This is a genomic window from Sphingomonas canaveralia, from assembly GCF_047238125.1.
In the GTDB taxonomy this organism is placed as follows: Bacteria; Pseudomonadota; Alphaproteobacteria; order Sphingomonadales; family Sphingomonadaceae; genus JBDFMH01.
Window position 1 is genome coordinate 1 of record NZ_JBDFMH010000001.1, and the last position, 229137, is coordinate 229137.

Annotated in this window: 215 protein-coding genes, 6 tRNA genes and 4 pseudogenes (1 of these 225 only partly in view); 100 read left to right on the plus strand and 125 right to left on the minus strand. The window is 66.3% G+C overall.

Annotated elements, in window-relative coordinates:
- Positions 1–857 (minus strand): MBL fold metallo-hydrolase (locus ABC347_RS00005; protein ID WP_413243747.1); only part of this gene is annotated, 857 nt, incomplete at its 3' end.
- A 68-nt stretch (positions 858–925) separates the two neighbouring features.
- Between ABC347_RS00005 and ABC347_RS00010 the strand changes: the two genes are divergently transcribed.
- The 7 genes from ABC347_RS00010 to ABC347_RS00040 all read left to right on the plus strand — a co-directional run bounded on the left by ABC347_RS00010 (position 926) and on the right by ABC347_RS00040 (position 8319).
- Complete coding sequence (locus ABC347_RS00010; protein ID WP_413243748.1) at positions 926–1243, plus strand: ArsR/SmtB family transcription factor; 318 nt, start codon at positions 926–928, stop codon at positions 1241–1243.
- Positions 1244–1247: 4 nt separating this feature from the next.
- Positions 1248–1766: a rhodanese-like domain-containing protein gene (locus tag ABC347_RS00015; RefSeq protein ID WP_413243749.1), complete on the plus strand. Its 519-nt coding sequence runs from the start codon at positions 1248–1250 to the stop codon at positions 1764–1766.
- Positions 1767–1773: 7 nt separating this feature from the next.
- A complete protein-coding gene (locus tag ABC347_RS00020; RefSeq protein ID WP_413243750.1) occupies positions 1774–2550 on the plus strand; it encodes a sulfite exporter TauE/SafE family protein in 777 nt (258 codons plus the stop codon).
- 68 nt (positions 2551–2618) lie between these two features.
- Positions 2619–4730 (plus strand): NAD-dependent DNA ligase LigA, encoded by a 2112-nt coding sequence (ligA, locus tag ABC347_RS00025; protein ID WP_413243751.1) that lies wholly within the window; start codon positions 2619–2621, stop codon positions 4728–4730.
- 40 nt (positions 4731–4770) lie between these two features.
- Complete coding sequence (locus tag ABC347_RS00030; RefSeq protein WP_413243752.1) at positions 4771–6651, plus strand: CHASE3 domain-containing protein; 1881 nt, start codon at positions 4771–4773, stop codon at positions 6649–6651.
- A 35-nt stretch (positions 6652–6686) separates the two neighbouring features.
- On the plus strand, positions 6687–7553 hold the full coding sequence (gene phhA, locus ABC347_RS00035; protein WP_413243753.1) for a phenylalanine 4-monooxygenase: 867 nt from the start codon (positions 6687–6689) through the stop codon (positions 7551–7553).
- 37 nt (positions 7554–7590) lie between these two features.
- Positions 7591–8319 carry a metallophosphoesterase family protein gene (locus tag ABC347_RS00040; protein WP_413243754.1) on the plus strand — a complete coding sequence of 243 codons (729 nt, stop codon included), beginning with the start codon at positions 7591–7593 and terminating at the stop codon, positions 8317–8319.
- A gap of 34 nt (positions 8320–8353) precedes the next feature.
- On the opposite strand, the gene eda is transcribed toward ABC347_RS00040, so the two are convergent.
- Positions 8354–8968 (minus strand): bifunctional 4-hydroxy-2-oxoglutarate aldolase/2-dehydro-3-deoxy-phosphogluconate aldolase, encoded by a 615-nt coding sequence (eda, locus tag ABC347_RS00045; RefSeq protein WP_413243755.1) that lies wholly within the window; start codon positions 8966–8968, stop codon positions 8354–8356.
- A 63-nt stretch (positions 8969–9031) separates the two neighbouring features.
- On the minus strand, positions 9032–9676 hold the full coding sequence (locus tag ABC347_RS00050; protein ID WP_413243756.1) for a DNA-3-methyladenine glycosylase family protein: 645 nt from the start codon (positions 9674–9676) through the stop codon (positions 9032–9034).
- A 64-nt stretch (positions 9677–9740) separates the two neighbouring features.
- Here ABC347_RS00050 and ABC347_RS00055 point away from each other — a divergent pair, with 64 nt between their 5' ends.
- On the plus strand, positions 9741–10058 hold the full coding sequence (locus ABC347_RS00055; RefSeq protein WP_413243757.1) for a 2Fe-2S iron-sulfur cluster-binding protein: 318 nt from the start codon (positions 9741–9743) through the stop codon (positions 10056–10058).
- A 144-nt stretch (positions 10059–10202) separates the two neighbouring features.
- Here ABC347_RS00055 and ABC347_RS00060 read toward each other — a convergent pair whose 3' ends face one another.
- Positions 10203–10964, minus strand: coding sequence for a TrmH family RNA methyltransferase (locus ABC347_RS00060; RefSeq protein ID WP_413243758.1), 762 nt, complete (start codon positions 10962–10964; stop codon positions 10203–10205).
- Positions 10964–12580, minus strand: coding sequence for a M20/M25/M40 family metallo-hydrolase (locus ABC347_RS00065; RefSeq protein WP_413243759.1), 1617 nt, complete (start codon positions 12578–12580; stop codon positions 10964–10966). Before ABC347_RS00065 ends, ABC347_RS00060 begins: the two co-directional genes overlap by 1 nt.
- 115 nt (positions 12581–12695) lie before the next feature.
- On the opposite strand from ABC347_RS00065, the gene ABC347_RS00070 reads away from it, so the two are divergent.
- Positions 12696–12781: transfer RNA gene (locus ABC347_RS00070), tRNA-Tyr, on the plus strand.
- Between the two features lie 169 nt (positions 12782–12950).
- On the opposite strand, the gene ABC347_RS00075 is transcribed toward ABC347_RS00070, so the two are convergent.
- The 10 genes from ABC347_RS00075 to ABC347_RS00120 all read right to left on the minus strand — a co-directional run bounded on the left by ABC347_RS00075 (position 12951) and on the right by ABC347_RS00120 (position 23362).
- Positions 12951–13862 carry a PEPxxWA-CTERM sorting domain-containing protein gene (locus tag ABC347_RS00075; protein ID WP_413243760.1) on the minus strand — a complete coding sequence of 304 codons (912 nt, stop codon included), beginning with the start codon at positions 13860–13862 and terminating at the stop codon, positions 12951–12953.
- Positions 13863–14021: 159 nt separating this feature from the next.
- The gene (gene lexA / locus ABC347_RS00080) at positions 14022–14681 is read right to left on the minus strand and encodes a transcriptional repressor LexA (RefSeq protein ID WP_413243761.1); all 660 of its coding nucleotides are present in this window, start codon (positions 14679–14681) and stop codon (positions 14022–14024) included.
- Between the two features lie 55 nt (positions 14682–14736).
- Entirely contained in the window at positions 14737–15924 is a 1188-nt protein-coding gene (locus ABC347_RS00085) for a molybdopterin molybdotransferase MoeA (protein ID WP_413243762.1), read from the minus strand.
- Positions 15921–16391 (minus strand): cyclic pyranopterin monophosphate synthase MoaC, encoded by a 471-nt coding sequence (gene moaC / locus ABC347_RS00090; RefSeq protein ID WP_413243763.1) that lies wholly within the window; start codon positions 16389–16391, stop codon positions 15921–15923. The genes ABC347_RS00085 and moaC overlap by 4 nt, the downstream gene beginning before the upstream one ends.
- Positions 16388–17179, minus strand: coding sequence for an indole-3-glycerol phosphate synthase TrpC (gene trpC / locus ABC347_RS00095; protein ID WP_413243764.1), 792 nt, complete (start codon positions 17177–17179; stop codon positions 16388–16390). Before trpC ends, moaC begins: the two co-directional genes overlap by 4 nt.
- A complete protein-coding gene (gene trpD, locus ABC347_RS00100) occupies positions 17179–18174 on the minus strand; it encodes an anthranilate phosphoribosyltransferase (RefSeq protein ID WP_413243765.1) in 996 nt (331 codons plus the stop codon). The genes trpC and trpD overlap by 1 nt, the downstream gene beginning before the upstream one ends.
- Positions 18171–18758, minus strand: coding sequence for an anthranilate synthase component II (locus tag ABC347_RS00105; protein WP_413243766.1), 588 nt, complete (start codon positions 18756–18758; stop codon positions 18171–18173). Before ABC347_RS00105 ends, trpD begins: the two co-directional genes overlap by 4 nt.
- 53 nt (positions 18759–18811) lie before the next feature.
- Positions 18812–19900, minus strand: a complete 1089-nt coding sequence (locus ABC347_RS00110; RefSeq protein WP_413243767.1) for an alpha/beta fold hydrolase — start codon at positions 19898–19900, stop codon at positions 18812–18814.
- Positions 19897–21405 carry an anthranilate synthase component I gene (gene trpE, locus ABC347_RS00115; protein WP_413243768.1) on the minus strand — a complete coding sequence of 503 codons (1509 nt, stop codon included), beginning with the start codon at positions 21403–21405 and terminating at the stop codon, positions 19897–19899. Before trpE ends, ABC347_RS00110 begins: the two co-directional genes overlap by 4 nt.
- A gap of 16 nt (positions 21406–21421) precedes the next feature.
- The gene (locus tag ABC347_RS00120; protein WP_413246962.1) at positions 21422–23362 is read right to left on the minus strand and encodes a peptidylprolyl isomerase; all 1941 of its coding nucleotides are present in this window, start codon (positions 23360–23362) and stop codon (positions 21422–21424) included.
- Positions 23363–23546: 184 nt separating this feature from the next.
- Between ABC347_RS00120 and tpiA the strand changes: the two genes are divergently transcribed.
- The 4 genes and pseudogenes from tpiA to pyrG all read left to right on the plus strand — a co-directional run bounded on the left by tpiA (position 23547) and on the right by pyrG (position 28120).
- Positions 23547–24293, plus strand: a complete 747-nt coding sequence (gene tpiA / locus ABC347_RS00125) for a triose-phosphate isomerase (protein ID WP_413243769.1) — start codon at positions 23547–23549, stop codon at positions 24291–24293.
- A gap of 70 nt (positions 24294–24363) precedes the next feature.
- Positions 24364–25638 carry a hypothetical protein gene (locus ABC347_RS00130; RefSeq protein ID WP_413243770.1) on the plus strand — a complete coding sequence of 425 codons (1275 nt, stop codon included), beginning with the start codon at positions 24364–24366 and terminating at the stop codon, positions 25636–25638.
- A 149-nt stretch (positions 25639–25787) separates the two neighbouring features.
- Positions 25788–26111, plus strand: a pseudogene (secG, locus tag ABC347_RS00135) (preprotein translocase subunit SecG); the annotation flags it as partial.
- Between the two features lie 374 nt (positions 26112–26485).
- Positions 26486–28120 (plus strand): CTP synthase, encoded by a 1635-nt coding sequence (gene pyrG, locus ABC347_RS00140; protein ID WP_413243771.1) that lies wholly within the window; start codon positions 26486–26488, stop codon positions 28118–28120.
- Between the two features lie 19 nt (positions 28121–28139).
- Here pyrG and argC read toward each other — a convergent pair whose 3' ends face one another.
- The 6 genes from argC to rimO all read right to left on the minus strand — a co-directional run bounded on the left by argC (position 28140) and on the right by rimO (position 34759).
- Complete coding sequence (argC, locus tag ABC347_RS00145; protein ID WP_413246963.1) at positions 28140–29066, minus strand: N-acetyl-gamma-glutamyl-phosphate reductase; 927 nt, start codon at positions 29064–29066, stop codon at positions 28140–28142.
- Positions 29063–29965, minus strand: a complete 903-nt coding sequence (locus tag ABC347_RS00150; protein WP_413243772.1) for a C40 family peptidase — start codon at positions 29963–29965, stop codon at positions 29063–29065. Before ABC347_RS00150 ends, argC begins: the two co-directional genes overlap by 4 nt.
- Positions 29913–30245 carry a MarR family transcriptional regulator gene (locus tag ABC347_RS00155; RefSeq protein ID WP_413246964.1) on the minus strand — a complete coding sequence of 111 codons (333 nt, stop codon included), beginning with the start codon at positions 30243–30245 and terminating at the stop codon, positions 29913–29915. Before ABC347_RS00155 ends, ABC347_RS00150 begins: the two co-directional genes overlap by 53 nt.
- 129 nt (positions 30246–30374) lie before the next feature.
- Positions 30375–31775 (minus strand): leucyl aminopeptidase family protein, encoded by a 1401-nt coding sequence (locus ABC347_RS00160; protein WP_413243773.1) that lies wholly within the window; start codon positions 31773–31775, stop codon positions 30375–30377.
- 75 nt (positions 31776–31850) lie between these two features.
- The gene (locus ABC347_RS00165; RefSeq protein ID WP_413243774.1) at positions 31851–33416 is read right to left on the minus strand and encodes a tetratricopeptide repeat-containing sulfotransferase family protein; all 1566 of its coding nucleotides are present in this window, start codon (positions 33414–33416) and stop codon (positions 31851–31853) included.
- A gap of 5 nt (positions 33417–33421) precedes the next feature.
- Positions 33422–34759: a 30S ribosomal protein S12 methylthiotransferase RimO gene (gene rimO, locus ABC347_RS00170; RefSeq protein ID WP_413243775.1), complete on the minus strand. Its 1338-nt coding sequence runs from the start codon at positions 34757–34759 to the stop codon at positions 33422–33424.
- A gap of 34 nt (positions 34760–34793) precedes the next feature.
- On the opposite strand from rimO, the gene ABC347_RS00175 reads away from it, so the two are divergent.
- Positions 34794–35528, plus strand: a complete 735-nt coding sequence (locus tag ABC347_RS00175; RefSeq protein WP_413243776.1) for a glycine-rich domain-containing protein — start codon at positions 34794–34796, stop codon at positions 35526–35528.
- Between the two features lie 35 nt (positions 35529–35563).
- A complete protein-coding gene (locus tag ABC347_RS00180; RefSeq protein ID WP_413243777.1) occupies positions 35564–36019 on the plus strand; it encodes a MarR family winged helix-turn-helix transcriptional regulator in 456 nt (151 codons plus the stop codon).
- Between the two features lie 37 nt (positions 36020–36056).
- Here the strand turns inward: ABC347_RS00180 and ABC347_RS00185 are convergent, their stop codons facing one another.
- Complete coding sequence (locus ABC347_RS00185) at positions 36057–37913, minus strand: hypothetical protein (RefSeq protein WP_413243778.1); 1857 nt, start codon at positions 37911–37913, stop codon at positions 36057–36059.
- Between the two features lie 173 nt (positions 37914–38086).
- Here ABC347_RS00185 and ABC347_RS00190 point away from each other — a divergent pair, with 173 nt between their 5' ends.
- Complete coding sequence (locus ABC347_RS00190) at positions 38087–38500, plus strand: DUF2200 domain-containing protein (protein WP_413243779.1); 414 nt, start codon at positions 38087–38089, stop codon at positions 38498–38500.
- Between the two features lie 163 nt (positions 38501–38663).
- Here the strand turns inward: ABC347_RS00190 and ABC347_RS00195 are convergent, their stop codons facing one another.
- The 13 genes from ABC347_RS00195 to ABC347_RS00255 form a co-directional block, all read right to left on the minus strand.
- Positions 38664–39671, minus strand: a complete 1008-nt coding sequence (locus ABC347_RS00195; RefSeq protein WP_413246965.1) for a copper resistance protein B — start codon at positions 39669–39671, stop codon at positions 38664–38666.
- Positions 39671–41473, minus strand: a complete 1803-nt coding sequence (locus tag ABC347_RS00200) for a copper resistance system multicopper oxidase (protein WP_413246966.1) — start codon at positions 41471–41473, stop codon at positions 39671–39673. The genes ABC347_RS00195 and ABC347_RS00200 overlap by 1 nt, the downstream gene beginning before the upstream one ends.
- A 53-nt stretch (positions 41474–41526) precedes the next feature.
- A complete protein-coding gene (locus tag ABC347_RS00205) occupies positions 41527–43188 on the minus strand; it encodes an ArnT family glycosyltransferase (protein ID WP_413243780.1) in 1662 nt (553 codons plus the stop codon).
- Entirely contained in the window at positions 43188–44855 is a 1668-nt protein-coding gene (locus ABC347_RS00210; protein WP_413243781.1) for a hypothetical protein, read from the minus strand. The genes ABC347_RS00205 and ABC347_RS00210 overlap by 1 nt, the downstream gene beginning before the upstream one ends.
- Positions 44852–46240 carry a hypothetical protein gene (locus tag ABC347_RS00215; RefSeq protein WP_413243782.1) on the minus strand — a complete coding sequence of 463 codons (1389 nt, stop codon included), beginning with the start codon at positions 46238–46240 and terminating at the stop codon, positions 44852–44854. The genes ABC347_RS00210 and ABC347_RS00215 overlap by 4 nt, the downstream gene beginning before the upstream one ends.
- Entirely contained in the window at positions 46237–46620 is a 384-nt protein-coding gene (locus tag ABC347_RS00220) for a GtrA family protein (protein WP_413243783.1), read from the minus strand. Before ABC347_RS00220 ends, ABC347_RS00215 begins: the two co-directional genes overlap by 4 nt.
- Positions 46621–46623: 3 nt before the next feature.
- Complete coding sequence (locus ABC347_RS00225; protein WP_413243784.1) at positions 46624–47583, minus strand: glycosyltransferase family 2 protein; 960 nt, start codon at positions 47581–47583, stop codon at positions 46624–46626.
- Positions 47580–48668, minus strand: coding sequence for a GumC domain-containing protein (locus ABC347_RS00230; protein ID WP_413243785.1), 1089 nt, complete (start codon positions 48666–48668; stop codon positions 47580–47582). The genes ABC347_RS00225 and ABC347_RS00230 overlap by 4 nt, the downstream gene beginning before the upstream one ends.
- Positions 48668–50602 carry an SLBB domain-containing protein gene (locus ABC347_RS00235; RefSeq protein ID WP_413243786.1) on the minus strand — a complete coding sequence of 645 codons (1935 nt, stop codon included), beginning with the start codon at positions 50600–50602 and terminating at the stop codon, positions 48668–48670. Before ABC347_RS00235 ends, ABC347_RS00230 begins: the two co-directional genes overlap by 1 nt.
- A gap of 115 nt (positions 50603–50717) precedes the next feature.
- Positions 50718–51716, minus strand: a complete 999-nt coding sequence (locus tag ABC347_RS00240) for an NAD-dependent epimerase/dehydratase family protein (protein WP_413243787.1) — start codon at positions 51714–51716, stop codon at positions 50718–50720.
- Positions 51709–52365: an HAD family hydrolase gene (locus ABC347_RS00245; RefSeq protein WP_413243788.1), complete on the minus strand. Its 657-nt coding sequence runs from the start codon at positions 52363–52365 to the stop codon at positions 51709–51711. Before ABC347_RS00245 ends, ABC347_RS00240 begins: the two co-directional genes overlap by 8 nt.
- Positions 52362–54215, minus strand: coding sequence for a thiamine pyrophosphate-binding protein (locus tag ABC347_RS00250; protein WP_413243789.1), 1854 nt, complete (start codon positions 54213–54215; stop codon positions 52362–52364). The genes ABC347_RS00245 and ABC347_RS00250 overlap by 4 nt, the downstream gene beginning before the upstream one ends.
- A gap of 4 nt (positions 54216–54219) precedes the next feature.
- Positions 54220–55023 carry an aldolase/citrate lyase family protein gene (locus tag ABC347_RS00255; protein WP_413243790.1) on the minus strand — a complete coding sequence of 268 codons (804 nt, stop codon included), beginning with the start codon at positions 55021–55023 and terminating at the stop codon, positions 54220–54222.
- Between the two features lie 625 nt (positions 55024–55648).
- Here ABC347_RS00255 and ABC347_RS00260 point away from each other — a divergent pair.
- The 4 genes from ABC347_RS00260 to rfbH are packed head-to-tail and all read left to right on the plus strand — an operon-like array spanning position 55649 to position 59825.
- A complete protein-coding gene (locus ABC347_RS00260; RefSeq protein ID WP_413243791.1) occupies positions 55649–56638 on the plus strand; it encodes an FAD-binding oxidoreductase in 990 nt (329 codons plus the stop codon).
- Between the two features lie 9 nt (positions 56639–56647).
- Complete coding sequence (rfbF, locus tag ABC347_RS00265) at positions 56648–57418, plus strand: glucose-1-phosphate cytidylyltransferase (protein ID WP_413243792.1); 771 nt, start codon at positions 56648–56650, stop codon at positions 57416–57418.
- Complete coding sequence (rfbG, locus tag ABC347_RS00270) at positions 57412–58503, plus strand: CDP-glucose 4,6-dehydratase (protein WP_413246967.1); 1092 nt, start codon at positions 57412–57414, stop codon at positions 58501–58503. Before rfbF ends, rfbG begins: the two co-directional genes overlap by 7 nt.
- Before the next feature lie 8 nt (positions 58504–58511).
- A complete protein-coding gene (gene rfbH / locus ABC347_RS00275; protein WP_413243793.1) occupies positions 58512–59825 on the plus strand; it encodes a lipopolysaccharide biosynthesis protein RfbH in 1314 nt (437 codons plus the stop codon).
- Positions 59826–59840: 15 nt separating this feature from the next.
- On the opposite strand, the gene ABC347_RS00280 is transcribed toward rfbH, so the two are convergent.
- Complete coding sequence (locus ABC347_RS00280; protein ID WP_413243794.1) at positions 59841–60812, minus strand: TylF/MycF/NovP-related O-methyltransferase; 972 nt, start codon at positions 60810–60812, stop codon at positions 59841–59843.
- A gap of 226 nt (positions 60813–61038) precedes the next feature.
- Here ABC347_RS00280 and cysQ point away from each other — a divergent pair, with 226 nt between their 5' ends.
- Both cysQ and ABC347_RS00290 read left to right on the plus strand, forming a co-directional pair.
- Entirely contained in the window at positions 61039–61854 is an 816-nt protein-coding gene (gene cysQ / locus ABC347_RS00285; protein WP_413243795.1) for a 3'(2'),5'-bisphosphate nucleotidase CysQ, read from the plus strand.
- Positions 61855–62066: 212 nt separating this feature from the next.
- Positions 62067–62666 (plus strand): PEPxxWA-CTERM sorting domain-containing protein, encoded by a 600-nt coding sequence (locus ABC347_RS00290; RefSeq protein ID WP_413243796.1) that lies wholly within the window; start codon positions 62067–62069, stop codon positions 62664–62666.
- A 580-nt stretch (positions 62667–63246) separates the two neighbouring features.
- Here ABC347_RS00290 and ABC347_RS00295 read toward each other — a convergent pair.
- The 6 genes from ABC347_RS00295 to ABC347_RS00320 form a co-directional block, all read right to left on the minus strand.
- Positions 63247–63322 (minus strand) — tRNA-Lys (locus tag ABC347_RS00295).
- 89 nt (positions 63323–63411) lie between these two features.
- A complete protein-coding gene (gene rodA / locus ABC347_RS00300; protein ID WP_413243797.1) occupies positions 63412–64515 on the minus strand; it encodes a rod shape-determining protein RodA in 1104 nt (367 codons plus the stop codon).
- Positions 64512–66491, minus strand: a complete 1980-nt coding sequence (gene mrdA, locus ABC347_RS00305; protein WP_413243798.1) for a penicillin-binding protein 2 — start codon at positions 66489–66491, stop codon at positions 64512–64514. The genes rodA and mrdA overlap by 4 nt, the downstream gene beginning before the upstream one ends.
- Entirely contained in the window at positions 66488–66994 is a 507-nt protein-coding gene (locus ABC347_RS00310; protein WP_413243799.1) for a rod shape-determining protein MreD, read from the minus strand. Before ABC347_RS00310 ends, mrdA begins: the two co-directional genes overlap by 4 nt.
- A complete protein-coding gene (gene mreC, locus ABC347_RS00315) occupies positions 66991–67896 on the minus strand; it encodes a rod shape-determining protein MreC (RefSeq protein ID WP_413243800.1) in 906 nt (301 codons plus the stop codon). Before mreC ends, ABC347_RS00310 begins: the two co-directional genes overlap by 4 nt.
- A gap of 16 nt (positions 67897–67912) precedes the next feature.
- Positions 67913–68953: a rod shape-determining protein gene (locus tag ABC347_RS00320; protein WP_413243801.1), complete on the minus strand. Its 1041-nt coding sequence runs from the start codon at positions 68951–68953 to the stop codon at positions 67913–67915.
- A gap of 122 nt (positions 68954–69075) precedes the next feature.
- Between ABC347_RS00320 and mutL the strand changes: the two genes are divergently transcribed.
- A complete protein-coding gene (mutL, locus tag ABC347_RS00325; RefSeq protein WP_413243802.1) occupies positions 69076–70824 on the plus strand; it encodes a DNA mismatch repair endonuclease MutL in 1749 nt (582 codons plus the stop codon).
- A 231-nt stretch (positions 70825–71055) separates the two neighbouring features.
- On the opposite strand, the gene ABC347_RS00330 is transcribed toward mutL, so the two are convergent.
- Together ABC347_RS00330 and ABC347_RS00335 are read right to left on the minus strand one after the other, a co-directional pair.
- Complete coding sequence (locus ABC347_RS00330) at positions 71056–71256, minus strand: hypothetical protein (protein WP_413243803.1); 201 nt, start codon at positions 71254–71256, stop codon at positions 71056–71058.
- A gap of 12 nt (positions 71257–71268) precedes the next feature.
- Positions 71269–72342: a PA0069 family radical SAM protein gene (locus ABC347_RS00335; protein WP_413243804.1), complete on the minus strand. Its 1074-nt coding sequence runs from the start codon at positions 72340–72342 to the stop codon at positions 71269–71271.
- Positions 72343–72505: 163 nt separating this feature from the next.
- On the opposite strand from ABC347_RS00335, the gene ABC347_RS00340 reads away from it, so the two are divergent.
- Complete coding sequence (locus ABC347_RS00340; protein ID WP_413243805.1) at positions 72506–73102, plus strand: PEPxxWA-CTERM sorting domain-containing protein; 597 nt, start codon at positions 72506–72508, stop codon at positions 73100–73102.
- A gap of 254 nt (positions 73103–73356) precedes the next feature.
- Here ABC347_RS00340 and ABC347_RS00345 read toward each other — a convergent pair whose 3' ends face one another.
- Both ABC347_RS00345 and ABC347_RS00350 read right to left on the minus strand, forming a co-directional pair.
- Complete coding sequence (locus ABC347_RS00345) at positions 73357–73890, minus strand: retropepsin-like aspartic protease family protein (RefSeq protein ID WP_413243806.1); 534 nt, start codon at positions 73888–73890, stop codon at positions 73357–73359.
- Between the two features lie 62 nt (positions 73891–73952).
- Positions 73953–74816 carry a hypothetical protein gene (locus ABC347_RS00350; protein WP_413243807.1) on the minus strand — a complete coding sequence of 288 codons (864 nt, stop codon included), beginning with the start codon at positions 74814–74816 and terminating at the stop codon, positions 73953–73955.
- A gap of 212 nt (positions 74817–75028) precedes the next feature.
- Between ABC347_RS00350 and xrtV the strand changes: the two genes are divergently transcribed.
- The 3 genes from xrtV to ABC347_RS00365 are packed head-to-tail and all read left to right on the plus strand — an operon-like array spanning position 75029 to position 77491.
- Positions 75029–75868 (plus strand): exosortase V, encoded by an 840-nt coding sequence (xrtV, locus tag ABC347_RS00355; RefSeq protein WP_413243808.1) that lies wholly within the window; start codon positions 75029–75031, stop codon positions 75866–75868.
- A complete protein-coding gene (gene epsI, locus ABC347_RS00360; protein ID WP_413243809.1) occupies positions 75865–76584 on the plus strand; it encodes an exosortase-associated protein EpsI, V-type in 720 nt (239 codons plus the stop codon). The genes xrtV and epsI overlap by 4 nt, the downstream gene beginning before the upstream one ends.
- 34 nt (positions 76585–76618) lie before the next feature.
- A complete protein-coding gene (locus tag ABC347_RS00365; protein ID WP_413243810.1) occupies positions 76619–77491 on the plus strand; it encodes a SurA N-terminal domain-containing protein in 873 nt (290 codons plus the stop codon).
- Positions 77492–77534: 43 nt separating this feature from the next.
- On the opposite strand, the gene ABC347_RS00370 is transcribed toward ABC347_RS00365, so the two are convergent.
- Positions 77535–77996, minus strand: coding sequence for a PilZ domain-containing protein (locus tag ABC347_RS00370; protein WP_413243811.1), 462 nt, complete (start codon positions 77994–77996; stop codon positions 77535–77537).
- Positions 77997–78240: 244 nt separating this feature from the next.
- Between ABC347_RS00370 and ABC347_RS00375 the strand changes: the two genes are divergently transcribed.
- From ABC347_RS00375 to ABC347_RS00430, 12 genes are all read left to right on the plus strand, one after another.
- Positions 78241–78705, plus strand: a complete 465-nt coding sequence (locus ABC347_RS00375) for a hypothetical protein (RefSeq protein ID WP_413243812.1) — start codon at positions 78241–78243, stop codon at positions 78703–78705.
- Between the two features lies 1 nt (position 78706).
- Complete coding sequence (locus ABC347_RS00380) at positions 78707–80554, plus strand: hypothetical protein (protein WP_413243813.1); 1848 nt, start codon at positions 78707–78709, stop codon at positions 80552–80554.
- Between the two features lie 167 nt (positions 80555–80721).
- Positions 80722–81774, plus strand: a complete 1053-nt coding sequence (locus ABC347_RS00385; protein WP_413243814.1) for an acyltransferase family protein — start codon at positions 80722–80724, stop codon at positions 81772–81774.
- The gene (locus ABC347_RS00390; RefSeq protein ID WP_413243815.1) at positions 81705–82958 is read left to right on the plus strand and encodes a glycosyltransferase; all 1254 of its coding nucleotides are present in this window, start codon (positions 81705–81707) and stop codon (positions 82956–82958) included. The genes ABC347_RS00385 and ABC347_RS00390 overlap by 70 nt, the downstream gene beginning before the upstream one ends.
- Positions 82959–83023: 65 nt before the next feature.
- Positions 83024–84235, plus strand: coding sequence for a hypothetical protein (locus tag ABC347_RS00395; RefSeq protein WP_413243816.1), 1212 nt, complete (start codon positions 83024–83026; stop codon positions 84233–84235).
- A gap of 55 nt (positions 84236–84290) precedes the next feature.
- Complete coding sequence (locus ABC347_RS00400; RefSeq protein WP_413243817.1) at positions 84291–85148, plus strand: polysaccharide biosynthesis/export family protein; 858 nt, start codon at positions 84291–84293, stop codon at positions 85146–85148.
- 37 nt (positions 85149–85185) lie between these two features.
- The gene (locus ABC347_RS00405; RefSeq protein WP_413243818.1) at positions 85186–86592 is read left to right on the plus strand and encodes a Wzz/FepE/Etk N-terminal domain-containing protein; all 1407 of its coding nucleotides are present in this window, start codon (positions 85186–85188) and stop codon (positions 86590–86592) included.
- On the plus strand, positions 86592–87479 hold the full coding sequence (locus tag ABC347_RS00410; protein ID WP_413243819.1) for a polysaccharide biosynthesis tyrosine autokinase: 888 nt from the start codon (positions 86592–86594) through the stop codon (positions 87477–87479). Before ABC347_RS00405 ends, ABC347_RS00410 begins: the two co-directional genes overlap by 1 nt.
- Positions 87480–87501: 22 nt before the next feature.
- Positions 87502–88503 carry a glycosyltransferase family 2 protein gene (locus tag ABC347_RS00415; RefSeq protein WP_413243820.1) on the plus strand — a complete coding sequence of 334 codons (1002 nt, stop codon included), beginning with the start codon at positions 87502–87504 and terminating at the stop codon, positions 88501–88503.
- Positions 88500–89411 (plus strand): DUF6492 family protein, encoded by a 912-nt coding sequence (locus tag ABC347_RS00420; RefSeq protein ID WP_413243821.1) that lies wholly within the window; start codon positions 88500–88502, stop codon positions 89409–89411. The genes ABC347_RS00415 and ABC347_RS00420 overlap by 4 nt, the downstream gene beginning before the upstream one ends.
- Complete coding sequence (locus ABC347_RS00425) at positions 89408–90529, plus strand: acyltransferase family protein (protein ID WP_413243822.1); 1122 nt, start codon at positions 89408–89410, stop codon at positions 90527–90529. Before ABC347_RS00420 ends, ABC347_RS00425 begins: the two co-directional genes overlap by 4 nt.
- Positions 90478–91242 (plus strand): hypothetical protein, encoded by a 765-nt coding sequence (locus tag ABC347_RS00430; RefSeq protein ID WP_413243823.1) that lies wholly within the window; start codon positions 90478–90480, stop codon positions 91240–91242. The genes ABC347_RS00425 and ABC347_RS00430 overlap by 52 nt, the downstream gene beginning before the upstream one ends.
- A 51-nt stretch (positions 91243–91293) precedes the next feature.
- Here the strand turns inward: ABC347_RS00430 and ABC347_RS00435 are convergent, their stop codons facing one another.
- The gene (locus ABC347_RS00435; protein WP_413243824.1) at positions 91294–92070 is read right to left on the minus strand and encodes a helix-turn-helix domain-containing protein; all 777 of its coding nucleotides are present in this window, start codon (positions 92068–92070) and stop codon (positions 91294–91296) included.
- Between the two features lie 142 nt (positions 92071–92212).
- Here ABC347_RS00435 and ABC347_RS00440 point away from each other — a divergent pair, with 142 nt between their 5' ends.
- The 6 genes from ABC347_RS00440 (at position 92213) to ABC347_RS00465 (ending at position 95973) form a co-directional block, all read left to right on the plus strand.
- A complete protein-coding gene (locus ABC347_RS00440) occupies positions 92213–93325 on the plus strand; it encodes an S-(hydroxymethyl)glutathione dehydrogenase/class III alcohol dehydrogenase (protein WP_413243825.1) in 1113 nt (370 codons plus the stop codon).
- Positions 93326–93339: 14 nt separating this feature from the next.
- The gene (locus tag ABC347_RS00445; RefSeq protein ID WP_413243826.1) at positions 93340–93735 is read left to right on the plus strand and encodes a VOC family protein; all 396 of its coding nucleotides are present in this window, start codon (positions 93340–93342) and stop codon (positions 93733–93735) included.
- Positions 93735–94574 carry an S-formylglutathione hydrolase gene (gene fghA / locus ABC347_RS00450; RefSeq protein WP_413243827.1) on the plus strand — a complete coding sequence of 280 codons (840 nt, stop codon included), beginning with the start codon at positions 93735–93737 and terminating at the stop codon, positions 94572–94574. Before ABC347_RS00445 ends, fghA begins: the two co-directional genes overlap by 1 nt.
- A complete protein-coding gene (gene fdhD, locus ABC347_RS00455) occupies positions 94575–95357 on the plus strand; it encodes a formate dehydrogenase accessory sulfurtransferase FdhD (RefSeq protein WP_413243828.1) in 783 nt (260 codons plus the stop codon).
- Between the two features lie 144 nt (positions 95358–95501).
- On the plus strand, positions 95502–95774 hold the full coding sequence (locus ABC347_RS00460) for an HU family DNA-binding protein (RefSeq protein WP_413243829.1): 273 nt from the start codon (positions 95502–95504) through the stop codon (positions 95772–95774).
- A 124-nt stretch (positions 95775–95898) separates the two neighbouring features.
- Positions 95899–95973: transfer RNA gene (locus ABC347_RS00465), tRNA-Val, on the plus strand.
- A gap of 33 nt (positions 95974–96006) precedes the next feature.
- On the opposite strand, the gene ABC347_RS00470 is transcribed toward ABC347_RS00465, so the two are convergent.
- From ABC347_RS00470 to ABC347_RS00480, 3 genes are read right to left on the minus strand one after another with little or no spacing between them, the layout of a single operon-like run.
- On the minus strand, positions 96007–96411 hold the full coding sequence (locus ABC347_RS00470) for a cupredoxin domain-containing protein (RefSeq protein ID WP_413243830.1): 405 nt from the start codon (positions 96409–96411) through the stop codon (positions 96007–96009).
- A gap of 57 nt (positions 96412–96468) precedes the next feature.
- Complete coding sequence (locus ABC347_RS00475; RefSeq protein WP_413243831.1) at positions 96469–97074, minus strand: SOS response-associated peptidase family protein; 606 nt, start codon at positions 97072–97074, stop codon at positions 96469–96471.
- A 45-nt stretch (positions 97075–97119) separates the two neighbouring features.
- Entirely contained in the window at positions 97120–98373 is a 1254-nt protein-coding gene (locus tag ABC347_RS00480) for a hypothetical protein (RefSeq protein WP_413243832.1), read from the minus strand.
- 208 nt (positions 98374–98581) lie between these two features.
- Here ABC347_RS00480 and ABC347_RS00485 point away from each other — a divergent pair, with 208 nt between their 5' ends.
- Together ABC347_RS00485 and ABC347_RS00490 are read left to right on the plus strand one after the other, a co-directional pair.
- A complete protein-coding gene (locus ABC347_RS00485) occupies positions 98582–99694 on the plus strand; it encodes a DUF262 domain-containing protein (protein WP_413243833.1) in 1113 nt (370 codons plus the stop codon).
- Complete coding sequence (locus tag ABC347_RS00490) at positions 99694–100353, plus strand: MAE_28990/MAE_18760 family HEPN-like nuclease (RefSeq protein WP_413243834.1); 660 nt, start codon at positions 99694–99696, stop codon at positions 100351–100353. The genes ABC347_RS00485 and ABC347_RS00490 overlap by 1 nt, the downstream gene beginning before the upstream one ends.
- 56 nt (positions 100354–100409) lie before the next feature.
- On the opposite strand, the gene uvrA is transcribed toward ABC347_RS00490, so the two are convergent.
- The 3 genes from uvrA to ABC347_RS00505 form a co-directional block, all read right to left on the minus strand.
- On the minus strand, positions 100410–103376 hold the full coding sequence (uvrA, locus tag ABC347_RS00495; RefSeq protein ID WP_413243835.1) for an excinuclease ABC subunit UvrA: 2967 nt from the start codon (positions 103374–103376) through the stop codon (positions 100410–100412).
- A gap of 90 nt (positions 103377–103466) precedes the next feature.
- A complete protein-coding gene (locus ABC347_RS00500; RefSeq protein WP_413243836.1) occupies positions 103467–103955 on the minus strand; it encodes a GNAT family N-acetyltransferase in 489 nt (162 codons plus the stop codon).
- 4 nt (positions 103956–103959) lie between these two features.
- Complete coding sequence (locus ABC347_RS00505; RefSeq protein ID WP_413243837.1) at positions 103960–104715, minus strand: hypothetical protein; 756 nt, start codon at positions 104713–104715, stop codon at positions 103960–103962.
- Between the two features lie 274 nt (positions 104716–104989).
- On the opposite strand from ABC347_RS00505, the gene ABC347_RS00510 reads away from it, so the two are divergent.
- Positions 104990–105262, plus strand: coding sequence for a hypothetical protein (locus ABC347_RS00510; RefSeq protein WP_413243838.1), 273 nt, complete (start codon positions 104990–104992; stop codon positions 105260–105262).
- Between the two features lie 81 nt (positions 105263–105343).
- Complete coding sequence (locus ABC347_RS00515; RefSeq protein WP_413243839.1) at positions 105344–105763, plus strand: hypothetical protein; 420 nt, start codon at positions 105344–105346, stop codon at positions 105761–105763.
- 116 nt (positions 105764–105879) lie between these two features.
- On the opposite strand, the gene ABC347_RS00520 is transcribed toward ABC347_RS00515, so the two are convergent.
- The 5 genes from ABC347_RS00520 to rplJ form a co-directional block, all read right to left on the minus strand.
- Positions 105880–106527 (minus strand): carbonic anhydrase, encoded by a 648-nt coding sequence (locus ABC347_RS00520; RefSeq protein ID WP_413243840.1) that lies wholly within the window; start codon positions 106525–106527, stop codon positions 105880–105882.
- A gap of 127 nt (positions 106528–106654) precedes the next feature.
- Positions 106655–106873, minus strand: coding sequence for a DUF5818 domain-containing protein (locus ABC347_RS00525; protein ID WP_413243841.1), 219 nt, complete (start codon positions 106871–106873; stop codon positions 106655–106657).
- A gap of 86 nt (positions 106874–106959) precedes the next feature.
- On the minus strand, positions 106960–107952 hold the full coding sequence (locus tag ABC347_RS00530) for a cyclic di-GMP phosphodiesterase (protein WP_413243842.1): 993 nt from the start codon (positions 107950–107952) through the stop codon (positions 106960–106962).
- A 217-nt stretch (positions 107953–108169) separates the two neighbouring features.
- Positions 108170–108547 (minus strand): 50S ribosomal protein L7/L12, encoded by a 378-nt coding sequence (rplL, locus tag ABC347_RS00535; RefSeq protein WP_413243843.1) that lies wholly within the window; start codon positions 108545–108547, stop codon positions 108170–108172.
- A gap of 64 nt (positions 108548–108611) precedes the next feature.
- Positions 108612–109127, minus strand: a complete 516-nt coding sequence (gene rplJ, locus ABC347_RS00540; protein ID WP_413246968.1) for a 50S ribosomal protein L10 — start codon at positions 109125–109127, stop codon at positions 108612–108614.
- 451 nt (positions 109128–109578) lie between these two features.
- Between rplJ and ABC347_RS00545 the strand changes: the two genes are divergently transcribed.
- Both ABC347_RS00545 and ABC347_RS00550 read left to right on the plus strand, forming a co-directional pair.
- The gene (locus ABC347_RS00545) at positions 109579–110133 is read left to right on the plus strand and encodes a hypothetical protein (RefSeq protein WP_413243844.1); all 555 of its coding nucleotides are present in this window, start codon (positions 109579–109581) and stop codon (positions 110131–110133) included.
- Entirely contained in the window at positions 110130–111206 is a 1077-nt protein-coding gene (locus ABC347_RS00550) for an OmpA family protein (protein WP_413243845.1), read from the plus strand. Before ABC347_RS00545 ends, ABC347_RS00550 begins: the two co-directional genes overlap by 4 nt.
- 57 nt (positions 111207–111263) lie before the next feature.
- Here the strand turns inward: ABC347_RS00550 and ABC347_RS00555 are convergent, their stop codons facing one another.
- The 10 genes from ABC347_RS00555 to ABC347_RS00600 all read right to left on the minus strand — a co-directional run bounded on the left by ABC347_RS00555 (position 111264) and on the right by ABC347_RS00600 (position 120598).
- Positions 111264–112046, minus strand: a complete 783-nt coding sequence (locus tag ABC347_RS00555; protein ID WP_413243846.1) for an SDR family NAD(P)-dependent oxidoreductase — start codon at positions 112044–112046, stop codon at positions 111264–111266.
- Positions 112047–112057: 11 nt separating this feature from the next.
- Complete coding sequence (locus ABC347_RS00560) at positions 112058–113245, minus strand: zinc-dependent alcohol dehydrogenase (protein WP_413243847.1); 1188 nt, start codon at positions 113243–113245, stop codon at positions 112058–112060.
- Positions 113242–113745 carry an SRPBCC family protein gene (locus tag ABC347_RS00565; protein ID WP_413246969.1) on the minus strand — a complete coding sequence of 168 codons (504 nt, stop codon included), beginning with the start codon at positions 113743–113745 and terminating at the stop codon, positions 113242–113244. The genes ABC347_RS00560 and ABC347_RS00565 overlap by 4 nt, the downstream gene beginning before the upstream one ends.
- A 282-nt stretch (positions 113746–114027) precedes the next feature.
- A complete protein-coding gene (gene rplA / locus ABC347_RS00570) occupies positions 114028–114726 on the minus strand; it encodes a 50S ribosomal protein L1 (RefSeq protein WP_413243848.1) in 699 nt (232 codons plus the stop codon).
- Positions 114727–114730: 4 nt separating this feature from the next.
- Positions 114731–115162, minus strand: a complete 432-nt coding sequence (gene rplK, locus ABC347_RS00575; RefSeq protein WP_413243849.1) for a 50S ribosomal protein L11 — start codon at positions 115160–115162, stop codon at positions 114731–114733.
- Positions 115163–115330: 168 nt separating this feature from the next.
- A complete protein-coding gene (nusG, locus tag ABC347_RS00580) occupies positions 115331–115870 on the minus strand; it encodes a transcription termination/antitermination protein NusG (protein ID WP_413243850.1) in 540 nt (179 codons plus the stop codon).
- 9 nt (positions 115871–115879) lie between these two features.
- Entirely contained in the window at positions 115880–116077 is a 198-nt protein-coding gene (secE, locus tag ABC347_RS00585; RefSeq protein WP_413243851.1) for a preprotein translocase subunit SecE, read from the minus strand.
- Positions 116078–116198: 121 nt separating this feature from the next.
- Positions 116199–116274, minus strand: a tRNA-Trp gene (locus ABC347_RS00590).
- Positions 116275–116336: 62 nt separating this feature from the next.
- The gene (locus tag ABC347_RS00595; protein WP_413243852.1) at positions 116337–118697 is read right to left on the minus strand and encodes a putative bifunctional diguanylate cyclase/phosphodiesterase; all 2361 of its coding nucleotides are present in this window, start codon (positions 118695–118697) and stop codon (positions 116337–116339) included.
- A 146-nt stretch (positions 118698–118843) separates the two neighbouring features.
- A complete protein-coding gene (locus tag ABC347_RS00600) occupies positions 118844–120598 on the minus strand; it encodes a fatty acyl-AMP ligase (RefSeq protein ID WP_413243853.1) in 1755 nt (584 codons plus the stop codon).
- A gap of 133 nt (positions 120599–120731) precedes the next feature.
- Between ABC347_RS00600 and ABC347_RS00605 the strand changes: the two genes are divergently transcribed.
- From ABC347_RS00605 to ABC347_RS00630, 6 genes and pseudogenes are all read left to right on the plus strand, one after another.
- Positions 120732–121253 carry a regulatory protein RecX gene (locus ABC347_RS00605; protein ID WP_413243854.1) on the plus strand — a complete coding sequence of 174 codons (522 nt, stop codon included), beginning with the start codon at positions 120732–120734 and terminating at the stop codon, positions 121251–121253.
- Positions 121254–121411: 158 nt separating this feature from the next.
- Positions 121412–121948, plus strand: coding sequence for a cold-shock protein (locus tag ABC347_RS00610; RefSeq protein WP_413243855.1), 537 nt, complete (start codon positions 121412–121414; stop codon positions 121946–121948).
- Between the two features lie 5 nt (positions 121949–121953).
- Positions 121954–122466 (plus strand): DUF192 domain-containing protein, encoded by a 513-nt coding sequence (locus tag ABC347_RS00615; protein WP_413243856.1) that lies wholly within the window; start codon positions 121954–121956, stop codon positions 122464–122466.
- Positions 122467–122522: 56 nt separating this feature from the next.
- Positions 122523–122918, plus strand: a complete 396-nt coding sequence (locus ABC347_RS00620) for an NADH:ubiquinone oxidoreductase subunit NDUFA12 (protein WP_413243857.1) — start codon at positions 122523–122525, stop codon at positions 122916–122918.
- A complete protein-coding gene (gene mlaD / locus ABC347_RS00625; protein ID WP_413243858.1) occupies positions 122915–123463 on the plus strand; it encodes an outer membrane lipid asymmetry maintenance protein MlaD in 549 nt (182 codons plus the stop codon). The genes ABC347_RS00620 and mlaD overlap by 4 nt, the downstream gene beginning before the upstream one ends.
- 206 nt (positions 123464–123669) lie before the next feature.
- A pseudogene (locus ABC347_RS00630) lies at positions 123670–123903 on the plus strand (DUF2155 domain-containing protein); the annotation flags it as partial.
- A gap of 35 nt (positions 123904–123938) precedes the next feature.
- Here the strand turns inward: ABC347_RS00630 and aat are convergent.
- The 3 genes from aat to ABC347_RS00645 are packed head-to-tail and all read right to left on the minus strand — an operon-like array spanning position 123939 to position 126345.
- Complete coding sequence (gene aat / locus ABC347_RS00635; RefSeq protein WP_413243859.1) at positions 123939–124655, minus strand: leucyl/phenylalanyl-tRNA--protein transferase; 717 nt, start codon at positions 124653–124655, stop codon at positions 123939–123941.
- 31 nt (positions 124656–124686) lie between these two features.
- On the minus strand, positions 124687–125733 hold the full coding sequence (locus ABC347_RS00640) for a YeiH family protein (protein WP_413243860.1): 1047 nt from the start codon (positions 125731–125733) through the stop codon (positions 124687–124689).
- A 48-nt stretch (positions 125734–125781) separates the two neighbouring features.
- Entirely contained in the window at positions 125782–126345 is a 564-nt protein-coding gene (locus tag ABC347_RS00645; protein ID WP_413243861.1) for a TetR/AcrR family transcriptional regulator, read from the minus strand.
- A 202-nt stretch (positions 126346–126547) separates the two neighbouring features.
- Here ABC347_RS00645 and ABC347_RS00650 point away from each other — a divergent pair, with 202 nt between their 5' ends.
- From ABC347_RS00650 to ABC347_RS00660, 3 genes are read left to right on the plus strand one after another with little or no spacing between them, the layout of a single operon-like run.
- Positions 126548–127753, plus strand: coding sequence for an efflux RND transporter periplasmic adaptor subunit (locus ABC347_RS00650; RefSeq protein WP_413243862.1), 1206 nt, complete (start codon positions 126548–126550; stop codon positions 127751–127753).
- 9 nt (positions 127754–127762) lie between these two features.
- Positions 127763–130942, plus strand: a complete 3180-nt coding sequence (locus ABC347_RS00655; RefSeq protein ID WP_413246970.1) for a multidrug efflux RND transporter permease subunit — start codon at positions 127763–127765, stop codon at positions 130940–130942.
- Positions 130935–132380, plus strand: a complete 1446-nt coding sequence (locus ABC347_RS00660) for an efflux transporter outer membrane subunit (RefSeq protein ID WP_413243863.1) — start codon at positions 130935–130937, stop codon at positions 132378–132380. The genes ABC347_RS00655 and ABC347_RS00660 overlap by 8 nt, the downstream gene beginning before the upstream one ends.
- A gap of 91 nt (positions 132381–132471) precedes the next feature.
- On the opposite strand, the gene ABC347_RS00665 is transcribed toward ABC347_RS00660, so the two are convergent.
- The 7 genes from ABC347_RS00665 to aroQ form a co-directional block, all read right to left on the minus strand.
- A complete protein-coding gene (locus ABC347_RS00665; protein WP_413243864.1) occupies positions 132472–133029 on the minus strand; it encodes a PEPxxWA-CTERM sorting domain-containing protein in 558 nt (185 codons plus the stop codon).
- A gap of 160 nt (positions 133030–133189) precedes the next feature.
- Positions 133190–133927 carry a ParA family protein gene (locus ABC347_RS00670; RefSeq protein WP_413243865.1) on the minus strand — a complete coding sequence of 246 codons (738 nt, stop codon included), beginning with the start codon at positions 133925–133927 and terminating at the stop codon, positions 133190–133192.
- Positions 133928–133975: 48 nt separating this feature from the next.
- The gene (locus tag ABC347_RS00675; RefSeq protein ID WP_413243866.1) at positions 133976–134680 is read right to left on the minus strand and encodes a PEPxxWA-CTERM sorting domain-containing protein; all 705 of its coding nucleotides are present in this window, start codon (positions 134678–134680) and stop codon (positions 133976–133978) included.
- Between the two features lie 126 nt (positions 134681–134806).
- Positions 134807–135145, minus strand: coding sequence for an arsenate reductase (glutaredoxin) (arsC, locus tag ABC347_RS00680; protein WP_413243867.1), 339 nt, complete (start codon positions 135143–135145; stop codon positions 134807–134809).
- Positions 135142–136491: an acetyl-CoA carboxylase biotin carboxylase subunit gene (accC, locus tag ABC347_RS00685; RefSeq protein ID WP_413243868.1), complete on the minus strand. Its 1350-nt coding sequence runs from the start codon at positions 136489–136491 to the stop codon at positions 135142–135144. Before accC ends, arsC begins: the two co-directional genes overlap by 4 nt.
- Positions 136492–136497: 6 nt before the next feature.
- On the minus strand, positions 136498–136992 hold the full coding sequence (accB, locus tag ABC347_RS00690) for an acetyl-CoA carboxylase biotin carboxyl carrier protein (protein WP_413243869.1): 495 nt from the start codon (positions 136990–136992) through the stop codon (positions 136498–136500).
- Between the two features lie 40 nt (positions 136993–137032).
- A complete protein-coding gene (gene aroQ, locus ABC347_RS00695) occupies positions 137033–137467 on the minus strand; it encodes a type II 3-dehydroquinate dehydratase (RefSeq protein WP_413243870.1) in 435 nt (144 codons plus the stop codon).
- 133 nt (positions 137468–137600) lie between these two features.
- Between aroQ and thiS the strand changes: the two genes are divergently transcribed.
- The 3 genes from thiS (at position 137601) to ABC347_RS00710 (ending at position 140082) form a co-directional block, all read left to right on the plus strand.
- Positions 137601–138605 (plus strand): sulfur carrier protein ThiS, encoded by a 1005-nt coding sequence (thiS, locus tag ABC347_RS00700; protein WP_413243871.1) that lies wholly within the window; start codon positions 137601–137603, stop codon positions 138603–138605.
- Positions 138606–138609: 4 nt separating this feature from the next.
- Positions 138610–139836 carry a low temperature requirement protein A gene (locus ABC347_RS00705; RefSeq protein WP_413243872.1) on the plus strand — a complete coding sequence of 409 codons (1227 nt, stop codon included), beginning with the start codon at positions 138610–138612 and terminating at the stop codon, positions 139834–139836.
- Positions 139837–139899: 63 nt separating this feature from the next.
- Positions 139900–140082: a CsbD family protein gene (locus ABC347_RS00710; protein ID WP_413243873.1), complete on the plus strand. Its 183-nt coding sequence runs from the start codon at positions 139900–139902 to the stop codon at positions 140080–140082.
- Positions 140083–140164: 82 nt separating this feature from the next.
- Here ABC347_RS00710 and ABC347_RS00715 read toward each other — a convergent pair whose 3' ends face one another.
- Complete coding sequence (locus tag ABC347_RS00715; RefSeq protein WP_413243874.1) at positions 140165–140818, minus strand: PEPxxWA-CTERM sorting domain-containing protein; 654 nt, start codon at positions 140816–140818, stop codon at positions 140165–140167.
- Positions 140819–140939: 121 nt separating this feature from the next.
- A complete protein-coding gene (locus ABC347_RS00720) occupies positions 140940–142598 on the minus strand; it encodes a thiamine pyrophosphate-binding protein (protein ID WP_413243875.1) in 1659 nt (552 codons plus the stop codon).
- 187 nt (positions 142599–142785) lie between these two features.
- Between ABC347_RS00720 and tgt the strand changes: the two genes are divergently transcribed.
- Positions 142786–143907, plus strand: a complete 1122-nt coding sequence (gene tgt / locus ABC347_RS00725) for a tRNA guanosine(34) transglycosylase Tgt (RefSeq protein ID WP_413243876.1) — start codon at positions 142786–142788, stop codon at positions 143905–143907.
- Between the two features lie 75 nt (positions 143908–143982).
- Here the strand turns inward: tgt and ABC347_RS00730 are convergent, their stop codons facing one another.
- The 3 genes from ABC347_RS00730 to ABC347_RS00740 all read right to left on the minus strand — a co-directional run bounded on the left by ABC347_RS00730 (position 143983) and on the right by ABC347_RS00740 (position 146206).
- Positions 143983–144171: a DUF1289 domain-containing protein gene (locus ABC347_RS00730; protein ID WP_413243877.1), complete on the minus strand. Its 189-nt coding sequence runs from the start codon at positions 144169–144171 to the stop codon at positions 143983–143985.
- Complete coding sequence (locus ABC347_RS00735) at positions 144172–145623, minus strand: DEAD/DEAH box helicase (RefSeq protein WP_413243878.1); 1452 nt, start codon at positions 145621–145623, stop codon at positions 144172–144174.
- Between the two features lie 97 nt (positions 145624–145720).
- Positions 145721–146206, minus strand: coding sequence for a hypothetical protein (locus ABC347_RS00740; protein ID WP_413243879.1), 486 nt, complete (start codon positions 146204–146206; stop codon positions 145721–145723).
- 96 nt (positions 146207–146302) lie between these two features.
- Between ABC347_RS00740 and ABC347_RS00745 the strand changes: the two genes are divergently transcribed.
- The 3 genes from ABC347_RS00745 (at position 146303) to ABC347_RS00755 (ending at position 149174) form a co-directional block, all read left to right on the plus strand.
- A complete protein-coding gene (locus ABC347_RS00745; RefSeq protein WP_413243880.1) occupies positions 146303–147745 on the plus strand; it encodes an FAD-binding oxidoreductase in 1443 nt (480 codons plus the stop codon).
- Between the two features lie 82 nt (positions 147746–147827).
- Positions 147828–148607 (plus strand): SapC family protein, encoded by a 780-nt coding sequence (locus ABC347_RS00750; protein WP_413243881.1) that lies wholly within the window; start codon positions 147828–147830, stop codon positions 148605–148607.
- A 12-nt stretch (positions 148608–148619) separates the two neighbouring features.
- Positions 148620–149174: a cytochrome b gene (locus ABC347_RS00755; RefSeq protein ID WP_413243882.1), complete on the plus strand. Its 555-nt coding sequence runs from the start codon at positions 148620–148622 to the stop codon at positions 149172–149174.
- Between the two features lie 182 nt (positions 149175–149356).
- Here ABC347_RS00755 and ABC347_RS00760 read toward each other — a convergent pair whose 3' ends face one another.
- Positions 149357–150211, minus strand: coding sequence for an N-formylglutamate amidohydrolase (locus tag ABC347_RS00760; RefSeq protein WP_413243883.1), 855 nt, complete (start codon positions 150209–150211; stop codon positions 149357–149359).
- 128 nt (positions 150212–150339) lie between these two features.
- On the opposite strand from ABC347_RS00760, the gene cpdR reads away from it, so the two are divergent.
- Both cpdR and ABC347_RS00770 read left to right on the plus strand, forming a co-directional pair.
- Positions 150340–150714, plus strand: a complete 375-nt coding sequence (gene cpdR, locus ABC347_RS00765) for a cell cycle two-component system response regulator CpdR (RefSeq protein ID WP_413243884.1) — start codon at positions 150340–150342, stop codon at positions 150712–150714.
- Positions 150715–150777: 63 nt separating this feature from the next.
- Positions 150778–150852: transfer RNA gene (locus ABC347_RS00770), tRNA-Val, on the plus strand.
- Positions 150853–150922: 70 nt separating this feature from the next.
- On the opposite strand, the gene ABC347_RS00775 is transcribed toward ABC347_RS00770, so the two are convergent.
- The 3 genes from ABC347_RS00775 to ABC347_RS00785 all read right to left on the minus strand — a co-directional run bounded on the left by ABC347_RS00775 (position 150923) and on the right by ABC347_RS00785 (position 155174).
- The gene (locus tag ABC347_RS00775; RefSeq protein ID WP_413243885.1) at positions 150923–152983 is read right to left on the minus strand and encodes a hybrid sensor histidine kinase/response regulator; all 2061 of its coding nucleotides are present in this window, start codon (positions 152981–152983) and stop codon (positions 150923–150925) included.
- Positions 152984–154468, minus strand: a complete 1485-nt coding sequence (locus ABC347_RS00780) for an ATPase domain-containing protein (RefSeq protein WP_413243886.1) — start codon at positions 154466–154468, stop codon at positions 152984–152986.
- Positions 154469–154592: 124 nt separating this feature from the next.
- A complete protein-coding gene (locus ABC347_RS00785) occupies positions 154593–155174 on the minus strand; it encodes a DUF7010 family protein (RefSeq protein ID WP_413243887.1) in 582 nt (193 codons plus the stop codon).
- Between the two features lie 70 nt (positions 155175–155244).
- Between ABC347_RS00785 and ABC347_RS00790 the strand changes: the two genes are divergently transcribed.
- The 9 genes from ABC347_RS00790 (at position 155245) to ABC347_RS00830 (ending at position 162460) form a co-directional block, all read left to right on the plus strand.
- On the plus strand, positions 155245–155655 hold the full coding sequence (locus tag ABC347_RS00790) for a GFA family protein (protein ID WP_413243888.1): 411 nt from the start codon (positions 155245–155247) through the stop codon (positions 155653–155655).
- A gap of 691 nt (positions 155656–156346) precedes the next feature.
- Positions 156347–156697 (plus strand): ArsC family reductase, encoded by a 351-nt coding sequence (locus ABC347_RS00795; RefSeq protein ID WP_413243889.1) that lies wholly within the window; start codon positions 156347–156349, stop codon positions 156695–156697.
- A gap of 64 nt (positions 156698–156761) precedes the next feature.
- A complete protein-coding gene (locus tag ABC347_RS00800) occupies positions 156762–157199 on the plus strand; it encodes a hypothetical protein (RefSeq protein ID WP_413243890.1) in 438 nt (145 codons plus the stop codon).
- A 48-nt stretch (positions 157200–157247) separates the two neighbouring features.
- A complete protein-coding gene (panB, locus tag ABC347_RS00805) occupies positions 157248–158120 on the plus strand; it encodes a 3-methyl-2-oxobutanoate hydroxymethyltransferase (RefSeq protein ID WP_413243891.1) in 873 nt (290 codons plus the stop codon).
- Positions 158121–158183: 63 nt separating this feature from the next.
- Complete coding sequence (locus tag ABC347_RS00810) at positions 158184–158885, plus strand: tetratricopeptide repeat protein (RefSeq protein WP_413243892.1); 702 nt, start codon at positions 158184–158186, stop codon at positions 158883–158885.
- Positions 158882–160246, plus strand: a complete 1365-nt coding sequence (locus ABC347_RS00815; RefSeq protein WP_413243893.1) for a PQQ-like beta-propeller repeat protein — start codon at positions 158882–158884, stop codon at positions 160244–160246. Before ABC347_RS00810 ends, ABC347_RS00815 begins: the two co-directional genes overlap by 4 nt.
- Before the next feature lie 147 nt (positions 160247–160393).
- Positions 160394–161758: a ribosome biogenesis GTPase Der gene (der, locus tag ABC347_RS00820; protein WP_413243894.1), complete on the plus strand. Its 1365-nt coding sequence runs from the start codon at positions 160394–160396 to the stop codon at positions 161756–161758.
- Positions 161755–161976 (plus strand): sulfurtransferase TusA family protein, encoded by a 222-nt coding sequence (locus ABC347_RS00825; RefSeq protein ID WP_413243895.1) that lies wholly within the window; start codon positions 161755–161757, stop codon positions 161974–161976. The genes der and ABC347_RS00825 overlap by 4 nt, the downstream gene beginning before the upstream one ends.
- Before the next feature lie 70 nt (positions 161977–162046).
- Entirely contained in the window at positions 162047–162460 is a 414-nt protein-coding gene (locus ABC347_RS00830; RefSeq protein WP_413243896.1) for an Hpt domain-containing protein, read from the plus strand.
- Between the two features lie 18 nt (positions 162461–162478).
- On the opposite strand, the gene ABC347_RS00835 is transcribed toward ABC347_RS00830, so the two are convergent.
- The 3 genes from ABC347_RS00835 to ABC347_RS00845 form a co-directional block, all read right to left on the minus strand.
- A complete protein-coding gene (locus ABC347_RS00835) occupies positions 162479–164473 on the minus strand; it encodes an ATP-binding protein (RefSeq protein WP_413243897.1) in 1995 nt (664 codons plus the stop codon).
- Positions 164474–164548: 75 nt separating this feature from the next.
- A complete protein-coding gene (gene spt / locus ABC347_RS00840; protein ID WP_413243898.1) occupies positions 164549–165814 on the minus strand; it encodes a serine palmitoyltransferase in 1266 nt (421 codons plus the stop codon).
- A 4-nt stretch (positions 165815–165818) separates the two neighbouring features.
- Positions 165819–166061 carry an acyl carrier protein gene (locus tag ABC347_RS00845; protein ID WP_413243899.1) on the minus strand — a complete coding sequence of 81 codons (243 nt, stop codon included), beginning with the start codon at positions 166059–166061 and terminating at the stop codon, positions 165819–165821.
- A gap of 125 nt (positions 166062–166186) precedes the next feature.
- On the opposite strand from ABC347_RS00845, the gene ABC347_RS00850 reads away from it, so the two are divergent.
- Positions 166187–166723, plus strand: a complete 537-nt coding sequence (locus ABC347_RS00850) for a Pycsar system effector family protein (RefSeq protein WP_413243900.1) — start codon at positions 166187–166189, stop codon at positions 166721–166723.
- Between the two features lie 3 nt (positions 166724–166726).
- On the opposite strand, the gene ABC347_RS00855 is transcribed toward ABC347_RS00850, so the two are convergent.
- From ABC347_RS00855 to obgE, 4 genes are read right to left on the minus strand one after another with little or no spacing between them, the layout of a single operon-like run.
- Positions 166727–167626, minus strand: a complete 900-nt coding sequence (locus ABC347_RS00855; protein ID WP_413246971.1) for an NAD-dependent epimerase/dehydratase family protein — start codon at positions 167624–167626, stop codon at positions 166727–166729.
- The gene (proB, locus tag ABC347_RS00860) at positions 167626–168741 is read right to left on the minus strand and encodes a glutamate 5-kinase (protein ID WP_413243901.1); all 1116 of its coding nucleotides are present in this window, start codon (positions 168739–168741) and stop codon (positions 167626–167628) included. The genes ABC347_RS00855 and proB overlap by 1 nt, the downstream gene beginning before the upstream one ends.
- 15 nt (positions 168742–168756) lie before the next feature.
- Complete coding sequence (locus ABC347_RS00865) at positions 168757–169197, minus strand: hypothetical protein (RefSeq protein WP_413243902.1); 441 nt, start codon at positions 169195–169197, stop codon at positions 168757–168759.
- A gap of 13 nt (positions 169198–169210) precedes the next feature.
- On the minus strand, positions 169211–170257 hold the full coding sequence (gene obgE, locus ABC347_RS00870) for a GTPase ObgE (RefSeq protein ID WP_413243903.1): 1047 nt from the start codon (positions 170255–170257) through the stop codon (positions 169211–169213).
- A 93-nt stretch (positions 170258–170350) separates the two neighbouring features.
- Between obgE and ABC347_RS00875 the strand changes: the two genes are divergently transcribed.
- Positions 170351–171049 (plus strand): NnrU family protein, encoded by a 699-nt coding sequence (locus tag ABC347_RS00875; RefSeq protein ID WP_413243904.1) that lies wholly within the window; start codon positions 170351–170353, stop codon positions 171047–171049.
- Here the strand turns inward: ABC347_RS00875 and ABC347_RS00880 are convergent.
- Positions 171046–171639: a TetR family transcriptional regulator gene (locus tag ABC347_RS00880; RefSeq protein ID WP_413243905.1), complete on the minus strand. Its 594-nt coding sequence runs from the start codon at positions 171637–171639 to the stop codon at positions 171046–171048. The genes ABC347_RS00875 and ABC347_RS00880 overlap by 4 nt on opposite strands.
- 45 nt (positions 171640–171684) lie before the next feature.
- Between ABC347_RS00880 and ABC347_RS00885 the strand changes: the two genes are divergently transcribed.
- A complete protein-coding gene (locus tag ABC347_RS00885; RefSeq protein ID WP_413243906.1) occupies positions 171685–172527 on the plus strand; it encodes a metal-dependent hydrolase in 843 nt (280 codons plus the stop codon).
- Between the two features lie 110 nt (positions 172528–172637).
- Here the strand turns inward: ABC347_RS00885 and ABC347_RS00890 are convergent, their stop codons facing one another.
- The 6 genes from ABC347_RS00890 to hspQ form a co-directional block, all read right to left on the minus strand.
- Positions 172638–173174: a GNAT family N-acetyltransferase gene (locus ABC347_RS00890; protein ID WP_413243907.1), complete on the minus strand. Its 537-nt coding sequence runs from the start codon at positions 173172–173174 to the stop codon at positions 172638–172640.
- Positions 173175–173342: 168 nt separating this feature from the next.
- Complete coding sequence (rpmA, locus tag ABC347_RS00895) at positions 173343–173612, minus strand: 50S ribosomal protein L27 (protein ID WP_413243908.1); 270 nt, start codon at positions 173610–173612, stop codon at positions 173343–173345.
- Positions 173613–173625: 13 nt separating this feature from the next.
- On the minus strand, positions 173626–173997 hold the full coding sequence (rplU, locus tag ABC347_RS00900; RefSeq protein ID WP_413246972.1) for a 50S ribosomal protein L21: 372 nt from the start codon (positions 173995–173997) through the stop codon (positions 173626–173628).
- Positions 173998–174073: 76 nt separating this feature from the next.
- A complete protein-coding gene (locus ABC347_RS00905) occupies positions 174074–175426 on the minus strand; it encodes a dicarboxylate/amino acid:cation symporter (protein ID WP_413243909.1) in 1353 nt (450 codons plus the stop codon).
- Positions 175427–175553: 127 nt separating this feature from the next.
- Entirely contained in the window at positions 175554–175751 is a 198-nt protein-coding gene (locus ABC347_RS00910) for a hypothetical protein (protein WP_413243910.1), read from the minus strand.
- Between the two features lie 5 nt (positions 175752–175756).
- On the minus strand, positions 175757–176140 hold the full coding sequence (gene hspQ, locus ABC347_RS00915; protein ID WP_413243911.1) for a heat shock protein HspQ: 384 nt from the start codon (positions 176138–176140) through the stop codon (positions 175757–175759).
- 138 nt (positions 176141–176278) lie between these two features.
- On the opposite strand from hspQ, the gene ABC347_RS00920 reads away from it, so the two are divergent.
- Positions 176279–176368: transfer RNA gene (locus ABC347_RS00920), tRNA-Ser, on the plus strand.
- 553 nt (positions 176369–176921) lie between these two features.
- On the opposite strand, the pseudogene ABC347_RS00925 reads toward ABC347_RS00920, so the two are convergent.
- The 5 genes and pseudogenes from ABC347_RS00925 to ABC347_RS00945 form a co-directional block, all read right to left on the minus strand.
- A pseudogene (locus tag ABC347_RS00925) lies at positions 176922–177881 on the minus strand (recombinase family protein); the annotation flags it as partial.
- Positions 177882–178439: 558 nt separating this feature from the next.
- Positions 178440–178832, minus strand: a complete 393-nt coding sequence (locus ABC347_RS00930; RefSeq protein WP_413243912.1) for a hypothetical protein — start codon at positions 178830–178832, stop codon at positions 178440–178442.
- Positions 178833–178844: 12 nt separating this feature from the next.
- Complete coding sequence (locus ABC347_RS00935; protein ID WP_413243913.1) at positions 178845–180353, minus strand: type IV secretory system conjugative DNA transfer family protein; 1509 nt, start codon at positions 180351–180353, stop codon at positions 178845–178847.
- Between the two features lie 9 nt (positions 180354–180362).
- Positions 180363–181118, minus strand: coding sequence for a hypothetical protein (locus tag ABC347_RS00940; RefSeq protein WP_413243914.1), 756 nt, complete (start codon positions 181116–181118; stop codon positions 180363–180365).
- 83 nt (positions 181119–181201) lie between these two features.
- A complete protein-coding gene (locus ABC347_RS00945) occupies positions 181202–181552 on the minus strand; it encodes a hypothetical protein (protein WP_413243915.1) in 351 nt (116 codons plus the stop codon).
- Between the two features lie 160 nt (positions 181553–181712).
- On the opposite strand from ABC347_RS00945, the gene ABC347_RS00950 reads away from it, so the two are divergent.
- The 3 genes from ABC347_RS00950 (at position 181713) to ABC347_RS00960 (ending at position 187088) form a co-directional block, all read left to right on the plus strand.
- The gene (locus ABC347_RS00950) at positions 181713–182804 is read left to right on the plus strand and encodes a hypothetical protein (protein WP_413243916.1); all 1092 of its coding nucleotides are present in this window, start codon (positions 181713–181715) and stop codon (positions 182802–182804) included.
- Between the two features lie 475 nt (positions 182805–183279).
- Positions 183280–185361, plus strand: a complete 2082-nt coding sequence (locus ABC347_RS00955; RefSeq protein ID WP_413243917.1) for an ATP-dependent nuclease — start codon at positions 183280–183282, stop codon at positions 185359–185361.
- Positions 185358–187088, plus strand: coding sequence for a UvrD-helicase domain-containing protein (locus tag ABC347_RS00960; RefSeq protein WP_413243918.1), 1731 nt, complete (start codon positions 185358–185360; stop codon positions 187086–187088). The genes ABC347_RS00955 and ABC347_RS00960 overlap by 4 nt, the downstream gene beginning before the upstream one ends.
- A 12-nt stretch (positions 187089–187100) precedes the next feature.
- Here the strand turns inward: ABC347_RS00960 and ABC347_RS00965 are convergent, their stop codons facing one another.
- Together ABC347_RS00965 and ABC347_RS00970 are read right to left on the minus strand one after the other, a co-directional pair.
- Positions 187101–188360, minus strand: a complete 1260-nt coding sequence (locus tag ABC347_RS00965) for a Y-family DNA polymerase (protein ID WP_413243919.1) — start codon at positions 188358–188360, stop codon at positions 187101–187103.
- Positions 188361–188363: 3 nt separating this feature from the next.
- Positions 188364–188735 carry a LexA family protein gene (locus ABC347_RS00970; protein WP_413243920.1) on the minus strand — a complete coding sequence of 124 codons (372 nt, stop codon included), beginning with the start codon at positions 188733–188735 and terminating at the stop codon, positions 188364–188366.
- A 141-nt stretch (positions 188736–188876) separates the two neighbouring features.
- Between ABC347_RS00970 and ABC347_RS00975 the strand changes: the two genes are divergently transcribed.
- Positions 188877–191675, plus strand: a complete 2799-nt coding sequence (locus ABC347_RS00975; RefSeq protein WP_413243921.1) for a class I SAM-dependent DNA methyltransferase — start codon at positions 188877–188879, stop codon at positions 191673–191675.
- 147 nt (positions 191676–191822) lie between these two features.
- On the opposite strand, the gene ABC347_RS00980 is transcribed toward ABC347_RS00975, so the two are convergent.
- A complete protein-coding gene (locus ABC347_RS00980; RefSeq protein ID WP_413243922.1) occupies positions 191823–191963 on the minus strand; it encodes a hypothetical protein in 141 nt (46 codons plus the stop codon).
- Positions 191964–192277: 314 nt separating this feature from the next.
- Here ABC347_RS00980 and ABC347_RS00985 point away from each other — a divergent pair, with 314 nt between their 5' ends.
- Positions 192278–192484, plus strand: coding sequence for a hypothetical protein (locus ABC347_RS00985; protein ID WP_413243923.1), 207 nt, complete (start codon positions 192278–192280; stop codon positions 192482–192484).
- Between the two features lie 16 nt (positions 192485–192500).
- Here ABC347_RS00985 and ABC347_RS00990 read toward each other — a convergent pair whose 3' ends face one another.
- The 4 genes from ABC347_RS00990 to ABC347_RS01005 form a co-directional block, all read right to left on the minus strand.
- Positions 192501–192671 (minus strand): hypothetical protein, encoded by a 171-nt coding sequence (locus tag ABC347_RS00990; RefSeq protein ID WP_413243924.1) that lies wholly within the window; start codon positions 192669–192671, stop codon positions 192501–192503.
- Between the two features lie 259 nt (positions 192672–192930).
- A complete protein-coding gene (locus ABC347_RS00995) occupies positions 192931–194214 on the minus strand; it encodes a relaxase/mobilization nuclease domain-containing protein (RefSeq protein ID WP_413243925.1) in 1284 nt (427 codons plus the stop codon).
- Entirely contained in the window at positions 194211–194579 is a 369-nt protein-coding gene (locus tag ABC347_RS01000) for a hypothetical protein (protein ID WP_413243926.1), read from the minus strand. The genes ABC347_RS00995 and ABC347_RS01000 overlap by 4 nt, the downstream gene beginning before the upstream one ends.
- Positions 194580–194789: 210 nt before the next feature.
- Complete coding sequence (locus ABC347_RS01005) at positions 194790–196385, minus strand: M28 family peptidase (RefSeq protein WP_413243927.1); 1596 nt, start codon at positions 196383–196385, stop codon at positions 194790–194792.
- 335 nt (positions 196386–196720) lie between these two features.
- Here ABC347_RS01005 and ABC347_RS01010 point away from each other — a divergent pair, with 335 nt between their 5' ends.
- Positions 196721–197557 (plus strand): alpha/beta fold hydrolase, encoded by an 837-nt coding sequence (locus ABC347_RS01010; protein WP_413243928.1) that lies wholly within the window; start codon positions 196721–196723, stop codon positions 197555–197557.
- Positions 197558–197569: 12 nt separating this feature from the next.
- Here the strand turns inward: ABC347_RS01010 and ABC347_RS01015 are convergent, their stop codons facing one another.
- From ABC347_RS01015 to ABC347_RS01025, 3 genes are all read right to left on the minus strand, one after another.
- Positions 197570–197872 carry a UBP-type zinc finger domain-containing protein gene (locus ABC347_RS01015; protein ID WP_413243929.1) on the minus strand — a complete coding sequence of 101 codons (303 nt, stop codon included), beginning with the start codon at positions 197870–197872 and terminating at the stop codon, positions 197570–197572.
- Entirely contained in the window at positions 197869–199584 is a 1716-nt protein-coding gene (locus tag ABC347_RS01020) for an FAD-dependent oxidoreductase (RefSeq protein ID WP_413243930.1), read from the minus strand. The genes ABC347_RS01015 and ABC347_RS01020 overlap by 4 nt, the downstream gene beginning before the upstream one ends.
- Before the next feature lie 195 nt (positions 199585–199779).
- A complete protein-coding gene (locus ABC347_RS01025) occupies positions 199780–202944 on the minus strand; it encodes a helicase-related protein (protein ID WP_413243931.1) in 3165 nt (1054 codons plus the stop codon).
- A 486-nt stretch (positions 202945–203430) separates the two neighbouring features.
- On the opposite strand from ABC347_RS01025, the gene ABC347_RS01030 reads away from it, so the two are divergent.
- Both ABC347_RS01030 and ABC347_RS01035 read left to right on the plus strand, forming a co-directional pair.
- Positions 203431–206394, plus strand: a complete 2964-nt coding sequence (locus tag ABC347_RS01030) for a PQQ-dependent sugar dehydrogenase (RefSeq protein WP_413243932.1) — start codon at positions 203431–203433, stop codon at positions 206392–206394.
- A 74-nt stretch (positions 206395–206468) separates the two neighbouring features.
- Positions 206469–208778 (plus strand): GH92 family glycosyl hydrolase, encoded by a 2310-nt coding sequence (locus tag ABC347_RS01035; protein ID WP_413243933.1) that lies wholly within the window; start codon positions 206469–206471, stop codon positions 208776–208778.
- 66 nt (positions 208779–208844) lie between these two features.
- On the opposite strand, the gene ABC347_RS01040 is transcribed toward ABC347_RS01035, so the two are convergent.
- Positions 208845–209720 carry an alpha/beta hydrolase gene (locus ABC347_RS01040; protein WP_413243934.1) on the minus strand — a complete coding sequence of 292 codons (876 nt, stop codon included), beginning with the start codon at positions 209718–209720 and terminating at the stop codon, positions 208845–208847.
- Positions 209721–210506: 786 nt separating this feature from the next.
- Positions 210507–210845: pseudogene (locus ABC347_RS01045) on the minus strand (DUF3470 domain-containing protein); the annotation flags it as partial.
- Positions 210846–211331: 486 nt separating this feature from the next.
- Here ABC347_RS01045 and ABC347_RS01050 point away from each other — a divergent pair.
- Positions 211332–212882 carry a cryptochrome/photolyase family protein gene (locus tag ABC347_RS01050; protein ID WP_413243935.1) on the plus strand — a complete coding sequence of 517 codons (1551 nt, stop codon included), beginning with the start codon at positions 211332–211334 and terminating at the stop codon, positions 212880–212882.
- A 70-nt stretch (positions 212883–212952) separates the two neighbouring features.
- Entirely contained in the window at positions 212953–213345 is a 393-nt protein-coding gene (locus ABC347_RS01055) for a hypothetical protein (protein WP_413243936.1), read from the plus strand.
- Here ABC347_RS01055 and ABC347_RS01060 read toward each other — a convergent pair whose 3' ends face one another.
- Complete coding sequence (locus ABC347_RS01060; protein WP_413243937.1) at positions 213346–213849, minus strand: homogentisate 1,2-dioxygenase; 504 nt, start codon at positions 213847–213849, stop codon at positions 213346–213348.
- A gap of 137 nt (positions 213850–213986) precedes the next feature.
- Here ABC347_RS01060 and ABC347_RS01065 point away from each other — a divergent pair, with 137 nt between their 5' ends.
- The 4 genes from ABC347_RS01065 (at position 213987) to ABC347_RS01080 (ending at position 220771) form a co-directional block, all read left to right on the plus strand.
- Entirely contained in the window at positions 213987–215132 is a 1146-nt protein-coding gene (locus ABC347_RS01065) for an SGNH/GDSL hydrolase family protein (protein WP_413243938.1), read from the plus strand.
- Between the two features lie 5 nt (positions 215133–215137).
- Complete coding sequence (locus tag ABC347_RS01070; RefSeq protein WP_413243939.1) at positions 215138–216919, plus strand: tetratricopeptide repeat-containing sulfotransferase family protein; 1782 nt, start codon at positions 215138–215140, stop codon at positions 216917–216919.
- A gap of 121 nt (positions 216920–217040) precedes the next feature.
- Positions 217041–219488: a TonB-dependent receptor gene (locus ABC347_RS01075; protein WP_413243940.1), complete on the plus strand. Its 2448-nt coding sequence runs from the start codon at positions 217041–217043 to the stop codon at positions 219486–219488.
- A 32-nt stretch (positions 219489–219520) separates the two neighbouring features.
- Positions 219521–220771 (plus strand): APC family permease, encoded by a 1251-nt coding sequence (locus ABC347_RS01080; RefSeq protein WP_413243941.1) that lies wholly within the window; start codon positions 219521–219523, stop codon positions 220769–220771.
- Positions 220772–220870: 99 nt separating this feature from the next.
- Here ABC347_RS01080 and ABC347_RS01085 read toward each other — a convergent pair whose 3' ends face one another.
- Together ABC347_RS01085 and ABC347_RS01090 are read right to left on the minus strand one after the other, a co-directional pair.
- Entirely contained in the window at positions 220871–222463 is a 1593-nt protein-coding gene (locus ABC347_RS01085) for a phytoene desaturase family protein (RefSeq protein WP_413243942.1), read from the minus strand.
- Positions 222464–222605: 142 nt separating this feature from the next.
- Positions 222606–223793: an aromatic ring-hydroxylating oxygenase subunit alpha gene (locus tag ABC347_RS01090; protein WP_413243943.1), complete on the minus strand. Its 1188-nt coding sequence runs from the start codon at positions 223791–223793 to the stop codon at positions 222606–222608.
- Positions 223794–223870: 77 nt separating this feature from the next.
- Here ABC347_RS01090 and betI point away from each other — a divergent pair, with 77 nt between their 5' ends.
- Positions 223871–224461, plus strand: a complete 591-nt coding sequence (gene betI / locus ABC347_RS01095) for a transcriptional regulator BetI (protein WP_413243944.1) — start codon at positions 223871–223873, stop codon at positions 224459–224461.
- 16 nt (positions 224462–224477) lie between these two features.
- On the opposite strand, the gene ABC347_RS01100 is transcribed toward betI, so the two are convergent.
- Complete coding sequence (locus ABC347_RS01100; protein WP_413243945.1) at positions 224478–225872, minus strand: M20/M25/M40 family metallo-hydrolase; 1395 nt, start codon at positions 225870–225872, stop codon at positions 224478–224480.
- A 65-nt stretch (positions 225873–225937) separates the two neighbouring features.
- On the opposite strand from ABC347_RS01100, the gene ABC347_RS01105 reads away from it, so the two are divergent.
- Entirely contained in the window at positions 225938–227203 is a 1266-nt protein-coding gene (locus tag ABC347_RS01105) for a Xaa-Pro dipeptidase (RefSeq protein WP_413243946.1), read from the plus strand.
- A gap of 3 nt (positions 227204–227206) precedes the next feature.
- Here the strand turns inward: ABC347_RS01105 and bla are convergent, their stop codons facing one another.
- Both bla and ABC347_RS01115 read right to left on the minus strand, forming a co-directional pair.
- Positions 227207–228052: a subclass B3 metallo-beta-lactamase gene (gene bla / locus ABC347_RS01110; protein ID WP_413243947.1), complete on the minus strand. Its 846-nt coding sequence runs from the start codon at positions 228050–228052 to the stop codon at positions 227207–227209.
- A gap of 4 nt (positions 228053–228056) precedes the next feature.
- A complete protein-coding gene (locus ABC347_RS01115; protein ID WP_413246973.1) occupies positions 228057–228392 on the minus strand; it encodes a DMT family protein in 336 nt (111 codons plus the stop codon).
- 88 nt (positions 228393–228480) lie between these two features.
- Here ABC347_RS01115 and ABC347_RS01120 point away from each other — a divergent pair, with 88 nt between their 5' ends.
- Complete coding sequence (locus ABC347_RS01120; RefSeq protein WP_413243948.1) at positions 228481–228873, plus strand: PilZ domain-containing protein; 393 nt, start codon at positions 228481–228483, stop codon at positions 228871–228873.
- 147 nt (positions 228874–229020) lie between these two features.
- Positions 229021–229137: the 5' portion of an acetyl-CoA acetyltransferase gene (locus tag ABC347_RS01125; protein WP_413243949.1), read on the plus strand. Its footprint extends 1389 nt past the window's final position; the window shows 117 of its 1506 coding nt (coding positions 1–117); the start codon lies at positions 229021–229023; its stop codon lies off the right edge, out of view.

The window sequence follows — 229137 nt, forward strand, 5'->3', positions numbered from 1 at the left end:
CACTTCACCGGGATACGAAGGTAAGTGACACCGTTCGCTTCGGCCTCATTGAAATGGCCCGCGCGAATGTTGACCTGGATCGACGGCAGCAGGAGTTTGGGCACGGAAAGTCCGGCATCGCGCTGCTCGCGCATGGCGACGAACTCGTCCTCGCTTACGCCGTCGTGGACGTGGACGCTCGATCGTCGCTGCTCACCCACCGTCGTCTCCCAGCGATAATCGTCGCGACCTGGAGCCTTGTAGTCGTGGCATAGGAACAGCCGCGTCTCGTCGGGCAGAGCGAGTAGCCGGCGGATCGATCGATAGAGCGTACGCGCGTCTCCGCCTGGGAAGTCGGCACGGGCGGTGCCATAATCAGGCATGAATAGGGTATCGCCAACGAAGGCCGCATCGCCAATTAGATAAGCGACATCGGCCGGCGTGTGGCCGGGGACGTGCAGGACATCGACTTGCAGTCCGCCGATCGCGAAGCGGTCGCCATCGTAGAACAGCCGGTCGAAATCCGATCCGTCCGTCCGCAGGTCGTCCATCGCGAACACGGGGCGAAAGATTTTCTGAACGTCGCGAATATGCGCACCGATCCCGATACAAGCGCTGGTGTGCGCCTTGATAAAGGGTGCTGCCGACAGGTGATCGGCATGGGCATGCGTTTCCAGCACGATCGCGATCCGCCAGTTCTGCTCGCGGGCGAAGGCGATGATACGCTCGGCCGAGCGCGTATCGGCGACGCCGCTCGCCATGTCGAAGTCGAGCACCGGATCGATCACCGCCGCGGTCCGCGTCGTGGGATCGCCGACGAGGTAGCTGATCGTGTTCGTCGGTTCGTCGAAGAACGCCTCGATGAAGGGCTCAGTCATCATTTCCTCCGTTAGCACTTGCTAATATATTAGGCAATGCTATATAAGCAATATCTAATGGAGTAGCGATGATGCTTAAATCGCCGATGGACCTGCCGACATTCGAAGCGAAGGCCGGACAGGTGGCCGACACGCTGAAGGCGATTAGCAATGCGCGCCGGCTGATGCTGCTGTGCAAGCTGGTCGAGCATGGCGAGGTAACGGTCGGTGATCTGGCGCGCGATGTCGGCCTGTCGCAGTCGGCTTGCTCGCAGCACCTCGCGAAGATGCGCAACGAGGGCCTCGTCACCTACCGGCGAGAGAGCCAGACGCTCTGGTACGCCATTGCCGACCCGCGCGTCGAAACGCTGCTCGCCACCCTCTACCAGCTCTATTGCAAGGATTGATGCGATGACGCTTGCGACCCTTTCCCCCGCCGACACCCGAGCAGCGATCGATGCCGGTGCGCGGCTGATCGACATTCGCGGTGCCGACGAGCATGCGCGCGAGCGCATCCCCGGCGCGCTGAACGTGCCGCTCGACCGGATCGGCGACCTGCCGCGCGACGGCCGCCCGGTCGTCTTTCACTGCAAGTCGGGAATGCGCACTGCTACCAATGCGGCTCCACTTGGCGCAGCAGCGGGCGGCGCCCCAGCCTACATCCTTGGGGGTGGTTTGGATGCGTGGCGAACGGCCGGGCAACCCATCATCGCCGATCGATCGCAGCCGCTTGAGATCATGCGGCAGGTCCAGATCGCCGCCGGCGTGCTGGTGCTGCTCGGCGTGCTGCTGGGCATGTTCGTCGCGCCTGGTTTCTTCGGCCTTTCCGCCTTCGTCGGCGCAGGGTTGATGTTCGCCGGTGTGACGGGGTGGTGCGGTATGGCCAACTTGCTGCAGCTCATGCCGTGGAATCGACGCGCGGTCGCCTGAAGCGAGCATGGACGCCACTATCCCCGTCGCGCTCGCATCAGGCGGTGTGATCGGCCTGATCCTGGGTCTGGTGGGTGGGGGCGGGTCGATTCTTGCCGTGCCGCTCCTGATCTATGTCGTCGGGATCGGTTCGCCGCACGCCGCGATCGGGACGGCCGCTGTCGCCGTGACTGTTAACGGGCTCGCCAGTTTGATCGGCCATGCCCGCGCTGGCCGTGTGAAGTGGCGGTGCGCCGGCGTGTTTGCGGTTTCGGGCATGATAGGCGCGGCGCTTGGAGCAGAGTTGGGCAAGGCGTTCGACGGCAAGCGGTTGCTCTTCCTGTTCGGGGCCTTGATGATGGGTGTCGGTCTGACGATGCTGCGCAAGCGCCGTATCGCGGAAGCACCCGACGTGCGGCTGACCCGTGAAAGCGCCGCTACGCTGCTACCGCGGCTCGTTCCGATCGGGCTGGGCGTGGGGCTTGCCGCCGGATTCTTCGGGATCGGGGGCGGATTCCTGATCGTCCCGGGGCTGATCTTGGCGACTGCCATGCCGCTGCCGTTTGCGATCGGCACGTCGCTGGTCGTCGTCAGTGCGCTTGGACTGACGACTGCAACCTCGTATGCCCTGTCGGGTCTGGTGGATTGGCGCATGACCGTGTTGCTGGTCATGGGTGGCATCATCGGTGCAATCATCGGTATCGCACTGGGAAAGGTTCTCGGTGCTCGAAAGCGTCTGTTCGAACGCGGATTTGCCGCTGTGGTGATCGCGATCGGGGCGTACATCACTGCGTCATCCATCTGAGTCGCGCCGTTTCACACCATCGATCCACCCGGTTCCCTCGCGCCTAGGCCCGCGCTAATCCATCGCGCATGACCGCACCGCGCCTTGCCGATCCTGCCGCTGAACTCGCCTGGCTCGCCGCGGAGATCGCGCGGCATGATCGGTTGTATCATGATGGCGATGCGCCCGAGATTTCGGATGCGGACTATGATGCGCTGCGCCGGCGCAATGCCGATCTGGAGGCCGCGCATCCCGATCTGGTGCGCGCCGATTCGCCCAGCCGCACGGTCGGGCACGCGCCGTCCTCGCCGCTCGCCAAGGTCGCGCATGCGCGGCCGATGCTGAGCCTGGACAACGCATTTTCGGACGAGGAGGTGATCGAGTTCGTCGATCGCGTGCGGCGCTTCCTGAAGCTGGCAGCGGACGAACCCGTGGCGCTGACCGCGGAGCCCAAGATCGACGGCCTGTCCTGCTCGCTGCGCTACGAGGGTGGCACCCTGGTGCGCGCGCTGACCCGCGGCGATGGCGCGGTGGGTGAGGATGTGACGCCCAATGTCCGCACCATCGCCGATATCCCCGCGACGATCCCGGTGGCAGGCGTGTTCGAGGTGCGCGGCGAAATCTATATGGCGAAGGCCGATTTCGCCGCGCTCAACGCCCGGCTGCTGGCAGAGGCGGAAGATCCGGCGAAGGCGCGCCAGTTCGCCAACCCGCGCAATGCGGCGGCCGGATCGCTGCGGCAGAAGGATGCCGCCGTCACCGCCGATCGCCCGTTGCGCTTCCTGGCGCATGGCTGGGGTGAGGCGGATACGCTGCCGGCCGACAGCCAGGCGGGGATGATGGCCGCGATCGCGGGCTGGGGCCTGCCGGTGGCGGACCTCTTTGCGCGGGTGGAGACGGTGGCGGCCGCGCTCGCCCATTATCGCGCGATCGAAGCGGCGCGCGCCGATCTGCCGTTCGATATCGATGGCGTGGTCTACAAGGTCGATCGGCTCGACTGGCAGGCCCGGCTGGGGCAGGTGGCGCGGGCGCCGCGCTGGGCGCTGGCGCACAAATTCCCGGCCGAGCGCGCGCAGACCGTGCTGGAGCGGATCGACATCCAGGTCGGCCGCACCGGCAAGCTGACCCCGGTCGCACGGCTGACGCCGGTCACGGTCGGCGGCGTGGTGGTGACCAACGCCACGCTGCACAATGCCGACGAGATCGAGCGGCTGGGCGCGCGGCCCGGCGACCGCGTCGTCCTCCAGCGCGCGGGCGACGTGATCCCGCAGATTGTCGAGAACCTGACCCGTGACGAGGATCGCCCGGCCTATACCTTCCCGCATGTCTGCCCCGAATGCGGATCGGCGGCGGATCGGGCACCGGGCGAGGTCGATTATCGCTGCACGGGCGGGCTGATCTGCCCGGCTCAGCGGGTGGAGCGGCTGCGCCATTTCGTGTCGCGCCATGCGCTCGACATCGAAGGGCTCGGCCTCGTCCATATCGAAAGCTTCTTCAGGGACGGGCTCGTCCAGTCGCCGCCCGACATCTTCCGGCTGACGAAGGAGACGCTGCTGGCGCGCGAGCGCTGGGCTGAGGTTTCGGCCGCCAACCTGATCCGTGCGATCGACGATAAGCGTGCGCCGCCGCTCGATCGTTTTCTGTTCGCGCTCGGCATCCGCCATGTCGGCGAGGTGACCGCCCGCGATCTGGCGCGGCGCTATCGCAGCTGGGATGGCTTCCAGGCGGTGATCGATCGTGCGCTGGCGGCGCAGGCGGCGTTCGTGCCCGCAGTGGGGGAAGGCGAGGACAAGCAGCTCGCCCGGCTGGCGAAGGAACTGGCCGCGATCGTCGAGACGCCGGGGGTGGGGCCCGAGGTGGCGCTGGCGCTGGTCGACTTCTTTGCCGAGCCGCACAACCAGGCAGTGGTCGCCGATCTGCTCGGCCAGCTGCGCCCGGCCGACGTGATCCACGAGACGCGCGCCTCGTCCGTCAGCGGCAAGACGGTCGTGTTCACCGGCACGTTGGAGACGCTGTCGCGCGACGAGGCGAAGGCGCAGGCAGAGGCGCTGGGCGCCAAGGTGGCAGGATCGGTTTCAGCGAAAACGGACCTCGTCGTGGCCGGGCCTGGTGCGGGCTCGAAGCTAAAAAAGGCAGCCGATCTGGGCATTTCCGTGATCGACGAGGCGCAGTGGGCGGAGATCGTATCCACCGCTGGCTGATCCGCTTGCGTCGCGCCGCGGTTCCGGCCAAGTCTCGAGCATGCCATCGGCCTTTGGCGATCGTCGCTTCCCGATCTTTCCCGTCGCCGGCCTGGCGATGGTCATCCTTGCCGTACTTGCCGCAATTTGGCTGATTCGCGCACAGGACGAGGCGAGCGCGCTGGTGCGCCACACGATCGAAGTTGAGCTGTCGGTCACCCGCGCGGTGGAGCGGGTGCGTGCGATCGAGTCAGCGCATCGTGGCTATCTGATCGCCGGGAACGCGGAATATGTCGCGGATCTGGAGCGTGCCCGCACCGGCGTTCAATCCGATCTGGATGATCTGCGCCAGCTGATCTCTGACAATCCGGTGCAGCGCGCGAACCTCGACCGGCTGACCCCGCTCGTCCGCCAGAAGATCGCTTTCGCCGATTCCGGGGTCGCCGCGATGCAGGGGCAGGATCGTCAGGCGGCGCTGACCATGATCGAGACCGGGCGCGGCAAGCAGCTGATGACAGCGGTCCGCGAGGCGGTGGATGCGATGCTGAAGGAAGAGGAGCGGCTGCTGGCGATCCGCGTGGCCGAGACGCGGTGGCTCGTCGGTGCGGTCGGCGTGGGGCTGGCCGCCGCACTCGTGCTGGTGATCGCAGTTGCCTATGTGACGGTGAAGGATGCGCAGGGCCGGTTCGTCGAGCTGGAGCGCGCGCGCGACGAAGCGCGGCTAGCGGCGATCGCGACCCAGGCCGAGATGGACGGTCGCGAGAAGGCCGAGGCGCAGCTGCGCCAGATGCAGAAGATGGAATCGATCGGCCAGCTGACCGGCGGGATCGCGCATGATTTCAACAATATGCTGGCGATCATCATCGGCAGCCTGGACATGGCGATGCGCCGCCGCAACGATGCCGAAAAGGTCGACCGGTGCCTGGCCAATGCCCGTGACGGGGCCGAGCGCGCAGCGGCGCTGACGGCGCGGCTACTGGCCTTCTCGCGCCAATCGCCGCTGGCGCCGGTCGCGCTCGATCCCAATCGGCTGGTGGCTGGCATGTCGGAATTGCTGCGCCGGACGCTGGGCGAGGCGATCTCTGTCGAAACGGTCCTGGCAGGCGGGCTCTGGCGCACCTTCGCCGATCCCGGCATGCTGGAAAATGCGCTGCTGAACCTGGCGGTCAACGCGCGTGATGCGATGCCCGAAGGTGGCCGGCTGACGATCGAGACCGCCAACGCCCATCTCGACGACGATTATGCGCGCGCCCACCAGGATGTGATACCCGGCCAATACGCGCTGATCAGCGTCACCGACAGTGGCCAGGGCATGAGCGCCGATACGATCGAGCGCGCATTCGATCCGTTCTTCACCACCAAGGCGATCGGCAAGGGGACCGGGTTGGGGCTGAGCCAGGTGTTCGGCTTCGTCAAGCAGTCCGGCGGGCATGTCTCGATCTATTCGGAACCCGGGCGCGGCACCACGCTGAAGCTGTATCTGCCGCGCTTCAGCGGGCCACTGCCCGAGGATCGCATCGCCGGGAGCGACGATATGGCGCTGCCCGAGGGCCGTGCCGACGAGATCATCCTGGTGGTGGAGGACGAGCAGCGCGTGCGCCATTTCTCGGTCGATGCGCTACGCGAGCTCGGCTACACCGCGATCTCGGCCGGCAGCGGTGCCGAAGCGTTGATCCTGCTTCGCGAGCAGCCCTCGATCGCGTTGCTGTTCACCGATGTCGTGATGCCCGAGATGGACGGCCGTCGCCTGGCCGACGCTGCGCTGCACGAGCGGCCGGGACTGCGGGTTCTCTATACGACCGGCTATACCCGCAACGCCGTGGTGCATAACGGCATGCTGGACGCTGGCGTCGCCTTCCTGCCCAAGCCGTTCACCATCGCGCAACTCGCCCGCAAGGTACGCGAAGTGCTGGACGGACGCGGCGCCAACCGGCCCAATTGATTTCCCTCGTGCCCGATCTTTGCTAACTGGTATCGATGGATACCAATTCCGCCTCTCCCCCGGATGGTGCCGCCGCCGACTGGACGGTGCCGCAGCACTGGGATCGCTTCTCGGCCGAGGATCATGCCGTCTGGGACATGCTGTTCGCGCGGCAGGCTGCACAGCTGCCCGGCCGCGCATCGCGCCGCTGGCTGGCTGGGCTGGACGTGCTGCGGCTGTCGAAGCCGGGCATTCCCGACTTCGCCGAACTGAACGAGCGGCTGCACGCGGCGACGGGATGGCAGGTGGTGGCGGTGCCGGGGCTGGTGCCCGATGCGGTGTTTTTCGATCATCTCGCCAATCGGCGCTTTGTCGCGGGCAATTTCATCCGCCGTCGTGACCAGCTGGATTATCTGCAGGAACCGGACATATTCCACGATGTGTTCGGCCATGTGCCGATGCTGGCCGATCCGGTGTTCGCCGATTATGCGCAGGCCTATGGCCAGGGGGGGCTGCGCTCGCTGGGGTTCGGCGCGCTGCACAAGCTGGCCCGGCTGTACTGGTACACGGTCGAATTCGGACTGGTGCAGGAAGATGGCGGCTTGCGCATCTATGGATCGGGGATCGTCTCCAGCCATGGCGAAAGCCGGTTCGCGCTGGATAGCGACAGCCCCCACCGGATCGGGTTCGATTTGCAGCGCGTGATGCGCACGAAGTATCGGATCGACGACTATCAGCAGAATTATTTTGTGATCGACAGCTTCGAGGCGTTGCTGAAGGCGACGGTCGAAACCGATTTCGCGCCGCTCTACGCCGAACTCGATGCGCTGGCCGATATCCCGCCCGGCGTGATCCTGGACGAGGACCGCGTGATCACGCGCGGCACCCAGGCCTATGCGCTGGACAAGGCCGCCGCCGGCTGACGCGGAACCGCGCCGAACGGCCGATCATTGTCGCGCGATGACCAGGCTGTTCCATGTTTCCGACCTGCATTTCGGCCGCGCGGACGAGGCTGCGCTCGACTGGTTCGCACGGACGGTGCGGCAGGAGCGGCCCGATGCGGTGATCGTGACCGGTGATCTCACGATGCGGGCACGATCGGCCGAATATGAGGCGGCCACCACGTGGCTGCGCGGATTGGGCGTGCCGCTGTCGATCGAACCGGGCAATCACGACCTGCCCTATTTCAACCCGATCGCGCGAATCTTCTCCCCCTACAAGCGCTACAAGCGGGTCGAGCGCGCGCTGGAGAAGCCGCTCGATATCAAGGGGATCTGGCTGGTGCCGCTGCGCACGACCGCGCGCGCACAGTGGCGGCTGAACTGGTCGTTCGGGATCGTGAACCGCCGCAGCCTGAAGGCTGCGCTGGCTCGGCTGCGGCGCTGCCCGCCCGATCATGTCGCGATTGTGGCGTGCCACCACCCGCTGGTCGACCAGGGGCTGGAAAGCGAAGGCCGCACCCGCCGCGGCGAAGCAGCACTGGCCCTGCTGGCCGAGGCCGGCGCAGATGCGGTGCTGTCCGGCCATGTCCACGACGCGTTCGACGTTCCCCACCGCATCGGCGACGCAAATGTGCGGCTGATCGGCGCAGGTACGCTTTCGGAACGCGTTCGCGCGACGCGGCCCTCGTTCAACGAGTTGCGGATCGCGGACGGCGCGATCAGCGTGGCGACGCGAGAGATGGCGTGAAAGCCTGAACCCATCCCGATGGGATAGGAATGATCTAGCGGGCAAACCCCGCCGCGTCCCGCGCGCGCGCCTCGATCGCCGCGGGGTCGATCGGGCCGCTGCCCACCAGCCAGCTGCCGCCGACGCACAGCACATGCGGATCGGAAAGCCAGCCCGGCGCGGTTTCGGCAGTGATGCCGCCCGTCGGGCAGAAGCGCACGTCACGGAACACCGCCGCGAATGCAGCCAGCGCCTTGCGACCGCCCGATGTTTCCGCCGGAAAGAACTTGAACCGGTCGAGCCCGAGATCCAGGCCCAGCATGATGTCCGCGGCGTTGGATATGCCGGGAAGGAACGGCATGCCGCTTGCGATCGCGGCCTTGCCGAGCTTCTTGGTCAGGCCGGGGCTGACGATGAAGTCCGCGCCGGCATCGATCGCGTGTTCCAGCCCATCTTTGTTCAACACCGTGCCGGCGCCCACGATCGCGCCGGGCACCGCTTTCATCGCGCGGATCGCATCCAGCGCGGCAGGCGTACGCAGCGTGACTTCCAACAGCGGCAGGCCGCCGGCCACCAGCGCCTCCGCGATCGGGCGGGCATCCTCGATCCGGTCGATCACCAGCACCGGGATGACGGGCGCTTTCTGCATCAGCTCTGTGATCGTCGGCATTTGGGCGTCTCCTTGGCCGGCTTCCTACCGTCCGCCCGCCGCGCGCGATAGTCTTTGCGCAGGTTAGACGGGCGCCGCATCGCCCTTCGTCCGTCTGTTGCGCAGCCCGTAATGGTGCCAGGTGAAGACGGCCGCAGCGCCGCGATGCGGCCGCCACGCCTCCGCCAGCGCTCGGGTCTGCTTCTCGCTCGGGCGATCGAGCAGGCCAAGCAGCAGCCCGGTCTCGATCTGCACCGCGAGATCACCCGCCGGCCAGATATCGGCGCGCCCTTCCGCGAACAGTAAATAGATTTCGGCCGACCAGCGGCCGATGCCCTTGATCTGGGTGAGAGCGGCGATCGCCTCATCGTCGTCGGCGGGCAGGTGCGCCAGATCGAGCTCACCCGAGGCGATCAGCCGCGCCAGGCTCTGGGCATAGCCGGACTTCTGGCGCGACAGGCCCGCCTCGCGCAGCAATTCGGGCGTGGCGGCATCGAGCGCGGCGACGGGTACGCCATCGCCCAGGGCTGTCTCCAGCTTGCGCCAGACGGACGCGGCCGATGCGACCGATACCTGCTGGCCCACGATCGTGCGCAGCAGCGTGGCATGGCCGCGCGCACTCACCCGTGGATCGGGATAGCCGACCCGTTCCAGCCCGGCTGCGAAGCCCGGTTCGATCGTGGCGAGCGCATCGAGCGATCGGCGCAGTTCGGCGGCAGTGGTGACCATGCATATCCCTTGATTTCGAGCCGGCTGGCCGACATAGCCCGCTTGACCGGAGAGAGGGAGCCCCATGCCGAAGCTGATCGTCACGACCCGCGAGGGTGAGGAACAGGTGCTTGAAGGCGATGCCGGCCTGTCGGTGATGGAAGTGATCCGCGACGGCGGCATCGACGAGCTGCTGGCGCTGTGCGGCGGCTGCTGTTCCTGCGCGACCTGCCATGTGAAGGTCGACCCGGCGTTCCTGGATCTGCTGCCGGCGATGAGCGAGGACGAGAACGATCTGCTCGACAGTTCGGACCATCGCGACGAACAATCGCGGCTATCGTGCCAGATCCCGTTCAGCGATGCGCTGGATGGCCTTAAGGTAACGATCGCGCCCGAGGATTGATCGGGCCGCTGGGGCGGCTGCCGTTTTGCTGTTCGATCCGTTTGCCTTGAGCCTGTCGAGAGGCCGATCTTCCGTTTCGCGACGAGAAGGACGGTCCTTCGACAAGCCCAACGCGGGCGGGGGATGCGTTCCTGTGCCGTCCCCTCAGTCTGCCGGGCTGTGCGTCGCCACCGCGTAGAGCGCGATCGCAGCGGCGTTCGAGATGTTCAGGCTTTCCACGCGCGGGCTGATCGGGAGTTTCGCCAACTCGTCGCAATGCGCCTCGGTGTTGGCGCGCATGCCTTCGCCCTCGGCACCCAGCACCAGCGCCACGCGCGGCGGGCCCAGCGCCTCGCCCAGCGTGCGCGTGGCATGGCCGGTCAGCCCGATCCGCCAGAAGCCGGCTTCCGCGATCTCGCCCAACGACCGGGCCAGGTTGACGACGCGCACCCAAGGCATCGCTTCGAGCGCACCCGAGGCGGAACGCGCCAGCGCACCGGATTCGGGCGGGGAATGGCGATCCTGCGTAATGATCCCCAGCGCGTCGAACGCCACCGCGGACCTGAGCACGGCACCGACATTGTGCGGATCGGTCACCTGATCCAGCACGATCAGCGGACGGCGATCGGATTCGCCCTGGCCGCGTTCGAGCAGATCGCCGAGCCAGATATCCTCGAGCGGATCGACCTCGATCACCAGCCCCTGATGCGGGGCATCGGCCGGCACCATGCGGCCGAGATCGGCGACATCGGCATAAGTAACGGGTACGTTCGGATCGAGCGCCAGCCCGGCCAGCGCCTCGCGCGTACCCCACATCCGGCGCACTGTGCGTTCCGGATTGGCGAGCGCCGCGATCACGGCGTGGCGGCCCCAGAAACGCGGCCGGTTGGATGGCGCCACCGATGGGCGATGTCCGCGGCGTGCCATCAGTCGTCGCTGTCGTCGGGATAGGCGAACGGATCGGTCGGCGCAGGCTTGCTGGGCAGCGGGGGACGCGGCAGCGGATCGGGGGCGTTGGCCGCCTTCCAAAGCATCGTCGCCATGATCACCGATGCCTGGCGCAGATCGTCGCCACGCAGATGATCATAGCTGTCGGCGTTGGAATGATGGGTGGTGCTCTCGTAATCCAGCGGATCCTGGATGAACTGGAAGCCCGGCAGGCCGACATGCTGCATGTAGACATGGTCGGTGCCGCCGGTCTTCTGGATCGCAACCGTGTCTGCCCCCATGCTGGCGAACGGCGCCAGCCATTCGCGGAAGATCGGCATCGCGGCAGGATTGTTTTCGGCATGGATACCGCGGATCCGGCCTGATCCGTTGTCCAGATTGAAATAGGCGGCGAGATCGCGATAACCTGGTTTTGGCGTGAGCGGCCATGCGTTGCTCAACCGGGCGTTGCGCTCGCGCGCCGACATCGTCTCCGCACCCGGGATTGCCGGGAAGCTCACGAAATTGTCCTCCACATAGGCCAGGCTGCCGAGAATGCCCTGTTCCTCGCCCGACCAGAGCGCGAAACGGATCGTGCGACGCGGGCGGACGCCCAGCGACTTCAGGATCCGCGCGGCCTCCATCACCACCGCGCTACCGGCGGCATTGTCCGTCGCGCCGTCGCCGGCCACCCAGCTGTCGAGATGGGCACCGGCCATCACATAGCCGGCCTTCGCGTCGCTGCCCGGCAGATCGGCGAGGATGTTGTAGGCGTTCGGATCCTCATCGTGGAAGCGCACATCGCTTACGATCTCGATCGTCGGGGCGGCGCCGGCCTTGGCCAGCCGCGCCAGCAGCCGGTAATCCTCGGCCGCCAACTCGATGCCGGGCAGGGCGGGGGTCTCGCCGATGGCGAAGCCGCTGCCCTCGCCATGCACCAGGCCACCGTTGCGGCGAGACTTGCGCACCCAGGCGCGCGCGCCTTCAGCCTTCAGGAATGCGTCGAGCTGGGCTGGGAAGCGGATCCGGCGCAGGGTGCGTTCCAGCGTCTCGGGCTGGTAGACGGGCTGCTCGAACTCGTCGAGCTTGCCCAGTTCCTCCCCGCTCAGTCGCTGGAACGGCACGTCCTTCGCATCGGCAGCGGCATCGGGCAGCGTGATCATCACGATCTTGCCGGCCAGCTTGCCGCGCCACTTGGCGAAGTCGCGCTCGCGCCGCAGCGGCGCCACAATAACCTCGCCGGCCAGCGCGCCATCGGTCGCCGGGGTCCAGGCGATCGGGATCGCAGTCAGCGTGGAAGGCCGCGGCGTCACCATGCGCACGCTGGATCGTTCGATGGACCAGCCGCGCCCGAACCGGAAGCCCTGCTTGCGGACGTTGCTGAGCCCCATTTCGGTGAAGCGTGACTGGGTCCAGCGTTCGGCTTCGCGCATCTGCGGCGAGTTTGTCATCCGGCCACCGATATTGTCGGTCAGGTGCGCTGCGGTCTGCATCACCTGGCTGCGGTTGAGCCCTTCATCGAGGATGCGCGCGGGCACCGGATCGGCAACGGGCGCGGCGATCGCGGCGGGGGCGAGCAGCATGAGCGGCAGGGCGAGGCGAGAGACGAACGGCATGGCAACTCCGATTGGCAGGCGATCGACTTAGCCGTGCGCGCGATGCGGGGGAAGCGTTGACAGGCTCTGCGCCATTCGTCATTGAGCGCGCCTTCGCGTCGGCGGGTCCGGGTCCGGACAGGTGGCCGAGTGGTTAAAGGCAGCAGACTGTAAATCTGCCCGTGAAAGCGTACGCTGGTTCGAATCCAGCCCTGTCCACCACCCCCGCCGGCGCGATGCTCCAGCCTTCCTGGCCGAGCCGGGTATCCACCCTATCTGCGGACGATGTTGTGGCACCGCCCCTGCACTTTCGTGACCGACCGGCCGCGCAAATGGAAAAGGCCTGCCGCGTCGCCGCGACAGGCCTCTTCGATCGTCGAGCCCGTCGCGATCAGGCGGCGGCGAGATCCCGGATGCTGCGGCGGCGCAGGGTGCCACCAACCAGGCCGAAGCCGCCGATCATCAGTGCCCAGGCAGCGGGTTCGGGCACCGCGGCAGCAGCAACCTCGAAATTGGCCGAGATCTCCGGGCCGCCTGCGAACTGCAGCGACACATTGTCGATCGCGCCGGTGAAGCTCTGGCCGTCACCCCAGCCGCTGCCCACGCCCAGGCTCAGGCCATAGACGGTAAGGTTGGCACCGGCATTGTCGTCGATCCAGGCCTGCAGGGTCTTCTGACCGCCATTGGCGTTGGCGAAGTTGGGGCCGAGCGCTGTGCTGGTCGCCCAGAAGATGCCGCTGTCGAGCGACGCGGTCAGCGTGGTCCAGCTATCGGTCGGCGCGGCCTGCTGCGTCTGATAGACATTCTCGAACACCAGCGATCCGGCGAAGGCCCCGTCCTTGGCAATATCGAGCCGCAATACGCCCGCGAAGTTCGGGTTAGTGGTCGAGCTGGCATCGCGGAAGAAATCGTAGGAAACCGAAGTCAGCGAGGCGAGCGACGCACCGGTCGTCAGGCCGGCGAAGTAATATTGAAGGTCAGCCTTGCTACCGTCGTTCACGGTCGAGAAATAGGCCGATCCATTGCCGCTGCGTGCATAATCGGTGGTGATGCCGACCGTGCCTTCGCTGCCGACATTGGCCTGGATCCAGCTGTTCGCCGTGATCGGGGCGGACACGCGATTGGCGCCGCCGGGCGAGCCGGCGACGGTGGTGCGGGTGCCAGTGGCATCGGTCGTGGTGGTGGCGACGCCATCGCCGCGGGTGTCGTTCAGATCGGGCAGGCTGGTGTTGTAGACGGTCGTAGCTTGCGCAGGCGCAACGAAGAACAGGCCGGCCGAAGCCAGCAACATGAGTTTATTCACGAGACATCCTCCCTGTTGAGAGGCGCCCGCTACCAGTTGGTAAACAACAGGTAAAGACAAGCGATGTGGTTAATATGGTAACAAATCTTGTCCGAAACAGATCGATCCGTTTCGGCACATGATCTTAATCGTCACGCAGACGAAACGGACTTCCGGTAATCAGTAACGGCGCAGCAGACCTGCGAGCCGACCCTGCACACGCACCTGATCGGGCGCATAACGCTGCGGATCGTAGAGCCGGTTCGCGGGATCGAGGCGGACCATGCTGCCTTCGCGGCGGAAATATTTGAGCGTCGCCTCATTGTCGTCGATCAATGCGACGACGATCTCGCCCTCGCGCGCGGCGTCGGTGCGGCGGACGAGCGCATAGTCACCATCGAGAATGCCCGCATCGACCATCGAATCGCCGGATACTTCCAGCGCATAATGTTCGCCGGGCCCAAGCAGCGCGGCCGGCACCGACAGCATCGACTGTCCTTCCAACGCCTCGATCGGCACACCGGCCGCGATCCGGCCGTGCAGCGGAATTTCCAGAACGTCGTTGGCCGGCTGTAATACCGGGGTGGGCGCACGCACGGCCGCCTTGGCGGGTGCCGGCTTCGCCAGATCGGGCATGCGCAGGATTTCCAAAGCGCGAGCGCGGTTGGGCAGGCGACGGATGAAGCTGCGTTCCTCGAGCGCGCTGATCAGGCGGTGGACGCCGGACTTCGACTTGAGTTCGAGCGCCTCCTTCATCTCCTCGAACGAAGGCGACACGCCCGTCTGCCCAAGGCGATCATGGATGAAGCACAGCAGTTCATGTTGCTTCTTGGTCAGCATCGCACGGCTCCCCTGGGAACGAACGGGGAACGTGTAGGAACGGATCGGAACGCTGTCAAGCGATGATGAGGGTTTCCGCCGAGTCGCCCGGCAGTGCGGGTGCCGCGAACGGCGGGCGCACGATCAGCAGATCGGCTGCGGCCAGCGCGATGACGCCGGCGCTGCCCTGATCGCCGACGGGTACGGCCCGGCCATCGACGATCCGCGCGCGCAGATATTCGGCGCGGCCGCCGGTGGCGGGTAGTGCGCGGGCCAGCGGCAGCGTGCGCCACCCTGGCAGTAGCGCCGCATCGTCGATCAGCGCTGCGACCAGCGGCAGGAGGAACAATGTGGCCGTCACGAACGCAGACACCGGATTGCCCGGCAGCCCCAGCAGCACGGCATCGCCCAGCCGCCCGGCCATCAGCGGCTTGCCGGGCTTGATCGCGACCCGCCAGAAATCGAGCGCGGCGCCCGTATCCGCCAGCGCGGGCCGCACCAGATCATGATCGCCGACCGATGCGCCGCCGATCGTGACGAGGATATCGGCTGACCGCGCGGCAGCTTCGAACGTCCGGCGCAGCGCCGTGCGGTCGTCCGCGACGATCCCCAGATCGTCGATATCGACGGGCCAGGCCGCCAGCATCGCCGCCAGCATCGCCGCGTTGGACGACGGCAGCTGGCCGGGGCCGACCGGAGCACCGGGGGGGACCAGCTCGTCACCCGTCGAGACGATCGCGATCCGGGGGCGGCGGCGCACGGGCAGGCTGCCATGGCCCGCGACCGCCGCCAGCGCGATCCGCGCCGCCGTCAGGCGATCGCCGGCGGCAAGCAGTGGCGCGCCGGCAGTAAATTCGGATCCGGCCCGGCGGACATGCGCCCCCGGGCCCGGCGGACCTTCGCCCACCATCCGCACGGTGGCGCCGTCACGGCTGGCATCTTCCTGCACCAGCACGCAATCGGCGCCCGCCGGCAGCGGCGCACCGGTGAAGATACGCATCGCTTCCCCGGCGGCAATCACTTGCCCGGGGGGGGATCCGGCGGCGCTTTCGCCGATCACCCGCCACGGACCGGGGGCTTCGGCGAAGCGGATCGCATAGCCGTCCATCGCCGACAGATCGGCAGCGGGCTGGGTGCGCAGGGCGGAGCGATCCTCGGCCAGCAGGCGGCCGGCGGCATCGGCCAATGGCATCTCGACGATCGGCAGCGGCAGGGCCAGCGCGCGCAGCCGATCGAGCGCATCGGCGATCGGCAGCAGGCTCATGCCGCGCGCCAGTCGCCCGATCGCCCCCCGGACTTCGCGAGCAGCCGGATACCCTCGATCGCCATGCCGCGGTCGAGCGCCTTCGCCATGTCATAGACCGTCAGCAGCGCGACCGAGACCGCGGTCAGCGCCTCCATCTCGACCCCGGTCGGCCCGGAAATGCGGACGGTGGCGGTGGCAGTAATGCCGTCTTCCTCGACAACAAGATCGAGCGTGACGCCCTCGATCGCCAGCGGGTGGCAGAGCGGGATCAGGTCGGACGTCTTCTTGGCGGCCATGATGCCGGCGATCCGCGCCACCGCCAGCACATCGCCTTTCTTGACCGCACCGTCCCGAATGGCGGCCACGGCTTCGGCGGTCATCCGGATCCGCCCGGTGGCGGTCGCCTCACGCACGGTCGTCGCCTTGGCGGAGACGTCGACCATCCGCGCCGCGCCGTCCGCATCGAGATGGGTGAGACCGCTCATTGCCCGAGCAGCGCGCGGGTCGCGGCCTCGAGATCGGGCTGCCGCATCAGCGATTCACCGACGAGGAAGCAGGCGATGCCGTGATCGCGCAGCCGCAGCAGATCGACGTGGCCGGCAATGCCGCTTTCGGCGACGAGCAGCGCATCGGCCGGCACCCGCCGCGCCAGCCGTTCGGTCACTGCCAGATCGACCGTGAAATCCTTGAGGTTGCGGTTGTTGACGCCGATCAGGCGGGAGTTGAGCGCAAGCGCGCGATCGAGCTCGGCCTCGTCATGCACCTCGACCAGCACGTCCATGCCCAGCCGGATCGCTTCCGCTTCGATCTCGTGCATCGCGACATCATCGAGCGCGGCGACGATGATCAGGATCGCGTCCGCGCCCAGCGCGCGCGACTCCGCGACCTGCCAGGGATCGACCATGAAATCCTTGCGCAGACAGGGCAGCGGTACCGCAGCACGCGCGGCGGCAAGATACGCATCCGCCCCCTGGAAATAGGGAGTGTCGGTGAGGATCGACAGGCAGGCGGCGCCGGCGGCGTGATAGGCGCGGGCATGCGCGGGCGGATCGAAATCCTCGCGGATCAGCCCTTTCGAGGGCGAGGCCTTCTTGATCTCGGCGATCAGCCCGGATCCGCCTGCCGCAACCTTCGCTTCGAGCGCGGCGCGAAAGCCACGCGGATCGGTCTGCCGCGACAGCGCATCGGCAATCGCGGCGGCGTGCACATGGCGGCGGCGGATCTTCACATGATCGCGCTTGGCGTCGCAGATCTCGGTCAGGCGATCGGACATCAATAGGCGATCCAGCAATCGAGCAGCGCCTTTGCCAGCCCGCGATCGATCGCCTCGGCCGCTTCTTCCACGCCGTCCGCCATCGTCTCGACATGGCCGGCCACGATCAGCGCGGCGGCGGCGTTCAGCAGCACGGCATCGCGATAGGGTGTGACCGCTCCGGCCAGAAGTTCGCGCAGCGCGCGGGCGTTGAACGCGGGATCGCCGCCCAGGATCGAGTCGAGACCGTGCCGCTCGATGCCGGCGTCCTCGGGGGTCAAGCGCAGTTCGGCGCGGTGCCCGGGGCGGATCATGATCGCGCGGCTCGGGCCGGCGATGCTGATCTCGTCGAGGCTTTCCTCTCCCGAGACGAGCATCGCGGCATCGAGCCCGATCAGTTCGACCGCGCCGGCGACGGTATCGAGATAATCAACCCGCGCGATACCGATCAGCTGGCGGCGGACACGCGCCGGATTGCAGAGCGGCCCGATCAGGTTGAAGATCGTGCGCCGGCCGATCGCCTTGCGCACCGGCGCCAGCCGGCCGAGCGCGGGATGATGTTTCTGCGCGAACAGGAAGCACAGGCCGAGATCGGCCAAAGTCTCCTCCGCCGTGGCCGACGCCCGGTCGAGATCGAGGCCGAGCGCTTCGAGCGTATCGGCGGCACCCGCCTTGGAAGACGCAGCGCGATTGCCATGCTTGGCGACGGGCACGCCACACGCCGCGACCACGATCGCGACCGCGGTGGATACGTTCAGGCTGTGCGCGCCGTCCCCCCCGGTGCCGCAGACATCGATTGCGCCTGAGGGGGCGGCGACCTCGAACATGCGTTCGCGCAAGGCCTGGGCGGCCGCGGCGATCTCGATCGCGCTTTCCTCGCGGATGCTGAGCCGGGTCAGGAAATCGGCGACCTCGGCATCGGCGACGCGGCCATCGAGCATGTCGCCGAACGCGGCCAGGGCAGTCGCGTGGTCGAGTGGCGAGGAGGGATCGGGCAGCAGCGCCAGCGTCGTCATGCGCGCTCCTTCACCGGCAGGCCGGTGAGCGCCATGAAATTGGCGAGCAGCGCATGGCCATGTTCAGTGGCTATGCTTTCGGGGTGGAACTGGACGCCGTGGATCGGCAGCGTGGGATGGCGCAGGCCCATCACCATGCCGTCGTCGGTCGTGGCGTTCACGATCATGCCGGCGGGCAGATCCTCCACCACCAGCGAGTGATAGCGGGTCGCGGTGAAGGGCGAGGGCAGGCCTTCGAACACGCCGCTGCCATCGTGATCGACCGGCGAGGTCTTGCCGTGCATCAGCGTCTTGGCGCGGACCACGCGGCCGCCATACCATTGGCCGATCGCCTGATGGCCCAGGCACACGCCGAGCAGCGGCCGGCCAGCATCGGCGCACGCAGCGACCAGATCCAGACTGATGCCGGCTTCGTTGGGAGTGCAGGGGCCGGGCGAGATCAGGAAACCGGCCGCGCCCGACGACAGCGCCTGGCCGACCGAGATCGCATCGTTGCGCACGACTTCCACCATGGCACCAAGCTCTCGCAGATAGTGCACGAGGTTCCAGGTGAAGCTGTCGTAGTTATCGATGACGAGGATCATGGCGGCTCCCGCGCCTATAGAAGGTGGGTGGCAGGGGGAAGGGGCTTGGGAGGTCAGCGCGGCTCGGTGCGCTTTAGCAGATCGACCAGTTCCGCCTTCCAGTGGACTGCCCAGGTGTGGGTGCCGTGGCCCTTGGTGTCGACGGTCTCGGGGAGCAGGACGAACTTCGCGGTCGGCATCCGCTTGGCCGCAGACTCGGCGATGCCCAGATTGCGCGGATTGATGAAGTCGTCGGCCGAATTGATCCAGGTCATCGGCACGCGGATTTTCTCCAAGCCGCGCGACGGATCATAGGTGCGCGACGCTTCGAGCTGCCAGATCAGGTCGTTTGCGTCGCGCCGCGCGATATCGGCGGCCACGCGATCGGTGATGAACGCTTCTGCCTTCTCGCGGGTCGGATAGGCGGCCTGGTATCCAAGCGGATAGGCGCCCGCGATCGCCAGCAGCGAGGCCGCGGTGCGCAGCCCTTGCACGGGCTGGACGGTGTAGTTGCCGCCGGCATAGCCTGGATCGGCGCGGATGCCGTCGATCGCCAGCTTTCGCCACATCCGGTTCACCCCGGCGATCTCGACCGGCAGGCAGGCGAGCGGCATCATCGCCTGAGCGAATTCCGGATGGGTCTCGGCCCAGACGAAGCCGTGCATGCAGCCCATCGACGTGCCCATCAGGAGCCGCAGCCGGCTGACCTTCAGCCCTTCGACCAGCATCCGCCGCTGCGCTTCCACCATGTCGGCATAGTCATAGGCCGGGAACCGCGCCTTGAGCCCGTCCGACGGCTTGGAGGATGCGCCGTGGCCGATGCCATCGGGCAGGATGATGTAGTAGCGGCTGATGTCGAGCGGCTGGCCGGGTCCGTAGAGCTCATTGGCGAACTGGGGGCTCAGGAATTGCCTGCCCGAGCCGCCGGTGCCGTGGAGCACCATCACGGCGTTTATGATGGCACCCTTTCCGTCGCGGCGCGGGGTGCCGAGCGTGGTGTAGTGGATCTTCAGCGCGGGCAGCATCTGCCCGTTCGCAAAGCGGAAATCCTTGAGGGCGACATCACCTTCGCTGGTCGGGAAAGCGGCGGGCGGCGTCGCGGGCGGCGGGGCGGCGGCGACCGGTTGGGCCTGGGCGAGCAGGAGTGCGGCGAGCAGGCTCATTGCCCGTAGCCCGCTTCTCCAGCGACGCGGATCGCCTCGCGCGCGGCGGCGAACAGCGCGCCGGCCTTCGCCTGGCATTCGCGCTGCTCGGCTGCGGGATCGCTGTCGGCGACGATGCCGGCACCGGCCTGAACATGCATGACACCGTCCTTCACGACTGCGGTCCTCAGCACGATGCAACTGTCCATCGCGCCATCGGGCGAGAAATAGCCCACTCCGCCGGCATAGGCGCCGCGGGTTTCCGGTTCGAGCTCCGCGATGATCTGGCAGGCGCGCACCTTGGGGGCGCCGGAGACGGTGCCGGCAGGGAAGCCTGCGAAGAGGGCGTCGAGCGCGTCCTTCGCGGGATCGAGCCGGCCGACCACGTTCGACACGATGTGCATGACGTGGCTGTAATTCTCGACCGTGTAGCTTTCCGTCACTGCGACGCTGCCGGCTTCGGCGACGCGGCCGACATCGTTGCGACCGAGATCGAGCAGCATCAGATGTTCGGCGCGTTCCTTGGGATCGGCCAGCAGCTCCGCCCGGTTGGCGGCGTCCTCGGCGGCGGTGCGGCCGCGCGGGCGGGTGCCGGCGATCGGGCGGATCGTGACTTCGCCGTCGCGCGCGCGGACCAGGATTTCCGGGCTCGAGCCGATCAGCGCGAAGCCCGGCATATCCAGATAATAGAGAAAGGGCGACGGATTGATCCGCCGCAGCGCACGATAGAGATCGAGCGGCGGCAGCGGGAACGGCGTGGTGAAGCGCTGCGCCAGCACGACCTGGAAGATGTCGCCGGCGGCGATGTAGCGCTGGGCGCTGCGCACCATCGCGCCATAGTCCTCGGGATCGATCTGCGGCGCGGGCTCGGCAGACGGCGAACCGGACAGGCGGGGTGCGGCGTCGTCTTCCGGGCGAGCGGCGGCAAGCCGGGCCAGCGCGGCATCGATGCGATCGACGGCGGCGGACACGGCGGCGGCGGGATCAGCGGCCCCCGGCCAGACCGGGGCGACCACGAACATTTCGTCGGCAAGGCGATCGAACACCAGGATCAGCGTGGGCCGAACGAACAGCATGTCGGGCAGGCCGAGCGGGTTGGCGGGGGGGCGATCGAGCCGTTCGACCAGGCCGATCGTCTCATAGGCGAAATAGCCGACCAGGCAGGCCAGCGCAGGCGGCAGGCCGGGCGGTACATCGGCGCGGCATTCCTCCACCAGCGCGCGTAATGCCGCCAGGGCACCAGCGCCGCTGGGGCGGAACGCGGCGCGATCGGCCAGCCAGTCGCGATTGATCTCGGCCGCGTCGCCCGCCACGCGGAGCACCAGATCGGGCGCCAACCCCATCAGCGAATAGCGCCCGCGGATCGCGCCGCCCTCGACCGATTCGAGCAGATAGTCGCCCCGTCCCGGCTCGATCAGCCGTAGCGCTGCGCCGACCGGCGTGAGCGTATCGACGATCCGGCGACGGAAGACGAGCGCGGGGCGGCCGGCGGCGAGCGCCGCGACGGCGTTCTCGTCGCCCGTCACGCCTCCGCGCCTGCCGTCACTGAGCCGCGCCGCTCACCAGCGTCGTCTTCAGCCGCTGAATCGCCGCGGGATCGCGCGTCGCCTGCAAGGACTTGGCGATGGCGCCCACGAACTGCTGGGCATATTCCTCGCCCAGAACGGTCGCGAACTGGCGGCGGGTCATTTCCACAAGACCAGGCTGGCTGGCGACATCGCCCTTCTCGATGCGATCGAGCCGCACGACGAAGAAGCCGCTGCCCTGCGGGCCGGGCAGTAGCTTGGTACTGCCCTGGCGCATCGCGAACATCATGGCGAGCGGGGGCGGGATCTGCTTGCCGGCCTGCGCGAGTTCGAGCTGGCGGCCGCCGGCGGCCTGAGGTGCAGGCAGGTTCGGCGCGGCGGCGCGGAACGCTTCCGGCAGCGGCGTGCCGCGATTGGCGCGCGCGACGATCGTATCGGCGACCTTGCGTGCCGCGTTGAAGGCGCGCTCGGCAAGTACGCCCTGCACCGCGCGATCGCGGACCTGCGCCAGCGGCACCGGGGCGGACGGCAGGATCTCGGTCACGTCGAGCAGCGCATAGGGCTGGCCCTGGCCGAGCAATTCGACCAGCGGATCGGCATCGACCTCCATGTCGAAGATCGGCTTCAGCAGCGGCGGCAGTTCGGCCGGGGCGCGGAAGCCGGCGACGCCGGGGGCGGCACCAGCCGAAGTGACCGGCGGCACGGTGACGACGGTCAGCCCGTTCGCCTTCACGACCTCATCGAAGGTCGCGCCGTCGCCGACGCTGTCCTCGATCTTGGCGACCAGATCGGCCAGCCCTTCCTCCGCCTTCTGGCGGCCCAGCGACTGGGCGATCTCGGCGCGCGCCTGATCGAGCGTGCGGCCGGCCGAGCGCGTGATCGAGTCGACGCGCACGACATGCCAGCCGAGTGGCGAGCGCAACGGATCGCTGGTCGCACCCGACGGCAGCGCGAACACCGCATCGGCTGCGGCGGGCGTCGCCAGATCGGCGAACTGGGTGCGGCTTTGCGGCCCGAGCGCGGTATCGGAGGGGGCGAAGCCCGCCGCCTGCGCGGCCGCGGCGAAGCTGGTGCCCCCCTTCACCCGGGCGCTGAGCGCGCGCGCGGCGGCCTCGTCCGGCAGCACGACCTGGCTGAGCGTACGCGTCTCGCTGCCTGCGAAGGTGGCGGCATTCGCCTTGTAGAAGGCAGCGACCTCGGCTTCGGTCGGTGCGGGGGAAGCCACATTCTGCGGCCCGAACAGCGCATAGCGCGCGGCGCGGCGTTCCGGCAGCGTGAAGCCGGCGATGTTCTTGGTGTAGAAGGCCTGGACCTCGGCCGCGGTCGGCGGCGGGCCGGCGGCCATGCGCGCGGCAGGCACGAAGCCGATCATGCCCTGCCGCCGTTCCAGCAGCAGCGCGGCATAAGGCGTGACGATCCCGGTGGCCGCGCGCGCGCCGCCGGCGATCGGACCGAGCAGCTGGCGGCGCACGATATCGCCCGAGATGTCCTCGCGCAGCTGCTTCTCGCTGACGCGCTGCTGGGCGAGAACCGCAGTCATCGCCTGACGATCGAACGCGCCGGTGGGGCCGCGGAAAGCGGCGATGCTGGCAATCTCGCCATCGACCAGTCGATCGGATGCGGTGAAGCCCTGCTCGCGCGCCCATAGTTCGAGCGCACGACCGGCGATCAGCTGCTGCACGGTCTGCTCGACGCCGCCCTGCGCGACGAAGCCCGCCATGTCGGCCTCCGGGCTCTGCTCGCGCGACAGTTCCACGGTGCGCTGGGCGCGCTTGGTGACTTCATCGGCGCCGATCGTGAGACCCTTCATCTGCGCGACCGTCTCGCCCGAGCCGACCGTGGTGCCGCCCGGGCCGCTGGGGCCGTTGACGCCGGTGATGACCACCGCGCCGGCGACTACGGCCAGCAGCGCGATCACGAACCAGGACGACAGGCCACGGCGAAAGAAGGAAAGCATCGACACGTCCGATATGGCGGCAGGAAGCCGGTGCAATAGGGCGGCGGCGGCAGCGCTTCAAGCGCCGCACGGAATCGGCCGCCCAGTCCCGCGGCGAGACCGCAGGGCCGGCGGGGCGCTTTCCGTTCGCGGCAGACTTGGTCTAGGCGGCGCAGCACGAGTCGCAGGATCGGGGGTTTACGCCATGGGCATTCGCAAGCTGGTCGCCGGCAACTGGAAGATGAACGGATCGCTGGCGGCGCTGGCGGAACTGGACGCAATCGCGGCGGCGGCGGCCGAGGCGGGGGACCGGGTCGATGTCGCGATCTGCCCGCCGTTCACGCTGATCCAGCCGGCCGTGGCGCGGGTACCCGGGCTGGCGATCGGCGGACAGGATTGCCATGCCGCGGCGAGCGGCGCGCATACCGGCTGCATCTCGGCACCGATGCTGGCCGAGGCGGGCGCGAGCTATGCGATCGTCGGCCACAGCGAGCGCCGCGCCGACCAGCACGAGACCGATGCCGAGGTGTGCGGCAAGGCGCGGGCGGCGATCGCGGCGCGGCTGACGGCCATCATCTGCGTGGGCGAGACCGAGTCCGAGCGCGATGCGGGCCAGGCCGTGGCGGTGGTGACCCGGCAGCTGGTGGGATCGGTGCCGCGCGATGCGCTGCGCGACGACATCGTGATCGCCTACGAACCGGTCTGGGCGATCGGTACCGGCCGCACGCCGACCACGCGTGACGTGGGCCAGATGCACGCCGCGATCCGCGCGAAGCTGCTGGAATTCCTCGGCCGCGAGGGGGAGTATGTGCGCATCCTCTATGGCGGTTCGGTAAAGCCCGACAATGCCGCCGAGCTGATGGCGGTCGACAATGTGAACGGCGCGCTGGTGGGTGGGGCGAGCCTGACCGCGGCGCTGTTCCTGCCGATCGTCGCGGCCGCAGTCGGCTGAGCGCGGAAGCCGCTTGCAAAGTAGGATTTCGGGTGACAAGTCTGTTCTTAATATGTTCCAGGAGAAGTGCGTGGCGCGGTTGCTTGTCCTGCTGATGCTGATCTGGTCGGGGGCGGCGCAGGCGGCGCCGCTCGACCGGATCGCGGACGATTTCGTGCGCGCGACCCTGGAGATCGGCACCCACGAGACCGGCTATGTCGATGCCTATTATGGCGATCCGAAGATCGCCGCCGCGGCCAAGGCGGCGCCGCGCAGCCTGCCCCAGCTCACCGCCGCGATGCGCGCGCTGGCGGTGCGGCTGGACGGTATCGACGCTGCCCGGCTGGCCCCGATCGAGCAGCGCCGGCGGCTGTTCCTGCAGGGGCAGGTGAAGGCGGCGGAAACCCGGCTGGCGATGCGGGGCGGCGCGACGCTGCGGTTCGCGGACGAGGCGGCGGGGCTGTTCGGCGTGCGACCGGCGCCGACGCCGCTGGCGAGCTATGATGCCGCGCTGGCGCGGATCGCGGCGCTGGTGCCGGGCGAAGGCGCGCTGGCCGCACGGGTCGATGCGTTCAGCAGCCGCTATGCGATCCCGGCGGATCGGGTGAAGCCGGTGATCCGGGCGGCGATCGCCGAATGCAGGCGGCGGACGGTGGCCCATATCGCACTGCCCGAAGCGGAAACCTTCCGGCTGGAACTCGTGACCGACAAGCCATGGGGCGGCTACAACTGGTACGAGGGCAAGGCGACGAGCCTGATCCAGGTGAATGTCGGCCTGCCGGTGAAGATCGATCGTGCGATCGACCTGGGCTGCCATGAAGGCTATCCCGGCCACCATGCGCTGAACATGCTGCTGGAAGCGAAGCTGGCGCGGGGCCGCGGCTGGCGTGAGTTCACCGTCTATCCTCTTTACAGCCCGCAATCGCTGATCGCCGAGGGATCCGCCAATTACGGGATCGAGATGGCGTTTCCGGACGAGGAGGGGCTCGCCTTCGAGATGGCCACGCTCTACCCGCTTGCCGGGCTCGATCCGGCCACTGCGCGACCCTATTGGGCGCTGCGCCAGGAGTTGAAGGCGCTGGCCGGTGCGCAGACGACGATCGCCGCGCTCTACCTGGATGGTGAGATCGACCGCGAAACGGCGATCGGGTTGCGTCAGAAATATGGCCTGATCAATCGCGCGGAGGCCGAGCGATCGGTGCGCTTCATCGACAGCTATCGCAGCTATGTGATCAATTACGGCCTGGGACGCGACATGGTGCGCGACTGGGTGGAGGCGGCCGGTGCCGACCCCGCCGCCCGCTGGGCGCGGTTCGGCCGGCTGATCTCCGAGCCGAGCGTGCCCGCCGATCTGGCAACGCGCTGAGCCTGAAGGTGCCAGCGCGGCGCAGCTGCAGCACGATGGTTGAAGCGCCGGGGTTGTTTCGCTAGAGCCGCGGCCACATTTGTCGGCCGGTCAGGCCGATGCCCGCGCGTGCGGGCGGCATCGATCAGGAAAGTTCGCCCAGGCTCATGTTGTTCACCTTTCTCCTCGTCGTTCATGCGATCATCGCCGCCGCGCTCGTCACAGTCATCCTGATGCAGCGTTCCGAAGGCGGCGGGCTGGGCATGGGCGGCAGCCCGTCGGGCCTGATGTCGGCGCGCGGTGCGGCCGATTTCCTGACCCGCGCGACCACCATCCTGGCCAGTGCGTTCGTGCTGATGTCGATCGGCCTGGCGGCGCTGGCGACGGTCGAGCGCGCGCCGCGCACGATCGATACCAGCCTGGCGCGGCCCAATACGGCCGCCCCCGCCACCCCCGCACCCTCCGTTCCGCTCGAAGGCGCACCGCTCGGAGCGCCGCTGGCGGTGCCGCCGGCGACGACCGCGCCAGTGACGTCGGCCCCCGTAACGGTCCCGGCAACTGCCCCCACCACCCAGCCGGCCGAGACCCGGCGCGAGACGACGGCTCCGCGCCGCGAGACGCCGGCCGCCGCCCCCAAGGCCGCGCCCGCCGCCGAGACCAGCGCGCCGCTGACGCTGAATCCGTCCGCGCCGAAGGTGGATGCACCGGCCAACGCGACGACGCCGCCGATCGCCGAATAATCGCCGTTTCCGCGATCGCCCGCGCCGATCGGATCGGCGCGGATGATCGCGTGCGCGTCGCAAAAATGATCCCCAACGGAGTCGCCGCCTTGCTCTTTCCGTCGCCAGCCCGCTAAGCGCATAACCCCATGACGCGGTATATCTTCATCACCGGCGGCGTGGTCTCGTCGCTTGGCAAGGGCCTGATGGCGGCCAGCCTGGCAGCGCTGCTGCAGGCGCGCGGCTACACCGTGCGGATCCGCAAGTTCGATCCCTATCTGAACGTCGATCCGGGCACGATGAGCCCCTACCAGCACGGCGAAGTGTATGTGACCGACGACGGCGCCGAGACCGACCTGGACCTTGGCCATTACGAGCGCTTCACCGGCGTGCCCAGCCGGCAATCGGACAATGTGACGAGCGGCCGGATCTACCAGACGATCATCGCCAAGGAACGCCGCGGCGATTATCTCGGTGCGACCGTGCAGGTGATCCCGCACGTGACCGATGCGATCAAGGAATTCGCGCGCACCGATGTCGACGGACTGGATTTCGTGCTGTGCGAGATCGGCGGCACGGTGGGCGATATCGAATCGCTGCCGTTCATGGAGGCGATCCGCCAGCTTCGGAACGATGTCGGCCGCGGCAACAGCTGCTTCGTCCACCTCACGCTGGTGCCCTATATCGCGGCGGCGGGCGAGCTGAAGACCAAGCCGACCCAGCATTCGGTGCGCGACCTGACCGCGCTCGGCATCCAGCCCGATGTGCTGGTGTGCCGCTGCGAACGGCCGCTGCCGGCATCCGACCGTGCCAAGATCGCACTGTTCTGCAACGTCAGGCCCGAAGCGGTGATCCCCGCGCTGGACGCGAAATCAATCTATGGCGTGCCGCTGCAATATCATGCCGAGGGGCTGGATCGCGCGGTGCTCGATTCGTTCGGCCTGCCATCGGACGGATCGCCCGACCTGCGCCGCTGGGACGACATCATCGACCGGCTGACCCATATCGAGGGCGAGGTAACGGTGGGCGTGGTCGGCAAATATGTCGGCCTGCAGGACGCCTACAAGTCGCTCCACGAGGCGCTGGTACATGGCGGCATGGCAAACCGCGTGAAGGTGAACATACGTTGGCTGGATGCCGAGCTGTTCGAGCAGGCGCCGGACGATGTCGCCGCGCAGCTGGAGCCGATGCACGCGATCCTGGTGCCGGGTGGCTTCGGCGAGCGCGGATCGGAAGGCAAGATCGCCGCGGTACGCTTCGCACGCGAACGGCGTGTGCCTTATTTCGGCATCTGCCTGGGCATGCAGATGGCCTGCATCGAAGGCGCGCGGAATACGGCCGGGATCGCCGGTGCCTCGACCACCGAATTCGGGCCGACCGACGAACCGGTGGTGGGCCTGATCACCGAATGGATGACGGCGGAAGGCCTGCAGAAGCGCGAGGCGGGCGGCGATCTGGGCGGCACGATGCGGCTGGGCGCCTATCCGGCGGCGCTTTCGGGCAACAGCCATGTGGCGGGCATCTATGGCGGGACCGCGATTTCGGAGCGGCATCGCCACCGCTACGAAGTGAACGTGCATTATCGTGACCGGCTGGAGACGGGCGGACTCGTCTTTTCCGGCATGTCGCCCGACGGCCAGCTGCCCGAGATCGTGGAGCGGCCCGACCATCCCTGGTTCGTAGGCGTGCAGTTCCACCCCGAGCTGAAGAGCAAGCCGTTCGAGCCGCACCCGCTGTTTGCCAGCTTCGTGGCGGCAGCGGTGCGGCAGAGCCGGCTGGTCTGAGCCCGGGTCCTTACGGACCCTAGCGGCGCAGGCCCGCCGTCTCTTCGAGCCCGGCCATCAGATTCAGGTTCTGGACTGCGGCACCGCCTGCGCCCTTGCCCAGATTGTCCAGCGCGGCGATCATCCGCACCCGATCCGCATCGCCGAATGCGAACAGCTCGATCCGGTCGGTGCCGGCGCAGCGTTCGATGCCGAGCGCGCCGATCTCGGCCGGACCGATGCCGACCAGCGGATCATCGCGGTAGGTTTCATGCAGCAGTTCGCGCACGTCGGCGGCGCGCCAGCTGCCCAGCGCGTCGGCATGGATCGGCACTTCGACCAGCATGCCGCGATAGGTGCGCGCGACCGCGGGCGTGAAGATCGGCGCGCGGGACTGGCCGGCATGGTCGCGCATCTCGCCGACATGCTTGTGGCCGAGATTGAGCGCATAGGCGCGATAGGCGGTGTCGGCAGTGGGCGGCTCCGCCTCGAACTCCGCAATCATCGCCTTGCCGCCGCCCGAATAGCCCGAAACGGCATTGACGGTCAGCGGCCAATCGGCCGGCAGCAGCCCGGCGCGGACCAGCGGGCGGACGAGCGCGAGATAGCCGGTCGGGTAGCAGCCGGGGTTCGAAACCCGGGCGGAACCGGCCAGCGCGGTGCGGCGATCCGGCTCGAGCTCGGCGAAGCCATAGGTCCAGCCGGCGGCGGTGCGGTGGGCGGTGGACGCGTCGATGATGCGGGTGGGGGCATCGCCGATCAGCGCGACGGCCTCGCGCGCGGCATCGTCGGGCAGGCAGAGGATGACGATATCGGACGAGCGCAGCGCATCGGCGCGCGCGGCAGGATCCTTGCGCACCGCATCGGGCAGCGTGACGAGCCCGATGTCGCGCCGCTGCGCCAGCCGGTCCGCGATCTCAAGGCCAGTGGTGCCGGCGGCGCCATCGATGAAGACGCGCAGCATCAGCCGATCCGGCGCACGGCGGCGGGGGCGGGCATGGCGAGCCGGGCGAGCACGTCGGCCAGCGGTTCTTCCGTGACGCGCATCCAGTGGGCGTTGGCATGCACCATCATGCCCCCGTCCACCATCATGCCGACATGACCGGGGAAGAAGACGAGGTCGCCGCGCTGGAGCGGATCGGCCGGATCGATCGCGGTGCCGAGCGCATCGCGCTGTTGATCGCTATCGCGCGGCGCCGGGATGCCGGCCATCGCGAGCGACACCTGGACCAGCCCCGAGCAATCGATGCCGCCGCCGCCGCGCCCGCCCCAGAGATAGGGCAAACCGATCAGATCGCGCGCCGTGGCGACCAGATCATCGAGCCGGGTGTCGATCGGCGCGACATGGCGACGATGGATGAAGCCGTTGTCCGTCTGGATGAAATCCCCGGCCTGGACGCCATCGACGCCGGCGGAGAAGGGCAGGGTCGCGGTGGCCGGTGCCTTGATGTCGGGGGCAGAGAAGATCAGCGCAGTGGGAACAACGATACGGTGCGTGGGCTCGATGCGTGCGCCGAGGGCAGCGAGCGGGACATGGCCGACATAGCGATCGTGCAGGCCATAGCCCCAGGCCCAGCCATCATCGACATCGAGCAGGGCAAAAGCTTCGCCAGGAAGCAATTGCGAGAGGGCGACCGCACCATGATTACCGTGCGACCGGATCATGGTCGCGCTGGTGCCGCAGGTCATGATCTCGGGCGCGGCGTAATGCGGCGCGAACAGTACGCCCGCGAGCGCGACATCGGCGATGTCGCGGCGCGCGGCATGGTTGCGCGGATCGAGCGTGATGCTCGGCCCGGTCAGCGTGAAGCGTTCACCCGACGGCCATGCGCGGCCGCGGGCGGGCGAGCCGTTCGGCCTCGCCATCGATGATGTGCCCGAAGCCTGCAAGAAAGTCGTTTCCCCTATCCGTGCGCGCGATGAACACGTTGCGGCGATCCGCCTCGTCGCGCTCGCGGCGCAGATAGCCGAGCGTGCCGAGCGTGTTCAAGGCTCGCGTGACGACGGGCTTGGAAACGCCGAGCAGCCGCGCAAGCCCACGCACGGTGTGCGGGCCGGGGGTAAGATAAACAGACAGCAACAGGGCCATCTGGCGATTGGTCAAGTCCGGTTGGCCTGAGCGCACATAATTAATCAGTGCGTGCATCCACCCCATCAGTCGATTGTCCGCCACTATGATTATCCATTCCTGGGACTGCGGAGCCGCAGTCGATCATGCTGCCGTAACAAACGTAGGACTCGCCGGATCGTTTCATTGTCGCGGACAAGTGTTTGATTACACTATCTCCGTCGAACCGGCATAACGTTGCCGGATCATTTCCCAGGCGGCGCGCAGACCGAGCGCCTCGCCGCCCGTAGGCCGACCGGGGCGCGCCGCCGGACGCCACGCGAAAGTATCGAGATGAGCCCAGGGGATCGCGGGCGGCACGAACCGACGCAGGAACAGCGCGGCGGTGACCGCGCCGGCGAATCCGCTTTCAGCAGTGTTGTTCAGATCGGCGATCGAGGATTTGAGCATCTCGTCATAACCGTCCCACAGCGGCAGCCGCCAGACCGGATCCTGCACCGCCCGGCCAGCATCGGCGAGCGCCGCCGCGAGCCCGTCGTCGTTCGCGAACAGCGCCGGCAGATCGGGGCCGAGCGCGATCCGGGCGGCGCCGGTAAGCGTGGCGAAATCCAGGATCAGCGCCGGCTCCGCCTCCACCGCGCGCACCAGCGCATCGGCCAGCACCAGCCGCCCTTCGGCATCGGTGTTGCCGATTTCTACCGTAAGACCTTTCCGCGAGGGCAGCACGTCGCCGGGCCGGAAGGCATCGGCCGAGATCGCATTTTCGACCGCGGGGATCAGCAAATGCAGCCGCACCGGCAACCGCGCCTGCATGATCAGCCGCGCCAGTGCCAGCGCGTGGGCGGCGCCGCCCATATCCTTCTTCATCAGCAGCATGCCCGAGGCGGGCTTGATATCGAGCCCACCCGAATCGAAGCAGACACCCTTGCCGACGATGGCGATGCGCGGATGCTGCGGATTGCCCCATTCCAGCTCGATCAGGCGCGGGCGGCGATGGGCGGCGGCAGCACGGCCGACCGCCGCGATCATCGGATAGCCGGTGGTGAGCGTATCGCCCTGGATCACGGAAAAGTCGGCGCCGAACGCGCTGGCCTGCGCCTGGGCGGCATCGGCCAGTTCGGCCGGCCCCATGTCGGCGGCGGGCGTATCGACGAGATCGCGGACCAGCGCCACCGCCTCGGCAATCGCGACGAAGGCATCGATCCGCGCGGCATCCTGGCTGAGCAGGATGCGGGGCGGGATCGGCTCCTCCACGCTGCGATAGCGATCGAAGCGGTGCTGGGCGAGCAGCCAGCCGAGCGCGGCATCGCCCGGGCTGCCATCGGACAGCCGGTAACTGCCTTCGGGCAGACGTGCGACTGCGGATGCCAGGCACCAGAGATCCCGATCTGCCGGTGCGCCGATCAATGCTGACCATTCCTCCGGCTTGTTGCCGGGCAGCAGCGCGAACTGGCCGGGCTTGCCGGTGAAACTGGCGGCGCGCACTGCGACCCGCGCGCGTTCGGGCTGGCCAGCGAGCCAATCCTCGAAGCCGTCTGCCGCGATTAGGTGAAGGATATGGGCGGGCTGGCCGCGATCGGCCTGCAGCAACGCGGAGAAATCAGTCATCAGCCCTCCCTATCCCAAGTCGGGATGCGACATAATCGGGCCGGCTCGCGAAAAGTTGCGCGCAGCAGCCAATGATCAGGTGCGCGCAAGCGGGCCGAGAGCTTCGATCAGCGGCCCGAGCCACTTGCGGTAGGGCAGCGCGCGGCCGATGCCTTTGCGGTTGAGCCCACGGCGGACCTGCTGGGCGCTCGCCGTCCTGACCGCGCGGGGATTGGCGTCGAACCGCAGGCAGGCGGGGTCGAACGGCAGCCCGAGCCGACCGAGGAGCCCGCGCAGCACGGGTTCAGGGTCGGCGACCAGCGCCTCGTAATCCACGCGGTGGACCGTGGTCGGCATCACTGTGACGAGATGATCCATCAGCCGCGCATAATCACGGTAATATCGGCCGAGATCGCGCTGATCATAGCTGAATTCCTGACCGCTGGCGAAATGCTGCGTGAAATTGGACCAGCAGCAATCGAGCGCATCGCGACGGATATCGACGATCTGCGCCTGGGGCAGAATCAGCCGGATCAGACCTGCGTGGAGCCAGTTGTTAGGCAGCTTATCGATGAAGCGCGGGCGGCGTTCCCGGCGATAGCGGGCGGCACGATCGAGATAGCTGTGGCCAAGCGCGGCGCGATCCTGCGCATCGAGGCGGGCCAAGCCGCGAGGATAATCCGCGATCCGTTGCGCCACCGCAGGCAGTTCGGGCAGCTCCATCGTGCCTTCGATATCGGGGTGGCTGGCCAGCATCTGTTCGAGCAGCGTGGAGCCCGAGCGGGGCATGCCGACCAGGAAGATCGGTGCGGGATCAGCACTGGCATAGGCTGGGCGCTGGGCTACGAATTTGGGCGTGAACAAGGCGATCACGCGATCCACTGCTGCGCTCAGCCGATCGGCATCATGGGTAATGCTGGCGCGGCGCAGGCGGTTGGCATCGTCGAAATCGGCAAAGGCGGCAGCGAGATTGCCGGCCTCGTCCTGCGCCTTTCCGATCGCGAACAGCAGGTGGAAACGAGCCGCCGGCGGCAGATCGGGCCGGGTGAGCGCCTCGGTCATCGCGGCGACATCGGTCTGGTCGAGCGCGCCAGTCTTCAGATTGGCGAGACTCCACCAGGCTTCGCCCTGTGCCGGATCGGCCGCGACTACCGCGCGATAGGACGCGACCGCATCGGGCAGTGCACCGAGCGTGGCGAACACATGGCCCTGGCTCATCCGCAGATCATGTCGCCCAGGATGGTGTGCAAGCATCATGGCATAGAGCGGCAATGCCGCTTCAAAGCGACCGAAGCGGACCAGGATCGCCGCCTTCAGCGTGGCGGCCTGGATATCAAGCGGATCAGCGTCGAGCAGGCGATCGAATTCGGCAATCGCATCATCGGGCCGTGACTGGCGATAGAGCGCGATCGCGAGGTGGAAGCGAGCCGCGGCATCGCCCGGTGCTGCAGCCAGCACGCGGCGCAGCAGCGCTTCGGCCTCCACCGGCTGGCCTTGCCGCGCGGCGGCATCTGCGAGCAGGCGCAGTGCCGTGGCGTCATCCGGCGATTGGGCAAGGACCGGCGTGATCAGGGCGCGGGCGCCGGCAGGATCGCCGCCCTGCAGGGCGCCCGCCGCCGCGATCAGCGCCCGGGCGGCTGCAGGATCACGCGGTGGCGGCAAGGCGATCAGGCACGCGGCACGCCGAATAGATCATGCTCGTCGGCATCCTCGATCTCGACGGCCACGATATCGCCCTGGGCTAGGTGGCCGGCATCGCGCAGATGGACCTCGCCGTCGATCTCCGGCGCATCGGCCTGCGATCGGCCGGTGGCGCCGCCGGTCTCGACATCGACCGCATCGATGATGACATCGAGGGTGCGGCCGACCTTGGTGGCGAGCTTCTCCGCCGAGATGCGCGCGGTCAGTTCCATCAGCCGGGCGTAACGCTCTTCCTTCACGTCCTCTGGCACCGCGCCGGGCAGATCATTGGCGGCGGCACCCTGGACGGGTTCGAATCGGAACGCGCCGACGCGATCCAGCTGTGCTTGCTCAAGCCAATCCATCAGATACTGAAAGTCCGCCTCGGTCTCGCCGGGGAAGCCGACGACGAAGGTCGATCGGATCGCGATATCGGGACAAATCTCACGCCAGCCGCGGATCCGTTCCAGAACGCGCGCCTCGTTGGCGGGGCGCTTCATCGCCTTCAGCACCGAAGGCGCGGCATGCTGGAAGGGGATATCGAGATAGGGCAGCACCAGACCTTCCGCCATCAGTGGGATCACGCGATCCACATGCGGATAGGGATAGACATAATGGAGCCGCACCCAGGCGCCCAGCCTGCCAAGCTCGCGCGCCAGATCGGTCATGTGTGCGCGGATCTCGCCGCCGCCCTTCAGCGGCCAGGCGGCATGTTTCAGATCGAGCCCGTAGGCCGAAGTATCCTGGCTGATGACGAGCAGCTCGCGCGTGCCGCCGGCGACCAGCTTCTCGGCCTCGCGCAATATCGCATCGGGCCGGCGGCTGACGAGATCGCCGCGGATCGACGGGATGATGCAGAAGGAGCAGCGGTGATTGCAGCCCTCGGAAATCTTCAGATAGCTGTAATGGCGGGGCGTGAGCTTTAGATCACGCTCCGGCACCAGATCGAGATAGGCGGATGGCGGCATCGGCGCCGCGACATGGACCGCGCCGACCACATCCTCATATTGATGCGGCCCGGTGACGGCCAGGACATCGGGGAAGCGCGCGCGGATCACGTCCGCCTCGTTGCCCATGCAGCCGGTGACGATCACGCGGCCATTCTCGGCGATCGCCTCGCCGATCGCCTCGAGGCTTTCCTCCTTGGCGGAATCGAGGAAGCCGCAGGTGTTGACCAGCACGACATCGGCGCCAGCATAATCGGGCGACATCGCATAGCCGTCAGCGCGCAGCTTGGTCAGGATCCGCTCGCTATCGACGAGTGCCTTGGGGCAGCCGAGCGAGACCATGCCGACTTTCGGCGGGGTGGGGAGAATGGTAGCCATGGGAGGCGGGGCACATAGGCGATCGGGGGACGAAATGCGAGGGGCGGGGTGCGGGCCGGACGATCCGCTGTGGACGGCGCTGTCCGCGATGCGGATCGAGCCGGCGGGCGCCGCGCTGTCGTTCGCGGATCGCCTGGCCGCGGAGAATGGCTGGAGCCGGACGGAAGCGGCGGCGGTCCTCGAAGAATATCGGCGCTTCCTGTATCTGGCGGCGACCACGAGCGATGCGGTGACGCCGTCCGATGCGGTCGATCAGGCCTGGCACCTGCACCTGGCCTATTCGCGCCATTATTGGGAGCAGCTGTGCGGGGTGATCATCGGGCAGCCGCTGCACCATGGTCCTACGGCGGGCGGGACGGCGGCGGCCTCGCGCTACCGCGACCAGTATCGCGCGACGTTGGCGGCCTATCGCGCAGCGTTCGGAGCAGAGCCGCCGGCGGCGATCTGGCCGCCGGTGGGGCGGCGCTTCGCGGTGCGGGCACGGCGGATCGACCTGGACCGCAGCATCGTCCTGCCGCGCGGTCCTGCGCTGGCGGTGATCGCAGCGCTGCCGCTGGCGGCGTGCGCGAGCATCGCAGGCGGCTGGCCGATCCTGCTGCTGCCGACAGGCATCATCCTGGCCATCGCGATCGTCCTACGATCGGAAAAGCGACGCCGACGGCGGGCTGGCGGCGATGGCGACGGCGGCTGTGGTGGCGGCGTCGATTCAGATGACGGTGACGGCGGAAGCGGCGACGGCGGCTGTGGTGGCGGCTGCGGCGGCGACTGACTTGCATGGGCAGCGCCAGCCGATAGGGTCTCGCGATGGCCGATCGATCGCTGGTGCTGGAGGAGTTCATCCCCTTCCGGCTGTCCTACACTTCGAACATCGTCAGCGACCGGATCGCCGCGGCCTATGAGACGCTGTTCGGCCTGCGCATTCCCGAGTGGCGGCTGATCGCAGTGGTGGCCGAGCAGGGCGCGATCACGCAGCAGCAGATCGGCGAGAAGACGCGGATGGACAAGGTGACCGTGAGCCGTGCGGCGATCGCGCTGGCGGATCGCGGGCTGATCGAACGTGCGCCGAATGCTGCCGACCGCCGATCGCACCTGCTGCGGCTGACCGCGGCGGGCGGCGATCTCTACGCCAGCGTCGCACCGAAGGCGCTGGAGCTGGAGGCGCGGATCTTCGACCGGTTCGATGTGGGCGAACTGGCCGCGTTCGTGACGATGCTGCGCCGGATCGACGCGGTCGCGCTGGCCATGGGAGATTCGGCTTAGCGGGGCGGGAATGGCCGCCCACCTTGCGGATCAGGGGTCAGCAGTCTTCGGGCTTCCAGCGATCGACTTTCCGTTGGATCTTGTCGCGATAGTTGGAAACCGATCCACCCAGATTCTGGGGCTTCTGGACGTCACCGATCGGCTTGCCCATCCGGACGAGGATAACCTGCCAATCCGACATGGCATGTCCATCGACCAGATTGGGCGGCATCGCCCCGCTCATCAGATAGGTGTCGAGGTCGTCACGGATCACGCTCGCCTTCGGGCCCATCAGGCACAGGCCACCCTTGATATGACCGATCAGGGTGACGAGGCCTTCACGTTCTTCCTGCCGACCATAGCCATCGATCGTACGCGCGCGACGCTGCTCATGGATTTCGGCCAGAATGGCGGCAGTCTGCCTGAGCATCGCCAGCAAGCGGACGGCATTCTCGGGATCGCCATGACCCATTGCCCGGGCCAGTTCGGGCACCGCGGTGCGCTTGAGGGGGTCCGCCAGCAATTGCTGCTGCAGCGGACCGATCAGTTCAATCGACGCGGCCCCCATGTTCCCGACAGCGTGGCCGACCATGGTGCGGCTGGATTCGGGCGCCGCCCCCTGCTCGATCAATCGCTTCGTATAGGCATCGTAGATCGGCTGCATCTGTGTGGCGGTGAGGAAAAGCGCCCAGGCCCCCGGATAGCGCGTGAAGCGCTTGTCTCCGAACAGCCGTTCGAGGATGGCGAGATCTTCGGGCGCGGGGTCCTTGCCGATGGCCGTGAGATAGGCCTCCATGACCTTGAATTCGACGCCTTCCGCAGAGATCGCCGGATCGTCCAGTGCCGACGACAGCTGCCGGCGATAGGCGGGGATCAGTGCCTCCTTCGCCGAAGCGACCAACGCCTCGGATGAGGGGTCGAGATTGGTGTGGTCGGCGAGCGAGCGTCGCAGTTCGACCGAGCCATATCCCTTCTTGCTGCGGATGGTGTCTCGCGCCCAGCCGAACCGGGTATTGGGGGATCCATCGGGTAGCATGGCGAGCGGCGCGCCCAGCGTGGTGAGCGTGCTCTGATGATTGCGATACACGAGTGTTCCGCGCTCGCGGATTTCGACCGTCTCGGTATCGATGCGGCCCGGGCCGAACGGCCATTTTTTGGGCGAGCGGCCGGCGACGTTTCGCTCGGTGATGATGATGTCATGTCGGGTGAGCGCCGGGCCCATAACCAGGCAATAGTCTCCCCCCAGTTGAAGTGCGCGCGCGGAGGCGATGACCTTCCCGGCGGCATAGCTGTCGATGCCCCGTTTCGCGGTCCGGGTGACAGGCGGCACAAGCGCGCTGTCGTCGATGTCGACATTCGAGTGGCAACCCGGACGCCGTTCGAGGCGATAGGTGCGCGCTTCCGGCGAAGGCTTGTCGGTCTGCGCCAAGGTCACGCTGGTGACGCCCGGCGTGAAGAGCGCCGCGATGCAATAATTGTTGCAGGCATAGCCCCTAGTGCCGGGGACGTAAGGGTAGGCCCGGTCGGTCTGCTTGTTCAGGTTCAGATGCGGCAGTTCGAACAGCAGATCGCCGTGCAGCGCGATCGGCCGGGGCGGCGTGACATCTGCCAGGATCGAAGCCCTGTAGGCGGCCATGTCCGCCATCCGCGTGGGTTTGGGAATCATGTAGCCGAAGGCGATGACTGCAGCGATGCCGGCGGCGATCGCGAGAAATCCGTCCCCGAAATAGGCCCTCCCGCCCATCCATCCGGCGGTGAAGACGATACCGTACATGAACAGCGTGGGCATCGCACCCAGGATCAGGCCCGGCAGGATCAGCAGATAGAGGCCGAGGATGACCAGGCCCGGCATTGCCAAGGCGACAAAGGCGCCGATCCCGGTGACGAGCAGGTATGTCGACAGGAACTTGGTCATCGAACCGCCTTCGCCCACCCGGTCGCCGTCAGTGCCTCTGCCCCTGCTGCGGCGACAGGCCCCCAGGGCGACCATTGATAGCAGCCCGGCGTTAACATTCGCTCTCGACCATGGCCGGCCCCGCCACCGGGAACATTGGCTTGATCGCCAGGCTCGGGCATGAACGGACAGGGATGGACGAGCGGCTCTGCGGTCCCTCAATTGCCGTGGGCGAGCGCAGGATATGGGAGCGCAATTTGGCCGGTCACCGCATCTATTCGATGAGTGTCGCCAGCGTTTACACGCATTATCTGGCCAAGGCCGCCAAAAAAGGGCGGGAGAAGGCCGAGGTGGATCAGGTCATCTGCTGGCTGACCGGTTATGATCAGGAGCAATTGGACGGCCATCTGGCGCACAAGACGAGCTTCGAGGATTTCTTCGCGCAGGCCCCCCGACCAAACCCGGCCCGCTCGCTGATCACGGGTACGATTTGCGGGGTGCGGATCGAAGCGATCGAGGAGCCGCTGATGCGCGAGATCCGCTATCTGGACAAGTTGGTCGACGAACTGGCCAGGGGCCGGCCGATGGCGAAGATATTGCGGGGGTAGCGGTTCGCCAATCCCTGCGCACTCGGGCGTGCGTCGGAGGCGGTGGCCAATTGCCGGCGAATGGCGGTCCGCGTTTCATCTTTGGACTGCTGCTTTTGCGTCGGGCTACCCCTCCACCATGCTGCGCATGGTCCCCCTCCCCCTGCGGGAGAGGATCTGTGGTTCAAAACCAGAAGCGGATGCCGAGCACCAGGCTGGTGGTGACCGGATCATCGCCTTCGGCGCGGGCGTAGCGCGCAGTCTGGCCGACGCTGCGGTCATGGCTGATGCCGACATAGGGCGCGAACTCGCGCGCGAATTCATAACGCAGGCGCAGGCCAAGCTCGGCTGTCGACAGGCCCGCGCCGGTGGCAGTGGCGGGAATGTCCTGCGCAGCGAAGTTCAGTTCGGCACGGGGCTGCAGGATCAGCCGCTGGGTGATGCGCTGATCATAGGTGGCTTCCAGCCGCGCGGTGACATCACCCGCATCGGACAGGAAGAGCGTGCCTTCGACATCGAACCAGTAGGGAGCAAGCCCTTCGAATCCGATCGAGGCGTGGGTGGGGGACGGGCCGGGGCCGAAATCCTGGCGGACGCCGGCCTGGAGGTTGAAATAGGGGCCGATCGCGCGGCTGTAGAGCGCCTGGATCTCGGCCTCGTCGATCCCGCGGCCGCGGGTGGCATCCCCTTCGGTCTTGATCGTCAGCCGATCCAGATCGCTGCCGAACCAGCCTTCGCCATCCCAGCGGAAGCCGTCGCGGCCTTCGCGCAGCTGATATTCGGCAAGGTTGAAGCTGATCATAGAAAAGCTGCCGCCGCCATGGTGGTGGCGCAGGTCCGCCCGCGAGGCGCGCATCGCATCCGCCCCCCAGATGCGATCGGCGTAGTTCGCCTGGGGCGGGGCCGGGGCAGCGGCGTTGCCGGCGGGCAGCGCGGTGCCGCTGGCCGGTACCGCCGGCAAGGCGGGCGAGCGCGCGGACGGTGCCGGCTGGCAATGGCCCATCGCGGCATGTTCCGGCGGGCACGCGGGATCGGCCGCCGCCGGCGATGCCTTCGGTTCGACAGGGGCAGCGGCTGGCCTCGGCGCTGGCTTGGGAGCGGATCGGGGGGTGCAGTGGCCCATCGCCGCATGTTCGGGGGCGCAGGCGGGATCGGCCTGTGCGGCCAGCAGCGCGACGGCGAGGCTGGCGATCACGCCGCCCCCCCGCGCGGGCGGACGCTGACGACCTGCATCATGCCGGCGTGCATGTGGTAGAGCATGTGGCAGTGGAACGCCCAATCGCCCACCGCATCGGTCGTGACGTCGAACGTGACGGTGCCGCCGGGCTGGACGTTCACGGTATGCTTGCGCGGTGCATGATCGCCGTGCCCGGTGACCAGTTCGAAGAAATGGCCGTGGAGATGGATGGGGTGGCCCATCATCGTATCGTTGACCAGCGTGACGCGGACCCGTTCGTCCTTCACGAACGGGATCGGGGCCTTCACCTCGCTGAGCTTCACCCCGTCGAACGCCCACATATAGCGTTCCATATTGCCGGTGAGGTGGATGGTGAGCGACCGATCCGGCGCGCGCGGATCGGGATTGCGCGTGGTCGCGGCGAGATCGCGATAGACGAGCACGCGGTGGCCGGCATCGGCCAGGCCCTGGCCGGGCTCGCCCGTGCGATCGACCGGCATCGGCGAGATCGTCTGTACGGTGGGGGTATCGGCCACGGTGGGGGCAAGCGCCATGTCACGCATGGAGTGATCCATCGCCATCGCACCGCCGCCCGCGCCGCCGGGCGCGCAATGGCCCATCGCGGCATGTTCGGGCGGGCAGTCTGGATCGACGGGCTTTGCCGTACCGCCCATCGCGCCACCATGCATGCCATGATCCATGCCGCCCATGCCCATATCCTTCATCGAGGCGAGCGGGCGGGGGCGGAGCGGCGGCACCGGCGCGACCATGCCGGCGCGCGCGGCCAGCGTGGCGCGCGCCATGCCGGACCGATCGACGCTTTCGGCCACGATCGTCCAGGCGCGGGCGGCATCGGGCTCGACGATCAGATCATAGGTTTCGGCTACCGCGATCTGGAATTCGTCGACGGTGACGGGGCGGACCGGCAGGCCATCCGCCTGCACCACGGTGAGCTTCAGGCCCGGGATGCGGACATTGAAGGTCGTCATCGCCGATGCGTTGATCACGCGCAGGCGAACGCGTTCGCCGGCTGCGAACAGGCCGGTCCAGTTGTCCTGTGGGCCATGGCCGTTGACGAGATAGGTATAAGTCGATCCGGTGACGTCGGCGACATCGGTTGGATCCATCCGCATCGCGCCCCAGGCCAGCCGCTCGGCGGAAGGCTGATCGCGCCCGGCGGCCTGCCCCGCCAATGTCTGCTTCTGATAATTGAAATAGCCGCCCATCTGCTTGAGTTTCTTGAAGATGATGTGGGGATGCAGCGGGCTGTGATCGGACAGAACCAGCACATGTTCGCGGTCCGACAGGATCGGATCGGGGCCGGCAGAATCGATCACGATCGGACCGTAATGGCCGAGCTGTTCCTGCAGACCTGAATGGCTGTGATACCAGTAGGTGCCGGACTGGATCACCGGGAATTCATAGGTGAAGGTGGAGCGCGGGCGGATGCCCGGGAAGCTGACGCCAGGCACGCCATCCATGTGGAACGGCAGCAGCAGCCCATGCCAGTGGATCGAGCTGTCTTCGTCGAGCGCATTTTCCACATGCAGCCGCGCAGTCTGCCCTTCGCGCAGGCGGATCAGCGGGCCGGGTACGGTGCCGTTCAGGCCGATGCCGTGGGTGGTGTGGCCATCGATCGTGACCATCCGATGCGCGATCCGCAGACGGATTTCGTCGCCCGAGACGGTGGGAAGTGCGGCCGGGATGCCGGCCGATATCGGCTGCGCCCAGGCGGGGAACAGCGGCATGATCGCAGCCGTGCCGCCCAGCGCTACCGCCCTGCGCAGCAGGCTGCGGCGATCGACCGGATCAATCATCGCTGCCGCTTCCTGCCGATGATCGATCAACCGCCGCCCACATCGCCGATATCCTAATGCCGATTACGTCGCGCCTGCCGGGCGCCGGGGCGCAGATCGAGGATCCGCACGATCGGCCCGCCGATCCGGCCCGGAACGGGGCCGAAAGTGGCCGCGATCGAACCCCGCGCGACAAGCGACATATAGGCACGGAATTCCGCGGGAAAACGATCGCGTTCCAGGCGATAGCGATCGAACTGGGTGAGCACCGCGAAATCCGGCCTGCATTCCGCGCGCCGATCCGCCGCCATCGTGCCGAAATCGACATTGGCGCGGGCGCCCCGGGCCTGTTCGATCACCGAATAGCTGGCCTTGCCATGGATCAGCGCGACGACATCGACGCAGCCGGCATTGCCCATCGGGAACCATAGGTGCCAGCGGTCCACGACCATGTCGAAAGCATTGTGCTCGATCAGGATGCGGCTGCCGGGAGGGATGTGGCGCCAGGCCCAGGCGGACGCCTGCTGGCGGGTATCGTTCATCCGCGCGCGCCCATCGGCCCAGACGCGCGCGCCCAGCGGAAGCGTGACGGCAAGCAGCAGCACCAGCGGCGCGAAGCGCGCGATCGCGGGGCGATCGAGCATCCTTGCGAAGGCAAGCAGGCGCATCAATCCCCAGGCCGCGACGATCGCGCCGATCGGCATCAGCGGCAGCGCCCAACGTTCCCAGACCAGCTGCTGCGCGCAGAACAGCAACAAGAAAGCGAGGGCGACGGGCGCCAGGATCGCCAGCGCGACGCGGTTGCGGTGCAGCTGAAGCGCGCCGACCACGATAAGCGCGAGCCCCGCAATGCCGTAGCCCGCAAGGAAGGGGCCGTCCAGATACCAGAGCAGGTTCTGCACGAAGCTGCCGCCGGTGGAACCGAGATGATGGATCTGCCCCTCGCCACGCAGATTCTTCATCACGGTTGGATAATCGATCAGCAGATAGGGCGATGTCAGGCAGAGTGTGGCGATAGCGGCGGCACCGGCCGCCACCAGCCGCCGGATCGCCGTCGTCAGCGGCAGTACGCCGGCGCGAGCGGCCACCGCCGTCGCTGCGACGATCGCGATCGCCGACAGCGCGAACGGCCATTTCGTGGCGATCGCGAGGCCGACCCAGACGGCGGCCAGCATATAATCCCGCCAGCGGCCTTCGGTGGCGATGGCGGTTGCGGACCGCAGGCACAGCAGCATGAACAGGCACGCCATCATGTCCGACCGGATGATCTGCGACCAGGTGATGTGGACGGGGTTGAGCGCGAGCAGCAGCGCCGCGACCAGGGCCGCGCGCTGCCCAAAGAAGCGCCGCGCCAGCGCATGAGTGAGCCAGATGGTGCCGAGCGCGAACAGCACCATCACGATGCGCCCGGGCACGATGATCCAGCTGGGATCGGCATAGACCATGCCGCCGAACTGGGTGGGCGATGCCGTCTGCCCGGTCAGAAAGGCGAACAGGAAGACGAGCGCATCGACCACCGCCAGCACATACATGGTAGTGGTGGCGGGATGGCCGAACCAGCCGGGGTTCAGCGTTGGACCGCGCAGCATGCGCAGCGCCCCCAGCTCGAACATCAATTCGTCGGGATCGTTCATCGCCGGCAGGCCGAAACCGATCGTGGCCAGCCGCAGGCAGAGCGCGAGCCCGATGATGGCGAGCAGCAGCCACGCCCACCGATCCATCCTGAGCCGCGCCATCAGACGCCGTCTACGACCAGATTGGCGGTGCGCGACGGAATCTGGATGGGCCCGTCCGCCAGGCGCACCCGGTTCGCGGCGCCGCCGACCGCGGCAGCATCAACGCCGGTCGCATCGATCCGCAGCCGGGTCATGCGTCCGGCCAAGACGATGCCGCCCGCGAAAGCGCCATCGGCCCCGCTGACGAGCAGGCGGGCCGACCCGCGATCGCAATCGCGCAGGCCGACGGCGGCGCCACCGGGGCGCGATCCCGGGTTGTGGACGACCATGTCCAGCGCGAAGCCCGAGCACTGGACCAGCATCGCCGGGCGCGGATGATCGAGGATCTTGAGCCCGCCAACCTGGATGCCATGGCTGGCACTGGCCGCGATCCCGAGCGCCTGCCCGCCGGCATCGGCATTGGTGCCGCCGACCAGCTGCCCGCCGGTGATGGTGGCGGCGCCGCGCATCCGATCCAGCCGGATCGCGGCTTCCGCCCGCGGGGCGGCGGCGACATAGGGATCGGCCAGATCGATCAGCGAGGTGGGCGATGTGTCGCGGATATCGATGCCGACCAGTCCGCACTGATCGATGACGGCCCGATCGATGTGCAGGTTGATATGGCCGACCCGGGCACGCCCGCCAATCTCTGCCGTGCGGCCATCGATGCGGATGCCGGTGGCGATCCCGGCGGTCTCGAACTGGCTGACGAACGTATCGGCGAACGCGCCTTCGATGAGCATGCCGACCCCATCCGCCACCCGCGGATCGCCGCCGATGGTTGCGTTGCAGCCGCGCAGGAACAGCGATGCGTTGCCGCCGGCCAGGCCGATCGCGCGCGATCCATCCAGATAAAAGCCGCGATAGGGCTGCCCCGCCTGGCGGCCAGGGATCGAGCGGAAGGCCACGCAATCATCGAAGCTGCTGCGCACCAGCCCCTGCGCCACGAAGCCGATCGCATGTTCGAACGCGCTGACCTGGCGAAACTCACCGAACAGCAGATATTGCGCGCGCAGTCCTGCGGGAAGCCGATCGGCGGCGGCATCGACCGCAACCGAACGGCTGAGCGCGACGCCGTGAACCGCAATGTTCTGCGCGAAATCATTCACGGTCGGTGGCGCGCTGGCGGGGCCGACGCGCATCACATCCGCCCGGCCGCTGGTGACGATGATGCGGGTACCCTTGCCCGGCTCCGTACCCCGAAAGCCGCCCCCCGTGACGCGCGCGAACGGCCGATCGACGACCAGCGTATCGGAGATGTAATAGTCCGCCGGCAGCAGTTGCATCGCCGGATGCGCGCGCAGGCAGGCCTGCATCGCAGCGAGACTGTCGCGCGCGCCGTCGCCGGGCGCGGCGCCCCACCATTCGGGATGCGCACAGACGATGCGGCTGCGGTTGAGATCGACCGTGCCGGCCCCGCCGAAGATCGGCGCGATCGGCGCGACCAGCCCGCCCAGCAGCGTCAAGGTGCGCCCCGCCGCAATCTCGATTACGGCCCCCGGCTGGACCAGTACATCCCCCTTGATGGTGGTGTTGGCCGCGACCCGGTGGACGCCGGGCTGGAGGATGAGGGCGGGCACAGTGCTGTCCAGGACCTGGGTAGCACCCGGGATGGCGATCGCCGATGCGCCGATCAGCGCCGCCGATGCGGGCAGGAAACCGCGGCGGGACACGCGTGCATCGATCATGGCCGACGTTCCGATATCATCGCCGTGGCGTGGGCGACGGGGCGCTGGACCCCCGGCAGCAGCGGCACGTCTCGCCGAAAGCGCCAGCGGCCGCGCCAGCCCTGCTGTCGGATATCGACCCACACGTCGCGGATCGTGGTCGCCGACAACGCGATCGCAACGAGGATCAGCAGCCCCGGACGCACGAACATGCCCAGGCCCACGCTGAAATTCACCTCGACCGAACGGCCGACAAGGAAGCTGTCCCGGATGATGGGCGGGATATAGCCGATCGCGATGTCGGCCGGCAGGCACAGGATATAGCAGCATAGGATCGCGAGCGGCCGCCCGATGCCGCGCCAGGGTTCCATGAAGACGAACAGGATGACCATCGCCTGGGTGTAGCCGCCGGCTTCGGAACTGATCAGTGCGAGCACTGTACCGAAAAAAGCGACGCGGTGGGCGGGCACGACTTCGGGCCGCAGCCATGTAGCGATCGAGGCCGCGACCACCGCCGCCTGGCCGATCCGCACGACGATCGGCAGGACGAGGAGACCGATCTCGACGGTCCGTGAACCGATGACTGCAGTCGTCGGGAATGATTGGCCTTGGAGGAGCGAGATCAGCGGCTGATAGGTGACCGAGTACCAGATATCGAGCACCTGCGATGCGATGAAGCCCGACGAGTAGTTGGTGATGTTGTCGAATATCTCGGCCGGCGTGCCGGCTCCGAGGAGACCGTAGCTGAGCAGATAGACGATCACCGTAGCGATCGTCGCGCCTTCCACCCAGAGCCAGCGGCGCTTGAGCAGTTGCGCAGCGAGCGTGGCGATCAGATAGACTTTGAGGTTGATCGCGATCGCCAGAAAGACCCAGCGCAACCGTGCCGACTTCACCAGCGGGCCGAACGCCAGCAGCATCGCGGTGAAGCAGAGCAGCAGGATATTGCCGCGCTCCAGCGCGAACATCATCGGCATACCGGTCGAAAGCGCGAATGCGCGCGGTAATGCCGTCCGGCGATCCAGCTTGCGATAGGCTAAGGCAACAAGCACGATATTCAGCGCGAAGATCGCGTGGATCGCGACGAGGCCGACCCAGTCGCAGTCCCGCGACGGCAGGCCTTCGGTGCCAATATAGCAGCTGTCCTTGCCGAGCAGGCGGATGATGACGAAGGACAGTGGCGGATAGATGGTGCGCCAGCTGTCATAGGCGCCGTTGTCACGCGCCCAATAGGCCGTGTTGAACCAATCCATGAACGTGTCGCTGGGTTCATAGAAGAAGGGCTGCGGTAGTTGCCCATAGGCGTAGAGCCACCACAGCACGCGACCGAGCAGGACCGCGACGGCAAGGCCCATCACGATTTCGAGCCACCACCCTCGGTGCCTGGCCCCGGCGGCGCCGGTCACGCTGGCCTGCTCAGGAAAACGAAATGCTTGAGCGCGAAATAGTTGGCGACCGACACGATGAAGGCGGCGATGAAGCCGGCTAGATAGGGTGACGCGACGAACTGGGCGACCGCCGCGAGCGCGGCCACGCCGACGACATAGTTGGCGGCATAGGAAAGCAGGAAGCGCAGCTTGGCGGGGCCCGTACCGCGAAAGACGTGCCGGCTATACGTCAGATAGTTGAATGCGACGCCCAGGCAGTGCGCGATGAACTGCGCCAGATACATGTCCAGACCAAGCCAGACAAACAGCGAATAGGCGCCGAGCCCGAACGCCGTGTTGACGATGCCCGCTTGGTAATATCGCCAGAGTTCCGATAGGCGATCACGCGAGAGTGGCATCGCTCAATCGCCGACCGGGAAATTGATACGCTCATGTTCGACCACGAGCGGCGTGCCGCGGGTGCGTTCGGAAATGATGCGGATATTGTCGCCCAAAAGGCCAAGGAAGCCAAACAGTAGCGCGAATTCAGCCTGCACGACGGCCGCGATCAGCCAGCCGGCGATGGGCCGATCGAACAGGAAGGCCAGCAGCCCGCCAAGCAGCATCAGCAGCGTCAACAGCGCGCCGACGGCACCGATATAGATCGGCAGGCGCAACAGCCGCTTGGACGATCCCGCAAGCGCGGACATGGCGAAATCGAACAAGGTGGCAAAGCTGTTCTTCGATTGGCCGCCGGCCCGCGGCGGGCGGGCATAGGGGATCGTCTCAAGCCGATAGCCGGTTTCGATGAGCATGCCGCGGAAGAACGGTTCCGGCTCCGAGAGCATGCGCGTGGCCCGCACGACGCGTGCATCGTACAGCCCGAAGCCGGTTGCACCCGGGAGGACCGGATAGTCACCGAAATTGCGGGCCAGCCAGTAGGAGAGGCGCCGCAACGTCCGCAGCCCGATGCTGTTGCGGCTTTCCGTCTGGCGCAGCGCCAGTACGATGTCGGCGCCCGCCCGCCAGCGAGCGACGAATTCCGGAATCAGCGACGGCGGATCCTGGAAATCGGCACACATGCCGATCACCGCGCGGCCGCTGGTCTGGTACACCGCATGCGTCGGCGACCGCATCTGGCCGAAATTGCGTGTATTGACGATCAGGCGCACGCGCGGATCGCGGGCACACAGGCCGCGGATGATCTCGACGGTACGGTCGGACGAATGATTGTCGATGAAGATGATCTCGAACGACAGACCAAGCGCCTCGATCTCGGCGACCACCGCCGCGCAGATCGCAGCCGCATTCTCCTGTTCGTTGTAGCAGGGGATGACGACCGAGAGATCGGGACGCTCGACGCCGTTCGGCGGGGTGATCATGCCAGTTCCCGGAACTCGAGCGGCGGGCGGATCGCGTAGATCTCGATGGCGATCCCGAGAAGCAGGAAGATCAGCGCCAGCGCCGCCGGCAGCGTGTTATACTGGCGCGCAGTATCGACGAACGAAGGCTCCAGCACCCGGATGTTGGCGCTCGACGTCAGATCCTCAACCGAAGTACCCTGCAGGAACCGTTTGTAATTGTCGTAGAGGCTCTGCGCGATATCGAGCTCGCGGCGCAGCTTATCGACCTGAGTCGACTGCCGGACCACCCCGCCGACCGAGCTGCGCTGCGAAGGCGAGAGCGAGCGCGCTTCCGACAATTGTTCCTGAAGCGAGCTGATCTCCGCGCGGACTTGGCGGACGCGAATATTCTCGTCGGTCGCGAACTGGCGCATCGAGCTCAGCTGCACTTCCTTCGAGCGGATGATCGCCTCCAGCTCGGGAATGCGATCGCCGGCCGCATAGATCGCGGCCTGCGGGCTGCTGTAGCGCGTCTGCAGCCGGAAATTGTCGTACGCGGTCTGCGCCTGCGCGAGCCGATCGCTGGCATTGCCCACCAGTTCGACCAGGATGTCGCGCTTCTGGATCGTCTGCCGGCGCGCGATGATCGCGAGCTGTTCGCGTACCGCCTGAGCGTAGGCGGCAACGATCCGGCGCGCGAACTCGGGATCGCGCTGCTTGATGTCGAACTGGATGATGCCGCCCCGCAGGGCACGGACATCGACCTCGCGGGCAAGCCAGCGATGCGTGGCGATCGCCGACTTGCCGAGTACCCGCTCGAGATCGAGCTGCTTCGAGACGATCGAGCGCACATATTCGCTACGTGCGACCTTCAGGCTGACCTCGACCGCCGCCTGGTTGCCGAACACGTTGCCGACCGCGCCGAACTGCCCCAGCGTACTGCTGAGACCCAGGCTGGCAGGATCGGTCGGCGTGAGGCTGACGGCGGCACGATATTCCCGCGGAAACAGGGCAAGCAGGCCGAATACGAGCACGAGGCCGGCAAAGATCGCGCGGCGCAGCCACGGGCGCCGGAACAGCGGCGCCGTCGCGAGTGTCCCGGTGATCGAATGCGGGCGGTTCATCAATTGATCGCCGCGAGCGCTGCGGCGCTGATGCCGAGCTGGAAGATGATCTGCGAAATGTCGCGGATCTTGGCGAAGATCGACGAGGATTGCGTACGCACCGGCACGAACACCGTATCGCCGGGCAGCGCATAGGCGTTGAGCGCGCCCCGCCGGCGGGTCAGCACCGACCCGTTGGCGCGGACTACGAAGATGTTGCCGCGATCGCCGCCGCGAATCGTGCCGCCGGCCTGTTCCAGATAATCCTTGATACGCGTGCGCTTGCGCTTGCCGGCGCTGATCAGGAAGGATGCGGGCCGATAGACGGCGCCGAACACGCCGACGGTATCGACACGGGGCGGGATCACGATGCGATCGTTGTTCTCGACCAGCAACCCGGCGGGAAGCGCGGCATCGGCCGGGGCGATATCGATCACCAGCCGGCCATCGGGCTCCTTGCGACGCAGCTGATCGAGGAAGGCGCGCGCCGCCGCGAGCTGGGACTGGCGTTCGCCGGCATCGATCAGGCGATCGCCATTAAGCGGCGCGGCCGCCAGCGAGAGCTCCATCTGGTCGATCGCTTCGAGGAAGCTGCGACGCTGCTGCGCCCGAACGGACTCGCGCGAGAAACGCGATCCGTAAACATAGGCGCGCTGCGTGAGCCCGCCGGCCATCTGGATGACCTGATCGAGCGGGGTGTTGGGCGGCACGTAGTAATTGCCGGGCTTGTTGACCTCGCCTTCGATGCGGACGATCGCCTGTTGCCGTTCGAGCGGACGGGCGAGGGTGCCCTGAGGCAGGATCTGGACGATGTCGCCGCCTTCGGCCGGGATCGTGGCGGCCGCGACCCGATCGATCTGGCGGCTGCCGACCGTATCCTGATCGCTGAGTCGATAGAGCACCACGCGCGACGCATCGGCGACGTTGGTGGGGCCACCTGCCAGCGACAGCATGTCCGCCACGCTCTCGCCGGCCCTGGTTTCGTAGATCGCTTCCTCGTTGACGCTGCCGATGACCGCGACCTGCCGGCCGACCGGCGGGATGAACAGCACATCCTCATTCTGCAGCAGCGGGTCTCGCGAGCGATCGCCCCTGCGCAGCAGTTCGTAGAGATCGAAGTCGGCGACTTCGCTGCCGTTGCGATAGAGCTTGATCGACCGGAAGCTGCCGCCGGCCGCCGGCCCGCCGGCCTGAAGCACCGCATTCACGAGCGTCGACAGGCTGTTCACCGAATAGGCGCCCGGATGCACTGCGAAGCCGGTGACATAGACCCGGACGCCGCGGAGGCGCTGGATCGAGACCGAGACTTCGTACCCGCGATAGTTGCGGCCGACCGCCGCTGCCACGCGATCGCGCAGATCACGATAGCGGACGCCGAGCAGCGGGATCGTGCCGACATTCGGCAGGAAGATGTTGCCGTCGCGGTCGATCTCAACGTCCACACTGCCCTCGACCGAGCCCGTGAGAGCGATCGAAACGGTATCGCCGATGTTCAGCGCATAGTCTGGTGGGATCGTCGAGGTCGCCGGGGTCGCGAAATCGCGGGCGCCGGGCAGCAGCAGATCGGCTCCGAACCGCTTGAGATCGCGGCCGGTGACCTGGCGCACCCACGTCTCGAACTCCCCGGGCTTGGCCGGTTGGCGCAGGCGCAGCGATTCCAGATCCAGCAATCCGTTTTCGCCGACCCGCGGGCCGAAGTTGCTGTTCAGGTTGCCAGTGCCGGTCGGATCGGAAGCGGTACTGGACGGACCGTTGACCGGGATCGGCTCATAGATGTTCGACTGGCTGTTCGCCCCGTTCTGATTCTGGTTCTGCGACTGGTTCTGGTTCTGGTTCTGATAATTGCCGCCCTGCGACGTGTTCTGGCCGCCGAAGCTTGACGTCGGATCGAATGGCGAACCAGAGGGCACGTTCTGCGCCGACAGCGGCATCGCGCCGAGGATCATCGCCAGCATGGATACAGACGCAACCGCACGACGGCCGCGCCGCAGCATGGTGGTTCCCGCGGCGGGGGGTTCTGAACAGATCATGCGAATCAATTGTCCCTTGGCGTCCAGTAATGCGTCATTGTCACGCCGCTTCGTTTCCACGCCGGCTGCCAGGCGAGCCACCAACCGCTGCCGAGACCGCCCGCGGCGTCGCGATGAACGGCGCCGTCTCTTGCACCTGCCGGTCAAGCGGGACCGGCTGGATCGCATGCCGATCGCGCAGCGCGGCATAGCCCGAGCCATCGCCGATATAAAGATCGGCGACAGGGTCCGTGATAGGTGCACGGACGACCGCGCCGCCGCCCAGCGTGTCGGCCACGATCCGGGCGACATCGCCAAGCTCGAGCGCGTCGCCGCCACTGTCGAACCGCACGACGCCATCCGGCGCGTCGCCCAGCAGCGCGAACACCAGCGACATCAATTCGCGGATTGCAACATAGCCGCGAACCACATTGCGAGGCGCGCGCACCATGATCGGGCGGCCCGCCAGCGCATCGGCAATGAAGTTCGCGATCGCATAGGCATCATGCTTGTTGATATACGGTCCGGTGATGTTGAAGATCCGGCCGACGACCGCACGTCGCCCGCGCGCCTGCGCCCAGCGCGCGAACGCATCCTCGTCGTCGCGCTTCATGGATCCGTAAAGGCGCATCGCCGGGCTGGCAGCCGGATCATCGGCCTTGGTGGCCGCGCCGGAGGAGGCGACGAACAGCGCGCTGACATCGATCCGGTCGAGGGCATCGAGCACCGTATCGCGGATCGCCAGATTGGCGGCGCGATACGCGGCCTCGCCCATCGTCTCGGCGCGATCCTTGGTCTGGAACGCGAAGTGCAGCACCCAGATGTTCGAAGCCTGGAGCGCGGCGAGATCGGCAAGCGCATGCTGCCGCACGTTTCGGCCATCGCCGAGATCGATTTCGCTCTCGGCCGAGCCATAGCAGGTGACGCGGCTGTCGAAGGCATTGCCGAGCGCCGTCCACAGCAGATCGAGTGTCGCGCGGCCGATCCAGCCGCCGGCGCCGGTGATCGCGATATGTCGGTCGTTGCGAACCAGGGCCGCGGCAACCGCCTGGTCAAGCATCGACGCGGTTCGCAACGATCAGGTCGGTCAGGCTCTCGAAATCATGCGACGTGGTGCAATCGCCCGCGACCCAGCCATCGGCCGCATAGCCATAGGACAGGAAATGGAACGGGATCGCCGCATCCGCCGCGATCTTGTGATCGAGCTCGCTGTCCCCGACGAACAGGCACTGATCGGAATCGGCGCCGAGGCCAGTCAGCACGGCATCGAGCAGATCCGGCGCTGGCTTGGGGCGCAGGCCGGCCTGGCCGCCAACCACCAGCGCGAAATGATCGGCAAGGCCGGTATCCTCGAGCACCTTCTCGCACAGTATCTGCGGCTTGTTCGAGCAGATCGACAGCACGAACCCGCTATCCTGCATGCGCCGCAGCCCCCTGGCGACACCGGGATACAGGCTCTTCTTCGGCGTGCGGCGGCGATGATAGCGCGCGCGGAAATCCGCGAGATCGGCATGCGGGTCCCGGCAGGCGGAGCCCAGCAGGCCAGACACCATGTCGAGGCCGCCGCGGCTCATATAGCTGCGCGCGCCGATCGGATCGATGACGTGGGTGCTGCCCCGTTCGTCGAGCATGTCGGTCAGGATCGAGACGCAGACCGCGCAGCTATCGACGAGAGTGCCATCGAGATCGAAGATGATATGCTGGGTCAAGCGGCCACCGGGCATGGTGCCATCGCTTCGGCCAGTTCATCGCGCGGCAGGAAGGGCGAGAGATCCTCGAGCGTCGGCGAGACCATCGTGCCATCCTCGAGCTTGCGCGAGCTGAGCTTGGGCGCGAATTCCTGGCGCTTGTCGATCATGACCTCGCATAGCTGCGGACCATCACCGGCGAGCGCCGCGCGGATCGCCGCAGGCAGCCCGGCATGCGTGTCCACCCGCGCCGCCTGGAAGCCGAAGCCGCCGGCCAGCCGCGTGAAATCCGGGAAGCTCAGCCCGCTGTCCGGCCCGCAGCCTACGATATTGTCCGGGAAATGATTCTGCTGGGACTGCCGGATCGAGTGATAGCCGTCATTGTTCAGCACGAAAATCTTGATCGGCAGCCTGCCGCCGACAATCGTCTGCAGTTCCTGCAGGTTCATCATGATGCTGCCATCGCCCGCCAGGCAGATGATCCGCCGCCCGCCACCTGCATGGAAGGCGCCGATCGCGGCCGGCAGGTCATAGCCCATCGAGGCGCAGCCCGAATTGGTGTAGAGGCGCTGGCCCGGCTTCAGGTTCGCGGTCTGGAAGATGGTGACGCAGGCGGTGCCGTCACCGCTGACGACGATATCGCCTTCATCGAGCTCAGCGAACAGGGCTTCGCCGAACACATAGGGATTGATGAGCCCTTCGGCGGTGCGATATTCGGGCAGCACCACCGGATAACGCGCCGACCGCTCGACGCTGCGCTTCAGGAATTCGGTGCGCGCTTCGGCATTGTCCGTCGCCGGCGCAGGCGCGCGATCGACTGCCACGAAGAAATCGCGCAGATCGGCGTGGATGGGGCGGTGGAGCGACAGGGTAGGCTTGTCGAGCTCGCTGCGATCGATATCGACCATCGCGACCCGCGCGTTGCGCGCGAAACTCTTCCAATTGTAGCTGATCTGCCGGATGTTCAGCCGCGACCCGAGGACCAGCACATAATCCGCGGTCTGGACCGCGAAATTGCCGCCGCGATCGCCGACGCTGCCGGGGCGGCCGACATAGAGCGGATTGTCGTTCGGGATGGCATCATGCGCGTTCCAGCCGGTGACGACGGGAATGCCGAACCGATCGACGAAGCGCAGGAATGCCTCGTGCTGGCCCGACAGGCGCACCCCGGCGCCGGCCAGCACCACCGGCCGCTCGGCGGCGCAGAGCTCGGCCAGCATCGCGGCGACTTCGGCGTCGAGCGCCGCATCGGTCAGCGCGCCGAGTTCTGCGGCGGTGTTGGCGGCCTCCCCGTCATGATCCAAGCTTGCCGGATCGAACGGCTCCAGTTCGTCGAACACCACCGGCGCAGCCTGCACGTCGATCGGCACATCGATCCAGACCGGACCCGGGCGACCGCGGCGGCACAGATACAGCGCCTTTTCCACGACGCGGCGCGCATCCTTGGGATCGTCGAGCACCACCGCATATTTGGTGATGCCGCGCACCATGCCGACGATATCGACTTCCTGATCGCCGAGCTGGCGCAGCGGCAACGGATAGTTGAACGCGCATGTCTCGCGCTTCACCTGACCCGAAATGACGATCATCGGGATCGAATCGACATAGGCGCCGTAGACGCCGTTGAGCGCATTCACGCCGCCCGGGCCGGTCGTGACGTTGACGGCCGCCGGACGGTTCGACAGCCGGGCATAGCTCTCCGCGGCAATCGATGCCGCCTGTTCGTGATGGACGAAGACCTTGCGCAGCCCTTCGGCACGCCCGAGCGCGTCGTTCAGGTGCATGGCGCCACCGCCCGTCAGCATGAACAGGTCGGTTACGCCATGCTCGACGAGCAGGCGGGCAATCAGATCGGCGACGCGAGTCTTCATCGGATCAGGCCGCTGCCTTCACCACGCCCAGCTGGCGCTTTTCCATCATCGCGATCCGCGCCTCGTCCTCGGACGCGATGCCCTGATAATAGTCGCGCTTGTTCTTCAGCCACAGCAGCTCGAATTCGATCGCGAGCTCCATGCCGGCCTTTGCCGAGACCGGATCGCGGACGACGCTGGCATCGAACACTACCTTGCGGGTCTCGAACCGGTCCAGCCGGCGATCCAGCGCGTGATCCAGCAGTGGGATCGAATCCGGGCTGACGCCGCCGCCGACCACGAGTTCGAGATTCTCGTCCTTGCAGACTTCCGCGACGCGGGCGACATAGCCGCGCATCTCATCCGAATTCACGAAATCGCGCGTGCGGCCCATCGAGCCGGCGAAATCGACGCGACCAAACACCATGCCGACCCGCCCTTCCTTGGCGACGCCGGCCAGCGCTTCGAGCTGGTCGAAGGTCTGGCGGGTTTCGACGTTGAACAGGAAGCTGACTTCGTCCTGCTCCGCGCGCGGATAGACCTTGTCCTTGGCGGCGATATATTTCGTTAGCGCGTAGGGAGTTTCGATCATCGGCGCGATGATATAGTCCGCGCCGTAGATGCGGCATTCGATCAGATCGCGCACGGCCTCGCAGCCGCCGATCTTGATCGCGACCTTTACGCCGGCACGGCGTGCGATCTCGAGCAGGCGCAGCAACTCGTCGACCCGGGTGCCTTCGGCTTCGAACTCGGCCTTGACCGCGAGGATCTTATGCTTGGCCTTGCCCTCTTCGAGGAGCGCCAGCATCCTCTTTTCATGCTGATTCACGTCAAAATCTCCTGAGGTCAAACGGGAACCGGAACAGGCGCCCGCGAGGAGCGTGTCTCGAACCGCGGCTCATCGTGCGGGCGGGCGCCGGGCCCAGGCGCTTCCTGTCCAGTCGGAGCGGCGACACGCTCCTGTAATCAGGCCATAATATCCTATCAGCCAAACGGCAGCTACTGCACCTCCGTACGCGCACCCATTGCCGGCCCGGTCGCCGAGATCGATCCACCGCGAAGCAGCAACCGATCAGCAGATCATGGTCAGCTCTATCTCTCCAGGGCACGATCAGTCACCGAACGGACACGATTATCCATATTTGCACGAGCCTTGGGCGGAATTTGCCATCGCTGTCAATGGCGCCAGAAGGTGGCCTGATCGTTATCCAGCCAAGGTATGATCGCGTGGCCACACTGTGCGAACGATGCGGTAAGTGTCTGAAGAAACGCCGAAATCGGAACGGCGATAACGATTTTTCCCTCCATTTCGGCTTTGTCGCGGATTTGCTTCGGATCATCGCAGCAATTCTGTTGTTCACGGGCACCGCATGTGGCGGAAGGAGCCCATCGCGGACGTCGATGATGTTCGCTACGCTGGACTGTGGCCGATAAATAACTATCAGCGCCCGCGCATGCACCTGGTCACGCTCAACAACGGCCGTCGGTTCGAAGCCGATGGGGCGACATCGATTCTCGATGCTGCGCGCGCGCAGGGCATCGTGCTGGAATATAGCTGTCGCACGGGTCGATGCGGCGTATGCAAGGCACCCGTCACCGCCGGGGAGACGATCGCGTTGCGCCCGGAAGCCGAAGGTCTGTCGGCCGAAGACGCCGCCAACGGGATCATCCTGACCTGCTGCCGTGCGGCGGCCAATGACGTCGCGCTCGATATCGAGCCGCTGGACAGGCTTGTGGACATCGCGATCAAGACGATCCCGGCGCGGATCGTGTCGATCGACCGGGCGGCACCCGACATCGTCACGGTCGTGCTCAAGACGCCACCAACATCGCCGCTGCGGTTCCTGCCCGGCCAATATGTCGATGTGATCGCACACGGCGTCCGGCGCAGCTATTCGCTGGCCAATGCGCCGCGTGTCGACGGGCTGCTCGAACTGATCATCAAGCGCTATCCGGACGGCATCCTGAGCGCCTATTGGTTCGATCGTGCCGCGCCGGGCGATCTGCTGCGCATCGAAGGGCCGTTCGGCACCTTCTTCCTGCGTGACGAGCGACCGACCAACATCCTGTTCCTGGCGACCGGCACCGGCATCGCACCGGTCAAGGCGTTGCTGGAGGAACTGGCAGCTGATCCGGCGGCGGCAGGCCGACACCGGATCTCTGTCTTCTGGGGCAATCGCGAGGCCGAAAGCTTCTGCTGGGATCCCGTCGCGCTCGGCCTGGATATCGGATTCCATCACCTGCTGTCCGGCACAGGCGGTGACTGGGCGGGGCGGCGCGGTTATGTCCAGGATGCCGCGCTTCATCAGGGCTTCGACCCGGACGACACCGTGGTCTATGCGTGCGGATCCAGCGCGATGATCGCATCGGCGCGGGATGCGATGGTGGCACGCGGCCTGCCGGCCCGGCGCTTCCTGTCCGATGCATTCGTCAGTTCGAACTGAGGTTTAGTCATGAAAGCAGTGATTCTCGCAGGTGGGCTCGGCACGCGTTTCGCCGAGGAAACCAGCCTGCGCCCGAAGCCCATGATCGAGGTCGGCGGCCGGCCGATCCTGTGGCACATCATGAAGATCTATGCCGCGCACGGCGTGACCGATTTCGTGATCTGCTGCGGCTACAAAGGCTATATCATCAAGGAATATTTCGCGAACTACTTCCTGCACATGTCGGATGTTACGTTCGACATGCGCGAGAACCGGATGATCGTGCACGAGAAGCGGGCCGAGCCGTGGACAGTGACGCTGGTCGATACCGGCGACGATTCGCAGACAGGCGGACGGCTGAAGCGGGTTGCCGACCATGTGAAGGACGAGGAATTCTTCCTCTTCACCTATGGCGACGGCGTCGGCGATATCGACATCACCCAGACGATCGCGTTCCACAAGGCGCACGGCAAGGCGGCAACGCTGACCGCGACCTATCCTCCCGGCCGGTTCGGCGCGTTGCAGATCGCCGACGGTCGCGTCGAGAATTTCCTGGAGAAGCCGCAGGGCGATGGCGGCATGATCAACGGCGGCTTCTTCGTACTTTCACCCAAGGTGCTCGACTATATCGCGGGCGACGAGACGCTGTGGGAGCAGGAGCCGCTGCGCGGCCTGGCCGAGGACGGCGAGCTGATGGCCTATGAACATCACGGCTTCTGGCAGCCGATGGATACGCTGCGCGAGAAGCAGCTGCTGAACAGCCTTTGGGAAAGCGGCAAGGCGCCCTGGTGCATATGGTGACGCGCGGCGTCGTCGATCCCGCCTTCTGGGCCGGCAAGCGCATCTTCCTGACCGGTCATACCGGGTTCAAGGGCAGCTGGACCGCGCTGTGGCTGCAACAGATGGGCGCCCAGGTGACCGGCTTCGCGCTGGCACCCCCGACCGCGCCCGCGCTGTTCGAGGTCGCTCGCGTCGGCGACGGCATGACCTCCATCATCGGCGACATCCGCGATCAGGCTTTGCTCGAGCGTGCGGTGATCGAAGCCGACCCGGAAATCGTGATCCACATGGCGGCCCAGCCGCTGGTGCGGGCGTCCTACGACGATCCGGTCGGCACCTATGCCACCAACGTGATGGGCACCGTCCATCTGCTCGAAGCGGTGCGCAAGACCGGATCGGTGCGCGCCGCGTGCATCGTCACGACCGACAAATGCTATGAGAATCGCGAATGGGCCTGGGGCTATCGCGAGGACGAGGCGATGGGCGGCCATGACCCTTACAGCAATTCCAAGGGTTGCGCAGAACTGGTGACCAGCGCCTATCGGCGGTCCTTCTTCAGTGAGCCCGGCTCAGCGGCGATTGCATCCGGCCGGGCCGGCAACGTCATCGGCGGCGGGGACTGGGCTGCCGACCGGCTGATCCCGGACATCCTGCGCAGCATCGCCGAAAGACAACCGGTGTTGATCCGCAACCCGCTGGCGATCCGGCCGTGGCAGCATGTGCTGGAGCCGGTTTCGGGCTATCTGGTGCTGGCCCAGGCGCTGTGGAACGATCCGCAGGCGGCGAGCGAGGCCTGGAACTTCGGACCCCGCGACGACGATGCGCGCCCGGTGCAGTGGATCGTCGAGCGGCTCTGCGCCCTCTGGGGCGAGGGTGCGTCGTGGGAACATGACCGGAGCGTGCAGCCGCACGAGGCGCGTTACCTGAAGCTGGACATCTCGAAGGCCCGGGCGGGCCTGGGCTGGCAGCCGCAGTGGACGCTCGCCGAGGCGCTGGACAGTATCGTCGCATGGCACCGCGCCTGGCTGGCCGGCGCAGACATGCGCCAACATTGCATCAACGAAGTCGGGCGCTTTTCTGCAGCCCGGCGCGACATTGCCGCATAGGATCGAAGATGAACGCTGAAGACCTCCGCAAGGAAATCCGCAAGCTGGTTGGCCAGTATGCCGAAGCCCAGTTCGCACCCAAGCCGTTCGTACCCGGCGAAAGCGTGATCCCGCCTGCCGGCAAGGTGATCGGCGCACCCGAGATCGAACTGATGGTCGAGGCGTCGCTGGACGGCTGGCTGACCACCGGGCGCTTCAATACCGAGTTCGAAGCAGGGCTGGCCAAGCTGGTCGGCGCGCCGTTCGTGCTGACGACGACCTCGGGCTCGTCCGCCAACCTGCTGGCGCTGTCCTGCCTGACCAGCCCGAAGCTCGGCGATCGCCGGCTGAAGCCGGGCGACGAGGTGATCACGGTGGCGGCCGGTTTCCCGACCACGGTCAACCCGTCGATCCAGCATGGGCTGGTGCCGGTCTTCGTCGATGTCGACATCCCGACCTACAATATCGACGCCAGCCTGATCGAGGCGGCGATCACCGAGAAGACCGGCGCGATCATGATCGCCCACACGCTGGGCAACCCGTTCAACCTGGCCGAGGTGCGCCGGATCTGCGACGCGCACGACCTGTGGCTGGTCGAGGATTGCTGCGACGCGCTGGGCGCCACCTATGATGGCAAGAAGGTGGGCCTGTGGGGCGATGTGGCGACGCTGTCCTTCTACCCGGCGCACCATCTGACGATGGGCGAGGGCGGGGCGGTGTTCACCCAGTCGCTCGAACTGCGGCCGATCATCGAGTCGATCCGCGACTGGGGGCGCGACTGCTATTGCGCGCCCGGCTGCGACAATACCTGCGGCGTACGCTTCAGCCAGCAGCACGGATCGCTGCCGTACGGCTACGACCATAAATATGTGTATTCGCATCTCGGCTACAATCTGAAGATCACCGACATGCAGGCCGCCTGCGGGCTGGCGCAGCTCGACCGCGCAGAGGATTTCATCGCCGCGCGCCGGCGCAACTTCGGCCTGCTGACCGAACGCCTGAAAGGGATGGAGGAAATCTTCATCCTGCCGGAAGCGACGCCCAATTCCGATCCGTCCTGGTTCGGCTTCCCGCTGATGCTGCGCGAGGGCGTCGACGCCAAGCGCGTCGACATCACCCGGTTCCTGGATCAGAACAAGATCGGCACGCGCCTGCTGTTCGCCGGCAACCTGACCCGCCAGCCCTATTTCGAGCATGTGAACTACCGCGTCGTCGGCGATCTGACGCGTACCGATCGGGTGATGAACGACACCTTCTGGCTGGGCCTGTACCCGGCCCTGGGGGCCGAGCACTTCGATTATGTCGGTGAGAAGCTCGAGGAGTTCTTCGGCCTGAACTTCTGATCCGGAGCCGCTGCCTTATTTCGCGACGATCACCGATCCCGCGAAATCCGGCAGCGGCACGCAGGTCGCCCGTGTCGCCTGCACGAAGCTGTCGACGGCGCTCTTCACGCCGAGATAGCGCTGATTGTTATAGTCGTGCACGAAGATGTATCCGCCCGGGTTCAGACGTTCATAGAACCAGTTCAGCCCGGCCAGCGTGGGCTCGTAAAGATCGACGTCAAGGCTGACGAACGCGAAGCGCTGGTCGATCCCCTCGGCGGTTTCGGGGAAATAACCCTGGCAGATCTCGATCCGGTCCGGATTGGGCATCTTGCCCATCACCAGCGACACGCTCGTATTCGCGAAATCGCCGACCGCAGCCGAGGATAGGCCCTGGCCGGCCTCCGTCCCCAGATCCTTTTCCGAAAAGCCGGAGAAAGTATCGAAGAGAAACAGCGGGCGATCGGGGAACAGCGTGTTGAGCAGCTTGGCCTGATCGCCCTGATAGACGCCCAGCTCTGCGATCGCACCGGGAATGCCATGATCATTGATCTGGCGCGCCGCCAGGCGGAAGGCCTGGTCGCGCACGAAATCGCGCTGGGGTGCTTCGATCGATTCGTCGCTCGCCACCGGATCGAGGTACATGGTCGCCAACCCGATCGGCGGCAGCGACAGCCCAAGCGCGTCCGTCAGGATCGCGACATCGCGGTTGGCGGCGGCATGCAGCTTGCCGCTGAAGCTGGGATAGAAAGCGACGATCTTCGCTTCGGGCACGCCCTTTTCGATCAATCCCGCCGTGATCGCGTCGACCGCCCGCGCAGCGATCACCACATAATCGATGTCGAGCTTCGGCAGGTCTCCGGGCGACAACACCTGGTGGCCCGCGACCGTCGTTCCATGCCTGGAAGCATCATTATCCATCAGGCCGACGATCTCGACGGTGTCGGGCACCATGCTGAGAAAATCCAGGGCGGCGCTTCCGGTACCGAAAACGATGACACGCTTCAAAGTAAACTCCTGCAGCTTGCGAACGCGAAGCGTCGCGGCGGCCTTCTGCCATGCTGTGCGGTGCACATGCAAATATCGGCGGCACCGGCGTTATCCAGCGATTGGTCACGGCGTGGAACGTCGCCTGGCTATCGCGCGGGAAAGGACATGCTCCTCGCAATCAAGCCGCCTGCGGGCCATAACTTGGTTGCGGGCATCAGGCCTGGCTGGCGAGATGAGGCGCGGGATGCTCGATGCGTTGATCGATGCGGCGGTGGCGGGCGGGGCCGAAATCCTGCCGATCTATGCCGGGCTGGAGCCGGGGGAGGTTCGCGCAAAGCAGGATGGATCCCCCGTGACACTGGCCGACGAGCGCGCCGAGGCAGTGATCGTGGCGGCGCTTGCGCGGGTGGCGCCCGAGATCCCCGTCATCGCCGAAGAGGCGGTGGCAGCGGGGCATGCGCCGCCGACGGGGCCACGCTTCTTCCTGGTCGACCCACTCGACGGGACGCGCGAGTTCGTGAACGGCAGCGGCGATTTCACCGTCAACATCGCGCTGATCGAGGATGGGCGCGCGGTGATGGGGGTGGTCTATGCGCCGGCCACCGGAGCGATCTATGCCGGTGCGGCCGGTCAGGGCGCGCGCCAAGCGCGGGTTGTGGAAGGCGTGGTGGGCGCCTGGCGGCCGCTGGTGCTGGACGAGGCCAGCGACGAGGCGATCGCGGTCATCGCATCGCGATCGCACCTGTCGCCAGAGACCGAGGCCTATATCCGCCGCTTCCCGGTGCGCGACTTCGTATCGGCGGGATCATCGCTCAAATTTTGCAAGGTCGCGGCGGGCGAGGCCGATCTTTATCCCCGTCTCAGCCGCACGATGGAATGGGATACTGCGGCTGGTGATGCGATCCTGAGCGCGGCCGGCGGGCGGGTCTGCACGCTCGATGGCGCGGCGCTGCGCTACGGCAAGCGCGACCAGGCCGACGACAGCGACTTCGCGAACCCATGGTTCGTGGCGACCGGCCGCTTCGATCCGTTCGCGGAAAGGGACCGGGAGCCGGACTGACGTGCCATGCGGGGCTGCGCTTCAGTCTACGGGCAGGAAGGGGGCGCGCACTGCGCCTTGAACCCAGCACTGACAGCAAAGTTTGTTAAGGCTTTCGTATCAATTTGGTACGGTCGTCTCGATTGAAAAAGACCTCAGCGCTTGCTCCGTCCCGCAATCGGGCTAGCCTTGTTCCGAGGTTATTGGGGAACGAGTCGATGAAATTCAAAGCTTTGCTGGCGATCACGGCGACGTCGCTCTTCATTTCAGCCGGGGCAAACGCCGCAAACCTGATCAGCGCCGACGTGACGGGTCCGAGCGGCACAATCTGGACCACGCGCGACACCGGAAACTATACGCTGTTCGTTCAGACTCCTGGTCTGGGTGACTTCCTGAACCCGAATGACGAAGCGCTGAACGTCACGCCGACCGAGGGCGCCAATCGCTTCCTGCTGGCCGGCGAGGGCTTCCGCCCGGGCGAGACCGCTAACTCCGATGCCATCTACACGGTGACACTCGGGTTCGCCGACGGCGCAACAATCTCGGGGACATACACGCCAGCCCTCAATAATTTCATCGGCGGCACGACCGCGACGGTGGGCAATACCACCTACGCGCTCACCAAATTCTCGTTCACGCGTACGCTCGGGGATTCGGTGAGCCCGAACGTTGCCTTTCCAGGTGGCAATAGCCACGATTATTCGGGTAACTTCACCTTCGACGTGACGACCGCGGCTGTGCCGGAGCCGGCTGCCTGGGCGCTCATGATCGGCGGCTTCGGTATCGTCGGCGGCGCTATGCGTCGTCGCGTGACCCGCATGACCTACGCCTGATCTCGCCCGTTCGGTCGCCTGCAGCGGCAACCGTTGCAGGCGGCTCACGCCGGGTGAGGGGGGACTTGATCCACAAGCTGGCGCTTTAGCCGGCGATGACGCTTGCTTCGGCCATGGCTGGTGCAAGGCGCGAGCGCAGCACCGCCCACTTTAGACCAATTGGTCCTGACCGCGGATGCGCGGACCAAGAACGAGCCTGATCACGCCCTCCGAACCCTGACCTCCCGCTACACTGCATCGGATAATCGTTGGAGGTGCCCGATGACGATGGAGCGGCTGTTGCCTCAGGATCACCTTCCAAGTGAGGAAGTGGGATGACGCGAGAGGTTGCGCAGCGCGCAATGCGAGCGGCCGCAGAAATTGAAAGTCCAATCCGCTGCCACCGAACTAGGGGTTTCGTGCGAGACACGACCGATGGTTTTGGACGCCGCATCAAAAGAATGACGCGACCCGCTAAGCTGCGCTCGCTGTCTCGTCGTCTCGGCGAAAGATAGCCGGCTTGCGTAACGCTAACATGAAAATGCCAGCAACGAGCCGAAGCGCCGCCTAGCGGCGCAAGCGGCTTTTGAGCATTGGAACTTGGTGGACGCACTAGGGCTCGAACCTAGGACCCGCTGATTAAGAGTCAGCTGCTCTACCAACTGAGCTATGCGTCCACATCGTTGTCGGAAGAAGGCTTCCCCCGTCAGGCGAGGCGCGCCGTTAGCATGGGGTCGGGCGGGCTGCAACACCTGTGACGCGGTTTTTAGCGGCGCGCACGATGCGCGCGATCGAGCGCCATCAGCATGCCGAAACACAGCATCACCGTCATCATCGCCGATCCGCCGAACGAGACCAGCGGCAGCGGGATGCCGACCACCGGGGCCAGGCCCATCACCATCATCAGGTTGATCGCGACATAGAGGAAGATCGTCATCGAGAGACCGGCCGCCGCCAGCCGGGCAAAGCGGGTGCGGCCCCGCAACCCCACGTTCAGCCCCCAGCGCACGACCAGCAGGAAGCCCAGGATCAGCGCGACCCCCCCGAGCAGGCCCCATTCCTCGGCCATGGTGGCGAACACGAAATCGGTGTGGCCTTCGGGCAGGTAATCGAGATGGCTCTGGGTGCCATCGAGGAAGCCCTTGCCGAAGATGCCGCCCGATCCGATCGCGATCTTCGACTGGCTGATATGATAGCCGGTGCCGAGCGGATCGCTTTCGGGATCGAGGAAGATCAGCACCCGGTTGCGCTGATATTCGTGCATCATCGAGAAGACGACCGGCATCGCCGCGCCCATCAGCAGCGCGCCGCCGGCGAACAGCCGAAGCGGGATGCCGGCCAGGAACATGATCGTGGCGCCGCCTGTCGCAATCATCAGCGCGGTGCCCAGATCGGGCTGGAGCATGACGAGCGCGAACGGCAGCCCGATCAGCACAGCGGCCGGCCAGATCGCGCTGAACCGGCGGATTTCGCCTGCGGGTAGCTGATCGTAGAAGCGGGCAAGCGCCAGCACGATCACCGGTTTCATGAGTTCGGACGGCTGCAGCCGGATGATGCCAAGATCGAGCCAGCGCTGGCTGCCGCCGCCGACGAAGCCGAAGATTTCCACCAGGAACAGCAGCAGCAGGATCACGACATAGGTGGGCAGCGCGATCGCCTTCAGCTGATCCTCGCGCACGCGGCTGATCGCGATCGCCACGCCGATGAAGAAGGCGAAGCGGATGGCGTGGGAAAAGGCCCAGGGGCGGATGTTTCCGCCGGCCGCAGAATAGAGGACGACCAGCCCGAACCCGCCGATCGCGGCGACCAGCAGGATGATCCGCCAGGGCAGCTGCGCCAGCGGCGCGGGGACCATCGAATCCCGCATCATTCGCGCTCCAGCGCAGCGCCGGGGCCGGCGCTGGCGGCGATCGGGGCGGGCGGCGGCGCAGCCTGGGCCGATCGATAGGCCGCGGCCTTGCTGGCCATACGGGTCGCGATGTCGCCGCCCCAGCCGTCTTCCAGTTCCTCGAGCGTCTTCATCGCGCGGGCAGGATCATAGAGCCAGGTGATGCAATCACGCGCGATCGGCCCGGCGACGCCGGATCCGGCGATGCCATGTTCGATCACGACCGCGACCGCATATCGCGGGTCCACTACCGGCGCGAAGGCGACGAACAGCGCATGGTCGCGATATTTCCAGGGCACGCCTTCGCCGCCGAACTTGCCGCCGCGCGCGCGTTCGGCGCGGGTGATGCGGCGGACCTGGGCGGTGCCGCTCTTGCCCGCCATCTCGATACCGGGCAGCAGCAGCCGCGCGCGGCCCGCCGTACCGCCGCCGTTGACGACCGCGCCCATCGCAGCGCGCACCCGATCCAGACTTTCGGCCGGAACGGGAAGCGGTGCCGCGGCGGGTGCGCGGCCGGGGATAAGGCTTGGCACCAGCATCCGCCCGCTGGCGATCCGCGCAGTCATGACCGCCAGCTGGAGAGGATTGGCGAGCATGTAGCCTTGGCCGATCGTGGCGTTCAGCGTATCGGCGACCGTCCAGTCCGACTTGTATTTCCGCTGCTTCCAGGCGGTATCCGGCACGGTGCCGTAACGCTGCGAAGCGACCGGGATCGGATATTCCGCGCCCAGCCCGCACATCCGCGCGGACGCGGCGATGCGATCGATGCCGATCGTGCGGCTCATCGCGTAGAAATAGATGTCGCAGCTCTGTGCGATCGCGGAGTGCATGTTGACGAAACCGTGGCCGCCGCGCTTGTGGCAATGGAACAGGCCCGATCCCAACCGGTAGCTGCCTGTGCAGCGGACCCCCTGGCTCGGGTCGATCCCGGCTTCCAGCAGCGCGAGCGCCACCATCGGCTTCACCGTCGACCCCGGCGGATACAGGCCCTGCAGCGTCTTGTTCAGCAGCGGCAGATGATCGTCGGCGGACAGCATTCCCCATTCGGCATGGCTGATGCCGTCCGAAAAGCTGTTGGGGTCATAGGCCGGCATCGATGCCATCGTGAGGAGCTGGCCCTTGTCGAGATCCATCACGACGACCGAGCCCGAATGATCGCCCAGCCGGCGGGCGGCATAGGTCTGCAGCCCGGCGTCGATCGTCAGCCTCAGCGTGCGGCCGGGGACATCGGGCTGGGTGGCGAGCTCGCGCACCAGCTTGCCGCGGGCGGTAACTTCGTTGCGGCGTGCGCCGGGCTTGCCGCGCAGCAAAGGCTCGGCAACCTTCTCAAGCCCCTCCTTGCCGATCTTGAAGCCCGGCGTGATCAACAGCGGGTTCTTCTCCGCCTCATAATCCTTGGCGGAAGCGGCCCCGACATAGCCGGCCAGATGGCCGACCGCGGCGCCATCCGGATAGAAGCGGGAATAGCCCTGCTGCGGCACGACGCCGGGCAATTCGAGCTGGCGGAGCGAGACCGCGGCATAGCGTTCGTACGGGATATTCTCGGCCACGGGCACGGGCTGAAAGCCGGCGGCTTTCTCCAAATCCTCGCGGATCCGATCCATCTCCTCCGGCGGCAGCATCAACAGGCGTTGCAGCGCGGCCAGCACGCGCGGAGCATCGTGCAGCTGATCCTTGATCAGATCGACGCGGAAATCGGTGCGGTTGATCGCCATCGGCTTGCCGGTGCGATCGACGATCCAGCCGCGGCGTGGCGGGATCAGCTGCAGCTGGACCCGATTGTCTTCCGCCATCAACTGATAGCGTTCGTTCTGCGCGATCGAGAGCCAGGCCATGCGCCCGGCCAGCAGCGCGGCGATGCCGGCCTGCGCGCCGCCCAGCACCATCGCCCGCCGGGTGAAGCTGAACGCCTGCATATGTTCGGTCACGATGCGCGGCCGGCGCGCAAGCCACTTCATGCCAACCGCCACCTGTCGAGCGAGGCGGCGAAGCGCGCGGCGAACGGGAAGCACAGGATCGTCATCGCGATCAGCGGCAGCATGGTCGGCACCATATCGAGGGCGAGGCCGGCCGCGAACAGCTGGCCCGTCATCACCACCATAAGCGCGACCGCCGCGATCGACCAGTCCAGCCAATAATCCCGCCACGGCAATCGGTTGTCGATCCGGTCGACGGCGAGGAACACCGCCGTCCACAGCGCCATGCCGGATCCCAGCGGCTGACCGGTCAGCAGATCATCGGCCAGCCCCAGCGGCAGCCCCGCCCAGGCCGGCCAGAGTTCCGGCCGCAGGAGCCGCCAGGCAAGCATCATCAGCAGGCCGAACGGCGGCAGCGCAGGCGCGGACGCGATCACCGGCAGCGCGCCCAGTGCGGATCCCGCCAGCGTCGATGCGATCGGCACCACGCGCACCCGCGCCGGGCGGATCACGACCGGCTGATAGGGGCGGGCGGGGCGGCTCATGGCGCTGGCGCGGCGGGCGGGGGTGCGGCGGTGCCGGGTGCGGCGATCGGTCGCACGGCATCGGGCGCATAGACCCCTTGCACGAGAACGAGATCGACGCGTGCGGGATCGGCAAGCGGCCAGGCAATCGCGCCGTCATTGTCGGTCGCGGTCACGATCGCGACCGGGATGCCGGGTGGATAGAGGCCGCCGGTGCCCGAGGTGATCGCCAGGTCGCCGCGCCTGAACGGGTTCTCGCCGGCGATCAGCGGCCGCAGCCGCAGCCGACCGTCTCCAGTCCCCAGCGCCAGTGCGGGCAGGCCGCCGCGCGCCAGCACGACCGGCACCGTGCTGCCGCCATCGCTGATCATCAGCACGCGCGACGAGCCCCGCCCGGTTTCGAAGATGCGGCCGATCAGCCCTTCGGGCGCGCGCACCGGCTGGCCCGGGCGCACGCCCTGATTGAAGCCGGCGGCCAGCGTCGCCAGGCGGCGGCTGCCACTGGTGGTGGAGCCCACGATGCGAGTGGTCACCACCGTCTGGGGCGTGCGTTCCACCAACCGCAGCAGCGCGCGCAGCCGGCGATTCTCGGCGCGGATCGCGCGCGCCTCGACCAGCTTGCGCCGCGCGATGTCATTCTCGCGGCGGAGGCGCCCGTTCTGGCGGCCGGCATCGACATAGGCGACGATACCGTCGTCGAGCGATGCGACCCAGTTGACCGCGCTGCGGCCGGCCCCGGTGACCGGTGCGGTGATATCGAGCGTGGTGCCGCGCAGGATCGCGAAGCCCTGCGGATCGAGCCGCGCGATCGCGACCAGCGCCAGGCCGATCACGATGCCCGACACCGCGATCACATAGCCGGCGAACAGCGCATATTGGGCGCGGCGCGAATAGCCGGGACTGCGGTGACGGGGCGGCGCCATCGCCGCTCTCCTTCGCTCAGGCGGTCTGCAGGACGCCGCGGAAGATGGGGTCCTCCAGCGCGCGGCCGGTGCCCAGGGCAACGCAGGTCAGCGGATCCTCCGCTACCGTAACCGGCAGGCCGGTCTCCTCGCGCAGCACCTTGTCGATACCCTGCAGCAGCGCGCCACCGCCGGTCAGCACGATGCCCTGGTCGACGATATCGGCGGCCAGTTCCGGCGCGGTATTCTCCAGCGCGATCCGCACGCCTTCGACGATCGCGGACACCGGCTCGCTCAGCGCCTCGGCGATCTGCGCCTGGGTAATCGAGATCTCCTTGGGCACGCCGTTGACCAGATCGCGGCCCTTGATGTGGATGGTCTGACCCTTGCCGTCTTCCGGCATGTGCGCGATGCCGACTTCCTGCTTGATGCGTTCGGCCGTGGCTTCGCCGATCAGCAGGTTGTGGTTGCGGCGGACATAGGATCCGATCGCCTCGTCCATCTTGTCACCGCCGACGCGCACCGACGTGGTGTAGGCCAGCCCGCGCAGCGAAAGCACCGCGACTTCGGTGGTGCCGCCGCCGATATCGACCACCATCGAGCCGACCGGTTCGGTGACCGGCATGCCCGCGCCGATCGCCGCCGCCATCGGCTCCTCGATCAGCCAGACCTGGCTCGCGCCGGCGTTGGAAGCGGCATCGCGGATCGCGCGGCGCTCGACCTTGGTCGATCCGGAGGGGACGCAGATCACGATTTCCGGCCAGCGCGGGAAGCGGCGCTGGCCATGCACCTTGGTGATGAAATGCTTGATCATCTGTTCGGCGACATCAATGTCGGCGATCACCCCATCGCGCAGCGGCCGGATCGCTTCGATCGTGCCCGGGGTCTTGCCCAGCATCAGCTTGGCGTCCTCGCCGACCGCACGGACCTTCTTCTGGCCGTCGATCGTCTCGATCGCGACCACCGACGGCTCGTTGAGGACGATGCCGCGCCCGCGCACATAGACGACCGTGTTCGCGGTGCCGAGATCGATCGCCATGTCGTGCGACATGAATTTGAACCAACGTGTGAACGCCATGTGCTCGTCTGTCCCGCCCATCGACAATTGATGCGCCGCGCGCCCCCCCGCCGGAACGGTGTGATTCTGTCGGATGTTACGGCGGGTCGCGGAAGCCCGCCGCTTGGGCTAGGGATTGCTGCATGTCAATACGACGGCTCCCCGAGCATCTGATCAATCGAATCGCGGCCGGCGAGGTCGTCGAGCGTCCCGCGGCGGCGCTGAAGGAACTGGTCGAGAACGCCATCGACGCTGGTGCCACGCGCATCGCTATCGCCTTGATCGAAGGCGGAATTTCGAAGATCGAGGTGATCGACGACGGGCGCGGCATGACCCCGGCCGAGATGGCGCTGGCACTGGAGCGGCATGCGACATCCAAGCTGCCGGACGATGCGATCGAGGCGGTGACGACGCTGGGTTTCCGCGGCGAGGCCTTGCCCTCCATCGCAAGCGTGGCACGGCTGACCGTCGAAAGCCGTGTGCGGGGCGCGGATGGCTGGCGACGGGTGATCGATCATGGCGCGTTGGCGGAAGAAGGGCCGGCCGCGCTGCCACCCGGTACCCGCATGGTGGTGGACGGGCTGTTCGACCGGGTGCCCGCGCGCCGCAAGTTCCTGCGCTCGGCGCGATCCGAATATGCCGCCTGCGTCGATACGGTGCGGCGGCTGGCGATGGCGCGGCCCGACATCGGCTTCACGCTGGAGCATGACGGGCGGCGCAGTATCGCGGTGACGCCGCAGGACAGCCGGCCGGCGCGGGTGGCGGCGCTGACCGATCGCGAGCTGATCGCCAACAGCGTGCCGCTGGATCATGTTCGCGGTACGGTGACGCTGGGCGGGGTCGCGGGCCTGCCGACCTTCAACCGCGGCGTGGCCGATCATCAATATCTGTTCGTCAACGGCCGCCCGGTGAAGGACCGGCTGCTGATCGGCGCGGTGCGCGGCGCATATCAGGATCTGCTGGCGCGCGACCGGCACCCGGTCGTCGCGCTGTTCATCGATCTGCCGGGGGACGAAGTCGACGTGAACGTGCACCCGGCGAAGACCGAGGTGCGGTTCCGCGATCCGGGGATGATCCGCGGGCTGATCGTTGGCGGGCTGCGCGCCGCGCTTGATTCGGCGGGGCATCGCAGCGTGCAGCGACCGTCCGCCGCCGCGCTCGGCAGCTGGCATGTCGAGCCGCTGGCCCCGGCCTGGGCGCCGCCGACGCGGGGCGCGGCGCAAGGGTCGGTCTGGGATGCGCGGCCGGATTATCTGCCCGAACCGGCGGGGCGGGCCGAGCCGGCGGTGACGCAGCCGCCGGCCGCGGCCTCGCACCCGCTGGGCATCGCGCGCGGGCAGGTGGCGAACACCTATATCGTAGCCGAGGCGGCGGACGGGCTGGTGCTGGTCGATCAGCATGCCGCGCACGAACGGCTGGTGCTGGAGCGGATGCGCGCCGGCATGGCGCACGGCGGCGTGCCGGCGCAGGCGCTGCTGCTGCCGCAGGTGGTGGAGCTGGACGAGCCCGCCTGCGACAGGCTCGAGGCGCGGATCGACGAGCTCGCCGCGCTCGGACTGGCGCTGGAGCGGTTCGGCCCGAAGGCGATGCTGGTGCGCGCGACCCCCGCGGCGCTGGGCGGCGGCGACCCGACCGGCCTTATCACCGATCTTGCCGACGAGCTGGCAGCCTATGACGAGGCGCTATCGCTGAAGGAACGGCTCGATCATGTCGCAGCGACCATGGCCTGCCACGGCTCGGTCCGCGCGGGGCGAACGTTGTCCGTGATCGAGATGAACGCGCTGCTCCGCGAGATGGAGGCGACGCCGCATTCGGGCCAGTGCAACCATGGCCGGCCGACCTGGGTGAAGCTGGCGCTGGGGGATGTGGAGAAGCTGTTCGGGCGGAAGTAGATCAACGATCCTCACTCTCTTTATGCTCGAATGATGTCCGCCACATATGATGCGAAGGCGACTGCGACCCGCACCAAGCCAATTACGACGGCGAGAACAAGGACCGCCCAAGCTGGCCATGGGCTTGCGATAGGCAACAGCAAAGGTCCTAGATTTGCCAGTCCCGAAATCGTGAATCTCATTGCCGCGTCCCTCCTTGGTCCAAAGGAGATAGGGCGAAGAGGGCATGGTCTAATAGTTGGCCGCGTTCGGCAGTGAACCGATCACGTGTAGCAAACATGATGCAGTCACATCGATGCCCCAGCGGTCCAGGACACGTAGTTTTCCGATTTTTGCGGTAAGGCTGCGCATCAGTTCGCTATCGGCGCGCGCAGCCCATCGCGTTACCGCCATCAGGCCGGACACTGATCCGACCTGAATTCTGTCCTTCACGACGACTACAGGTTAGAGCAGCGTCAACTGCCGCCCCTGCGGTGGTGTGAAGAGGTCGCTCCTCACCACGATCCGTTCCCGGTTCAAGCCGTACCGCTTGCAGGCTTTCACGAAACGCTGGCGAATGAGGTCGGCCCAGGGGCCGGTGCCTTTCATGCGGGTGAAGAAGTTCGAATCATTCTCGCGGCCGTCGCGGATCGAGCGGACGATCGACATCACCTTTTCGGCGCGGTCGGGGTGGTGGGCATCGAGCCAGGCCTTGAACAGCGGGGCCACTTCCCACGGCAGGCGGACCGGCAGGAAGAAGGCGGCGCGGGCGCCGGCGTCCGCAGCCGCTTCAAGAATATGCTCGATCTCATGATCGGTGACGGCAGGGATCACCGGCGCGATCGAGACATAGGTGGGGATGCCGGCGGCGGACAGCGCGCGCACAGCAGCGAGGCGCTTGGCAGGGTGCGGCGCGCGCGGCTCCAGCGTGCGAGCAGTGGCAGGATCGAGCGAAGTGATCGACAGCGCGACCGCGGCGATGCCCTTGGCCGCCATCGGTGCGAGGATGTCGATGTCGCGGACGACCCGATCCGATTTGGTGGTGATCGTCAGCGGATGATCATGGCGGGCGAGCACCTCCAGGCACTGGCGGGTCAGGCCGAAACGGCCTTCGATCGGCTGATAGGGATCGGTGTTGGTGCCGAACGCGATCGGCTGGCAGCGATAGGACGGCTTGGCGAGTTCGGCTTCCAGCAGGGCGGCGGCATCGGGCTTCACGAACAGCCGCGATTCGAAGTCGAGCCCCGGCGACAGATCGTGGAAGGCATGCGTCGGTCGTGCGAAGCAGTAGACGCAGCCATGCTCGCAACCGCGATAGGGATTGATCGAGCGATCGAACGGCACGTCCGGCGAATTGTTGCGCGCGATGATCGTGCGGGCGCGCTCGATCGTGACGGTGGTTCGCAGCGGCGGCGGGCCACCGTCGAGGTCCTCGATCGCATCGAGCCAGTCACCATCGGCCTCGCGAGCGGGCAGGTTGAAGCGATCGCTGGCGGCGTTCAGCGTCGCGCCGCGGCCGGGAAGCGGGGGCAGGGACATATCGGCACTTTAAGCGACGAATGAGAACAATACAAGAACGCCGCAATGACGCCAGAGCGATCCGTTCCGGGACGGTCGATCCGCAGCTCATCAAAATTCAGCAACCTTTTGGCGCGTTTTCTGTTACGGTTTTCGGACGAGTATTTTTACGGGGGCTTTCCACATGGCAGGTGACGGTCGCGCGATCACCGAACAGAGGCACGGCGAGCATCTGCTGACAGGCCTCGTCGTCGCAGCCCTTATCGGCGGGCTTTCGGTGACGGATGCCCGGGCGATCCTGGAGCCCGGCGCCGAGCTGGATCCGTCCGCTGCCGCCGCCATCACCGAAGAATTCGCGGCTCAGGGCCCAGTCGAACTGCGTGTCGGCGGGCTTGGCGGCCCGCTGAGGCCGACGCGGGTCGGCCGCCCCGGCGGACGGCCGATCCGCGGACTGCCCGGGGTACCGGCTGCGCCATTGGGCGCCGAACCGGGCGGGTTGGTCCCGGGCGATGGCCTGCCCGACGCAGGCCTGGTGCCGGACGGCCCCGCCCCGACCGATTTCGCCTCGCTGACGCCGACGCCGTCGACCCCGGGGATCCCCGGAGTACCGGCGCTCCCTGGCATTCCCGGCGGCACTACGCCGCCGCCGGTGGACGAAGTCTTCCCGGTCGACCCGGCGCCCGCAGTGCCCGAGCCTGCGACCTGGGCGATGCTGATGATCGGCTTCCTGAGTGCCGGCTTCATGCTGCGTCGGCGGAAGACTCTGGTCACCGCAAGATAAGGCGATCGTCTGCGGCTGATTATGAAGCCGTCGCTATCGCCGACTTCGCCTAGCTTGAGAGTTGGTTCGGTTCGCCGTCAGCCGACTATTTCGCATGCCGCGCCGGCGGGAGAACGCCGGGTGAGGAAAGCGGCTGCTCAAAAGGGTCTTGCGCCGATCGTCGTCATCTGTCGGCGATGGCCGGGAGCTAGACTGGCTCGACAGCGGATCAAGAATAGTTGCGCTTGGTACTCTTGCGCTGTCGGCCGGCGCGATCAGCGTAGGGTGAGGCGGTCGCCTTCGATCGTCAGTGAACTCAACCGGGACAGCATGTTCTGGCCCATCAGCGAAACCGGCACCGCTGCCTGATCGCTGGCGACGACCGCGCGCACGGATTGTTCGGTGCGATCGCCAATCCCGACATGGCCCAGCATCGCCCAGTGCATCGGCGCGGAGCCACCAGCTGTGCGCAGGCGGGCGGCGCGGCGGCGATGGTCGGGCTCGGCCGCGACGCGCTTGGCATCGCGCGGGCTTAGCACGATGTGCGTGGCGCCGGTATCGACCAGGAAGCGGACCGGACGGTGGTTCACCATGGCATCGACATAGAACATGCCATCGGCCGCGCGATTGTAGACGGTCGCATCCCCGCTGGCGGAAGCGGAGCCGGGCGCGGCCAGCTGGGTGAGCGCCGTCAGCGCGGTCGGGCCGGCGACTGCATCATCCGCGAGCGGACCAAACGCCAGCGCGAGGCTGCCGGCCAGCGTGGCGATCGTGCCGATGATCGGCATGAGCAGGAGATCCGCGTCCATGAGCGGACAATGGCAAAGAGCTTGAAACTATCGCTTTCCGAACGCGGTTGACGCGCCGTTCATCATGTCGTGGCGGTCGGCAGCGTCTCGCGGCGCAGTTTGCGCACCCGTCGGGTCTGGAACAGGCCGACCAGCCAGCAGAGCAGCCCGGCAAGCGCGAACTGCACCGCTCCGATGAAGTAGGGCAGGCGATAGGGCATGCTTGACTGGTAGAGCACATAGTGCGGGCGCGTGACCGGATAGCCGAGCTCGCGATAGAGGCGCGCGATCGTGCCCGGCAGGCCGTTGCGGACCAGGATGCCGGTGCGGCTGACCGACGGATCGCCGAACACGCCGCGTTCCCGCTCGACCGGATCGACCTCGACGAAGAAGCGCACGGTGGCATCGTTGCCCGATCCGGCGCGGACCGCGGCATAGCGTGTCTCGCGCTTGCCGATCAGGTAGTTCTGGATGAACACCGACGTCCGCGCCTCGGCGGCGCCGCCTGTGAGCCGGGCGGGGCCCTGCCGGAGCTCACCGGCTGGGACAGTAGCGACCGAGATCTGCTGCGGCGTACCCGAGGCACTGGGCAGGAACAGCGTGTAGAGCGCGCTGGCGATCGCGGCGAGCGTGAACAGCAGGCCGCAGACGTTGAGCAGCGTCAGATAGCGTTTGGCGGTGACTGGCGGCTGATCAGCATCGATCAGTTCCACCTTCTGGCGACGCTCGCGCTGGCGCTGGACCAGCAGAACGATCAGGATCGGAAGGAACATGATCAGTGCGAGCAGCAGCATCGTCAGCGCCGGCTTGTAGAAGCCGAACAGTGCGATCTGCCATTCGGTGGCCCAGGCGAAGACGCCGCGATAGCGGCGCGATTCCCACAGGAAGAATAGCGCGGACACCACGAGCCACAGAAGCGCCAGTCGCTTGATCGGCTTTACCGGCATTTCGTGTCGCCCCCGTTCACATCACGCTGATTGAACAGCCTAAGCCAAGATTGGGTCCGCGTCACGCATCACATAAAGCCGACCGATCGATGTTAACCCCCAATGCGCTTTGAGAAAAGCGGGCGCGCGGATATGAGAGGCCCCAAGCGAGGGATTTGATGGCGGAGCTTATGCAATCCGCGCGCCGTGGCGGACTGCCCGGAGTGCCGGCCATGTTGCGGGACCACTGGTTCCTGATCCTGGGAATCGCGGCAATCGCGGTTCCGGGGATCATGCTGCTTGCCCGAATCACCTGGACGACCGAGCAGGGCGCGCAGGGGCCGATCATCCTGGCGACCGGTTTGTGGCTGTTCGCCCGCGAATATGGCCCGCTGAAGCATCTGGCCCGGCCGGGGCGCACGAAACTGGTGGTGCCGGCATTCGCGCTGTTCACGGTCGGCTTCCTGATCGGACGCATCATTGGTGCGGTGTCGATCGAATGGCTGTTCGTGAGCCTGCTGCTCCTGACCGTGTTCTACGCCTATAATGGCGGGCGTGTGACCAAGGGGCTGTGGTTCCCGATCCTCTATCTCTTCTTCCTGGTGCCGCCGCCCTATTCGGTGACGGTGGCGCTGACCGGAAGCCTGCAGCTGCTGATCACCAAGGCGGCGGTGGCGGTAACGAGCTTCTTCGGCCTGCCGGTGGCGTTCAGCGGTACGGCCTTGTTCATCGGCCCGTACGAACTGCTGGTGGCGGCGGCGTGTTCGGGGATGAATTCGCTGTTCTCGCTGCTGGCGATCGGGCTGTTCTACATCTTCCTGCGGCACCGGGCCGACTGGCGCTATGCCGCGCTGCTGGCGGCATTGGTGATCCCGATCGCGATCCTGACGAATTTGATCCGGGTGCTGATCCTAGTCATGATCACGCATTGGTTCGGCGATGCGGCTGCGCAGGGCCTGCTGCACGAGGCGGCGGGCATGATGATGTTCTTCGTGGCGCTGTTCGCGCTGATGGGAGTGGATGCCGTGCTGAGCCCGTTCCGCGACCGCCTGTTCCGAAAGCGGCCGGCATGAGCGCCGACGCGGCCTTGCCCGGCGAGAGCGGCGGCGAGCGGATCGCGGCGCCTGCCAACCGGCGCCAGTTCCTGCTGGGCGGCGCGCTGATGGCGGCGGCGGCGACCGGCATGGTGCTGCGCCCGCGCCGCATCGCCGAGCCGCTGAAGGAAGGCACGCTGGACCGCGTGGTGCCGAAGAAGATCGGACCGTACGATTATGTCACGGCGAGCGGCCTGGTGCTGCCGCCGGCCGACGACCTGACCGAGCGGATCTACGACCAGGTGCTGACGCGGGTCTATGCCGCCGATGGGCTGCCCGCGATGATGCTGCTGATCGCCTATGGCAGCGCGCAGGATGCGACGCTGATGCTGCATAGGCCCGACGTGTGCTATCCGGCATCGGGCTTTACGCTGAGCGGCGCGCGCGAGGTGCCGGTGGTGCTGGGCGCGGCTGGCGGCCACAAGGTGAATTTCGTATCGGCGCAGCGCAACGAGCGGACCGAGCAGATCCTGTTCTGGTCGCGGATCGGCGACCGGTTCCCGGTGACGGCGCGCGACGAGAAGATGTCGGTCTTCCTGTCGAACCTGGCCGGGGCGATGCCCGATGGCGTGCTGGTGCGCGTATCGGCGGTGACGCCGAACGCGGATCGCGCGCTGGCCGAACTCGATAATTTCAATCGCCTGCTCCTCGCCTCGGTCGGCGGTGAGGGGCGGCGCCTGCTGCTCGGCCTGTGAGCGGCGCGGGGACATTGCCGACCGGGAGACGGATGTGACGCGTGGGATGACGATGGCGCGCAAGGCGGCGCTGATGGGCGGGATCGGCCTTTCGCTGGCGCTGGCCGCGTGTGGCGAGAAGGCTCCGACGGGCCAGGTGATCGCATCGGTGGACGGCGAGGACATCACCCGCCGCGACATGCAGGCCGAACTGCAGGCGGCCAAGGCCCCCAAGGACGCCGACATCAAGGCGTTGCAGCCGCAGATCGCCGACCGGCTGGTCAACCGCAAGCTGATGGTGGAGCAGGCCAAGAAGGAAGGGATCGACAAGACCCCCGAATATCTGGCCGCCGAGCAGCGCCAGCGTGAATTGCTGCTGGCATCGCTGCTGGCCGAGCGCTGGGCCGGCAAGATCGAGCCGGCACAGAGCAGCGCAGTCGATGCCTATATCGCGGCGAACCCGCAGATGTTCGCCAATCGCAAGATCCTGGCGGTGGACCAGATCCGCGCCAAGGCCGATGCGGTGCCGCCGAAGGAGCTGGAGCCGCTGACGAGCAACGATCAGGTGGCCGCGCTGCTGCAGGCGCGCAAGGCCCAGTTCCAGCGCGGCCGCGGCACGCTGGACACGGCGACGATCCCCGCGCCGCTGGCGCAGCAGATCCTGTCGCTGGCGCCGGGCATGCCGTTCGTGGTGGTCGAAAACGGCCTGCTGGTCTCCAACAGCGTGATCGCGATGCGCGATGCGCCGGTGCCGGAGGCGCAGCGGCCGACCTTGGCGACGCAGGTGATGCGCCAGCGTGAAGCGCAGAAGGCGATCGAGGCGCAGGTCAAGAGCCTGAAGGCCGGCGCCAAGATCGAATATCAGCCGGGCTTTGCGCTGCCCGCGCAGAAGGCGACGCCCGCCAAGGCGCCGGCCCCAGGCATCTGATTCGAGCGGATCGCGGCCGGCCGGGCGCCGGCCGCGATCCCGATCAGATCAGGTGGAGGATGCTGGTCCAGACCGTGGTCGTGAGGCCGATGAGGAAAGCCAGCCGCATCGCCGGATGCCATTTTTCGACATGCGGCTCGGCAGTGCCGGCGACACCGGCCGGGCGCGGGATGCCGAGCGTGACGACCGGATCGGATGCGAAAGCCGTGGCCATCGCCTGCGGCGACAGCGGCTGCGCAAACCGACAGCCATAGCGCGCGCCATCGCGGCGGACGACGCTGGCCCGGAAGCGGCCGGCGCCGGGCAGACCGATCGTGAAATCGCCTTCGATCTCGGTGCCGGGCGGGCATACCATCGCGAAGCCGTCACAGGACAGATCGTTGACCACGACGTCGCACGGACCCGCGGCCTGCGCGCGGGCGGTGCTGACGGCATCGATCCGCCGGCGTTCCTTGCCGCGGCGATCGGCGTCGACATCGGGAAACATGCGGGCGGCGAGCGTCATCGGGTCGGTCCTCTCGGGATGATCGGACCCTAGGCGATCGAGGGTTAATGAAAGTCTAAGCCGTCAGGATCGAGCCGTGCGCCTGAACGGTGCGACCCCTTGAAAAGCATGACATCGTGGCCCCAGCTGTAACATTGGTTAGAAAACTACGCTAGAGATAACCAAAAAGGTTTCCTACAGGCCTGCGAATCGCTATGATGCGGTCAGTGGGGCGCGATCAGGCGCCGGGCTGGAGGGCGAAGCGATGCGAATCGGATGCGGGTTGGGCATGGTGCTGGCGCTGGCTGGGGCAGGGCTGCCGGCAGCGGTATTGGCACAGGCGCGTGTGGCGGCGCCTGGCGGGTTCGTGCCGCAGGCGGCGATCGGGTATGGCGTGGCGGGGGCGACGATGACCCCGGTCGACTTGACGAGCCCGCTGCCGGTGAGCGCCCCGGCGGTGGCCCCGATCGACCGATCGGGCGCGATCGCGAACGGCGGGGCGGCGCAGACCATCGCCGCCGCGAACCCGGCACGACGCGGCTTCTTCGTCCAGAATCTCTCGGCCGCGGATCTGTGGCTGGCGACCGGCACGAGCGCGGTGGCGGGGCGGCCGTCGATCCGGATCGCGCCGGGACAGCTGTACGAGTCGCCGGCCAGCGGCGCGCCGGGCGGCGCGATCAGCGTGCTGGGCGCGAGCGCCGGCCAGTCCTTCACCGCGCAGGAGTGGTGAGATGCCGATCCGGGAGACGGGGACGAGCGGCGGCGGCCAGACGCTGACCGCGAGTGCGGCCAGCTTCGCTGCCGACCTGACGACGGGGGTGCCGATCGCAACGCTGTCGCAGCCGTTCGGCGCCGGCACGGCCCATGCGGCGGTATCGATGCCGGCGCAGCTGGCGCTGAGCGGCGCGGCGATCGTGCGCGGATCAGGCGCGGCGGTGGCGGGGCAGAGCTATGCCGCCAAGATCCGCGCGACGAGCGCGGACGGCAGCCGCGAAGTGGCCGAGACGCTGAGCTTCGCCGCGACCGGCACCGCGCCGCCGGCGGGATCGACGGAGTGGATGGCAAGCGCCACCCGGATCGCGCAGCCGGCGGGGCTGGTCGCGGTGGGCGCGAACACGCATCAGTTCGTGCAGCACTATCTGGGGCAGGCCGAGTGGGCGGGCAGCGCGCCGGTGGGGCTGCTGAACAATGCCTATCTGGGCGGCAACGGCCGGATGGTGGCGAACACGAACGTGATCGTGATCGAGAAAGCCGGCTATCTGGTCGGTGCGACCGTGAACCCCGCGACGGGCGTGGTGAGTGGCGGTACGTTCCAGCAGGTGACGTTCGGCGGATCACCGGGGGCGACGATTCCGGCGGGCGGGGCGCTGGCGAGCTTCCTGATCCATGATCCGGCGGGCTTCACCGTTCCGGCCGGAGCGGACCTGTGGTTCCAGATCGCCTATTCGGTGGCGGGTAGCACCGAGAAAGTGCCGTCGATGCACGGCACGCTGTTTCCGTTCGGGCCGCTGGGCGATCGATTTACCCAATCATCGAGCAGCCAGGCGGGCAATGTCGGTACGCCGTTCACGGGCGGCGGCACACTGCCGGCCAGCGGATCGCTGTGCCTGGCGGGCTTTTTCACCAAGGGCTGCCCAGACATCGGCCGTGTGCTGCTGTCGATCCACGACAGCATCGGGGTGAGCCGCGATGCGCCGATCTGGAGCTATGATGCGCGCGGCAACATGGCGCATATCCACCAGATGCTGGACGCGACCGGCGGCGGCGGGCGGCGCGCCTATTGGTCGATCGGCCAATCCGGCCTGTCGACCGTCGGCGCGAACCCGGTGGCCAACCCCAGCGACGGGATGCTGCGCTGGGCGAAGGCGGTGGCGGATACGCTGGGCAACGTGCCGTTCCGCACGATCAGCTGCGCGCTGGGGCAGAATGACATCACCAACGGCTATGCCGCCACCAAATCCGCATTCGACGCGATGGCGGACTGGTGTGCTGCCAACTTCGCGCACACGCGCTGGGTGCAGTGGGAACCCGGCATCAAGACGACGCAGGCGGCCAACAGCAAGTGGACCGACGTGGCCAACCAAAGCCCGGATTCGGGTTATGGCGCGGGCGGCGCGGCCGAGCAGCTGGCGGCTTATTATGCCGGCGGCGCAGGCGGACGCGTGACCAGCCTGATCGCCCATTATGCGCCGTTGCGGGCAGCATCGGACGCGTATCGCTGGAAGGCGGACGGGCTGTTCGCCAGCACGGTTGCCGTCGCGCATTCGAGCGGTGCGGCGGTGCAGCTGGCGCACAATGCCGGGATCGGCACGCATCTGGTGTTCGAGCCGGGCGATGCGACCGGATATGATCCGGTGGCGACCACCACCTATCAGGCGCGCACGATCACCGGCACGGGGCCGTTTACGCACAGCTTCCAGTCGGTCGGCGGGTTCGCGCAGAATATCCTGAAGGCGCATGCCGCGGGCGCAGTGGTGAAGGAAGCGCTGACCCCGGACGGGCAGCATTTCTCGATGCGGGCGCATGCGCTGGTACGCGACCATGTGATCGCGACTGCCAAGGCCAGCGCATTTCCCTGATTGCCGGCTTCACCAAACAGCAAGGGAAGCGCGGCTAGGCGATGGACCGGTGCGGGCGGCCGGTGGCGCGACTTGTCGCGGCCGGCCGCATCGGCCAAGGAGCGGGCGGGAGGATGCCGGCCGCCAGAGCCATGAGAGTGCGTTCGTTTCCCGGGGGCCGCCGACCAATGACCCGCCACTACAGGACGCTGGATGGATTGCGGGGCATCGCCGCGATCGCCGTCGTCTGCATGCACAGCGTGGCGTTCTTCGGCACGGTGCAGCTGCCGCACGCCTATCTGGCGGTGGACCTGTTCTTCGCGCTTTCGGGCCTGGTGATCGCGCATGCCTATGGCGCGAAGCTGGATGCCGGCATGGGCACCGGCGCTTTCATGACGATGCGGCTGGTGCGGCTGTATCCGCTCTATCTGCTGGGCACGGCGATCGGCATCGCGTTCTTCGTGGTCGCGACGAAAGGCGGGATCGAGGAAGGGCTGACGCCCGCGCAGACCGCGACGGCGGTGGCGGCATCGCTGCTGATGCTGCCGAGCCCGATCCAGATCGGCACGCATCACTGGCTGACGCCGTTCAACTTCGCGGGCTGGTCGCTGATGTTCGAGTTGGGGGTGAACCTGCTCATGGCGCTGGTGTGGCGCTGGCTGCGGCTGCCGTTTCTGGCGGGGCTCATCCTGTTTTCCGGCGTCTGGCTGATCTGGTGGACGATGACGACCGGCCATGTCGATGTCGGCGCGAGCCTGGATACGATGGCGAACGGGGTGCCGCGCACGTTGTTCTCGTTCTTCGTGGGGGTCGCGCTCTATCATGTGCGGCGGGGCGCGCCGATCGTGACGGGGTGGGCGTGGGCGCTGCCGATCGCGCTGATCCCGCTGTTCGCGGTGCCGCGCGGGATCGGCCCCTGGTTCGATCTGCTGTGCGTGCTGCTGCTGTTCCCGATCGTGATCGAGCTGGGCGCGCGGATCGAGCCGGTGAAGCCGGGGCCATTCGCGTGGCTGGGGCTGATCTCGTTCGCGATCTATGCTCTGCACAGCCCGCTGCTGCCGATCGCCGACACCGCGATGAAGCTGGCGGGCATCCCGCACGAATCGGTGGCGCCGTGGGGCGGCATCGTGCTGGTCTGCGGTCTGATCGTGACCGCGATCCTGGCCGACCTGTGGTACGATCGGCCGGTGAGACGCTGGCTGGGGCGGTTGGCTGGCACGCCGCGATCGGCGGCTTCGTGACGGACGCCGCGCCGATGCGGGCGCTGCTGATCGATCCGTCGCTGTTCACCGCCCCCTATGACGCCGCGCTGAGCGAAGGACTGGAAGCGGCGGGGGTGGCGACCGGCTGGGCGGCGCGCGGCCCGCGGCCGGACGAGCGGCCCGAGATCGACGGGCGGCGGCGGGTGCTGACCTGTTACCGGCTGACCGACGGGCCGCGGCGGCGGCAGGGCCGCGGCTGGCAGATCGCCAAGGGGATCGAGCATGCGATCGACTTGCGGCGGATCGAGCGTGCGGCGCGCGATCATGACGTCGTCCATTTCCAGTGGGGGCTGGTGCCGCTGCTGGATGCGGCGGCGATGCGGCGGATCGGGCGCGCGCGCCCGGTTGTGCTGACGGTGCACGACACGACCCCGCTTAACGGCGCGCGGGTGAGCGCGGCGCAGGTGAAGGGCTTTGCCGGGCTGCTGGACGCGGCCGACGCGCTGATCGTGCATACCGATGGCGCGCGCGTCGCGCTGATTGCCCAGGGGGTGGCGGCGGCGCGGATCCATCTCGTGCCGCACGGGCCGCTGCCGCTGGCATGCGCGCCGGAAGCGATCGAGCCGCAGGTGGAGGGGCGCTGGCGGATCGTGCAGTTCGGCCGGATCCAGAGCTACAAGGGTGTCGACCTGCTGATCGAGGCAATCGCGCGGCTGGCCCCCGAGACACAGGCGCAGTTGCAGGTGATCGTGGCGGGCGAGCCCTTCATCGATCTGGCACCGCTGCGCGCGCGCGCAGATGCGTTGGGGCTGGCGCCGCCGCTGTTCGAACTGCGCGCGGGGCGGCTGGACGATCAGGCGATGGCTGACCTGCTGCATGGGGCCGATGCCTTCGTGTTCCCCTATCGTGCGATCGAGGCGAGCGGGGTGCTGTTCCTCGTGGCGGGGCTGAACAAGTGGATCGTGGCGAGCCGGCTGGGCGCGTTCGCCGACGTGCTAAGAGCCGACGGTCTGCACGGCATGCTGGTGGCACCGGGCGACATCGACGCGCTGGCGGCGGCACTGGCGGGCAGCATCGGCCGGGCGCCACCTACCGGCGGGCGCGACTGGGCCCCGTCATGGACGGATATCGGGCTGAAAACGCGCGCTATTTACCACAGTCTGTGCCGAGACCGCACGATCGGGTCCGTTTCGGGCGTTGCGGCACCGCAACATAGCGGGTAGGATTTGCCCCGCCGGCCGATCGGTGCAAGACATCGGCGAACGCGCGTGTTGGTCGAGGTGGGCAAGTGATCAAGCAATATAAGCTGGCATTCGGGGGAATGCTCGTTCTGCTCGGTACGGGGACCGCGCACGCGGAATATGTCGCCTCGGTCGGTGTCGGATTTCGGCACGAGGACAATCTGTTCCGGCTTTCGCGACCTGTGAGCCGCGCGCTCGGTCTTCCGCGATCCGACAATGCATTCAGCGTGACTGCCGATGGCGATGTGGATTTTCATCCCGGCGACTTCGACGTCACCCTGTCCGGCACGGTCGGCCAGGAATGGTATGACCGCAACTCGAACCTCGACAATTTCTTCTACCGGGTCGAGGCGAACGTCGCCCGCGCGCCGGGCGCGACGATCGGCTTCAATCTGAATGCGCGCACCGACCGGCGACTGAGCTCGTTCGCAGACGTGCGCAGCCAGCAGCGCAACATCCAAACGCTGCACCGGATCAGCAACGAGACGACCTTCCCGATCACGCCCGAGATCCGGCTGGTCTTGCAGCCCGACTATATCGAGAGCCAGAACAGCTCGCGGCAGAACAAGGTCAACGACTTCCGGCAATATGGCGGCGGGGTCGGCGTCGGTTATTTCAGCCCGCTGGGCAACAGCATCGCGCTGACCGTCTCGCGGCGATACACCGATGGCCTGGAGGATCGCCCGGTGCTGGTGGGCGGCACGCTGGTCAATTCCAAGATCAACCTAGTCGATACCGGCATCAACCTGCGGCTGCGCTATGCGCCGAGCGTGATCACCAGCATTTCGGCCGACCTGTCCTATATCGATCGCAAGGACCGGTCGATTCTGGGCCGCGATTACAAGGGCCCGGCCGGATCGGTGACGATCGATTATCGGCCGCGCGAATCGCTGAACGCCAGCCTGACGGTCGGCCGCCGGCTGGATGCGCAGAGCTTCCTGTTCGTCGATTCGATCCGCACCGATTTCATCGACGTCAGCGGCCGCGCGATCATCGCCGATCGCGTGCGCGCGGAGACGAGCGCGAGCTATTATCGGCGGCGCTACAATTTCGACCCGACCTTTGCGCCGACGCTGATCGATCGTCGCGACAAGACGCTGCGGCTGACCGCGGGGCTCGGCTACCGCGTATTCGACCACATCGACCTGGGCGTGACCGGTGCCTATGAGCGGCGGCGCACCAATTTCGTGAACGAGGATTATTCGGCCAAGTCCGTTCAGCTTACCGCCAGTTACACTTTCGGAAGTGGTCGGCGGTAAATATCGGCGCGCCCGTGGGGGGCGCGACGCGGCGCGAGCCGAGGGAGTCGTTTTGATGCGTACCATGGTTTCGATCGGCCGGCTGGCCACGCTGCCGGCGCTGGCCGCCCTGATGATGGCAGGCGCCGCAGGCGCGCAGCAGCAGTTCGCCACCGGCGCGCCTTCGCCAATGGGCCTGGCGATGGGCGGCGGGGCCGCCGCCAACTATCTGGTGGGGCCGGGCGACCTGCTGGCGATCAACGTCTATCGCTCCCCCGACCTGCAGACCCAGGTGCGCGTGAGCGGCGACGGCACGATCCTGTTCCCGTCGATCGGGCAGGTGAAGGTGGCCGACATGACCGCCAGCCAGATCGCCGACCAGATCGGCAAGCTGCTGAAGGACGGCGGCATCCTGGTATCGCCATCCGTGAACGTGCTGGTCAGCGAAGTGCGGTCCAAGACGGTGAGCGTGATGGGATCGGTGGCGCGGCCGGGACAGGTTCCGCTCGACCGCCCGAACATGACGCTGACCGAAGTGCTGTCGCTGGCAGGCGCCACCTTCGGCACCGGCAGCGGCATCGTGACCGTGATGATGGGCCCGGATGCCAGCGCGCGCGAACAGTTCCGCATCGCCGAACTGGTTTCCGGCGCCAAGGACCGCGCCGCCCGGCCGGGCGAGACGCTGGTCGTGCAGGCCGCGCCGACTGTCTATGTATCGGGCGAGGTCGGCCGGCCGGGCGCGTTTCCGGTCGAGGCGAACATGACGGTGGGCCAGGCGGTGGCGCTGGGCGGCGGCGTGACGCCGCGCGGATCGCGCAACCGGATCGAGATCCAGCGCAAGAATGCCGATGGCACCACCACGATCATCAAGGCGAAGCAGGATACGGCCGTGTTGCCGGACGACCTGATCGTCGTGAAGCAGCGGCTGTTCTAAAGATGGCGGGCGAGCACGGGCACGGGGGAACGCGCCGATGAACATGATGCAGATCTTCATGATCCTGAAGGCGCGGTTCAAGCTGGTCGCGCTGGTGATCGTGATCGGGATCGCCATGACCGTTGCCTGGATCCTGCTGGGCAGCGACAGCTATCGCGCGACCGCGCAGGTGATCGTGAACGTGCGCGCGCCGGAAACGGTGGGCGCAGTGACCGAGGCCGGCATCGCATCGCAGCTGCAGCCCGATTATCTGAGCACGCAGGTCGAAGTGATCCGATCCGATCGCGTGGCCGCGGCCGCGGTGCGCAAGCTGGGGATGCTGGAAGATCCGCAGTCGCTGGCGGATTATCGCAATGCGGGCTCGCCGGGCACGCCATCTTCCTTCTTTGCGAACCGATTGACGCAGGGGCTGACGGTGCTGCCGTCGAACCAGTCGCGCGTGATCGCGATCGATTACAAATCGCCGAGCGCGCAGAATGCCGCCGCGATCGCCAACGCCTTTGCCGAAGCCTATCGCGACGTGAGCCTCGACCTGCAGGCCGATCCGGCGCGGCAAGCGGCATCGTGGTACGAGAGGGCGACCGCTGATCTGCGGCGGCAGCTGTCTTCGGCGCAGGAAGCGCTGAGCAAGCGCCGCGCCGAACTGGGCGTGACCGCGAGCGGCGAATCGATCGACGCGGACGACGCCCGGCTGGGCGCGCTTTCGCAGCAGCTGGCGATGGCACAGGCGGCCCAGGCGCAGCAGTCCTCGCGCACATCGGGCGGGGCATTGCCCGATGCGATGATCAATCCAGTGGTGGCCGGCCTGACATCGGACATCGCCCGGCTCGAGGCGCAGCGCCGCCAGCTGGCGACCTTCGCGGGGCCCAACAATGTTGATTATCGCCAGGTGAGCGAGCAGCTATCCACGCTGCGCGCCGAGCTGGCCAAGCAGCGCGGGCTGGTTTCGCAATCCGCGCAGACCGCCGCGCAGCAGAGCTCGGCCAGCGTGGGCAGCCTGCAGGCCGCGGTCGACGCGCAGCGCGGCCGCGTGATTGCCGCGCAGCGCGCGCGTGGCGAGATCGCCGCGATGGAGCAGGACGTGCTGAACCTGCGCAAGGCATATGAGGATATCACCGCCCGGCAGACGCAATCGCAACTGCTGGGTGCCGCCAGCCAGACCAACATCTCGGTGCTGTCGCCGGCCACCGTGCCGACCAGCCCGGACGGGTTGCCGTGGATTCTGAAGCTGATGTCCGGCACCGCGCTGTCGATCTTCCTGGCGCTGATCGCCGCCTTCGCCCGCGAGTTCATGGACCAGCGGATGCGGGTGCCCGAGGATGCTTCGGCCTGGCTGGGCATCCCCAACCTGGGTGGCGTGCGCAGCCTGGCCGCCCCGCCCCAGCGGCTGATCGGCCAATCGGTGCGACGTTATCTGCCCCACCCGAGCGAAGGCACCGCCTGATGGCCGACACCCACCCCGATGATCAGGCCCTGGCGCGCGGCCAGGCCTATTCCCCGCCGCATACCGGGCGGATCGGCGAAGTGCTGCGCCGGGCCAAGCTGATCGACGATCGCCAGGCGACCGAGATCGCGCGTCACGCCGAAACCTATGGCGTGCGGTTCGGCGAGGCGGCAATCGCGCTGGGCATCATCGACGACGAGACGCTCGAGCGGGCGCTGGCGACCCAGTTCGACATGGGTGTGCCGGAACTGGGCGTGAACGGCGAGCCGATCGCCTTCACCAACCCGACATCGCCTGCGGCCGAGGATTATCGATCGATCCGCAATGCGCTGGCGCTGCGCTGGTTCAAGCATCCGCAAGGCGCGCAGACGCTGGCTGTGGTGAGCCCGCAGCGGGGCGACGGCCGATCGGTGATGGCGGCGAACCTTGCGGTCTGCTTCGCGCAGGTGGGGTTCCGCACGCTGCTGGTGGATGCCGACATGCGCCACCCGTCGCTGCACAAGCTGTTTAACCTGGATGATCGGGTCGGGCTTTCGACCTATCTGTCCGGCCGGGTGGATGGGAACGCTTTTCAGGAAGTGCCGGGCATCCCCAGCCTGGCGGTGATGCCGGTTGGCGGTATCCCGCCCAATCCACAGGAACTGCTGCTTCGCCAGATGCTGCCACGGCTCGTCGATCAGGCGCGCCGGCAATATGAGATGGTGATCTTCGATACGCCGGCCGCCGAAAGCGGCAGCGATTACCAGATCATCGGCGCGCAGGCGGTCGGCGCGCTGATCGTGACGCATCGCGAGCGGACACGGACCCGCGCCGCAAAGAAGGTGGTCGCCAGCTGCCGCGATTTCGGCATCCGGCTGGTCGGTTCGGCGATGACCAGCGTCGCCTGACGATGTGTCGCACGCAAGCGCAGTGAACGGACCGGGAATCGCGGTCGTCATTCCGACTTTGAACGAAGCCGCGGGCATCGCGGCGGTGATCGATCGGCTGCGCGAGGATCTGCCCGACGACCGACCGGTGCGGCTGATCGTGGCGGATGGCGGGAGCAGCGATGCCACGCGCGAGATCGTGGCCGGCATCGCCGCGACCGACCACCGCGTGGCGCTGATCGACAATCCGGCGCGGCTGCAATCGGCGGCGGTGAACCTGGTGGCGCGGCAATGTGCAGGCTGGGCAGAACTGCTGGTGCGGTGCGATGCGCATGCGCTGTACCCACCCGGCTTCGTGCGCGCAGTGGCAGACGCGCTGGAGCGGAGCGGGGCCGATTCGGTGGTGGTGCCGATGGATTCGGAAGGCACCACGTGCACGGGCCGCGCGATCGCCTGGGTATCCGACACGCCGGCGGGATCGGGTGGATCCGCGCATCGCGGCGGGCGCGCGAGCGGTTATGTCGACCATGGCCACCATGCCGGCTGGCGGCTGGCGCGCTTTCTTGCGGCGGGCGGCTATGACGAAAGCTACAGCCATAACGAGGATGCCGAGCTGGATTGCCGGCTGAACCGCAGCGGCGGGCGGATCTGGCTGGATGCCGATATCCGCATCACCTACTTCGTGCGGCCCACGCTCGGCGCGCTCTGGCGGCAATATCGCAACTATGGCCGGGGGCGATCGCGCACCGTGCGCCGCCATCCCGGATCGATGCGTGCGCGCCAGCTGGCTGTGCCGGGGTTCGTGGCGGCGAACGCGCTGGCGTCGCTGCTGGGCCTGGTGTGGGGATGGGCGCTGCTGCTGCCGGCCGCTTATCTGGGGGCGTTGGGGTTTATCTCGGTGCAGGTGGCGCTGCGGCGGCGATCGGCGTGCGGGCTGCTGGCGGGGCCGGCCGCGCTGGTGATGCATGTCGCCTGGGCTCTGGGCTTCGCCGGCGGCATGCTGGCGATCCGCGAGCGACCTTGGCGGCGCGAGGCACTGGCATGACGGGCGCACGCAGCACGATCGTGACGCCGACCTATCGGCCGGACCTGCAGCTGACCCGCGACCTGTGCGCCAGCATCGACCGGCATTTCGCGATGGACTATCGCCATCTGGTGATCGTGCCGCGCAGCGACCGGCGGCTGTTCGCCGATCTGGCCGGGCCGCGCCGCGAGGTGTTGATCGCGGAGGATGTGCTCGGGCCGCTCGGCCTGTTCAAACTGCCGCTGCCTTCGCGAATCCATATTCCCGGTTTGATCGACAAGCGCTTGCGCGAACAATGGATCAAGCGCGGGCAGGGCCGGGTGGGCGGCTGGCTGGTGCAGCAGATCATCAAGCTAGCCTCGGCCTCACTCACTGATGACAAGCTGCTGGTGTTCATCGACAGCGACCTGCACTTCATCCGCACGGTGGACGACGCCCTCTATCGGGTGGGCGGCAAGGTGCGGCTGCACCGCAACCCCGGCGGGCTGGCGAGTGCGGCGCACCATGACTGGCGCCGCAGCGCGATCGCGTTGCTGGGGCTGGACGGCGCGGCGGTGCCTGAGGAGGGCTATATCGGCAATGTCGTGACCTGGCGGCGCCCGGTGCTGCAGGCGATGCTGGCACGGATCGAGGCGGTGACCGGGACCGATTGGGCAAGCGCGGTGGTGCGCGCCAAGGCCGTGTCGGAATATATGCTCTACGGCTATTTCGTCGCGCACGGCGGCGCGGGGGAAACCGGCCATGCGATCGAGCCGTTCGGCGGCGTCCATTCGCTGTGGCGCGATACCGCGGAGGCGAAGGACGCCTTCCTAGGCGGGTTGCGGCCCGAGCATGTGGCGATCCACATCCAGTCCGCGATCACCACCGATCCAGCCGCGCGCGCCGCGCTGATCGCGGAAGCATCGCGCCGTCAGGGGGCAGCGGCGTGACGATCGGCCGCGCGGCCGGCGGCACCGTCTGGAACATCCAGATCCTGCGGTTCGTGGCGGCGGCGATGGTGCTGTTCGGCCATCTGCAGCACGAAGTGACGCAGCGCCCGGCGATGGCGGACGGGTTCCAAGCGGTCGATCTGGTCTGGTGGGCGGGCGGCGTCGACATCTTCTTCGTGATCAGCGGCTTCATCATGTATCACATCGCCGGTCACGAGTTCGGCGCGCCGGGCGCGGCGCGCAAGTTCGTGGTGCGGCGGCTGATCCGGCTGGTGCCGCCCTACTGGGCGTTCACGCTAGTCGCGCTGGCGGTAATGGCGCTGCTGCCCGCGCAGATGGCAATGAACAGCAGCAGCCTAGGGCATATCCTGGCGTCCTTCGCATTCCTGCCGTGGCCAAACCCGGCGGGGGACTATTTCCCGGTGCTCGTGCTGGGTTGGACGCTGAACTACGAGATGCTGTTCTACGCGATCTTCGCGCTGGGCCTGCTGTTTGCGCGGCGGATCGGTCTGCCGCTGATCGCGGCGCTGCTGCTGGTGCTGGCAGCGGGGCAGATGTTCGACTGGTGGCGCGACGACTGGCCGCTGGGTGCCTGGCGCAATACGATGATGATTGAGTTCCTGTTCGGGATCGGCATCGCGATGCTGCACGAACGCGGGGTTCGGCTGGGCGTGGCGGGGGCTTGGATCGTGATCGCCGCGGGTCTGGGGAGCCTGATTGCGATGCCGCTGTTCGGTTGGGCGGGCGGCGACTGGACGTGGCGCTTCCTGTGGGCTGGCGGGCCGGCGCTGCTGCTGGTGGCGGGCGGCGCGCTGATCCGCGACGAGGGAAGGCCCGGCCCGGTGCGCCGGCTGTTCGTGTTCGGCGGCGACACGTCCTATGCGCTCTACCTGTCGCACCCGTTCGTGCTGAGTGCCGCGGCGATGGCGGCAGCCGCGATCGGGATGGACGATGCATGGACCTACATCATTATCGCGGGCGCCGCGTGCTTGCTGGCGGCGGCGGCCTGGTTCGTTATCGTGGAACGACCGACCTATCGATGGTTGACCCGTGCCTATGAACGGCGGTGGCCATCGCGGTCGTCCGCCCGAACCGTCGGCGTGACGGCTCGCTCATGAAGCGTCGGAACCGCAGCAGGCGGGCTGTCGCATTTGCGGTGTTGTCGCTTGCTGCGACTCCGCTGGCGGCCGTCGCCCAGCACCCGATTATTCTAGAACGGCTGCAGGGTTGGAACGCCGCGGCTCCTGCACCTCCCGCCAACGCAATCAGGGACGTGGTGAAGGCGCGGGCACAGCAGATCTACGGGGAAAACGGTACTTGTGCAGCGTCCGAAATCTCGATCGACAACGTCGAGCCGGCGACCGCCGACCGCTTCGCCTTCAACGCGCTCGTTCGGGCTGCGGTAAAGAATGCTTGGTTCGTGACGGCCCGGATCCCCGGCTGCGATCCGGTGCCGGTGCGCTATATGATCACCCGCCAGCTTGACGACACTCTCACCACGGTGCGCGTGAATCGCGGCAATTCACACGCCTGGGAATCGCTGATCGGCGATACGCTTCCCAATGCCATATTGGCCGCGGATGCAGCGCTCGAGCGTTCAGGTAAGAAGTGCCAGGATAACAAGCCGGTCCTCGGCATCCTGCGGATCGAGTCCGAGCAAACCGGACTCGGGGCCAAGGTCTTCGGCATTCATTATCAAGGCAGCTGGGCTGAGGTCTGGCCGGTAGCCATGTGCGGCAAGATTGTCGAAGTAACGGTCGAATTCACTGCAGATGGAGATGGTGGCGCCTACACGCGCATTCCCGGTGGCAGGGTCCGCGTTCTCCCTTGAGGAAATGCCAGGCGCCACGGCCCCGCCGGCACGTGACGCCCTGCGAGCACCTTACTCGATGATGATCGCGAACACCCGCCAGCCGCCATCCTCGCGCGCGAGGGTGACGGTTTCGATGGCGTCGGGCTTGTTGGCGAAGCTGGTGCGGAACTTGACGACGTCATAGCCATCGGGCGGCGCGGGGAAATTCTGCTGGCTGAGCAATGTGCGCGATGCGACCGCGCCGAGCGGCACGCGCACCTTCTCGGAAGTATCGGCCCACACCTTGGCGGAATTGATCTTGCGGAACGATGCGCCGAACTGACGATAGCTTTCATCCCAGCGGCCCTGATCGACGAGAGTGAGGAACTGGCGCGCGGTCTCGGTAGCGTCGGACACCGGGGTAGCGGCGGCTCCGGCTTCGACGGGCGGGGTGGCGGCGGGCTGGGCCGCGAACAGAAGAGCGAGAACTCCGAGGGCAAGCGTCATCGCGATTACTCCGATCATCAGGGGGCTCACCGGCCCCCGGTCCGCGCCGCTGCTCGGCGCGCCCTCGTCATCGGATCGGGCGGGGTCGGCGTCGTCCCCAAAAGGCGTGTCCCCAAGGCTTTCGGGGGCGGTGGCGGCGGTAGCGTTGCCTTCCGCATCGAGCAGCAGACGGGCCGCTTCGCGACTGCTGGAGACGCCCATCTTGCGCCGGGCATCACGCAACCGTTCGTTGATCGTATGGATCGACAAATCGAGCGCGCGCGCGATCGACTTCGCATCGTGCCCGCGCACCATCAGGCGCAGCGTTTCCTTCTCCTTTTCGGTGAGCGACCAAGAGGCGTGATCGATCGGCATGTTCATGGCATCATGGACTAGGTCGGGCAGCGGGGGCCAGCCACCCCGAAAAATTCGTACCCGCCGCCACGCTCCACGGTTCGAGCAATGCGCTTTCCGCGGCACCCCGGCGACCCTATGGATCGATCAGGGAATCGAGGAGCCGACCATGAAGACCCGTGCCGCCGTCGCATTCGAGGCGAAGAAGCCGCTCGAGATCGTCGAGCTCGATCTGGATGGGCCGAAGGCGGGCGAAGTGCTGGTCGAGATCATGGCGACGGGCATCTGCCACACCGATGCCTACACGCTGGACGGGTTCGACAGCGAAGGCATCTTCCCTTCGATCCTGGGCCATGAAGGCGCGGGTATCGTGCGCGAGGTCGGCGCGGGCGTAACCAGTGTGGTGCCCGGTGACCATGTGATCCCGCTCTACACACCGGAATGTCGGCAGTGCAAAAGCTGCCTCAGCGGCAAGACCAACCTGTGCACCGCGATCCGCGCGACGCAAGGGAAGGGTCTGATGCCGGATGGCACCACGCGGTTCAGCTACAAGGGTCAGCCAATCTATCATTATATGGGCTGTTCGACCTTCTCGAACTTCACGGTGCTGCCCGAGATCGCGGTCGCCAAGATCCGCGAGGACGCGCCGTTCAAGACCAGCTGCTACATCGGCTGCGGGGTGACGACGGGCGTGGGCGCGGTCGTGAACACCGCCAAGGTGCAGGTGGGGGAGAATGTCGTCGTCTTCGGGCTCGGAGGGATCGGGCTGAACGTGATCCAGGGCGCGAAGCTGGCGGGCGCGGCGAAGATCATCGGCGTCGACATCAACCCGGACCGGGAGGAGTGGGGCCGCCGCTTCGGCATGACGGACTTCCTGAACTCGAAGGGCCTGAGCCGCGAGGAGACGGTGGCGAAGGTGCTGGAGCTGACCGATGGCGGCGCGGACTATACGTTCGACGCGACCGGCAATACCGAAGTGATGCGCACCGCGCTGGAGGCGTGCCATCGCGGATGGGGCACATCGATCATCATCGGTGTGGCCGAAGCCGGCAAGGAGATCGCGACCCGGCCCTTCCAGCTCGTGACCGGGCGGAACTGGCGCGGCACCGCGTTCGGCGGGGCCAAGGGGCGGACAGACGTACCCAAGATTGTCGACTGGTACATGAACGGCCAGATCGAGATCGATCCGATGATCACGCACGTGCTGACGCTGGACGAGATCAACAAGGGGTTCGACCTGATGCATGCGGGCGAGAGCATCCGCAGCGTCGTCCTGTATTGAGTGGGAGCGGGACCATGTTCAGCCATGTCCATATCGGCAGCAACGATATCGCGCGATCCAAGCGCTTCTACGATGCGATCATGGATGCACTGGGGGGTGCAACGAGCTGGAAGGATCCGGACCGCGATCGCTGGTTCTGGGTGCGCGATGATGCCTTCCTGGTTGTCGGCACGCCGCTCGATGGCGAGACGGCAACGGCCGGGAACGGCATGACAGTCGGGTTCAAGGTCATGTCGCCGGAGCAGGGCGACGCCTGGCACGCAGCGGGGCTGGCCAATGGCGGTAGCGCGATCGAGGACCCGCCCGGGCTTCGCGATCGTGGCGCACGCGGGAAAATCTACCTCGCCTATCTGCGCGATCCGGACGGCAACAAACTCTGCGCGCTGAAGATGATGGGAACGGCGGCTTGATGATCGAGACGATTTCCACCACGAAGGCGCATGGCGGCATGCAGGGCGTCTACCGCCATGCATCCACGGCGACCGGCACGGACATGACCTTCTCCGTCTTCGTGCCGCCACATGAGGACGGCGCACGGCTGCCGGTCGTCTGGTATCTGTCGGGACTGACCTGCACGCATGCGAACGTGACCGACAAGGGCGAGTATCGCGCCGCCTGCGCCGAGTTCGGCCTGATCTTCGTCGCACCCGACACCAGCCCGCGCGGTGACGGCGTGCCGGACGATGCCGAGAGCGCCTATGATTTCGGGCTGGGCGCGGGCTTCTATGTCGATGCGACCGAACCGCCGTTCGCCGAAAATTACCGCATGTGGAGCTATGTGACCGAGGAATTGCCGGCGCTGATCGCGGCGGAATTTCCCGCCGACCCGAGCCGGCAATCGATCATGGGCCATTCGATGGGCGGTCACGGCGCGTTGACGATCGGGCTCAGCTTCCCCGATCGCTTTCGAGCAGTCTCCGCCTTCGCGCCGATCGTGGCGCCGTCTCGGGTGCCTTGGGGGCAGAAGGCGCTGCACGGCTATCTGGGTGATGACCGGACCGCGTGGGCGCGACACGACGCGGTGGCGCTGATCGAAGCCGGGGCAAGGGTGCCGGACCTGCTGGTCGATCAGGGCGACGCCGATCAGTTCCTGGCCGAGCAGCTGAAGCCCGACTTGCTGGCAGCAGCTTGCGAACGCGCCGGGATCGCGCTGACGCTGCGGATGCAGCCCGGCTACGACCACAGCTATTATTTCATATCGACCTTCATGGCGGATCAGCTGCGCTGGCATGCCGATCGGTTGCGCTGAGTGACCGAACCGGCCGGCGCGAGCCTGCGTACGCTCCAGCGGATCGCGGTCGGGGGCGGGACAGGCGCTATCGCACGGCCGATCGCGATCGAGATGCCGGTCGCGATCGAGGTCAACGGCATCGGCTATGCCGTGCTGATGGCAACGCCAGCCGACCTTGCTGATCTGGCGACCGGGTTCGCGCTGGCGGAGCGGCTGGCGGATGCGGCCGCGGACGTCGAGGATGTGGACCTGCACCATGTGGACGACGGCGTGATCGCGCGGATCACGTTGCGTCGCGATCTGGCCGGACGGATCCTGGAACGGGTTCGGCACCGGGCATCGGAATCGGGCTGCGGGCTGTGCGGCATCGAGACGATCGAGCAGGCGCTGCGTCCGTTGCCGCCGCTTGCGGCCGGCCCCTTGGCGGAAGACGCAGCGATCTTTCGCGCTCTGGCGGCGCTGGCCGATCATCAGCCGCTGAACCGCGCGACCGGGGCGGCGCATGCGGCGGCGCTGTGCGCGGCCGACGGCACGATCCGGTTGGTGCGCGAGGATGTCGGCCGGCACAACGCGCTCGACAAGCTGGTCGGCGCGATGGCGCGGGGCGGGCTGGGCTGGGACGGCGGCTTTGCGCTGATGAGTTCGCGCTGCTCGTTCGAGCTGGTCGAGAAGGCGGTGCTGGCAGGCTGCCCGCTGCTGGCGACGATTTCCGCGCCGACCACGCTGGCACTGGCGCGCGCCGCGGCGGCGGGGCTGGCGCTGCGCGTGCTGGCGCGCGGGGATGCGATGCTGGCGGGCTGAGCGGCACGCGGAATCGACGAGCCGTGGCGGACGGGGTTCGGCGCGTGCCAATTCCTTTTGACTTACGCAGGTTGCAGGGTTCTACATCGGCATTCGTGGCCGCCGCGATTCCATCGCAGGGCCGGCCGGAGAGAGGGGCTAGGAATGAACAAACAGGAGCTGATCGGCGCGGTCGCGGATGCGACGGGCCTCGGCAAGGGCGACGCGACCCGCGCGGTGGAGGCGGTGTTCGATACCGTCGGCGGCGCGCTGAAGAAGGGCGACGAGGTGCGGCTGGTGGGCTTCGGCACCTTTTCCGTCAGCAAGCGCAAGGCATCGACCGGGCGCAACCCGCGGACTGGCGAGCCGATGACGATCAAGGCATCGAGCCAGCCGAAGTTCAAGGCGGGCAAGACGCTGAAGGATTCGGTGAACTGAACGGCGGGCGCCGGGCACGCCCGGCGCCGCATCGCCCGCGATGGCCGGCCCCGTATTCGGGCGCATCGCATTCGGGCTGGACAGCGCGGCGGCGCTCCCTTAATCGGCCGCCTTCACGAAGCGTGGGCGCATAGCTCAGCGGTAGAGCACACCCTTCACACGGGTGGGGTCGCAGGTTCAATCCCTGCTGCGCCCACCACGCTTCGGGCCGCGACGGCGGCCGCATCCCGCATCAGCGGACGTAGATCTTCCCCTTCAGTTTCTCGGCGGCGTCGAGCAGGTTCGTGCTGCGATATTCGTACACCGCGTTCGGCGTGTCGGGCGCGATGATGCGAAGGCGCGCGGTCTGGCCGGGGGCGAGATCGACCTTATTATCCGTGACCCAGCCCGAATCCTGCGGGGCGACGCGGGCGAGGCCGAAGAAGGTCTTGGCCGCGAAGTTGTGCTTGCGATCCGAGCGGTTGCGGATGGTGATCGTGTAGGGGCGGCCGGCGCGCAGGTTGATGCGCGACGGCGTGAAGCGATCATTGTCGACGGTGATCGCGACGGGGGTGCCGCGGTTCCAGTTGACTGCGGGCTGGGCGATCGCGGGGGCGGCGGCGAGCGTGGCGAGGGCGAGGAGGGCGGGGCGGATCATGCGGGCTCCGTGGGACGGGGAAACGCGGGGGCAACGCGCTGCAGCCCGAAAACGATCCTAGCCGACCTGTTCGACGGAGAGCGTGCCGGCGGGCAGCGGGCGGATCAGATCGGCGGCGGGGACCGCGGGATCGAGCCAGCGCGCCCAATCCGCGGCGGGCAGCAGTACCACCTGGCGGCTGTGGTAGGGGGCGACATCGGGGCCGGGTTCGGTGGTGAGCATCGTGAAGGCTTCGCCGACGGCGCGATCGGTGCGCCAGAGGCCGGCGATGCAGAACCAGCCGCGGCCCGCGCCAGCGTCGGCCCAGCGGAACAGCCACTTGTCCTTGCGCTTCTTCGCCTTGTCCGCAGGCGTGGTGAATTCATAGAAGCCATCGACCGGGATCAGGCAGCGACCCTTGACCAGATCGCGCCCCTCGCTGCGATAATTATAGACCGGCTTGCCGGAGGGGCCGGGCCAGCTCCACCGCCGGGTGACGAGTTCGGCGGCGCCATCCGCATCGCCCCCCGCAGCGCGGATGATGACGGTGGGATCGGTGATCCGCACGCTTTCCAGCGGCGCCATGTTGGGCAGCCCTTCGGGAAAGCGCAGCTCGATCCCGGTCTGGCTCCAATCCTCGCGCAGCAGGCCGAGTTCGATGCGGCGGGCAGCTTCGTTGCACATGGCGCCGAGGATCGCGCGATGCGGCCGCCACGGCAAGCACCGCGATCAATAGGCATACCAGGGCGCGCGCGCGCAGAGCGGGTGGCGGCGGACGGGGCCGGGATCGGGATAGACGGGGAAGTGGGTCTGCACATCCGACTGGGCCGGGTACACGATCGGCTCCGGGGCCGGGTCCGGGGAGGGCGGCGGCGGCGCGGGCGGCGTGACGATTGCGGGGGTGGGTGCGGCGGCGGCAGCCTCGGCGGCCTGCGCGGCTTCCCTGGCGTCCCAGTCGGCAATGTAACGGGCCACCACCTCGGTCGGCGTTTCCGCGCGCGGGGGGACGGGGGCGTGATCGAAGGCAGCCGGGGCGCGCCGGGACGCGGCCGCGTGGCCATGCGGGCGGCGGGGCGGGCGGAAGCCGAAATGGGCATCGCGCGCGGCGGCGGTGGCGGCGATCGCGGGGGCGAGCGCGGCGGCGTGCAGCGCATCCTGCGCGGCGGCCTCGCGCAGGGTGAGATCGCGGCTGTAGCCGGGATCGCCATACGCCCCTTCCTCATCACCGTCATAGCCGGGGGGCGGGGGGAAATCGGTGCGCCAGATCCCATCCTCGCGCCAGACGCCCTGCAGCCGGCCGAGCGCCTCGTCCGCGCTGGGCGGGGGCGGATCGGCATGGGGCAGATCCTCGTCGTCCGCCTCGTCCAGTCCCGTTTCGGGACGAAGTTCACACGGTTCAAGGGGCTGGCGGACGGCGAGGAACAGGGCGAGCGCGGCGGCCCCGGGGCCGGCATCGGCGGCGGGGAGCATGGCCGGGGCATCGCGATCGATGGCGTCCGCGGGGGCGGGGGCGGCGAGGGCGGGGTCGGTCGCGCCGAGCGCGGGCAGCGCGGGGGCGGGATCGACCAGATCGAGGAAGCTGGCGAAATCCTGCGCGACGATGCGGGCCAGCGCGGCATCGCTGCCGGCAGGCTGATCGCACTCCGCCAGCCGATCGAGCCGGGCGAGCATCGCCAGCCCCAGCCGGTTATCGTGGCGGTGGCGGGTGGCGACATCGCCCTCGCGCGTGATGATATCGGCCTGGCCCTCGATCGCGCGTTCCATCAGCGCATCGGCCAGCCGCGCGCGGGCGACCAGCAGCGCGGCATCCCAGCCGATCCGGAACGCGGCGCCACGCGGCGACAGCCGCAGCGCATAGGCCGCCCGCGCACTCATCCCGCACGCCGCCGCAGCGGCGCGCACGACCCCGCCTTCGGCCAGCAGCTCGAGGAAATTGCGCTGAAGCGCAGGCGACCAGCCATCGCGGCGAGGAGTGTGGATCATCCTCGCAATATAACCGATCTGGTTCGTGTAGGAAAGTTGGGAGTACTGTTTTGCTATTTGCCTTCATTCGGAAACGAGAGAAGCAAAGGGTTGACCGTACCGTGCAGCGAAACGGGACGGCCTGGCTGGCTTGACACCGCTCGCGGTCAGCAGCCATCTTTACTGCATTCTGGACTTTGCGATGTGGCATCAGCGGAGAGCTGCTAAAATGACTGACCTCAATACGCCAGACGCAAACTCGTCGCAGAGTGCGCTACTGTCTGCAATTGACGCAAAGATCGGCGAAGTCCGAGTTGATGCGATCGACTTTTCGTTCGGTGAGCTTGTAAACCTCAAAGTAGAGAATGAGATAAAAATTGATCCAGAGTACCAACGACTATTTCGATGGTCACCTGAACAGAAGTCAAGATTAGTAGAGTCTGTACTGCTCAAACTTCCTGTACCTCCTATATTCTTTATTGAAAATGAGGATGGTCGATATGAGCTTATTGACGGACTGCAACGAGTGAGTTCGATGATTCAATTTATCGAGCCTGCGGCTATCGATCTTGATGAGTTGGAATTGCGCGGATGCGATATTATTGGTGATCTCAATGGTATGACCTTCAACAAACTCCCGCTAACGCTACGCCTTCAAGTAAAGCGGTCATCAGTAAGAGCAGTTATCATAAAGAGGCAGAGCAGACATTTCCTAAGATATGAAATGTTCAAAAGACTGAATACCGGGGGATCTGAGTTAAGCCAGCAGGAAATTAGAAATTGTTCAGCTAGGCTATTTGGCGATTTCGGTATAAGATTCTATGAGTTTCTTATAAAGCTGTCGAATAAGGAAGAATTCTTTAAGGTTACTGAGACGCTTGCCGACGTTGAGATAGAGAAGCGTGGTAGAGAGGAGCTTGTCCTTAGATTCTTCGCGGCGAAGGATGGTCAGTCGTACTATCATGGACATATAGCCGACTGGCTAGACGACTACATGGAGTTCGTACTGCGCTCGGGAGAGTTCGACTTTGATAGGCAAGAGGAGGAATTCGCAAAGGTATTTGATGCGATTGGTAGAGTGCTAGGCGACAATGCCTTCTGTAAGTTGAAAGACGGCCGCCCTATAGGGGGGTTGGCCCCTGCTCACTACGAAGCGATCGCTATCGCATTTAGCAAAAAGCTCGATAAGGTGACGAATTTAGACTCGGAATCACTGAATGCATCAGTGGTTGCTGCGCGCCAATCTGCGGATTTCCGGTCCAATGTAGGGGCCGGTGCCAATAATAGAACGAAGCTTCGCGGGAGAATTGCGGCTATCGAGTCGGCAATCGATAAATTGTAATGACAGCCTCAGTATCACTCAAGAAAACGATTGATCATGAGTTATCTTGGAGGGAGGCAGAGTTAGCTATACTAAAGATCAATCTTCAAAAATCATCAACAAATATGGTTGAATTCAGGATATCCTATCGGTCGTTTTTGGCAATGACGTACGCGCATTATGAGGGATATACTAAGAGACTATTGGCGCAGGGCCTTGAGGATATTCACCTATCAGGGGTTCCGATCCATAAGTGCGTAGTTGGAATTCACAAGACTGCAGCATTGCCCGAAGTCAGAAGAAAACTTAATTCCATGTCAAGCGAAAGTCTTTACGAGCATCTCTTGAAGGGTATACTCGTTTTCGATGAGGTCAATCTTCCAAATCCAGATGCTATACTGGATCGCGGTAATCTAGACATTCCGACTATTACTTGGGCTATGGCGTTGATTGGTGTTAATTTCGATAATTTCGTAGAGCATCGACAGTCAATAGCGCGGCTGACGCATTTGAGGCATAAGTGCGCCCATGGCGAAGTTATTACGTTGGACCCACTGAAAACAGTCCCGGACATATTGAAAGACTGCTATTCTCTACAAGACAATATCATTCTGTTTATGCATAAGTTAGCAGTTTATCTTTTAGACTACTTTGATCAGAAGCAGTATGTTGCTAATTGAGGATTGTGCCTGAGCTTCTGATTGCTCGCGTTGTGGCTGGCAATATGAGAATTCCACTATTTCGCCACCACTCGCTTCCTTGCCACCCGCTTCGCCTTCGGTTTCTCGGCTGGCTCGCCGCCGGCACGGGCCTCCAGCAGCGGCTTCAGATAGCGGCCGGTATAGCTGCGGGGTTCGCGGACGACATCCTCGGGGGTGCCGGTCGCGACGATCTCGCCGCCCTTGTCGCCGCCTTCGGGGCCGAGATCGATCACCCAATCCGCAGTCTTGATGACTTCGAGATTATGTTCGATCACCACCACGCTGTTGCCCTGTTCGACCAGCGCGTGGAGCACTTCGAGCAGCTTGCGGACATCCTCGAAATGGAGGCCGGTGGTGGGCTCGTCCAGGATGTAGAGCGTGTTGCCGGTGGCGCGGCGGCTGAGCTCCTTGGCCAGCTTCACGCGCTGCGCCTCTCCGCCGGACAGCGTGGTCGCCTGCTGGCCGACCTTGACGTAGCCCAGCCCCACTTCGGCCAGCATCGCCATCTTGTCGCGGATGGGGGGGACGGCCTTGAAGAACTCGACCGCATCCTCGACCGTCATGTCGAGCACGTCGGCGATCGACCTGTCGCGGAACTTCACTTCCAGCGTCTCGCGGTTGTAGCGCTTGCCGTGGCAGACATCGCAGGTGACGTACACATCCGGCAGGAAGTGCATCTCGATCTTGATCAGGCCATCGCCGGTGCACGCCTCGCACCGCCCGCCCTTGACGTTGAAGCTGAAGCGGCCGGGCTTGTAGCCGCGCGCCTGGCTTTCGGGGAGGCCCGCGAACCAATCGCGGATGTTGGTGAAGGCGCCGGTATAGGTGGCCGGGTTCGACCGCGGGGTGCGGCCGATCGGCGACTGATCGATATCGATCACCTTGTCGAGATATTGCAGCCCCTCGATCTTTTCATGATGGCCGGCGAGCATGCGCGCGCCGTTGAGCGTGCGCGCGGCCGAGGCGAACAAAGTGTCGATGGTGAAGGTGGACTTGCCCGAGCCCGAGACGCCGGTGACGCAGGTGAAGGTGCCGAGCGGGATCGACGCGGTGACATCCTTCAGATTGTTGGCGCGCGCGCCCCTCACGGTGAGCTTGCGGCCATTGCCCTTGCGGCGGGCGGCGGGCAGCGGCACGGCGCGGCGGCCGGAGAGATAATCGCCGGTCAGGCTATCGGGATGGGCGAGGATATCGGCCAGCGTGCCTTCCGCCACGATCGCCCCGCCATGGACGCCGGCGCCGGGCCCCATATCGACGATATGATCGGCGGTGCGGATGGCATCCTCGTCATGTTCCACCACGATGACGGTGTTGCCGAGATCGCGCAGCCGCTTGAGCGTGACGATGAGCCGGTCATTATCGCGCTGGTGCAGGCCGATCGAGGGTTCGTCGAGCACGTAGAGCACGCCCGACAGGCCGCTGCCGATCTGTGACGCCAGGCGGATGCGCTGGCTCTCCCCGCCGCTGAGCGTGCCCGAGGTGCGATCGAGGTTGAGGTAGTCGAGCCCGACATTGTCGAGGAAGCCGAGCCGCTCGACGATCTCCTTCAGGATCGGGGTGGCGATCTGGCGCTGCTGATCGTTGAGATGATCGGGCATGGCGCGGAAGAAGGCGAGCGCGGGGCCGACCGCGCGGCGGGTGGACATCGAGATATCCTCGCCCGCGATCTTGACCGCGCGCGCCTCCGGCTTGAGGCGGGCGCCGTTGCACACCTCGCACGGGCGGGCGGACTGATAGCGCGCCAGCTCCTCGCGCATCCACGCGCTTTCGGTGCTGAGCATGCGGCGATCGAGATTGCCGATCACGCCTTCGAACGGCTTGTTGACCTCATACGCCTTGCGGCCATCGATGAAGCGCAGCACGATCGGCTTGCCCCTAGTGCCGTGGAGGACCGCGTCCTGCGCCTCCGTCGGCAGCTGGTTCCACGGCGTATCGAGATCGAAGCCATAGGCCTTGGCGACCGAGGCCAGCACCTGCATGTAATAAGGCGAGGGCGGCTGGCTCTTGGCCCAGGGCACGACCGCGCCCTTCTTGATCGACAGATTTTCGTTGGGGACGACGAGCGCGGGATCGAAATAGAGTTTTTCGCCCAGCCCGTCGCAGGCCGGGCAGGCGCCCTGCGGCGCGTTGAACGAGAACAGCCGCGGCTCGATCTCGGCGATGGTGAAGCCCGAGACGGGGCAGGCGAATTTCTCGGAGAAGGTGAGCCGTTCGGCGACGCCATCGGGCAGGGCGAGCGCCTTGATGCCCTTCTTCAGCGTCTCGCCCTCGGCCGCGGGCTTGTCCGCCACCACATCGACATAGGCCAGCCCCTCGGCCAGCTTCAGCGCGGTCTCGAAACTCTGCGCGAGGCGGGTCTCGATCTCGGGACGGACGACCAGGCGATCGACGACGATGTCGATGTCATGCTTGTACTTCTTGTCGAGCGCGGGCGCGTCCTCGATCTCGTACACGGTGCCGTCGATGCGGACGCGGGTGAAGCCTTCCTTCTGCCACTGCGCCAGTTCCTTGCGATATTCGCCCTTGCGGCCGCGCACGACGGGGGCGAGCAGCAGCAGCCGCGTGCCTTCCGCCAGCGCCATCACCCGATCGACCATCTGGCTGACGGTCTGCGCGCTGATCGGCAGGCCGGTGGCGGGCGAATAGGGAATGCCGACCCGCGCCCACAGCAGGCGCATATAATCATAGATCTCGGTGACGGTGGCGACGGTGGAGCGCGGGTTGCGGCTGGTCGTCTTCTGCTCGATCGAGATGGCGGGCGAGAGCCCCTCGATATGATCGACGTCGGGCTTCTGCATCAGCTCCAGGAACTGGCGCGCATAGGCCGACAGCGATTCGACATAGCGGCGCTGCCCTTCGGCATAGATGGTGTCGAAGGCGAGGCTGGACTTGCCCGAGCCCGACAGGCCGGTGATCACGGTCAGCGTCTCGCGCGGGATCTCCAGCGAGACATCCTTGAGGTTATGCTCGCGCGCACCGCGGACGGAGATATGAGTCAGCATGGCCGCGTCTGTTCCAGATTTGTTCGGGATCGGCAAGCGCCGGGGACAGCGGCCTAGATGGGGTGAGGGTGGCGCGAGGCAAGGGTGGGATTAGGCCTGCAGGCGCTTCGAGAAGGTCTTCGAGACGGGCCGGAAGCCGTGGCGTTCGAAGAAACGGTGCGCGCCATCATTGTGCAACCCGCTTTCAAGGAAGGCCCATTGCATGCCGCGGCGAACCCCCTCCGCCTCCGCAAAATCTACGAGAGCTGCGCCGACCCCAGCCGACCGCTGCGCCGGATCGACTACCAGATCCTCCACTACCATGAACGATACGCGCGGCGTGATTTCCCACAGGAGTATTACAGCGCCAACTAAGACGTCCCCCAATCTGGCAATGGCGACCGAGCGATCCGGGCCGAGTTCCGCAAAATCCTCGCGCATCCGGACATCGAGATCCGCCGCCCAGCTTCGCCCATCAAGGCTAAGGCCGGTCTGCACCTCGCCATGGCTGATGTAAGCCGTATCGCGCCGGATATTGGCCGCAAAGAAAGCCGCGATGGCCGGCAGGTCGGCGGCGTCCGCCCAGCGATAGTCGATCATGTTTTCACTTGTAGGCGAGCGGATGCGTGACGGGAAGCGCGCTTCCATCGATGGTGCCGAGCCATCCGCCGATTACCGCACACTCATATTTCGCGGTCATATATTCATAGAATTGGCGGCGGCGTCGTTCCAGTTCGTCCGGGGCGACATCCGCTGCGCCATCCTCAGTCAACACAATATTGAGCGCGCCCTGCATGTTTGGAATGTCCCACGCCACGATAAGATCGCTGCAAAGTGGATCGAAGATGTCCCTGAGTTCCTTCGTATAATTATCTCGCAGATCCTCCCACAGTGCGCGAAAGCCCCATTCGGTGCATGTGTCAAAATACCAAGCGACCCAGCTGCCGAATACATCCTCATCAATCAACCTTTTAATGCGTAGACGCGCCGCGATCTCGAACAGGTTGCAATTCATCTCGTAATATTTGCGGGCGATCATCGCGATCTTCCGTGCGTCCATCAGCTTGCCATACTCGTCCTTGACCTTGATCGCCCCGAGCCGGCGGACTGGGGCCAGGTGCAGCTTCATCTGCGGGACCAATTCCGGGTGACGGGCCTCGAACTCGAAGACCCGGTTCGATTCGATTTCGAGCCGCTGATAGATTTCGATCTTCCGCGCCTCATGGCGATCATGCTCATCGGCCCTGCGATCCTGTTCCGCCCTGCTCAGTTGCCGGCTGAACGTGAACGCTGCGAAGAGAAGCGCAAGCACCTGCACGATATCGCCAAGCGCGATGACCTTCATATCGACGACAGGCATTTCCGTCCCCCGAATCGGAAATAGGTGAGGTAAGATTAGGGGGGTGCGTGATTATGACAATGGCGCAGCCGCGGCCTAATTCGATCTGCCTATGCCATGCGAGACAAGGAAAGGCCGACAGTTCCCGTTCTTTGGTAGAGATGCCTGCTAGCGTTAAGTGACCTAGCATATACAATGGGCCGCACTTGTGGGAAACTTCATCCATCGGGTCCACGGTATAAGTGGCCGCGGCGACCGTGGCGGAGTGGCGTGCAAACGATCCGGATCATATGACTTGATTCAATTCGCCCGCTTCGTGGAGCGGACGACCCACATTTTCGAAAAAGCCGTCGCCGTTTATAGCGGCCGACGTGGCCACGCCGGTGCTGGGGAGCGCGTCTACGGGCGGCATTCCTGGCCATCGCGAACCCACGCCAGGTTCGCAGCGCCAGCCGCAGCGCCGCAGTTCGAGCGGCTGCTGAACGACGGGCTGGTGCTGCGCGAGGAATGGGATGCTCGGCGGCTGCTGACGATGCTGGACGGCGACGCGCGGATCGGACCGGGCTGAGCGCGAAAGCGAAGGCCCGCCAGCCGCTTGCCCCTGGCCCGCCCGCGTGCGAGGCTGGCGGCGCAGTAGCTGGAGGTTGGCATGGCCGTTCGGGCAGGGATGATCGGGGTGACGCTGGTCGCGGGTCTCGTGGCTGGCACCGCGGCGGTCGCGCAGAAGCCGGCCGGCGCGCCGGCGGGCGAGCGGGTGGCGCGGTGCATGATCAAGACCGCCGAGGCCGAATGGAAGGGCGCGTGCCGCTTCGCGCGGGGCGAGAACGGATCGTTCGCGGTGACCCCGCTGGAAGGGCCGGTCGGCGGCGCTTCCACCATCAACGTATCGGTCGTGCGGTACGGCATCGCCGAGGTGAACGGGTTGACCGCGGACGGCGTGAATTCGCGCTGGGGCTGGGCACGGCGCTGGTGGGACGAGCGCGGCTATGACGTGATGGGCTTCGGCCAGCGCGCCTGGGACGAGCGCGGCTGCTGGTTCGGGCGGGATTTCCGGGTCTGCGCCTACTAGGGCTGAAGGGCTCGCTCTCGATTGCCCTGAGCCTGTCGAAGAGCCGTTCCTTCGCCGTGGCGGAAGACGGGCAGGACTTCGACAAGCTCAACCCGAACGGGCTTCGGGCCCGGGGCTTACAGCCAGCGCACCTTGCCGGTGGACAGGCTGTAGACCGCGCCGACGACGAGCAGTTCGCCGCGTTCCTGCGGTTCGAGCAGCATCGGTTCCGAATAGGTCTGCAGCCGTTCGACCATGCGGCGGACATTTTCCTCGACCGCATGCTCGACCAGATCGGCGTCCGCTGCCGACCCGTTCGCGCGCTGGGCGGCGATGACCGACGGCAGGATCGGTTCGATCATGCGGCCGATGCTGCCGGGGAAGCGGGCATCCTTCGTGACGACATCGGTGGCGGCGGCGACCGCGCCGCACTTTTCATGGCCGAGCACAACGATCAGCGGCACCTTGAGCGCCATCACCGAATATTCGATCGAGCCCATGCCCGCGATATCGACATTGTTGCCGGCGGTGCGGACGATGAAGAGTTCACCGAGGCCGGCGCCGAACAGCTGTTCCGGGCCGACACGCGAATCCGAGCAGCCGACCAGCGTGGCGAATGGCTGCTGCCCCTGCGCCAGCGCGAGCCGCCGTTCGCGCGAGACATCGGTTTCCAGCGGGCGATCGGCGACGAACGCCTCGTTGCCGGCCTTCAGGCGGGCGAGCGCTTCCTGCGGGGTGGGCTGGCCGGTTTCGGCGGCGGCGGGCGATGCGACTTGAGTGGCCATCTGATCCTCTTGAAAGCGGGCGGACGATCGGGCTGCGGCCCGATCGATGGGGCATATCGGCAAGGATTTCGAGCGGCGTATCGCTGAACCGTGACGTTTTCTTGCTGCGGCGCGGTGACGGCTGCGATCAGCGTTCCGGACCGATCAGCGCGACCGAGATGAGCGTGGTGGCAAAGCGTGTGCCTTCGACGATCACCGGCCGGTCGATCAGATGCTGGGGAATGCGATCCATCTCCAGCCAGAACTCGACCCCGTCGTCTCGGCGCAGCGCATAGCATTCGCCCTTCATCACGAGCCGGCCGCGTTCGTGGCACCGGGCGCTGGGGCGGGTCTGCAGGTCTTGCATCGGAGAGCTCCCCCATCGTGGTCGCTATCCTCTCCTGCCGGTGATGTTACCGATCGATGACCCCGGCCGCAAGCGGGGCGGGCGGATCAGCCGATCGCGACGCCATCGCGGCGCAGGCTGCGCACGAAGGATTCGAGCAGCAGCGGATCGAAATGACCCTCCCAGCTGCGCATCCGTGCGATCGCCTCTTCGGGTGTCCAGGCATCCTTGTAGGCGCGGTCCGACGTGACCGCATCATAGACGTCGCAGATCGCGCCCATCCGCGCATAGAGGCTGATCGCTTCGGCCGAGAGGCCGTGCGGATAGCCGGTGCCGTCATATTTCTCGTGATGATGCAGGCAGACATCGAGCGCGACCGCGGGCACGCCCTTCGTATCGCGCAGGAATTCGGCACCGCGCTCGGGATGGCTGCGGATGGTGACGAACTCATCATCGGAGAGCCGGCCGGGCTTGTCGAGTACGGCGACCGGGATCGCCATCTTGCCGAGATCGTGGAGCAGCCCCGCCATCCCGATTTCGTGGAACAGGCTGCCGTCCAGCCCGATCTCGCGCGCGAGATTGATCATCAGCGCGCAGACCGCGACCGAATGGAGATAGGTATATTCGTGGCGGCTCTTGAGCCGGACGACGCCGATCAGTGCGTTGCGGTTGCGCAGCACGGACGCGGTGATCTCCTCGACCAGCTTGGCCGCACGGTGAGGATTGACCGACTTGCCGAGCCGGGCATCGGTGAACATGCGCGTGACCGTGGCGCGCGACCGGGCGAGCAATTTGGTGGCGCGGACGATCTCCTCGGCCTCGCTGCAGGGGCCTTCCGGCTTGGGCGGGCGATGCGGCAGCGGGCGCGGGATCGGGCGGATCGGGGCAGCCGCCGCGACCGGCGCGCGCGGGGCGGCATCGGCGCTGAGCTTCATGTCGACGAGCACGGCCGAGGCCGTGCATTGGCGGATCCTGGCGAGATCGGCTTCGGTCTCGATCCTGAACGCGCTGCGCCAGAAGGGATGATCGAACCACGAGCCTTCGAAGCCATGGACATACATGCCCATGCGGACCTGATCGGGCGGGACGCGCTTCAGCATGTCGTGCGTACGGCCCCCCGAACCGCGATGTCCCGACCGTGCCCCCACGGCCGCGATCACAATCAACTGTTAGCCGAGCGTAATTAACGCAAAGTTATCGCGCGGGGAGGCGACACAGTGGCGACCAAGAAAAAGGGCGACCCGTTGCCGGGCCGCCCTGATCCTGCGAACGCCGGCGCCCCCGCGAAGGACGGCACCGGAGATGCGACGGTCTTGCTTACTTGAGCTCGACAGTCGCGCCGGCTTCCTCGAGCTGCTTCTTCAGCTTCTCGGCCTCGTCCTTGTTCACGCCTTCCTTGACCGCCTTCGGGGCGCTCTCGACGAGCGACTTGGCTTCGGTCAGGCCCAGGCCGGTGATGGCGCGGACTTCCTTGATGACGTTGATCTTCTTGCCACCGTCGCCGGTGAGGATCACGTCGAACTCGGTCTTCTCTTCGGCGGCCGGAGCGGCGGCACCACCACCGGCCGGGGCGGCAACGGCCACCGCGGCAGCGGCGGACACGCCCCACTTCTCTTCGAGCAGCTTCGAGAGCTCGGCCGCCTCGAGGACGGTCAGGGCCGAAAGGTCGTCAACGATCTTCTGCAGGTCTGCCATTGTAAGTCTCCGTGAATATCATGCCGCCACCGGATGCGCCGGCGGCGGCCAGTTCCAGTAAAGGTCAGGCGTCTTCCTTGGCCGCATAGGCCCCGAACACGCGCGCAAGCTGCCCCGCCGGCGCCTGGATGATCTGCACAACCTTGGTCGCGGGAGCCTGAACCAGGCCCACGATCTTGGCGCGCAGCTCGTCGAGCGACGGCAGTTCGGCCAGCGCCTTCACGCCGGCCACGTCGAGGACGGTTCCGCCCATCACGGCACCCACGATTTCCAACTTGTCGTTGGTCTTCGCGAAATCGACGATCACCCGGGCCGGGGCCACGGGATCGCCGGAGGTGCTGAGCGCGGTCGGACCAACCAGCATCTCGGAGAGGCTGTTATAGTCCGTGCCCTCGGCGGCAATGCGGGCGAGCTTGTTCTTCGAAACCCGATAGCTGGCGCCGGCATCGCGCATCTTGTTCCGAAGCACAGTGGACTGCGCGACGGTGAGGCCACGATTGCGCGTCACGACGACGACGCTCGTGGACTCGAAGCTGCTCTTCAGCTCGGCAACCAGGTCGGCCTTTTGAGCTCGATCCATGCCACACTCCTTCAAACACCGCCGCGGAACATCCACGACGGCAGATCGCCCGCTATCGGCCAGGACCGGCAACGGGCGCGTCCAAGGGGGCATGTCGACTGACCATCATGGCGGATGCCGATGGCAGACCCGAGGGGCGCCCAGCGAAAGGGCGCACCCGGAAAACATTGTCCCCGTCTAGGCGGGAGATTAAGCCCCGGATCACCGGAGCACCCACTGTCTCGGACGGCTCGCAAACCGGGCGGCGAACCGGCCCTGTGCTTGCGAAGGCGCGCGCTTAGCAGATCGGGCGCGAAGGTCAAGCAGAGGGCGGTGCCAAGTCGGCACGTCGCGCTTTCGGCTCGATTGGCCGCGATCCCGTTTCCGCGGCGCGCCCGGCCGGTCCACCATCACGGGAATGCGGAGCCTTTCCAAGGGCTTTGGCGAAGGACGAGGCCTGAGGGAGGCGGACATGCGCGTGATTATGATGGCGGCGGTTGTGCCCGCGCTGATGCTGGCGGCGTGCCAGCAGGCGGAAGCACCGCCCGCGGGCAATGCCGCCGGTGCCGGCACTGAAGCCCCGACACAGACGGGCGGCGCCCCCGCGGCGGCGACGCCCGCGCTGTGGAACGGCGGGCAGGCCAAGCCGCTCGACATCCAGGTCGCGCACCCCAACGGCACGGTGCTGCAGCTGACATCGATCCAGTCGCGCCAGACCGATACCGCGGTGGGCATCCGCGTGATCAACGGGCGCGACGACGAGATCGAGCTCAACAGCTTCCCGAACAACCGCAAGGGTTTCCTGCTGCTGGATACGGGCGAGCGGCTCTATCTTTCGCCGCCCGCGACCAACGCGAAGTTGGCGGTGCCGGCCGGGCAGACCTTCGAGGGCGAACTGGTGTTCACTGGGCGGCTGCCCGCGGCCAAGAGCGCGACGCTGATGCTGAACGAGGATGCATCGACCAGCAGCGAATATAGCTCGCGCCCCGGCTTCCGGATCGATCTGCCGCTGGGCGGCGCACAGTGAGGCGGGGCGGAATCGCCGGTGCCGGGGCGGCGGCGCTGCTGGCGCTGGCCGGCTGCGACGGCGGGCTGGTGTCGATCGGCGGTGGCGGCGACGGCGCGCCGGTGGGCGTGCAGATCGCGCACCCGACCGGCGTGGTGCTGCAGGTTCTGTCGGTCAAGACATCGGGCGAGCGTGCGGCGGTGAAGGTGCGGGTGATGAACGCGCGCGAGCGCGAGATCGATCTCGCCTGGGGCAAGGACCATAACTATCTGCTGACCGACACCGGCGAGAAGCTGATGCTGGTGCCATCGCCCACCAACGAGGATCTGGAAGTGCCGGCCGGCCGGATGGCGGATGCGGTGCTGGTGTTCACCGGCGCGCTGCCGTCATCCGGCAAGGCGACGATGATCCTGAACGCGCATGACAGCGGCAGCAACCAGTATAGCACGCAGCCCAAGCTGGAGGCGGTGCTGCCGCTGGACGGCGCGCGCGGCGGCGGCATTCCCGAGGCATCCGGCCTGTCGAACCTGCGGCCGCTGCCGGCATCGCGGTTCGGCCCGGCGGCGGCGGGTGGATCGACCTTCGGCACGGCGGGCAACGCAGCCAGCAGCCTGCAGGCGGTGGAGAAGCTGAAATCGGAACTGGGCGCGGTCGAGACCGAGCGCGGCACGATGGTGTCGCTACCCGGCGACGTGACCTTCGATTTCGACAAGGCGACCATCCAGCCGGGCGCGCAGACAACGCTGGACCAGCTGGCCGCGCTGATCGCGGCGGGCGGGCCCGGCGAGATCATGATCGAGGGCCATACCGACGCCAAGGGCGACGATGCCTACAACAAGAAGCTGTCCGAGGACCGGGCGGCGGCAGTGAAGGCCTATCTGGTCGAGAAGGGCGCGGAGCCTACGCGGCTGAAGACGATCGGGCTGGGCGAGCTGCGCCCGATCGCGCCCAATGCGGCGGCCGACGGCAGCGACGACGAGGCCGGGCGGCAGCGCAACCGGCGGGTGGAAGTGATCCTGCCGAAATCGGCGGGGGCGGGGGCGGCGGCCCCGACCGCACCGGGAGCGGCGGCCGCGCCGCCTGCACCGCGCTGACCTGACACGGAAAGGGCCGGGATCGCTCCCGGCCCTTCGTTTTCGATCGCAATCCGATCAGTTGTCGGCGCTGCCCGGTTCCGCCATCGCGCGATGCTGTTCGGCGAGCACCGCGTTGGGGGTGACGTTGGCGAGGGTCGACTGGATCTTGTTCTTGAGCCCGGAGACGACGCTCGCCTCGCCCTTCATCAGCGCATCCCAGCCATTCTTCGCGGTGATCGCCGGATCCTCCTTCTTCGGATCGCTGCCGACATCGGTATCGAGCATGCCGGCGCGGGCGAAGAAATCGGTATCGGTGGGCCCCGGCATCAGGTTGGTGAGCGTGACGCCATCGGCATCCTTGATCTCGTTTTGCAGGGCCGCGACGAAGCTGTCCACGAACGCCTTGGTGCCGTTGTAGACCGCCTGGAAGCTGCCCGGAATGTAGCCCGCGATCGAGCCGGTGACGAGCAGCCGGCCGTCGTTGCGCTTGACCATCTGGCCGAGCACCTTCTGGATCAGATAGGCGGTGCCGACGATGTTGGTATCTACGACATGGCGCCAGTCCTCCGGCGCCTGATCGAGGAACGCGCGGCCGAGGCCGTGGCCGGCATTGGCGCACAGCAGATCGATGCGGCGGCCGCCGGCTTCGGCGAGCAGCGTATCGACGCCTTCGAAGCTGGACAGATCGACATCAAGCGTCTGCACGCTGATGCCCGCGCTCTGCAACGCGCCGGTACCGCCCTTGAACGGCGTGTCCGCCGCGAGCAGCAGATCATAGCCGTCAGCGGCGGCCAGCTTGGCGAGCTCGGCACCGATGCCGGCGGATGCGCCGGTGATGATCGCGAATTTATCAGCCATATGGTTTCTCCTCAGGCGGTGGCGGCCAGGCCGGGCTTCAGCACGACCTTGGTCACTTCATTCTGCTTGTCGTGGAACATCGCGTAGCCCTCCGGCGCCTGTTCGAGCGGCAGCCGGTGCGAGATCAGGAAGGTGGTGTCGATCTTGTCCTCCAGGATCGCCTGGAGGAGCGCTGGCATATAATGCTGGACGTGGGTCTGCCCGGTCTTGAGCGTGAGACCCTTTTCCATGAACGCGCCGAGCGGGAACTTGTCGACGATGCCGCCATAGACGGCGGGCATCGAGACGCGGCCGCCCTTGCGGCAGGCGACGATCGCCTGGCGGATCGAATGGATGCGATCGGTGCCGAGGAAGGTGGATGCCTTGATCTGATCGATCACATTATCGACGAAAAAGCCGTGCGCTTCGAGCCCGACGCTGTCGATCACCGCATCGGGGCCGACCCCGCCGGTCATCAGCATCAGCGCATCATAGGTGGCGGTTTCCTCGAAGTTCAGCGTTTCGGCGCCGAACCTCTTGGCCAGTTCGAGACGGTGCGGGAAATGATCGATCGCGATCACGCGTTCCGCCCCCATCAGGAAGGCAGACTGGACCGCGAACAGGCCGACCGGGCCGCAGCCCCAGACCGCGACGGTATCGCCGGGCTCGATCTGGGCATTCTCCGCCGCCATCCAGCCGGTGGGCAGGATATCGGAGAGGAACAGCACCTTTTCGTCCTCGATCCCGTCCGGGATCACGATCGGGCCGACATCGCTGAACGGCACGCGGACATATTCGGCCTGGCCGCCGGCATAGCCGCCGGTGAGATGGCTGTAGCCGAACAGGCCGGACATGGGCTGGCCATACAGCTCCATCCCCAGATCCTGGTTGTCGGCCGGATTGCCGTTGTCGCAGGCGGAATATTGATGCTTGCCGCAATGATAGCAGCTGCCGCACGCGATGGTGAACGGCACCACGACGCGCTGGCCCTTCTTGAGCGTCGATTTCGGCCCGGTCTCGACCACTTCGCCCATGAATTCATGGCCGAGGATGTCGCCGGCCTGCATCGTCGGGATGTAGCCGTCGTAAAGGTGGAGATCGGATCCGCAGATCGCGGTCGACGTAACCTTGATGATGCAATCGCGCGGATTGAGGATCTCGGGATCGTCGACCGTATCGACGCGCACGTCATGCTTGCCGTGCCAGGCGAGCGCCTTCATGCCCATTCCTCCTCGAGCGCCGCGCGGGTGCGCGAGGCGGTGGCGATCTCGCCCGTTTCCATCAGCTGCTTGAAGCGGCGCAGATCGCGCCGGGCCTGGATCGCGGGCTCGCGCTGGAACATCTTGGCGATGATGCGGCCGACGAGGCCGGCGGGCGGATCATAGGCGATCTGCGCGGTGACGACGGTGCCGCGCGCGCCGGCATCGCGGAATTCCACGCGGCCGGCATTGGGCACGTCCGCGCCATCCTCCGCTTCCCAGGCGATCAGTTCGTTCTCGCGATCCTCGATGATGCGAGCATCCCATTCGACGGTGCGGCCGGCAGGCGCGCGCACGACCCAATGGGTGCGATCGCCGCCGAGCGGGGTGATCGACACGATATTGTCCATGAAGCTGTCGAGATTGGTGAAGTCGCGCCAGTAGCGGTACAGCTCGGCCACGGGGCGATTGATGGTGACGGCGGCCGCGACGACCGTATCGCCGCCGTCTCCGCCGAGCATGCGGCCGGCGGTGCGCTGCTCCTCGCTGCGTTTCGATGTCGCCAGCGGCGCATCGTCATGGGTCTGCTGGTCCGTCACGAGTCCTCCTGATCCGGCCGTGCAAGGCCGTGCTGATCGGGGAACCCGTCCGGGCCGCGCAAAGTTGCGGAGGTCGGGGGCGCTTCTTGAGGCAGATCAATCAATTAGCGAATGGCGCGGCCGGCCGGTGTCGGCCCGCGACGGACGCCCATAAGAAAAGGGCCGGGATCGCTCCCGGCCCTCGTCATTCGATCAGGTGATGGATCAGGCGACCGCGACCTCGGTCGGATCGATCTTCACGCCCGGGCCCATCGTGGAGCTGACCGCGATCTTGCGGACATACTTGCCCTTGGCGCCCGCCGGCTTCGCCTTGACCAGCGCATCGACCAGCGCATCGAAATTGGCGCGCAGATCTTCCGCCGGGAACGACGCCTTGCCGATGCCCGAATGGATAATGCCGGCCTTTTCGACGCGATATTCGACCTGGCCGCCCTTGGCCGCCTTCACGGCTTCGGCGACGTTCATGGTGACGGTGCCCAGCTTCGGGTTCGGCATCAGGCCCTTGGGACCCAGCACCTTGCCGAGTCGGCCGACCAGACCCATCATGTCGGGCGTGGCGATGCAGCGATCGAAATCGATCTCGCCGCCCTGGACCTTTTCCAGCAGGTCCTCGGCGCCCACGACCTCGGCCCCGGCGGCGCGCGCCTCATCGGCCTTGGCACCGCGCGCAAACACGCCGACGCGGACATCCTTGCCGGTGCCCTTGGGCAGGGTGACGACGCCGCGGACCATCTGATCGGCATGACGCGGATCGACGCCCAGGTTGATCGCGACTTCGATCGTCTCGTCGAACTTGGAGGTGGCGTTGGCCTTGGCCAGGCCGATCGCCTCGTCGACGCCGTGCAGCTTCTCGCGGTCGACCGCAGCGGCCATCGCCTTGGCCTTCTTGCTCAGCTTTGCCATCGGATCAGCCCTCCACCACTTCGAGGCCCATCGCGCGGGCGGAGCCTTCGATGATCTTCGTCGCGGACTCGAGGTCGTTCGCGTTCAGATCCTTCATCTTCGCGGTCGCGATGTCGGCGAGCTGCGAACGCTTGATCTTGCCGGCCGACGCCTTGCCCGGCTCCTTCGAGCCCGACTTCAGGTTCGCCGCCTTCTTCAGCAGATAGCTGGCGGGCGGGGTCTTGGTCTCGAACGAGAAGCTGCGATCGGCATAGACGGTGATCACGGTCGGCAGCGGGGTGCCGACTTCCTGATCGCCGGTCGACGCGTTGAACGCCTTGCAGAATTCCATGATGTTGACGCCGCGCTGGCCCAGCGCGGGGCCGATCGGCGGGCTGGGGTTGGCCTTGCCGGCCGGCACCTGCAGCTTGATGTAACCGGTAATCTTCTTCGCCACGTTTCGCTCCTGTGACTTAGCGGTGCATGCGGCGGGCTTGCGCCTGCCTCCCGCGGTTGAAGTCCTCTCCCGCCTTCGCGGGAGAGGGGCGGGCGAGGAAAGCCCTCACCCTCCCACCGCTTGCGCGGCGGGCCCCTCCCTCTCCCGCCGGGGCGGGAGAGGGAAATCTCATTTCACCCGTTCGACCTGTTCGAATTCGAGTTCGACCGGGGTCGCGCGGCCGAAGATCGAGACCGACACCTTTACGCGGCCGCGATCGAAATCCAGTTCCTCGACCACGCCGTTGAAGCTGGCGAAGGGGCCGTCGAGCACCTTGACCGCATCGCCGATCTCGTAATCGACCTTGAGCTTGGCCTTGGGCGCGGCGGTGGCGGCTTCCTCCTTGGTGTTGAGGATGCGCGCGGCTTCCGCCTCGCTGATCGGCTGCGGCTTGCCCGACGAGCCGAGGAAGCCGGTGACCTTCGGCGTGTTCTTGACGAGGTGGTAGACGTCGTCGTTCATCTCGAGCTTCGCCAGCACATAGCCGGGGAAGAACTTGCGATCCGAAGTGACCTTCTTGCCGCGGCGAACCTCGGTGATCTTCTCGGTCGGCACTTCGACCAATTCGACCAACGTCTCGAGCCCGAGCCGGGTGGCATCGGCGAGAATGGCTTCCTTCACCTTGTTCTCGAAGCCGGAATAGGCGTGGATGATGTACCAGCGCGACATTCGCGATCCTTAGCTGAGCAGGCCGAGCAGCGCTTTCACGATCGCGCTGAATGCCGAATCCACACCGAAGAAGAAGACGCCGAGCAGCACCGCCATGATGACCACCATGACCGCGGTCGTGATCGTTTCCTTGCGGCTCGGCCAGACGACCTTGGCGGTCTCTGCCCGGACCTGCCGGATGAATTCGCCGGGTGTCGTCTTCGCCACGCCTTCAGCCTTCCCCAAACAGCAATGGCGAGGCGCATGACCCCGACCGGCCCTTACGGCCGGATCGGGAAGCCTTCGCCTCGCGAAATCTCCGGTCCCTTCGGATACCTGCCGCAAGGGCTGGCAGGAGTGGAGGGACTCGAACCCACGGCCCTCGGTTTTGGAGACCGATGCTCTACCAACTGAGCTACACTCCTCCGGGACCGGAGACCGGCGCACATAGCGAGACGGGCGGAAGCGCGCAAGACCCGCGGTGCGATCAGGCGACGCTGCGGCTGGGCTCTTCGCCAGGGGGGCCAGCGATCAGCGCGCGCGCGGCTTCCGCCGACATCGGTGCGGCGGCGAGATCGCCTTGCACGCGGCGGCAGCCCAGTTCGTACATCCGCGCCAGTTCGGCATGGGTTTCGGCACCCTCGGCGATGGTCGGCACGTCGAGTCCATCGGCCAGCGCGATCACCGCGCGTACGATCGCCACGCTTTCGGGGCGGGTGGCGGAGCGGCCGCGCACGAAGCTGTCATCGATCTTGATGGCCGAAAAGCGGCGATGCTTCATATAGCCGAGCGATGCGTAGCCGGTGCCGAAATCATCGAGCACGATCCGCACGCCCAACCCGCGCAGGCCATCGAGCACGGTGACCAGCCCGGCATCGCGGCCCAGGAAGATGCGTTCGGAGACTTCGAGCACCAGCCGGCCGGGCTGGAGCCCGGCATGGGCGAGCGAGGCGAGGATGGTGGCGGGCAGCTGCTTGTCGGCCAGCTGTTCTGCCGACAGGTTGACCGACACCGCGATCGCATCCGGCCAATGGGCAGCTTCGGCGCAGGCATGGCGCAGCGTCCAGGCGGCGATCGTGGGCGCCAGCCGCGCTTCCGCCGCGATCGGCATGAAATCGGCCGGGGCGAGATCGCCGAGCACCGGGTGCGAGAAACGCAACAGCGCTTCGAAGCTTTCGATCCGGCCGGTATCGGCATCGACCACGGGTTGGTAGAGCAGCGCAAAACCATCGGCTTCGACCGCTTCGCGCAGCGCGCTTTCGATCGCGCGTTTTCGGGCGGCGACCGCCAGCAGCGACGGATCGTAGCGGCGATGGACGCCGCGACCATCATCCTTGGCGCGGTACAGCGCGAGATCGGCGTTGCGCAGCAGCGTTTCCACGCTGCGGCCATCGCGCGGGCCAAGCGCGCTGCCGACGCTGGCGCCGATGCGGATGATGTCGCCATCGATCTCGAACGGTTCGGACAGGCGCGCGATGACCGCATCGCCGAGCGCATCGATCCGCGTCGAATCATCGACGTCGCGGAGCACGAGCGCGAACTCGTCGCCACCGAGCCGGCCGCCGAGCTCGCCATCGCGCAGCAGGCCGCGCAGCCGTTCGGCGACGAGCTTGAGCAAGCGATCGCCGACCGGGTGGCCGAGCGTGTCGTTGACCGGCTTGAACTTGTCGAGATCGACCAGCAGCAGCGCGCAACGGGTGCGTTCGCGCGTGGAGGACGCCAGCGCACGGCGCAGCGTATCGATCACCTGGCCGCGATTGGCGAGGCCGGTGAGCGCATCGAACCGGGCCATGCGTTCGATCTTGTCGGACGTGCGGCGCTGTTCGGTGATATCGGAGCCGACCCCGCGATAGCCCGCGAACTGGCCGTGCAGATCCTGGCGGGGGGCGGCAGAAATCGCCCACCAGCGCTGATCGCCGTCGATGACGATCGGCAGCTCCAGCTCTCCGACCGGCTCGCGCGCGTTCATGCGATCGATCAGCTCGCGCAGCTGGGTCGAGGCCGCGGCGGCCCCGCCATCGCCGGCGAACAGATCGAGCAGCGGCTTGCCTTCGAGTGTGGCGACGGTGCGGCCGGCGGCGCGGGCCAGGCGCGAGGAGACGCCGAATAGCCGCTTGGCGGTATCGACCTGCCAGAGCCAGTCGGCGCCACTTTCCTCATATTCGCGGAGCAGTAGGCTGACGACCTCGCCTTTTTCCTTCAGCGCGATCTCGGTCCACTGGCGGCGGATGAAGCCGCGGCCGGCCGCGAAGCCGCCGATGCAGAGCGCAAGCGTGTAGAAGACGGGCAGCGCCATCATCAGCAGTTCGCCGAACGGGCGCATCAGGAACGTGAGCCCGATGCCGACCGGCACCAGGAAAGCGATCATCGCCAGCGGGACCAGCGATGCGGTGAGCGTGACGGTGGCCATCATCGCGGCCGCGATCAGGCAGGCGGCGAGCTGGTGCATGGTCGAGCCGTTGCCGGCCAGCATCATCGGTGGCAGCGCCCAGAGCAGGCCGAGCGCGACACCGCGCAGCACGGTGCGGGTGAGCGCGCCGGGCATCGGGCCGAGATGGAGCGTCGGCATCAGCCGGCGACCGGTCACATAGCCCGAAAGCATCGCGATGCTGATCGCCGCCGTCCACGCGCAGAGCCAGTCGCGCGGGGCGGCGTTCCAGAGCAGCGCGGTCAGGATCAGGGCGCCCGCCAGCTGGATCAGCGTGAGCAGCGGTGTGATGCGGGCGAGCGCGCCATATTGCGCGCCGCGGACCTGCGACCAGCCGGCCACGGCCGGATCGACAAAGCCGAGCACGACCCGCCATCCGATCGGCGCAGCAGTTTCGGAGGCGGGGTTCGGGCTGATCACCCCCGCCGATTACGAGCAGGAGGGTTAGCGATGCGTAACCGTGCCTTGATTCATCCACAATTATTTTGGCGACCGTCGCACTTCATAGTCAAGCGGCCGGCGCCCAAGTCACGGCAAAGTCAAGCGGCCCGGCCGGCAAAAATCGATCAGGCGGCGATCGCGTAAGGCTGAATCTCACCCGAGAGATAGAGATTGCGGGCCTTGGCGCGGCTGAGCTTGCCCGACGAGGTGCGCGGCAGCGTGCGCGGGGGGACCAGTTCGACCACGCAGTTCATGCCGGTGATCGAGCGGACCTTGTCGCGGATCGCATCGCGCAACCGGGCGCGCTCGTCATTATCGGACGTACGGCACTGGACGAGGACGGCGGGCGTCTCCTCCCCACCCGGCGTGGTGATCGCGAAGGCGGCGATGTCGCCCGCCTTGAAGCCGGGCAACTGTTCGACCGCCCATTCGATATCCTGCGGCCAATGATTCTTGCCGTTGATGATGATCATGTCCTTCGCCCGGCCGACGATGTAGACATAGCCATCCGACAGATAGCCCATGTCGCCGGTATCGAGCCAGCCATCGACCAGGCAGGCATCGGTGGCGGCCTGATCACGGAAATAGCCGTGCATGATCGAGGGGCCCTTGGCCCACAGCTTGCCGATCGCGCGTTCGGGCAGCGGGGTGCCGTCTTCCTCGCGCACCTCGACCGCCATGTCCTTGACCGGCTTGCCGCAATTCACGATCGCGCGGTAGCGCTGCGGGCGGCCGTGCGTGGCATCGGCACCGGACAGCTCGGTTTCCTCGACCAGCTCGACCACGATGCCTTCGCCCGGCGGCATGATCGACACGGCCAGCGTGGCTTCGGCCAGGCCGTAGGACGGAAGGAAGGCGGAGGCGCGGAAGCCGGCCTCTGCAAAGGCATCGACGAAGGCCTGCATCACATCGGGGCGGATCATGTCGGCACCGTTGCCGGCCAGCCGCCAGCGCGACAGATCGAACCGATCCGACGCGCGCGTGACGCTGGACATGCGGCGCGCGCAGATATCGTAGCCGAAGGTGGGCGAATAGCTGATCGAGGTGCCGGGATTGCGGCTGATCATGTCGAGCCAGGCCAGCGGGCGGCGGGCGAAATCCTCGGTCTTCAGATAATCGACCGACACCTGGTTGGCGACCGGCGAGAGGAAGCAGCCGACGAGCCCCATATCGTGATACCAGGGCAGCCACGAAATGCAGCGATCGCTTTCGATCAGTTCCATGCCGTGGGCGTGCGCGGACAGATTGTTGAGCAGCGCATGGTGCGTGACCGCGACACCGTGCGGGAAGCGGGTGGAGCCGCTGCTATACTGGAGATAGCAGATATCGTCCGGATCGGCGGCGGGCAGCGCGACATCGGCGGCCGGCTCCAGCGCCAGCGTTTCCCATGCGATCGCAGCGACGCCCGAGGCGGCAGCGGCTGCCTCCGCCATCGGCGCCAGTTCGGCCGGGAACAGCAGCAGCGCGGGGTCCGAGCTGGCGAGCTGGACCTTGAGCTGATCGATATAGCTGTCGCGCCCGCCGAACGAGGTGGGCAGCGGCAGCGGCACCGGCCAGGCGCCGGCATAGACCGCGCCGAAGAACAGCGCGGCGAATTCGGGCCCGGTCTCCGCGATCAGCGCGATGCGATCCTGCGGGCGGATGCCGTGCGCGACCAGGCGGCGCGCGGCATCGAGCGCATCGGCGCGCAGTTCGGCATAGGGATAGGCGCGCGCCAGCGCACCGCGGGCATCGTGGAAGTTCAGCCCACGCTGGCCTTCGGCGGCATAATCGAGCGCTTCGCCCAGCGTGCCGAAGGTCGAGAACAGCCGCGGCTGGGCATCGTCGGTCGGCGTGGGCAGCAATTCTTCTGTCGACGTGCCGGCAACATCATTGCGCACCGTCGGCAACTCCTTCTTTCGCGACCCGGATGGCATTCACGCAGCCCCGGACAAGGTTCACACTTTTTCAATCTGCCGAATAACGCGGGCACGGCGTTCAAAATCCGGCCCCACTGTGGCACAAACGTGGCGCGTGGCACGACCTTCATCAAATCGCAACCGTCCAGCGCTGGACGAGGACGGGCTGAGAGCGCTCGCGCTGCATTATGTCGGTCGCTACGCGACTACCCGGGCCAAGCTGGCAGCCTATCTGACGCGAAAGCTGCGCGAGCGCGGCTGGGCGGGGACGGGCGCCCCGCCGATCGAGGCGCTGGTGCAGCGGATCGCGGGGCTGGGCTATGTCGACGACCGCGCCTTTGCCGCGGCCCGCGAACAGGCGCTGGCGCGACGCGGCTTCGGGCGCAGGCGGCGATCGCAGGCGCTGAGCGCGGCGGGGATCGAGCCCGACGACCGGGCGGCAGTGATCGATGCGGACGAGGACCCGATGGAAAGCGCGCTGGCCTTTGCCCGGCGGCGGCGGATCGGCCCTTTTGCGCGCGCGCCGATGGACGAGACGGCGCGGCGGCGGGCATTCGCGGCGCTGATGCGCGCCGGCCACGATCCCCAGACGGCGAGCCGGATCCTGCAATCCGCGCCCGAGGAATTCCCGGAATAGTACGGTTGCGACGCGCATTACATTGCGCCTTCGATTCCGGATTCGAACGTGATAGCCTGCACCGTTCTAGTGGGGGATGAGGCCGGATGAACATGGATCGGCCAGTTGCTTTGGAAAGCGTTGTGAGCGTGGTCGAGGGGATGGGGATCCCCGGGACGATGCCGCACGACCGTGCCGAGGAAGAGAGTTTCGCGGCCACCGGCCTGGTGAAATGGTTCGACGCGACGCGCGGTTTCGGCTTCGTGGTGGGCGACCATGACGAAGGCGACATCCTCGTCCATTTCTCGGTGCTGCGCGATCATGGCCGGCGCACGTTGCCCGAAGGCGCGCGGATCGCGTGCCAGGTGGTGCGGCGCGATCGCGGGCTGCAAGCGAAATCGGTGACCGCGATCGATCTTTCGACCGCGACCGGGCCCGATCCCGACCTGGCGACGCGCCGGGCGGCGGACCGGATCGACCCCAGCGACCTGATCGAAGCCGCGGGCGTGCTGGAGCCGGTGACGGTGAAGTGGTTCAACCGGCTGAAAGGCTATGGCTTCCTGGTGCGCGACGGTGACGACAAGGACATCTTCGTGCATATGGAGACGGTGCGCCGCGGCGGCCTGATCGAGCTGGAGCCCGAGCAGCGGCTGCGCGCGCGGATTGCGGAGGGGCGCAAGGGCCCGCTTGCCGTGGTTGTCCAGTCTCCGGAGTAGTCTTCATGCGTATCGCCGTTTCGACCACCGTCCTGATGGCCGGGCTGGCCCTGATCGCGTGCCAGGCGGGGGGCGACCCGATCGCGGCGCGGGCACCGGCGACCGGCGCGCAGGCGATCGGCGGCGATCCGCGCAATCCGGTGCGCGCGATGGCGCCGCTGACGATCACCACCGCGCGCGGCAAGCGGATCGGCTTTCGGGTGGAAGTGGCGCGCAGCAACGAGGAACAGATGCTGGGGCTGATGTTCCGCACCGCGCTGGCGCCGCGGACCGGCATGATCTTTCCGATGGATCCGCCGCGCCCGGCCAGCTTCTGGATGCGCAACACGCTGATCCCGCTCGACATGATCTTCGTGCGGGCCGACGGCACGATCGCGCTGATCGCCGAGAATACGGTGCCGCTGTCGCTGGATCCGGTCGAATCGGGCGAGCCGGTGGCGGCGGTGTTCGAGATCGCCGGCGGCCAGGCGCGGGCGCAGGGAATCGCGGCGGGCGACCGGATCCGCTGGGGCGGATAGGCCGACACGCCACCGGGGCTTCCGCTGGCGCGCATCCCGCGCTAAGCGCTCGGGCCATGGGTCTGCTCGCGAATATCTTCACATGGTGGAACGGCGCCACCATCGGCACCAGCCTGTTCAGCCGCCGCAATGGCGCAAGCGTGGGCAGCGATGCGCTGGGCAACGCCTATTTTCAGGCGAAGAAGGCCGATGCCAGCGGCCGGGTGCGGCGCTGGGTGATCTATTCCGGATCGAACGACGCCAGCCGCGTGCCGCCCGAATGGCATGGCTGGCTGCACGGCACGACCGACCTGACCCCGAACGAGCTGCCGCAGCAGCGCCGCTGGGAAAAACCGCCGGCGCCGAACCTGACCGGCACGCGCGAAGCCTATCGCCCGGCCGGTGCGCTGGAGGCGGGCGGCAAGCGCGCGGCGGCGACCGGCGACTATGAAGCGTGGAGCCCGGGCCAGTGAGATCGGTAATGCGTGAGAATGTGGCCGAGGCGCTGCTGGGCCTGGCCGTGGTGGTGTTGGCGATCTGGTTCGTGACCTTCGCGCTCGGCCGCACCGGCGGGCTGGGCGGCGGCAAGGCGATGACGGTCAACGCGCTGTTCCCCAACGCCAGCGGCGTGAATGTTGGCACCGACGTGCGCGTGGCGGGCATGAAGGTGGGCACGGTTTCCGCGCTGGCGCTGGATCCGCAAAGCTATCAGGTGAAGGTTCAGCTGGCGCTGGACCCGACCGTGAAGCTGCCGAGCGATTCGAGCGCGGCGGTGACGTCGGAAGGGCTGCTGGGCGGCACTTTCCTGGCCGTGATCCCGGGCGGATCGGAGACGCCGCTGAAATCGGGCGATACCATCCTGGATACTCAGGGGGCGATCGATATGATGGGGCTGATCGGCCAGTTCATCAACAAGCCCGCCGATGGCGCCGCCGCAGGCAGTGCCGAGCAGGGGGCCGGCGCGGCCGCGACCCCGCCGGCACCGGGCAGCCTGGCCGCCGAGCTGCCCAACCCGTGAGACGCGCGCTCGCGCTGGCGGGCGGGGGGCTGCTGGCCGCCGCGATCGGCTGGCAGGCGATCGCGCTGCAGACCGAGACGCTGCCCGACCCGGTCGTGACGCCCGCGCCCGTTGCCGAGGCACCGACGGAAGCCGCGCCTGCTGCCGCCGCCCCGCGCCGCCGCAGCGAGCCCGCCGCGCCCCCCGCCAGCCGCGCCGCGACGCCGATGGCCGAGCGGGTGGCGGTGATCGGCCTGCTGAACAAGCGCAACGGGCTGTGGCGCGACCTGACGCTGAAGCCCGGCCAGGCGCAGCGCGTGGGCGACGTGATCGTGCGGCTGCGCGCCTGCGAGATGACTGCCCCGTGGGAAGCCGAGCAGCTGACCGGCGCATTCGTGCAGACCGATATCCGGGGCCGCGACGGCCAGTGGCGGCGCGCCTTTTCAGGCTGGCTGTACAAGGAATCGCCGTCGCTGAACGTGGTCGAGCACCCGATCTACGACGTCTGGCCCAAGAGCTGCACGATGCGCCATCCCGATATCGGGCCGGATACGCTGCCGGCATCGCTGCCCGGCGCTGCGCCCGCGCGGCGATCGAGCGCACCGAAATCGGCGGATACCGAAACCCCCGAAGGACCGACCCCGAGCGCGGAATCGAGCAACGACACATAGGCATCGCGCCCGATCTCGATCGCGCCGAGCGAGGCGAGGTGGGGCGTGATGAACTGGCAATCGAGCAGCCGGAAGCCACCGAAGCGCAGCCGCGCGACAAGATGGGCCAGCGCCACCTTGGATGCATCGCGCGCGCGGCTGAACATGCTTTCGCCGAAGAAGGCGCCGCCGAGCGTGACCCCGTAGAGCCCGCCGACTAGCTCATCACCCGCCCAGGCTTCGATCGAATGGGCGTGGCCGCGGGCGTGGAGCGTAGCGTAGGCGGCCTCGATATCCGGATTGATCCAGGTATCGGGGCGCAACTCGGTCGCCTCCGCGCAGTGCGCGACGACGCGGGCGAAGGCGCGATCGCGAGTGACATGGAAGCGATCCGAGCGGATCGTGCGCGCCAGGGAGCGCGACAGCCGGAATTCATCGAGCGGCAGGATGCCGCGCTGCTTGGGTTCGACCCAGAAGACTTCCTGCGCGGCGCGGCTGTCCGCCATCGGGAAGACGCCGATCGCATAGGCTTTCAGCAGAAGATCGGGATCGAGCACGGCCACGCTGCGAGCCTGACCCGCCGCCCGCGGCAAATCAAGCCGTGCGGATCAGCAGCGCGGCGCCCGTCGCCGCCAGCAGCAGCGCCACCAGCGAGACGAGCAGGATCAGGATGAGCGGGCGGCGGCCGGCGGCCAGCAGATCCCGCATCGGTGCGCGGATCGCGGTGGCCGCGACCGCCCACGCCAGCAGCGCCGCGGTCGCGCTGGAGGAGGCTGTCGCGACCGGGGCGGGGACCAGATCCAGCGAGGCCAGCCCGGCCATCGCGAAGAAGCCGGCGACGAACCAGGGCAACGCCAGCGGATTGGCGCGGGCGGCGCCGGGCAGCGGCCAGCAGGCCGCGACGATGGCCAGCACCGGAGCGAGCAGCGCGACGCGGATGAGCTTGACGATCGCGGCGACTTCCCCGGCTTGCGGCGAGACCGCATAGCCGGCGCCCAGCGCTTGCGCGACATCGTGGATCGCAGCGCCGATCATGAAGCCGGCCTGCGCATCATCGAGGCCGATCGCGCGCGCGATGATCGGATAGGCGAACATGGCGGCGGAACTGGCGCCCGACACGCCGACCAGCACCAGCGCGAGCCGGCTGGCCGGGATGCGGCGCTCACCCAGAACGGTGGCCAGCGCCAGTGCCGCGGAAGCGCCGCAGATCGCGACCGAGCCCCCGACGAAGGCCCCGAAGGCGGGATCGAATCCCAGCGCGCGGGCGATGACGATGCCGGCCAGCAGCACCAGCCCCGCAATCGCCACGATCGCGAGCAGCGCCGGCAGGCCGAGATCGGCGAACTGCGCAAACGACAGCCGCAGCCCGACCAACACGATGCCAAGCCGCAGCAGCGTGCGCGCGGCAAAGGCCAGGCCCGGCGCGAGCCGCGGTTCGCCGCCGAGGAAGTTGAGCGCGAGCCCGACCAGCAGCGCCATCAACGTGAGCGGCGCGCCGTAATGATCAGCCAGGAAGGCCGCGGCCATCGCGGCCAGTGCGCTGACCGCGAGGCCGGGCAGATAATCGCGCCAGCCGACGCGCGGCGCCGGTTCGAGATCGCCGAACAGATCGGCGGCGGCAGGCAGCGGGCGCGGCGTCACGCCCCCGTCTTTGCGCGATGCGGGGGGCGGCGCAATCCGCCGCGAGGATCAATCGATGCGGTAGTGGCTGAGGAAGGGGGCGATGCGCCAATCGATCGACAGCGGTTCGGGGCGCGGTTCGGTGCCGGTGCAGCAGAGCGCGCCGACTTCGTTCTGCATCACCAGTGCGAAAAATTGTTCGGCGGCATCGAGCGGGCGATCGATCGCGGCGCGCCCTTCCGCCGTCCAGCGGCCGAGCAGGCCGGCGAGATGCTCGATCGCGGGCATGCGCACCTGTTCGTGGAAGGCACGCGCGAATTCCGGATCGGACAGCGATTCGGCCAGCACGATCCGCACCAGCCCGGCGCGATCATGGGCCGACATCTTGGCGTGGAAGAGCGCGGCCATGTGGCGCAGCACGGCGCGTGGGGGATGGCCCTCGGCGATGTAGCGATCGATTTCGCCGAGATCGTCGTCGCGCCCTTCGGTCACCACGGCGCGCAGCAGGCCCGCCTTGTTGCCGAACAGATCATAGAGCGTGGCGAGCGAGCCGCCCGAGCGGCGCACGACATGGCTGAGAGCGACCCCTGCATAGCCGCGCTCCAGAAAGAGTTCGCGGGCCGCATGCAACATCGCCGAGCGCCGTTCGTTACGGCGACGAGATGTACTTACGGCCGCGCTGTCGGCGGCGTCATGCGCGGAGCGGGCGTCGATCTCGTCCTCCCTTCATGCTGCGAAGCACAATCCATATTGACCTGTAATGTTCGTTACATTACGGAATCCTGAATTGCAATGGTCCGGCCGCGACTCCGCGCCCGGCGAAGGGGATTATCCTATGCGGCTGGGTTCGGCACCGAGGGCGGGCGCGCTGGCGATGATGATCGCGCTGGCGGCATGCGGATCGGGCGAAGGCGAAGGCAACCAGACCGGGCCTGGCGGGACTGGAGCGCAGCAGCCGCCGGCCGCGGTGAGGATCGTGACGATCCGGCCGACCGAGATCACCAACATCATCGAGCTGCCCGGCCGAGTGCAGGCGGTGCGGACCGCCGAGGTGCGGGCGCGCGTGACCGGCATCGTCGAGCGGCGGCTGTACGAGGAAGGCACCGACGTGCGCGCCGGCACGCCGCTGTTCCGGATCGACCCGCGCGAACTGCGCGCGGCGCTGGACCAGGCCCGTGCGCAGCTGACCCGCGCGCAGGCGACGGCGGCGAATGCGCGGTCGGTCGTCGCGCGCTATCGCCCGCTGGTCGGCGAGCAGGCGATCAGCAAGCAGGAAAATGACGCCGCGATCGCCGCCTCGGGCCAGGCCGCAGCGGATGTCGCGCAGGCGCAGGCGGCGGTGCGTGCCGCGCAGCTGAACCTGAGCTACACCACGGTAACAGCGCCGATTTCCGGCCGCGTCGGCCGCGCCGAAGTGACCGAAGGCGCGCTGGTGAGCATGGGCGAGGCGACATTGCTGACTCGGGTCGAGCAGCTGAACCCGGTGTATGTGAACTTCAGCCAATCGAACAGCGACCTGCTGGACCTGCGCCGCGATATCGCTGCGGGCCGGGTAAAGGTGCCGCAGTTCGACCGCATCCCGGTGCGGCTGGTGCTGGAGGACGGGGTTCCCTACGGACCGGTCGGCCATCTCAACTTCCTCGACCTTTCGGTCGATGAGACCACCGGATCGGTGTCGCTGCGCTCGTCCTTCCCCAATGTCGATCGCACGCTGCTGCCCGGCCAGTTCGTGCGTGCGCGGATCGAGGCGGGTCGGATCGCCAACGGCATCGTGGTGCCGCAGCGGGCGGTGCAGATGACGCCGCAGGGCGCGAGCGTGATGGTGGTCGGCCAGAACAATGTCGCCACAGCGCGGCCGGTGACGGTGGGCGATCTGCAGGGCGGCAACTGGGTGATCCGCAGCGGCCTGAAGCAGGGCGAGCGCGTGATCGTGGACGGGCTGCAGAAGGTGCGGCCCGGCGCCCCGGTGAAGATCGACAACAGCCCGCCGCGCCGGCCCGGCGCCAAGATCGCGCCGCCCGTCGCCGCCCGGAAAGAATAACCCATGTCGATGTCCCGCTTCTTCATCGACCGCCCGGTCTTCGCCTGGGTGATCGCGCTCGGCATCGCGCTGGCCGGCTTCATCGCGCTGCGCGGCCTGCCGATCGAGCAATATCCGTCCGTGGCGCCGCCATCGCTTTCGATCAGCGTCGCCTATCCCGGTGCGGATGCTGCCACGCTCGAGCAGAATGTGACGCAGGTCATCGAGCAGGAGCTGAACGGGGTCGAGGGCTTCCTCTACATGGCCTCCACCAGCCGATCGAACGGCACCGCGCAGATCACGCTCACCTTCGAGAGCGGCACCGACATCGATATCGCGCAGGTCGAGGTGCAGAACCGGCTGAGCCGGGTCGAGCAGCGGCTTCCCGAAGAAGTGCGCCGCCAAGGCATCGCGGTGGCGCAGGCCAATTCCGGCTTCCTGATGATCGTGGCGCTGACATCCAAGAGTGGCGAGACGCCATCGCTGGAGCTGGGCAATGTCGCCACCACCCAGGTGATCGACGAACTGCGCCGCGTGGAAGGCGTGGGTGACGTGACGCTGTTCGGATCCGAATATGCGATGCGGATCTGGCTCGATCCCGAGAAGCTGGCTTCCTATTCGCTGTCCGCATCCGAGGCGCTGGCCGCGGTGCAGGAGCAGAACAGCCAATCCGCCGGTGGCCAGATCGGCGACCTGCCGGCGACCCGCAACATCGACATCAACGCGACGATCGTGACATCGAATCGCTTCACGCGGGCCGAGCAGTTCCAGGAGATCATCCTGAAGGCCAATCCGGACGGATCGACCGTACGGCTGAAGGATGTCGCGCGGGTCGAGCTCGGCGCGTACAACTATATCTCGGGCACCGAGCTCAGCGGCAAGCCGATGGCGGGCATGGCGGTGCAGCTGACCAACGGCGCGAATGCGCTGTCGACCGCGCAGGGCGTGAAGGACCGGCTGGCCGAGATCGCGCCGACGCTGCCCGGCGATGTCAGCTGGTCGGTCCCGTACGACACCACGCCGTTCGTGGACGCATCGATCCACGAAGTGATCGTGACGCTGGGCGAGGCGATGTTCCTCGTGTTCCTGGTGATGCTGCTGTTCCTGCAGAATCTGCGCGCCACGCTGATCCCGACGCTGGTGGTGCCGATCGCGCTGCTGGGCGCGTGCCTGGGGCTTGCCGCATTCGGCTTCTCGATCAACGTGCTGACGCTGTTCGGCATGGTGCTGGCCATCGGCATCCTCGTCGACGACGCGATCGTGGTGATCGAGAATGTCGAGCGGATCATGGCCGAGGAGGGGCTTTCCCCCCACGACGCCACCGTGAAGGCGATGGACCAGATCACCAGCGCGATCGTGGGCATCACGCTGGTGCTGATCGCGGTGTTCCTGCCGATGGCGTTCTTCCCGGGATCGACCGGCGGCATCTATCGCCAATTCTCGGTCACGCTGGCGGTGTCGATCGCCTTCTCCGCGCTGCTGGCGCTGACGCTGACGCCCGCCTTGTGCGCGACCTTCCTGAAGCCGCACGACAAGGAACATGTCGAGGAGAAGCCAGGGCTGATCGGACGCTTCTTCGGCAAGTTCAACCGCGGGTTCGAGAAGACGACCGACAAATATCAGCGCGGCGTGGGCCGGATGCTGAAAGCGCCGCTGCGCTGGATGGCGGTGTTCCTGGGCGTGGTGGCGCTGACCGCGTTCCTGTTCTTCCGCCTGCCGGGCGGCTTCCTGCCCGACGAAGACCAGGGCTATCTGATCGCGATCATCCAGGCGCCGCCCGGGGCGACGATCGACCGCACCAACGTCGCGGGTGAGGAATTGGTGAACTTCTTCCACCAGCAGCCGCAGGTGCGCGACACGGTGCGGGTGCGCGGGTTCAGCTTCTTCGGTCAGGGGCAGAGCGCGGGCATCGTGTTCGTGCCGCTGCACCCCTGGGACGAGCGCAAGGGCGACGAGAACAGCGCGGCGACGCTGCTGGGCAAGGCGATGGGCGCGCTTTCGCAGATCAAGGAAGCGATGGTGTTCGTGGTGAACCCGCCGCCGATCCAGCAGCTGGGCAACGCATCGGGCTTCTCCTTCAAGCTCGAGGACCGCGGGCGGCAGGGCGGCGCTGCGCTGCTGGCGGCGCGCAACCAGCTGCTGGGCATGGCTTCGCAGAGCAAGGTGCTGGTGGGCGTGCGGCCCGAGGGCCAGGAGGATGCGCCGCAGCTGCGCGTCGAGATCGATCGGGTGCGCGCCCGGGCGCTGGGCCTGTCGATCGGCGATGTGAACGCCACGCTCGCGATCAGCTTCGGTTCGGCCTATGCCAACGACTTCAACCGCGACGGCCGCGTGCTGCGCGTGGTGCTGCAGGCGGATGCGCCCTACCGGATGACGCCCGAGGACCTGCTGGCGCTGCGCGTGCGCAACGCCGAGGGCCAGATGGTGCCGTTCAGCGCCTTCACCAAGGTGACGTGGACATCGGGCGCGCCCGAGCTGCAACGCTACAACGGCTATTCGGCGATGACGATCGCGGGCCAGGCCGCGCCCGGCCGATCGACCGGCGAGGCGCTGGCCGAGATGGAGCGGCTGGCGAGCCAGCTGCCGCAGGGCTTCGCCTATGAATGGACCGGAATCTCCTATGAGGAGAAACAGTCCGCAGGGCAGATCGGCCTGTTGCTGGGGCTGTCGATGATCGTCGTGTTCCTGGTGCTGGCCGCGCTCTACGAAAGCTGGACGGTGCCGGTGGCGGTGCTGCTGGTGGTGCCGCTGGGCGTGCTGGGGGCAGCGCTGTTCTCGCTGTTGCGCGGGCTGAACGCCGACATCTATTTCAATGTCGGCCTGATCACGATCATCGGGCTTTCGGCGAAGAACGCGATCCTGATCGTGGAATTCGCGATCGAGGAACAGGCGCGCGGGCTGAACCTGTTCGACGCCACCATGTCTGCGGTGAAGCTGCGGCTGCGGCCGATCATCATGACCAGCCTGGCGTTCATCCTGGGCATGGTGCCGCTGGTGATCGCGACCGGTGCCGGCGCGGCCAGCCGGCAGGCGGTGGGCACCGGCGTGATGGGCGGCATGATCGCCGCCACGATCCTGGGCATCTTCTTCATCCCCGTCTTCTATCTGGCGGTGCGGACCTGGCTGACGCGCAAGGATCCGGCCTGCCATTACAAGGGCCATGGGCCCGCCGCCGGCGATGGCGGCGCGAAGGAGCCGCAGCATGCGTGAACGCGCGATCCTGATGGCGGCGACCTTGCTCGCCGGGTGCAGCCTGGCGCCGCCGCACGAACGGCCGGCGCTGCCCACCGCTGGTGCCTATCCCGGCAACCCGGCCGGCGGCGTGATCCGCGCGGTCGATCTGGACTGGCGCGACTTCATCGTCGATCCGCGGCTGGAAGTGCTGGTCGGGCAGGCGCTGGAGCGCAATCGGGATCTGGCGCAATCGGTGGCGCGGATCGAGGAAGCGCGCGGCCAGTATCGCATCCAGAATGCGGAACGGCTGCCGCAGATCGACGGCACCGCGGGCTTCACGCGCAGCCGCAGCAACACCGCATCGTTCGGCGGCGCGGCCGGCGGCGTCGGCGGCGGCACGGGTACAGGCACGGGCGGGGTGACCTCCTTCACCTTCAACCGCTACGACATCGGCGTCGGCGTCTCGTCGTTCGAGCTCGATTTCTGGGGGCGGGTGCGCAATCTTTCCGAAGCCGCGCGCGCACAATATCTGTCGACCGTGCAGGCCGAGCGTGCCTTCCGGCTGTCGCTGATCCGCGACGTATCCAGCACCTATTTCGCCAGCCGCGAGGCGGCGGAACGGGTGGCGCTGGCCGAGCGGACGGTGACCAGCCGGCGCGAGGGGGTGCGGATCGCCAAGCGGCGACTGGATGCGGGCGTGACTTCGGCTCTCGACTATCGCCAGGCGGAGACGCTGCTGACCCAGGCGGAGACCGAGCTGGCATCGCTGCGGCTGACGCAGGCGCAGACCGACAATGCGCTGTCCGTGCTGGTGGGCGGGCCGATCACCACGCCGCTGCCCGATCCGCTGCGGCTGGATGCGCAGCAGCTGCAGCGCGCACTCGACCCCGGCCTGCCATCCGAACTGATGACCAACCGGCCCGACATCCTTTCGGCCGAGGAGACGCTGCGCGCCGCGCGGGCCAATATCGGCGCGGCGCGGGCGGCGTTCTTCCCGTCGATCTCACTGACGGGCAGCGCGGGCTTCGCATCGAACCAGCTCGACGGGCTGTTCACGAACGACACGCTGACCTGGAGCTTCGGCCCCGCGATCCGGCTGCCGATCTTCGACGGCGGCGCGCTGCGCGGCAACCTGACCGTGGCGCGGGCGCGCGAGAATATCGCGGTGGCGGCCTATGAGAAGGCGGTGCAGGTCGCGTTCCAGGAAGTGGCCGATACGCTGGCCGGGCGGCGCTGGCTGGCGGATCAGGTGGCGGCGCAGCAGCGCGCGGTGGTGGCGCAGCGGTCGCTCGCGCGGCTGGCGCGGCTGCGTTACCAGAACGGCGTGGCGCAATATCTTGAGGTGCTGGATGCCGAGCGCAACCTGTTCGATGCCGAACAGGCGCTGATCCAGCTGCACCGTGCCGATGCCGACAATCTGGTGGCGTTCTATGTCGCGCTGGGCGGCGGGCTGAGCGGGCCGGCCGCGCCGTAAGCGCCCTATCGGGATCGCCAGGCCGGATCCAGCGGACAGCGAAAAGCCGCCGGCGTCGCCGCCGACGGCTTTCCTGGGCGCCCCCGAAGGATCAGGCGAGGCTGGACTGAGTGATGCGGCGGCGCGCACGCATCGTGCCGCCGACCGCGCCGAAGCCGCCGATCATCAGCGCCCACGCCGCCGGTTCCGGCACCGCAGTCGTCGCGAAGGTGACGGCATAGCTGTAGGTCGTGCCGGGAGCTGTGCTCTGCGTGATGTTGGCGAAGTTCAGGAAGATATTGTCCGCATCGAACGACAGGATCGGCGATTCGCCGGCAAAGCCGCCACCGGTGAAGCTAACGCCGGTGATGGCGGCCAGATTGTCGGAGATGTCGCTCAGCACGAAGCCGTTGAAGTCGCTGACCGTGTTCGATCCGCCGAACGTGTCGGTGACGGTGAAGGTGAAGCCAGAGAGATCTACCTGATAGAAGGCAGTGGGATCATCGAACTCGAGCCCCGCACCGACGATCGCGGTCTGCGTCGAGCCAAGCGGCGTCGAGAGATCCGGGAAGAAGAACTGATACTGGATCTCGGCCCCGTCGAAGCCCGCCGCGTTCGCGGTGCCGGTCAGCATTGTCAGCGCGGCGGCGGCGATAAACAATTGTTTCATCATGATTCTCCCCAGTGTTGAACGCTGTAACACCGTGATCTTATCCAATGTCCGCTAAGCAAAGAAGACAACTGCCATAGTCAGAATCCCGTTCTGAAACAGTAACGATCAAGTTATTGAAGCGGTTAGGATTTGTCATGCTCGGCGCGTGTGACTGCGGTCAGCGTGGGCATCCGGCCAGCCGCGCTTCGATCCCGGTCCACAACGCTGCGAACTGGGCGGCGACGGGGCCGTGGGCGGCATAGCTGCCGAGCGGCGCGCGTCGCTGACCCATCTGCTCGACCACGCTGGCCATGCCGATCACTGGCCAGTCCGGATCGGCGGCGAGCGCCGCGGTGTGGAGCGCGCGGCGGCGATCGACCATCGAGAAGACGGGCAGGATCGGCGCGTGGCGCCCATGTTCGCGCGCGAGATGCGCGACGACCTCATCGAACGCGCGCCGCGACAGCGCGGAGGGGACGACGGGCACCAGGATCAGGGTCGCGGCGCGCATCGCCTGATCCGCGGTCTCGGTCAGCCCGGGCGGGCAATCCAGGATGATGCGATCATGCGTCCTGTCGAGCGCCTCGATCAGACGCGTCATCCGCTTCTTCTTGCCGAGCCCGAAGAAGAAGCGATCGAGCCCGCGCAGCGAGGCATCGGACGGCAGCAGATCGAGGCCCGGCGTGGCCGTGGCGCGGATCAGCCGATCGGGCGCGATGTCGCGCGCGAACACGGCCTGCGCCTCGTCCCGCACCATCGCATCGCCGCCCAGGATGAAGGTGGAGGCCGCCTGCGGATCGAGATCCCACAGCAAAGTGCGCCGCGCAGAGTTGACTGCGGCGGCCCAGGCGAGGTTGACCGCCAGCGTGGTCTTGCCGACGCCACCCTTCAGGCTGAACACCGCGATCGTCGCCATCCCGCCACGCTGCCGATCGATTGTGACGGCAGCGTGGCGGGCAGCGGATCAGGCTGCCGCCGCCGAAGATGCGCGCCGGCGCAACGCCGTGCCCGCGACGCCGAAGCCGCCGATCATCAGCGCCCAGGCGGCCGGCTCGGGCACCGCGGGGCCGCCAAGCGCGGTATAGTTGATCGTGACCGTCGAGACGCCGCTGTTGTTGAACCAGCCCGAGCCGTCCACCGAGCCGAGGAACAGGCGGGTGGCGCCGGCGGGCGCGAAGAAGGTCTGCACGGTGCCGGTGCCGGTGCCGGTCAGGCCGTCCCCGATCCAGAAGATCTGGCGAAGCTCGGGCGCAAGCGTGGTGAAGGACAGGCCGTCGTCACGCTTGGCCGGCGCGGTGCCGCCGGGCGTGCTGTCATCGAGAAAGACGCCCACCAGCCCGTTGGCCGCGACACCGGTCGCACCCGAAATGCCGAGTGCATCGCCCATTGTGATAAGGAAGCTTCCGTCAGCGCTTGCTGCAGGGACGCCGCCGGCGAAATCGAAGCCGCCGACCGCCGCGAACGTGATCGACTGGCTGGTATCGAAGCCGGTCAGCGCCAGCGTGGGCGATTGGTCAGGCGCGGTATCGCCCAGCGCGACGGCTCCGTCGGGCGCGCCGGCCAGGAACGGATTGTCGTTGCCGTTGACCGTGACCACGGTGGTCGCGGCCTGGCCCGTGCCCGCAAGCGACGCCATCGCCGCGGCCGCCATCATAGCATATCTGTTCATGTCGATCCCCTGGTTCGCGCCCGCGTCATGCGAATGCTCAAAGGGGACAGGCGTGGGATTGGCGGCCAACCCGTCAACGTGGATCCGGACGATATTCGACTGTGTCGAAACGGGACGTATGTCCCGCTACAGGATCTCGCGGATCGCCTCGGGCGGCCGGCCCAGGCGGACGCCCTTTTCGGTTTCCACGATCGGCCGTTCGATCAGGATCGGGAAGCGGACCATGGCATCGAGGATGGCATCGTCGCGGCCATCGGCCAGTGCCTTCGCCTCGGGCTCGGCATGGCGCAGGATATCGCGCGGAGAAAGGCCGCCCTTGTCGAGCAGCCGCTCGATCTCGGCGCGGGTCGGCGGCTGCTTGAGATATTCGACGATCTCGACTTCGACGCCGGGCGTGTCGTTCAGGATCGCCAGCGCCTCGCGCGACTTGGAGCAGCGCGGATTATGCCAGATGACTGCCTTCACTGCCCGTCCTTCGCCAGCCATTGTTCCAGCCACTTGATCGTATAGTCGCCCGACTTGAATTCGGGATCCTCGATCAGCTTCTGGTGGAGCGGGATCGTGGTCTTGACGCCGTCGATAACGAATTCCTCCAACGCGCGGCGCAGGCGGCGGATCGCGCCGTCGCGGCTGGTGCCGTACACGATCAGCTTGGCGATCATGCTGTCGTAATAGGGCGGCACCTTATAGCCGGCATAGAGGCCGCTATCGACGCGGACATTCATGCCGCCGGGCGCGTGATAGCCCTTCACCAGCCCGGGCGAGGGCGCGAAGGTGCGCGGATCCTCTGCATTGATGCGGCATTCGATCGCGTGGCCGCGGAACACGACGTCTTCCTGGCGCAACGTGAGCGGCTTGCCATCGGCGATGCGGATCTGTTCGCGCACCAGATCGAGGCCGGTGATCGCTTCCGTCACCGGATGCTCCACCTGCAGGCGGGTGTTCATCTCGATGAAATAGAATTCGCCATTCTCGTACAGGAATTCGATCGTGCCCGCGCCGCGATAGCCCATGTCGGCCATCGCCTTTGCCACGCGATCGCCCATCTCGCTGCGCTGGGCGGCGGAGATGACGGGCGAGGGCGCTTCTTCCAGCACCTTCTGGTGGCGGCGCTGGAGCGAGCAGTCGCGCTCGCCCAGATGGATGGCGTTGCCGTTGCCATCGCCGAAGATCTGGAATTCGATATGGCGCGGATCGCCGAGATATTTTTCCATGTAGACGGTGTCGTCGCCGAAGGCCGATTTCGCCTCCGACCCCGCCTGCTGCATCAGCGTCTCGAGCTGGTCTTCCGACGGCACGACCTTCATGCCGCGGCCGCCGCCGCCCGAGGCGGCCTTGATCAATACGGGATAGCCGATCTCGGTAGCAACCGCCTTGGCCTGTTCGATCGACTCGAGCGGCCCATCCGACCCCGGCACCAGCGGCAGGCCGAGCTTGGCTGCGGTCAGCTTCGCCTCGATCTTGTCGCCCATGGTGCGGATATGTTCGGGCTTGGGGCCGATCCAGATGATCTGGTGGCTTTCCACGATTTCGGCGAAGCGGGCATTCTCGCTGAGGAAGCCGTAGCCCGGGTGGATCGCGTCGGCCCCCGAGATTTCGGCGGCGGCGATGATGTTGGGGATGTTGAGATAGCTTTCGCCGGCCGGCGGCGGGCCGATGCAGACGGCGTGATCGGCGAGCCGGACGTGCATGGCATCGGCATCGGCGGTGGAATGGACCGCGACTGTCTTGATGCCCATTTCATGCGCGGCGCGGTGGATGCGAAGCGCGATTTCGCCACGATTGGCGATCAGGATCTTCTCGATGGCCATGCCGCCTTACTCGACGACGACGAGCGGCTGATCGAATTCCACCGGCTGGCCATTTTCGACCAGCACCGCCGACACGCGGCCCGCGCGCGGCGCCACGATCGGGTTCATGACCTTCATCGCCTCGACGATCAGCAGCGTATCGCCGGCTTCGACCCGGGTGCCTGCGGCGGCGAAGGCCGGCGCGCCGGGCTCACCCGCCAGATAGACGGTGCCGACCATCGGCGAGCGGACCGTGCCGGGATGATCGCCGGCCGGATCGACCGCGGGCGCGGCGGCGGCGGCAGGCGCGGCGGCGGGGGCCAGTGCCGGCGCTGCGGCGGGCGCGGCATGATAGATGGGGGCGGCGGCCACGGCGGCGGCCTGGCGGACCACGCGGATGCGGCGATCGCCGTCCTGGACCTCGATCTCGGTCAGGTTGCTGGCATCGAGCAGTTCGGCCAGGTGGCGGACCAAGCCGGCATCGACCTGCATCGCGCCCGGCGCGTCGGAGGTGTCGGTCATTGAGGACCCTTCAAATCTGTTCTGCAATCGGCCGCCTCTGTCAGAGCTTGGCCGCCGCGTCCAGCGCAAGCAGATAGGAGAGCGCACCGAAACCCGCGATCGTGCCTTTCGCGGCCATGCCGATCAGGCTCTTGTGGCGAAAGGCTTCGCGGGAATGCGGATTCGACAGATGCACCTCGATCACCGGCACGCGGATCGCCTTGATGGCATCGTGCAGCGCGACCGAGGTGTGGGTGAAGCCGCCCGCATTCAGCAGCACCGCGCGCGCGGGCAGCGCATTCGCCTCGTGCAGCCAATCGACCAGATGGCCTTCATGGTTGGACTGGCGCAGATCGACCGTGAGGCCGAGCGCCTGGGCATGATCCTCGCACCGGCCGGCAATGTCGTCGAGCGTATCGTGCCCGTAGATCTCGGGCTCGCGCAGGCCGAGCAGGTTGAGGTTAGGGCCGTTCAGGATGAAGACGGTTTCGGCCATATGGGTTCCGCTCTCTTGCAGCCACGCTATAGGAGACCGACCTACCCGTTCGTGTCGAGCGAAGTCGAGACACGTTTCGCCTGGCCCTCGCGTCCCTCGACTTCGCTCGGGACGAACGGAGACTGACATCGACATGAGCACCGACGGCACGATCAGCATCCGGGTGAATGGCGAGCATCGCCGCGTGAACGACGGCATGACCATCGCCGAGCTGGCGCACGAGCTGGGTCTGGCCCCCGAGAAGGTGGCGGTGGAGCGCAACCTGGCGGTGGTGCCGCGATCGACGCTGGCGAACGTGAAAATCGAGGACGGCGACGAGTTGGAGATCGTGCATTTCGTGGGCGGGGGCGATCATGCCGCGGCCGTGGACGAGGACCGTTGGACGGTGGCGGGGCGCAGCTTCCGATCAAGGCTGATCGTGGGCACGGGCAAGTACAAGGATTTCGCGCAGAACGCGGCGGCGGTGGAGGCATCGGGCGCGGAGATCGTGACGGTGGCGGTGCGGCGCGTGAACATCGCCGATCCAAAGGCGCCGATGCTGACCGACTATATCGATCCCAAGCGGATCACCTATCTGCCGAACACCGCCGGCTGCTTCACGGGGGACGAGGCGGTGCGCACGCTGCGGCTGGCGCGCGAGGCGGGCGGCTGGACGCTGGTGAAGCTGGAAGTGCTGGGCGAGGCCAAGACCCTCTATCCCGACATGCTGGAGACGCTGCGCGCGACCGAGATTCTGGCCAAGGAAGGGTTCGAGCCGATGGTCTATTGCGCGGACGACCCGATCGCGGCGAAGCGGCTGGAGGATGCCGGCGCAGTGGCGATCATGCCGCTGGGCGCGCCGATCGGATCGGGGCTGGGGCTGCAGAACCCGGTGATGATCCGCCTGATCGTGGAAGGTGCCAAGGTGCCGGTGCTGGTGGATGCGGGCGTGGGCACCGCATCGGACGCGGCAGTGGCGATGGAGCTGGGCTGCGACGGCGTGCTGATGAACACCGCGATCGCCGAGGCGCGCGACCCGATCCTGATGGCGGCGGCGATGAAGGCATCGGTGGAAGCCGGGCGGATGGCGTATCGCGCGGGCCGGATGGGCAAGCGCCGCTATGCCGATCCGTCGAGCCCGCTGGCGGGACTCATCTGAGCGGATGAAGGCTTCGACGAGCCTGCTGCGGCGCGACATCGACGACGAGCGGCCGGACCAGGACCGGGTGGGGTTCGTCGAACTGTTCTTCGACCTGGTGTTCGTGTTCGCGGTGACCCAGCTGTCGCACGCGCTGCTCGACAATCTGACACCGGGCGGCGGGCTGCGGATCGCGATCCTGGTGACGGCGGTGTGGTGGGTGTGGATCAACACCACCTGGGCCACCAACCGGCTGGACGTGGAGCGGCTGCCGGTGCGGTTCGCCATCTTCGCGATGATGGCGGCGGGGCTGGTGCTGGCGATGGCAATCCCCAAGGCGTTCGATACGCGCGGACTATTCTTCGCGGGCGCGTTCGTGGCGATGCAGTTGGGGCGGAGCCTGTTCCTGCTGTGTGCGGTGCGCGGCCAGGATGCGGACCAGGCCAGCCATTTCCGCCGGGTCTGCGTATGGACGGCATTGTCTGCTATTCCCTGGATCACCGGCGGCTTCAGCGGTGGTGAGACGCGGCTGGCGCTGTGGGGGCTGGCGATCCTGATCGAGGCGGCGGCGCCCGCGATAGGGTTCCGGGTGCCCGGGCTCGGCCGATCGAGCTTGCGCGACGGCGGCGTATCCGGCGAGCATATGGCCGAACGCTGCGCGCTGTTCGTGATCATCGCGCTGGGCGAATCGATCTTGGTGACGGGGGCGACCCATGCCGATCTCGACTGGTCGGGGTTGAGCTTCGCCGCACTGGGCACCGCCTTTGCCGGATCGCTGGCGCTGTGGTGGATCTATTTCGCGATCGGCGCGCGCCAGGCCAGCCAACGGATCGCCGAAAGCGGCGAGCCCGGGCGGCTGGCACGCAACGCCTATACCTATCTGCACCTGCCGATCATCGCGGGGATCATCGTATCCGCCGCATCGGACGAGATCGTGATCGAGCATCCCGGGGGCGCCGTGAAGACGGCCGAGGCGATCGCGATCACCGGCGGGGCCGCGCTGTACCTGCTGGGGGCCGCGCTGTTCAAGCATGCGACCGCGGCGATCCGCTTTCCCGTCTCGCACCTGGCCGGGATCGGCGTGTTGGGGGCGGCGTTCGTGTCGCGCGGCTGGCACAGCCCCTTGTCGCTGGCGATGACGGTGACGGCCATCCTGATCGGCGTGGCGGCATGGGAGGCGTGGGCGCTGCGCCACATCGATCCCGACGCAGGGGCAGGCGAAAACGGGATCGTAACGGAACCGTCCGCCTAGATTTAAGTTATGTTTTCCGAAGCCTGCGCGTGTGTGGCGCAGGCCAGACCGGAGACTTTAGAGATGGGTGAATTCACCGACAAGGTCGCAGCTGCCGGCAACAAGGTCGCGGGCAACGTGAAGGAAGCCGTCGGCAAGGCAACCGATAACGAGCGGCTGGTGGCCGAGGGCGAAGCCCAGCAGGCCAAGGGCACCGCGCAGGACGTCAAGGGCAGCGTCAAGGGCGCGCTCGGCGACAAGATCTGATCGCATACCCATTTGGGTCGCAAAGCAACGTCGCCGGAGACGCAAGATCTCCGGCGGCGTTTTCATGTCTGCAATCGATCGATCAGCCGGCGTAACGCACCTGGCTGACGCGTGCGCGGCGCAGCGCGGCGCCGACCAGACCGAAGCCACCGATCATCAATGCCCATGCAGCCGGTTCCGGCACGGCCGAGACGACGGCAGTGAAGGTGGCATTGGCAACCGCAGTGATACGCGGGCCGCCATGATGCCCGCCATGACCATAGGTGTCGAGCAACGCCGGGGTGGCGAAGCTGCTGCCGCCGCCCATGCCGGTCGCCACGCCCAGGAAGGTGAGCGGTACCGGGCCGATCGAGCTGCGGCCATCATAGCCGATGAGCGCGGGCGACCGGAACACGGCGCCGAGGCCAGTGGCGGAGTCGCCGAAGCCGATGATGCCGAGATCGGAGGCCGCGCCGAACCGAAGTGAACTGCCAAGATCGATCGAGAAGCCGCGATAGCTGGCGGTGAAGCTTTCGAGCTCGAAGATATTGGCGGTCAACCCGCCGATCGTCGTCTGGCCATAGACTTCGGTATCGCCCATCCCGACGAAGCTGAGCGGCGCAGTGATCGTGCCGAAGATCGGCACGCCGGCGATGCCGAACGTGCCGGCCAGCGTATAGGTGACGGGTGCGGCCGACGCCGGCGCCGCGGCCAGCGCGGCGATGCAGCAGGTGACGGCCAGAAACGCGCGCTTCATCATTCGATCCCCCAAAGTCGGATCGATCGATGCCGCGCGGCGCGGCCCTTTTCAAAAGCCGCCGATGGTTAACATTGTCCGATTCAGGGACGGTCGCGGCCGGTGTCCGATATCGGAACGGTCAACGCGGCGCCGCCCGCAGCGCCGATACGGTAACGGCGGGCGCGATCCGCTCGACATCGGTCTTTAGGTGGATCAGCGCGACGCCGGGCTGGGCCAGCGCTTCGGCCAGAACATCCGGGAAGGCGGCGGTTTCGCTGACGGTCGCGGCCCAGGCACCGAAGGCGCGGCCGAGTGCTGCGAAATCGGGATTGGCGAGATCCGTGCCCGAGATGCGGCTAGGGTAGCGGCGTTCCTGGTGCATGCGGATCGTGCCGTAGGAACCGTTATCCACCACCAGCACCAGCAGCCGGCAACCGGAGACGATCGCGGTCGCCAGTTCCTGCCCGTTCATCAGGAAATCGCCATCGCCCGCGATCACCGCGACCCGGCGATTGGGATGGCGCAGAGCGGCAGCGACGCCGGCAGGCAGGCCATAGCCCATCGCCCCTGCGGTCGGCGCCAGCTGACAGACCGGGCCGGCATAGCGCCAGTAGCGATGCCACCAGCCGGAGAAATTGCCGGCGCCGTTGCAGATGATCGTATCGGCGGGCATCGCGGCGCGCATCGCCGCCACGCAGGGGCCGAGATCGAGCATATCATCGGTCGGCTGCGGGGTGGCCCAGGCCTGCCATTCGGCATTGGCCTCGGCCCCGTCGGCGAAATCGATCACTTCCGAATCCCAATGGGCGGCTAGCTCGGCAAATTCATGCGTGTCCGCGCAGATCGCGAGATCGGTGCGATAGACGCTGCCCAGTTCCGCGGGGTCGGGGTGGACGTGGATCAGGATCTGGCCGGGATGATCTGGGGTGATCAGCGTGTAGCCATCGGTGGTCGCCTCGCCCAGCCGGGGGCCGACGACCAGCAGCAGATCGGCCGCCTTGACGCGTTCGAGCAGCTTGGGATTGGGGCCATAGCCCAGATTGCCGGCATAGACCGTGCAATCGTTCGCGATCGCATCCTGGCGGCGGAAGGCGGCGGCGACGGGGATGCCGTGGCGCGTGGCGAATTCGGCGAAATGATGCGCCGCGCAGCCATCCCAATCGGCTCCGCCGACGATGGCGAGTGGGGCGGCGGCATCCTTCAGCAGATCAAACAGCGCGATCATCGCGCCGGGATCGGCGGCCTGCGCCGGCCGCTCGACGCGGGGGCGATCGACCGCCACCACTTCGTCGCACAGCATATCCTCGGGCAGCGCGATCACCACCGGCCCGGGGCGGCCGGCCATCGCCACCGCATAGGCGCGGGCGACATATTCGGGAATGCGGGCGGCATCGTCGATCCGCGTCGCCCATTTGGCGAGCGGGCGGAACATGGCCACCAGATCGACTTCCTGGAACGCCTCGCGATCGCGATCGCCGCGGGCGACATCGCCGATGAACAGGATCATCGGCGTCGAATCCTGCATCGCGACATGGACGCCGATCGATGCGTTGGTCGCCCCCGGCCCGCGGGTGACGAAGGCGATGCCGGGCCGCTTGGTGAGCGCGCCGTCCGCCTCCGCCATATAGCCCACGCCGCCTTCCTGCCGGGCGACGACGAGATCGATCTCCGGGCTGTCGTGCAGCGCATCGAGCACGGCGAGATAGGATTCGCCCGGCACGCAGAAAATGCGATCGCATCCCTGCGCCAGAAGGTTGTCGACGAGAATGCGGCCGCCGGTGCGGGGGGTGCTGGTCATTGGCGGCGTATAGCGGGGGCGGGGCGGGGGGCCAAGTTCCTCCCCGGCACGGGGAGGGGGACCATCCGAAGGACGATGGAGGTAGGCCTCCGCCAGCGCTGCGGTTGCCGCACACCCCTCCACCACGGCTGCGCCGCGGTCCCCCTCCCCTTGCAGGGGAGGATCGTGACCGCCTAAGCGGCCCCCCATGACGCGCTTCTCGTTCGACATTCATGCCCGCGACGGGCTGGCGCGGCTCGGCACCATAAGGATGGCGCGCGGGGATATACGGACGCCAGCGTTCATGCCGGTCGGGACCGCGGCCACGGTGAAGGCGATGAAGCCGGGCGATGTGCGCAAGGCCGGAGCGGACATCATCCTGGGTAATACCTATCACCTGATGCTGCGGCCGACCGCGGAGCGGGTGGCGCGGCTGGGCGGGCTGCACCGATTCATGGGGTGGGATCGGCCGATCCTGACCGACAGCGGCGGTTACCAGGTGATGAGCCTGGCCGACCTGACCAAGCGATCCGAAGACGGGGTGTCTTTCAAAAGCCATCTCGACGGATCGCGGCACATGATTTCCCCCGAGCGATCGATCGAGATCCAGCGGCTGCTGGGTTCGAACATCGTGATGGCGTTCGACGAGCTGGTGCCGACGACATCGACGCGCGACGTGCAGGCGGCAGCGATGGAGCGATCGATGCGCTGGGCGCGCCGCAGCCGCGATGCCTTCGATGCCGGCAGCGAGCATGCCGAGCAGAATGCGATCTTCGGCATCCAGCAGGGCGCGCTGGACGAGGGGCTGCGGCGGGCGAGCGCCGAGGCGCTGATCGAGATCGGGTTCGACGGCTATGCGGTCGGCGGGCTGGCGGTGGGCGAGGGGCAGGACGCGATGTTCGCCTGCCTGGACCATGCCACGGGGATGCTGCCAGCGGACAAGCCTCGCTACCTGATGGGGGTGGGCAAGCCCGACGACATCGTGGGCGCGGTGGTGCGGGGGATCGACATGTTCGATTGCGTGATGCCGACGCGCAGCGGCCGCACCGGCCAGGCATTCACCCGCGACGGGCCGGTCAACATCCGCAACGCCCGCTTCGCCGAGGATCGCGCGCCGCTGGACCCCGAATGCGGCTGCGCGGTCTGTGCGACCTGGGAACGGGCCTACATCCATCACCTCGTGCGATCGGACGAGATATTGGGCGCGATGCTGATGACCGAGCACAATATCGCCTTCTACCAGGCGCTGATGGCGGACCTGCGCGCGGCAATCGGGCGGGGGGAATTGGGCGCTTTCGCGGGTGCGTGGGTGGGGCGGTATCGGGCTTAGCTGATTGCGTCATCCCGGACTTGATCCGTCCAGCCGCGTGGCGTTCGGTTGCGGAAGAGGAAGCTGGATCCCGGATCAATTCCGGGATGATGAATTGGGTGAGGCGGGCGGTAGCGTCCTGATCCGGGCGAGGATGGCGGCGCGATCTTCATCGTCGGTGGACGACCAGCGTGCGATCTCGTCGAGCGTGCGGGCGCAGCCTAGGCAGAGGCGGGCGGCATCGTCGAGACGGCAGACGCCCGTGCAGGGCGATGCCACCGCCATTCAATCGGCCTTGGTGGTGCCGAAACCATAGTTGAGGAATTCGGGGAACGGGCCGTTCCAGCCATCATCGGGCCCGTCATCCTCATCCCGGCGGCGTTCGCGGCGGGGGCGATCGGCACGGTCGGCAGCACGCGGCTCTTCGTGCCGGGGTCGATCGTCGCGGCGGGGACGGTCGTCGCGGCGAGGACGATCCTCGCGCGGGGCGGCGTCTTCGATCGCTGCGGCCTCGGGCGCAGACGCCGGCTCGGCGGGGCGATCCGAACGGCTGCCACGGCGGCGCTCGCGCTTCGGGCGGGCGGCGGCCTCGGCAACGGTCTCGATCGGATCGGCCGCAGGCGCGGCGGAAGCGAGCCGTTCGATCTTCGTGCCGGTCAGCTTCTCGATATTGTCGACCGCCTCGGCATCGTCGGGCGTCATCAGCGTGAACGCCTTGCCGGTGGCACCCGCGCGGCCGGTGCGGCCGATGCGGTGGACATAATCGTCGGGATGCCAGGGCACGTCGAAGTTGAAGACGTGGCTGACGCCCTTGATGTCGAGCCCGCGGGCAGCGACGTCGGACGCGACCAGGATGTTGATCTCGCCGGCCTTGAAGCGATCGAGCTCGCGGATCCGTTCCGACTGCTCCATGTCGCCATGGATCTCGCCCGCGGCATAGCCCGAACGCTTGAGCGAGGTCGCAAGCTCGCGCACCGTGGTCTTGCGGTTGGAGAAGATGATCGCGGTGCGCACGTCATCGGCCTGAAGCAGCCGCACCAGCGTATCGCGCTTGGAGCGCGCGCTGGTCTCCACGATGCGCTGCTCGATCAGCAGGTTGGTGGAGGCGGGGCGGGCGACTTCGATCTGCTTCGGATTCGACAGGAAGCGATCCGACAGCTTCTTGATCGGCGCCGGCATTGTGGCCGAGAACAGCAGGGTCTGCCGGGTGGCAGGCAGCTTCGTGCAGATCGTCTCGATATCGGGGATGAACCCCATGTCGAGCATGCGATCCGCCTCGTCGATCACCAGGATCGAGCAGCCGGACAGCAGGATCTTGCCGCGCTGGAAGAGATCCATCAGCCGGCCAGGCGTGGCGATCAGCACATCGACGCCTTTCTGCAGCGCCGCCAGCTGATCGCCCATCGACACGCCGCCGATCAGCAGCGCCATCGAGAGCTTGTGATACTTGCCGTATTTCTCGAAATTCTCGGCGACCTGGGCGGCCAGTTCGCGCGTGGGTTCCAGGATCAGGCTGCGCGGCATCATCGCACGCGCGCGGCCATGCGCCAGGATATCGATCATCGGCAGCACGAACGACGCCGTCTTGCCGGTGCCGGTCTGCGCGATACCGATCAGATCGCGGTTCATCAGCACGGGGGGGATCGCCCCGGCCTGGATCGGCGTCGGCTCGCTATAGCCGGACTCATCCAGCGCGCGCAGCAATTCATCAGAGAGGCCGAGATCGGCGAAGGTCATGGGCGATCCGGAAATGGGCACCCGCGCGGGTTGCCAGTTACCGGCCGCGCTTGCGGGCGAAGGGGCCGATTGTCAAGGAAACATCGCCCGGCAGCGCTCAGCGACGCTCGCCGCGGATCATGTCGATCATGCGGCGGCGCTTGGGCTTGGGCGGCGGCACGGGTTCGGCGGTAAGCGTGCGGAAGCGTTCGATCTCGCATTCGCCGCCCGAGCGGGCATGGACGGAATCGCGATCCGCGCAGATCCGGCGATCGGACGCGGGGATCAGATAGAAGCCGCGATAATAATCGAGCGTGGGGCAATTGTCCGAGAATTCCGCGCGCAGCCGCAGCCCGCCACGCAGGATCAGGTCGATCCGGTCCTTGCCCGACAGGGCGGCCGCGGCCACGCTGTCGGCCGCGATGCAGCGCGGGCCGTTGCCTTCCTTCCAGCGCATCGGCGTCTGCGCGGGCACCGGCCGGGTCGGCACGCGCAGGATCACGCGCTGGCGGATCGTCAGCTGCGCGATCGCGACCACCGGGGGCAGCGGTGCCGCGGCGGGCGCACCGGCGGCAAGGAGCGCGCTCAGCGCCAGGGAGGACATGATTCGGGCGGCATGACGACGCGAGCGACCTTTATCCGATCGTTTGAACAGGGGATTAATGCTGCCGGATCGGCCGGTAGCGCGCTATGCAGCGGCATGATCGACGAAAAGCTGCTCGACAAGCTCGAAAACCGGCTCGGCCCACGCGGTTTCACCCGCGATCCCGATGCGATCCGCCCCTGGCTGACCGATTGGCGCGGCGCGCGGACGGGGGCGAGCGCGGCGCTGCTTTCCCCGGCCGATCCGGCCGAAGTGCAGGCGATCGTGGCGCTGGCCGGCGCGGCGGGCGTGCCGCTGGTGCCGCAGGGCGGCAACACATCGATGGTGGCGGGTGCGACTCCGCCGGCCGACGGATCAGCGCTGCTGGTATCCTTGCGGCGGATGGATGCGATCCGCAGCCTTTCCGCTGGCGACGGGATGATCGTGGCGGAGGCGGGGGCGATCCTTTCGAACGTGCACGACGCGGCGGCGGTGCAGGGGTGGCGGTTCCCGCTGTCGCTGGGCGCCAAGGGTTCGGCCACGATCGGCGGGCTGGTTTCCACCAATGCCGGCGGCACCCAGGTGCTGCGCTTCGGCACGATGCGCCAGCTGTTGCTGGGGATCGAGGCGGTGCTGCCAGACGGATCGCTGTTCGAGGGGCTGGCGCCGCTGCGCAAGGACAATCGCGGCTACGACCTGCGCCAACTGCTGGCGGGCGCGGAAGGCACGCTGGGGATCGTGACCGCGGCGGCGCTGCGACTGGTGCCGGCGATCGGGGCGCGCGGCGTAGGCTGGGCGGGGCTGGCCGATCCCGCCAACGCACTGCGGCTGCTGCGCGCGCTGGAAGCGCGGCTGGGCGACGCGATCGAGAGTTTCGAGCTGGTGCCGGGCGATGCGCTGGATCTGGTGCTGCACCATGTGCCCGGCACACGCGCACCGCTGGTCGGCCGCCACGCCTGGCACGTGCTGATCGAGGCGACCAGCGCGCGCGCCGATTCGGGGATCGAGGCGGCGCTGGGCGATGCGCTGGCGGCGGCGCTGGAGGACGGCGTGGTCGAGGATGCGACGGTTGCCGCGAGCGAAGCGCAGGCGGCCGCGCTGTGGCGGATCCGCGAGGCCGTGCCCGAGGCCGAGCGTGCCGACGGATCGAGCGTGAAGCATGACGTGTCGGTAGCAGTCGCGGCGATGCCGGGTTTCATCCTGTCCGCACGGGCGGCTGTCGAGGCGCGGTTCACGGGCGCGCGGGTGATCGCGTTCGGCCATCTGGGCGATGGCAATGTCCATTTCAACGTCCGTCCGCCGGCCGGGCCCGACGGAGCCGCCTGGATCGCGGCGCACGGGCCCGCGGTGAACGGCTTCGTCCACGATCTGGTCGGGCAGGCGGGGGGATCGCTTTCCGCCGAGCATGGCATCGGCCAGACCCGGCTGGCCGAATTCGCGCGGGTGGGCGGCGCGGCGCGGCTGGCGGCACTGGCGGCGATCAAGACGGCGATCGATCCGCGCGGCATCATGAACCCGGGCAAGCTGGTGCCGCTTGCGCCATATCGGGCAGCACAATAGACGCGGTTGCCAAGCTAATGCCTGTCCCTGATCGCGCAGAAGGGTGCGATCGCGGACGACCTGTTTCTCTGGGAGAGTATTGATGGCCAGTGCTTCGCCGGCAAATGTGCTGCCGCTGTTCTACAACCAGCTCGAGCCGCTGAGCTCGACCGTCCACAGCGACTGGAACGTGCGCCAGCTGAACGCCGCACCGTTCCTCGCGTCTGCCCACGCCGTGCCGCTGACGGTCGAGGAATTCGGGATCGCGCAGCGCCACTACCCGATCGTGTTCTCGGTTGGCCCCAATCCCGTGCCGCTGGCGCTGATGGGGCTGAACGAAGGCGTGAACGTGTATTTCGCCGAGGACGGCCAGCTGCGCGAGGACGTCTATGTGCCGGCCTATGTGCGGCGCTATCCGTTCATGCTGGCCAAGCTGCGGCCCGATACGGACGAGCTTTCGCTGTGCTTCGATCCGACCGCCGAGGTGGTCGGCAAGTTCGAGGAGGGCGAGCCGCTGTTCAGCGATGCCAAGCCGTCTGAGCGGACCCAATCGATCCTGCAGTTCTGCGAGCAATTCGAGACCGCCGGCCAGCGTACTGCCGCGTTCGTCAAGGAACTGAGCGACAACAAGCTGCTCATCGACGGCGAGATGACGATCCAGACCGATGCCCAGCCCGACAAGCCGTTCGTCTATCGCGGCTTCCAGATGGTTTCGGAGGATGCGGTGCGCGAGCTGCGCGGCGACGTGGCGCGCAAGCTGATCCAGCAAGGCGTGCTGCCGCTGGTCTACGCCCACCTCTTCTCGCTCTCGCTGGTGCGCGATATCTTCAATCGCCAGGTGCTCCAGGGCAAGAACCCGCAGCCAACCGTACAACTGGCCTGATCGGGAGACGATATGATGCGCGACGCGGCGATGGCCCAGCAACGGTACAGCCGCGGCGCAATCGCCTTCCACTGGACGATCGGACTGCTGGTGATCGTGAACCTCGCGATCGGCATCGGCCATGATGCGCTGGAAGGCTGGCCGGTGATGCCGATCCACAAGGCGATCGGGATCACCGTGCTGTTCCTGAGCGTCGCGCGGCTGGCGTGGCGGCTGACGCACCGGCCGCCGCCGCTGCCGCCGATGCCCGGCTGGCAGGTGGGCGTGGCGCACCTGACCCACTGGCTATTCTACGTCTTCATGATCGCCATCCCGTTCAGCGGCTGGTGGTTTTCCTCCGCCGCCAAGACCCCGCGGCCGATCAGTTGGTTCGGCCTGTTCGACGTGCCGCTGCTGCCGGTCGAGCGCGCCACCGCGATCGCGGGCGCGATGCACGAGGCGCACGAGCTGATGGGCTTCGCGATGATCGCGCTGATTCTGCTGCATGTCGGCGCCGCGCTGAAGCATCATCTGATCGACCGCGATGCCACGCTGGTGCGGATGGCGCCGGTCCTGCGCCAGCGCTAAGCCATTCCACCGGGCCAATCTTTTTTGGTTGATGCGGGCTTGAAAGCTATTTGCACCGCGCCTATCTTGGAGATGGTACGCAGGCCGTGTTTCCCCCTTTCGCGGCTTGTTACCAGCGCGCCTCCGGGCGCGTTCCTCCCTGAACCTTGGCCACTCCGTGCTTCTTGCACGGGGTGGTTTTTTCATTCGGCAGCCGCGGGAAACGCGTGGTCGTCGATCGTGGCGGCCAGGCTTTCGGCGAGTCGCGCCAAGGCCGCCGCGGTGGCGGGGAGGCCAGGGCCCGGATCGCGCAGGCCCGGCTGAAGATAGAGGCTGCGGCACAGCTCGATCTGGATCGCATGGCGGCCGATCGACGGCGCGGCATGCCGTTCGAGCGTGAAGCCGCCGGCATAGGGGCGATTGCACGCCACGCGCAGACCGCTGTCGCGCAACGACCGTGCGGCCGCGAGCGCGAAACGGGGTGCGGCAGACCGCCCGAACAGATCGCCGATCACGGCATCGGATCGATGACCCTGCGGATCGGCGGCAAGCGGCGGCATCGAATGGCAATCGACCAGCAGCGCCGTGCCGAAGCGCGCGGCCGCGGCATCCAGCGCGTCAGCGATCGCGGCATGATAGGGGCGGTGATCCTCCGCGATCCGACGCCCGATTTCCGCTGCCGGCAACCGGGCATGGCTGATCGTGGCACCTGCGATCCGGCGCGGGATCAGGCCGAGCCCGCCGCGCAGCCGGGCGGTGGCGATGGCGGCCGGGCCGGGGAGCGCGCCATCGACCATCGCGACGTCGATTTCGCGCGGATCGCGGTTCAGATCGATCCAGGCGCGTGCGCGGGTGGCGACGATCGCAGTCGCGCCGGCGGCGATCAGCGGCACGAGCAGCCGATCGACCAGCCGATCCTCCAGCATCGCCAGCCGATCCTGCGGCAGGACGGCATTGGCGAGAAGCGCGGGCGGATAATCCTGCCCGGCATGGGGTACGGCGAATACCAGCGGGCTGGCGGGCACGCGCGGGCCATGGCGGACGAAGGCAGGCAGCACGTAGCCACGCTAGGCGGTTGCCGGCACGCGCGCAAATCATCGCAGCGGCGCGCGCAATGGCTGGAAAATGTTAAGCCCTGCGCGCATAATGGCGGTCCCACGCGGCGCTGAGACGGGGGACGGCGAATATGGTGCGCATCTTGCTCGCCGAAGACGATAATTCCATGCGCGAGTATCTGGTCCGCGCGCTGGAGCGGACCGGCTATTCGGTGACCGCGGTCGACCGTGGCACGGCAGCGCTGCCGCTGATCGAGGCCGAGCGATTCGACCTGTTGCTGACCGATATCGTGATGCCCGAGATGGACGGGATCGAACTGGCCCAGAAGGCGGCGCAGATCGCGCCTGCGATGCGCGTGATGTTCATCACCGGGTTCGCCGCGGTCGCGCTGAAGATGGGCGGAACGCCCGCCAATGCGCGCGTGCTTTCCAAGCCGTTCCACCTGCGCGATCTGGTGCTCGAGGTGAACCGCATGTTCGAGATCGGCGACGCCAGCGGATTGTGACGCGGCCGCCGCCGACGGGGCTTGCGGACGGCAAATCCCTCGGCTAGGGGACCGCCTCCCCGTGGGCGTGTAGCTCAGTGGTAGAGCACTGTGTTGACATCGCAGGGGTCGCAAGTTCAATCCTTGCCACGCCCACCATTAAAAGCCCCGCCGCCCCAACGGGTTGGCGGGGCTTTTTCATTTGCGTTCCGCGGAGCGCGGGTGGCGATCAGCCGGCCATGATCTCGGCCACCTTGGCGGACAATTGTTCGATGGCGAACGGCTTGGTGATCATATCCATGCCGCTGCCCAGGAAATCGGCGCGGATCGCGGCATTCTCGGCATAGCCGGTCACGAACAGGATCGGCAGATCGGGGCGCTGGCGGCGGGCCAGCTCGGCCAGCTGGCGGCCATTGATGCCGGGCAGGCCGACATCGGACACCAGCAGATCGATGCGGCGATCCGAATGGAGGATCGGCAGCGCCGAATCCGCATCGGCCGCCTCCAGCGTGGCATAGCCCAGTTCCTCGAGCACTTCGCGCACCAGCAGCCTGACCGAGCCGTCGTCTTCCACCAGCAGCACGGTCTGGCCCTGGCCCTGATGCGTGACGGCAGGGGCGGCGGCATCGGGCAGCGCATCGCCACTGACCGGCAGATATATCTTGACCGAGGTACCGCCGCCCGGGTGGCTGTGGATGCGGACCTGGCCGCCCGACTGGCGTGCGAAGCCATAGACCATCGACAGGCCGAGCCCCGTCCCCTGGCCAAGCGGCTTGGTCGAGAAGAAGGGTTCGAACACCTTTTCCAGGACGTCGGGCGGCATGCCGACGCCGCTGTCGGACACGGCGATGACGACGTAGCGCCCGGGCGTGACATCGGGCCGGGTGGCGGCATAGGCGGCATCGAGCGTGACCGCGCCGGTCTCGACCGTCAGTTGCCCGCCATCGGGCATGGCATCGCGCGCGTTGATAACGAGGTTCAGGATCGCGCTTTCGAGCTGGTTGGCATCGGCCACCGCCAGCGGCAGATCCTGCGTGGTGACGATGCGGAGCACGATATTCTCGCGGATCGACCGGCGCAGCAGATCTTCCAGACCAGCGGCGAGCGCGTTCACATCGACCGGGCGGGCATCGAGCGACTGGCGACGCGAGAAGGCGAGCAACCGCGCGGTCAGCGCGGCGGCGCGCTGGGCGGAGGTGGCGGCGGCATCCATGAAGCGTTCGAGATCATCGGTCCGGCCATCGGCCAGCCGGCGCTTCATGATATCCATCGCGCCGATCACGCCGGTGAGCATATTGTTGAAATCATGCGCGATGCCGCCGGTGAGCTGACCGACGGCTTCCATCTTCTGGCTCTGGCGAAGCGCGGCTTCGGCGCGGCTGCGGCTGGCCATCTCGGCTTCCAGCTCGGCCGTCCGTTCCGCCACCTTCTGTTCGAGCGTGCGGGCCAGCCGATCGAGCTCGAGTTCGGTCTGCTTACGCGCGGTGATGTCGATCACCGTGCCGATGAAGCGGACGACGCGGCCATCCTGGAAGATGCTGCCGCCCTTGGCCGCGATCCAGCGTTCGACGCCGTCGCCCAGGCCGATGGTGCGATATTCGATGTCGTAGACGCCGTCGCCGCCCGGATCCATCGCGCGTTCGACCGCGGCGCGGGCGGCGTCGACATCGTCGGGATGGAGGCCCGGATAGAAGCTGTCCGCCAGGCTGATCTCCGCATCGGCAGGCAGGCCGAACAGCGCCTTGCAGCGCGCATCCCAGCGCAGCCGATCGGTGGCGGGATCATAATCCCAGGTGCCGATATCGGCCGCATCGGTCGCCAGCCGCAGCCGTGCCTCGCTGTCGGCCAGGTCGCGCATCCGATCGCGCATCTCGAACTGCTTCTGCCGGGCACGCATGGCCGATGCGATGCTGGTGAGCAAAGTGGCCGAACCCAGCGGCCGTTCCAGCACGACGACGTTGGTGATGGCAGGCGGCAGGCCGTGGCGCACCTCGAGCGACGAACGGCTGCGCGCACGGGAGGGCGCGCAGAACAGGATGAACGGGATATCGGACCAGGCCGGTTCCGCCTCCAGCGCGGGGACCAACGAATCGAGACCAGTCGCGAGCGCCTCCTCGGTCAGGATGATGACGCCTGTATCGTCGCCCAGCGAAGCCGCCACGCCGGCCAGATCACCGTGAATCTCCGGCGAATAGCCCTCCTGGAGCAGCAGCTGGGCAAGGCTTTCCGCGTCGCGGCCATAGGGCGCCACGATGAGGACGCGGAAGCCTTCTCCAGCGGTCCTATGCACTTAGCCGCGGTCTTCCATCAGCGGCGTGGGGATGCCGACATAATGGGGCGTGCCGGTGAGTACGCCGTTGAAGCCGGCAAGCGGGGCCCCGACGCGGACGCCCTGGGCATCGATGCGCAGCTCGCGGATCGTATCCTCATGGTGGCCGCCGCGATTCTTGAGCACCGAGATCGCCTTGCGGATGCGGCCCTCGGCTTCGAAGAAGCGCAGCAGCAGGACCGCATCGGCGACGTACGAGACGTTCAGATTGCTTGCCATCGTGCCGATCAGGCCCTGCTGCGGATTGATCAGGAAGGTGACGACACCATTCTGGCTGAGGAAGGACAGGAGTTCGTGGATCTGCAGGATCAACTGCTGTTCCTGCGGCATCGCAGCCAGATAGCCGTTGAGGCTATCGATCACGATCATCCGGCTGCCGCGCTCCTCGACTTCCGCGCGGACGGCAGCGGCGAACTCGCCCGGCGACAGTTCGGCCGGATCGACCTGGCGGACGGTGAGGCAGCCGCTTTCGATATGGGCCTTGATATCGATGCCGAACGCGCGGGCGCGGGCGTTCAGCGTGCCGATCCGTTCATCGAACTGGAAGATCGAGCAGCGTTCGCCGCTGCGGCACGCTTCATCGATGAAGCGCAACGCGATCGTCGTCTTGCCGGTGCCTGCAGGGCCGGTGATCAGCACGCTGGTGCCACGCAGCGGCCCGCCGCCCATCAGCGCATCGAGCCCTTCCACCCCGCTGGCGACCGATCCCCCGTCGAATTCGACATGATGATCGGCCGCGACCAGCCGCGGATAGATTTCCAGCCCGCCCTTACGGATCGCCAGATCATGATAGCCGGCGATAAAATCGACCCCGCGCAGCTTTTGCACCTGCATCCGACGGCGCGCAGGTCCGAAATCGAGCGTCAGCCGCTCCAGCGTGATCACGCCGTGGCACAGGCTGTGGAGGTGCGTATCACGACCATCGGCATGGCCGGTCAGATCGTCTACCAGCAGCACGGTGCAGCTGCGGCCGACGAAGAACTGCTTGAGGCCCAGCACCTGGCGGCGATAGCGCAGCGGATCCTGCGCCAGCAGACGCATCTCCGACAGGCTGTCGAAGACCACGCGGGTGGGCTTCACCCGCTCGACCTCCGCCTCGATCAACGAGACCGTCTGGCCGAGCTCCATTTCCCAGCTGTGCAGGATCGACTGATCCCGCCCGCTGCCGAGCACATCGGCGGCCGAATCAAATTCGAAGATGTCGATCGCATCGAGCGACCAGCCATGCGATTCCGCGACGGCCTCCAGCTCCTCCTCGGTTTCCGAAAGGGTGATGTAGAGCACGCGTTCGCCCTGGGCGACGCCTTCGAGCAGGAACTGGAGTGCGAGCGTGGTCTTGCCCGATCCGGGCGTGCCTTCCAGCAGGTACAGCCGATCGCGCGGCAGGCCGCCGCGCAATATTTCATCCAGGCCGACATTGCCGGTGGAAATCTTCGCAAAAGTCATAAGCCGTGCGCACGCCTTCACTGGGCCTGAGCGCACGGTTCAGCACCGCTCGGTCTTGCCTGCTATCTTCGCCTTCACTTTAATGGATTCACGACCATCGGGGAAGTTGAAGATTTGCGCGGGTTCAGCCCGCTGGACGGGATTGGCGTGCCGATGCCGGCTTCTTCATGGCAATGATCGCATAGACATAGGTCAATGCCGCCGCCGCAGCGACCGCCGCCCCGCGGGCCGGATCGGGCACGAGCAGATAGGCTGCATAGCAGAGCAGTGCGCGCAGCACGAAATGGGTGAACCCCGCCGGATCGTCGGCGCCCCAGCCGTGCGGCACCCAGACCAGCCCGGCCAGGATCGCGAGGCCGAGGATCAGCAGGTCAAGTTCCTGCGCAGCCTGCACCGCGATGATCACGAACGGAATGATCAACGCGACGACAGTGATGAACCGCATGAACAGCTGCCCGATCGGATTGCCGCGGCCTTCCCCCCAGACATGAAGCTGGCCGCGCGCCTTGTCGATCAGCAGTGCGATCGGCACCGGCGCGGCGGCGGCGGCGAATGGCGCGAAGCTCGGCAGGCGATCACCCAGCAGCCCGGCCGCGATCGCCAGCACCGACCAGGACAGCAGGCCGGCGATCGGCATCGCGGTGGTGCAGCTTGCCAGATAGTCGCGCCGCGCATCGGCGAGCGAGATCGTCGCATAATCCTTCATATCACCTCCCAAGGCCGCTTCCCCGTGCACGCAATTGCCGCGACGGCGCGACCGTTGCTATCGCGCTCCGATGATCGATCTTTCCTGCGTGTGCGGCAAGGTGCAGCTGCGGACCGCGCGGCGGCCCGACTTCATCCATGCCTGCAATTGCACGCTGTGCACCAAGAGCGGCGCGCACTGGGGCTATTTCGACCCGTCCGAAGTGACGGTGGCCGGCGATACGCACGGCTTCTCGCGCGCGGACAAGGAAGCGCCATCGGCCGAGATCCGCTTCTGCGCGACCTGCGGCGCGACCACCCATTTCGTGCTGACCGAAGACGCGATCGCCCGGCACGGCGACACGATGATGGGCGTCAACATGCTGCTGGCCGATGCGGACGCGCTCGCCGGTATCGAGCTCCGCTATCCTAACGGGCGCGGCTGGGACGGGGCGGGGGCGTTCGGTTACGTGCGGCCGCCGCGGATCATAGGCGCGGGGTGAGGTTCGCAGAGACAAGCTGAAATGGCGGCCGCAAGATACCGCAGTGAATGTCCGGGATTGGTGGTTAGCGGACGTTACCGGCAGTGAAATGGTGAGGCCATACCGCGATAGACAATCTGGTATTCCTCGGCGCGATCTTCGCCCTCGTTCCAACCGGCATCATATGGCGTTCTGATCGTTCTCGACCAGCCAATGAAGCCCATCCCTCTTCGATACCGCAGATGGACGTGGGGGTATTTGTCCGAGATGTAGCCGCCGCTTGGAAGGCCGTAGTGCACCTCAGGAGACGTCCCCCTGAAGCGTGTTCCTGCAACACTCCACCCGCCTTGAGCGGAGGTGCACGAATTCGGAAACGATATGATCAAGCGGTTTGGCACTTCGAGGCATTGCACCTCTGAAGTCGAGCAGTCGGCGAACTCTGCCTGCCAGTTTGGAGTGACGACTTGGCGGCGGATGAAGTCGACAGTCATGGACGCAGGAGCGGGCTCGCTGCTCCTTGGCACTGAGGCGCACCCGCCCAGAAGGAGCAGGGCGGAAATGAACTGGTCGCGGCACCTGCGCACGTTTTTTTATCGCAGCCATTCAGCGTCACAACAAGAGGACTTAATGTCCACAACTGGGCGTAAGCGGACAGGCTGCACGACAGGCTTCAACCCGCTAACAATGGGGCGACGGGCAGCGAGGGCAGGTGATGGCGGCGACGATCTATGGCATCCGCAATTGCGATACGATGAAGAAGGCGCGCAGCTGGCTCGAGGCGAACGGGGTGGCGTACAAATTCCATGACTATCGCGTCGATCGGATCGCGCCGACGCTGATCGAGGGCTGGGTCGATGCGGTCGGGTGGGAGGGGCTGTTGAACCGGGCCGGCACCACGTTCCGCAAGCTGCCCGATGCGGACAAGGCGGGGCTGGACGCGAAGCGGGCGATCGCGTTGATGCTGGCGCAGCCGGCGATGATCCGGCGGCCGGTGCTGGTCCATGGCGGCGGGATCGAGATCGGGTTCAAGCCGGATCGCTACGCCGCGCTGTTCGGCGGCTGACGGGAGCGTTGCACGCGGCGCGTGGACGCGGCATCCTCGGCTCCTGGGGGCAGGGGAGGATTTCATGACGGCAAATACGGGGGCGCGACCGCCGCGCTGGTTCTGGATCGTCGCGATCGTGCTGCTGATGTGGGAGGCGATGGGATGCGCCGCCTATCTGAGCCAGGTGACGATGGACGCCGCCGACCTTGCGAAGCTGCCGCGGGCGCAGGCGGAGATCTGGATGGCGATGCCCGACTGGGCCAAGGGCGCCTATGCGATCGCGGTGTGGATCGGGCTGGCGGGCGGGATCGCGCTGGTGATGCGGCGGCGGCTGGCGCTGGTCGCGTTCCTGGTATCGCTGGCAGCGGTGCTGGTGCAGTTCGGCTGGGTGTTCGCAGCGACGCCGATCCTGACGACGGTCGGGCCATCGGCAGCGTTGTTCCCGCTCTTCATCATCACGATCGGCATCGTCTCCGTCTGGTTCGCGCGGACCGCAGTGGCCCGCGGCTGGCTGCGCTGACGCCCGCGCGGTTTGCGCCGCCCGGCGGGACGTTCTAGGGGCCGGGCAATGTCGACCACCTACACGCTCGATACCTCGACCAGCCGCGCCACGCCCACGCCCGCGCCGATGAAGCGCGTGACCGTGCCCGCGATCCGGGCGCGCAAGAAGGACGGGGTGACGGAGACGCCGCTGGCGATGCTGACCGCCTACACGGTGCGGATGGCGCAGCTGCTGGATCCGCATTGCGACATGCTGCTGGTGGGCGATTCGCTGGGTCAGGTGATCTACGGGCTGCCATCGACCGTGCCGGTGAGCCTGGAAATGATGTGCGCGCATGGCGCCGCGGTGGTGCGGGGCAGCTATCACAGCCTAGTGATCGTCGACATGCCGTTCGGCAGCTACGAGGCCTCGCCCGAGCAGGCCTTCGCGAGCGCCGCGCGGATCCTGAAGGAAACGGGCGCGGCCGCGGTGAAGCTGGAAGGCGGCGAGGCGATGGCGGAGACGATCGCATTCCTGTCTGCCCGCGGCATTCCGGTAATGGCGCATGTCGGGCTGACCCCGCAGGCAGTGAACATGCTGGGCGGCTATGCGGCGCGCGGACGCAGCGAGGCCGAGGAGCGCAAGATCCTGGCGGACGCCATAGCGGTCGCCGAGGCCGGCTGCTTCGCGCTGGTGATCGAAGGCGTGGTGGAGCCGATCGCGGTGGCCATCACGAAGGCCGTCGCGTGCCCCACGATCGGCATCGGCGCTTCGGCAGCGTGCGACGGGCAGGTGCTGGTGGCGGAGGACATGCTGGGCCTGTTCGACCGGGTGCCGCGCTTCGTGAAGAAATTCGGGACGATGGGCGACGATATCGCGGCGGCGGCGGCGCGCTATACGGCCGATGTCCGCGCTCGTGCCTTTCCGACCGAAGATCAGATCTATCGCCCGAAGGACTGACAGCTTCCGTTCAGCCATCGTCGCGGCTAATGTCCGCGCCGTTTCGATCCCCGGAGACCCTGCTTGGCCGTTGCACCCCCGAATGAAGACGCCTTCCTGCGCGAGGTGAACGACGAGCTCCGCAAGGACCAGCTGACCAGTTTCTGGCAGCGCTGGGGCCGCTGGCTGGTGATCGGCGTGGTGATCGCCCTGGCGGCGCTGGCGGCATTGCTCTACTGGCAGCAGCACAGCGCCAACCAGGCGGGCGCGCGGGCCGAGCAATATGTGCAGGCGCTGCAGCAGGTGGGCGGCGGCAATGCCAAGGCCGCCGAACCCGCGCTGGAGACGCTGGCCAAGGCCGACGACTCCGCTTACGCGGCCGCCGCGCGGATGACGCAGGCCGGCATCCTGGTGGAGCAGGGCGATGCCAAGGCCGCTTCCGCCGCCTTCGCCGCGCTGGCCGCCGATGCCAAGGTGCCCGAGCCGATCCGCCAGCTGGCGCTGATCCGCCAGACCACGATCGATTTCGATACGCTGCCGCCGCAGGCGGTGATCCAGCGGCTGGGATCGATGGCGGTGCCCGGCAACCCGTGGCTTGGCAGCGCGGGCGAACTGGTGGCGATCGCGCACCTGAAACTCAACCAGCCGGCCGAAGCCGGCCGGATCTTCGCGGCGATCGCCAGCGATGCCGACATGCCGGAGACGCTGCGGTCGCGCGCGACGAAGATGGCCGGCGCGCTGGGGGTCGATGCGGTGCGGCAGCCAGCCGCCCAGCCCAAGGAATGACCATGAAATCACGGATCGTCATCGCGCTGGCAATCGCCACGGCGCTGTCCGGCTGCGGAATTTTCAAGGGCAGCAAGCCCAAGACGCCGGTGCTTGGAGATCGCGTGCCGGTGCTGACATCGGAGGTCGGCGCCGAACTCGACCCGTCGATCGCCGATGTGCCCGTGACGGTGCCGCCGGCCGAGACCAACGAGGCCTGGGCACAGCCGGGCGGCAACGCCTGGAAATCGCCGGGCAATGTCGCGCTGGCGGCGAGTCCTACGCGCGCCTGGGTCGCCAGCATCGATGGCAGCACCACCCGCGCGCGATTGGCGGCGGCGCCGGTGGTGGCTGCGGGTCGCGTGTTCGTGGTGGATACCAGCGCGACGCTGCACGCATTCGATGCGCAGAGCGGCGCCAAGGTGTGGACCGCCAAGATCGGCAGCCCGCAGGACACCAAGGGCGGGATCGATTTCCTGTCGGGCGAGGCCAAGGGCAATTCGGGCGCGCTGTTCGGCGGCGGCGTGAGCTTTGACGAAGGTCGGGTCTATGCCACCAATGGCCTGGGCGATGCCGCCGCGTTCGATGCCAGCAACGGCACGCAGGTCTGGCTGAAGCGACCCGGCGGTCCACTGCGCGGCGCGCCGACCGTGGCCAATGGCCATGTCTATGTGGTGTCGCAGGACAATCAGCTGTTCGCGCTGAACCGCGATACCGGCGAGACCGTCTGGAACGAGGCCGGGACGCTGGAGAATAGCGGTGTGTTCGGCGTGGCGGCGCCAGCCTCTGCGCAGGGGACGGTTGTCGCGGGCTTCTCGTCGGGCGAACTGACCGCCTATCGTTACGAGAATGGCCGTGCGGTGTGGCAGGACGCGCTGTCGCGGACCTCGATCTCGACCGCGGTGGCGGCGCTTTCCGATATCGATGCGTCGCCGGTGATCGACCAGGGCAAGGTCTATGCGATCGGCCAGGGCGGCCGCATGGTCGCGATGGAACTGGTGACCGGCCAGCGTCAGTGGGAACTGAACGTGGCCGGCATCGAGACGCCGGTCGTAGGCGGCGAGTGGCTGTTCGTGGTGACCGACGATGCCCGGCTGCTCTGCATCGCGCGCACCACCGGCCGGGTTCGCTGGATCGCGCAGTTGCCGCGCTGGCGCGACGAGGAAGACAAGAAGGGCGCGATCGGCTGGTCCGGCCCGGTCCTTGCCGGCGACAAGCTGTGGGTGACCAGCACGCGCGGCGTGCTGCAGAGCGTAAACGTGGGCGATGGATCGCTGGGATCGGCGATCGAGGCGGGCAAGCAGTTCTTCCTGCCGCCGGTGGTGGCGGGCGGCACCGCCTATCTGCTGGACAATGACGGCAAGCTGACTGCCTGGCGCTGAGGGGTCCGCCCCTCCGCCTTTCCGTTCGTGCTGAGCCTGTCGAAGCACTGTCCTGTCTCAACACGAAGGGCAGCCCTCGACAGGCTCAGGGCGATCGGGCGTGTGGCCACGGTTCCCATCGGCGCGGCTTTGCGTCATAGGCCGGCGATGCGTTCCCAACCCACCGTCGCGATCGTCGGCCGCCCGAATGTCGGCAAGTCCACGCTATTCAACCGCCTCGTCGGCAAGCGGCTGGCGCTGGTGGACGACCGCCCCGGCGTGACCCGTGATCGACGCGAAGGCGATGCGGTACTGCTGGGCCTGGAATTCCGGATCATCGACACTGCGGGGTTCGAGGACGAGGACCCCGATACGCTGCCCGGCCGGATGCGCATGCAGACCCAGGCGGCGGTGCGCGAGGCGGACGTGGCGCTGTTCCTGATCGATGCGCGCGCCGGCATCATGCCGCTGGACGAGGAAATCGCGCGCTGGCTGCGATCGGAATCGACGCCGGTGATCCTGCTGGCCAACAAGGCCGAGGGTCGCGCGGGCGAGGGCGGCGTGATCGAGGCGTTCGCGCTGGGCTTCGAGGAGCCGGTGCCGTTTTCGGCTGAGCATGGCGAGGGATTGGCCGACCTGTTCGATGCGCTGTTGCCGCATATCGAGAAGGACGGCGCGCCCGAGGCCGAGGACGAGGATGAGGATGCCGAGGACGGCCCGCTGAAGCTGGCCATCGTCGGCCGCCCGAACGCCGGCAAATCGACGCTGGTCAACCGCATCCTGGGCGAGGAGCGGATGATCACCGGGCCCGAGGCCGGCATCACTCGCGATTCGATCGCGATCGAGATGGAGTGGCGATCGGCGGACGGCACGATGCGGCCGGTGCGGCTGATCGACACCGCCGGCATGCGCAAGCGCGCCAAGGTGCAGGACAAGCTGGAGAAGCTGTCCGTCGCCGATGCGCTGCGCGCGGTGGACTTTGCCGAAGTGGTGGTACTGCTGCTGGATGCGACGCTGGGACTGGAAGCGCAGGACCTGCGTATCGCCGATGCCGTGCTGCAGGAAGGCCGCGCGTTGATCATCGCGCTGAACAAGTGGGACGTGGCGGAAAACCCGCCGACGCTGTTCCAAGGCGTGCGCGGCGCACTGGAAGAAGGGCTGGCGCAGGTGAAGGGCGTGCCGCTGCTGACCGTATCGGGCGCCACCGGCCGCGGGATCGATCAGCTGATCGAAACCGCGTTCGAGACGCGCGAGGCCTGGTCGAAGCGGATCGGCACCGGCCAGCTCAATCGCTGGTTCGAAAAGGCGATCGAGGCCAACCCGCCGCCCGCGCCCGGTGGCAAGCGGATCAAGCTGCGCTACCTGACCCAGGCCAAGACGCGGCCGCCGGGGTTCATCCTGTTCGGCACGCGGGTCGATCAGCTGCCGGAAAGCTATCGCCGCTACCTGGTCAACGGCATCCGCCGCGATCTGGGGTTCGGCGCGGTGCCGGTCCGGCTCACGCTGCGGGCGCCGAAGAACCCGTTCGATTGACGATCCGGATCGATGCGCGGGGAATGCGCTGCCCGTGGCCGGCGCTGCGCCTGGCGCGCGCGCTGCGCGATGCCGCGCCGGGCGCCACCGCGCTGATCCTGGCCGACGATCCGATCGCGCCACGGGAGATCGCTGCGCTGGCGGCCGAACGCGGCTGGCTGCTGCGCGATGCCGGCAGCGAAGGTATCGAGATTCGGGTTCCGACGGCCGCTTCGTAACCGCTCGTTTACGCCGGCTTGCTAGATTGCAGAGGCTTCGGGGGAAGCGCTGTTAACAAAGGAACGGGCCTTGCCAATCGAGGCGGAGCAGATCGTGGACTGGGAGCTGTTCGGACGCACGCGGGCCGAGCTGGGTGCGGATTTCATCCGCATCCTGGGCTATTTCCGCGAGGATGGCGCCAAGGCCGTGACCCAGATCGAGGATGCGATGCGCGCCCGCAGCGCGATCGCGCTGGTGATTCCGGCGCACACGCTGAAGGGTGATTCGGCGCAATTCGGCGCGACCCCATTGTCGATTCTGGCGGAGGAAGTGGAAACCGTCGCCCGGCGCTGCATCGAGCACCACCAGGAGCCAGATGAACTGATCGAGAGCGTGGTCGAGCTGCGCCCGCTGTTCGAGAAGACGCTGGCGCTGTTCGATCGCGAGATCAATCCGCTTGCCGATCGGCGTCAGGGTTTCGGGCGGAAAGCCGTTCACGGCTGACCCCCCGGCGGCCGCGCCTTAAGCGGCGGCCTTGTCCGGCTGGATCGGACGGTTCAGCGCGTTCGACAGCGCATCGGCCAGCGCCACCACCGTGAACGGTTTGCGGAGGACTTCGCGGCCGCGGAACTGCGCGGCATCGCCCGCATCGCCGACATAGCCGGTCACGAACAGGATCCGCATCGCCGGGTTGCGGGCTTCGATCTCGGTCATCAGCTGCGGACCGGTCATCCCCGGCATCACGACATCGGTTATGACCAGATCGATGTCGTCGCGCTCGTCGAGCACGGCCAGGGCTTCCTCGCCACTGGCGCAGGCGATCGGGTCATGGCCGAGCTCCTCGAGCGCTTCGATCGTGGCGATGCGGACGCGGGCGTCGTCCTCGACCACCAGCAGGGTCGACGCACGCTGCGGCTGATCGCCCGCCGCCGGATCCGAACGCAGCATCGTCGGTGCGGCGGGCACGGCCGACGCGGTGGCGCGCGGCAGATAGATGGCGACGGTGGTGCCGACGCCGACCCGCGAGCGGATCGCGACGTCGCCGCCCGACTGGCGCGCAAAGCCGAACACCTGGCTGAGCCCGAGACCGGTGCCCTTGCCGACCGGCTTGGTGGTGAAGAACGGTTCGAACACGCGATCGATAACGTCCTGGGCCATGCCACAGCCCTGATCGCTGACGGAGATCCGCACATATTCCCCGGCCGGCGCCTCCCCGACCTCGCCATCGGACAGCGTGACATGATCGCTGGTGATCGTCAGCCGACCCTCGCCGTCCATCGCGTCACGCGCATTGACTGCAAGGTTGACGATCGCATTCTCCAGCTGGTGGGGATCGCACCAGGCCTGCCAGGGGGCGTCCGGCGCCTCGATATCGACCATGATCCGCTCACCCAGCGTGCGATCGATCAGGTCCGACATGCCGAGGATCAGGCGTGCAGGCGTTACGCTTTCGGGCAGCAGCGGTTCGGCGCGAGCAAAGGCCAGCAGCCGCTTGGTCAGCGCGGCGGCGCGGGTGGCGCCGTCCATTGCATTGTCGATGTGGCGAGCGACCTCGCCGCCCTGGCCATCCAGCCGCCGCCGCGCCAGATCGAGCCCGCCGACCACCACCGCCAGCATATTATTGAAATCATGCGCGATGCCGCCGGTCAGCTGGCCGACGGCTTCCATCTTCTGCACCTGGCGCAGCTGGGCTTCGGCGGCGGCGCGGGTCTCGGCTTCGTGCAGCAGCGCGACATTGGCTTCGCGCAGCTCGCTGGTGCGGGCATCCACGGCACGTTCGAGCTCCGCCGCGCGATCGGACTCCCGGTCTGCGGTGCGGCGCGCGCGCTGGCGCTCTGCGATCGCGCTGATCGTGAGCCAGCCGAGCGCGATCGCGCTGACGACAAGCAGCAGGCCAGCGACCGACATCAGCCGCGCCAGACGGTTCGACCAAGCGACGCGCCTGGCCGCTTCCACCGAAAGCTGGCCAAGGCTTGCGCGTTCGTTGGCGGCGATGCGCTCGAGCAGGCTGGCGATGCGCTGGATGCTGGTGGCCTTGCCGGCATCGTTGAACTGCGACAGCGCCTGCCAGCCCTGGCGATAGGTGGCACGGGTGGCGGGATCGGCAAGCTCCCGGCCGCGCACCTGATAGGCCGCCTCCAGCGCGCGGACGAGCGCAGCCTGGCGCGGGTCCTGCGCGGTCAGGCTGGCGAGACGCTTGAGATTGGCGCCGGCCAGCCGCCACTGATCATAATAGAGCGCGCCGGTTCGCTTCTCGCCCGAGATCACGAAGCGGCCAAGGGCGGCTTCCGATCGTGCCATCGCGGCGTCGAGGCCGCGGATGATGACCAGCAGATCATAGCTGCGCTGCTCGCGCGCCAGTGCCTCGTCCCGCGCCTTGTTGGATAGCGAAACCTGCCAGATCAGCGCGATCAGCAGTGCGGCCGCGATCAGCGCGCCGATGCTCGCCAACCCCGATCGCAATGTGCCCCCCGTCAAGTCGTGCGAGGGTTGTTCGACCCGTTCACTCTTGTCCACAGATACATAATAGAGCAACGGAGCGGGAACGTCACGCCCCCTTTATGAGTTTGCGTCCGGAAACCGGCGCAAGGATCAGCCGATGCAGCCGACCGCGCGGCCCGCGGTTTCGAACATCTCGAGAATCTGTCCGACCTGTTCGTCGCTATGTTCGGCGCAGAGCGAGCAGCGCAACAGATAGGTGCCGGCCGGCGTGGCCGGCGGGCGGGCCATGTTGACGTACAGGCCAAGCTCCAGCAGCGCCTGCCACATCCGGACCGTCGTCTCCATATCAGGCAGCATCACCGCGATGATCGCCGACTGGGCGGTCTCCGTGCCGAGCGTGAAGCCCAGTTCGCGCAGGCCCGCATGCAGCCGGCGGCTGTTCTTCCAGAGATGGGCGCGCTTGTCGCCGGCATGCATCAGCTTGCGGATCGAGGCGGCCGCAGTGGCGACCACCGACGGCGGCAGCGAAGCCGTGAACACATAGGGACGGCAGACCAGGCGCAGCACATCCAGCTTGGGATGGTTGGATACGCAGAAGCCGCCGACCGTGCCGACCGACTTCGAGAAGGTGCCCACCACGAAATCGATGTCGTCGGCGACGCCGGCTTCCTCGAACACGCCGCGACCATGTTCACCGAAAAAGCCCATGCCGTGGGCCTCATCGCACAGGATCATGGCGCCGTGCTTCTTCGCGACCGCCACCATCTCCTTCAAGGGAGCGATATCCCCGAGCATCGAATAGACGCCTTCGAGCACGACGAGCTTGCCGGCTTCCACCGGCAGCCGACCCAGACGCTTGTCGAGATCGGCGACCGAATTGTGACGGAAGCGCACGATTTCCGCATTGCCCAGCCAGCAGCCGTCATAGATCGAGGCGTGACTGTCGGCATCGAGGATGATGTAATCGCCCTTGCCGGCCAGGGTGGAGATCATGCCGAGATTGGCCTGGTAGCCAGTCGAGAACACGATCGCGTGATCGGTGCCGTAGAATTCCTTCAGCGCATCCTCGCACGCCTTGTGGCCCTGATAGGTGCCGTTCAGCACGCGGCTGCCGGTGGTGCCCGCGCCGAATCGATCCAGCGCATCCTTGCCGGCAGCGATAACGTCCGGATCGAACGTCATGCCCATATAATTATAGGTGCCGAGCAGGATCGTCTCGCGGCCCTTGATGATGGCGAGGGTGGGGGATTTCACTTCGTCCATCACGATCGCGAACGGATCGCGCACGCCGGTGGCCAGCAGCGCCTCGCGCTCGGCGATCAGGGCATCGAACTTTGACAGCAGATCGCCCGCGCGCGCAGGCGCGTCGATCGCGGCGGCGGGCTGATCGTGCGCGGTCTGCGCGGCCTCGGTCATCGGATCAGGCCTTCAGCTTCTCGACCGCATCGACCAGCTGGCCGATGGTCTCGATCTCTGCCTGCATGTTCATCGTGATCAGGATGTCGAATTCGTCCTCGATCGCGGCCACGAAATCCATCACCGTCAGGCTGTCCCATTCGAGATCGCCGGCGAAGGTGGTCGCTTCGGTCAGCGCCACCTGCTTCTTGTTGAAGGGCTCGATCTGTTCGGCGACCTTCTCGAAGGTCTCGGTTCTGCTGGTCATGGCGCGTCCTTAGCGATGCTCGCCATGCCCTGCCAAGCGAATGCGGCGGGAAGGCGGCGCAGGCGGGCGATTTGGGGGCTTCCGCCGGCCTTACCTTGATGATTAGATGCGCGGCGGGGGAAAAGATGAACGAAGACAAGCCACAAGCAGCGGCGGTGCCGGCGAAGGTCTCCGTGAACGGCATCCACATGATCCGGACCGCGCAACAGATCCATGTGCAGTTGAGCCAGATGGCGGACCAGAAGGCATCGATCCTGATGGGCGCGACTTTCGTGATCTTCACGATCTCGATCGGGCAGGGGCGATCGTCGGGCGTACCGCTGCCGCTGATGGTGCTGGGCGCGTTCGCCTTCTTCGCGGCGGTGTTTGCTGTGCTGGCGATCCTGCCGGCGATCCATTCGAGCAAGCGCGGCCCGCTGAACCTGCTGTTCTTCGGATCCTTCACCCGGCTGGAAGAGGAGGATTATATCGAACGGATGGTGGCTCAGCTGGCCGAGGACGACAGCATCTATCGCACGATGGCGCGCGACATCTACCAGAACGGGCTGGTGCTGGAGCGCAAGAAATACCGGTTCCTTGGCTATGCCTATCGCATCTTCCTGGCGGGGTTGACGATCAGCTTCCTGACCTTCCTGGTGGACTGGGCGACCCACCTGGGCTGAGCATCAGAGCCAGCCCTGCGCGCGGTACCAGTCCGCAGTGGCCTTCAGCCCGGCTCGTGTCTCGACCCGAGGCGTCCAGATCGCAGGATCGGGGCGGACGGTGACGACCCAATCGGGATGGCAGAAATAGCGGACGCGATCCGCCGTCAGCTTTGCCCGCCCGCGCCGCGCCGCACGATCGATCGCGGAAGCAGCGCGCAGCACGCCGGCGGGCAGCGACAAGGGCAGCGCGCGCCGGCCGACCGCGGCCCCGATCGCGCGCGCGAAATCGCGATGATCCCAGCCTTGCGCAATGCCGTCGTCGGGCTCGACAATCTTGCCGCTCTCGACACCGGGGGCAGCCAGCGCCAGCAGAAGCCGCGCCAGATCGGAGACCTCGATCACCGACAGTCGCCCGCCCGGCGGCAGCGGCACCATGCCGAGCTTCGCTGCGCGGAACAGATCCAGCATTTCGCGATCGCCGGGGCCGAAGATCGCGGGCGGGCGGACGATCGTCCAATCAAGGCCGGACTCTGCGACCAGGGCTTCGGCGCCAGCCTTCGATGCCCCGTAATCGGACAGGGCCGGTTCGCGCGCGGACAGCGACGAGACATGCACGAAGCGTGACACGCCGGCGGCCTGCGCGGCGGCCAGTATGGCGGCGGTGCCGGTGACATTGCCGGCGTCGAACCCGGCGCGATCGGGCGCATTCACGACGCCTGCGACATGGATGACGGCATCGGAGCCCGCGACCAGAGCGTCGAGGCTGGCGCGATCGTCGAGCGCGCCGGGCACCCAGGTCAGCCCCGGCCGATCGGTGCCGCCGCGGCGGGTGAGCGCGCGCACGGGGTGCCCCTCCGCCAGCGCCAGCCGCAGCAGCGTGCTGCCGACGAAGCCGGTGGCGCCGGTGATCGCAAGCCGGATCAGACCAGCACCATATGATCGCGGTGGACCAGCGCGGAGCGCGGCGCATAGCCGAGCAAGGCCGCCAGGGCGGTGCTGCGCTGACCGATGATGCGGCCCGCATCGGCGGCGTCATATTCCGAAAGCCCGCGCGCGACCGGGCCTTCGGGGCCGATGATATCGACGACATCGCCACGCGCGAACCGGCCTTCGACCGCGACCGCCCCGGCCGCCAGCAGGCTGTTGCCCCCGGCCAACGCGCGAGCGGCGCCGGCATCGATCCGGATCGCGCCGCGCGCGGTGAGCCGCCCGGCCAGCCAGGTCTTGCGCGCACGCCCGCGTTCCGCCGCGATGAACACGGTGCCGCCATGCGCTGCAAAGGCGGTCAGCGGGCGATCGACCTTGCCGGTAGCGATTGCCAGATGCGCGCCGCCGGTGGTGGCGATGCGCGCGGCTTCCAGCTTGGAAACCATGCCGCCCGATCCCATGCCCGAACCGGAGCCGTCGTCGGCCATCGCGCGGATGCGGGCATCGATCCGGGCGACTTCGCCGATCCGGGTCGCGGTCGGGTCACGGTGCGGGTTTGCGGTGTAGAGCCCGTCGATATCGGACAGCAGGATCACGCCGCTCGCGTCCGCCGCCTGCGCCACGCGCGCCGCCAGCCGATCATTGTCGCCGAAGCGGATCTCGGCGGTGGCGACCGAGTCATTCTCGTTGATCACCGGCACCACGCCCAGGCCGAGCAGCCGTTCGAGCGTGGAGGAGGCATTGAGATAGCGGCGACGATCCTCGAGATCGTCGAGCGTGACCAGCATCTGCGCCGCGGTCAGCCCTTCGGCGCCAAGCAGTTCGGCCCAGCAGTGCGACAGCGCGATCTGGCCGGTGGCGGCCGCGGCCTGCGCATCCTCCAGGCTGGCGCGGCCGCCCTTGGCCAGCCCCAGCCGCCTTGCACCGAGCGCGATCGCGCCCGACGAGACCACCGCCACCTGCTGGCCGGCGCGGGTGCGATCGGCGATATCGGCGACCACGCCCGCCAGCCATTCGCGCCGCACGCTGCCCGATGGATCGACGAGCAGCGCCGAGCCGATCTTGACGATCAGCCGCGGGCAGGCGGCGGGGGAGAAGCGGTCCGGCATCGGCCTCGGAGGTGTCTATCGTAAACCGATTTGGTCATCGACCACCGAACGGAGCTCGTCGGCTGCCGCGTTCGGAACTCGTTCGCTCGTCTGCCGCGGATGCCGCACTTCAGCCGCCTGCATGATAGCGAGCGGCGAGATCGCTTCATCCAGCTCGAGCGATGCCGTCCAGATGATACTCGCCTCGTGTCGATGATTGGATCCGTTTCTGGCGGTGTCCCGGAGCGTCGCGGTATGCGGGCCTATCGCTTCGCCATAGCCGATAAGGCCGAAGCCATTGGCGTAAGCGAAGACCCTATCGCCTGGCTGGTAGCGGGTCACGATCACGTGTCCCCGACCGCCCGATTGATTGCCGAAGCCGGCAGTCACGACGGAATTGTCACGAAGAGACTGCCAGAGTGTTGCCCATGTCGCAGGCGCTTCGGGCTTGCCGATATTGTGCCAGTAGTTTGCCAAGACAATTTTCCCGTCAGAGTGGCGACCAGGCCTCGGCCTCGCCCGGCTCGCCGGCATCGACCGCGTGCATCTCGGCCGGGCCGATCGCCTCGACCAGCCGGTCGAGCACTTCGTCCACGCCGGTGCCGGCCGCACCCGAGAGCAGCATCACGTCACTGCCGCTGGCTTTGGCGAGCTTCTTCTGCAGCTTGGTGACGGCCTTCGGATCGATCGCATCGATCTTGTTCAGCGCCAGCACTTGCGGCTTGTCCGCCAGGCCGCCACCGTAGACGTCGAGTTCCTCGCAGACGACGCGATAGGCATCGACCGGATCCTCGCCGCTGGCATCGACCAGATGGAGCAGCACGCGGCACCGTTCGATATGACCCAGGAACCGATCGCCGATGCCCGCGCCGTCCGCCGCGCCCTCGATCAGGCCAGGGATGTCGGCGACCACGAATTCACGGCCGTGGCGGGTGGCGACGCCCAGCTGCGGGCGGATCGTGGTGAAGGGATAGGCGCCGACCTTGGCCTTGGCGTTGGTGACGGCGTTGATGAAGGTGGACTTGCCGGCATTGGGCAGGCCGACGAGCCCGGCATCGGCCAGCAGCTTCAGCCGCAGCCAGACCCAGGCTTCCTGATAGGGCCAGCCGGTGCCGTGCTGGCGGGGGGCACGGTTTGTCGACGTCTTGTAGCTGGCATTGCCGCGGCCGCCATCGCCACCGCGCAGGAACACTTCGCGCTGGCCGGCGCGGGTGAAGTCCAGCAGCACCTCCTCCTTGTCTTCCGACAGGATCTGGGTGCCGACGGGAACCTTGATGATCAGATCGTCGCCGCCCGCGCCGGTGCGGTTGCTGCCCGAGCCGCCATGGCCGCGCGGCGCGCGGAAATGCTGGGTGTAGCGGAAGTCGATCAGCGTATTGAGGCCGTCGACGGCTTCGAAGATGATATCGCCGCCCTTGCCGCCGTTGCCGCCGTCCGGCCCGCCATATTCGATGAACTTCTCGCGCCGGAAGCTGACGGCGCCGGCGCCGCCCGCGCCCGAGCGGACGTAGATTTTCGCTTGATCGAGGAAATGCATGGGCCGCGCCATACGCGAACATGGCGGCGGAATCGAGGCGCGGTAGCGAAGTGGGTCGAGACGCTCTAGGCTTGGCGACAAGGAGACCCGCCGATGAGCGTCCTGGCCTGGCTTGCCGCTGCCACCATCCTGTTCGTCGGCGGCCATTTCCTGCTGTCGCATCCGCTGCGCGCGACGCTGGTCGGCAGGATGGGGGAGGGGCCGTTCCTGTGGCTGTATTCGCTCGTGGCGTTCGTGGGGCTCGGCGGGATGATCTGGGCGGGGCGCGCCGCGCCGGACGGGCCGTTGCTGTGGATCGCGCCGCCGGGCGCCTGGGATCTGGCGACGATCGTGATGCTGCTGGCCGCAATCCTGCTGGCCGGATCGCTGGTCGGCAATCCGGCGCTGCCCGATCCGAAGGGGGCGCGTGCGATCCCGGCCGAGGCGCGCGGCGTCTATGCGATCACGCGCCACCCGATGATGTGGGCGTTCATCCTGTGGGCAATCGTCCACGCGCTGCTGTGGGGAACGGCGGCGAACCTGATCCTTTCGGCCGGCATCTTCACGCTCGCCTTCTTCGGGGCGCGTGCGCAGGATGCCAAGAAGCGTGTGCTGATGGGCGATGCGTGGCGCGGCTGGGAAGCGAAGACGGCATTCTGGCCGTTTGCGGCGCAGATATCCGGCCGATCGCGGTGGCGCGCAGTGGTGCCGGGCATGGTCGCGCTGGGCGGAGGGATCGCGATCTGGCTGCTGGCAACGGCGGCGCACGCCTGGATGGGCGGGCCGGTGGCGGGGCCGTGGCGCTGGTTCTAGCCCGGCTTGCCCCATTCGCCGTCGCGGGCGTAGGCCAGCACTTGTGCCAACGCCATCTCGCGTGCGGCATCGCGGCCGAGGACGAGCGTTTCGGTGAGCGGGCCGCCGAGCAGGGCGTCGCCGAGCGCCGATAGCGTCAGCATCAGCGTCATCTGCGCGACCGGCCGGTCCGGGTCGCCGGCTGCCAGTTCCTCGACCAGCGCGCGGATCGCGGAGAGGATCGGGGCGAGCGCATCGCGATCGCCGGACAGGACCAGCTTCTGCACCAGCGCAGCCGCACCACCGCCGGCGAATGCATCGAACGTCATGTCGACGATCGCGCGCGGATCGATCTCGCCTTTGCGGGCCGCGACCACCGCGCGGCCGATCGTGCGGGTGATATCTTCCGCCATCCACGCGATCAACGCGCGTTCGAGCCCGGCGGCCGACCCGAAATGATGGAGCAGGTTGGCGTGGGTGCGGCCGATCCGCGCGCCGACCGCCTTGAGCGTGATCGCCTGCGGCCCTTCCTCAAGCAGGATCGCGCGCGCGGCATCGAGCGCGGCGGCGCGGCTGGCTTCGGGGGTCAGTCGGGTTCTTACTATTGACATTTGTGTCAATAAGCGCGATATGGGCGCCAGCAACGGAGACCAAACATGAGTCGCACTCCTTCCGATCTGTCGATCACGCCGCGCGACCGGCGCTTCGGCCGGGGCGATGCCACCCCCCGTTGGTGGCTCGGCAATGATGCGGTGGCAACCGCCTTCTACAATGCGCTGTCCGTCACCTTCCCCAAGGGCGAGGGCTTCTTCGTCGATTCGGTGCGCCGCTTCCGCGATGGCACGCCGCCGCGGCTGGCTGGCGAGATCGCGGCCTTCACCAAGCAGGAAGTGATGCACACGCGCGAGCATGTGGCGTTCAACCGCCGCGTGGTCGATGCGGGCTATGATGTATCGCGGCTGGAAGCCAAGGTGGACGAGCGGCTTGCCTTCATCCGATCCCGCCCCGCGATCGCTAGCCTGGCGGCGACGATGGCGCTGGAGCATTTCACCGCGATCCTGGCGCACGAGCTGCTGGCCGATCCCCGCCACCTGGCGGATGCCGACACGGCCGCGGCCGAGATGTGGCGCTGGCACGCCATCGAGGAGATCGAGCACAAGGGTGTCGCCTATGACACCTGGATGCACGCCACCCGCGATTGGCCGCGCTTCAAGCGCTGGCGCGTGAAATCGAAGGTGATGCTGCTGGTGACCAAGAACTTCCTGGTCGATCGTACGCGCGGCGTGCTCGATCTGCTGGCGCAGGATGGGCTGACCGGCCCGCGGGTGTGGGCGCGGATGGCCTGGTTCGCGTTCGGCAAGCCGGGGATGATGCGCAAGATCCTGGGCGCATGGGTCGATTTCTTCAAACCCGGCTTCCACCCATGGACGCACGACGACCGCGCGCTGATCGCGAAGAGCGACAGCGATTATGGCGCGGCGGTGATGGCGGCGGCGTAACACCCGTCAAAGGCCGTCGTCCTGACGAAAGTCAGGATCCAGATGCGCAGCGCTCGTGGCTCTGGATCTCGACTTTCGTTGGAATGACGGATTGGCGTCGAAAGGCGGGCTCAGGCCGCCATTGGTCGCGCCGCATCTTCTTCCAGATCGAGCGCGAACAGCTTCATCGGCATCAGCCGGCCGCGGGCCAGCGCATGGCGCGCTGCGATGCGCCCGGTGGGGCGGAACCCCAGCTTGCGCAGCACGCGTCCCGATGCCTCGTTGTCGACCATATGGCATGACGACAGCCGCAGCAGCCCGATCGCCCGTGCCATGCCGACCACGGCGCGCGCCGCTTCGGTCGCATAGCCGCGACCCCAGTGCGCACGCGCGATCCAGTAGCCCAGTTCGACCTCGCCCTCGGCATCCGGATGCAGGCCGACGCCGCCGACCAGCCGCGGCGCGCCATCCGTGCGCGCGAACGCCAGCAGGCGGGGCAGAGGGCCGGCGGGCTCACCTAGAAACGCCTCGGCATCGCGCAGCGTGTAAGGATAAGGCACGCGCGCCAGCGTCGAGGCGACGGCTTCATCGCCGATCGCGGCGGCCAGCGCGGGCGCATCTTCCATCCAGCCGGGGCGCAGCATCAGCCGTTCGGTGCGTGCGAACATGATCCGTCTCCTTCCTTTGCGCACCCGCCTAGCCCGGAGGCATGACGACCGCGCGACATGGTGTGAGGGAGACAGCAAAAAGGGAGCCGGGGCGACCCGTCTCCCTGTCGGTCCATCGAAACGGACCTTCGGGTCGCCCGCGGGGCGACCCGATAATCGGTTCGCCCGTTATTCGGCGGCCTGCGCCGCCATATCAACGCTCACATACTTTCGGCCGAGCTTGCCGTCGTGGAACGCGACGCGGCCATCGACGAGCGCGAACAGGGTATGGTCCTTGCCCATGCCCACGTTGCGGCCCGGATAGACCTTCGTGCCGCGCTGGCGGACGATGATGTTGCCGCCGACCACTTCCTGGCCGCCGAACTTCTTCACGCCGAGACGACGACCGGCCGAATCACGACCGTTGCGAGACGAGCCGCCTGCCTTCTTATGTGCCATTGCCTGCTACTCCTTACGCTTCGGCGGCCGCCGGAGCGGCATCGTCGGTCTTCGCCTTCTTGGCGGTCTTCGCGGCTTTCGCCTGCTCCCCGCCGATCGACAGGATCTTCAGGATCGTGTGCTGCTGGCGGTGGCCGTTGCGGCGGCGATAATTGTGGCGGCGGCGCTTCTTGAAGACGATGACCTTGTCACCCTTCGCCTGCGCCACGATCTCGGCCGCGACGGTCAGGCCCGCCACGTCCTTGAGGTCGCCGCCCTCGCCCGCGAGCAGCACGTCACCGAGCTGCACCGTCGAGCCCGCGTCACCCGCGATCTTCTCGACGACGATCTTGTCTCCTGCGGCAACGCGATACTGCTTGCCGCCCGTGCGCACGATTGCGAACATGGCCCTCATCTTTGCTCTGTCTGATCCGCATAGGCAAAGGCCACGGCCGATTCCCCGCGCGGAAAGTCGGTTGCGGCTACCGGACGGCCGCGGGGCTGTCAACCGGAAGCAGGTCGGGCAGCCCCTTCGCGCCGTGATCGGCGTAGCGGGCCTCGTCGAGGATGCCCTGGCGCTTCGACACGATCACGCTGGTCAGCGCCTGACCGGCGACATTGGTGGCGGTGCGGCCCATGTCGAGGATCGGATCGATCGCCAGCAGAAGGCCCGCGCCTTCCAGCGGCAGGCCGAGCGTGGACAAGGTGAGCGTGAGCATCACGACCGCTCCGGTCAGCCCCGCGGTCGCCGCCGAGCCGACCACCGACACCAGCGCGATCAGCAGATAGTCCGACAGCCCCAGCGGCAGACCGTAGAACTGCGCGACGAACAGCGCGGCGATCGCCGGGTAGATCGCAGCGCACCCATCCATCTTGGTGGTGGAGGCGAGCGGGATCGCGAAGGCGGCATAATCGCGCGGCACGCCCAGATTGTCCGTCGCCACCGCCTGCGTCAGCGGCATCGTGCCAACCGACGAGCGCGAGAAGAAGCCGAGCTGGATCGCGGGCCAGGCGCCGGCGAAGAAGGCGGCGGGCGACAGCCGGTGCGCGGCGAGCAGCGCAGGGTAGACGCCGAACATCACCAGCGCGAGCCCGGCATAGACCGCGATCGCGAACCAGCCGAGCTGGGCCAGCGTTTCCCAACCGTAGCTGGCGATGGCGGTGCCGAGCAGGCCGGCGGTGCCGATCGGGGTCAGTCGGATCACCCACCAGAGGATACGCCGGACAATTTCGAGCAGCGAGCGGTTGAAGGCCAGAAAGGGCTGGCCCGCCTCGCCAACCCGGATCGCCGCGAAACCGACCGCGATCGCGACGACCAGAATCTGGAGGATGTTGAAGGAGAGCGACGTGGTCGCGCCGGTGTCGGTAAGCTTCGTCTTCGCTTCGATGCCGATCATGCTGGCCGGCACCAGCCCCTTGAGGAAATCGAGCCAGCTGCCGGTCGAGGCGGGCACCGCAGCGGCAGTGGCCGGCACGTCCGCGCCGATCCCCGGCTGGATCAACAACCCCAACGCGAGCCCGATCGCGACCGCGATGGCAGCCGTGATCGCAAACCAGAGCAGCGTGCGCCAGGCGAGTGCGGCGGCATTGCCGAGTTCGCGCAAATTGGCGATCGATGCCACGATCGCGGTGAACACCAGCGGCGGCACGATCGCGCGCAACAGCTGCACGAACAGAGTGCCCACCGTATCGAGCGCGACCGCCAGACCATTGGCCCCGCCGCCCGGCGCCGGGCCGACGGCGCGCGCCACGAAGCCCAGCGCAATGCCGATCGCCACCCCGGCGAGGACCTGGGCGGCGAAGCCGAAGCGGGCGGGTCGCGGAACCGTCGTCATCGCATCAAGATAGACGCGGGCGGGACGGCTTCCAGCCAAGCATTTCTATCCAGCGGGCGGCGGCAGGTATCGCCGGGGACATCGCCGGCGATGCAGAAATTCGGCCGGCCGCAGGGCCCGGGCCAGATCAGCGCCGGCGCGCGATCAGCAGGCAGACCGCGCCGACGATCGCCAGCAGGGTGCCACGCGTCGCCCAGGGGCGCTGTGCGATCATAAAGCTACTCTCGGGCCAGCGGATCAGGCCGAACCCCTGGCCCATCCAAAGCAGCCCGACGAGCAGCGCCGCGACGCCGATGATCTGCAGCAGCGTGCGCCGATCCCGCACTGCGATCAGTGCCGGTGCTCACGGCGCAGGCGGTACTTGCCTTCGACATAGGCGTCGAACAGCCCGTCGATCGCAGGATGGTCGATCGGTTCGTCGCTCTCGTCGACCACCAGGTTCTGCTGGCTGACATAGGCGACGTAGTTGCTCTCCGCATTCTCGGCCAGCAGATGGTAGAAGGGCTGGTTCTTGGCCGGGCGGATATCCTCCGGAATCGCCTGATACCATTCCTCGCTGTTGGCGAAGACGGGGTCGACATCGAACACCACGCCGCGGAACTCGAACATGCGGTGGCGCACGACGTCGCCGATCGCGAAGCGCGCGGACGAGATTCGCGGCGCCAGCGCGTGCGCGGCCTGGTGATCGGAGGAGAGCGAGACGTCCTTATGCATCACTTCTCTATTTAGGCGCTGCCGGCCACCACGCAAGCGCAGCCCGCGCCGCCCGGCTTGGCAAGCCCGATTTCATCGGCTAATGGCCCGCCCTCACAGACCGGCCGCCCGGCATCCACCCGGCGGACCGCACTTCGCGGAGAGGTGCCAGAGTGGTCGATTGGGACGGTCTCGAAAACCGTTGTGCCTTTACGGGTACCGTGGGTTCGAATCCCACCCTCTCCGCCATCACCTTTTCTCGGTCGCAAACATCCTGCAACAACTTGAACGGCAAGGATAATTCAGCGGTTCGAACGCCCTCATTCCAGTCATATTCGAGATGAGAGCCTAAAGTGAGATTCAGCACGATACGCTTGTCCTCAAACGTACCGTTATTCCATAGATTCCAAGGGTTTGCGATGAAGTCGAAAGCGGTTCGAAAAGTCGCGTCATAGTCCGTCGCGACAGTGCCGCATGATGCAGCTTTTTCGTCGAGAACCAGCTTATCCAGTTCCAGCTTCTCGACCTCGCCTTCCAAGCGGGCGACCACAGCACGGCTTTCCGATTCAACGATCTTGTCGAGAATCTGGCCGATCTTCTTCTCGATCAGAACGGCTTCGCGTTTGATCGCCGCACGACCTTCATGCGCCTTCGACTCTGCCTCATTCCAACGCTTGCGGAAAATCTTCGAGAAGAGATTCAGCAGTTCAGGGCGTGGCGTGAGCTTGGTCAGCATCGCTTCATAAGCGCCCTCCACCGTGTCCCGCTTCACGGACTTGCCGAAGCGGTCGCAGCCGCGATGACGGCAGACATAATATGGATAGCGACCGTTGCGGCCCTTGGTCCAGTTGGAGGTCATGGGGTGATCGCAATCCCCGCAGGTGACAAAGCCGCGCAGCGGGAAATCGACATGGACATCGGAACGGGTCGGCGCGAGAGCCTTTCCAGCCATCCGTTCCTGTACCTGATGGAAGGTAGCCAGCGATATGATCGCCTCGTGATGGCCGGGACGAAGAGACACGTCCCACACATCGCTGCGGACATACCCGGCATAGACCGGGTTGTGCATGATCCTGTTCGCTTGCTCGTTCGTCAGATGTCCGTGGCGAGTTACCCGGAAACCCGCATGAGATTCCAAGAACCGTTTCACCTCCGCCTTGGATTTGAAGCGCCCGGTGGCAAATCCCGTCAGGCCTTCCTCAATGATCGACGCCATAGGCTCGTCACGGACAAGGATGCTGCCCCCGGCTGGGCTTTTCTCATACCGATAACCCAGCGGCGCGTGAAAGACCCAATAGCCGCCCAGCATCCGCGCCCTCATGCGGTTGCGGACCTGTTCGGCATTCTTCTGGCGCTGATGCTGGGCAACGCTCGCCAGAAGATGCTCAATGAGGATGCTGTCGGAGTCCGAGCCGAACTCGATGGACGGAGATTCCAGCGTAGCGCCCGCACGGAAGATCGACTCTTTCAGATCGAAGTGATTGCGGACATCACGCGCCATGCGGCTAATGTCGTCAATGATGACGACCAACCCAGCCTTGCGGGCTTTGCGGATGAAAGCCAGCATGTCATCGAAGCCCGGACGCTGGGCCAGCTTGCCCGACACGTCATCGGTGAAAACGCCAACGACCTTATGGCCCCGATGCTTCGCATACTCGCGGCAACGGGTCTCCTGCGAGGTGAGGCCGTTGCCCTCTCTCGCCTGTTTCTTGGTACTGACGCGGCAGTAGATGATTGCCTGCTGATTGGTTTTTCTGGTCATGGCGCTAACTGCCTTTTGCGGCCTTTGGTGTTGATCGCGCCCTCACTACGGAGGTCAACAAGCTCCGAAACATCGGATTCCGGCAGATTAGCATGACTTTCCGCGCCATTGAAAGCATAGTTTGCACGTTCGGAAAGTGATAATTGAACAGAGGATTTTTTGAATCGTTGGTCGATGAAGGACACCGCAACTGAATCGAGGAAATGAATAAGTATGTCGATCCGGTCTTGCGAAATAGCAACGCTCGCAATTTCATTGCGAAGCTCCTGCATTTCTTCCGGTGACAACATCTTCATCAAACCCGTCCCCGCCGCTATAGCGGCGCTCGATTGAGCAATGAGAGAGTCCGATTTAGAAAATAACCGTCATTCAGCCGGGGGGATTGTCCTCCCATGCTCTACTAATTTTAGTGGATAGCGGGGCTTTGGAGACAACGCTTCCGTACCGCCGCATAGGGCATGGCGTTTTCGGATTTGCCAGTGGCAAAGATACGCACAATCCCCACATTCAGAATAGCACATTTTATTACGGAATATCAACAAAACGCGCAGTTTCCGATCAGCGACCGAGATCGCCCTTCTTGGATTCCAGCGTTTCTCCCGCCAGCAACTTCTCCGCTGCGCGATTGATGCCCGCCAGACGCGCGGCATGGTTTCGTTTCACCATATGCTCCGCCGCCCGCATGAGGTGGGCCTTGCGGTCATCCGTCGCGAACGAAGGTTGGAATGACAGTCGCTCGCCATCGCGGGCGAGCAATTCGCCATACTGCTTATTCGTCCACGCTTCTCGGTTCTCGCGAAACTCGTTCTCTGCCCGCGCTGTCGTGCGGTCTGCCCACGAATTGATTTCCGCCGCCCGCTCCGCCGATACGGCGGGAGCAGAAGACCGCTCGGCACTCGCGGAAGCGAATGACGGCGATATGGCACGGGACGCGGAGCCATCCCCGCTCATCGCCCGGTTCCCTTATAGATCGCGAACGTCGCGGATTTGATGCTTCCACGGCTCGACATCATCGAAATGGACGCGCTCGCAGACGAGCAAATGGGGAAGACCCGCGACGCGGATAATCTGCCACCCTGCGCCAATCGCGCGAATGTCCTCGCTTTGCAGAACGGCCCTTCGTGCTTCGCCGAGATTGGCCCCGGCGGATTCCACCGTGCCGCCGCTGCGATTGACGCCGTGCATGAGAACGGTGCGGTTCCCGCTCCACTTCTCAATGTCGCCCATGAGGTCCGGGTCCACTACTGCGCTTGTGTTGAAGATTGCGGCCATATCCTCAAACTCCTTCACGGCTTCCCGTGACCACCGCTCTTCGAGCGAGTATCGGCCCTGAGAAAATATCCAAAGCTGTAGCCCCTTGCCTCGATACAGGCGGAGGGTTTTGGTGATCGACGGCGACGGCGGTAGCATCGGAAACTCGTCGAGGAGAAACGTCGTCTGTACCGGGCCTACTTCCCGCGCGACCGTTTCGATGATGTGACTGACAATCAGGCTGATCCACGGAGCGGCCACGCTCAGCTTCTCGCTAGGGGTCATCAGATAAACGGTTGTCGGCTCGTGCTTGAGAATTTTGAAATCGAAGTCGTGCCCGGAGGTGGCCCGGTCGAGCGACTTCCCCGGCTCGAAAGGATTGAGGGCTTCTATGCAGTCGGCCTTGTACGCTTCAAACTGCTTCGGTGCGTCCTTTGCGGTCGCCCGCAAGGCCTCTCCCTTGCCTTCCAGTCCCGGCAGGCCGCACGTCGCCATCATTGCGAAGCCGATTTCCATTTCGTCCTGAGAGGAGTTCACGAAGCGCCACAGGCCGCTCACCGTGCAAAGCTCCGGCTCGAAGAGCGCCAGATATTCCATCCGCACGGCGAGCATACGCCGCGCGCCTTTGCCCACCCAGTCGTCCTTGCTCTTCGGCGACGAGGGAATGAGAATATGGGCTATCTCATCCGCCTCCGTGTCGATTTGCTCGCCCGCGCCCACGATGTCGATCAGCGTTTGCAGCGGATTGATCCGCGTATTCAAAAGCCCCAGCAGGTTGAACGGATTGAGATAGACACACCGCTGCCCAAGCGTCCGGGAGCGATGCTCGAAGGACGCGAAGCAGTTTTCACCGTCCTTCACGTCGATCACGATCAGGCTGCGATTACGGACATGCGCGAGATTAGGCAGGATGAAATCCCGGCCCTTGCCCGTCCCCGCACGGGCATAGGTCAACAACGGCTCGTCGCCTTTGAAAAAAAGGAGGCGCTTATTCAGCGCCCCCAGAAAAAGTCCGTTCGGATCGAGAAGGTTCATCCTCTGGGCGTCCTGCAAATTTGCAAGACGCCCGTTGCCGAGGATGCCAGAGGACTGCGCCGTCGCGATCCTCGCCCTTGCCTCCGCCGCTTCCCGGCGGGAGGCATCGGCATAATCGCGCTCCACGACGCCACGATGGACCGAGGCAACCGTTTGCAGAAACGGCAGCATGGAGCGACGACGCATAAGTCCTCCTCAGCGATCAGAGCTTGGGTCGGGACCGAGCGATGGCATCGGCGGAACCTTCATCGGCTGGATGCTGTCGAGCTGACGCTGAAGATCGATAACAGGGGGAAGACCGGTGTCCCAGCCTTCGATTGTGACCTTTGCACCTTTGAGAACAGCGTCTTCCAGTTCCGTTTCGAGACGGTTGTGGGTCATCTCTGCATAATTCTGGAAAGGATCACCCGAACCCGGCGCGAAGGCGTTCATGATGTCCCCGAAAACGCGGCCCATACTGATCATGCCGACTTCACCAGCTTGTTCACCACTGACGCGAGCGAGTTGAGCGCCCGCAAGCTGCGACTGCAACTGCCCTGTCAGCTGTGCGAATACCTTGGCGCGCTCGACGCCCGCCTGATACGCCGCAATAACAGCCTGTGATTTCGACTTATACTGCTCGACGTTTTGTTCAGCAGAGACCTTTACCTGAGCCGCCCAACCCTCAAAACGACCAGACACACACATCTCTGCGGCCTTAACTTGCTCCTCCACGCGGGAGTCATATGTCCCCATGATGGTGGAGGGCCGGAACTGCACCGGACCCATCGTTTCGAGGGAGAAGAGCGCCGCGCCACCGAGCAGAAACGTCGTGAAGGTCTTCACGATGCTTGGGATAGCGATGCCGCGACGGGGCACTTCGATATAGCGGATCGTCTGCGGCGGATATTCGCCACTCGCGATGTTGCTCTGCTCGGGATGCTCACCCGAATAATCTACGGAATACGACATGGGAGTCTCCTTGGTGGTTTTGGAGATTTTGCTTTTTCAAAGAAACGGGCCGCTTTCGGGGGGATAGCGGCCTGCTTGCCGTGTCACGGGAGAACAGGTGTCCCGTTGATCTTCATGGCCGCATCCCACAGGGCGAGGCGAAGAAGCAGCGAATGGCGCGGGCGGCGCTGCGGCGGCTGTGTCGCAAAAACCTTCACCTCGCTGTTCCATGTGCAGGCTTCATCCTGCCCATAGGAACGGTCCACAATGTCGCTGTCGATGTGAAGCGGATTGCCACTCCAATCGAAAATCACGCCATCAAAAGTATAGATTTTGTCAGCAAGCCAATCCGTCGTTTTGACGCGAGATAGATTGAGGTTGGTAATCCTGATCGCCAGACCTTCGATGAAGTCGAGGCTCAACAGCCGTTCACGCGTTTCGATGTAGATTTCCATTTTAGTTGCCCTGATTGGGACAACAGGCCTGAGTCCGGGTTATTCAATCGCGATACCGGATGACTTCCGCCAGCCGATGTCTCGTTATCGCTTCCGGGGCTTTTGCTTCCTAGTTGCGGGCCGGAGTTGCCGTTAGTAGATGGAAGTAGATGGGTCGGGCTTGACCCGTGCGGACGAACGGGAGGCGTTGCGTTTGGACGAGAAATTGCTGTCTGCCTTCCTCAAGCACCTGTCGAAAACGCCCGGCACGAAAGAGAACCAGAGAACCAAAAAGACCCTAAAGACGGAAAATCAGTTTCCGGCCTTGGGCGATTTTATTCGGGGAATTTGCAAAGACCCCAGACATCATCGTGACCTTCAATATGACGTGATCGCGCGCGAACTGCCGACGATTGCGCGAGGCATGGGCATAACCACCTTCGATAGTGACAGGGTGGATGATGGCCGCGATCCGAAGACACTGATCGAGAACGCCCTAAAATACCTGAGTCAGGGGTCGGCCTCTGGCCTCGCTAAGCCGATGCTTGCATGGGCTTGGGAACGGGACGAAGGTGCGGTCGCCGGGTTTATGGCGGACTCGAAATTCAAGATCGAGGCCGATGAACAATCTCCTGCGGTAACTCCGATATTTCGACCCGCAGGGGAACAGGCGGACTCGCTTTATGATTTGAAAAGCGTGCTGGCCTTGGCCGAGCAACGTCTGATCCTGATCGCTCAGAACCACTGGCATATGGCCAGCAAGAAAGATGAGTATTGGCCGCAGATAGAGTCGGCCCTTCTCCGTGGCGTCACCGTTGAGATTGTCGCCATGCACCCGAACGCGGGACCGGAAGGCCGCTTCTTGGATAGGAGCGCCGCCGGAATTGACGGCGTCGCGGCGCTTCCAGCCGATGCGGTAGATATGTGGACCAACTATCTTCGCTGGCCGAAATTCATCCCGCAGCTTCGAGAAATGTGGGAAGTGTTGGGCGACTGGCGGGAGCGGCATCGGGCGTTGGGAAGCGCCCAGGCGAAGAGGCTTGGGCGCTTCAAAACCTACGCCTCCTACTTCCAGCCAAACACGATCACTGCCATCGACCTCGATATGCGGAAGGCGATCATGGTAGTTTCGCCCCGCACGTCCAACAGCGATTCCGCTGGACGACCGCAGTTCCTGATCGAGAAAGCCCGTGACCCCACCGCCTTCAATTTCTTCTGGCGGTATATCGACTACGGGATTTCTAACGATATGTGGCCCATAGTTTCCGACTGAATCGCCAGCCGAAAACCCGGCGTAGAGGAAAGAAGAAACGTCGCTTACGCTGACCGCAAGATGTGCGTGGTAGTACCACGCCTATCTTGGCAAGGGAGACGCTGCGCTCTCCCGTTGCATCCCTCTGGCCTGCGGCGCGTCACGGGCATCGAGCCCATTCCTTACCGATGGGGAGCCTTCGGCGCTCCCCAAACCCCATCGACCAAGAGGCGTGCCTGCCCCCTTGGAACCCAGCCGCCTCCAGCGCGGCGAGGGAGCGTTCCTGCTCCCATCGACCCTTGACCGAGTGGCTTTCAGCGCCCCTCTGGACACCCTCGACCAACCCGGTGCGGATTGGATGCGCACCATGCTCGCGTACATGGAAACGCTCAGTGAAGAGCACACCGCCCCACCGTGTGGATAGAAACGAGAACGGCTCAATCGCCGCTGGAGAAGCGATCGGGGCGGCTATACGATAGCATGACGGAGGGGGTTCATGGTCAAGCTATCAAACGTGCGCGTCGAAGGGTTTCGCCTGCTCGAAAGTGTGGACATCGCTATCGAGCAGGGCGCGACGGTTGTTGTCGGCCGTAACAACAGCGGCAAAACCTCGCTCACCGAGGTGTTCGACAAGTTTCTCGGCGAGCATGTCGGCGCGTTCCGTCTTGAGGATTTCTCTGCCGCCGTCCGCACACGTTTCGTCACGGCGAAGGCGGCGCGGGATGAGGCGGATAGTCAGCCGGAAGCGGTTCTTGCCGCACTCCCGCGCATCGCGCTGACCCTCACCTTCAACTATGACGGTGCGGAGGCCGACCTCGGCCCCCTGTCTCCCTTCATCATCGACCTCGATCCGGCCTGCACTAGCGCCATCGCCCTGATCGAATACTCGTGCTCGCTCAACAAACTTTCGCCGCTCCTCGATCTCCCCGACTACGAAGCCGGAGCGCAGAATGCCAACGAGGTGCTGTTCCGACATCTGCGGGATGCGATCCCCGCCGCCTATTCGATCAAGTGCTTCGCAATCGACCCGACCGACGCGAACAATCGGCGGGCGTTCGACGGCACCGCCGAACTCAAGGCGCTTTTGCAAACCGGCTTCGTCAAGGCGCAGCGCACCTTGGATATGGGCAAGCGAGGCGACACCGACGTGATCGGCAAGCTCCTCAACAAGCTATTTCGCACCGCGAGCAATCTCAACGCATCGCCGGGCGATCAGGAAATCGCCAGTCAGCTCAAGGCCGCTGTCGCGGGTATCGAGCAGACCATGCAGGGCGATTTTGACGATCAGCTCAAGGGACTTTTGCCAGCGCTGAACTCATTCGGATTTCCGAGCCTCAACGACACGGAACTGCGCCCGCAGACACAAATCGACGTTGAAAGCCTTCTGACCGACAACACCCGGATTCTCTACACCGGGACAGATGGTGTCCATCTGCCCGAGGGCTACAACGGCCTTGGAACGCGCAACCTGATCTACATCCTGCTTCAGCTCGAAGCCCTGCACAAAACCTATCGCAGTACCGCCACCCGACCGGGGACGCATCTCGTCTTCATCGAGGAACCGGAAGCGCACCTGCACCCCCAGATGCAGGAAGTTTTCATCACGCAGCTCAACGAAGCCATCGCCACGCTTTCGGAGAAATATCCCGGAGAGCCCGTCTGGCAAGTGCAGTTCATCGTCTCCACGCACTCCTCGCACCTAGCGAATGCGGCGCAGTTCGACGCCATCCGGTATTTCCTCAACGAGCCGACCGCTGCGCAAGGCGTCCGACGGACGAAGGTGAAGGATTTCCGCAAGGGCGCGGCTGCCATCGAGCCGGACGATCGTAACTTCCTCCAGCAATATATGACGCTGACGAAGTGCGACCTCTATTTCGCCGACAAGGTGATCCTCGTCGAAGGCGCGACCGAAAAAATCCTGATGCCCCGCATCCTGAAACTGGTGGATGAAACGCTTCCCCCGGAAGCGAAGCTCTGCCGGCAATATATCACGACGATGGAAGTCGGCGGCGCGCACGCGCAGGTTTTCTATCCGCTGCTGGATTTCCTCGAGCTGAAGACGCTCATCGTCACCGACATCGACGCTGTGCGCCTGCTGGATGGAAAACTCCGGAAATGCCCATGCGCGGAAGCGGAGCGAACTTCGAACAATGCCCTGAAAACGTGGTTCGATGACACTATGATCTCGGTCGCCGCGCTCACCGCCAAGACGCCAGCCGAAAAGACACGTCGATTCTGCCGCATCGCCTACCAGATGCCCGAGGACGGTTCAGCGCATACCGCGCGGAGTTACGAGGACGCGCTGATCCTTGCGAACCTCGACCGCTTCGGGATCGTCGATGATGCGGCTGCCGCGCAGAACGCCTTCGATGCCGCTCAGGATTTCAAGAAGTCCGAAGAGGCTATCCGGTTTGCGATCATCGAGGCTGACTGGAACGTCCCCAAATACATCAAGGAAGGTCTCGTCTGGCTTTCGGAGCCTCCGCCGCCGCCAGACGCGCCGCCGCCGATCGTTCCCGAAGACATCCCGCCAGCGCCGGACGGAGCAGAAGCGCCAGCGGCCGAGGGGGCAGCGTGACCGGGCAACCATCGCCGGCCGTTGTTGCCGCTCAGCAGGCACAGGCCCGCCTCGACGAATGCCTCGGCAACAGCCAGAATTTTCGGCTCGAAGCAGGCGCGGGAGCCGGCAAGACATATTCGCTCGTTACGGCTCTCAAGAAGATCATCGCCGAGACCGGTCCGGCACTCATGCACGCCGGGCAGCAGGTCGCGTGCATTACCTACACGGAGGTAGCCCGGCAGGAGATTGCCAACGAAGTCGAGTTGCACCCGGCGATCCTCGTCAACACCATCCACGGGTTCGGCTGGGCTTTCATCTCGCGGTTTCAAAAGACCCTGCGCGAACTCGTCGCCGCGCACGAGCCCTACAAGGAGGCGATCGAGGCGGCGGGCGGGATTCGCGATCAGCAGGTGGACTATAATCTCGGGTTCTTCGGGATCGACGAGAAACGGATCACGCTCAACCATGACGATGTTCCCCGCTTCCTCGCGGCGATGCTGGCAAATGCGAAATTCAAAAGAATTTTCAAAAGCCTGTACCCCGTTCTTTTCATCGACGAGTATCAGGACACCGACCCGCTTGTGATGTCGGCGCTGGCCGATCATTTCTTCACGCCGGGCGATGGTCCGATCACCGGGCTGTTCGGCGATCACTGGCAAACGATCTACCGCAAGGACCATGCGCTCCTCGATCTTCCCAACGTCGAAGGCATCGACAAGGGATCGAACTTTCGCTCGGTCCCGGTCATAGTGGACGTGCTCAACCGCCTGCGGCCGGAGCTTGTGCAGGAAGTCAACGACGTGGACGGGCAAGGCGAAGCCCGCTTTTTCCACACTAACGGGTTTGCCGGCGCGCGTGTCGATTCCCGCAACGGCAAACAGGAATTGCCCGAGGACGCGCACGCGGCTTCGATCGAGCGCGTCCGTCAGACGCTACAGGGCGAGGGCTGGGATTTCGATCCCGCGCGGACGAAGATCCTGATGCTCACCCACAACGCGATCGCGGCCGAGCGCGGTTATCCCAACCTCGCCCGAATTTTCGATCGCAACGAGGCTTTCGCCAAAAAGGAAGACGCCGCGATCGCTTTCTTGGCCGATACCGTCGAGCCCATTTGCGCCGCCTACAAGGCAGGCAATTACGGGGAAATGTTCCGGCTGATGGGCGGCATCCCGACCATTCGGAAGACGGCCGACAAGGCGCAATGGCAGGCCGACATGGACGCGCTAATCGCGCTTCGGGACACCGGGACCATCGGCGAACTGATCGACCATCTGAAAAGTACGCGACGGCCGCGAGTAAGCGATCGTGTCGTCCACCGAGAAGATGAAATCGCACAACTCGGTCCCGAACCGACCGAGGATGAACCGAAATCCCTCAAGCGCCACCGCGCACTGCGGAACGTCCCCTATCGTGAGCTGATCGCGGTCACCGAGTTCATCAACGGCTTCACACCCTTCGCTACCCAGCACAGCGTGAAAGGGGCCGAATTCGAAAACGTGCTCGTCATCCTGAGCGGCGGGTGGAACCACTACAACTGGCCGCAGTTTTTCGAACTGCTCACTACCGCAAAGATCACCGATAAAAACACGGGCGGCTTTCACCGCTGCCGCAATCTCTTCTATGTCGCCGTGTCCCGGCCCAAAAAGCGTCTTGCCGTTCTCGCAACGCAGGCGCTCGGCAACGCGGCAATGGAAGCCGTGAAGAATCTCTTCGAGGCTGAAAACGTCATCGCGCTGCCGATGTAACATGCGCCACCTTCATGCCTTGACCGTGAGAAGATCGGATAGTCTTGTCGTGAAACAGGCGGAAAGGTTTGCGCGCCTCATCGCCCATCCGCTGGGTCGCTTCGCGAGCCCGCCGGGCCGAACGCTCTCGCGCCCGTAACGGCCGTTGATCGCGTCGAGCGCCCCCATCAACGCAGCCGACTTCGACGGATCGCCGGAGGCAAAAAGGTCCGTCACGGGCAATTCGCCGGGTTGATATAAATCAAGAAGGACGATGCCCGCCTTGAAATAGCGATAGCCGTCGCGCCACATCAAGCGCGCAGCCCGCGTCGCCGAGCCGATAAGAGCGAACGAGTCCGCTGTTGGCTCTACCTCGAAGGTTACCGAGTTCGAGTATTTTGGATCGCTGTTGAACTCGTTCGTTCGCATGAACACCTGCATCGCCCCGGCCTTGAGACCATAACGCCGCATCTTCTCCGCCGCCCGGCTCGCATAGGTCGCGACCGCCTCACGCATCTCGTCAAAGTCCGTGATCGCGCGCCCAAAGCTGCGGGTGCAAGCGATGCTCTTGCGCGACGGCGGCGCTTCCGAGAAAGGCATGCAGGATATGCCGCGCAGCTCCGCGTGCGTTCGCTGCCCTGTCACTGTCAGCATGTCGCGCACAAGGTCGGGATCGAGCGCCACGAAATCGGCTAAGGTGGATATGCCAAGCTTGGAGAGCTTGGCGGAAGACGCCCGCCCCACCCCCCAGACATCGTTGATATCTGCCATTCGGTAAACGCTCGCCCGCGCGTCAGGCGAAGACAGATCAAGGACGCCGCTGCCTGCACGGTCCGCTTTCGCGAGCTTGTTCGCTAGCTTCGCAATCGTCTTGGTCGGCCCGATCCCGACACAGGTCGGTATCTTCGCGATGCGGAGCACCTTGGCACGCAGCTCCGCACTGAGGGCCACCAGGTCGACCGGAAGCCCTGCGAAATCGAGGAACATCTCGTCAATGGAATAGGGTTCTACGCGGGGCACTGAGCCCGCAAGCACATCGAACACCCGGCGGCTCATGTCACCGTAAAGGACGTAGTTCGAGCTTTTGGCAATGATGCTTTTGAACTGGGGGCGCTTCGCCGCGAGGTGCCAAGGCTCGCCCATCTTGAGGCCGAGGTCCTTCGCCTCCTGCGTTCGCGCGATCACGCAGCCGTCATTGTTAGATAGGACAACCACGGGCTTGCTGCGAAGGCTCGGATCGAAGGCCCGCTCGCACGAGCAATAGAAGCTGTTACCGTCTATGAGCGCGAACATTGGTCACACCCTCGTCCGCACGAGCGCCTTGATCATCGCCCAGATTTCTATATCGCCATCGACCTCCACCGCGTTGCCCGACGACGGGCGCAGCCACCACGACTCGCCATCACGAACCAGCGTCGCGAGAATGAACTCGCCATGCAGGAGGGCGACGCATACCTTCCCGGCTACGGGCTCAGCGGCAGCGTTCGCAATCAGGATATCTCCCGCGTGGATGCCTCGCGACCGAAGCTCCTGACCAATCACCCTTACCGGGTAGATACCGGGACGGCGCAGGTCGAGGATATCGGCCATGTTGATAACTGGCTCGATATAATCCTGTGCCGGGCTCTGAAAGCCCGTTGTGTCGTCGCCTTGATATGTGCCCATCATCAGAACATAACAGGAACATATAAGTGTGGATACAGGATTAAATTCCTATGACGCCTTAGCTTGCTGTGGGCCTGTGCGTCTCAGCTCTGGCGTTTGGAACGTGCTCGACGCAGAATGGAAGGTACAGGAATCGGGGCATGCATGCGTCTAAGTTGGAACGAAATTCGGGCTAGAGCTGCCACTTTTGCGGCAGAGTGGGCAGGCCAAGGCTATGAAAAGGGTGACACCCAGACTTTCTACAACGAGTTTTTCGATCTGTTTGGCGTTCGTCGTCGCTCAGTTGCTCGCTTTGAAAATCACGTTAAAAAGCTCGATAATAAGTCTGGGTTCATCGATCTATTCTGGCCCGGCGTCCTAATTGTCGAGCAGAAGAGCGCCGGTCGCGATCTCGTTGCAGCCTATGATCAGGCCGGAGCCTATTTCGATTCCCTGAAAGAGGTCGATCGCCCCCGCTACATCCTATTGAGCGATTTCCAATCGTTTGAGCTATACGATCTCGACGAGCGCCAGCACGCTTCGTTCAAGCTTGCCGACCTTCCAGCTAACATCGACAAGTTCGGATTCATCCTCGGCGTACAGAAGCGCACGTTTCAGGATCAAGACCCCGTCAACGTCAAGGCTGCAGAGCTTGTCGGAAAGCTCCATGATGCTTTGGAGGACTCAGGCTATACAGGCCATGACCTTGAACGGTTTCTTGTCCGATTGGTGTTTTGTCTGTTCGCCGACGACACGGGCGTTTTCGAACCGCGCGGGATATTTCTCGAATTTTTAGAGACTCGGACCAACGAGGACGGGTCCGATCTGGGCGGCTGGCTGACCAAACTGTTCGAGGTTCTCGACACCCAAGAGGACAAGCGCAGCAAAAATCTTGACGAGGACCTAGCACAGTTCCCTTACGTAAACGGCGACCTGTTCCGAACCTCAACCCGAATCCCGGATTTCAATCGCTCGATGCGGGATGCTCTGATCGAGGTTTCTGCTTTCGACTGGTCCCCCATCTCGCCCGCGATCTTCGGATCGCTGTTCCAGTCGGTGATGGACCGGGCGGAGCGTCGGCGACAGGGCGCGCACTACACCACCGAGAAGAACATCTTAAAAGTCATCGGGCCGCTCTTCATCGACGAACTACGGGCCGAGTTTGAACGTCTCAAAGCCCTCCGCATCGCCAAGATCGCACGGCTCACCGAGTTTCAGGAAAAGCTAAGCAAACTGAGGTTTCTTGATCCCGCCTGCGGTTGCGGCAACTTCCTTGTCATTGCCTATCGCGAACTTCGCCTGCTGGAACTGGACGTCCTCACGGAGATATTCGCGGGCAAGGATCAGCTCATTCTCGACGTGTCGGCGCTTTCTAAGGTGGACGTTGATCAGTTCGCGGGCATTGAGATCGGCGAGTTCGCATCGCGTATCGCAGAGACGGCGATGTGGATGATGGACCACATTATGAACTCGCGGCTCTCACTCGCATTCGGCAAGAGCTATGTCCGCATCCCGCTCCGGAAATCTCCCGTGATCCGGCATGACGATGCACTGGGCGTGTCGTGGGAAAACGTCCTGCCGCCTGATGAATGCACGCACATCCTCGGAAACCCGCCCTTCATCGGGCATGCATTGCGCGACCATGATCAGAAGGCCGGTATGCACCGGGTCTGGGGCCGCGACGGGCAGGTCAACCGCCTCGATTATGTTACCTGCTGGTTCAAGCTCGCAACCGACTACGCACAGAAGAACCGCACGATCAAAATCGCCTTCGTTTCGACGAACTCGATATGTCAGGGTGAGCAGGCTTCGATCCTGTGGCCCCAGCTTTTCCGGTCGGGCGCGCGGATTTTCTTCGCCCACCGCACGTTTGAATGGCTCAGCGAGGCACGGGGCAAGGCAGCGGTTCACGTCATCATCGTCGGACTCGACTTCGACCGCGACGGACCAAGGCAGATTTACGACTACGACAATGTGAAAGGCGATCCTCACATGTCGATCGTGCCGCAGATCAACAGTTATCTGATTTCCTGCCCGCAGATATTCATCGCCGCACGAAGCCGCCCGCCGGCCGGGATGCCCAAGCTGTTTCAAGGGAGCAAGCCTGCGGACGGCGCACGGCTTAAGGGGCCGAACGGCAAATTTGTTACGACGAGCAATCTGATCCTAGAAGAAGACGACCGGAAGGCGGCACTTGCCCGAGAGCCGAGCATTGCCAAATGGCTTCGCCCCTATGTCGGCGGTCAGGAGCTGATTTCCGGTGAATGGCGATGGTGTCTCTGGCTGAAGAGCGCGACGCCGGCGGAGCTGAAATCCTCGCCCGAGATCCAAGAGCGACTTGCCCGCGTCAAGAACGGTCGGCTCAAGAGCCCTACCGATAGCGTGCGCGAATTTGCGGCCACGCCTTGGGTCTTCACGCAAGACCGACAGCCGTCATCATCCTATCTAGCAGTCCCCGAGGTGTCGTCAGAAACGCGCGAATACATCCCCATCTGTGTTCTCGACGAGAACGTCATCGGTAGCAACAAGCTGCTGATCCTGCCCAAACCCGAGCTGTGGATCATGGCGGTTTTGACATCGGCCATGCACATGGGCTGGATGCGGACGGTCGCAGGCAGGCTTGAGAGCCGCTACAGCTATGCGCCGAACGTCTATAACTCCTTCCCGTGGCCTGTCGTCGATGACGCCGACAAGGCAAAATTGGGAGCTTCAGCAAAGGCGATCATGGCCGCGCGGGAGTCATGCGCCCCCGCGACGCTGGAGGATATGTACGATGCCGGGGGCATGCCGGTGGAGGTGCGCAAGGCGCATAGAGCGAATGACCGACTGGTAGACAGGCTCTATCGAAAAGAGAGTTTCGCTACCGAGCGCGAACGGGTCGAGCATTTGTTCAACCTATTCCAGACGCGAGCTGCGCCGCTGGTTGCGGGCAGTGCAAAAACTAAAAGAAAATCCAGCAAGTAAACCTGAGCGAATATGTAGCTCGTGAATCAGGTCGAGCAGGTCCATGTTTTCTGGAGCCGCTGAAACGGAGGGTCGCAGGGAACTCTCCCTTAAAGAAAATGGCGTCGCCGGACCCCGGCGACGCCACCATTCGTCCTTGCGAGCTGACTACTTGTTGACGGCCTGCCGCGCCGCTTCGAGAGCGGCATTATATTTTTCTTTCTCCTGCCACGTCGCGTTGCTCAAATCGCGCGCAGGACGTTTCTGTTCTGAATCGCGCTGGGCGATCTGCCGGGCATAATCACTCATGACATCTCCTTTCGATAGCGACCCAACACGGGCCGACGTTCGAGATGCGTCCATCGCCAATGATATGCGGGGGGATAAGCACGGGCGTACTGGCTCAGGCGCAGGCTCCCACAATGTGACGCAGGATCATTCCTCGGTTTTTTTTCATGGGTTTTGGAACGGACGCGCCGGGGATCAAGGCCGCTCGCTTCCTTCGTGCAGCTCCGCGCCGAGGGTCAGGCTGCGCCTGAGCCTTTGATCCCCGTCTTATTCGTCCGTCCCGAACTCTCCCCATGAACCGAGGGAATGGACCTTCGGCGACAAAGGAGACCGATATGACCGATACCAATCCGAACCGCCCGAGCCACCGCCTTTTCACCGTCAATGGCGACGGCGATAACGCACGCTGGACCGACATCGGCGTGGCGTGGGAAACCCGAGACGGCAAAGGCTTCACGCTCAATCTTAACGCGCTGCCGCTTAACGGGCGCGTGATCATGCGGACCAACGACAGCAAGGACGAAAAGAAGGGGCGCGAATAGAGCCCCTTCAACGTTCCTATGGGGATGGAACGCGTTTCGTGATTTCGGCGCGGATCATCGCGAGAAGCGACTGCGCCGATGCGAGATCGGATTTGGAAGCGATCAGGCCTTTGCTTGCCTCCTGAAAAAGAGCGAAAAGCTGAGCGTTCGTTTTTGCGGCTAGATCGCCTTTGGTCATTTTGAACATAGATTCCTCCTGTCTGTCTTGCGCCGCCCCCGTTGGGCCGCGTTGAGACGGAGAAATCAGGCCGGATGAATGAGGTGCATTGCCTGCCAAGCGAAACGGACGTGGAGAAGGCTGTTCACACGCCTTGCACCCACACACATTCACCGGACGATAAAACGATCACGACGCGATCCGACGGGGCGCAAAAGACAGCGAAGGAATACGGGTAAGCCAAAGGGGTCAGGCCGGGCGGACCGTAGATCGCGTTTGAGGCAGAGACCTATCGCCCCAACTCCGGGCCGCGCGGCGCAGGCCGAGCGCGCTCCGTGCTTTCCCGGTCGAACTGTCCATCTCGCATCATGCGACGATATTGCGCCGCGTCCCGGTAGAGGCCGAGCAACTGCCGGGCATGACGATCACGCAGGACACCGATTTGCGATTGCAGGCCCACCCGCTCTTTTAGCTGTGCCGATACCAGATCGTGCCGCTGTGCCCGGTCGCGTTGAAGCCCGAAGAAGGCTTCTATCTCATTCTGCTTCCGAACCTTGAAATAGCGCCCGGTCACAACGTCCCATAGTCCCTTCGCGCCCGTGCGGACGCGGGCCGACCGCTCCCGCTGCTCGATTTCCCGGCGCTCGCGCTGCATCCGGTCCAGCTTCGCCCGCTCGGCTTGATGGGCATCCTTCATCACCAGCTTTTTCTCATTGAGCGGCCTGATGGCGTTCTGGGCCACGCGCTTGGCTTCCGAGATGAAGCGCGACAGGCGCGGCGCGACCGTCTCTCCGATATGGCGGACGGTATCAGCGACCGAGCGCAACTCTTTCGGATCACCGAGCCGCGCTGTCACCTCCTTCGATTTTTTGTCGATCATCCGGGCAATGGCGAACGCCTCGCCCTCTATCGAGACAGCGACATGACCGCGCCGATCACCCTGCGCGAGAAACAGGCCGCGCTCCTCCAAAGCCTTTGCGAAGGCAGGACCGTTGTCCGAGATCGCCCAACATTCCTGAATCGTCGCTTTGATTTCCTTGGCGTCGAGGCCCGCCCGCTTTGCCTGCTGCCATTCGTCGAGCGTGAAACTGCGGGGATCGCGCAAACGGGAATCGCGGAACCCGTCCGGCATCTTCCAGCCGTTTTCGAGATAGAGTTCCTTCGCGATGGTGCTCAGCGTTCGCTTGAAAAACGGCAGCGGCTTCGCCGTCATCGTGTCGGCGTCGATGCGCGACCACACGGCATGGGCGTGGCGACGCCCTTCCTTTTCATGGAAGACGATCATGCGCGGCTGGCCTTTCAGGCCCAGCCGCTCCTCGATTGCGTCGCAGGCTTTCTCGAAAACCTCGATCCGCACCGACTCGCCGACAGGCGGGTTGAGCGACACCGAAAACAGGAATTGCTTGCATTTTGTCCCAAGGGATAGCGCGTGGGCTTCCTTCATCGCCCCCATGAGATCGTCGGCCATGAAGCCGCTGACCTCATGCACTTCGACATGCTCGTTTTCCTCGGTCTTCATTAGATGAAGGCCGAGCTGTTTCGCGCCGCTGCGCTGGGAGGCCTTGAGGATCATGGCTCGACCTCAAGATTCAGAGCCTCGATCAGAAGGACGCGGATTTCCCGGATTTCGGCAACGGCGGCCAAGAGCGCCGCTTCTGTGTCTGGCGTGACAGGCAGGCTTCCCGAATTGGCCGACCGCGCCAACTGGTTCAGGTTCGCCGAAAGCCGCGACTGGCCGAGCTTGCCAAGAACCTGCGCCAAGGCCTGATGATCCTTGACCGGGCGCTTGCCCCGGCGACGCGGGGCGGGGTTTTCAGAATCAAAGAGGCGCGATTGGATATAGGCCGCGAGGGACATATCGCCCGCGTCCTGTTCCAGTCGGGTGCGTTGCTCGAAAGTGAGCCGGAGAGAGAACGGGGCTGGGCGTTTGTCCGCCATGCCAGCCCCCGCCTACGCCGTTTTGCGCCTCCGCCCGACAGCCGGACGGCTATCGCGCGGGGCGCGTCCATCCTTCCGCTCATTGTTGTTGTCAGCCTGTGGGCAACCGAGGCTCGAATGCTTGAGAATGGCAGACCATTCCGATAGCATTTCAGCTAATTGGTTCGAACCTGCTCCCAGCAGGTCCGCCAGATGCTCAATTGCCGGCAGTCAGCGGCGCCGGGCCTTCGACAGATCGCGCTTCGATTGCAGCACCGGGTCGGTCCACCCCGGCCATGCGTTGCCCGTGGCCAGATCATGTCCGAGCGCGAAGGCGACGCTCGCTTCCTGTGCGGCCCCTTGCGCGGTCCAGGCGGCGTCGAACGCATCGCACGGCTGATGGTAGCAGCGGGCATTGTAGCGATCGACGATGCGCGTGCCGGCGGCAGCGCCGCCCTTTGCCAGATCGCGCCCGATGCGGAACGCCAGCGCCGGTACGCCCGCGCTTGCGAAGGGATAATGATCGGACCGAAAATACCAGCCTGCTTCGGGGCTCGGCTCCGGTACCACCCGCAGACCTTGCTGCGCCGCCACCCGGGCGAGATCGGTCTCAAGCGTCGTTCGGCCGCCACCGATCAGTTCGATTGTCGTCGAGGTGGGCAGGGCCACATGCGGGTCGAGATTGATGACGGCGACCGTCGTCTCGAGCGGCGCCAGCGGATGGGCTGCATAGAAGCTCGCGCCCAGCAGGCCCTTCTCCTCGGCCGTCCACGCCGCGAACATGACCGTCCGGTCGGTGCGCGGCGCCTTGGCGAACGCACGGGCCACCGCCAGCAATTCGGCGGTGCCAATGCCGTTGTCGATCGCGCCGTTGCGGATCGCATCGCCCGTTGCGTCCGGCCCGTTGCGCCCGTTCGCATCCCAGTGCGCGCCATAAAGGACGACCTCGTCGGGGCGGCTGGTGCCGGGCAGACGCGCGATGATGTTGCGGCTGGTGAACGGGGTCGCCTTGACGTCTCCGGACGCGGAGACGGTCACGCCGTCGAGCGGTATCGCGCGGAAACCGGGTGCGCGGGCGCGTGCCTTGAGCGTCGCCAGATCGAGCTTGAGCGTCTTCAGCAGGGGCGCCCAGGCGGATCGATCCAGCCAGCCGGTTAGTTGGAGCGGGCTGGGCGCCAGCGGTGCCGGGACTGCGCCCGGCAGCGGCTGCGCGACCTGGCTGAACGGGTAACTGGCCGCGGCGTCTTCGTGGATGACGAGCACGCCGAGCACGCCGGCCTTGCGCGCAGCGGCGAACTTGGAGCCGACTCGGCCGGCGATGACGAGCCTGCGGCCCTCGAAGCCGAGATCCTGGCCGGCCTCGAAATCCGGATCATTCGCCAGGACCAGCGCAATCCTGCCTTTCAGATCCACGCCGGCAAAATCGTCATGGCCGGTGGCCGGATCGACGATGCCGAAACCGGCAAAGACCAGTGGCGCATCAATGACCTGTGTTCGGCCCGGGTTCGACAGCGCCAGCGAAGCCTGGCGGCCGATCCGAAGAGGGATCGCCCGGCCCGAGACGGTCATCGACAAAGTGGCACCCGCCTGGCGATCGAGCCGGACGAGGGGAACATCCTGATACCAGCCGCCATTCTCGCCGCCCGGCTGCAGCCCGGCGCTGGCGAACTGGCGCTCGAGATAGGCAAGCGTCGCCGCTTCGCCCTCCTCGCCGGGCCCGCGCCCGACAAAGGCATCGGACGCAAGCATGCGGACATCGGCCTTGATTTCGGCCGGCGTGATCGTCGGAGCGGCCACGCCGGCGAGCAGGAGAGAAAGAAGCAGCATGAGCCATAGCGGAGCGGATCGGACGCGAGAAGGCAAGGGGGATAGGGGTTCGAAGGCTTGGTTCAAAGCGATCGGCGCACCGGGCTTAGCTTTGGTCATCCGATGAATAGGGTCCGACTTGCCGGGCCCGTATCGGTCGCAGGAATGAACGCTGGGGTCCGGAGCCGATCGCGGGTCGGCCTTGGCCATTCCTGCACTGGACTTGCTGCTGGCGAGTCAGTTAGCTGTCTGCTGGCCCACGCTCTAGCCAGCTGTGGCCTAGCGGCGCGTATGGACTGGCGGAGTATGGTCGGCGGAAAGCCGCACCTCTTTGATTCACAAGCGGGAGACGATCCGTGCCCTATGTGACGACCGCCGATGGCACCGACATCTTCTTCAAGGATTGGGGGCCGAAATCCGCCCAGCCGATCGTTTTCCATCATGGCTGGCCGCTGAGCGCAGACGACTGGGATGCGCAGATGCTGTTCTTCCTTGGCGAAGGCTATCGCGTGATCGCGCATGATCGGCGCGGGCATGGGCGATCCGCACAGGTGAGCGACGGCCACGACATGGATCATTACGCCGCCGACAGTTCGGCGGTGGTCGAGGAACTGGATCTGAAGGATGCGATCCATGTCGGCCACTCGACCGGTGGCGGGCAGGTGGCACGCTATGTCGCGCAATATGGCGAGCCGCAGGGTCGCGTGGCCAAGGCGGTGCTGATCAGCGCAGTGCCGCCGCTGATGGTCGAGACCGCGGACAACCCGGACGGTTTGCCGATCGCAGTGTTCGACGACTTCCGCAGGCAGCTTGCCGCCAACCGTGCGCAATTCTTCCTCGATGTGCCGTCTGGCCCCTTCTACGGCTATAATCGCGGGCGGACGCCGCCGTCGCCGGGGATCATCCAGAATTGGTGGCGACAGGGGATGATGGGCAGCGCGAAAGCCCATTATGAAGGCATCAAGGCCTTTTCGGAAACCGACCAGACCGCGGATCTTAAGGCGATCAGCGTGCCGGTGCTGATCCTGCATGGCGACGACGATCAGGTGGTGCCGTTCAGGGCGGCGGCGCTGAAGCAGGACGACCTGCTGACCAACAGCGAGATGAAGATCTACCCCGGTTTCCCGCACGGCATGCCGACCACCAATGCGAACGAGATCAACGCGGATCTGCTCGCCTTCTTCCGCCGATAGCGAAGACCGCCGTCAGACGTACCGCGGGATCGGTCCGACCTGCGGCGTCTGGTCTGGCAGGTCGACAACCACGGCATCCACATAGCACCAGCCCCAACCCTCGGGCGGGTCATAGCCTTCGATGATCGGATGTCCGGTCGCGTGGAAATGGGCGGTGGCGTGTCGATGCGGCGATTGATCGCAGCATCCGACATGGCCGCATTCGCGGCACAGCCGGAGGTGGACCCAGGGACTGCCGATCGCGAAGCAATCCTCGCATCCCCGCGCGCTCGGGATGACGTCGCGCACGGTGCCGAGGTGGGTGCATGCGATCATGACGGGTCTCCGTTCGCCTGATGGTGCGCCAGCGCGACGTGGATCTGCGCCACGGCTGCCGCGCCCTCGCCAACAGCGGCGGCAACCCGCTTGGTCGATCCCGCGCGCACGTCTCCGATCGCGAACACCGAAGGCCGGCTGGTTTCAAGCGGCAGCGCGGTGCGCCCGCAGGCCGTGGCATCGCCCACGAAATCGGCACCGGTTCTGGCAAAACCCTTCTCGTCCTGTTCGACACAGTCCTTCGCCCAATCGGCGTTGGGATCGGCCCCGATGAACAGAAACAGATGGCGCAGCGCACAGCTCTGCTCGGCGCCGCTCGCGCGGTCGCGGAAGGTGGCGCCCGCGAGCCCGCGCTCATCCCCCGAAAGCGCCACCACTTCCTTCCCGACATGCATCTCGACGTTCGGCAAGGCCGCGATCCGATCGACCAGATAGCGCGACATCGTCTGTTCGATCGGCCGGCGCACCACCAGCTTCAATTTCGCGACGTGCGGCGCCAGAAACACGGCTGCCTGGCCGGCTGAATTACCGCCGCCGACCAGCGCGATCTCCTCGCCCGCGCACAGTTTGGCCTCGATCGGGGAGGCCCAGTAGGAAATGCCGGCGCCTTCGAATTCCGACAGATTCGCGATCGGCGGCCGGCGATAGCGTGCGCCCGACGCGATCACGACGGTGCGGGCGCGAACGCTGCGGTCGCCCGCGAGCCGCACTGTCATCGGCCCGCCGGGCACGCCGCCGTCGCAATCGAGGCGCTCGACCTGGATCGGGATCGCGATCTCCGCCCCGAATTTCAGGGCCTGGGTAAAGGCACGACCCGTCAGCGCGCCGCCGGATATGCCGGTCGGGAAGCCGAGATAATTCTCGATCCGGTTCGACGCGCCGGCCTGCCCACCCATCGCCTTGCCGTCGAGCACGATGACCGCGAGCCCCTCCGACGCCGCATAGACCGCAGTGGCCAACCCCGCCGGTCCGGCACCGACGATCACGGTGTCGTACAACCTGTCCGGATCGATCTCGGGCGTGATACCAAGGCAAGCCGCGACCTCGACCTCGGTCGGGTTTTTCAGCACGGTGCCGTTGGGGCAGAGCATCAGCGGCAGTTCATGGCGCTGCACGCCCAGCCGCTCGATCAGATCGTGCCCTTCGCCCTGATCACCGGCATCGAACACCTGGACGGGATAGCCGCTGCGCGCCAGGAACTGCTGAATCCGCAGCAGCGCCGCACTGCCGGGATCGCCGACCAGCACCGAGCCCGCGCCGGCGGCGATGAGCCCCACCCGCCGCAGGATCAGCGCGCGCATCACGACTTCGCCGACGTCCGCGGAACCGATCATCAACGCGCGCAGATGCGCGGCATCGAATGGCAGCGCCACGCACCCCGATGCCCCGGCACGCCCCGCAGCAAGCGACGGCGCCCCGGACAACTGGCTGATCTCGCCGCTGAACTGACCCACCCCGTGCGTGACGATTCCGACCTCATGATCAAGGCCATCGCGGCGTGTAATCTCGATCGATCCTTCCAGCACAAGCCAGGCGGGGACATCGCGATCACCGATCGCGAACATCCCCGCGCCCGGATCGAAGCGCCTGGGTTCGCCGCTGGCGAAGCGACGGGCCGTGTCGATCTGTGCGGGGGTGAGAGTCGGGAACATCTGCGCCGCGCGATCGGTCATCGGATCTGGCGGTGTCGCGATCATGGGCCATGCTGACATGATTGCGCCCACCGATCGAGTGCGACCGGAAAGGGACCGGAATTGCGCCGGTTGCGGGTCGGTGGCTGCGGAGCCCGCTGTACGACTCGATGCGGCGTGCCGCTGTTCCCTTGTGCAAAACCGAGATTTGTTTGGCGGGCCCATCACCTGGAAGGCGTCGTCATGCCCGATCCGCCACCGGATCGGCGCTGAAGATCAATCCGCGGCTTCCGCCAGTAGCGATCGCACGCGTTCGAACCGTTCGAGCGGGTCGTCGATGCGTTCCGACAGCAAAACACGCTCGCCCTTCAGCGGCAGGGCCAGCGTCTCCGCCAGATACTCCGGCTCGCCGCGGGGAACCATCGCGATCGCCGCGGGGCCGGCATCGATCCGGGCAATGCCAAGCGTGCGGGCGTCGAGCCGCAGCTTCGCCAACCCCAGCAAGCGCTCGGCATCCGCCGGCGGCCGGCCGAAGCGATCGTCGAGCTCGCGCTCGAATTCCGTGAGCTGATCGACCGTCTCGATGCGCGCCAGGCGGGCGTAGAGCGTGAGCCGCGTGTCGATTTCCGGGATCCAGCTTTCGGGCAGCCGGCCGCCGATGCCGAGATGCAGGACCGGTGCCCACCGATCGACCGCTTCCCCACGTGCCTGCCTGAGCGCGCCTTCCAGCAGCTGCTGATAGAGCTCGACGCCGATCAGCCGGACATGTCCGGCCTGGGTGTCGCCGAGCAGATCGCCCGCTCCGCGCAGATCGAGGTCGCGCGCGCTGATCGCGAACCCTGCGCCGAGCTGATCGAACGCTTCCAGCGTGCGCAGCCGCTTGAGCGTGCGCGGCGCGATCGCCTGATCGCCGTCGGTGAACAGCAGCACCTGCCCCCGGCGGCTGCCGCGCCCAACCCGGCCGCGCAGCTGGTGCAGCTGGGCCAGGCCGAACCGATCCGCATGCAGAATCGCCATCGTGTTCGCGCGTGGCACGTCGAGCCCGGCCTCGATGATGTTGGTCGCCAGCAGGACATCGCCATCGCCGCTTGCGAAGCGCACCATCGCCTCATCGATTTCCGCCGCCGGCAGCTTGCCGTGGGCCGACAGGATCTCCAGCTCGGGTACGAGGCGGGCCAGCATCGTCTCCAGCGGCGCCATGTCGGCGATGCGTGGCACCACCACGAAGCTCTGCCCGCCGCGGCTGCGTTCACGCAGCAGGGCAGCGCGCAGCGTGTTCTCCGCAAATGCGCCGACCGCGGTCCGGATCGGCTGGCGACGCGCCGGCGGAGTCGCGATGATCGACAGCTTCCTCAAGCCCACCATCGCCGCCTGCAGCGTGCGCGGTATCGGCGTCGCGGACAGGGCTAGCACATGCCCGGCCGATAGCGCCTCCAGCCGCTTCTTGTCCGCCGCACCGAAGCGCTGCTCTTCATCGACAATGACGAGCGCCAGATCCTTGTATGCGATGCCCTTGCCGGCCACCGCGCCGGTGCCGACGACGATGCCGACCGATCCGTCCGCGAGGCCCGCCTTGACCGCGCGCTTCTCGGCGGCGGTGGAAAGGCGCGACAGGCTGGCGACCGCGATGCCGGTGCCTTCGAAGCGCGCGGCGAAGCCTTCGAAATGCTGGCGCGCTAACACCGTAGTCGGCGCGACCACCGCCACCTGCCGGCCGCACAGCGCGGCCACAGCCGCAGCGCGAAGCGCGACCTCGGTCTTCCCGAAGCCGACATCGCCGACCACGAGCCGGTCCATCGGACGGCCGCTGGCAAGATCGGACCGCACCGCCTCGATCGCGGCGAGCTGATCGGGGGTTTCGGAAAAGGCGAAGCCGGCAGCGAAGGTCTCGTAATCGGCCGGCGCCGGATCGAGCACGGGCGCGCTGCGCTGCGCCCGCTCCTCGGCGACCGCAGTCAGCCCTCGTGCCGTCTCGGCGATCGCTGCGTCGATCTCGCGCCGCCGCTTTTGCCAGCTCGATCCGTCGAGCCGGTCGAGGCGGACGGCATCGGCGTCTGCGCCGTAGCGCCAGATCCGATCCGCATCCGCGACCGGCACGAGCCGCAGGGCATCGTCGGCATGGGTCAGCGCAATCGCATCCGTTTCGTCACCATCGCTGCCCGGCATCGCCTGCAGGCCGGAAACCATCGCAAGACCATGATCCTCGTGGATCACGACATCGCCGACCCGGATCTCGACGCTGGTTTCGAACGGCAGCATCGCCGCCGCCGCCGGGGCCTCGCCGCGCTCCGCCCGGCTGCCGATCAGATCGGCAGCGGCGATGGCCAGGACATCGTCGCCGCGAAAGCCGCGGTCTGCGCGCACTGCCAGCGACAGCAGGGCTCCTGTCGGCGCACCCGTCACGTCGGACCAGGCTTCGGCCGCGACAGCCTCGCGCTTCACGGCATTGGCCAGCCGGGGCAGCAGGAAGCGGATGTCGCGTTCGCCGCCCAGCAGCACGACGCGATCACCAGCGTCGAGCGCGGCCCGGGCCAGCTTGGCGCAGGCCCTGAGCGGGGCCGCCGCCTCGACGAAGCGTGGCGGCGGATCGCCCGCACGATCGAGCCGGACAGTGTCGCGCCCGGCCAGCGCCGCACACCAGCCCTCCTCCGTAATCACGTCCCGCTGGACCCGCTTCGACCCACGCCGGGTGGCATCGGCAACGAGCTTCAGGAAGCGTACGCGACGTTCTTCGCCGGCGCGGTCGATCACGACCTGGGCACCGGGCAACTGGTCTAGCAGGGTCACGGGTGCATCGCCGGGCGGCGGTTCGGTCACGCGGCCCAATTCGCGCCGTTCGATCTCCTCGATGCTCCGCTGATCGGCGGCATCGAAGCGGCGGATCGCGACCACTTCGCCGTCCGCCGTCTCGATGCGCAGCGGCTGCAGCGCATCGGCGGGAAAGACGTCGAGCACCTGGCCGCGCAGCCCGACCTCGCCCGGCTCGTCGACGCGCTCGTCATCGACATAGCCAATGCCGATCAGCGTCGCATGGAAGGCGGCGAGGTCGATCGCATCGCCGACCGCGACCGAGGGCGGCACGGCTGCATAGGCGTCGGGATCGGGATAGGCGCGGGCCGCGGCCTCGCCGGTACTGACCAGCGCGATCCGAGGCGTCTTATCGGACAGAAGCAGCCAGCGCAGCTTGTGAAGGCTTGCCACCCGTTGCCCGACATTGGCCGGCGACGCCGGCGAGGCATCGCCGGGCAAGGCATCGCTGCCCGGACAGAGCAGCACTGCCGCCGCGGGCGCCATCGCCGTCAGCATCGCGGCAAGCTCCGCCGCCACGATCTCGTCGCGCACGATCGCGATGGCATCACCGCGCTCGAGGCAGGCGCAGATCGCCGCAGCCTGTTCTGCAATGCCGAGGTCGACGCGCGGGGAAGCGGAGGGTTTTGGCATGTGGACCGATCGCGAAGGAGGGACGCAAACGGGCCGAGGCGCCGCCCGTTCCGCTGACACGCGGCTTCGGCGAGATCGCGGGTCTTGACGATAGATCGAGATTAAGTCCGGAGGCGAACGCGGGAAACCGGGTCTCAGATCATCCGCCAGAAACGCGGCGGCCCCTGGTTCTCGGAAATATCCAGTATGGCGGAGGCGGCTCGCAGTATCACATGAACCGGCGCCGTCGTTGCACGCACGTCTTGGCGGATCGCGATTTTTGGAAGCAGTCAGGCCGGTGCGCTCGACGGAGGCCAATGATCGCCTTCGGACGAAATCCCACTGTAAAGCAGGGGGGACACCAAGTCGAATCTATTGCTGCAAATGGCGTTCTACGGCACAGGGTGTCGCAGGGAAGGAGCGTGTCCCCGCGATCTATCACCTTGGTAGCGGTGGTTATTTCGCGGTGCTCGCAAGCCTATCTGCTGGCAAGGATATTTTAACATCATGGCTAGGACCATTAACGCTGATCAGGTCTTCGCCCAGACCGCGATCGCGACGCTACCAACACCTTGGTCGATCGCCTTCCTGCCGACCGGTCAGCTGCTGGCCAGCGAGTCGCCGACACCGTCCACCAGTTTGCTGCCGACCGGTACGGGTAATATCCGCTTGGTCACGACCGAGGGCGTGGTTTCGGCGGCAATCGCCGGCCTGCCTGAGAATTACGGCGTCCTCGATATCGAGCTCGATCCCAACTTCGCTACCAACCATGTCATCTATTTCAGCTTCCTGGAGCGGGATCCCAATGCACCGCGGATCGGACGCAACGCCGCCGATCTGCGCGTCGACCCTGCCGGCATCGCCGTGGCGCGGGCGGTGCTGGACCTCACGGACGCTGCGGCGCCGGTGCTGTCATCATCGGACGTGATCTGGCGGCAGACCAAGGTCGTCAGCTTCACCGCCACTGGCGAACCCGGTGGCCGCATCGCATTCTCGCCGGACGGGCACCTGTTCATTACCGCTGGCGACCGGCAGGAGTTCGAGCCGGTCCAGGATCTCGGCAATACGCTCGGCAAGATCATCCGCATCAATCCGGACGGCTCGATCCCGGCTGACAATCCCTATGTGGGGGTCGAAGGCGCGAAACCCGAGATCTGGTCTCTGGGGCATCGCAACCCTTATGGCCTGGTGTTCGGCGACGACGGCGTGCTCTGGGAAAACGAGATGGGCCCTCGTGGGGGCGATGAACTGAATGTCGTCGTTCGCGGCGAAAATTATGGCTGGCCGAATGTTTCCTATGGCGATCATTATGATGGGGGCGCGATCCCCAAGCCGGCCCCGGGCGACGGTTTCGAGGGATCGGCCTATTGGTGGACGCCAGTAATCGCGCCCTCGGGCATGAACTTCTACGACGGCGACGCCTTTTCGGACTGGGATGGCGATCTGATCATTTCCGGCCTCCAATCGAGGGGGCTGGTGATCGTCGACGTCGACGGCACATCGGCTAGCGAGGTCGGACGCATCTCGCTCGGTGCGCGGACGCGCGATGTCGTGCAGGGTCCGGATGGTTCGCTATGGGTGATCTACGATCAGCCCGATGGCCGACTGGTCAGGCTGTCACCTTTGCAAGTCGCCGATACACGAATCCCGGGCGACCTGACGGGGCAAGGGGGTGCCGACATCATCTGGCGTAACGTCGACGGCACGGTGACCGCGTGGACCGCGAACGGCGCCGGCTTCACTGACGCTCCTGTCTTCGCCCGCCAGGTCGAAGCAGGCTGGACGTTCGCCGCGACCGGCGATTTCAACGGCAATGGCAAGGCAGATATTCTGTGGCGCCGCGACGATGGTACGGTCACGACATGGCTCTCATCGGGCAGGGGCTTCGACGACAATGATGGTGCCATCTTCCGGAAGGTCGGCGCGGACTGGAATATCGCGGGCACCGGCGACTTCAATGGCGATGGCCGCACCGATATCCTCTGGCGCAACATAAACGGCTCCATAACGGACTGGCTGTCGACCGGCGTCGGTTTTGCCGACAACGGCGCCGCCGGCCGCAGCGCTCCGCTGTCACTGCATGTCTCGGGGGTCGGTGATTTTAACGGCGACGGCAAGGACGACATTCTCTGGCGCGGCGACGATGGCGCGGTAAAGGCGTGGCTTTCGAATGGCACCGGCTTTGCCGACGCAGCGAGCTTTACAGACGCCATGGGCCCGGCCTGGCACGTCGCCGGGACGGCCGATTTCAACGGTGACGGCAGGGACGATATCCTCTGGCGTAACGACGACGGCACGGTGAAGACCTGGCTATCGGCCGGCGGCAGCTTTGTTTCCACCGGCGGATTTTCGGCGGCAGTCGACATCGGCTGGCGCGTCGTCGGCACCGGTGACTATAATACCGATGGCCGCGCCGACATATTGTGGCGCAACGCGGCGGGAACGGTGACCAGCTGGCTGTCGGATGGCCTGGGCTTCATTGACAATCCCGCCTTTTCGCGCACCGTCGATGCCAGCTGGGCGGTCGCCCAGCCCACGGTGTCGTCACAGCGCAGCCTGTTCGCTGCGGCGGATTTCAATGGCGACGGCAAGGACGATCTGCTGTGGCGCAATGCTGACGGCACTGTGACCGACTGGCTATCCGAAAACGGCGGCTTTGCGGACAATCCGCTCGTATCGCGTGGCATTTTCGCGGCGTGGACGATTGCGGGAACCGGGGATTTCAACGGGGACGGTCGGCACGACATCCTGTGGCGCCATGCCGATGGCACGCTGACCGACTGGCTTTCCAATGGAGCGGCGTTCAGCGACAACGCCGCCGCCACGCGCGTGGTGCCGATCGAGTGGCGGGTCCAGGGCATCGGCGATTTCAACGGCGACGGCCGCGACGACATTCTGTGGCGCCATGCCGACGGCACTGTAACCGACTGGTTTTCGAATGGCGCCGGGTTCACCGATAATCCGGCGCTGTCGCGTGTGATCGATGCGGGTTGGAACGTCGCGGGAGTCGGTGATTTCAACGGCGACGGCAAGGATGACATCCTCTGGCGGAGCAACGAAGGAACCGTCACAAATTGGTTGGCCGACGGCACCGGTTTCACCGACAATGCGGCACTGGCGCGAACCGTGTCAGCCGATTGGCATATCGCCGGGATCGGCGACTTCAACGGTGACGGCCGAGACGACATCCTGTGGCGCAACGATGACGGCACCGTGACCGACTGGCTTTCCACTGGCACGGGTTTTGCCGACAACAGCGCCTTCGCCCGCGTCGTATCCACCGACTGGCAGATCGCGGGCACCGGCGATTACGACGGCGACGGCAGGGACGATATCCTTTGGCGCAACGATAACGGCACCCTGATCGACTGGCTTTCGAACGGGACGAGTTTCGTGGACAATCTGGCCTCGCGCGAAGCCGTGACGCTGGATTGGACGGTGCAGCACGAAACCGTTTTCGGGCTGGTCTAGCTCGGCGCTTCCGCGGGCGGTCGCGCACCGTGCCGGCAGTGGACAGTCCGCGCGTGGAGGCCATAAGCAGGCCCATGATCAGGATCCTGCTGCTGACCGCGCTGATCGCCGCGCCCGTGTCTGCCTTGCCCGCGCCGATCGACAGCGTCGATCCGATGATCGGCACGGGCGGCGAGGGCCATGTCTTCCCCGGCGCTACCGCGCCGTTCGGAATGGTGCAGCTGTCGCCGGACACCGATACGCGCTGCCAGATCCGCGCCTGTTACGCGCATGCGGCCGGCTATCGGTATGAGGATCCGACGATCCAGGGTTTCAGCCACACCCATTTCTCGGGTTCTGGCCATTCGGATCTGGGCGATGTGCTGGTGATGCCGCAGGCGGGCAACGCAATCGCGATGGATCCGGGCGATCCCGCGCAGCCGGGGTCAGGCTATCGATCGCGCTTCGACCACGCCACCGAGAGCGCGAAGCCCGGCTATTATGCGGTGACGCTGAATGACAGCGGGGTGCGCGCGGAGCTGACCGCAGGCGCGCGCGTGGGCGTGCATCGCTATCGCTTTCCCGCGGGCAAGGCAGCGCACCTGCTGATCGACCTGCGATCCTCGCTCTACGACTATCCCGGCAAGACGCTGTGGTCCGGCCTGCACCTCCGCCCGGACGGCATGGTCACCGGATTCCGTGAGACGCGCGGCTGGGCGCCGGGGCGCAAGCTTTACTTCGCGATGCGTTTCTCTCGCCCGCTGACCGGCCATGCCTTTGTCGATCGAGACGAAGCGGTACCCTACAAGGGCTTCCAGGGGCCGGGGCGCGGCAGCGATGCGGTGGCCGAGAAGCTGGGCCGCGCGCTGGAGGCACGGTTGGATTTCGGCGTGCTGGATCGGCCGCTGGAAGTCACAGTCGCGCTGTCGGGCGTCGACGAGGCGGGGGCGATCGCGAACCTGCACGCGGAGGCGGGCGGGTTCGATACGGTGCGCGCCGCCACCAGCGCCGCCTGGGCGCAGGCGCTGGGCGCAGTCGAGATCGAGGCACCAACGGCGCTGCGCACCAGCCTCTACACCGCGCTCTATCATGCGCTGCTCGCGCCGAGCATCTGGAGCGATGTCGATGGGCGCTATCGCGGGCCGGACGATCAGGTGCACGAGGCCAAGGGCTTCACCGTCCGATCGACCTTTTCGTTGTGGGATACGTTCCGCGCCGAACATCCGCTGCTGACCCTGGTGCAGCCGGAACGCACGACCGCTGACATCGTGAACTCGCTGATCGCCAGCCGGCAGCACAGCCCGCACGGCATCCTTCCCGTCTGGCAGTTCGCAGGGCGCGAGACCTGGACGATGATCGGCTATCATGCGGTGCCGGTGATCGCCGATGCCTATCTGAAGGGGCTGCGCGGGTTCGATGCCGATGCCGCGCTCGATGCGATGGTCGCCAGCGCCACCTATGTCCCCTATGGCGGGCTCGGCGACTATATGGCGCGCGGCTATGTGCCGATCGATCGCGAGCCGGAGGCGGCATCGAAGACGGTCGAATATGCCTATGACGACTGGACGATCGCGCGGATGGCGCGCGCCATGGGCCGCACCGCCATCGCCGACCAGTTCGAGAAGCGCGCCGGCAACTGGCGCAACAGCTTCGACGCAAGGACCGGCTGGCTGCGCGCGCGCAAGAGCGATGGCAGTTTCCGCACGCCGTTCGATCCGACCGCGATCAACTATGGATCAGACTATACCGAGGGCAATGCCTGGCAATATAGCTGGTTCGTGCCGCAGGATCAGGCCGGGCTGTTCCGCCTGCTCGGCGGCGATGCCAAGGCGATCGCCAAGCTCGATGCGATGTTCGATTATGACATGTCGGGCATCGATTACAGCCATGCCGAGGACATCGCCGGGCTGATCGGCCAGTATATCCACGGCAACGAGCCCAGCCACCATGTCGCCTATCTCTACAATTTCGCCGGCGCGCCGTGGCGCACGCAGGAACGGCTGACCCAGATCGTGGACAGCCAGTACAAGCCGACGCCCGATGGACTGTCGGGCAATGACGATCTCGGCCAGATGTCCGCCTGGCTGATCTTCACGGCGCTCGGTTTCTATCCGGTGGCGCCGGGCAGCAACGAATATGTGATCGGGCGACCGTTCGTGGATCGCGCGGTGCTGAACCTGGCAGGCGGCCGGCGCTTTGCGATCGTGACGGAAGGGCTCTCCCCTGCGAACCGCTATGTCGGGCGCGTGCTGCTGAACGGGCAGCCGCTGACGCGCAGCTATCTGACCGACGCCGAGATCCGCGCCGGCGGCGAGCTGCGCTTCACGATGCAGGCGATCCCGAACAAGGCGTGGGGGCGGGGGAAAACGGCGCGGCCGTTCTCGATGTCGGTACGGGGGAGGTAGCGGGTTCGTGGCGGGGTGTCTGCTATTGGTGGAAAGCGGACCGGCAGCGCTGGTACAAAAAAACTTTCAGTTGGCGGCTGGACCGAGCGCGTAAAGGGTTCTGAACGCAGCTAGCGCAGCCGGTTGATAAATCGCGTCATGCCGCTCGTCGGCGAACCGTACGACAGTCCGATTTGGAAGGCCCCTGAAAGCTGCCTCGATGCGTGTCTCGGCCTCCTGCGCTGGCGTCGGGCCATTTGCGCCAGCGATTAGATTGCCTTCGAAAGCCACGAATACCCGACGGTCGTTACTGCCAGGTCGTCCAGCCAGCGCGCGGCTGACCGATTGCCTATTCCACCAGACAATCGGACTTACTGCGATGTAATCGTTAAAAGCCGCGGGGGTATTGGCTAGCGTGTCTAGTACGAACAGCCCCGCCATTGACTCTCCGATGAGTGCCCAACGATCATTGGTTGAATATCGCGCGCTGACCCACGGCTTGACCTCCTCTGCGAGGAAGCGCCGATAGTTGTCGGCACCCCCCGGCTTTTTTGTAAACCGAAGGTCGGCGGGGTCGTCGGTCTTGGGACTTAAGTCGTGCCGTCGATCGACCCCCTCCACGCCGATCACGATTAACTCCCGCCCGCGACCATATGCAGAAGTGATCTGGGCCAATCCGACGATGTGCAAGAAATCTTCCGTTACTCCACCATCCAATAATACCAGCACTGGATAGCGCGTATTCGCTTTGCCGTAGCTCGACGGCAGCCACACGTTTAGTCGCCGCGCATCGCCAAGAATCTTCGACTTGATCGTATACGACTGGCCGACCACGATAGGTGCGCCCTGTTGCGCTGGCGCTGCAGCCCGCTCTATTGGTAGTTGGCCGCCTGCGCTGGGCGCAGCGCAAATCATTAGCAGGGCTTGCCCAACGAGGACGTATTTTCCCGGCGATTTGCGCACGCGCTTTCTCCATAAAACGAGTGGCGCAGTGCTGGCCCCAGCTCGCCAACTCAGCACCGCCTTATCGACGATTGCGTGCCGTAGCCAACGGTTGATTTTGGGCGTTTGCGGACGTCGGGATCGGGAGGTCACAGATGTCCGCTGTTGGTGGAAAGCGGACGCAAGCGTCAGCGTCTCAATCGTCTGACCTTTCGAACCTGCCGCCGACCGGCGACGAAGAGTCGCCACGCCCAGATGCTGAACAAGGCGGCAGTTGGAACGGCTGCTATGCCCACAAGCCAATAGCGGATGCTGGCTGGAGGATCAAAATACCAAAGCGGCGGCAGGATGATGATCAATGGACCGATCGGGACAATCGAGGAAAGCGAGTGCGTGCTAGGCCAGCCTTGATCGCCGATGTCCTTATCGATCCAAGCAATGAACCGCCGCCAACGTGTCATGTATCCACCTCGGCGCCGGACCTAGCACGCCTACCGGGCCTGCGCGACGAATGTCCGCAAGTGGGCGTAAGCGGACATTGGGATCGGGCAAAGTTTCGTAGGTCCGATGCCGGTGGTTGACGGCTCGTCGGGTCTGGATGGCTTGGGACTGAAAGCTGACCCTCGACCGCTAACCATTCCAGTAGAGCGAGACCATCTTTGTGGTGGCGTAGAGGATGGCAATGCCAACCACCAACGAGATCAGCGCCGTGATGGCGACTGCCACAATAGTTTTCTGACGGATCGGATTGGGCACTTTGCATTTCGAGCACCCGCCAGTCTGGCGCGATGGTGGAGGGAGACCGACATCACCTTTGCCAGGGTTGGACGAGAAATGGCGTTCGAACTTATCGGGAACTGAGCGGAATCGATCAGCGTCCGCTGGCGTTTGTCCACGATCATGAGCGACATTGGGCCATAAGCCAGAGTATTTCTTATTGAGATCAATCCAGAGTGCTGCTCTCGGATCATGATCGAATATGATAGCATCGACCGGGCATCGTTCGATGCAGCAGCCGCATTCAGTACATTGTCCAAGATTGATAACGAGCATGTTCTCGCCTTCATAGAAGGCGTCGACGGGGCAGACCTCAACACAGGCCATATACTTACATTTGATGCACGCATCCGTGATCACAGCCGGCATATCTATCTGCCCAACCATCGCTTCCTGAGGGTTGCACCGTGAGCTGGCGACTGCTTTTGGGCAAGCGAGATCGGTGCCTGCATGGCGCCATCCGGCTCGCAGCATGCAGGTGATGTCTGGGCATCGGTCGTCTGCAGGCGCCGGCCATTCCCTCCTCGCGCTTCCCGAAAGCAGTGAAAGCAGCGGTTGTGCGAGGGTTCGGCTTGCATCCGGCCCTTCGCTGACTTGCCGACCGTGGCAGGGCGGCCGTCACCGTCGGGTCGGCGCAGGACACCAATCTATTCAGGATGAGAAAGAGCTACTCGACACTAACTGATCTGGCATGCTGTAGGACAGACCTTTTACCGTTCTGACCTGCTCGGCAGGAAGTTTCGCGTGGCCGCGCGCACCCTCGGTTCCAGACCGTCGCGATATGCACCTCGCCATGCACCGGGCACGCGCCAGCGGACCGCATCCGTCGCGCGGTTCGTGCGTTGGCGGGGGCGGATGACCATTCTCGTTCCCGTCCTTGGCGATCAGCTTTCGCATGGCCTGGCGTCGCTGCGCGATGTCGCGCGAGCAGATGCGGTGGTGCTGATGATGGAGGTGGCGGAGGAGACGGTCTATGTCCGCCACCACAAGCGCAAGATCGCGCTGATCCTGGCGGCGATGCGGCACTTCGCGGACGAACTGCGCGCCGATGGCTGGACGGTCGATTTTGTCCGGCTGGACGATCCGGCGAACAGCGGCAGCTTCACCGGCGAGGTGGGTCGCGCCGTGAAGCGGCACGGCGCGACCGCGATCCGCATCGTCGAGCCCGGCGAATGGCGCGTGAAGACCGCGATCGATAGCTGGGCGAAGCGGTTCGGCCTGCCCGTAGACGTGCTGGCCGACGACCGGTTCGTCTGCGGTATCCTGGAATTCCAGACCTGGGCGCAGGGGCGGCGCGATCTGGTGATGGAGTATTTCTATCATGAGATGCGCCGCAAGACCGGGCTGCTGATGACAGAGGACGGCCAGCCCGAAGGCGGCCAGTGGAATCTGGACAAGGAGAACCGCGCGCCGCCCAAGCGCGGGCTGAACTATCCCGAACCGATGCATTTCACCCCCGACGAGACCACGCGCGAGGTGCTGGATCTGGTGGCGGATCGGTTCGCCGATCATTTCGGCCGGCTGGAAGAGTTCGCCCTGCCGGTCACGGCCGCGCAGGCGCGGCGTGCGCTGGGCCATTTCATCCGCACCGCGCTGCCCGATTTCGGCACCTATCAGGACGCGATGGTGACCGGGCAGGACTGGCTCTACCATAGCTGGCTCAGCCCGGCGCTGAATCTGGGGCTGCTGACGCCGATCGAGATCTGCGAGGCCGCCGCCGCCGCCTATGCGAGGGGCGAGGCGCCGCTGAACGCGACCGAAGGCTTCATTCGCCAGATCATCGGGTGGCGTGAATATGTGCGCGGCTATTACTGGCTGGAAATGCCCGACGTGGCCGGCGCCAACGCGCTGGGCGCGCAGCGGCCGCTGCCCGAGTTCTACTGGACCGGCGAGACTGACATGCTGTGCCTGGCCGAAGCGGTGCGCAACACCCGCGACAATGGCTATGCACATCATATCCAGCGGCTGATGGTGCTCGGCAATTTCGCGATGCTGGCCGGCGTGCGGCCGCAGGACGTGGCCGACTGGTTCCTGGTCGTTTATGCCGATGCCTATGAATGGGTGGAACTGCCCAACGTGATCGGGATGAGCCAGCATGCCGATGGCGGCCGGCTGGCGACCAAACCCTATGCCGGCGGTGGCGCCTATATCGATCGCATGTCCGATCATTGCGGGCGCTGCCGCTATGATGTGAAGCAGAAGACCGGGCCGGATGCATGCCCGTTCAATGCGCTCTACTGGGATTTCCTGGCGCGGCACGAGCGGCGCTTCCGCGGCAACCGGCGGATGATGAACATGTATGCCAATTGGAACCGGATGAAGCCCGAGATCCGCGACGCCTATCGCGCCAGCGCAGCCACATTCCTGGATACGCTGGAGCCTGCCGCACCCGGCTGGGCGCGCTGATACCCTTGCTCAGCCCCGGTTCAGGCGCGGTGTGCCAGCGTCTCTGGCCGTTCGAACGAGGAGTCGTATCATGCGTGGCATCGCCTTCCTGCTGGGTCTTTCGCTGGCGACGGCGGCATCGGCCGCGACACCGCAGGAGCGGCTGGATCGCGCGCTGGCCGGTCGTGTCGCGGGCGAACCGGTCGATTGCCTGAACCTGCGCGACATCCGATCGAGCCGGATCATCGACGGTATCGGCATCCTCTATCAAACGACCGGCGGCACATACTATCTCAACCGGCCGGACAATGGCGCGCGGTCGCTGCGCAGCACCGACGTGCAGCTGACCGATACCCGCACCTCGCAACTGTGCAGCATCGATGTGGTGCGGCTGCTGGATAGCACGTCGCGGATCCCGACCGGCTTCGTCGGGCTTGGCAAGTTCATTCCCTATCCGCGCGCCAGGACGGCCACGGCCGACTGATCAGGGCAGACGCGCGATCATGACCCGGACTCTCGAGGCCGGGCTGCCGGCGATCTGAAGATTGTAGCGGCCGGGCTCGAGCCGGAAATCGACCAGCTTGCGAATACCGGAGCAGGCCGGGCCATGGCCGTGTGCGATGGAGGCGACCGGCTTGCCCGCACGAACCATGTCGATCCAGGCGGGGCCGGCCAGCGCCACACGGTAGACGGCGGCGCGCTTCACGTCGATCTGCGCGATCCCGCCCGAGGTGCCGGCATCGCCCGGCTTTCCCGGCATGGCTGCGAAGCGGAGCTTGGCGCTCGGGTGCAGGGCCAGGTCGACAGCCCTGCCCGGAGCCAGCTGCGGGGCGCCGGCGGGCTGGGTGCCGGCGGTCTGCGCGACCGGTTTCGGCCATCCCGCGAACTCCGGCGGGGGCGGCGCCGGCGTCGCGGGGCAGGGCGCGGGATCCGCCGCCAAGGCCGGCGGGGCGGACACCAGCATCATCATCAGGACAAGATTGCGCACCCGCACCGCCGGTCTCCTTCGCTCTATATCGCTGGATATACAGCGCGGCCAAATGCCGGCAAGCATGACGAAAGCGGTTGGCGGCGGCGCGCGCGCCACTATCATCGGTCCGGCGGCTCTGCGCCGCGGGAGCGGATATGCGCGCACTGATCCTGATCGCCTGCCTGGCGCTGTCAACCGATGCGGTGGCCGCGCCGCAGCTTGAGATGGTGCCCGGCCACGGCCAGGCGACAGCGAAGCTGGTGCCGCTGCCGGTGCATGTCGGCGGGCGGGCGCTGGCGACGCGCGGCGATCGCGGATCGACCAGCTGGCTGCAGGGCTGGCCCGGCGGCTATTACGAGGCAGCCTATACCGGCAGCGATGTCGTGCTGCGCTTCGCCGACGACTGGAACGAATATCGGCTGACGATCGATGGCGCGGCGCCGATCCCGATCCTGCGCCCGGGCAAGGCGGAAGCAAGGATCACCGGCATCGCCGCAGGGCCCCACCGGTTGCGGCTGGAACGCGTGACCGAGGGAGCGCCGGGCACCTTCGGCGGCTTCTTCGTCGATCGCGATGCGAAGCCCGGCACGGTCGCGCCACGCGCGCGGCAGATCGAGTTTATCGGCGACAGTTCGATGACCGGCTATGGCAGCCGATCCCCCAAGCGGCAGTGCACGCCGCTAGAAGTCGATCGGTTGAGCGACACGCAGAACGCCTATCCGGCGCTGGTCGCCAAGCATTTCGATGCCGATTACCGGGTGAATGCGAAGTCCGGCATCGGCCTGATCCGCAGCTATGGCGGCGCCACCGACCGTACGATGACGGCGATGTATCCGCGCACCGTGCGCGATAACGACGTGCGCACCGCCGATCCGAAATGGAAGCCGCAGCTGGTTGTGATCCGGCTGGTCGCGGACTTCACCGGATCGATCGGGCCCAACGAGAAGTGGCGCGATTTCGGCGCGCTCGGCCGCGACTATATCGCGGCGATGGGGAGCTTCGCCGAGCAGATCGCGCGTCGTTACCCGCGCACGTCGATCGCGATCTGGTGGCTCGATTTCAGCGGCGTGCAGCAGCCCGGCTTCTGGCGAATGATGGCGGACGGGCAGGCGCAGATCCGCGCACGCGCGCTGGCGGCGGGGGCGCGGCAGGTGGAATTCCCGGTGGAAAGCAATGCCGGGCTGAGCTTCAGCGCCTGCCACAATCATATGAGCGTCGCCGATCACCGGCTGATGACCCAGCGGATGATCGATTTCATCGCTGGGCATCCCGGCCTGCTGCCGATGGCGGGAGCACGCTGATCGCGATGGGGCGGGGCTTGCTGGCGGAAGCCGATGCGCTGGCGGTGGCAGGCGACGGGGCGGCGGCGGCCGCGCTGCTGGCCCGCGCGCTCGATCGCGGCGGGCTGGATGCGGAGGGGCTGCGCCGGATCGGCGACCGGCTCCATCGGCTGGGCGATGGCCCGCGTGGTGCGCGGGCGCATCTCGCGGCAGTCGCTGCCTCGGTCAACGAGCCCGATCTGCTGGCGGCGGCCGATGCGCTGAACGCGGAACGGCTGGCCGAGGCCGAGCGCGCGCTGAAGGACCGGCTGAAGCGGCACCCGACCGATATCGCCGCGATCCGGATGCTGGCCGAACTGGCGACGCGGCTCGGCCGCTATGGCGACGCTGAAAAGCTGCTGCTGCGCGCGCTGGAGTTGGCGCCCGGCTTCCTGCCCGCGCGCCACAATCTGGCGGTGATCCTCTATCGCCAGACGCGATCGGCCGAGGCACTGGACGAAGTGACGCGGCTGCTGGCGGCGGATCCGCGCCACCCGGCCTATCGCAACCTGAAAGCGGCGATCCTGGTGCGGATCGGCGATTATGACGAAGCGGTGGAGATCTACCGCGCGGTGCTGGCCGATTTCCCCGCGCAGCCCAAGGTATGGATGAGCCTGGCCCACGCGCTTAAGACGGTGGGCGACACCGCCGGCAGCATCGCGGCCTATCGCCACAGCATCGATCAGCAGCCGACGCTGGGCGAAAGCTGGTGGAGCCTGGCCAACCTGAAGACCTTTCGCTTCGACGATGCCGAAGTTGCGGCGATGGCGCGAATGCTGGCGGGTGCGCTGGAGGATGAGGATCGTTTCCATTTCCACTTCGCGCTGGGCAAGGCGCTGGAGGACCGCGGCGACCATGCCGGCGCATTCGGCCATTATGATGCCGGCAACCGGCTGCGCCGGGCGGCGATCGATTATGATGCGCAGGATCTGACCGATCAGCGCGTGCGGGCGAACGCACTGTTCACGCCCGCCTTCTTCGCCGCGCGGCCGGGGGGCGATGCTGCGCCCGATCCGATCTTCATCGTCGGCATGCCGCGATCGGGATCGACGCTGGTCGAGCAGATCTTGTCCAGTCATCCGCTGGTCGAGGGCACGATGGAGCTGCCCGATCTGCCGACGATCGCGCGGCGGCTGGCGGGCCGCAAGCGGCGCACCGAAGGCAGTGCCTATCCCGAAATCCTGGCCGACCTGACCGCGGAAGAGCGCGCCGCGTTAGGGCGCGAGTATCTCGATCTCACCCGGATCCAGCGCAAGACCGACCGGCCCTATTTCATCGACAAGCTGCCCAATAACTTCGCGCATGCCGGGCTGATCCAGCTGATCCTGCCCAACGCCACCATCATCGATACCCGCCGCCATCCGCTGGGCTGCTGTTTTTCGTGCTTCAAGCAGCATTTCGCGCGTGGGCAGGCATTCAGCTACGACCTGACCGAGCTTGGCCGCTACTACGCCGATTATGTCGGGCTGATGGACGTGATCGATCGGGCGCTGCCGGGGCGCGTCCACCGCGTGTTCTACGAACGGATGGTGGCTGATACCGAAGGCGAGGTGCGACGGCTGCTCGATCATGCCGGGCTGCCGTTTGACGCCGCCTGCCTGGCGTTCCACGAAACGCAGCGCGCGATCCGGACGCCGAGTGCCGAACAGGTGCGCCAGCCGATCTTCACCGACGGGCTGGATCAATGGCGCGCCTTCGATCCGTGGCTTGCACCGCTGAAGGATGCGCTGGGCCCGGTGCTGGACGCTTACCCGGCTGCGCCGCGATGATGTCGAAATGTGTCCGCGGCACCACATACCGGAACGATTGTGCGGTGCATCAGCGATCATATTGACACTGCATCGGGCCCGTAACAGCCTCTCGCCACTGGGGCATTTCGGGGGAAAAGCCATGCAATGTCGACGCGACTCCAAGAGCCTCTCGCGACTGACGGCGGCGCTTCTGGCAGGCAGCGCACTGATCCCGGCGCAGGCGATCGCGCAGTCAGTGGCGGAAGCCGATACCGGCGGGGTCGAGGAGATCATCGTCACTGCCAGCAAGCGCGAGGAAAATCTGCAGAAGGTGCCGATCTCGGTCGTCGCGCTGAGCACCGAGACGCTGGACAATCTCGCGGTGCAGGATTTCGACGATTATGCCCGCTACCTGCCGTCGCTGTCGTACCAGACGCTGGGGCCGGGTTTCTCGAACGTGTATTTCCGCGGCGTGGCCAGCGGCGAGAACGCCAATCATTCGGCACAGCTGCCTTCGGTCGGTACCTATCTCGACGAACAGCCGATTACCACGATCCAGGGCGCGCTCGACATTCATGTCTATGACGTCGCGCGGATCGAGGCGCTGGCCGGGCCGCAGGGTACGCTCTACGGCGCATCCAGCCAGGCTGGCACGGTGCGGATCATCACCAACAAGCCCGATACCGCATCGACCTATGGATCAATCGATCTCGAGATAAATTCGGTCACGCATGGCGGGCAGGGCGGTGTCGCCGAAGGCTTCATCAACCTGCCGCTGTCGCAGAATGCCGCGATCCGCGTCGTCGGCTGGTACGATCGCGACGCCGGCTATATCGACAATGTGCCCGGCACGCGCGTCTTCCCGACGCTGGGGCCAGACGGCGACGGAGACGGCAATCTCGACGACATTCCCGGCACCAACACCGTCACCAACGCCGCCTTCGTCGAGAAGGACTATAACGACGTCGAGACTTATGGCGGCCGCGCCGCGCTCAGGATCGAGCTGGATGACGACTGGACGGTCACGCCCACGGTGATGGGCCAGATCCAGAAGGCGGACGGATCCTTCGCCTATGAACTGGCGCGCAACCGGCTGGAAACGGTGCAATACAATCCCGAAGGCAGCGAGGATCGGTGGATCCAGGCGGCGCTGACGGTGGAAGGCAAGATCGGCAGCTTCGACGTCACCTATGCCGGCGCCTATCTAAAGCGGAAGACCGAGACGCAGAGCGACTATTCGGACTATGCCTATTATTACGACGCGCTATTCGGTTACGGCGCCTATTATGTCGACAATGCCGGCAACCCGCTGTCGAACCAGCGCGTGGCGGGACGTGATCGCTATACCAAGCAGAGCCACGAGCTGCGGCTGAGCTGGCAGGGCGGGCCGGCTCGTTTCGTCGGCGGCTTCTTCTATCAGCGCCAGACCCACAATATCGAGCAGAATTACGTGATCGACGGCTTCGCCGATGCGCTGTCCTTCTCGGGCGCCGGCACCAACGGGCTGGGCGTGGATTATGCCGACATCGGCAAGCCGGACAATATCTGGCTGACCAAGCAATATCGCGTCGATCGCGACTATGCGGCATTCGGTGAATTGACCGTCGACATCACCGACAAGCTCAGCGCGATCATGGGCGCGCGCGTCTATAAATACGACAATTCACTGGTCGGCTTCTTCGGCTATGCGGAAGGCTTCAGCGGGTCGACCGGCATCGCGGGCTGCTTTGCGGGCCCGGTGGTCAAGGGCAGCCCCTGCACCAATCTGGACAAGCGGGTGAAGGACACCGACTTCATCCACAAATTGAACCTGACCTACAAGTTCACCGACGACGCGCTGATCTATGCGACGACATCGCGCGGGTTCCGCCCGGGTGGCATCAACCGCCGCGGCACGCTGCCGCCCTACGCCGCCGATTTCATCGACAATTACGAGATCGGCTGGAAGACCAGCCTGCTCGATCGGCGGCTGCGCTGGAACGGCGCGGTCTATCTGCTCGACTGGACCGACATCCAGTTCTCCTACCTCGGCGCGAACGGGCTCACCGAGATCCGCAATGCCGGCGATGCGCGGATCAAGGGCGTTGAAACCGAGTTCGTGGCGGTGCCCGTCGATGGGCTCACGCTGACGCTGTCCGGCGCTTATAACGATGCCAAGCTGCGCACCAATTATTGCCGTGTGGCCGACCCGAGCTTCACCTGCACCGATCCGCCGGGCAATTTCATCCAGGCCATGCGCGGCACCCGCCTGCCGATCACGGCCAAGTTCAAGGGCAATGCGCAGGCCCGCTACGAATGGCCGCTCAGCGAGGCGATCGAGGCGAGCCTGCAGGGCACGCTGGTCTATCAAAGCAATACCTTCCTCGATCTTCGCGATGTCGAGCGTGCGATCCTGGGGCGCCAGCCGGGCTATGCCACCGCCGATTTCTCGGCCGGGTTGAAATGGGACAATGGCCTGTCGGCTGAGCTTTATGTTCGCAACGCGTTCGACAAGCTGGGCAACGTGTTCCGCGGCACGCAATGCGCGGTGCAGACCTGCGGTGACGTGATCTACGCCTATCCGAACCAGCCGCGCACGATCGGGCTGAAGCTGGGCAAACGGTTCTGACGACCCCCGCGCCGGTCCTTCGCCCGTTCGGTGTGTGGACCGCCGCCGCCCTGGTCGTCGGCGGGATGATCGGCGCAGGGATCTTCGTCCAGCCCGCCGAGCTCGCTCCCTATGGCTGGACGGCGGTGGCGGGGTGGGCGGTCGCGATCCCGGGCGCGCTGCTGCTGGCCTTCGTCCTGTCGCGGCTGGCGGTGGCGCGGCCCGCCGCTACCGGCGCTGTCGCCGTCGTGGGCGAGGCGCTGGGCCCGCTCGCCGGGCTGCTTGTCGGGTGGAGCTACTGGATCGGGATCTGTTCGGCCAACGCGATCATCGCGCTGACGGCGGTGCGCTACGGCGCCACCTTCGTGCCCGCACTGATTTCCACCCCGCTTGCGACCGCGCTGGGCGCCACCACACTGATCTGGGCGCTGACCGCGCTCAACCTGGGCGGGGCGCGCGGGGCCGGGCGCTTCCAGGTCTTCACTACCTTGCTCAAGCTGCTGCCGCTGATCGCGGTGGTGCTGATCCTCGCCGGGCTTGCCGCCACCGATCCCGGCCGCTTTTCCGCAAACCCGCACCCGCCGTTCGTGGCTGGCGATCTTACCACCGCCCTGACGCTCTGCTTCTTCCCGCTGGTCGGATTCGAGGCAGCGTCGCTCGCGGCGGAGCGCGTCCGCGATCCGGCGCGCAACATCCTGCGCGCGACATTGTGGGGCACCGCCTTCACCGGGCTGCTCTATGTGGTGATCAGCAACGGTGTCGGCTTCGCGTTGCCGCAGGATGTAGTCGCCAGATCGAGCGCCCCGATTGCGCTGTTCGTGGAAACCTTCTGGGGCCGGGGCGCCGGCTATGTGATCGCCGCCTTTGCCGCGATCGCGGCGATCGGCTGCCTCAACGGCTGGGTGCTCATGCAGGGCGAAGTGCCGCTCGGCATGGCGCGCAGTGGCCTGATGCCGGCCGCCTTCGCGCGCACCAGCGGCCGCGACGTGCCGACGCTGGCGATCCTGCTGTCGAGCGGCTTCGCCAGCCTGCTGGCGTTGTCGGGCGCAGTGCCGGGGCTGACCGGGGCGCTGACCTTCATGCTGCAGCTGACGACCGCGGCGACGGTGTGGCTCTATGCGGGTGCGTGCCTCGCGGCGATCGTGCTGCGGGTGGTGCCGGGCGTATCGCTGGTCGGGCTCGTCTTCTCGGGCTGGGTGCTGTGGGGATCGGGCATGCGCCCGCTGCTGCTCAGCATCGCGCTGATGCTGACCGCGATCCCGCTCTACTGGTTGCGACCGAGGCGGGTGGGGCAGCCGGTCTAGCTCCTTCACGTCATCCCGGCGAAAGCCGGGATCCAGGATCGCAGGCCTGCTGCCCGTGGCTCTGGATCCCGGCTTTCGCCGGGATGACGGCGGGGAATGTCAGCCGAACAGGCGCCCGACGACGCTGCGATCGCGCAGGATCTCGTGCGCGGCATTGTGCCCGGGCGCACCCGTCACCCCACCGCCGGGATGCGTGCCCGATCCGCACATGTAGAGCCCCTTGATCGGCCCACGATAATCGCCGTGGCCGAGCACCGGTCGCGCCGCCCAGAGCTGATCCAGCCCCATATTGCCGTGGAAGATGTCGCCGCCGATCAGCCCGAACTTGCGTTCCAGATCAAGCGGCGAATGGATCTGGCGCGCGATGATGCTGGCCTTGAAGTTCGGCGCATGGTCGTTGACGGTATCGATGATCAGATCCGCCACTGCCTCGCGGTGCGTGTCCCAATCCACCTTCGGGTCGAACTGCTGGCAGAACAGGCTGGCGATGTGCTGGCCGGGCGGGGCCAGACTGTCATCGACCGTGGTCGGCAGCTTCATCTCGACGATCGGCTTGCGCGACCAGCCATGCTGCTGCGCATCGATGAAGGCCTGGTCCATATAATCCATGCCGGGCGCGATGATGATGCCCGCGGTATGGTGCTCGGCCTTGTCGCGGCCGGGGAGCACGGTGAAATCGGGCAGCTCGGAAAGCGCCACGTTCATCCGGAACGTGCCCGATCCGGTCTTGTAGCTGTCGATCCTGCGCTTGAAATCGGCCGGTAGATCGGACGGATCAACCATACGGCGATAGAGCAGCGCCGGGCCGACATTGGCGGCAACGATGCCCGCCGCGATCTCCTCGCCACTTTCCAGCCGCACGCCAGCGGCCTTGCCGCCATCGGTCAGCAGTTTTGCGACCGGCGCATCCAGGCTGATCTCGACGCCGGCATCCTCGCACGCCTTCGCCATCGCCTGGGTGATCGCGCCCATGCCGCCGACCGAATGTCCCCAAGCGCCATATTTACCGTTCACCTCGCCGAACACATGGTGCAGCAGCACATAGGCCGATCCGGGCGTGGAGACGCCGGCATAGTTGCCGACCACCGCATCGAACGCGAAGGCCGACTTCACATGATCGTCCTCGAACCAGCCGTCGAGGAAATCGCGGGCGGATTTGGTGAACACGTCGAGCAGATCGCGCTGTGCCTCGATCCCCATCTTCGCCAGCGGCCAGCCCTGCGACGCGCCGGAGAGCAGCGCGCGGATGCCGCCGCCGACATTGGGCGGGGATTTCAGCGCAAGATCGCGCAGCACCTGAGCGACCTTCTCCAGCGCCGCATCATAGGCGGGATAGGTGTCGGCATCCTTCTGCGAAAAGCGTGCGAATTCCGCCTGGGTGCGCGCAGTGCCGCCGCCAAGCTTCAGATAGGTGTCGGGGAAGGGGAAGAAGTTGCTGATCGTGCGCTCGATGATGCGGAAGCCGCGATCGTGCAGCTTCATGTCGGCGATCACCTTGGGGCGCAGCAGGCTGACTGTGTAGCTGGCGGTGGAATTGCGGAAACCGGGATGGAATTCCTCGGTGACGGCGGCGCCGCCGACGACATGGCGCCGCTCCAGCACGCGCACCTTGAGGCCCGCGCGGGCGAGATAGAAGGCGCAGACGAGGCCGTTGTGCCCGCCGCCGATGATGATCGCGTCGTAGTTCTTCATAGATCCTCCCCGACACGGGGAGGGGGACCGCGCCGCGCAGCGGCGTGGTGGAGGGGGATTTCCCCGGCCACTCCGCTTGCCGCGCGCCCCCTCCACCGCGTTTCACGCGGTCCCCCTCCCCGTTCCGGGGAGGATCGAATGCTCAATTGGTCCCCGCCCGGCGCGACCAGCCCGGGGGCGGCGCGCGGTGCAGCCTGGCTTCCGGAATGCGCTCGCGCAGCTTGCGGGCGAAGCTTCGCAAGCACACCTCGCTCGCCCCGATCGGCCCTACCTGATAGCTGCGCGATGCCATGCCCTGCTGCACCCGCTCGATCAGCCAAGTATCCTCGGCATTGACGACGCGGTTGATCCGCCAATTGGCATAGCGCACCAGCCGCATCTCGCGCCGGTCATCGGGCAGCGCGAACGCCATCTCGCGCAGCACGCATGTCGTTGGCGAGGTCGGCAGCCACTGCATGAAATCGATCTGATCGGCATAAATGTCGAACGCCATGTTCGGCCAGAGCTTGTAATAGAGCCACAGCCGCTGGTTCTGCTCGGGCAGATGATCGACGTGCGGAAGGTGGCGCTGGTAAAAGCGTTCCCACACATTGTCCGATGGCCGGTCGACGATGCGGCCCGACATCTTGTCCACCCAGGGCTGCGCCTCGATCGCATAGCTTTTCCCGAACAGCCGGGTCAGCCCGTCATGCGCGACGGGGATGTGGAGATTGTCCGAATAATTGTCGCCGACATTCTTCCAGTTCACGGCGCGTTCGCGAAGCCGGATCGGGCTGATCGTCTCCATTTCGGCGAAGCGATAGGGTGCGATCTCGTCCGCATAGGGCGCCATCATCTCGGCCACGGACGGGCCGCCGTCATCGTCGAGCCGCACGAACAGGAAGCCCTGCCAACTCTCCAGCGCGACGGGCACGAGGCCGTTATCCTCAAGAGTCAGCGCCGGATAATCGCGCCGCATCGGCACGCCCGACAGCCGGCCATCGAGCTCGTAGGTCCAGGCATGATAGGGGCACACAAGCTTCTTCGCGCAGCCGGCGGTCCCGTCGACCAGCCGCATTGCGCGGTGGCGGCAGACATTGGCGAAGGCGCGGACCACGCCATCATCCCCCAGCACGACGACGACGCTTTCGCCGACATAATCGATCGTGCGCCAATCGCCCGGCTGCTTCAGATCATTGCGATGGCACACGATCTGCCACGATGGGCGCAGCACGCGTTCCGCCTCCACCGCGGCGAACTCGGGATCATGATAGAGCCAGCCCGGCAGGCTGAAATCGGCATCGGGATCGATCGCGGGCGCATCCTCGATGGTGGCGAACCGACGGGCCATGCTTCTCGACTCCGAGCTTGTTATACGACCGTAAAACAGGGTTGGCGTGCGCGCAAGCCCGGCATAGAATTTCGGCCATGACCCGAGCCTTCACCCGCGCCCCCGATGCCCGCAGGCAGGCGCTGATCGATGCCACCCGCGCCGTTCTGGCACGGGCGGGCGCGCAGGGCGTCTCGGTACGTACGGTCTGCGCGGAGGCCGGCGTTTCCCCCGGGCTGCTGCGCCATTATTTCGCGGGCATCGATGCGCTGGTGGAAGCGACCTATGACCAGGTGGCGGATATCGTGCAGGCGAGCCTGGAGACGGCAATGGCGGCGGCGGGCGCCGATCCCCGCGCGCGTCTTGCCGCCTATGTCACCGCCAGCTTCGCGCCCGCGATCGCGGATGGTGCGCTGCTGGCCACTTGGCTCGGCTTCTGGAGCCTGGCCAAATCATCGCCCGAAATGGCGGCGATCCATGCCCGCAGCTATGCCCGCTACCGCGCGGTGATCGAGGATCTGGTCCACGCTGCCGCACCCGCAGCGGATGCCCGCCTGGCCGCGATCGGGATCGGCGCCGTGGTCGACGGGCTGTGGCTCGAACTGTCGCTCGATCCGACGAGCTTCACGCCGGCCGAGGCCGGGGCAATCGCGGAACGGGCAATGGCGGCGATGCTCTCTCCCTCCTGAAAGGGAGGGGCGTTCATCATTTCGCCAGTTCGCGCACCAGCACCGTCCACTGCGCGATGCCGCCCGAAATCGACTCCACCGGTACCCGCTCGTTCAGGCCGTGGGCGAATTCGTCGCCCGCCTTGATGAAGACCGGGCCGACGCCGTAGCTGGGGATGCCGAGCGCGCGGAAGGCGACGCTGTCGGTGGCGCCGGCTTCCATCATCGGCACGATCGGCAGGCCGGGTGCGCGGGCGTCGATCGCCTTGCGCAGCGCCGCCATCACATCCGGCCGCAGCGGAGAGGCATCGCTCATGTCCTGATCGCCGACGACCTCGATCTTGGCGCGCGGCCCGGCGAGCTTCGCCAGTTCCTCACCCACGCTGGCGATCGAGACGCCGGGATAGATGCGGCAATTGACCAGTACCGAAGCGCGCTGCGGCAAGGCGTTCGGCGCATGGCCGCCATCGAGCATCGTCGGCACGCAGGTTGTGCGCAGTTGCCCCACCCATTCGGGCGCGGCGGATAGGGTGGCGGCCGCGCCGGCATCGTCGGGATTGGCTGCGAAGCGCTTCATCGCCTCGCCCATATCGCCTGGCGTCTGGGTGGCGGTTGCGCGGAAGAAGGCGCGGGTCAGCTCACTGGATTGGACCGGGAAGGCATAGGCCGAGATCGCCTCGATCGATTTGGCTAACGCGGTGATCGGGTTGGTCGCGGTCGGCCGGCTGGAATGGCCGCCCGGATCGGTGATGGTGATGCGGTAATCGGCATAGGTCTTCTCGGCGGCCTGGATGCCATAGACCTGCGGCTTGCCGGTCTTGTCGTCGATCGCCGCGCCGCCCGCGTCCGAATTGAGCAGCAGTTCCGCCCCCTTGAGCTGGCCGGCGAGCAGCTTGGTGGATTTGAAGCTCGTCTCCTCCGCGCCCGAAAGCGCCAGCACGATATCGCGGCGCGGGCGGAAGCCTTCGCGGCGCAGCTTGGCGAGCGTCGCCACCATCACGGTGATGCCGGCCTTGTTGTCCAGGCTGCCACGGCCATAGACGAAGCCATTCTCGACGACCGCGGTGAAGGGATCGCGCGTCCAGTCCTTCGGATCGGCCTCGACCACGTCCATATGGCCGGACAGGATGATCGGCTTCGCCTTGGCGTCGCTACCGCGCCAGCGCGCGAGCAGGACGGCGGTATCCTCGAACGGCGTGATGCTGATGTCGGCCGCGGGGAAGCCGCCGGCGACCAGCTGTTCCTTCAGATAGGCCGCATAGGCCGGCACCTGGTTGCCCTTGCCGGCCACGCTGCGAAAGCCGATCCCGCGCTTCAGCATGTCCAGCGCCTGTGCGCTTTCCTGTGGGGTGACGGGGGCGGCGGCCGCGCCGCCAGGCTGGGCCGCCAGCAGCGCGCCTGCGACCATGCTTGCCAAGACCCTGCCGACCATGCGCTATTCTCCCCGATGATGGGACAAGGCTAGCGGCGGCGCGCGGCGCGGCAAGGGGGAAGATCATGATCACACGGCTGCTGCTGATGATCGCGCTGGCGGCAGGCGGCCCCGCGCAGGCGGCGGTCAGCTATGTCCGCGCCGGCCGGATGGTCGATGTCGTGGCGGGCAGGGTGCTGACCGATCAACTGATCCGGATCGAGGATGAGCGGGTCACTACGATCTCTCCGTGGCGCGAGGCACCGGCCGACGGGCCGGTGATCGACTGGTCGACGCGCACCGTGCTGCCCGGGCTGATCGATGCGCACACCCATCTGGCCGATTTCGCCGATTCCCACCCCGCCACGCCGCTGATGCATTCTGCCGCAGAGACTGCGCTGAAGGGTGCCGAGAATGCGCGCGCGACACTGAAGGCGGGGTTCACCACCGTACACGATGTCGGCTGCTATCGCGGGCTGACCGATGTCGCGTTGCGCGATGCCATCGCCGCGGGCCACGTGCCGGGGCCGCGGATGAACGTGGTCGGTGCCTATATCACCGTGCCGGGCGGCGGCGGCGACGTGACCGGCTTCGCGCCCGATGTCGCGATCCCGCCCGACATGCGGCTGGGCGTCGTCACCTCGCCGGCCGAGGTGCGGCAGAAGGTGCGCTTCCTGTTCCAGCGGCGGGTGAATTCGATCAAGCTGATCGCGACCGGCGCGGTGCTGGCGGTCGGCACTGAGCCCGGGCGGCTGGAACTGTCCGAGGCCGAGATGCGCGCCGCAGTGGAGGAAGCCGCGGCCAATGGTGGGCTCGTCACCGCACATGCGCACGGCGCGGACGGCATCAGGGCCGCGATCCGCGCGGGCGTGCGATCGATCGAGCATGCCTCGCTGATCGATGCCGAGGGGATCGCGCTGGCCAAGGCGAAGGGCGTCTGGCTGGTGATGGACATCTACAATGGCGACTGGATCGAGGCAGAAGGAGCGAAAGCCGGCTGGCCCGCCGAATATATGCGCAAGAACCGCGAGACGACCGATGCCCAGCGCGCGGGCTTCCGCGCCGCGGTAAAGGCCGGTGCGCGGATCGCCTATGGCACCGATGCCGGCGTCTATCCGCACGGCCAGAACGGCAGGCAATTCGCCTATATGGTCCGGTTCGGGATGACGCCGATGCAGGCAATTCAGGCGGCCACGATCAGCGCGGCAACGATGTTGCGGATGGAGGCCGATGTCGGCGCGATCGCACCGGGGCGTTATGCCGATCTCATTGCAGTGGCGGGCGATCCACTTGCGGATGTCACGGTGCTTGAAAAGGTGGCGGCCGTGATGAAGGGCGGGGTGGTCCAGTAACGGTCAACGCGACGCTGCCTGCTCCTTCGCCAGCGCCACTTCGAACGCGGCTTCGGCGTCGCGCACCAGTTTCGGCAGCAGGCCGGGCATCAGCATCGCATCCCGATCGCCCGCGTCGCGGCGCGCCTTGCGGCCGAGCATGTCCGCCGCCTCGGGGTGCGCGGGCAGCACGACATCGGCATGCATCCTCGCGAGCTTGCGAAAACTGGCGTGGAAATTGGCGACGATGCCGGGATAGCCGCGATTGCCGACGAGCCGGTTGCCGGCGACGGTGATGCTGCACGGGAAGACGACGTCCAGCAGCCGGCCGCCGTCCCGTATCTTCATCGACCACGTCGTGCAGCCGGTGGTGTGACCGGGCGTGAAGGTCGGGATCAGAGTGACGTCGCCCAGCCGCACCGGCCGGCCATCGGCCAGCACGCGATCGACCTTTACCGCCGGGAAGCGGACCTCCCCATAGCTTGTCTCACCGATCGGTCGGCCCGACTCCAGCGCGGGCCGATCGCGCGGAGAGGCGAGCAGGGCGGCCCCGCTGTCCGCCTTCAGCTTCGCCAGGCCCGCGGCATGATCGAAATGGGCGTGGCTGTTCAGCAGCAGCTTCACGTCCTTCAGCCTGAAGCCGAGCGCGGCGATGCTGCGTTCGATCGCGGGCACATTTTCCTCCATCGTGCCGTCGATCAGGATCAGCCCGCGCGAGGTTTCGATCAGATAGGCGGCCAGCCCTTCGGTGCCGACATAGTGGATCGGACCCACGACGCGGAACGGCGCGGTCGGCCGCGTCCAGGCCGGCGGATCCTGCGCGAGCGCGGGGCCGGCGAACAGGGCGAGCAGCAGCACGATCCGCGTCACGCGCTTATTTCCCAACGAACAGGAAGCCGACCCCGGCCATGATGCAGGTGAATGCAGCGAAGTGCCGCCAGTGCAGCGGTTCCTTCAGCACCAGCACCATGAAGCTGCCGAAGATGATCAGTGCGATCGCTTCCTGCGCCACTTTCAGCTGGCCCGCGCTCCAGCCATTGGCATAGCCGATCCGGTTGGCGGGCACGGCCAGGCAATATTCGAACAGCGCAATCCCCCAGCTGATCAGGATCACGATCAGCAGCGGCTTTTCCATGCCGCCCTTCAGGTGCCAGTACCAGGCGACCGTCATGAAGATATTGGACGTGACGAGCAGCAGGATCGTAGGCATCGCCCGCCCATGCCACCGCGCGCCGCATTCGACCAGATCGATCGGCATCTTAACCGGTTCGCAAAGAATGGCGGGCGATAGCAGGGACATGTCCGATTTCGCCGAACTCAGCACCGACCGCCGCCGATCGCCCCGCACGATGGTCCGCCTGGCGGTCCAGATCGGTGCCGAAGATGCTGGCGGCGAGCCTGCCACGCTGCACGATCTGTCCGCCGAAGGCTTCCGCATGGAAGCCGATGCCAGTTTCGCACGCGGCGATGCGATGTGGCTGCGCCTGCCCGGACAGATGCCGGTGCAGGCGACGATCGTGTGGTGCAACGAGCGCATGTTCGGCGTCGCATTCAAGGAGGCGCTCGAAGCCAGCATCCTGCGCCGCGCGCTCGATGCCGGCAGCATCGCGGCGCCCGCCGACGAACAGTGGGATGGTGAGCGATCGCCTGCGCTCCGCGACCTGCTGAAGCGGATGCGCCAGCCGGCGTGACCGGCGGCGATCGGCGCTCGGCAAAAGAATAGGGTTCGCGTCCGGCGATTGCCGGGCTAGGAAGCGGCGTCGGCTTCAGCCGGCGCCAAGCGACGCGAGACGCCCATATCGCGCCGCTTTCCCGAGATCCTTGCGTGGAGATTCGCGATGACGGCGATGGGCGATGCCAATCTGATTCCGGTTCTGATCGGTGTGGGGGAGATCTGCGATCGGCCCGCAGTCGAGGTCGACGGGCTTGATTCGATCCAGCTGATGAAGGCCGCG

Bases quoted from the DNA above. Each gene is read 5' to 3' on its own strand.
- ABC347_RS00010 (WP_413243748.1), top strand. From the start codon at position 926: ATGATGCTTAAATCGCCGATGGACCTGCCGACATTCGAAGCGAAGGCC.
- ABC347_RS00015 (WP_413243749.1), top strand. From the start codon at position 1,248: ATGACGCTTGCGACCCTTTCCCCCGCCGACACCCGAGCAGCGATCGAT.
- ABC347_RS00020 (WP_413243750.1), top strand. From the start codon at position 1,774: ATGGACGCCACTATCCCCGTCGCGCTCGCATCAGGCGGTGTGATCGGC.
- ligA (WP_413243751.1), top strand. From the start codon at position 2,619: ATGACCGCACCGCGCCTTGCCGATCCTGCCGCTGAACTCGCCTGGCTC.
- ABC347_RS00030 (WP_413243752.1), top strand. From the start codon at position 4,771: ATGCCATCGGCCTTTGGCGATCGTCGCTTCCCGATCTTTCCCGTCGCC.
- phhA (WP_413243753.1), top strand. From the start codon at position 6,687: ATGGATACCAATTCCGCCTCTCCCCCGGATGGTGCCGCCGCCGACTGG.
- ABC347_RS00040 (WP_413243754.1), top strand. From the start codon at position 7,591: ATGACCAGGCTGTTCCATGTTTCCGACCTGCATTTCGGCCGCGCGGAC.
- eda (WP_413243755.1), bottom strand. From the start codon at position 8,968: ATGCCGACGATCACAGAGCTGATGCAGAAAGCGCCCGTCATCCCGGTG.
- ABC347_RS00050 (WP_413243756.1), bottom strand. From the start codon at position 9,676: ATGGTCACCACTGCCGCCGAACTGCGCCGATCGCTCGATGCGCTCGCC.
- ABC347_RS00055 (WP_413243757.1), top strand. From the start codon at position 9,741: ATGCCGAAGCTGATCGTCACGACCCGCGAGGGTGAGGAACAGGTGCTT.
- ABC347_RS00060 (WP_413243758.1), bottom strand. From the start codon at position 10,964: ATGGCACGCCGCGGACATCGCCCATCGGTGGCGCCATCCAACCGGCCG.
- ABC347_RS00065 (WP_413243759.1), bottom strand. From the start codon at position 12,580: ATGCCGTTCGTCTCTCGCCTCGCCCTGCCGCTCATGCTGCTCGCCCCC.
- lexA (WP_413243761.1), bottom strand. From the start codon at position 14,681: ATGCTGACCAAGAAGCAACATGAACTGCTGTGCTTCATCCATGATCGC.
- ABC347_RS00085 (WP_413243762.1), bottom strand. From the start codon at position 15,924: ATGAGCCTGCTGCCGATCGCCGATGCGCTCGATCGGCTGCGCGCGCTG.
- moaC (WP_413243763.1), bottom strand. From the start codon at position 16,391: ATGAGCGGTCTCACCCATCTCGATGCGGACGGCGCGGCGCGGATGGTC.
- trpC (WP_413243764.1), bottom strand. From the start codon at position 17,179: ATGTCCGATCGCCTGACCGAGATCTGCGACGCCAAGCGCGATCATGTG.
- trpD (WP_413243765.1), bottom strand. From the start codon at position 18,174: ATGACGACGCTGGCGCTGCTGCCCGATCCCTCCTCGCCACTCGACCAC.
- ABC347_RS00105 (WP_413243766.1), bottom strand. From the start codon at position 18,758: ATGATCCTCGTCATCGATAACTACGACAGCTTCACCTGGAACCTCGTG.
- ABC347_RS00110 (WP_413243767.1), bottom strand. From the start codon at position 19,900: ATGAGCCTGCTCGCCGCACTCCTGCTCGCCCAGGCCCAACCGGTCGCC.
- ABC347_RS00120 (WP_413246962.1), bottom strand. From the start codon at position 23,362: ATGCTTTCCTTCTTTCGCCGTGGCCTGTCGTCCTGGTTCGTGATCGCG.
- tpiA (WP_413243769.1), top strand. From the start codon at position 23,547: ATGGGCATTCGCAAGCTGGTCGCCGGCAACTGGAAGATGAACGGATCG.
- pyrG (WP_413243771.1), top strand. From the start codon at position 26,486: ATGACGCGGTATATCTTCATCACCGGCGGCGTGGTCTCGTCGCTTGGC.
- ABC347_RS00150 (WP_413243772.1), bottom strand. From the start codon at position 29,965: ATGGCGAGGCCGAACGGCTCGCCCGCCCGCGGCCGCGCATGGCCGTCG.
- ABC347_RS00155 (WP_413246964.1), bottom strand. From the start codon at position 30,245: ATGCACGCACTGATTAATTATGTGCGCTCAGGCCAACCGGACTTGACC.
- ABC347_RS00160 (WP_413243773.1), bottom strand. From the start codon at position 31,775: ATGACTGATTTCTCCGCGTTGCTGCAGGCCGATCGCGGCCAGCCCGCC.
- rimO (WP_413243775.1), bottom strand. From the start codon at position 34,759: ATGGCTACCATTCTCCCCACCCCGCCGAAAGTCGGCATGGTCTCGCTC.
- ABC347_RS00175 (WP_413243776.1), top strand. From the start codon at position 34,794: ATGCGAGGGGCGGGGTGCGGGCCGGACGATCCGCTGTGGACGGCGCTG.
- ABC347_RS00180 (WP_413243777.1), top strand. From the start codon at position 35,564: ATGGCCGATCGATCGCTGGTGCTGGAGGAGTTCATCCCCTTCCGGCTG.
- ABC347_RS00185 (WP_413243778.1), bottom strand. From the start codon at position 37,913: ATGACCAAGTTCCTGTCGACATACCTGCTCGTCACCGGGATCGGCGCC.
- ABC347_RS00190 (WP_413243779.1), top strand. From the start codon at position 38,087: ATGGACGAGCGGCTCTGCGGTCCCTCAATTGCCGTGGGCGAGCGCAGG.
- ABC347_RS00200 (WP_413246966.1), bottom strand. From the start codon at position 41,473: ATGATTGATCCGGTCGATCGCCGCAGCCTGCTGCGCAGGGCGGTAGCG.
- ABC347_RS00205 (WP_413243780.1), bottom strand. From the start codon at position 43,188: ATGGCGCGGCTCAGGATGGATCGGTGGGCGTGGCTGCTGCTCGCCATC.
- ABC347_RS00210 (WP_413243781.1), bottom strand. From the start codon at position 44,855: ATGATCGATGCACGCGTGTCCCGCCGCGGTTTCCTGCCCGCATCGGCG.
- ABC347_RS00220 (WP_413243783.1), bottom strand. From the start codon at position 46,620: ATGCCACTCTCGCGTGATCGCCTATCGGAACTCTGGCGATATTACCAA.
- ABC347_RS00225 (WP_413243784.1), bottom strand. From the start codon at position 47,583: ATGATCACCCCGCCGAACGGCGTCGAGCGTCCCGATCTCTCGGTCGTC.
- ABC347_RS00230 (WP_413243785.1), bottom strand. From the start codon at position 48,668: ATGAACCGCCCGCATTCGATCACCGGGACACTCGCGACGGCGCCGCTG.
- ABC347_RS00235 (WP_413243786.1), bottom strand. From the start codon at position 50,602: ATGCTGGCGATGATCCTCGGCGCGATGCCGCTGTCGGCGCAGAACGTG.
- ABC347_RS00240 (WP_413243787.1), bottom strand. From the start codon at position 51,716: ATGCTTGACCAGGCGGTTGCCGCGGCCCTGGTTCGCAACGACCGACAT.
- ABC347_RS00250 (WP_413243789.1), bottom strand. From the start codon at position 54,215: ATGAAGACTCGCGTCGCCGATCTGATTGCCCGCCTGCTCGTCGAGCAT.
- ABC347_RS00260 (WP_413243791.1), top strand. From the start codon at position 55,649: ATGCACCTGGTCACGCTCAACAACGGCCGTCGGTTCGAAGCCGATGGG.
- rfbF (WP_413243792.1), top strand. From the start codon at position 56,648: ATGAAAGCAGTGATTCTCGCAGGTGGGCTCGGCACGCGTTTCGCCGAG.
- rfbG (WP_413246967.1), top strand. From the start codon at position 57,412: ATGGTGACGCGCGGCGTCGTCGATCCCGCCTTCTGGGCCGGCAAGCGC.
- rfbH (WP_413243793.1), top strand. From the start codon at position 58,512: ATGAACGCTGAAGACCTCCGCAAGGAAATCCGCAAGCTGGTTGGCCAG.
- cysQ (WP_413243795.1), top strand. From the start codon at position 61,039: ATGCTCGATGCGTTGATCGATGCGGCGGTGGCGGGCGGGGCCGAAATC.
- rodA (WP_413243797.1), bottom strand. From the start codon at position 64,515: ATGATGCGGGATTCGATGGTCCCCGCGCCGCTGGCGCAGCTGCCCTGG.
- mrdA (WP_413243798.1), bottom strand. From the start codon at position 66,491: ATGAAGTGGCTTGCGCGCCGGCCGCGCATCGTGACCGAACATATGCAG.
- ABC347_RS00310 (WP_413243799.1), bottom strand. From the start codon at position 66,994: ATGAGCCGCCCCGCCCGCCCCTATCAGCCGGTCGTGATCCGCCCGGCG.
- mreC (WP_413243800.1), bottom strand. From the start codon at position 67,896: ATGGCGCCGCCCCGTCACCGCAGTCCCGGCTATTCGCGCCGCGCCCAA.
- ABC347_RS00320 (WP_413243801.1), bottom strand. From the start codon at position 68,953: ATGGCGTTCACACGTTGGTTCAAATTCATGTCGCACGACATGGCGATC.
- mutL (WP_413243802.1), top strand. From the start codon at position 69,076: ATGTCAATACGACGGCTCCCCGAGCATCTGATCAATCGAATCGCGGCC.
- ABC347_RS00335 (WP_413243804.1), bottom strand. From the start codon at position 72,342: ATGTCCCTGCCCCCGCTTCCCGGCCGCGGCGCGACGCTGAACGCCGCC.
- ABC347_RS00340 (WP_413243805.1), top strand. From the start codon at position 72,506: ATGGCAGGTGACGGTCGCGCGATCACCGAACAGAGGCACGGCGAGCAT.
- ABC347_RS00345 (WP_413243806.1), bottom strand. From the start codon at position 73,890: ATGGACGCGGATCTCCTGCTCATGCCGATCATCGGCACGATCGCCACG.
- ABC347_RS00350 (WP_413243807.1), bottom strand. From the start codon at position 74,816: ATGCCGGTAAAGCCGATCAAGCGACTGGCGCTTCTGTGGCTCGTGGTG.
- xrtV (WP_413243808.1), top strand. From the start codon at position 75,029: ATGTTGCGGGACCACTGGTTCCTGATCCTGGGAATCGCGGCAATCGCG.
- epsI (WP_413243809.1), top strand. From the start codon at position 75,865: ATGAGCGCCGACGCGGCCTTGCCCGGCGAGAGCGGCGGCGAGCGGATC.
- ABC347_RS00370 (WP_413243811.1), bottom strand. From the start codon at position 77,996: ATGACGCTCGCCGCCCGCATGTTTCCCGATGTCGACGCCGATCGCCGC.
- ABC347_RS00375 (WP_413243812.1), top strand. From the start codon at position 78,241: ATGCGAATCGGATGCGGGTTGGGCATGGTGCTGGCGCTGGCTGGGGCA.
- ABC347_RS00380 (WP_413243813.1), top strand. From the start codon at position 78,707: ATGCCGATCCGGGAGACGGGGACGAGCGGCGGCGGCCAGACGCTGACC.
- ABC347_RS00385 (WP_413243814.1), top strand. From the start codon at position 80,722: ATGACCCGCCACTACAGGACGCTGGATGGATTGCGGGGCATCGCCGCG.
- ABC347_RS00400 (WP_413243817.1), top strand. From the start codon at position 84,291: ATGCGTACCATGGTTTCGATCGGCCGGCTGGCCACGCTGCCGGCGCTG.
- ABC347_RS00405 (WP_413243818.1), top strand. From the start codon at position 85,186: ATGAACATGATGCAGATCTTCATGATCCTGAAGGCGCGGTTCAAGCTG.
- ABC347_RS00410 (WP_413243819.1), top strand. From the start codon at position 86,592: ATGGCCGACACCCACCCCGATGATCAGGCCCTGGCGCGCGGCCAGGCC.
- ABC347_RS00420 (WP_413243821.1), top strand. From the start codon at position 88,500: ATGACGGGCGCACGCAGCACGATCGTGACGCCGACCTATCGGCCGGAC.
- ABC347_RS00435 (WP_413243824.1), bottom strand. From the start codon at position 92,070: ATGAACATGCCGATCGATCACGCCTCTTGGTCGCTCACCGAAAAGGAG.
- ABC347_RS00440 (WP_413243825.1), top strand. From the start codon at position 92,213: ATGAAGACCCGTGCCGCCGTCGCATTCGAGGCGAAGAAGCCGCTCGAG.
- ABC347_RS00445 (WP_413243826.1), top strand. From the start codon at position 93,340: ATGTTCAGCCATGTCCATATCGGCAGCAACGATATCGCGCGATCCAAG.
- fghA (WP_413243827.1), top strand. From the start codon at position 93,735: ATGATCGAGACGATTTCCACCACGAAGGCGCATGGCGGCATGCAGGGC.
- ABC347_RS00460 (WP_413243829.1), top strand. From the start codon at position 95,502: ATGAACAAACAGGAGCTGATCGGCGCGGTCGCGGATGCGACGGGCCTC.
- ABC347_RS00470 (WP_413243830.1), bottom strand. From the start codon at position 96,411: ATGATCCGCCCCGCCCTCCTCGCCCTCGCCACGCTCGCCGCCGCCCCC.
- ABC347_RS00475 (WP_413243831.1), bottom strand. From the start codon at position 97,074: ATGTGCAACGAAGCTGCCCGCCGCATCGAACTCGGCCTGCTGCGCGAG.
- ABC347_RS00480 (WP_413243832.1), bottom strand. From the start codon at position 98,373: ATGATCCACACTCCTCGCCGCGATGGCTGGTCGCCTGCGCTTCAGCGC.
- ABC347_RS00485 (WP_413243833.1), top strand. From the start codon at position 98,582: ATGACTGACCTCAATACGCCAGACGCAAACTCGTCGCAGAGTGCGCTA.
- ABC347_RS00490 (WP_413243834.1), top strand. From the start codon at position 99,694: ATGACAGCCTCAGTATCACTCAAGAAAACGATTGATCATGAGTTATCT.
- uvrA (WP_413243835.1), bottom strand. From the start codon at position 103,376: ATGCTGACTCATATCTCCGTCCGCGGTGCGCGCGAGCATAACCTCAAG.
- ABC347_RS00500 (WP_413243836.1), bottom strand. From the start codon at position 103,955: ATGATCGACTATCGCTGGGCGGACGCCGCCGACCTGCCGGCCATCGCG.
- ABC347_RS00505 (WP_413243837.1), bottom strand. From the start codon at position 104,715: ATGCCTGTCGTCGATATGAAGGTCATCGCGCTTGGCGATATCGTGCAG.
- ABC347_RS00515 (WP_413243839.1), top strand. From the start codon at position 105,344: ATGGCCGTTCGGGCAGGGATGATCGGGGTGACGCTGGTCGCGGGTCTC.
- ABC347_RS00520 (WP_413243840.1), bottom strand. From the start codon at position 106,527: ATGGCCACTCAAGTCGCATCGCCCGCCGCCGCCGAAACCGGCCAGCCC.
- ABC347_RS00525 (WP_413243841.1), bottom strand. From the start codon at position 106,873: ATGCAAGACCTGCAGACCCGCCCCAGCGCCCGGTGCCACGAACGCGGC.
- ABC347_RS00530 (WP_413243842.1), bottom strand. From the start codon at position 107,952: ATGCTGAAGCGCGTCCCGCCCGATCAGGTCCGCATGGGCATGTATGTC.
- rplL (WP_413243843.1), bottom strand. From the start codon at position 108,547: ATGGCAGACCTGCAGAAGATCGTTGACGACCTTTCGGCCCTGACCGTC.
- rplJ (WP_413246968.1), bottom strand. From the start codon at position 109,127: ATGGATCGAGCTCAAAAGGCCGACCTGGTTGCCGAGCTGAAGAGCAGC.
- ABC347_RS00545 (WP_413243844.1), top strand. From the start codon at position 109,579: ATGCGCGTGATTATGATGGCGGCGGTTGTGCCCGCGCTGATGCTGGCG.
- ABC347_RS00555 (WP_413243846.1), bottom strand. From the start codon at position 112,046: ATGGCTGATAAATTCGCGATCATCACCGGCGCATCCGCCGGCATCGGT.
- ABC347_RS00560 (WP_413243847.1), bottom strand. From the start codon at position 113,245: ATGAAGGCGCTCGCCTGGCACGGCAAGCATGACGTGCGCGTCGATACG.
- ABC347_RS00565 (WP_413246969.1), bottom strand. From the start codon at position 113,745: ATGCTCGGCGGAGACGGCGGCGATACGGTCGTCGCGGCCGCCGTCACC.
- rplA (WP_413243848.1), bottom strand. From the start codon at position 114,726: ATGGCAAAGCTGAGCAAGAAGGCCAAGGCGATGGCCGCTGCGGTCGAC.
- nusG (WP_413243850.1), bottom strand. From the start codon at position 115,870: ATGTCGCGCTGGTACATCATCCACGCCTATTCCGGCTTCGAGAACAAG.
- ABC347_RS00610 (WP_413243855.1), top strand. From the start codon at position 121,412: ATGCCGCACGACCGTGCCGAGGAAGAGAGTTTCGCGGCCACCGGCCTG.
- ABC347_RS00615 (WP_413243856.1), top strand. From the start codon at position 121,954: ATGCGTATCGCCGTTTCGACCACCGTCCTGATGGCCGGGCTGGCCCTG.
- ABC347_RS00620 (WP_413243857.1), top strand. From the start codon at position 122,523: ATGGGTCTGCTCGCGAATATCTTCACATGGTGGAACGGCGCCACCATC.
- ABC347_RS00645 (WP_413243861.1), bottom strand. From the start codon at position 126,345: ATGTTGCATGCGGCCCGCGAACTCTTTCTGGAGCGCGGCTATGCAGGG.
- ABC347_RS00650 (WP_413243862.1), top strand. From the start codon at position 126,548: ATGCGGCTGGGTTCGGCACCGAGGGCGGGCGCGCTGGCGATGATGATC.
- ABC347_RS00655 (WP_413246970.1), top strand. From the start codon at position 127,763: ATGTCCCGCTTCTTCATCGACCGCCCGGTCTTCGCCTGGGTGATCGCG.
- ABC347_RS00660 (WP_413243863.1), top strand. From the start codon at position 130,935: ATGCGTGAACGCGCGATCCTGATGGCGGCGACCTTGCTCGCCGGGTGC.
- ABC347_RS00665 (WP_413243864.1), bottom strand. From the start codon at position 133,029: ATGAAACAATTGTTTATCGCCGCCGCCGCGCTGACAATGCTGACCGGC.
- ABC347_RS00670 (WP_413243865.1), bottom strand. From the start codon at position 133,927: ATGGCGACGATCGCGGTGTTCAGCCTGAAGGGTGGCGTCGGCAAGACC.
- ABC347_RS00675 (WP_413243866.1), bottom strand. From the start codon at position 134,680: ATGAACAGATATGCTATGATGGCGGCCGCGGCGATGGCGTCGCTTGCG.
- accC (WP_413243868.1), bottom strand. From the start codon at position 136,491: ATGGCCATCGAGAAGATCCTGATCGCCAATCGTGGCGAAATCGCGCTT.
- accB (WP_413243869.1), bottom strand. From the start codon at position 136,992: ATGACCGACACCTCCGACGCGCCGGGCGCGATGCAGGTCGATGCCGGC.
- aroQ (WP_413243870.1), bottom strand. From the start codon at position 137,467: ATGGCCGAAACCGTCTTCATCCTGAACGGCCCTAACCTCAACCTGCTC.
- thiS (WP_413243871.1), top strand. From the start codon at position 137,601: ATGAGCACCGACGGCACGATCAGCATCCGGGTGAATGGCGAGCATCGC.
- ABC347_RS00705 (WP_413243872.1), top strand. From the start codon at position 138,610: ATGAAGGCTTCGACGAGCCTGCTGCGGCGCGACATCGACGACGAGCGG.
- ABC347_RS00710 (WP_413243873.1), top strand. From the start codon at position 139,900: ATGGGTGAATTCACCGACAAGGTCGCAGCTGCCGGCAACAAGGTCGCG.
- ABC347_RS00715 (WP_413243874.1), bottom strand. From the start codon at position 140,818: ATGAAGCGCGCGTTTCTGGCCGTCACCTGCTGCATCGCCGCGCTGGCC.
- ABC347_RS00720 (WP_413243875.1), bottom strand. From the start codon at position 142,598: ATGACCAGCACCCCCCGCACCGGCGGCCGCATTCTCGTCGACAACCTT.
- tgt (WP_413243876.1), top strand. From the start codon at position 142,786: ATGACGCGCTTCTCGTTCGACATTCATGCCCGCGACGGGCTGGCGCGG.
- ABC347_RS00730 (WP_413243877.1), bottom strand. From the start codon at position 144,171: ATGGCGGTGGCATCGCCCTGCACGGGCGTCTGCCGTCTCGACGATGCC.
- ABC347_RS00735 (WP_413243878.1), bottom strand. From the start codon at position 145,623: ATGACCTTCGCCGATCTCGGCCTCTCTGATGAATTGCTGCGCGCGCTG.
- ABC347_RS00740 (WP_413243879.1), bottom strand. From the start codon at position 146,206: ATGTCCTCCCTGGCGCTGAGCGCGCTCCTTGCCGCCGGTGCGCCCGCC.
- ABC347_RS00745 (WP_413243880.1), top strand. From the start codon at position 146,303: ATGATCGACGAAAAGCTGCTCGACAAGCTCGAAAACCGGCTCGGCCCA.
- ABC347_RS00750 (WP_413243881.1), top strand. From the start codon at position 147,828: ATGGCCAGTGCTTCGCCGGCAAATGTGCTGCCGCTGTTCTACAACCAG.
- ABC347_RS00755 (WP_413243882.1), top strand. From the start codon at position 148,620: ATGATGCGCGACGCGGCGATGGCCCAGCAACGGTACAGCCGCGGCGCA.
- cpdR (WP_413243884.1), top strand. From the start codon at position 150,340: ATGGTGCGCATCTTGCTCGCCGAAGACGATAATTCCATGCGCGAGTAT.
- ABC347_RS00780 (WP_413243886.1), bottom strand. From the start codon at position 154,468: ATGACTTTTGCGAAGATTTCCACCGGCAATGTCGGCCTGGATGAAATA.
- ABC347_RS00785 (WP_413243887.1), bottom strand. From the start codon at position 155,174: ATGAAGGATTATGCGACGATCTCGCTCGCCGATGCGCGGCGCGACTAT.
- ABC347_RS00790 (WP_413243888.1), top strand. From the start codon at position 155,245: ATGATCGATCTTTCCTGCGTGTGCGGCAAGGTGCAGCTGCGGACCGCG.
- ABC347_RS00795 (WP_413243889.1), top strand. From the start codon at position 156,347: ATGGCGGCGACGATCTATGGCATCCGCAATTGCGATACGATGAAGAAG.
- ABC347_RS00800 (WP_413243890.1), top strand. From the start codon at position 156,762: ATGACGGCAAATACGGGGGCGCGACCGCCGCGCTGGTTCTGGATCGTC.
- panB (WP_413243891.1), top strand. From the start codon at position 157,248: ATGTCGACCACCTACACGCTCGATACCTCGACCAGCCGCGCCACGCCC.
- ABC347_RS00815 (WP_413243893.1), top strand. From the start codon at position 158,882: ATGACCATGAAATCACGGATCGTCATCGCGCTGGCAATCGCCACGGCG.
- der (WP_413243894.1), top strand. From the start codon at position 160,394: ATGCGTTCCCAACCCACCGTCGCGATCGTCGGCCGCCCGAATGTCGGC.
- spt (WP_413243898.1), bottom strand. From the start codon at position 165,814: ATGACCGAGGCCGCGCAGACCGCGCACGATCAGCCCGCCGCCGCGATC.
- ABC347_RS00845 (WP_413243899.1), bottom strand. From the start codon at position 166,061: ATGACCAGCAGAACCGAGACCTTCGAGAAGGTCGCCGAACAGATCGAG.
- ABC347_RS00850 (WP_413243900.1), top strand. From the start codon at position 166,187: ATGAACGAAGACAAGCCACAAGCAGCGGCGGTGCCGGCGAAGGTCTCC.
- proB (WP_413243901.1), bottom strand. From the start codon at position 168,741: ATGCCGGACCGCTTCTCCCCCGCCGCCTGCCCGCGGCTGATCGTCAAG.
- obgE (WP_413243903.1), bottom strand. From the start codon at position 170,257: ATGCATTTCCTCGATCAAGCGAAAATCTACGTCCGCTCGGGCGCGGGC.
- ABC347_RS00875 (WP_413243904.1), top strand. From the start codon at position 170,351: ATGAGCGTCCTGGCCTGGCTTGCCGCTGCCACCATCCTGTTCGTCGGC.
- ABC347_RS00880 (WP_413243905.1), bottom strand. From the start codon at position 171,639: ATGTCAATAGTAAGAACCCGACTGACCCCCGAAGCCAGCCGCGCCGCC.
- ABC347_RS00885 (WP_413243906.1), top strand. From the start codon at position 171,685: ATGAGTCGCACTCCTTCCGATCTGTCGATCACGCCGCGCGACCGGCGC.
- ABC347_RS00890 (WP_413243907.1), bottom strand. From the start codon at position 173,174: ATGTTCGCACGCACCGAACGGCTGATGCTGCGCCCCGGCTGGATGGAA.
- rpmA (WP_413243908.1), bottom strand. From the start codon at position 173,612: ATGGCACATAAGAAGGCAGGCGGCTCGTCTCGCAACGGTCGTGATTCG.
- rplU (WP_413246972.1), bottom strand. From the start codon at position 173,997: ATGTTCGCAATCGTGCGCACGGGCGGCAAGCAGTATCGCGTTGCCGCA.
- ABC347_RS00905 (WP_413243909.1), bottom strand. From the start codon at position 175,426: ATGACGACGGTTCCGCGACCCGCCCGCTTCGGCTTCGCCGCCCAGGTC.
- hspQ (WP_413243911.1), bottom strand. From the start codon at position 176,140: ATGCATAAGGACGTCTCGCTCTCCTCCGATCACCAGGCCGCGCACGCG.
- ABC347_RS00930 (WP_413243912.1), bottom strand. From the start codon at position 178,832: ATGAGCGGGGATGGCTCCGCGTCCCGTGCCATATCGCCGTCATTCGCT.
- ABC347_RS00935 (WP_413243913.1), bottom strand. From the start codon at position 180,353: ATGCGTCGTCGCTCCATGCTGCCGTTTCTGCAAACGGTTGCCTCGGTC.
- ABC347_RS00940 (WP_413243914.1), bottom strand. From the start codon at position 181,118: ATGTCGTATTCCGTAGATTATTCGGGTGAGCATCCCGAGCAGAGCAAC.
- ABC347_RS00945 (WP_413243915.1), bottom strand. From the start codon at position 181,552: ATGGAAATCTACATCGAAACGCGTGAACGGCTGTTGAGCCTCGACTTC.
- ABC347_RS00955 (WP_413243917.1), top strand. From the start codon at position 183,280: ATGGTCAAGCTATCAAACGTGCGCGTCGAAGGGTTTCGCCTGCTCGAA.
- ABC347_RS00965 (WP_413243919.1), bottom strand. From the start codon at position 188,360: ATGTTCGCGCTCATAGACGGTAACAGCTTCTATTGCTCGTGCGAGCGG.
- ABC347_RS00970 (WP_413243920.1), bottom strand. From the start codon at position 188,735: ATGATGGGCACATATCAAGGCGACGACACAACGGGCTTTCAGAGCCCG.
- ABC347_RS00975 (WP_413243921.1), top strand. From the start codon at position 188,877: ATGCGTCTAAGTTGGAACGAAATTCGGGCTAGAGCTGCCACTTTTGCG.
- ABC347_RS00980 (WP_413243922.1), bottom strand. From the start codon at position 191,963: ATGAGTGATTATGCCCGGCAGATCGCCCAGCGCGATTCAGAACAGAAA.
- ABC347_RS00985 (WP_413243923.1), top strand. From the start codon at position 192,278: ATGACCGATACCAATCCGAACCGCCCGAGCCACCGCCTTTTCACCGTC.
- ABC347_RS00990 (WP_413243924.1), bottom strand. From the start codon at position 192,671: ATGTTCAAAATGACCAAAGGCGATCTAGCCGCAAAAACGAACGCTCAG.
- ABC347_RS00995 (WP_413243925.1), bottom strand. From the start codon at position 194,214: ATGATCCTCAAGGCCTCCCAGCGCAGCGGCGCGAAACAGCTCGGCCTT.
- ABC347_RS01000 (WP_413243926.1), bottom strand. From the start codon at position 194,579: ATGGCGGACAAACGCCCAGCCCCGTTCTCTCTCCGGCTCACTTTCGAG.
- ABC347_RS01005 (WP_413243927.1), bottom strand. From the start codon at position 196,385: ATGCTGCTTCTTTCTCTCCTGCTCGCCGGCGTGGCCGCTCCGACGATC.
- ABC347_RS01015 (WP_413243929.1), bottom strand. From the start codon at position 197,872: ATGATCGCATGCACCCACCTCGGCACCGTGCGCGACGTCATCCCGAGC.
- ABC347_RS01020 (WP_413243930.1), bottom strand. From the start codon at position 199,584: ATGTCAGCATGGCCCATGATCGCGACACCGCCAGATCCGATGACCGAT.
- ABC347_RS01025 (WP_413243931.1), bottom strand. From the start codon at position 202,944: ATGCCAAAACCCTCCGCTTCCCCGCGCGTCGACCTCGGCATTGCAGAA.
- ABC347_RS01030 (WP_413243932.1), top strand. From the start codon at position 203,431: ATGGCTAGGACCATTAACGCTGATCAGGTCTTCGCCCAGACCGCGATC.
- ABC347_RS01035 (WP_413243933.1), top strand. From the start codon at position 206,469: ATGATCAGGATCCTGCTGCTGACCGCGCTGATCGCCGCGCCCGTGTCT.
- ABC347_RS01050 (WP_413243935.1), top strand. From the start codon at position 211,332: ATGACCATTCTCGTTCCCGTCCTTGGCGATCAGCTTTCGCATGGCCTG.
- ABC347_RS01055 (WP_413243936.1), top strand. From the start codon at position 212,953: ATGCGTGGCATCGCCTTCCTGCTGGGTCTTTCGCTGGCGACGGCGGCA.
- ABC347_RS01065 (WP_413243938.1), top strand. From the start codon at position 213,987: ATGCGCGCACTGATCCTGATCGCCTGCCTGGCGCTGTCAACCGATGCG.
- ABC347_RS01070 (WP_413243939.1), top strand. From the start codon at position 215,138: ATGGGGCGGGGCTTGCTGGCGGAAGCCGATGCGCTGGCGGTGGCAGGC.
- ABC347_RS01075 (WP_413243940.1), top strand. From the start codon at position 217,041: ATGCAATGTCGACGCGACTCCAAGAGCCTCTCGCGACTGACGGCGGCG.
- ABC347_RS01085 (WP_413243942.1), bottom strand. From the start codon at position 222,463: ATGAAGAACTACGACGCGATCATCATCGGCGGCGGGCACAACGGCCTC.
- ABC347_RS01090 (WP_413243943.1), bottom strand. From the start codon at position 223,793: ATGGCCCGTCGGTTCGCCACCATCGAGGATGCGCCCGCGATCGATCCC.
- betI (WP_413243944.1), top strand. From the start codon at position 223,871: ATGACCCGAGCCTTCACCCGCGCCCCCGATGCCCGCAGGCAGGCGCTG.
- ABC347_RS01100 (WP_413243945.1), bottom strand. From the start codon at position 225,872: ATGGTCGGCAGGGTCTTGGCAAGCATGGTCGCAGGCGCGCTGCTGGCG.
- ABC347_RS01105 (WP_413243946.1), top strand. From the start codon at position 225,938: ATGATCACACGGCTGCTGCTGATGATCGCGCTGGCGGCAGGCGGCCCC.
- ABC347_RS01115 (WP_413246973.1), bottom strand. From the start codon at position 228,392: ATGCCTACGATCCTGCTGCTCGTCACGTCCAATATCTTCATGACGGTC.
- ABC347_RS01120 (WP_413243948.1), top strand. From the start codon at position 228,481: ATGTCCGATTTCGCCGAACTCAGCACCGACCGCCGCCGATCGCCCCGC.